The organism is Streptomyces sp. NBC_00631 (assembly GCF_045206895.1).
Classification (GTDB): domain Bacteria; phylum Actinomycetota; class Actinomycetes; order Streptomycetales; family Streptomycetaceae; genus Streptomyces.
The window spans coordinates 2802691-3029482 of record NZ_CP107734.1 but is presented as its reverse complement, the minus strand read 5'-3'; the positions used below and the strand labels follow the sequence as shown (position 1 = coordinate 3029482).

General features: G+C 71.0%; 206 protein-coding genes, 1 tRNA gene and 4 pseudogenes (2 of these 211 running past the window's edge). 126 read left to right on the top strand and 85 right to left on the bottom strand.

Translation table 11 applies throughout. From position 1 onward, the window contains the following. The 4 genes from gltB to OHB00_RS13880 all read left to right on the top strand — a co-directional run. Window positions 1-2586, top strand: the 3' portion of a protein-coding gene (gltB, locus tag OHB00_RS13895) for a glutamate synthase large subunit (RefSeq protein ID WP_406434723.1). 2010 nt of this gene lie to the left of the window's left edge; the window shows 2586 of its 4596 coding nt (coding positions 2011-4596); its start codon lies off the left edge, out of view; its stop codon occupies window positions 2584-2586. Next, window positions 2579-4039 (top strand): glutamate synthase subunit beta, encoded by a 1461-nt coding sequence (locus OHB00_RS13890; protein WP_406434721.1) that lies wholly within the window; start codon window positions 2579-2581, stop codon window positions 4037-4039. The genes gltB and OHB00_RS13890 overlap by 8 nt, the downstream gene beginning before the upstream one ends. 152 nt (window positions 4040-4191) lie before the next feature. Then, entirely contained in the window at window positions 4192-4917 is a 726-nt protein-coding gene (locus tag OHB00_RS13885) for a vWA domain-containing protein (protein WP_406434719.1), read from the top strand. A gap of 76 nt (window positions 4918-4993) precedes the next feature. Beyond that, entirely contained in the window at window positions 4994-6655 is a 1662-nt protein-coding gene (locus OHB00_RS13880) for a cytochrome bc complex cytochrome b subunit (RefSeq protein WP_406434717.1), read from the top strand. A gap of 108 nt (window positions 6656-6763) precedes the next feature. On the opposite strand, the gene OHB00_RS13875 is transcribed toward OHB00_RS13880, so the two are convergent. Beyond that, window positions 6764-7723, bottom strand: a complete 960-nt coding sequence (locus OHB00_RS13875) for an acyl-CoA dehydrogenase family protein (protein WP_406434715.1) — start codon at window positions 7721-7723, stop codon at window positions 6764-6766. 1 nt (window position 7724) lies between these two features. Beyond that, entirely contained in the window at window positions 7725-8879 is a 1155-nt protein-coding gene (locus OHB00_RS13870; RefSeq protein WP_406434713.1) for an acyl-CoA dehydrogenase family protein, read from the bottom strand. Window positions 8880-8917: 38 nt separating this feature from the next. Here OHB00_RS13870 and OHB00_RS13865 point away from each other — a divergent pair, with 38 nt between their 5' ends. The 3 genes from OHB00_RS13865 to OHB00_RS13855 are packed head-to-tail and all read left to right on the top strand — an operon-like array spanning window position 8918 to window position 11520. Continuing rightward, window positions 8918-9718, top strand: coding sequence for an SDR family oxidoreductase (locus OHB00_RS13865; protein WP_406434711.1), 801 nt, complete (start codon window positions 8918-8920; stop codon window positions 9716-9718). Between the two features lie 15 nt (window positions 9719-9733). Further along, complete coding sequence (locus tag OHB00_RS13860) at window positions 9734-10345, top strand: TetR/AcrR family transcriptional regulator (RefSeq protein ID WP_406434709.1); 612 nt, start codon at window positions 9734-9736, stop codon at window positions 10343-10345. A 17-nt stretch (window positions 10346-10362) separates the two neighbouring features. Then, entirely contained in the window at window positions 10363-11520 is a 1158-nt protein-coding gene (locus OHB00_RS13855; RefSeq protein WP_406434707.1) for an acetyl-CoA C-acetyltransferase, read from the top strand. Window positions 11521-11613: 93 nt separating this feature from the next. On the opposite strand, the gene OHB00_RS13850 is transcribed toward OHB00_RS13855, so the two are convergent. From OHB00_RS13850 to OHB00_RS13835, 4 genes are all read right to left on the bottom strand, one after another. Then, window positions 11614-12663: an NAD(P)H-dependent flavin oxidoreductase gene (locus OHB00_RS13850; RefSeq protein WP_406434705.1), complete on the bottom strand. Its 1050-nt coding sequence runs from the start codon at window positions 12661-12663 to the stop codon at window positions 11614-11616. Next, entirely contained in the window at window positions 12663-13385 is a 723-nt protein-coding gene (locus OHB00_RS13845) for a CoA-transferase subunit beta (protein ID WP_406445771.1), read from the bottom strand. The genes OHB00_RS13850 and OHB00_RS13845 overlap by 1 nt, the downstream gene beginning before the upstream one ends. Before the next feature lie 65 nt (window positions 13386-13450). After that, on the bottom strand, window positions 13451-14299 hold the full coding sequence (locus OHB00_RS13840; protein ID WP_406434703.1) for a CoA transferase subunit A: 849 nt from the start codon (window positions 14297-14299) through the stop codon (window positions 13451-13453). Continuing rightward, window positions 14292-15044 (bottom strand): enoyl-CoA hydratase family protein, encoded by a 753-nt coding sequence (locus OHB00_RS13835; protein ID WP_406434701.1) that lies wholly within the window; start codon window positions 15042-15044, stop codon window positions 14292-14294. The genes OHB00_RS13840 and OHB00_RS13835 overlap by 8 nt, the downstream gene beginning before the upstream one ends. Before the next feature lie 101 nt (window positions 15045-15145). Here OHB00_RS13835 and OHB00_RS13830 point away from each other — a divergent pair, with 101 nt between their 5' ends. Both OHB00_RS13830 and OHB00_RS13825 read left to right on the top strand, forming a co-directional pair. After that, window positions 15146-15904: an SDR family oxidoreductase gene (locus OHB00_RS13830; RefSeq protein WP_406434699.1), complete on the top strand. Its 759-nt coding sequence runs from the start codon at window positions 15146-15148 to the stop codon at window positions 15902-15904. A 1-nt stretch (window position 15905) separates the two neighbouring features. Further along, window positions 15906-16811, top strand: a complete 906-nt coding sequence (locus tag OHB00_RS13825; protein WP_406434697.1) for an SDR family oxidoreductase — start codon at window positions 15906-15908, stop codon at window positions 16809-16811. 28 nt (window positions 16812-16839) lie between these two features. Here OHB00_RS13825 and OHB00_RS13820 read toward each other — a convergent pair whose 3' ends face one another. Continuing rightward, on the bottom strand, window positions 16840-17730 hold the full coding sequence (locus OHB00_RS13820) for a hypothetical protein (RefSeq protein WP_406434695.1): 891 nt from the start codon (window positions 17728-17730) through the stop codon (window positions 16840-16842). Between the two features lie 152 nt (window positions 17731-17882). Continuing rightward, the gene (locus tag OHB00_RS13815) at window positions 17883-19634 is read right to left on the bottom strand and encodes a glycoside hydrolase family 35 protein (protein WP_406434693.1); all 1752 of its coding nucleotides are present in this window, start codon (window positions 19632-19634) and stop codon (window positions 17883-17885) included. Window positions 19635-19756: 122 nt separating this feature from the next. Here OHB00_RS13815 and OHB00_RS13810 point away from each other — a divergent pair, with 122 nt between their 5' ends. The 4 genes and pseudogenes from OHB00_RS13810 to OHB00_RS13795 form a co-directional block, all read left to right on the top strand. Further along, the gene (locus tag OHB00_RS13810) at window positions 19757-20638 is read left to right on the top strand and encodes a helix-turn-helix domain-containing protein (RefSeq protein WP_406445770.1); all 882 of its coding nucleotides are present in this window, start codon (window positions 19757-19759) and stop codon (window positions 20636-20638) included. Between the two features lie 34 nt (window positions 20639-20672). Then, on the top strand, window positions 20673-21023 hold the full coding sequence (locus tag OHB00_RS13805; RefSeq protein ID WP_406434691.1) for a chorismate mutase: 351 nt from the start codon (window positions 20673-20675) through the stop codon (window positions 21021-21023). A 209-nt stretch (window positions 21024-21232) separates the two neighbouring features. Next, window positions 21233-23716, top strand: coding sequence for an aminopeptidase N (gene pepN / locus OHB00_RS13800; protein ID WP_406434688.1), 2484 nt, complete (start codon window positions 21233-21235; stop codon window positions 23714-23716). Window positions 23717-23793: 77 nt separating this feature from the next. Beyond that, a pseudogene (locus OHB00_RS13795) lies at window positions 23794-23886 on the top strand (hypothetical protein); the annotation flags it as partial. A 211-nt stretch (window positions 23887-24097) separates the two neighbouring features. Here the strand turns inward: OHB00_RS13795 and OHB00_RS13790 are convergent. Beyond that, window positions 24098-24646, bottom strand: coding sequence for a GNAT family N-acetyltransferase (locus tag OHB00_RS13790; protein WP_406434686.1), 549 nt, complete (start codon window positions 24644-24646; stop codon window positions 24098-24100). A 218-nt stretch (window positions 24647-24864) separates the two neighbouring features. On the opposite strand from OHB00_RS13790, the gene OHB00_RS13785 reads away from it, so the two are divergent. Then, entirely contained in the window at window positions 24865-26223 is a 1359-nt protein-coding gene (locus OHB00_RS13785) for a pyridoxal phosphate-dependent decarboxylase family protein (RefSeq protein ID WP_406434684.1), read from the top strand. Beyond that, window positions 26220-27635 (top strand): lysine N(6)-hydroxylase/L-ornithine N(5)-oxygenase family protein, encoded by a 1416-nt coding sequence (locus OHB00_RS13780; RefSeq protein WP_406434682.1) that lies wholly within the window; start codon window positions 26220-26222, stop codon window positions 27633-27635. Before OHB00_RS13785 ends, OHB00_RS13780 begins: the two co-directional genes overlap by 4 nt. A 46-nt stretch (window positions 27636-27681) precedes the next feature. On the opposite strand, the pseudogene OHB00_RS13775 reads toward OHB00_RS13780, so the two are convergent. Continuing rightward, window positions 27682-28380: pseudogene (locus tag OHB00_RS13775) on the bottom strand (5'-nucleotidase C-terminal domain-containing protein); the annotation flags it as partial. A 38-nt stretch (window positions 28381-28418) separates the two neighbouring features. Here OHB00_RS13775 and OHB00_RS13770 point away from each other — a divergent pair. Next, the gene (locus OHB00_RS13770; RefSeq protein WP_406434680.1) at window positions 28419-29111 is read left to right on the top strand and encodes an SIMPL domain-containing protein; all 693 of its coding nucleotides are present in this window, start codon (window positions 28419-28421) and stop codon (window positions 29109-29111) included. Window positions 29112-29266: 155 nt separating this feature from the next. After that, a complete protein-coding gene (pyk, locus tag OHB00_RS13765; protein ID WP_406434678.1) occupies window positions 29267-30703 on the top strand; it encodes a pyruvate kinase in 1437 nt (478 codons plus the stop codon). A gap of 76 nt (window positions 30704-30779) precedes the next feature. On the opposite strand, the gene OHB00_RS13760 is transcribed toward pyk, so the two are convergent. Further along, window positions 30780-30854, bottom strand: a tRNA-Leu gene (locus OHB00_RS13760). A 100-nt stretch (window positions 30855-30954) separates the two neighbouring features. Between OHB00_RS13760 and OHB00_RS13755 the strand changes: the two genes are divergently transcribed. Further along, complete coding sequence (locus OHB00_RS13755) at window positions 30955-31608, top strand: ANTAR domain-containing response regulator (RefSeq protein WP_406434676.1); 654 nt, start codon at window positions 30955-30957, stop codon at window positions 31606-31608. A 141-nt stretch (window positions 31609-31749) separates the two neighbouring features. Here the strand turns inward: OHB00_RS13755 and OHB00_RS13750 are convergent, their stop codons facing one another. The 7 genes from OHB00_RS13750 to OHB00_RS13720 all read right to left on the bottom strand — a co-directional run bounded on the left by OHB00_RS13750 (window position 31750) and on the right by OHB00_RS13720 (window position 40862). Further along, window positions 31750-32466 carry an ABC transporter ATP-binding protein gene (locus OHB00_RS13750; protein ID WP_406434674.1) on the bottom strand — a complete coding sequence of 239 codons (717 nt, stop codon included), beginning with the start codon at window positions 32464-32466 and terminating at the stop codon, window positions 31750-31752. Next, window positions 32463-33365: an ABC transporter ATP-binding protein gene (locus OHB00_RS13745; RefSeq protein WP_406434672.1), complete on the bottom strand. Its 903-nt coding sequence runs from the start codon at window positions 33363-33365 to the stop codon at window positions 32463-32465. The genes OHB00_RS13750 and OHB00_RS13745 overlap by 4 nt, the downstream gene beginning before the upstream one ends. 6 nt (window positions 33366-33371) lie before the next feature. Further along, window positions 33372-35153 (bottom strand): branched-chain amino acid ABC transporter permease, encoded by a 1782-nt coding sequence (locus OHB00_RS13740; RefSeq protein WP_406445768.1) that lies wholly within the window; start codon window positions 35151-35153, stop codon window positions 33372-33374. Window positions 35154-35158: 5 nt separating this feature from the next. Beyond that, window positions 35159-36097, bottom strand: coding sequence for a branched-chain amino acid ABC transporter permease (locus tag OHB00_RS13735; RefSeq protein WP_361283835.1), 939 nt, complete (start codon window positions 36095-36097; stop codon window positions 35159-35161). A gap of 110 nt (window positions 36098-36207) precedes the next feature. After that, entirely contained in the window at window positions 36208-37416 is a 1209-nt protein-coding gene (locus OHB00_RS13730; RefSeq protein WP_406445766.1) for a branched-chain amino acid ABC transporter substrate-binding protein, read from the bottom strand. A 572-nt stretch (window positions 37417-37988) separates the two neighbouring features. Beyond that, on the bottom strand, window positions 37989-38480 hold the full coding sequence (locus tag OHB00_RS13725; RefSeq protein ID WP_406434669.1) for a PaaI family thioesterase: 492 nt from the start codon (window positions 38478-38480) through the stop codon (window positions 37989-37991). 87 nt (window positions 38481-38567) lie between these two features. Next, window positions 38568-40862 carry an FdhF/YdeP family oxidoreductase gene (locus OHB00_RS13720; protein ID WP_406434667.1) on the bottom strand — a complete coding sequence of 765 codons (2295 nt, stop codon included), beginning with the start codon at window positions 40860-40862 and terminating at the stop codon, window positions 38568-38570. 254 nt (window positions 40863-41116) lie between these two features. Between OHB00_RS13720 and polA the strand changes: the two genes are divergently transcribed. Both polA and OHB00_RS13710 read left to right on the top strand, forming a co-directional pair. Continuing rightward, window positions 41117-43843, top strand: coding sequence for a DNA polymerase I (gene polA, locus OHB00_RS13715; protein WP_406434665.1), 2727 nt, complete (start codon window positions 41117-41119; stop codon window positions 43841-43843). A 164-nt stretch (window positions 43844-44007) separates the two neighbouring features. Continuing rightward, on the top strand, window positions 44008-44385 hold the full coding sequence (locus tag OHB00_RS13710) for a hypothetical protein (RefSeq protein ID WP_406434663.1): 378 nt from the start codon (window positions 44008-44010) through the stop codon (window positions 44383-44385). Here the strand turns inward: OHB00_RS13710 and OHB00_RS13705 are convergent. Further along, a complete protein-coding gene (locus OHB00_RS13705) occupies window positions 44321-45160 on the bottom strand; it encodes a DUF4184 family protein (RefSeq protein ID WP_406434661.1) in 840 nt (279 codons plus the stop codon). The genes OHB00_RS13710 and OHB00_RS13705 overlap by 65 nt on opposite strands. Before the next feature lie 312 nt (window positions 45161-45472). On the opposite strand from OHB00_RS13705, the gene OHB00_RS13700 reads away from it, so the two are divergent. The 3 genes from OHB00_RS13700 (at window position 45473) to OHB00_RS13690 (ending at window position 48568) form a co-directional block, all read left to right on the top strand. Continuing rightward, window positions 45473-47269 (top strand): lytic transglycosylase domain-containing protein, encoded by a 1797-nt coding sequence (locus OHB00_RS13700; protein ID WP_406434659.1) that lies wholly within the window; start codon window positions 45473-45475, stop codon window positions 47267-47269. A 150-nt stretch (window positions 47270-47419) separates the two neighbouring features. After that, a complete protein-coding gene (locus OHB00_RS13695) occupies window positions 47420-47554 on the top strand; it encodes an SPW_0924 family protein (protein ID WP_406434657.1) in 135 nt (44 codons plus the stop codon). Between the two features lie 21 nt (window positions 47555-47575). Next, window positions 47576-48568, top strand: a complete 993-nt coding sequence (locus OHB00_RS13690) for a DUF3068 domain-containing protein (protein WP_406434655.1) — start codon at window positions 47576-47578, stop codon at window positions 48566-48568. Here the strand turns inward: OHB00_RS13690 and hrpB are convergent. Further along, on the bottom strand, window positions 48558-51035 hold the full coding sequence (gene hrpB, locus OHB00_RS13685) for an ATP-dependent helicase HrpB (RefSeq protein WP_406434653.1): 2478 nt from the start codon (window positions 51033-51035) through the stop codon (window positions 48558-48560). The genes OHB00_RS13690 and hrpB overlap by 11 nt on opposite strands. Window positions 51036-51113: 78 nt before the next feature. Next, window positions 51114-51962, bottom strand: a complete 849-nt coding sequence (locus OHB00_RS13680; RefSeq protein ID WP_406445764.1) for a class I SAM-dependent methyltransferase — start codon at window positions 51960-51962, stop codon at window positions 51114-51116. 367 nt (window positions 51963-52329) lie between these two features. Between OHB00_RS13680 and rpsA the strand changes: the two genes are divergently transcribed. The 4 genes from rpsA (at window position 52330) to OHB00_RS13660 (ending at window position 56294) form a co-directional block, all read left to right on the top strand. After that, window positions 52330-53826 (top strand): 30S ribosomal protein S1, encoded by a 1497-nt coding sequence (rpsA, locus tag OHB00_RS13675; protein WP_046729628.1) that lies wholly within the window; start codon window positions 52330-52332, stop codon window positions 53824-53826. Window positions 53827-54117: 291 nt separating this feature from the next. Next, window positions 54118-55056: a PAC2 family protein gene (locus tag OHB00_RS13670; RefSeq protein ID WP_406434651.1), complete on the top strand. Its 939-nt coding sequence runs from the start codon at window positions 54118-54120 to the stop codon at window positions 55054-55056. 168 nt (window positions 55057-55224) lie between these two features. Beyond that, window positions 55225-55857, top strand: coding sequence for a dephospho-CoA kinase (gene coaE / locus OHB00_RS13665; protein ID WP_406434648.1), 633 nt, complete (start codon window positions 55225-55227; stop codon window positions 55855-55857). Between the two features lie 50 nt (window positions 55858-55907). Beyond that, window positions 55908-56294 (top strand): tetratricopeptide repeat protein, encoded by a 387-nt coding sequence (locus tag OHB00_RS13660; RefSeq protein ID WP_406434646.1) that lies wholly within the window; start codon window positions 55908-55910, stop codon window positions 56292-56294. Between the two features lie 42 nt (window positions 56295-56336). Here the strand turns inward: OHB00_RS13660 and OHB00_RS13655 are convergent, their stop codons facing one another. Further along, on the bottom strand, window positions 56337-56636 hold the full coding sequence (locus OHB00_RS13655) for a DUF6343 family protein (protein WP_406434643.1): 300 nt from the start codon (window positions 56634-56636) through the stop codon (window positions 56337-56339). Between the two features lie 65 nt (window positions 56637-56701). Between OHB00_RS13655 and OHB00_RS13650 the strand changes: the two genes are divergently transcribed. Together OHB00_RS13650 and OHB00_RS13645 are read left to right on the top strand one after the other, a co-directional pair. Beyond that, window positions 56702-57616, top strand: coding sequence for an acyltransferase domain-containing protein (locus tag OHB00_RS13650; RefSeq protein ID WP_406434641.1), 915 nt, complete (start codon window positions 56702-56704; stop codon window positions 57614-57616). A 126-nt stretch (window positions 57617-57742) separates the two neighbouring features. Further along, window positions 57743-58423, top strand: coding sequence for a class I SAM-dependent methyltransferase (locus OHB00_RS13645; protein WP_406434639.1), 681 nt, complete (start codon window positions 57743-57745; stop codon window positions 58421-58423). Window positions 58424-58521: 98 nt separating this feature from the next. Here OHB00_RS13645 and OHB00_RS13640 read toward each other — a convergent pair whose 3' ends face one another. After that, window positions 58522-58872, bottom strand: a complete 351-nt coding sequence (locus tag OHB00_RS13640; RefSeq protein WP_406434637.1) for a nuclear transport factor 2 family protein — start codon at window positions 58870-58872, stop codon at window positions 58522-58524. Between the two features lie 119 nt (window positions 58873-58991). On the opposite strand from OHB00_RS13640, the gene OHB00_RS13635 reads away from it, so the two are divergent. Both OHB00_RS13635 and OHB00_RS13630 read left to right on the top strand, forming a co-directional pair. Next, entirely contained in the window at window positions 58992-59804 is an 813-nt protein-coding gene (locus OHB00_RS13635) for a helix-turn-helix domain-containing protein (protein ID WP_406434635.1), read from the top strand. Between the two features lie 66 nt (window positions 59805-59870). Next, window positions 59871-60341 (top strand): DoxX family protein, encoded by a 471-nt coding sequence (locus OHB00_RS13630; protein ID WP_406434633.1) that lies wholly within the window; start codon window positions 59871-59873, stop codon window positions 60339-60341. A 48-nt stretch (window positions 60342-60389) separates the two neighbouring features. On the opposite strand, the gene OHB00_RS13625 is transcribed toward OHB00_RS13630, so the two are convergent. Continuing rightward, window positions 60390-60986, bottom strand: coding sequence for an RNA-binding S4 domain-containing protein (locus OHB00_RS13625; RefSeq protein WP_406434631.1), 597 nt, complete (start codon window positions 60984-60986; stop codon window positions 60390-60392). 115 nt (window positions 60987-61101) lie between these two features. On the opposite strand from OHB00_RS13625, the gene OHB00_RS13620 reads away from it, so the two are divergent. After that, window positions 61102-61794 carry a uracil-DNA glycosylase gene (locus OHB00_RS13620; RefSeq protein ID WP_406434629.1) on the top strand — a complete coding sequence of 231 codons (693 nt, stop codon included), beginning with the start codon at window positions 61102-61104 and terminating at the stop codon, window positions 61792-61794. 20 nt (window positions 61795-61814) lie between these two features. Here the strand turns inward: OHB00_RS13620 and OHB00_RS13615 are convergent, their stop codons facing one another. Then, a complete protein-coding gene (locus OHB00_RS13615) occupies window positions 61815-63287 on the bottom strand; it encodes a LamG domain-containing protein (RefSeq protein WP_406434627.1) in 1473 nt (490 codons plus the stop codon). A 113-nt stretch (window positions 63288-63400) separates the two neighbouring features. Beyond that, window positions 63401-64090, bottom strand: coding sequence for a GntR family transcriptional regulator (locus OHB00_RS13610; protein WP_406434626.1), 690 nt, complete (start codon window positions 64088-64090; stop codon window positions 63401-63403). A gap of 138 nt (window positions 64091-64228) precedes the next feature. On the opposite strand from OHB00_RS13610, the gene OHB00_RS13605 reads away from it, so the two are divergent. The 3 genes and pseudogenes from OHB00_RS13605 (at window position 64229) to OHB00_RS13595 (ending at window position 67050) form a co-directional block, all read left to right on the top strand. Continuing rightward, the gene (locus tag OHB00_RS13605) at window positions 64229-65704 is read left to right on the top strand and encodes an NCS1 family nucleobase:cation symporter-1 (protein WP_406434624.1); all 1476 of its coding nucleotides are present in this window, start codon (window positions 64229-64231) and stop codon (window positions 65702-65704) included. Between the two features lie 5 nt (window positions 65705-65709). Continuing rightward, a complete protein-coding gene (locus tag OHB00_RS13600; RefSeq protein ID WP_406434622.1) occupies window positions 65710-66438 on the top strand; it encodes an aspartate/glutamate racemase family protein in 729 nt (242 codons plus the stop codon). Window positions 66439-66569: 131 nt separating this feature from the next. Beyond that, a pseudogene (locus tag OHB00_RS13595) lies at window positions 66570-67050 on the top strand (acetate uptake transporter family protein). A 79-nt stretch (window positions 67051-67129) separates the two neighbouring features. Here the strand turns inward: OHB00_RS13595 and OHB00_RS13590 are convergent. Further along, window positions 67130-67582, bottom strand: coding sequence for a GNAT family N-acetyltransferase (locus OHB00_RS13590; protein WP_406434620.1), 453 nt, complete (start codon window positions 67580-67582; stop codon window positions 67130-67132). Beyond that, complete coding sequence (locus OHB00_RS13585) at window positions 67579-67992, bottom strand: RidA family protein (RefSeq protein ID WP_406434618.1); 414 nt, start codon at window positions 67990-67992, stop codon at window positions 67579-67581. The genes OHB00_RS13590 and OHB00_RS13585 overlap by 4 nt, the downstream gene beginning before the upstream one ends. A 127-nt stretch (window positions 67993-68119) precedes the next feature. Between OHB00_RS13585 and OHB00_RS13580 the strand changes: the two genes are divergently transcribed. The 4 genes from OHB00_RS13580 to OHB00_RS13565 all read left to right on the top strand — a co-directional run bounded on the left by OHB00_RS13580 (window position 68120) and on the right by OHB00_RS13565 (window position 72354). Next, window positions 68120-68851, top strand: coding sequence for a hypothetical protein (locus OHB00_RS13580; protein ID WP_406434616.1), 732 nt, complete (start codon window positions 68120-68122; stop codon window positions 68849-68851). Between the two features lie 558 nt (window positions 68852-69409). Continuing rightward, window positions 69410-71266, top strand: coding sequence for an FUSC family protein (locus OHB00_RS13575; RefSeq protein ID WP_406434614.1), 1857 nt, complete (start codon window positions 69410-69412; stop codon window positions 71264-71266). Between the two features lie 97 nt (window positions 71267-71363). Beyond that, complete coding sequence (locus OHB00_RS13570; protein ID WP_406434612.1) at window positions 71364-72020, top strand: DUF899 domain-containing protein; 657 nt, start codon at window positions 71364-71366, stop codon at window positions 72018-72020. A 154-nt stretch (window positions 72021-72174) separates the two neighbouring features. Continuing rightward, window positions 72175-72354: a hypothetical protein gene (locus OHB00_RS13565; protein WP_406434610.1), complete on the top strand. Its 180-nt coding sequence runs from the start codon at window positions 72175-72177 to the stop codon at window positions 72352-72354. 29 nt (window positions 72355-72383) lie between these two features. Here OHB00_RS13565 and OHB00_RS13560 read toward each other — a convergent pair whose 3' ends face one another. The 3 genes from OHB00_RS13560 to OHB00_RS13550 all read right to left on the bottom strand — a co-directional run bounded on the left by OHB00_RS13560 (window position 72384) and on the right by OHB00_RS13550 (window position 75681). Further along, a complete protein-coding gene (locus OHB00_RS13560) occupies window positions 72384-74261 on the bottom strand; it encodes an ABC transporter ATP-binding protein (protein ID WP_406445763.1) in 1878 nt (625 codons plus the stop codon). Between the two features lie 272 nt (window positions 74262-74533). After that, complete coding sequence (locus OHB00_RS13555; RefSeq protein WP_406434608.1) at window positions 74534-74977, bottom strand: hypothetical protein; 444 nt, start codon at window positions 74975-74977, stop codon at window positions 74534-74536. Then, complete coding sequence (locus OHB00_RS13550; RefSeq protein ID WP_406434606.1) at window positions 74974-75681, bottom strand: ATP-binding protein; 708 nt, start codon at window positions 75679-75681, stop codon at window positions 74974-74976. The genes OHB00_RS13555 and OHB00_RS13550 overlap by 4 nt, the downstream gene beginning before the upstream one ends. A gap of 364 nt (window positions 75682-76045) precedes the next feature. On the opposite strand from OHB00_RS13550, the gene OHB00_RS13545 reads away from it, so the two are divergent. Together OHB00_RS13545 and OHB00_RS13540 are read left to right on the top strand one after the other, a co-directional pair. Next, window positions 76046-76906, top strand: coding sequence for a helix-turn-helix domain-containing protein (locus OHB00_RS13545; RefSeq protein ID WP_406434604.1), 861 nt, complete (start codon window positions 76046-76048; stop codon window positions 76904-76906). Beyond that, entirely contained in the window at window positions 76907-77182 is a 276-nt protein-coding gene (locus OHB00_RS13540; RefSeq protein ID WP_089100964.1) for a DUF397 domain-containing protein, read from the top strand. It abuts the gene before it with no gap. Window positions 77183-77299: 117 nt separating this feature from the next. Here the strand turns inward: OHB00_RS13540 and OHB00_RS13535 are convergent, their stop codons facing one another. The 3 genes from OHB00_RS13535 to OHB00_RS13525 form a co-directional block, all read right to left on the bottom strand. Continuing rightward, the gene (locus tag OHB00_RS13535; RefSeq protein WP_406434601.1) at window positions 77300-78787 is read right to left on the bottom strand and encodes a glutamate synthase subunit beta; all 1488 of its coding nucleotides are present in this window, start codon (window positions 78785-78787) and stop codon (window positions 77300-77302) included. Between the two features lie 167 nt (window positions 78788-78954). Continuing rightward, window positions 78955-79434 carry a DUF1772 domain-containing protein gene (locus OHB00_RS13530; RefSeq protein WP_406445761.1) on the bottom strand — a complete coding sequence of 160 codons (480 nt, stop codon included), beginning with the start codon at window positions 79432-79434 and terminating at the stop codon, window positions 78955-78957. A gap of 265 nt (window positions 79435-79699) precedes the next feature. Further along, on the bottom strand, window positions 79700-80401 hold the full coding sequence (locus tag OHB00_RS13525) for a DUF2293 domain-containing protein (protein WP_406434599.1): 702 nt from the start codon (window positions 80399-80401) through the stop codon (window positions 79700-79702). A gap of 169 nt (window positions 80402-80570) precedes the next feature. Here OHB00_RS13525 and OHB00_RS13520 point away from each other — a divergent pair, with 169 nt between their 5' ends. Both OHB00_RS13520 and OHB00_RS13515 read left to right on the top strand, forming a co-directional pair. Next, complete coding sequence (locus tag OHB00_RS13520) at window positions 80571-81203, top strand: uridine kinase (protein ID WP_406434597.1); 633 nt, start codon at window positions 80571-80573, stop codon at window positions 81201-81203. A gap of 70 nt (window positions 81204-81273) precedes the next feature. After that, window positions 81274-81687, top strand: a complete 414-nt coding sequence (locus tag OHB00_RS13515; protein ID WP_406434595.1) for a PPOX class F420-dependent oxidoreductase — start codon at window positions 81274-81276, stop codon at window positions 81685-81687. Between the two features lie 24 nt (window positions 81688-81711). On the opposite strand, the gene OHB00_RS13510 is transcribed toward OHB00_RS13515, so the two are convergent. Continuing rightward, on the bottom strand, window positions 81712-82839 hold the full coding sequence (locus tag OHB00_RS13510) for a magnesium and cobalt transport protein CorA (protein ID WP_406434593.1): 1128 nt from the start codon (window positions 82837-82839) through the stop codon (window positions 81712-81714). Window positions 82840-83107: 268 nt separating this feature from the next. On the opposite strand from OHB00_RS13510, the gene OHB00_RS13505 reads away from it, so the two are divergent. Continuing rightward, window positions 83108-83902, top strand: coding sequence for a methyltransferase domain-containing protein (locus OHB00_RS13505; RefSeq protein ID WP_406434591.1), 795 nt, complete (start codon window positions 83108-83110; stop codon window positions 83900-83902). Window positions 83903-84064: 162 nt separating this feature from the next. On the opposite strand, the gene OHB00_RS13500 is transcribed toward OHB00_RS13505, so the two are convergent. Together OHB00_RS13500 and OHB00_RS13495 are read right to left on the bottom strand one after the other, a co-directional pair. After that, on the bottom strand, window positions 84065-85009 hold the full coding sequence (locus tag OHB00_RS13500; RefSeq protein ID WP_406434589.1) for a carbohydrate kinase family protein: 945 nt from the start codon (window positions 85007-85009) through the stop codon (window positions 84065-84067). Next, window positions 84994-85902 (bottom strand): pseudouridine-5'-phosphate glycosidase, encoded by a 909-nt coding sequence (locus tag OHB00_RS13495; protein ID WP_406434587.1) that lies wholly within the window; start codon window positions 85900-85902, stop codon window positions 84994-84996. The genes OHB00_RS13500 and OHB00_RS13495 overlap by 16 nt, the downstream gene beginning before the upstream one ends. A 97-nt stretch (window positions 85903-85999) precedes the next feature. Here OHB00_RS13495 and OHB00_RS13490 point away from each other — a divergent pair, with 97 nt between their 5' ends. Beyond that, on the top strand, window positions 86000-86428 hold the full coding sequence (locus OHB00_RS13490) for a VOC family protein (protein ID WP_406434585.1): 429 nt from the start codon (window positions 86000-86002) through the stop codon (window positions 86426-86428). 45 nt (window positions 86429-86473) lie between these two features. On the opposite strand, the gene OHB00_RS13485 is transcribed toward OHB00_RS13490, so the two are convergent. Both OHB00_RS13485 and OHB00_RS13480 read right to left on the bottom strand, forming a co-directional pair. Continuing rightward, window positions 86474-87028, bottom strand: a complete 555-nt coding sequence (locus OHB00_RS13485) for a methylated-DNA--[protein]-cysteine S-methyltransferase (protein WP_406434583.1) — start codon at window positions 87026-87028, stop codon at window positions 86474-86476. 52 nt (window positions 87029-87080) lie between these two features. Further along, entirely contained in the window at window positions 87081-87950 is an 870-nt protein-coding gene (locus OHB00_RS13480) for a glycerophosphodiester phosphodiesterase (protein WP_406434581.1), read from the bottom strand. Window positions 87951-88237: 287 nt separating this feature from the next. Here OHB00_RS13480 and OHB00_RS13475 point away from each other — a divergent pair, with 287 nt between their 5' ends. The 6 genes from OHB00_RS13475 to OHB00_RS13450 all read left to right on the top strand — a co-directional run bounded on the left by OHB00_RS13475 (window position 88238) and on the right by OHB00_RS13450 (window position 96535). Further along, window positions 88238-89104 carry an MHYT domain-containing protein gene (locus tag OHB00_RS13475; RefSeq protein ID WP_406434579.1) on the top strand — a complete coding sequence of 289 codons (867 nt, stop codon included), beginning with the start codon at window positions 88238-88240 and terminating at the stop codon, window positions 89102-89104. A gap of 40 nt (window positions 89105-89144) precedes the next feature. Continuing rightward, entirely contained in the window at window positions 89145-91292 is a 2148-nt protein-coding gene (uvrB, locus tag OHB00_RS13470; protein WP_406434577.1) for an excinuclease ABC subunit UvrB, read from the top strand. Between the two features lie 157 nt (window positions 91293-91449). Further along, a complete protein-coding gene (locus tag OHB00_RS13465; RefSeq protein ID WP_406434575.1) occupies window positions 91450-92028 on the top strand; it encodes a TerD family protein in 579 nt (192 codons plus the stop codon). 49 nt (window positions 92029-92077) lie between these two features. Beyond that, entirely contained in the window at window positions 92078-94018 is a 1941-nt protein-coding gene (locus OHB00_RS13460) for a TerD family protein (RefSeq protein ID WP_406434574.1), read from the top strand. 222 nt (window positions 94019-94240) lie between these two features. Then, on the top strand, window positions 94241-95242 hold the full coding sequence (locus OHB00_RS13455; protein ID WP_406434572.1) for a TerC family protein: 1002 nt from the start codon (window positions 94241-94243) through the stop codon (window positions 95240-95242). 192 nt (window positions 95243-95434) lie between these two features. Continuing rightward, window positions 95435-96535 (top strand): calcium:proton antiporter, encoded by a 1101-nt coding sequence (locus OHB00_RS13450; protein ID WP_406434570.1) that lies wholly within the window; start codon window positions 95435-95437, stop codon window positions 96533-96535. Window positions 96536-96550: 15 nt separating this feature from the next. Here OHB00_RS13450 and OHB00_RS13445 read toward each other — a convergent pair whose 3' ends face one another. After that, window positions 96551-97855 carry an MFS transporter gene (locus tag OHB00_RS13445; RefSeq protein ID WP_406434568.1) on the bottom strand — a complete coding sequence of 435 codons (1305 nt, stop codon included), beginning with the start codon at window positions 97853-97855 and terminating at the stop codon, window positions 96551-96553. A gap of 139 nt (window positions 97856-97994) precedes the next feature. On the opposite strand from OHB00_RS13445, the gene aroQ reads away from it, so the two are divergent. Further along, complete coding sequence (gene aroQ, locus OHB00_RS13440; RefSeq protein WP_406434566.1) at window positions 97995-98468, top strand: type II 3-dehydroquinate dehydratase; 474 nt, start codon at window positions 97995-97997, stop codon at window positions 98466-98468. Window positions 98469-98472: 4 nt separating this feature from the next. Here aroQ and OHB00_RS13435 read toward each other — a convergent pair whose 3' ends face one another. The 5 genes from OHB00_RS13435 to OHB00_RS13415 form a co-directional block, all read right to left on the bottom strand. Then, window positions 98473-99225: an amino acid ABC transporter ATP-binding protein gene (locus OHB00_RS13435; RefSeq protein WP_406434564.1), complete on the bottom strand. Its 753-nt coding sequence runs from the start codon at window positions 99223-99225 to the stop codon at window positions 98473-98475. Further along, window positions 99222-100151, bottom strand: coding sequence for an amino acid ABC transporter permease (locus tag OHB00_RS13430; RefSeq protein WP_406434562.1), 930 nt, complete (start codon window positions 100149-100151; stop codon window positions 99222-99224). The genes OHB00_RS13435 and OHB00_RS13430 overlap by 4 nt, the downstream gene beginning before the upstream one ends. Next, window positions 100148-101041: an ABC transporter substrate-binding protein gene (locus OHB00_RS13425; RefSeq protein WP_406434560.1), complete on the bottom strand. Its 894-nt coding sequence runs from the start codon at window positions 101039-101041 to the stop codon at window positions 100148-100150. Before OHB00_RS13425 ends, OHB00_RS13430 begins: the two co-directional genes overlap by 4 nt. Before the next feature lie 294 nt (window positions 101042-101335). After that, the gene (locus tag OHB00_RS13420; protein WP_406434558.1) at window positions 101336-101992 is read right to left on the bottom strand and encodes an MBL fold metallo-hydrolase; all 657 of its coding nucleotides are present in this window, start codon (window positions 101990-101992) and stop codon (window positions 101336-101338) included. Window positions 101993-102032: 40 nt separating this feature from the next. Continuing rightward, entirely contained in the window at window positions 102033-102722 is a 690-nt protein-coding gene (locus tag OHB00_RS13415) for a maleylpyruvate isomerase family mycothiol-dependent enzyme (protein WP_406434556.1), read from the bottom strand. Window positions 102723-102946: 224 nt separating this feature from the next. Between OHB00_RS13415 and uvrA the strand changes: the two genes are divergently transcribed. Next, window positions 102947-105976, top strand: a complete 3030-nt coding sequence (gene uvrA, locus OHB00_RS13410; protein ID WP_406434554.1) for an excinuclease ABC subunit UvrA — start codon at window positions 102947-102949, stop codon at window positions 105974-105976. A 160-nt stretch (window positions 105977-106136) separates the two neighbouring features. Here uvrA and OHB00_RS13405 read toward each other — a convergent pair whose 3' ends face one another. After that, entirely contained in the window at window positions 106137-107054 is a 918-nt protein-coding gene (locus OHB00_RS13405) for a carbohydrate kinase (protein ID WP_406434552.1), read from the bottom strand. After that, window positions 107051-108154 (bottom strand): LacI family DNA-binding transcriptional regulator, encoded by a 1104-nt coding sequence (locus tag OHB00_RS13400; protein WP_406434550.1) that lies wholly within the window; start codon window positions 108152-108154, stop codon window positions 107051-107053. Before OHB00_RS13400 ends, OHB00_RS13405 begins: the two co-directional genes overlap by 4 nt. Window positions 108155-108449: 295 nt before the next feature. Here OHB00_RS13400 and OHB00_RS13395 point away from each other — a divergent pair, with 295 nt between their 5' ends. Beyond that, the gene (locus OHB00_RS13395) at window positions 108450-108878 is read left to right on the top strand and encodes a ubiquinol-cytochrome c reductase iron-sulfur subunit (protein WP_406434548.1); all 429 of its coding nucleotides are present in this window, start codon (window positions 108450-108452) and stop codon (window positions 108876-108878) included. 28 nt (window positions 108879-108906) lie between these two features. On the opposite strand, the gene OHB00_RS13390 is transcribed toward OHB00_RS13395, so the two are convergent. Continuing rightward, window positions 108907-109854, bottom strand: coding sequence for a hypothetical protein (locus OHB00_RS13390; protein ID WP_406434546.1), 948 nt, complete (start codon window positions 109852-109854; stop codon window positions 108907-108909). A 678-nt stretch (window positions 109855-110532) separates the two neighbouring features. Between OHB00_RS13390 and uvrC the strand changes: the two genes are divergently transcribed. The 12 genes from uvrC to pgi all read left to right on the top strand — a co-directional run bounded on the left by uvrC (window position 110533) and on the right by pgi (window position 126320). Then, complete coding sequence (gene uvrC / locus OHB00_RS13385; protein WP_406434544.1) at window positions 110533-112644, top strand: excinuclease ABC subunit UvrC; 2112 nt, start codon at window positions 110533-110535, stop codon at window positions 112642-112644. After that, window positions 112641-113687 (top strand): RNase adapter RapZ, encoded by a 1047-nt coding sequence (gene rapZ, locus OHB00_RS13380; RefSeq protein ID WP_406434542.1) that lies wholly within the window; start codon window positions 112641-112643, stop codon window positions 113685-113687. The genes uvrC and rapZ overlap by 4 nt, the downstream gene beginning before the upstream one ends. Then, window positions 113684-114751, top strand: a complete 1068-nt coding sequence (gene yvcK / locus OHB00_RS13375) for a uridine diphosphate-N-acetylglucosamine-binding protein YvcK (protein WP_406434540.1) — start codon at window positions 113684-113686, stop codon at window positions 114749-114751. Before rapZ ends, yvcK begins: the two co-directional genes overlap by 4 nt. Then, on the top strand, window positions 114742-115731 hold the full coding sequence (gene whiA / locus OHB00_RS13370; RefSeq protein WP_030642347.1) for a DNA-binding protein WhiA: 990 nt from the start codon (window positions 114742-114744) through the stop codon (window positions 115729-115731). The genes yvcK and whiA overlap by 10 nt, the downstream gene beginning before the upstream one ends. Window positions 115732-115898: 167 nt before the next feature. Continuing rightward, window positions 115899-118853: a M14 family zinc carboxypeptidase gene (locus OHB00_RS13365; protein ID WP_406434537.1), complete on the top strand. Its 2955-nt coding sequence runs from the start codon at window positions 115899-115901 to the stop codon at window positions 118851-118853. 274 nt (window positions 118854-119127) lie between these two features. Continuing rightward, window positions 119128-120138 carry a type I glyceraldehyde-3-phosphate dehydrogenase gene (gene gap, locus OHB00_RS13360; RefSeq protein ID WP_406434535.1) on the top strand — a complete coding sequence of 337 codons (1011 nt, stop codon included), beginning with the start codon at window positions 119128-119130 and terminating at the stop codon, window positions 120136-120138. A gap of 151 nt (window positions 120139-120289) precedes the next feature. After that, window positions 120290-121501: a phosphoglycerate kinase gene (locus OHB00_RS13355; protein WP_406434533.1), complete on the top strand. Its 1212-nt coding sequence runs from the start codon at window positions 120290-120292 to the stop codon at window positions 121499-121501. Between the two features lie 5 nt (window positions 121502-121506). After that, a complete protein-coding gene (gene tpiA, locus OHB00_RS13350) occupies window positions 121507-122298 on the top strand; it encodes a triose-phosphate isomerase (protein ID WP_406434531.1) in 792 nt (263 codons plus the stop codon). A 125-nt stretch (window positions 122299-122423) separates the two neighbouring features. Continuing rightward, a complete protein-coding gene (gene secG, locus OHB00_RS13345) occupies window positions 122424-122660 on the top strand; it encodes a preprotein translocase subunit SecG (RefSeq protein ID WP_406434529.1) in 237 nt (78 codons plus the stop codon). Window positions 122661-122870: 210 nt separating this feature from the next. Beyond that, window positions 122871-123206, top strand: a complete 336-nt coding sequence (locus tag OHB00_RS13340) for an RNA polymerase-binding protein RbpA (protein WP_003976875.1) — start codon at window positions 122871-122873, stop codon at window positions 123204-123206. Between the two features lie 196 nt (window positions 123207-123402). Continuing rightward, window positions 123403-124596 (top strand): MFS transporter, encoded by a 1194-nt coding sequence (locus OHB00_RS13335; RefSeq protein WP_406445759.1) that lies wholly within the window; start codon window positions 123403-123405, stop codon window positions 124594-124596. A 71-nt stretch (window positions 124597-124667) separates the two neighbouring features. Beyond that, window positions 124668-126320 (top strand): glucose-6-phosphate isomerase, encoded by a 1653-nt coding sequence (pgi, locus tag OHB00_RS13330; RefSeq protein WP_406434527.1) that lies wholly within the window; start codon window positions 124668-124670, stop codon window positions 126318-126320. 61 nt (window positions 126321-126381) lie between these two features. Here pgi and pgl read toward each other — a convergent pair whose 3' ends face one another. The 5 genes from pgl to tkt are packed head-to-tail and all read right to left on the bottom strand — an operon-like array spanning window position 126382 to window position 133028. Then, a complete protein-coding gene (gene pgl / locus OHB00_RS13325) occupies window positions 126382-127164 on the bottom strand; it encodes a 6-phosphogluconolactonase (protein WP_406434525.1) in 783 nt (260 codons plus the stop codon). Continuing rightward, complete coding sequence (gene opcA / locus OHB00_RS13320; RefSeq protein WP_406434523.1) at window positions 127161-128264, bottom strand: glucose-6-phosphate dehydrogenase assembly protein OpcA; 1104 nt, start codon at window positions 128262-128264, stop codon at window positions 127161-127163. Before opcA ends, pgl begins: the two co-directional genes overlap by 4 nt. Continuing rightward, window positions 128261-129784: a glucose-6-phosphate dehydrogenase gene (zwf, locus tag OHB00_RS13315; RefSeq protein WP_406434521.1), complete on the bottom strand. Its 1524-nt coding sequence runs from the start codon at window positions 129782-129784 to the stop codon at window positions 128261-128263. The genes opcA and zwf overlap by 4 nt, the downstream gene beginning before the upstream one ends. 4 nt (window positions 129785-129788) lie before the next feature. Continuing rightward, complete coding sequence (tal, locus tag OHB00_RS13310) at window positions 129789-130907, bottom strand: transaldolase (protein ID WP_406434519.1); 1119 nt, start codon at window positions 130905-130907, stop codon at window positions 129789-129791. 33 nt (window positions 130908-130940) lie between these two features. Next, window positions 130941-133028 carry a transketolase gene (tkt, locus tag OHB00_RS13305; protein ID WP_406434517.1) on the bottom strand — a complete coding sequence of 696 codons (2088 nt, stop codon included), beginning with the start codon at window positions 133026-133028 and terminating at the stop codon, window positions 130941-130943. A gap of 378 nt (window positions 133029-133406) precedes the next feature. Here tkt and OHB00_RS13300 point away from each other — a divergent pair, with 378 nt between their 5' ends. The 4 genes from OHB00_RS13300 (at window position 133407) to OHB00_RS13285 (ending at window position 136332) form a co-directional block, all read left to right on the top strand. Then, window positions 133407-134360 (top strand): heme o synthase, encoded by a 954-nt coding sequence (locus tag OHB00_RS13300; protein WP_406434515.1) that lies wholly within the window; start codon window positions 133407-133409, stop codon window positions 134358-134360. A gap of 55 nt (window positions 134361-134415) precedes the next feature. Continuing rightward, complete coding sequence (locus tag OHB00_RS13295) at window positions 134416-134751, top strand: hypothetical protein (RefSeq protein ID WP_406434513.1); 336 nt, start codon at window positions 134416-134418, stop codon at window positions 134749-134751. Between the two features lie 96 nt (window positions 134752-134847). After that, window positions 134848-135954 carry an amidohydrolase family protein gene (locus tag OHB00_RS13290; RefSeq protein WP_406434511.1) on the top strand — a complete coding sequence of 369 codons (1107 nt, stop codon included), beginning with the start codon at window positions 134848-134850 and terminating at the stop codon, window positions 135952-135954. 18 nt (window positions 135955-135972) lie between these two features. After that, window positions 135973-136332: a hypothetical protein gene (locus OHB00_RS13285; protein ID WP_406434509.1), complete on the top strand. Its 360-nt coding sequence runs from the start codon at window positions 135973-135975 to the stop codon at window positions 136330-136332. On the opposite strand, the gene OHB00_RS13280 is transcribed toward OHB00_RS13285, so the two are convergent. From OHB00_RS13280 to OHB00_RS13265, 4 genes are all read right to left on the bottom strand, one after another. Further along, entirely contained in the window at window positions 136287-137306 is a 1020-nt protein-coding gene (locus tag OHB00_RS13280; protein ID WP_406434507.1) for a COX15/CtaA family protein, read from the bottom strand. The genes OHB00_RS13285 and OHB00_RS13280 overlap by 46 nt on opposite strands. A 100-nt stretch (window positions 137307-137406) precedes the next feature. Beyond that, on the bottom strand, window positions 137407-138195 hold the full coding sequence (locus OHB00_RS13275) for an ABC transporter permease (protein WP_406434505.1): 789 nt from the start codon (window positions 138193-138195) through the stop codon (window positions 137407-137409). Then, a complete protein-coding gene (locus tag OHB00_RS13270; RefSeq protein ID WP_406434503.1) occupies window positions 138192-139115 on the bottom strand; it encodes an ABC transporter ATP-binding protein in 924 nt (307 codons plus the stop codon). The genes OHB00_RS13275 and OHB00_RS13270 overlap by 4 nt, the downstream gene beginning before the upstream one ends. Window positions 139116-139161: 46 nt before the next feature. After that, window positions 139162-139965: an aminoglycoside N(3)-acetyltransferase gene (locus OHB00_RS13265; protein WP_406434501.1), complete on the bottom strand. Its 804-nt coding sequence runs from the start codon at window positions 139963-139965 to the stop codon at window positions 139162-139164. Window positions 139966-140171: 206 nt separating this feature from the next. Here OHB00_RS13265 and OHB00_RS13260 point away from each other — a divergent pair, with 206 nt between their 5' ends. The 8 genes from OHB00_RS13260 (at window position 140172) to OHB00_RS13225 (ending at window position 146817) form a co-directional block, all read left to right on the top strand. Then, the gene (locus OHB00_RS13260; protein WP_406434499.1) at window positions 140172-140906 is read left to right on the top strand and encodes a helix-turn-helix transcriptional regulator; all 735 of its coding nucleotides are present in this window, start codon (window positions 140172-140174) and stop codon (window positions 140904-140906) included. After that, window positions 140903-142324, top strand: coding sequence for a Fe-S cluster assembly protein SufB (gene sufB / locus OHB00_RS13255; protein WP_406434497.1), 1422 nt, complete (start codon window positions 140903-140905; stop codon window positions 142322-142324). Before OHB00_RS13260 ends, sufB begins: the two co-directional genes overlap by 4 nt. A gap of 59 nt (window positions 142325-142383) precedes the next feature. Then, a complete protein-coding gene (sufD, locus tag OHB00_RS13250; RefSeq protein ID WP_406434495.1) occupies window positions 142384-143568 on the top strand; it encodes a Fe-S cluster assembly protein SufD in 1185 nt (394 codons plus the stop codon). Beyond that, window positions 143565-143891 carry a non-heme iron oxygenase ferredoxin subunit gene (locus tag OHB00_RS13245; protein ID WP_293997009.1) on the top strand — a complete coding sequence of 109 codons (327 nt, stop codon included), beginning with the start codon at window positions 143565-143567 and terminating at the stop codon, window positions 143889-143891. The genes sufD and OHB00_RS13245 overlap by 4 nt, the downstream gene beginning before the upstream one ends. 7 nt (window positions 143892-143898) lie before the next feature. Beyond that, on the top strand, window positions 143899-144663 hold the full coding sequence (sufC, locus tag OHB00_RS13240) for a Fe-S cluster assembly ATPase SufC (protein WP_406434493.1): 765 nt from the start codon (window positions 143899-143901) through the stop codon (window positions 144661-144663). After that, window positions 144660-145916, top strand: a complete 1257-nt coding sequence (locus OHB00_RS13235; protein ID WP_406434491.1) for a cysteine desulfurase — start codon at window positions 144660-144662, stop codon at window positions 145914-145916. The genes sufC and OHB00_RS13235 overlap by 4 nt, the downstream gene beginning before the upstream one ends. Before the next feature lie 101 nt (window positions 145917-146017). Continuing rightward, entirely contained in the window at window positions 146018-146488 is a 471-nt protein-coding gene (gene sufU, locus OHB00_RS13230; RefSeq protein ID WP_406434489.1) for a Fe-S cluster assembly sulfur transfer protein SufU, read from the top strand. After that, window positions 146485-146817: a metal-sulfur cluster assembly factor gene (locus OHB00_RS13225; RefSeq protein ID WP_406434487.1), complete on the top strand. Its 333-nt coding sequence runs from the start codon at window positions 146485-146487 to the stop codon at window positions 146815-146817. Before sufU ends, OHB00_RS13225 begins: the two co-directional genes overlap by 4 nt. A gap of 63 nt (window positions 146818-146880) precedes the next feature. Here OHB00_RS13225 and OHB00_RS13220 read toward each other — a convergent pair whose 3' ends face one another. After that, complete coding sequence (locus OHB00_RS13220; RefSeq protein ID WP_406434485.1) at window positions 146881-147732, bottom strand: AbfB domain-containing protein; 852 nt, start codon at window positions 147730-147732, stop codon at window positions 146881-146883. Between the two features lie 241 nt (window positions 147733-147973). On the opposite strand from OHB00_RS13220, the gene OHB00_RS13215 reads away from it, so the two are divergent. The 4 genes from OHB00_RS13215 (at window position 147974) to dapD (ending at window position 151022) form a co-directional block, all read left to right on the top strand. Beyond that, window positions 147974-148975 (top strand): sulfotransferase family protein, encoded by a 1002-nt coding sequence (locus OHB00_RS13215; RefSeq protein ID WP_406434483.1) that lies wholly within the window; start codon window positions 147974-147976, stop codon window positions 148973-148975. Between the two features lie 86 nt (window positions 148976-149061). After that, complete coding sequence (locus tag OHB00_RS13210; RefSeq protein WP_406434481.1) at window positions 149062-149382, top strand: DMT family transporter; 321 nt, start codon at window positions 149062-149064, stop codon at window positions 149380-149382. Further along, window positions 149382-149918 carry a TetR/AcrR family transcriptional regulator gene (locus tag OHB00_RS13205; RefSeq protein WP_406434479.1) on the top strand — a complete coding sequence of 179 codons (537 nt, stop codon included), beginning with the start codon at window positions 149382-149384 and terminating at the stop codon, window positions 149916-149918. Before OHB00_RS13210 ends, OHB00_RS13205 begins: the two co-directional genes overlap by 1 nt. A gap of 114 nt (window positions 149919-150032) precedes the next feature. Further along, window positions 150033-151022, top strand: a complete 990-nt coding sequence (dapD, locus tag OHB00_RS13200; RefSeq protein ID WP_406434477.1) for a 2,3,4,5-tetrahydropyridine-2,6-dicarboxylate N-succinyltransferase — start codon at window positions 150033-150035, stop codon at window positions 151020-151022. A gap of 50 nt (window positions 151023-151072) precedes the next feature. Here the strand turns inward: dapD and OHB00_RS13195 are convergent, their stop codons facing one another. Next, complete coding sequence (locus tag OHB00_RS13195) at window positions 151073-151582, bottom strand: hypothetical protein (protein WP_406434475.1); 510 nt, start codon at window positions 151580-151582, stop codon at window positions 151073-151075. Between the two features lie 140 nt (window positions 151583-151722). Here OHB00_RS13195 and OHB00_RS13190 point away from each other — a divergent pair, with 140 nt between their 5' ends. Together OHB00_RS13190 and OHB00_RS13185 are read left to right on the top strand one after the other, a co-directional pair. Further along, complete coding sequence (locus OHB00_RS13190; protein WP_406445757.1) at window positions 151723-152283, top strand: SigE family RNA polymerase sigma factor; 561 nt, start codon at window positions 151723-151725, stop codon at window positions 152281-152283. Beyond that, window positions 152280-153500 carry a WD40 repeat domain-containing protein gene (locus tag OHB00_RS13185; RefSeq protein ID WP_406434473.1) on the top strand — a complete coding sequence of 407 codons (1221 nt, stop codon included), beginning with the start codon at window positions 152280-152282 and terminating at the stop codon, window positions 153498-153500. Before OHB00_RS13190 ends, OHB00_RS13185 begins: the two co-directional genes overlap by 4 nt. Here the strand turns inward: OHB00_RS13185 and dapA are convergent, their stop codons facing one another. Then, window positions 153501-154412, bottom strand: a complete 912-nt coding sequence (gene dapA, locus OHB00_RS13180; RefSeq protein WP_406434471.1) for a 4-hydroxy-tetrahydrodipicolinate synthase — start codon at window positions 154410-154412, stop codon at window positions 153501-153503. A 177-nt stretch (window positions 154413-154589) separates the two neighbouring features. Between dapA and OHB00_RS13175 the strand changes: the two genes are divergently transcribed. The 5 genes from OHB00_RS13175 (at window position 154590) to OHB00_RS13155 (ending at window position 157414) form a co-directional block, all read left to right on the top strand. Then, window positions 154590-154745: a hypothetical protein gene (locus OHB00_RS13175; RefSeq protein ID WP_406434469.1), complete on the top strand. Its 156-nt coding sequence runs from the start codon at window positions 154590-154592 to the stop codon at window positions 154743-154745. Continuing rightward, window positions 154742-155419: a hypothetical protein gene (locus tag OHB00_RS13170; protein ID WP_406434467.1), complete on the top strand. Its 678-nt coding sequence runs from the start codon at window positions 154742-154744 to the stop codon at window positions 155417-155419. The genes OHB00_RS13175 and OHB00_RS13170 overlap by 4 nt, the downstream gene beginning before the upstream one ends. A 73-nt stretch (window positions 155420-155492) precedes the next feature. Beyond that, a complete protein-coding gene (locus OHB00_RS13165) occupies window positions 155493-155966 on the top strand; it encodes a hypothetical protein (protein ID WP_406434466.1) in 474 nt (157 codons plus the stop codon). 84 nt (window positions 155967-156050) lie between these two features. Beyond that, window positions 156051-156659 (top strand): ArsR/SmtB family transcription factor, encoded by a 609-nt coding sequence (locus OHB00_RS13160; RefSeq protein WP_406434464.1) that lies wholly within the window; start codon window positions 156051-156053, stop codon window positions 156657-156659. A gap of 17 nt (window positions 156660-156676) precedes the next feature. Beyond that, entirely contained in the window at window positions 156677-157414 is a 738-nt protein-coding gene (locus tag OHB00_RS13155; protein WP_406434462.1) for an SRPBCC domain-containing protein, read from the top strand. 14 nt (window positions 157415-157428) lie between these two features. On the opposite strand, the gene OHB00_RS13150 is transcribed toward OHB00_RS13155, so the two are convergent. Beyond that, a complete protein-coding gene (locus OHB00_RS13150) occupies window positions 157429-159255 on the bottom strand; it encodes an endonuclease/exonuclease/phosphatase family protein (protein ID WP_406434460.1) in 1827 nt (608 codons plus the stop codon). Between the two features lie 341 nt (window positions 159256-159596). Between OHB00_RS13150 and OHB00_RS13145 the strand changes: the two genes are divergently transcribed. The 4 genes from OHB00_RS13145 to OHB00_RS13130 all read left to right on the top strand — a co-directional run bounded on the left by OHB00_RS13145 (window position 159597) and on the right by OHB00_RS13130 (window position 165218). Continuing rightward, on the top strand, window positions 159597-161027 hold the full coding sequence (locus OHB00_RS13145) for a hypothetical protein (protein ID WP_406434458.1): 1431 nt from the start codon (window positions 159597-159599) through the stop codon (window positions 161025-161027). Between the two features lie 471 nt (window positions 161028-161498). Beyond that, a complete protein-coding gene (locus OHB00_RS13140; RefSeq protein ID WP_406434456.1) occupies window positions 161499-162947 on the top strand; it encodes an alkaline phosphatase PhoX in 1449 nt (482 codons plus the stop codon). Between the two features lie 601 nt (window positions 162948-163548). Then, complete coding sequence (locus OHB00_RS13135) at window positions 163549-164196, top strand: GntR family transcriptional regulator (protein ID WP_406434454.1); 648 nt, start codon at window positions 163549-163551, stop codon at window positions 164194-164196. A gap of 14 nt (window positions 164197-164210) precedes the next feature. Continuing rightward, the gene (locus tag OHB00_RS13130) at window positions 164211-165218 is read left to right on the top strand and encodes a 1-aminocyclopropane-1-carboxylate deaminase (RefSeq protein ID WP_406434452.1); all 1008 of its coding nucleotides are present in this window, start codon (window positions 164211-164213) and stop codon (window positions 165216-165218) included. A gap of 187 nt (window positions 165219-165405) precedes the next feature. Here OHB00_RS13130 and OHB00_RS13125 read toward each other — a convergent pair whose 3' ends face one another. Further along, a complete protein-coding gene (locus OHB00_RS13125; protein WP_406434450.1) occupies window positions 165406-166854 on the bottom strand; it encodes an MFS transporter in 1449 nt (482 codons plus the stop codon). A gap of 152 nt (window positions 166855-167006) precedes the next feature. On the opposite strand from OHB00_RS13125, the gene OHB00_RS13120 reads away from it, so the two are divergent. Further along, complete coding sequence (locus tag OHB00_RS13120; protein WP_406434448.1) at window positions 167007-167573, top strand: TetR/AcrR family transcriptional regulator; 567 nt, start codon at window positions 167007-167009, stop codon at window positions 167571-167573. A gap of 34 nt (window positions 167574-167607) precedes the next feature. Here the strand turns inward: OHB00_RS13120 and OHB00_RS13115 are convergent, their stop codons facing one another. From OHB00_RS13115 to OHB00_RS13085, 7 genes are all read right to left on the bottom strand, one after another. After that, window positions 167608-168777: a TerD family protein gene (locus OHB00_RS13115; protein ID WP_406445755.1), complete on the bottom strand. Its 1170-nt coding sequence runs from the start codon at window positions 168775-168777 to the stop codon at window positions 167608-167610. Window positions 168778-168849: 72 nt separating this feature from the next. Then, a complete protein-coding gene (locus tag OHB00_RS13110; RefSeq protein WP_406434446.1) occupies window positions 168850-169839 on the bottom strand; it encodes a zinc-dependent alcohol dehydrogenase family protein in 990 nt (329 codons plus the stop codon). Next, a complete protein-coding gene (locus OHB00_RS13105) occupies window positions 169836-170672 on the bottom strand; it encodes a carbohydrate ABC transporter permease (RefSeq protein WP_406434444.1) in 837 nt (278 codons plus the stop codon). Before OHB00_RS13105 ends, OHB00_RS13110 begins: the two co-directional genes overlap by 4 nt. After that, the gene (locus OHB00_RS13100; protein WP_406434442.1) at window positions 170669-171610 is read right to left on the bottom strand and encodes a carbohydrate ABC transporter permease; all 942 of its coding nucleotides are present in this window, start codon (window positions 171608-171610) and stop codon (window positions 170669-170671) included. The genes OHB00_RS13105 and OHB00_RS13100 overlap by 4 nt, the downstream gene beginning before the upstream one ends. Next, entirely contained in the window at window positions 171607-172977 is a 1371-nt protein-coding gene (locus OHB00_RS13095; RefSeq protein ID WP_406434440.1) for an ABC transporter substrate-binding protein, read from the bottom strand. The genes OHB00_RS13100 and OHB00_RS13095 overlap by 4 nt, the downstream gene beginning before the upstream one ends. A gap of 80 nt (window positions 172978-173057) precedes the next feature. After that, window positions 173058-173828, bottom strand: a complete 771-nt coding sequence (locus OHB00_RS13090; protein ID WP_181806415.1) for a DeoR/GlpR family DNA-binding transcription regulator — start codon at window positions 173826-173828, stop codon at window positions 173058-173060. 301 nt (window positions 173829-174129) lie between these two features. Next, the gene (locus OHB00_RS13085; protein WP_406434438.1) at window positions 174130-174939 is read right to left on the bottom strand and encodes an NAD-dependent epimerase/dehydratase family protein; all 810 of its coding nucleotides are present in this window, start codon (window positions 174937-174939) and stop codon (window positions 174130-174132) included. A 240-nt stretch (window positions 174940-175179) separates the two neighbouring features. Between OHB00_RS13085 and OHB00_RS13080 the strand changes: the two genes are divergently transcribed. Together OHB00_RS13080 and OHB00_RS13075 are read left to right on the top strand one after the other, a co-directional pair. Continuing rightward, window positions 175180-176121, top strand: a complete 942-nt coding sequence (locus OHB00_RS13080; RefSeq protein ID WP_406434436.1) for a 5-dehydro-4-deoxyglucarate dehydratase — start codon at window positions 175180-175182, stop codon at window positions 176119-176121. A gap of 29 nt (window positions 176122-176150) precedes the next feature. Continuing rightward, a complete protein-coding gene (locus OHB00_RS13075) occupies window positions 176151-177308 on the top strand; it encodes a hypothetical protein (RefSeq protein ID WP_406445753.1) in 1158 nt (385 codons plus the stop codon). On the opposite strand, the gene OHB00_RS13070 is transcribed toward OHB00_RS13075, so the two are convergent. Continuing rightward, window positions 177251-178489, bottom strand: coding sequence for an MFS transporter (locus OHB00_RS13070; RefSeq protein WP_406434434.1), 1239 nt, complete (start codon window positions 178487-178489; stop codon window positions 177251-177253). The two genes, OHB00_RS13075 and OHB00_RS13070, sit on opposite strands and share 58 nt — an antisense overlap. Window positions 178490-178777: 288 nt before the next feature. On the opposite strand from OHB00_RS13070, the gene OHB00_RS13065 reads away from it, so the two are divergent. Further along, entirely contained in the window at window positions 178778-179491 is a 714-nt protein-coding gene (locus OHB00_RS13065; RefSeq protein ID WP_406434432.1) for a peptide deformylase, read from the top strand. Here the strand turns inward: OHB00_RS13065 and OHB00_RS13060 are convergent. Together OHB00_RS13060 and OHB00_RS13055 are read right to left on the bottom strand one after the other, a co-directional pair. Beyond that, window positions 179473-179814 (bottom strand): hypothetical protein, encoded by a 342-nt coding sequence (locus tag OHB00_RS13060; protein WP_406434430.1) that lies wholly within the window; start codon window positions 179812-179814, stop codon window positions 179473-179475. The genes OHB00_RS13065 and OHB00_RS13060 overlap by 19 nt on opposite strands. Before the next feature lie 6 nt (window positions 179815-179820). Then, window positions 179821-184137 (bottom strand): NACHT domain-containing protein, encoded by a 4317-nt coding sequence (locus tag OHB00_RS13055; RefSeq protein WP_406434428.1) that lies wholly within the window; start codon window positions 184135-184137, stop codon window positions 179821-179823. Between the two features lie 164 nt (window positions 184138-184301). Here OHB00_RS13055 and OHB00_RS13050 point away from each other — a divergent pair, with 164 nt between their 5' ends. The 3 genes and pseudogenes from OHB00_RS13050 (at window position 184302) to OHB00_RS13040 (ending at window position 185462) form a co-directional block, all read left to right on the top strand. Next, window positions 184302-184487 (top strand): hypothetical protein, encoded by a 186-nt coding sequence (locus OHB00_RS13050; protein ID WP_406434426.1) that lies wholly within the window; start codon window positions 184302-184304, stop codon window positions 184485-184487. Between the two features lie 75 nt (window positions 184488-184562). Continuing rightward, window positions 184563-184658: pseudogene (locus OHB00_RS13045) on the top strand (TIGR03086 family protein); the annotation flags it as partial. Window positions 184659-184709: 51 nt separating this feature from the next. Next, entirely contained in the window at window positions 184710-185462 is a 753-nt protein-coding gene (locus OHB00_RS13040) for an MBL fold metallo-hydrolase (protein ID WP_406434424.1), read from the top strand. Between the two features lie 27 nt (window positions 185463-185489). Here the strand turns inward: OHB00_RS13040 and OHB00_RS13035 are convergent, their stop codons facing one another. Beyond that, window positions 185490-186191 carry a hypothetical protein gene (locus OHB00_RS13035; protein ID WP_406434422.1) on the bottom strand — a complete coding sequence of 234 codons (702 nt, stop codon included), beginning with the start codon at window positions 186189-186191 and terminating at the stop codon, window positions 185490-185492. Between the two features lie 187 nt (window positions 186192-186378). On the opposite strand from OHB00_RS13035, the gene OHB00_RS13030 reads away from it, so the two are divergent. The 15 genes from OHB00_RS13030 (at window position 186379) to OHB00_RS12960 (ending at window position 203529) form a co-directional block, all read left to right on the top strand. Further along, the gene (locus tag OHB00_RS13030; protein ID WP_406434420.1) at window positions 186379-187035 is read left to right on the top strand and encodes a GntR family transcriptional regulator; all 657 of its coding nucleotides are present in this window, start codon (window positions 186379-186381) and stop codon (window positions 187033-187035) included. Then, window positions 187032-187943 carry a dihydrodipicolinate synthase family protein gene (locus tag OHB00_RS13025; RefSeq protein ID WP_406434418.1) on the top strand — a complete coding sequence of 304 codons (912 nt, stop codon included), beginning with the start codon at window positions 187032-187034 and terminating at the stop codon, window positions 187941-187943. The genes OHB00_RS13030 and OHB00_RS13025 overlap by 4 nt, the downstream gene beginning before the upstream one ends. Next, window positions 187931-189661 carry an L-arabinonate dehydratase gene (gene araD, locus OHB00_RS13020; RefSeq protein ID WP_406434416.1) on the top strand — a complete coding sequence of 577 codons (1731 nt, stop codon included), beginning with the start codon at window positions 187931-187933 and terminating at the stop codon, window positions 189659-189661. Before OHB00_RS13025 ends, araD begins: the two co-directional genes overlap by 13 nt. Before the next feature lie 96 nt (window positions 189662-189757). Next, the gene (locus tag OHB00_RS13015; protein WP_406434413.1) at window positions 189758-190693 is read left to right on the top strand and encodes a carbohydrate ABC transporter permease; all 936 of its coding nucleotides are present in this window, start codon (window positions 189758-189760) and stop codon (window positions 190691-190693) included. Then, a complete protein-coding gene (locus OHB00_RS13010) occupies window positions 190690-191574 on the top strand; it encodes a carbohydrate ABC transporter permease (RefSeq protein ID WP_406434411.1) in 885 nt (294 codons plus the stop codon). Before OHB00_RS13015 ends, OHB00_RS13010 begins: the two co-directional genes overlap by 4 nt. 70 nt (window positions 191575-191644) lie before the next feature. Continuing rightward, complete coding sequence (locus OHB00_RS13005) at window positions 191645-192793, top strand: Gfo/Idh/MocA family protein (RefSeq protein ID WP_406434409.1); 1149 nt, start codon at window positions 191645-191647, stop codon at window positions 192791-192793. Continuing rightward, entirely contained in the window at window positions 192790-194304 is a 1515-nt protein-coding gene (locus tag OHB00_RS13000) for a family 43 glycosylhydrolase (RefSeq protein ID WP_406434407.1), read from the top strand. The genes OHB00_RS13005 and OHB00_RS13000 overlap by 4 nt, the downstream gene beginning before the upstream one ends. 24 nt (window positions 194305-194328) lie before the next feature. Beyond that, the gene (locus OHB00_RS12995) at window positions 194329-195663 is read left to right on the top strand and encodes an ABC transporter substrate-binding protein (RefSeq protein WP_406434405.1); all 1335 of its coding nucleotides are present in this window, start codon (window positions 194329-194331) and stop codon (window positions 195661-195663) included. A gap of 118 nt (window positions 195664-195781) precedes the next feature. Then, on the top strand, window positions 195782-196558 hold the full coding sequence (locus OHB00_RS12990; protein ID WP_406434403.1) for a rhamnogalacturonan acetylesterase: 777 nt from the start codon (window positions 195782-195784) through the stop codon (window positions 196556-196558). A 13-nt stretch (window positions 196559-196571) separates the two neighbouring features. After that, complete coding sequence (locus OHB00_RS12985) at window positions 196572-197888, top strand: polysaccharide lyase family 1 protein (RefSeq protein WP_406434401.1); 1317 nt, start codon at window positions 196572-196574, stop codon at window positions 197886-197888. Between the two features lie 103 nt (window positions 197889-197991). Then, window positions 197992-199107: a pectinesterase family protein gene (locus tag OHB00_RS12980; protein ID WP_406434399.1), complete on the top strand. Its 1116-nt coding sequence runs from the start codon at window positions 197992-197994 to the stop codon at window positions 199105-199107. Window positions 199108-199153: 46 nt separating this feature from the next. Further along, entirely contained in the window at window positions 199154-200137 is a 984-nt protein-coding gene (locus tag OHB00_RS12975) for a pectinesterase family protein (RefSeq protein ID WP_406445752.1), read from the top strand. Between the two features lie 42 nt (window positions 200138-200179). Continuing rightward, window positions 200180-201292, top strand: coding sequence for a right-handed parallel beta-helix repeat-containing protein (locus tag OHB00_RS12970; RefSeq protein WP_406434397.1), 1113 nt, complete (start codon window positions 200180-200182; stop codon window positions 201290-201292). Between the two features lie 148 nt (window positions 201293-201440). Beyond that, window positions 201441-202238, top strand: coding sequence for an HAD family acid phosphatase (locus OHB00_RS12965; RefSeq protein ID WP_406434395.1), 798 nt, complete (start codon window positions 201441-201443; stop codon window positions 202236-202238). Window positions 202239-202374: 136 nt separating this feature from the next. Further along, entirely contained in the window at window positions 202375-203529 is a 1155-nt protein-coding gene (locus OHB00_RS12960; protein WP_406434393.1) for a right-handed parallel beta-helix repeat-containing protein, read from the top strand. A 105-nt stretch (window positions 203530-203634) separates the two neighbouring features. On the opposite strand, the gene OHB00_RS12955 is transcribed toward OHB00_RS12960, so the two are convergent. The 3 genes from OHB00_RS12955 to OHB00_RS12945 all read right to left on the bottom strand — a co-directional run bounded on the left by OHB00_RS12955 (window position 203635) and on the right by OHB00_RS12945 (window position 206852). Then, window positions 203635-205317: a rhamnogalacturonan lyase B N-terminal domain-containing protein gene (locus tag OHB00_RS12955; protein WP_406434391.1), complete on the bottom strand. Its 1683-nt coding sequence runs from the start codon at window positions 205315-205317 to the stop codon at window positions 203635-203637. A 114-nt stretch (window positions 205318-205431) separates the two neighbouring features. Next, window positions 205432-206283 (bottom strand): hypothetical protein, encoded by an 852-nt coding sequence (locus OHB00_RS12950; protein ID WP_406434389.1) that lies wholly within the window; start codon window positions 206281-206283, stop codon window positions 205432-205434. Then, window positions 206280-206852: a SigE family RNA polymerase sigma factor gene (locus tag OHB00_RS12945; RefSeq protein WP_406434387.1), complete on the bottom strand. Its 573-nt coding sequence runs from the start codon at window positions 206850-206852 to the stop codon at window positions 206280-206282. Before OHB00_RS12945 ends, OHB00_RS12950 begins: the two co-directional genes overlap by 4 nt. 282 nt (window positions 206853-207134) lie before the next feature. Here OHB00_RS12945 and OHB00_RS12940 point away from each other — a divergent pair, with 282 nt between their 5' ends. Beyond that, on the top strand, window positions 207135-208586 hold the full coding sequence (locus tag OHB00_RS12940; protein WP_406434386.1) for an NCS2 family permease: 1452 nt from the start codon (window positions 207135-207137) through the stop codon (window positions 208584-208586). A gap of 72 nt (window positions 208587-208658) precedes the next feature. Here OHB00_RS12940 and OHB00_RS12935 read toward each other — a convergent pair whose 3' ends face one another. Next, on the bottom strand, window positions 208659-210119 hold the full coding sequence (locus OHB00_RS12935; RefSeq protein ID WP_406434384.1) for a peptidoglycan D,D-transpeptidase FtsI family protein: 1461 nt from the start codon (window positions 210117-210119) through the stop codon (window positions 208659-208661). A gap of 178 nt (window positions 210120-210297) precedes the next feature. Continuing rightward, window positions 210298-211071 (bottom strand): IclR family transcriptional regulator, encoded by a 774-nt coding sequence (locus OHB00_RS12930; RefSeq protein WP_234539677.1) that lies wholly within the window; start codon window positions 211069-211071, stop codon window positions 210298-210300. Window positions 211072-211228: 157 nt separating this feature from the next. Here OHB00_RS12930 and OHB00_RS12925 point away from each other — a divergent pair, with 157 nt between their 5' ends. From OHB00_RS12925 to OHB00_RS12905, 5 genes are all read left to right on the top strand, one after another. After that, window positions 211229-212758, top strand: a complete 1530-nt coding sequence (locus OHB00_RS12925) for an aldehyde dehydrogenase (NADP(+)) (RefSeq protein ID WP_406434381.1) — start codon at window positions 211229-211231, stop codon at window positions 212756-212758. A gap of 154 nt (window positions 212759-212912) precedes the next feature. Then, window positions 212913-213521 carry a DUF1349 domain-containing protein gene (locus OHB00_RS12920; RefSeq protein ID WP_406434379.1) on the top strand — a complete coding sequence of 203 codons (609 nt, stop codon included), beginning with the start codon at window positions 212913-212915 and terminating at the stop codon, window positions 213519-213521. A gap of 71 nt (window positions 213522-213592) precedes the next feature. Continuing rightward, complete coding sequence (locus tag OHB00_RS12915; protein WP_406434377.1) at window positions 213593-214066, top strand: GNAT family N-acetyltransferase; 474 nt, start codon at window positions 213593-213595, stop codon at window positions 214064-214066. Between the two features lie 62 nt (window positions 214067-214128). After that, the gene (locus OHB00_RS12910) at window positions 214129-214845 is read left to right on the top strand and encodes a DsbA family oxidoreductase (protein ID WP_406434375.1); all 717 of its coding nucleotides are present in this window, start codon (window positions 214129-214131) and stop codon (window positions 214843-214845) included. 97 nt (window positions 214846-214942) lie between these two features. Further along, window positions 214943-216004: an aminotransferase class V-fold PLP-dependent enzyme gene (locus tag OHB00_RS12905; RefSeq protein WP_406434373.1), complete on the top strand. Its 1062-nt coding sequence runs from the start codon at window positions 214943-214945 to the stop codon at window positions 216002-216004. 71 nt (window positions 216005-216075) lie between these two features. On the opposite strand, the gene thpD is transcribed toward OHB00_RS12905, so the two are convergent. The 5 genes from thpD to OHB00_RS12880 form a co-directional block, all read right to left on the bottom strand. Continuing rightward, complete coding sequence (thpD, locus tag OHB00_RS12900) at window positions 216076-216963, bottom strand: ectoine hydroxylase (RefSeq protein WP_406434371.1); 888 nt, start codon at window positions 216961-216963, stop codon at window positions 216076-216078. Window positions 216964-216965: 2 nt separating this feature from the next. After that, window positions 216966-217364 carry an ectoine synthase gene (locus OHB00_RS12895; RefSeq protein WP_293997165.1) on the bottom strand — a complete coding sequence of 133 codons (399 nt, stop codon included), beginning with the start codon at window positions 217362-217364 and terminating at the stop codon, window positions 216966-216968. Between the two features lie 36 nt (window positions 217365-217400). Then, window positions 217401-218672, bottom strand: a complete 1272-nt coding sequence (gene ectB, locus OHB00_RS12890) for a diaminobutyrate--2-oxoglutarate transaminase (RefSeq protein ID WP_406434369.1) — start codon at window positions 218670-218672, stop codon at window positions 217401-217403. Window positions 218673-218683: 11 nt separating this feature from the next. Then, window positions 218684-219199 carry a diaminobutyrate acetyltransferase gene (gene ectA / locus OHB00_RS12885; RefSeq protein ID WP_406434367.1) on the bottom strand — a complete coding sequence of 172 codons (516 nt, stop codon included), beginning with the start codon at window positions 219197-219199 and terminating at the stop codon, window positions 218684-218686. A 287-nt stretch (window positions 219200-219486) separates the two neighbouring features. Then, window positions 219487-220587 carry a pyridoxal-phosphate-dependent aminotransferase family protein gene (locus OHB00_RS12880; protein ID WP_406434365.1) on the bottom strand — a complete coding sequence of 367 codons (1101 nt, stop codon included), beginning with the start codon at window positions 220585-220587 and terminating at the stop codon, window positions 219487-219489. A 218-nt stretch (window positions 220588-220805) separates the two neighbouring features. On the opposite strand from OHB00_RS12880, the gene OHB00_RS12875 reads away from it, so the two are divergent. The 5 genes from OHB00_RS12875 (at window position 220806) to OHB00_RS12855 (ending at window position 225470) form a co-directional block, all read left to right on the top strand. Next, complete coding sequence (locus OHB00_RS12875) at window positions 220806-221660, top strand: transporter substrate-binding domain-containing protein (RefSeq protein WP_406434363.1); 855 nt, start codon at window positions 220806-220808, stop codon at window positions 221658-221660. Further along, a complete protein-coding gene (locus OHB00_RS12870) occupies window positions 221657-222493 on the top strand; it encodes an amino acid ABC transporter permease (RefSeq protein WP_406434361.1) in 837 nt (278 codons plus the stop codon). The genes OHB00_RS12875 and OHB00_RS12870 overlap by 4 nt, the downstream gene beginning before the upstream one ends. Next, complete coding sequence (locus tag OHB00_RS12865) at window positions 222490-223263, top strand: amino acid ABC transporter ATP-binding protein (RefSeq protein WP_406434359.1); 774 nt, start codon at window positions 222490-222492, stop codon at window positions 223261-223263. Before OHB00_RS12870 ends, OHB00_RS12865 begins: the two co-directional genes overlap by 4 nt. A gap of 79 nt (window positions 223264-223342) precedes the next feature. Further along, window positions 223343-224434 carry an amidohydrolase family protein gene (locus tag OHB00_RS12860; protein WP_406434357.1) on the top strand — a complete coding sequence of 364 codons (1092 nt, stop codon included), beginning with the start codon at window positions 223343-223345 and terminating at the stop codon, window positions 224432-224434. Window positions 224435-224576: 142 nt separating this feature from the next. After that, window positions 224577-225470 carry an SCO1860 family LAETG-anchored protein gene (locus OHB00_RS12855; RefSeq protein ID WP_406434355.1) on the top strand — a complete coding sequence of 298 codons (894 nt, stop codon included), beginning with the start codon at window positions 224577-224579 and terminating at the stop codon, window positions 225468-225470. 125 nt (window positions 225471-225595) lie between these two features. On the opposite strand, the gene cobC is transcribed toward OHB00_RS12855, so the two are convergent. Continuing rightward, complete coding sequence (gene cobC / locus OHB00_RS12850) at window positions 225596-226726, bottom strand: Rv2231c family pyridoxal phosphate-dependent protein CobC (RefSeq protein ID WP_406445750.1); 1131 nt, start codon at window positions 226724-226726, stop codon at window positions 225596-225598. Next, window positions 226716-226792: the end of a sirohydrochlorin chelatase gene (locus OHB00_RS12845; RefSeq protein ID WP_406434353.1), read on the bottom strand. 850 nt of this gene lie beyond the right edge of the window; 77 of the gene's 927 nt are visible here — the last part of the coding sequence; its start codon lies off the right edge, out of view; the stop codon is at window positions 226716-226718. The genes cobC and OHB00_RS12845 overlap by 11 nt, the downstream gene beginning before the upstream one ends.

Here is a 226792-nt window from a genome sequence, read left to right as displayed (position 1 = left end):
GGCCTGCTGGTCGAGGCCGGTGACGTCCGCGAGGTCCACCACGTCGCCCTGCTGATCGGCTTCGGCGCCGCCGCCGTCAACCCGTACCTGGCCATGGAGTCCGTCGAGGACCTGGTCCGCGCGGGCACCTTCCTGCCGGGCATGGAGTCCGAGCAGGCCATCCGCAACCTGATCTACGCCCTCGGCAAGGGCGTCCTGAAGGTCATGTCCAAGATGGGCATCTCGACGGTCGCCTCCTACCGCGGCGCCCAGGTCTTCGAGGCCGTCGGTCTCGAAGAGAACTTCGTGGAGAAGTACTTCAACGGCACCGCCTCCAAGATCGGCGGCGTCGGCATCGACGTCATCGCCAAGGAGGTCGCCGCCCGCCACGCCAAGGCCTACCCGGCCTCCGGCATCGCCCCGGCGCACCGTGCCCTCGACATAGGCGGCGAGTACCAGTGGCGCCGCGAGGGCGAGCCGCACCTGTTCGACCCGGAGACGGTCTTCCGCCTCCAGCACTCCACGCGCTCGGGCCGCTACGACATCTTCAAGAAGTACACGGACCGCGTGAACGAGCAGTCCGAGCGGCTGATGACGCTCCGCGGCCTCTTCGGCTTCAAGAGCGACCGGGAAGCCATCTCCGTCGACGAGGTCGAGCCGGTCTCCGAGATCGTCAAGCGGTTCTCGACGGGCGCCATGTCCTACGGCTCCATCTCGCGCGAGGCCCACGAGACCCTCGCCATCGCCATGAACCAGCTGGGCGGCAAGTCCAACACCGGTGAGGGCGGCGAGGACCCGGACCGCCTGTACGACCCGGCCCGCCGGTCCGCCATCAAGCAGGTCGCCTCCGGCCGCTTCGGCGTCACCTCCGAGTACCTGGTCAACGCCGACGACATCCAGATCAAGATGGCCCAGGGCGCCAAGCCCGGCGAGGGCGGCCAGCTGCCCGGCCACAAGGTCTACCCGTGGGTCGCCAAGACCCGGCACTCCACCCCGGGTGTCGGCCTGATCTCCCCGCCGCCGCACCACGACATCTACTCCATCGAGGACCTGGCCCAGCTGATCCACGACCTCAAGAACGCGAACCCGCAGGCGCGGATTCACGTGAAGCTGGTCTCGGAGGTCGGCGTCGGCACGGTCGCGGCGGGTGTGTCCAAGGCGCACGCGGACGTCGTGCTCATCTCCGGTCACGACGGTGGTACGGGTGCCTCCCCGCTGACCTCGCTGAAGCACGCGGGCGGCCCCTGGGAGCTCGGCCTCGCCGAGACCCAGCAGACCCTGCTGCTCAACGGCCTGCGCGACCGGATCGTCGTCCAGACCGACGGCCAGCTGAAGACCGGCCGTGACGTCGTCATCGCCGCACTCCTCGGCGCCGAGGAGTTCGGTTTCGCGACCGCGCCGCTCGTCGTCTCCGGCTGCATCATGATGCGCGTCTGCCACCTGGACACCTGCCCGGTCGGCGTCGCCACCCAGAACCCGGTGCTGCGCGACCGCTTCTCCGGCAAGGCCGAGTACGTGGTGAACTTCTTCAAGTTCATCGCCGAGGAGGTCCGCGAGATCCTCGCCGAGCTGGGCTTCCGCTCCATCGAGGAGGCCGTCGGCCACGCCGAGACGCTCGACGTCACCCGCGCCGTCAACCACTGGAAGGCGCAGGGCCTGGACCTGGCACCGCTCTTCCACGTGCCCGAGCTGCCCGAGGGCGCGGCGCTGCACCAGACCGTCGCGCAGGACCACGGCCTGGAGAAGGCCCTGGACAACGAGCTGATCAAGCTCGCCTCCGACGCCCTGGCCGCCTCCAGCGCCACCGACGCCCAGCCGGTGCGCGCCCAGATCAAGGTGCGCAACATCAACCGCACGGTCGGCACCATGCTCGGCCACGAGGTGACGAAGAAGTTCGGCGGCGCCGGCCTGCCCGACGACACCATCGACATCACCTTCACCGGCTCGGCCGGCCAGTCCTTCGGCGCCTTCCTGCCGCGCGGCGTCACGCTCCGCCTGGAGGGCGACGCCAACGACTACGTCGGCAAGGGGCTCTCCGGCGGCCGGGTGATCGTGCGTCCCGACCGGAACGCCGACCACCTCGCCGAGTACTCCACCATCGCGGGCAACACCATCGCGTACGGCGCGACCGGCGGCGAGCTGTTCCTGCGCGGTCGTACCGGCGAGCGGTTCTGCGTCCGCAACTCCGGCGCGCTGGTCGTCTCGGAGGGCGTGGGCGACCACGGCTGCGAGTACATGACCGGTGGTCACGCCGTGGTCCTCGGCGAGACGGGCCGCAACTTCGCGGCCGGCATGTCCGGCGGTGTCGCCTACGTGATCGACCTGAACGTCGACAACGTCAACGTCGGCAACGTCAGCGCCGTCGAGGCCCTCGACGACTCCGACAAGCAGTGGCTGCACGACGTGGTGCGCCGGCACGCCGAGGAGACCGGCTCGACGGTCGCCGAGAAGCTGCTCGCCGACTGGGACACGGCCGTGCAGCGGTTCAGCAAGATCATCCCCAGCACGTACAAGGCAGTGCTCGCCGCCAAGGACGCCGCCGAGCGAGCCGGTCTCTCCGAGACCGAGACCCACGAGAAGATGATGGAGGCGGCGATCAATGGCTGACCCGAAGGGCTTCCTGAACCACGGCCGTGAGGTCGCCAAGACCCGCCCCGTCGCCGACCGGGTCAAGGACTGGAACGAGGTCTACGTTCCCGGCTCCCTGCTGCCGATCATCAGCAAGCAGGCCAGCCGCTGCATGGACTGCGGCATCCCGTTCTGCCACAACGGCTGTCCGCTGGGGAACCTGATCCCCGAGTGGAACGACTTCGCCTACCGCGAGGACTGGACGGCCGCCTCGGAGCGGCTGCACGCGACCAACAACTTCCCGGAGTTCACCGGTCGCCTCTGCCCGGCCCCCTGCGAGTCGGCGTGCGTGCTCGGCATCAACCAGCCGGCCGTCACCATCAAGAACGTCGAGGTCTCCATCATCGACAAGGCGTGGGACGCGGGCACCGTCGCCCCGCAGGCCCCCGAGCGCCTGTCCGGCAAGACCGTCGCCGTCATCGGCTCGGGCCCCGCGGGCCTGGCCGCCGCCCAGCAGCTCACCCGGGCCGGCCACACCGTCGCCGTCTACGAGCGCGCCGACCGCATCGGCGGCCTGCTCCGCTACGGCATCCCCGAGTTCAAGATGGAGAAGCGGCACATCAACCGCCGCATCGAGCAGATGCGCGCGGAGGGCACCCGCTTCCGTACCGGTATCGAGATCGGCCGCGACCTCAAGGCGACCGACCTGAAGAAGCGGTACGACGCGGTCGTCATCGCCGCCGGCGCCACCACCGCCCGTGACCTCCCGGTCCCCGGCCGTGAGCTCAAGGGCGTCTACCAGGCGATGGAGTACCTGCCGCTGGCCAACAAGGTCCAGGAGGGCGACTACGTCACGGCCCCCATCTCGGCCGAGGGCAAGCACGTCATCGTGATCGGCGGCGGCGACACCGGCGCGGACTGTGTGGGCACCGCCCACCGCCAGGGCGCGGCCTCGGTCACCCAGCTGGAGATCATGCCCCGCCCGGGCGAGGACCGCGCGCCGCACCAGCCGTGGCCGACGTTCCCGATGCTCTACAAGGTCACCTCGGCGCACGAGGAGGGCGGTGAGCGCGTCTACTCCGTCTCCACCACCCACTTCGAGGGCGACGAGGACGGCAACGTCCAGTGGCTGCACCTCACCGAGGTGGAGTTCATCGACGGCAGGCTGACCCCCAAGCCGGGCACCGAGCGCAGGATCCCGGCCCAGCTGGTCACCCTGGCCATGGGCTTCACCGGCACCGACCGGGTCAACGGCCTGGTCGAGCAGTTCGGCCTCGAACTGGACGAGCGCGGCAACGTCGCCCGCGACGCCGACTTCCAGACCAACGTCCCCGGCGTCTTCGTCGCCGGTGACGCGGGCCGCGGCCAGTCCCTGATCGTCTGGGCGATCGCCGAGGGCCGCTCGGCGGCCAAGGGCGTCGACCGCTTCCTCACCGGTGTCAGCGAACTCCCGGCCCCGATCCGCCCGACGGACCGCTCGCTGATGGTCTGAGTCACCCCCTGAGAACGTCCCGTACAACGGCGTACGGAACACTGACGGCGCCTGCCCCACAGTCCCCGACCGGACGACTGGGCAGGCGCCGCCGCATGTTCGCCGATCAAGTAATGTCGGCCTCCTGACCATGGGTGGAGGGGGAGCAGGCGATGGCCGCGATCAGTCTCAGCAAGGTGGAGCAGACCGCGCCCGCGCTCGTCGGCGCCTACCGCTCCGCCGGGATCTCCCTCACCAAACACGGACTCGACGGACTCCGCGCCGCGGTCTACCTGGTCGTCGACCACTCCGGCTCGATGAAGCCGTACTACGCGGACGGCAGCGTGCAGGCGCTGGCCGACCGGGTGCTCGGCCTCTCCGCGCACCTGGACGACGACGGCCGGGTGCCCGTCGTCTTCTTCTCCACCGACATCGACGCGGTCACCGACATCGAACTCGCCGAACACACGGGCCGCATCGAGAAGATCGCGGCCGGGCTCGGCCACATGGGCAAGACCAGCTACCACCTGGCGATGGACGCCGTCATCGACCACTACCTCGACAGCGGCGCCACCGATCCCGCCCTGGTCGTCTTCCAGACCGACGGCGGCCCGATCAACAAGCTCGCCGCGGAACGCTACCTGTGCAAGGCGGCCAGGCTTCCGCTGTTCTGGCAGTTCGTCGGCTTCGGCGACCCGCACAGCAGACAGTTCGACTTCCTGCGCAAACTCGACGAACTGGCGGTGCCGGGGAAGCGGGCGGTGGACAACGCGGGCTTCTTCCACGCCGGTTCGGACCCCCGGAAGGTGCCGGACGGCGAGCTGTACGACCGTCTCGTCGGCGAGTTCCCGCAGTGGCTGGCGGCCGCACGGGCGGCGGGCATCGTCGGGGCGGGCTGAGTTTACGCGGCCCCGTTGGCTGTAGCGCTCCGGCGTGCCACCCTGAGGGGTGATCCGGCGGGGAGGCGGGCGACGTATGGACGACGGCGCACGAACGGTGAACGGGCAGGCACGGGTGGGGAGTTCCGCGGACCGGGCGGAGCCGCCCGGCAAGGGCGAGAAGCTCGCGGACTGGGCCGACGGGCGGCTCGGGATCTACGCCCTGGCCAAGGCGAACATGCGCAAGGTGTTCCCGGACCACTGGTCCTTCATGCTGGGCGAGATCTGTCTCTACAGCTTTCTCATCCTGATCCTCACGGGCATCTACCTCACCCTGTTCTTCGAGCCCAGCGGCGCCGAGGTGGTCTACCACGGCACCTACCAGCCGCTGAACGGCATCATCATGACCAAGGCGTACGAGTCGACGCTGCACATCAGCTTCGACGTGCGCGGCGGCCTGCTGATCCGGCAGATCCACCACTGGGCGGCGCTGGTCTTCGTCGCCGGCATGGTCGTCCACATGATGCGGGTGTTCTTCACCGGAGCCTTCCGCAAGCCCCGCGAGATCAACTGGCTGTTCGGCTGGACCCTGCTGTTCCTGGCCATCCTCACCGGCCTGACCGGCTACTCGCTCCCCGACGACCTGCTCTCCGGCACCGGCGTCCGGTTCGCCGACGGCGCGATCCTGTCCATCCCGATCGTCGGCTCGTACCTCTCGATGTTCCTGTTCGGCGGGGAGTTCCCGGGCCACGACATCATCTCGCGGTTCTTCCCGATCCACGTGCTGCTGCTGCCCGGGATCATGCTGGGACTGGTCGTCGCCCATCTGATCCTGGTCTTCTACCACAAGCACACCCAGTACCCGGCGCCCGGACGGGACCAGAAGAGCGTGGTCGGCATGCCCTTCCTGCCGGTCTACATGGCGAAGGCCGGCGGCTTCTTCTTCCTCGTCTTCGGCATCCTCGCGTTCATCGGCGCCATCGCCACCATCAACCCGGTGTGGGCCTTCGGCCCCTACCGTCCCGACCTGGTGACCACCGGCGCCCAGCCCGACTGGTACCTCGGCTTCTCCGAGGGGCTCATCCGCGTCATGCCGGGCTGGGAGATCAACGTCTGGGGCCACACCCTGGAACTGGGCGTCTTCATCCCCTTCTCGCTCTTCCCGCTCTTCCTCCTGGCCATCGGGATCTACCCGTTCATCGAGGCGTGGATCACCGGCGACAGACGCGAGCACCACATCCTCGACCGCCCGCGCAACGTCCCCGTCCGCACCGCCCTCGGCGTGGCCTGGCTCAGCCTCTACTTCGTCCTCCTGATCGGCGGCGGCAACGACGTCGTCGCCACCCATCTGCATCTCTCCATCAACTCGATCACCTGGTTCGTCCGGATCTCCGTCTTCGTCGTCCCCGTCCTCGCCTTCATCGTCACCAAACGGATCTGCCTCGGCCTGCAGCGCCAGGACCGCGACAAGGTCCTGCACGGCAGGGAGACCGGCCTCATCAAGCTGCTTCCGCACGGCGAGTACATCGAGGTCCACGAACCTCTCAGCCAGGACCGCCTGTTCGTCCTGACCCAGCACGAACAGAACCCGCCGTACGAGATCGGACCGGCCGAGGACGCGAACGGGGTACGGCGCAAGGTCACCGTCTCCCAGCGGGTACGGGCGAGCCTGGCCAAGGGCATGTTCGGCCCGGACACCCACATCCCGAAGCCGACGCAGGAGGAGTACCGGGAGATCACGAGCGGGGATCACCATTAGTCACCCCGAGGGTCAACGCCCCTTCTTCCAGGCTTTCAGGGGGGCGGGGCTGTTCTCGATATGCGGCTGCCGCCGCGTGGGCGCGACAAGCCTCCACCGGCCCGCAGCCTAACGACGACCGAGAACCACCCCTCTGCACTCTTCCGGCGTTCCCCAAGCAGCCCGCAGGGCCCGTGCCTTGGTCAGCCACAGGGACAGGTCGTACTCGGCGGTGTAACCGATCGCCCCGTGCAGCTGCAGCGCGGCCCGCGCCGCGGCATACGCCGCCTCGCACGCGCCGAGCTTCGCCGCCGCCACGTCCGCCGGAGCCATGGTCACCGCCGCCCCGAACACCATCGGCCGCGCGAACTCCAACGCGATCTTCACGTCGGCCAGCCGATGCCTGACCGCCTGGAACGACCCCACGGGCACGCCGAACTGAGTCCGCTGCCTGACGTACGCCACCGTTCTGTCGAGCAGGGCAAGCCCCACCCCCAGCGCCTGCGCGGCCGTCGCCAGCCGGGCCCAGGCCTGTGCTTTCGCCCACGGCGGCTCCGCGCTGATCAGCTCACCGACCGGGAAGAGCGGGGTGAGCCGGCGGGCGGGGTCCATGGACGGTCGTACCGCCCCGGCGCCGGGAGACAGGCGCAGGCCCTCCGGTGTGGCCGCCAGCCGCACATCGGCCGCGTCCCCGTCCAGCGCGAAGCCGTACCCGTGGCTCTCGGACGCCACCGTGGCCATCGTCTCTCCCGACGCGATCCCCGGCAGGAACCGCTTGGCGAGGCCTTCGCCGTCATCGAGCAGCACCGCCGCCGCCACTGTCTCCGCCACCGGCCCCGGTACCGCGTGCCGCCCCAACTCGATGAAGGCGACGGCGAGTTCGACGGGTCGACGGCCCGCCCCGCCGTACTCCTCCGGCACCGCCAGCCCGAACACCCCCGCCTGCGCGACACGACCCCACAGCGCCCGGCCGCTCGCCCGCTCGCCACGGCTCCAGTCCCGTACCACCGCCGGTGTGTCCGCTGCCGTCAGCAGCGCCCGCAGCGCGCCGGCGAAGTCCCGCTGCTCGGTGTCGAGGAGGAAACGCATGTCAGCGGCGTCCCTTCGGCAGGCCGAGCAGCCGCTCGGCGATGATGTCGCGCTGGATCTCGTTGGTGCCCGCGTAGATCGGACCGGCCAGGGAGAAGACGTAGCCCTCGGACCACGAGGTGTCCGCCAGCTCGCCGTCCGCGCCGAGCAGATCGAGCGCCGTCTCGTGCAGCCCCAGGTCCAGCTCGGACCAGAACACCTTGTTCAGGCTGGACTCCGGGCCGAGCGACTCGCCGTCCAGGACGCGGGCGGCGGCCGCGTAGGTGAACAGCTGATACGCGCGGGCGCCGACGACGGCGTCGGCCACCCGGGCCGCGGCGGACTCCGGACCGCCCCGGGCCTGCCAGAGGTCCCGCAGCCGGTCGGCGGCGGCCAGGAACCGCCCCGGTGACCGCAGCGTCAGCCCCCGCTCGTTCCCCGCCGTCGACATCGCGATCCGCCAGCCCTGGCCCGGTTCGCCGATCACGTCCTCGTCGGGCACGAACACCTCGTCCAGGAACAGCTCCGCGAAGGCCGGTTTCCCGTCGAGGCGGCCGATCGGGCGCACGGTCACTCCCGGCGCGCGCAGGTCGAACATCAGGTAGGTGAGCCCCTGGTGCGGCTTGGGCGGGTGCGGCTCGCTGCGGAACAGGCCGAACGCGCGGTCCGCGAAGGCCGCCCGTGACGACCAGGTCTTCTGGCCGCCGAGCAGCCAGCCGCCGTCCGTCCGCACCGCCCTGGAGGTGAGGGAGGCGAGGTCGGAGCCGGCCCCGGGCTCGGACCACGCCTGCGCCCAGACCACCTCCCCGGTGGCCATCGACGGCAGCACCCGCGCACGCTGCTCCTCGGTCCCGTGCTCGAACAGGGTCGGCGCGAGCAGGCTGACGCCGTTCTGGCCGACCCGGCCGGGCGCGCCCGCCGCCCAGTACTCCTCCTCGAACACCAGCCACCGCAGCAGCCCCGCGGCCCGGCCGCCGTACTCCTCGGGCCAGGACACCACCGACCAGCGGTCCGCGGCCAGTTCGCCCTCCCAGGCGCGGTGCGCCGCGAAGCCCTCCGCCGTCTCCAGGGAGGGGAGCGGGCGGCGCGGCACATGCGCCCGGAGCCAGGCGCGGACCTCGGCGCGGAACTCCTCGTCCGCCGTGCTGTGGGTCAGGTCCACGGTCGCCGTCACCATCCTTCCCTAACAAGTGTTTGGTAGGTTAGCGTGGGCCCATGACAGGCGTCGAGAGTCCGGAGTACGTGCCCGGGCACGGGCTGCTTGAGGGGCGCACCGCCGTCGTCACCGCCGCGGCCGGGGCGGGGATCGGCGGGGCGACCGCGCGCCGCTTCCTGGAGGAGGGCGCACGCGTGCTGATCAGCGACGCGCACGCGCGGCGGCTGAAGGAGTACGAGGCCGAACTGGCCGGCCTCCATCCGGGGGCCGTGACCGCCCTGCCCTGCGACGTCACCGACGAGGCCCAGGTGCAGACCCTGTTCGACACCGCCGTGCGAACGCACGGCAGGCTGGACATCGTCGTCAACAACGCCGGTCTCGGCGGGACCTCGGACCTGGTGGACATGGGTGACGACCAGTGGTCGCGGGTGCTCGACGTCACCCTCAACGGAACCTTCCGGTGCGTGCGCGCCGCCCTGCGGCTCTTCCGTGAGCTCTTCCGCGAGACCGGGCAGGGCGGGGTGATCGTCAACAACTCCTCCGTCGTCGGCTGGCGGGCGCAGGCCGGACAGGCCCACTACGCCGCCGCCAAGGCCGGGGTGATGGCGCTGACCCGCTGCGCGGCGGTCGAGGCGGCCGCCTACGGCGTGCGGGTCAACGCCGTGGCACCGAGCCTCGCCATGCACCCGCACCTGGTGAAGGTGACCTCCGCAGAGCTGCTGGAGGAGCTCACCGCCCGGGAGGCCTTCGGCCGATACGCCGAGCCGTGGGAGGTGGCCAACGCCATCGTCTTCCTGGCGTCCGGCTACTCCTCCTACCTCACCGGAGAGGTCGTCTCCGTCAGCAGCCAGCACCCGTAGGACGAGAATGTACCCGTGCCGACCAAGAAGAAGCCCCAGGTGACCGCGGCCCCCGCCCGGCGCCGCGAACTCCTCGAAACCGCCGCCGAGGTCTTCGCCGAGCAGGGCTACAACGCCACCACCGTACGCAAGATCGCGGACCACGCGGGCATGCTCGCCGGCAGCCTCTACTACCACTTCGACTCCAAGGAATCGATGCTGGAGGAGATCCTGCGGACCTTCCTCGACGAGCTCTGGGGCGGCTACGACACCGTCCTGGACGCCGGGCTCGGTCCTCGCGAGACCCTCGAAGCCCTGGTCACCGAGTCCTTCCGGGAGATCGACCGGCACCGTGCCGCCGTCGCCATCTACCAGAAGGAGAGCAAGCAGCTGGTCGCGCAGGAGCGGTTCGGCTTCCTCGCCGAGTCGCAGCGCAGATTCGAGAAGGCGTGGCTGTCGACGCTGGAGCGCGGGGTCGCCGCGCGCGTCTTCCGCGCCGACCTCGACGTCCGCCTCACCTACCGGTTCGTGCGCGACACCGTGTGGGTCGCCGCCTCCTGGTACCGGCCCGGCGGGCAGCACAGCCCGGAGGAGATCGCCCGGCAGTACCTGTCGATGGTGCTGGACGGGATCGCCGTACGCACGTGACCCATTGGGGAGTTGCCATGGCCGAGGCCTACATCGTCGAAGCGGTCCGGACGCCCGTCGGGCGGCGCGGGGGAGGACTGAGCGCGGTCCACCCGGCCGACCTGGGCGCGCATGTGCTCAGGGAACTGGTCGCGCGGGCCGGGGTGGACCCGGCCGCCGTCGAGGACGTCGTCTTCGGCTGCCTCGACGCGGTGGGGCCGCAGGCCGGTGACATCGCCCGCACCTGCTGGCTGGCCGCCGGGCTGCCCGAGGAGGTGCCGGGTGTCACCGTCGACCGCCAGTGCGGATCCTCGCAGCAGGCCGTGCACTTCGCCGCCCAGGCCGTGCTCTCCGGGACCCAGGACCTGGTGGTCGCCGGCGGCGTCCAGAACATGTCCCAGATACCCATCGCCTTCGCGTCCCGCCAGGCCGCCGAGCCCCTGGGGCTGACCGACGGCCCCTTCCTGGGCAGCGAGGGCTGGCGGGCCCGGTACGGCACCCGGCCCGTCAACCAGTTCGCCGGCGCCGAGATGATCGCCGCCAAGTGGGGCATCAGCCGGCAGGACCAGGAGGAGTTCGCCCTGCGCTCCCACCGGCGGGCCCTGAGCGCCATCGACGAGGGCCGCTTCGAACGGGAGACGGTCCCCTACGGGCCGGTCGCCGTGGACGAGGGGCCGCGCCGGGACACCTCCCTGGAGAAGATGGCCGCCCTGAAGCCGGTCCTCGACGCCGGCACCATCACCGCCGCCTGCTCCTCCCAGGTCTCCGACGGCGCGGCCGCCCTGCTCCTCGCCTCCGAACGCGCGGTCCGCGAGCACGGGTTGCGCCCCCGCGCCCGCGTCCACCACCTCTCCGTCCGCGGCGAGGACCCCATCCGGATGCTCTCCGCCCCGATCCCGGCCACCGCCCACGCCCTGAAGAAGACCGGCCTCACCATCGACGCCATCGACCTCGTCGAGATCAACGAGGCCTTCGCCCCGGTCGTCCTCGCCTGGCTCAAGGAGACCGGCGCCGATCCCGCGAAGGTCAACGTCAACGGCGGCGCGATAGCCCTCGGCCACCCCCTCGGCGCGACCGGCGTCAAACTGATGACGACCCTCCTCCACGAACTGGAACGCACCGGGGGCCGCTTCGGCCTCCAGACCATGTGCGAGGGCGGAGGGCAGGCGAACGTGACGATCATCGAGCGGCTGTGAACGGAGCGGACAAGGGGTGGCCGTCGGGGATGGTGCCCCTGCGCGAGGGCGGGGGACAGGCGAACGTGACGCTCTTCGAGCGGGTCTGAGACCTCAGCGGAGAGCTGTGAGCCGTTCCTGGGCCTCCGTCGCCTCCTTGATGATCCGCTCCACCAGCTCCGCGCACGACGGCAGGTCGTCGATCACCCCCGCGACCTGCCCGGACGCCATGACCCCGAGATCCGTGCGGCCGTCCACCATCGCCGATCTGAGCAGCATCGGCGTGTTCGCGGCGAGCAGGACCTGACTCCAGGTCAGGTCCTTGCCGTGCCGCAGGGCCAGGCCGTCCTGAACCATCTGCCGCCAGGTGAGCCCGGACAGCTTCCGGAACCCCGCCGCCCGTCGTACCGCGTGCAGCAGACTCCGGGCCCGGCCCGAGCGCTCCAGCGCGGCCACCAGATCGGTCCGCAGCATCCGGTGCGGCAGCCCGTCGACCGCCCGGGTGACCGTGACGTCCCTGACCGTCGCCGCCAGATACCTCGCCTTCACCGCGTCCGGCACCGTCGAGTCCGAGGTGAGCAGGAACCGCGTGCCCATCGCGACCCCCGCCGCCCCGTACGCCAGCGCCGCCACCAGCCCCCGGCCGTCGAAGAAGCCCCCGGCGGCCACCACCGGTATCCGCACCGCGTCCACCACCTGCGGCAGCAGCACACTCGTGGCGACCTCCCCGGTGTGCCCGCCGCCCTCACCGCCCTGCACGATCACCGCGTCCGCACCCCACGCCGCCACCTTCTCGGCGTGCCGCCGCGCCCCGACGGACGGGATCACCACCACCCCCGCCTCCTTCAGCTCGGCGATCAGCCCGGGGGAGGGGGCGAGCGCGAAGGACGCCACCCGCACACCGCCCTCGACGATCAGCCGGACCCGGTCGCCGGCGTCGGCCGCGTCCGCCCGCAGGTTCACCCCGAAGGGAGCGTCCGTGCGACACCGCACCTCGGCTATCGCGGCCCGCAGCTGGTCGAGGGTCATCGTGGCGGAGGCCAGGATGCCGAGGGCTCCGGCGTTGGCCGCGGCCGAGACCAGGCGGGGGCCCGCCACCCAGCCCATGCCCGTCTGCACGATCGGGTGCCGGATCCCGGCCAGCCGGGTCAGCGCGGTCTCCATCAGCCCGCGACCTCCCTGGTCCGGGCGCCGCCCGGATCGAGCACCTCACGGATCAGCCGCAGCTCCTCCCCGGTGGGCTCCCTGGTGTACGGCACCTCCTCCGGCACGGTCAGCTCGAAGTCCGTCGCCTCCCGGACCCGGTCCACGCTCACCCCGGGGTGCAGCGCCGCCAGCCGCATCGAGCGGTCCGGGGTCTCGAAGTCGAGGACGGCCAGGTCGGTGACGACCCTCGGGATGCGGTGGAAACGCTCCGCGCCCGGGTGCGCGGCGACCCGGTCGTACCCCACCCCGCACACCATGTCCACCTTCGGCACGAACACCCGCCGGGAGTGCTTCGGGATCCAGTAACTCGTCGGGTTGTTCAGTGTGTTGAGGGACGCGCCCCGTACACCCAGCAGCTGGCGCCGGGGGCGGGACCAGTCGCCGACGCAGGAGATGTTCTGGTTGCCGTACCGGTCGAGCTGGCTCGCGCCCATCATCACGTGCCGGCGTCCGCCGGAGACCAGGGCCAGGTGCTGCCGGTAGGGCAGCCAGCCCTCGGGCGTCCCGTCCGGGCGGACCAGGGTGGCCTCGCCGTCGGTCAGCAGCAGGTCCGGCGCGAAGGTCAGCCGGGCCAGGCGGGCGCCGAGGGAGGGGATCAGGCCCATCGGGCTCGCCAGGATCTCACCCGAGCCCCGCCAGGCCTCGGCGCAGGCGATGACGCAGTACTCGGAGCGCAGCACCTGCGTGTGCGGTACCTCCGTGTCCGGTACCTCGGTGTGCGGTGCGTCTGTGCGCGGTGTGTCCGTCACCCCTGCCCCTCCTGCCAGTTCCGCACGGCCGACCGGTACGCCTGCTCGTCCCCGGGCAGGAACCGCTCGGCGAACTCCGCCCACGGCGTCGTCGCGTACAGCCGCTGGAAGCCCTCGTCCCGCCCGTAGTCGGGCGCGCACGACGTGAAGTGCGCGCCGCCCGGCGCCTCCACCACCCCCGTCACGTTCAGCCGCTTCACGAGCAGCGACTGCACAGCCGCGTCCTTCGTCAGCTCGGCCGTGTCCACGATCCGTTCGCAGGAGACGTAGGCCGCGTCCGCCGCCTCGCAGAACAGGTCGTCGAAGTACGGGTCCGGGCCCAGGTACTGTCCGTTGCCCAGCCGGTCCGCGCGGTTGACGTGCACCAGGGCCGCGTCCAGACGCAGGGCCGGCATCGCCACGAACGTCTCCCCGTCGTCGTACGGCGAAGTGACCGTCCGCAGGGCGGGGTTGACCCGCATGACGTCCGAGCCGATCCCGGCGCGCACCGGCAGGAAGGGCAGCCGGTTCGCCGCCGCGTGCAGGCCCCACATGAACATGCCCTCGTCGATCTCCATCAGCTCGAACGCGCCGCGTTCGCGTGCCGCGCGGTAGTGCGGTTCGAGCGGGACGGAGTCGAGGGTGACGAAGGCCGTCACCAGCTTGCGCACCCGGCCGGCCGCGACCAGCATCCCGACGTCCGGGCCGCCGTACGAGACCAGGGTCAGATCGTCGATTCCGCTCCGGAGCACGGCTCTGACCAGGGACATCGGCTTGCGCCGTGAACCCCAGCCGCCGATTCCGAGGGTCATGCCACTGGCCAGCCGGGCGACGGCCTCGTCGGCGGTCATCGTCTTGTCAGTCACTCCCAGCGCCCTCCTTCCCGAAGGTGTCGCGGACCCGGTCGGCCACCCCGCTGAGGGCGGCCTCGAAGGTGAAGCCCTGTTCGAAGCGGTAGCTGCGCCGCACGTCGACGGGGTCGATGCCGTTGATGGCGGCCTTGGCCAGGCGCAGCAGCCGGCCGTCCTTGGCGGCTATCTCCCGGGCCAGCTCCAGTGCCGCGGAGAGCAGTTCCTCGCGCGGGACGACCCGCCACACCGACCCGTGCGCGTGCAGCTCGGCAGCGGTCACCGTGCGCGAGGTGTAGTACAGCGTCCGCATCAGATGCGGCGGGACCAGGCGGGCCAGGTGGGTGGCCGCGCCGAGGGCGCCCCGGTCCAGCTCGGGCAGCCCGAAGACGGCGTCCTCGCTGGCCACGATCGCGTCGGCGTTGCCCACCAGGCCTATGCCGCCGCCCAGGCAGAAGCCGTGCACCGCCGCCACCACGGGTGTCTCGCACTCGTGGACCGCCGCGAAGGCCTCCGCACAGCCCCGGTTGACGCCGAGCAGTGCCTCGTTCCCCTCCGCCTGGATCTCCTTGATGTCCACGCCCGCGTTGAACCCCCTGCCCAGTGCGGTCAGCACGACGCACCGGGTCTCGGGGTCGTGGCCCGCCGCGCGCACGGCCTGGGCCAGCGTGAACCAGCCGCGCACCGGCAGCGCGTTCACCGGCGGATGGTCGACCGTGACGAGCGCGATTCCCTTTTCCGGACGCGAGGTGGAGACACCCATGGACGCATCAGCTACCTTCGCAGTCAGCTGCCTTTCCACCAAACATTTGTTAGGTGTGAGGCTTCGAAGCTAGCAGTCGGTGCGGACAAGCGGGAGGCCCTGTGGACAACTCGCCGAGCGGCCGGACGGTCGTCGTCACCGGCGGTACCAGAGGTGTGGGCGCGGGGATCGCCCGGGCCTTCGCCGCGACCGGCGCCCAGGTCCTGGCCTGTGCCCGCCGGCCCCCCGAACAACCCCTCGACGGCGTCGAGTTCGTCCCCCTGGACCTGCGCGACCCGCCCGCCGTGCGCACCTTCTTCGACGCCCTGCCCCGGGTCGACGTGCTCGTCAACAACGCGGGCGGCACCCCCTACCGGCGGCTCGCCGACGCGGACCCCGAGCGGCACGCCCGGGTGATCGAGCTGAACCTCCTCACCCCGCTGACCGCCTCCCTCTCCGCGTACGAGCACCTCCGGCGGGCCCGGGGGGCGGTGGTGATGATCAGCAGCGTCAGCGGCGGCCGTCCCTCGCCGGGCTCCGCCGCCTACGGGGCGGCCAAGGCGGGGCTGGAGCACCTCGCCCGGTCCATGGCGGTGGAGTGGGCGCCCGAGGTCCGGGTCAACACGCTCGTGGTCGGCATGGTCCGCACCGAGCTGGCCCACCTCCACTACGGCGGCCCGGACGGCATCGACGCCGTCGCCCGCACCGTGCCGCTCGGCCGTCTCGCCGCTCCGTCCGACGTCGGCGCCGCCGCCGTCTTCCTCGCCTCCGACGCGGCCGCCTACATCAGCGGGGCGAGCCTGCTCGTGCACGGGGGCGGGGAGCGGCCCGCCTTCCTGGACGCGGCAGATGTCAACAGGCCGTCCGACAAGGAGGAATGACATGAGCGGAATCTGCGCGGGCCGGGTCGTGGCCGTCACCGGTGCCGGGCGCGGGCTCGGCCGGGCCCACGCGCTCGCGTTCGCCGCCGAGGGCGCCCGGGTGGTCGTCAACGACCTCGGCGTCGGCCTGGACGGCGGGCCGGGGAAGGAGAGCCCGGCGGGGGCTGTCGTCGCCGAGATCCGGGCGGCCGGCGGCGAGGCGGTGGCGCACGGCGGCGACATCGCGACGGACGCCGGTGCCGAGTCCCTGGTGGCGGCGGCCCTGGACGCCTACGGCCGCCTCGACACCCTCGTCAACAACGCCGGTTTCCTGCGCGACCGCATGCTCGTCAACCTCGGAGAGGACGACTGGGACGCGGTCATGCGGGTGCATCTCAAGGGCCACTTCCTGCCGCTGCGGCACGCGGCCGCGCACTGGCGGGCCGAGGCCAGGGCGGGCCGCACCCCGGCCGCCCGCGTCGTCAACACCAGCAGCGGCGCGGGCCTGCTGGGCTCGGTCGGGCAGGGCAACTACAGTGCCGCCAAGGCCGGCATCATCGGTCTCACCCTGGTCGCGGCCGCCGAACTGGCCCGCTACGGCATCCAGGTCAACGCCATCGCCCCGGCCGCCCGCACCCGGATGACCGAGCGCGCCTTCGCCGAGACCATGGCCGCCCCCGACACCGGCTTCGACGCCATGGCCCCCGAGAACGTCTCCCCGCTCGTGGTCTGGCTGGGCTCCGCCGGGAGCGCCGGGGTCACCGGGCGGGTGTTCGAGACGGAGGGCGGCCGGATCACCGTCATGGAGGGCTGGCGGCCGGGTCCGACCGCCGACAAGGGCGCCCGCCGGACCCCGGCCGAGGCGGGGGAGGCGGCCCTGAAGCTGCTGGCCGAGGCGGCGGCGCCGGGCGCGGTGTACGGGGCGTGAGCGGGCGGTGAGCGGCTGCGCGGACTAGCTAGGTGTCGCAGTCCAGCACCGTCCGGCACAGCGAGCACCGGGCCCGGACCCGGCCCCGCACCGGCACCCTGATCCGCTGGTGGCAGGTCGGGCACGGGAACGAGACCCGCAGACGGCCACCGCTGTCGGGGGTGAAGGCATAGGAGGCGCCGGGCAGCGCGGGCGGCGCGGCGGGGGCGTGACGGCGGTCGCGGGCGTAGCGGCGGCGGCCCGCCCAGCCCGCCGCGGTCAGCGGCGGCTGCTCCTCGTCCTGGCGGGCCCTCGCCATGCCCTTCTGGTACGCCGTGTAGGCCTGCGGGCTGGTGAACCACACCGAGGGATCCTCGTGGAAGACGAGGGAGCGCTTGGCCAGCACGTAACCGAACTCCTCCGGTGTGAGGTAGCCGAGCTTCTGGGACGCCTCGCCGTGCTCCCGGTAGGCGTCCAGGAGCAGCCAGCCGGCCCCGAGGTAGGTGGTCGCCGTGTCCGTGAGGATCTCGTTCTCCCGGATGCTCGGGAAGGACAGGTCCAGGCGGTGCAGGTACACGTGCATCACCTCGTGGGCGAGGGCCGCGCCGATGTCCCTCCGATGGGTGCGGAAGCGGTCGTTCAGCTCGACGAAGTACTCGGGGCCTGCGGTGAGTTCGACGTTGGCCGCGTGGGTCATGTCCTTGAAGCCGACGACCATGCGGGCGTCGGGCAGCCGGAAGTGCCGGACCAGCTCGCGGGCGACGCGCTGCGACCCGAGGTGGAGGTCGTCGGTGTCGCAGAACGCGACGTCGGCGGGGAGCACGCTGGTGGCGAAGGTCTGGACGGTGTCGTACGACAGGCGCCGGTACAACGCCGTGATGGCGGCCCGCACGGTGTCCAGGTGCGGGTAGCCGTGTTCCACCGGGCCGCCGTTCGCCACGTCCCTTACCCCCACAGACGCCGCCAGAGCTTCTTTCACAGTATGCGGGGGATGGGCGAAAATGGGGGCGGAAGGCTGTGCGGACACCGCGGGCCGGTGGGGCCGATCGCGCCCACACGGCGGCAGCCGCACATCGATACCGTCCCGCGCCCCTAGAGGGGCGCCAGCCGTACCGTCGCCTGATTCGATTCCTGGAGCTCCAGGACCCACACCTCGTTCTCGCCCTCCTTCAGGACCGGACCCGGCACGTACAGCGACTGCTGCGGGCCCGTCGACCAGTAGCGGCCCAGGTTGAAGCCGTTGATCCAGACGAAGCCCCTCGTCCAGCCCGGCAGCTCCAGCCGGGCGTCCCCGGCACCACGCACCGTCACCGTCCCCCGGTACAGGCCCGGTGCGCCCTCTTCCGGCAGCGGGCCGAAGGGCACCGCGGCCACACCCCCCTCGAACGCGTCCAGATCGAGCCCACGCGCGCGTACCCCGTGCAGGAACTGGCGCTCGTGCAGGAGGCCTCCGGTGACGCCCTTCGGCTCGCCGGAGCGGGGGCCGTAGTTGACGCGGCCCAGGGACTCCACCCAGAGCTCCACGTGCGCGGGACCGGCGATCGGCTTCTTGAGCTGGGGTTCCTCCTCGGTGAGGACCCCGGCCCGCTCGCCGTCGACGTACACGACCGCGAGGTCGCGCAGGCCCCGCGCGGTGAGCGGGTACGGCTGGCGCGGTCCCGGCACGTCCACCTCGTAGCGGACCAGGCCCCGCGCGATGTCCAGCTCCTCGAAGGTGGGCGGGACCGGGTGGACGCGTTCGGCGCCGCCGAGGGCGTCCAGGACGCCGGTGAGGGAGGCCCAGGCGGTCACCTCCACGTCCGTCGGCGAAGCCAACGAGGCCGGCGTCGGCGGCAGTTCGGGCAGCGGACCGTCGTGGTACCCCGCGAGCACCTCGCGGAAGCGCCAGAACTTCTCCGTGGGGCGGCCGTACTCGTCGATCGGCGCGTCGTAGTCGTACGACGTCACGTCCGCCTCCAGCGGGCCCTCGTGCAGCTCGCCGCCGGGGCGGTTGGCTCCCGCCCAGCCGGCGAAGTTGGTGCCGCCGTGCGCCATGTAGACGTTGACCGACGCCCCGCACTCCAGGATCTCCCGCAGCGCCGCCGCCGCGTCCTCGGCGTCCCGTACGACGTGCTCGCCGCCCCAGTGGTCGAACCAGCCGCACCAGAACTCCATGCACATCAGCGGGCCGTGCGGCTGGTGACGGCGCAGCGTCTCGAAGGCCACGCGCGCGTGCGAGCCGAAGTTCGCCGTCGCGAGCAGCCCCGGGACCGAGCCGCCGGTGAGCATGTGGTCCTCGGGACCGTCCGAGGTGACCAGCGGCACCGTGACACCCTCGGCCCGCAGCAGGTCGGTGAGATGAGCCAGGTAGACGGCGTCCGAGCCGTAGCTGCCGTACTCGTTCTCGACCTGCACCATGATCACCGGGCCGCCCCGGTCCAGCTGCCGGGACACGATCTCGGGCAGCAGCCGGCGGAACCAGCGGTCCACGTACCGCAGAAAACGCTCGTCACGCGTGCGTGCCCGCGCGCCCAGCTCGCCCGTCACCCAGTGCGGCAGCCCGCCGTTCTCCCACTCCGCGCAGATGTACGGCCCCGGCCGCACGATCGCCCACAGGCCCGCCTCCCGCGCCGCGTCCAGGAACCGGCCGAGCGCCCGGACGTCCCGGAAGCCGCCGGACCGCGGCTCGTGCAGGTTCCACGGGACGTACGTCTCCACGCAGTTCAGGCCCATGGCCCGCAGCAGCGCCAGTCTGTGACCCCACTGCTCCTCGTGCACCCGGAAGTAGTGCAGCGCGCCGGACAGCAGCCGTACCGGCCGGCCGTCCAGCAGGAAATCCGTTTCGCCCACCGTGAAGTCGCTCATACGCTCACCTTGGCCTGCTGGCATGCGCCGAGACCATGGACAAAGATCAGCAGCACTTGGACGGAAGAGACGCACGGAAGGGGCGCGCAGTGCCGCACGGAGCGCCGGTCTTCCGCACCTGGATGCGGTTCTTCACGCCCGGCGCCGTCCACCACCGCCTCGGCCTGGTCTGCCTCGGTGTCGGCCTCCAGCACGGCGCGGTGCCCGCCGTCGGCCCGCGCGTGCTGGACGGACACGTCGCCGTGGTGATCAGCTCGGGCCGGGGCTGGTACCGGACGCCCGACGGGCGCCGCACCACCGTCACCGCCCCCGCCCTGGTGTGGCTCAAGCCCGGCGTCCCGCACCACTACGGACCCGACCCGGACAGCGGCTGGGACGAGGCCTTCGTGACCTTCACCGGCCCCGACATCACGACCTACACGGAACTCGGCTACATCGAGCCCGAGCGGCCCGTGGTGCCCCTCTCGGACGCCACCGGCCCCCGCGACGTCATCGCCCGCATCGCCCGGGCCGCCCGCCAGGGCAACCCCCTCCTGGAGGTCGAGACCGGCGCCGCCGTGCACGAGCTCCTGGTCGCCCTGCGTCGCGCGCGTGCCGACCTCGCCCCGGACGGCGACCCGGTGCTGCACGCGCTCGCGCGGGACGCCTGCACCGGGATGACCGTCGCCGACCACGCGGCCCGGCACGGCATGACCCCGGCCGAGCTGCGCACCGCCGTCCGCCGGGTCGCCGGATGCAGCCCCAAGGACTATCTGATCGGCATCCGGCTCGGCCGCGCCCAGGAACTCCTCGCCACCACCGAACTGTCCGTCGCCGCCGTCGCCCGCCGCGTCGGCTACGACGATCCGGCCTACTTCTCCCGCCTGTTCACCCGCCGGGTGGGCACGGCTCCCGTGCGTTTCCGCGCCCAGCAGAGCCGGGCCGTGCCCGACGACTGGAACGAGGGCCTTCAGCCGGACGGCGAACCGGGTCCGCCGGTGGCCGAACCCGCCCACGGCCCATAGGGATCCCCCGCCGCCCCCCTTAGGGTTGACGTCCATGACCACCAGCATCACCGGTACCGGTGACGTCGACCCCGCCGTCCGCGAGGAACTCGGCCGGCTGCGCGACAGCATCGACAACATCGACGCGGCCGTCGTCCACATGCTCGCCGAACGCTTCAAGGCCACCCAGCAGGTCGGCCGCCTCAAGGCGGTCCACCGGCTGCCCCCGGCCGACCCGGCCCGCGAGGCCCGGCAGATCGCCCGGCTGCGCGCCCTCGCCGAGAACGCCAAGCTCGACCCCGCCTTCGCCGAGAAGTTCCTGAACTTCATCATCGCCGAGGTGATCAGGCACCACGAGTCCATCGCCGAGGACACCGTCAACGGCCGGGAGACGGACGGACACTGATCCGAGGAACCCGCCGTACGCCTCGAAGAGCGTCCGGCACCGCAGGGCGACCCCCGTGCGGTGACGAGGCGCTCGAACAGGCGCTCCAGGCGCAAATGGGGGCGCCCACCAGCGCGATCTCGTCCCGGCCCGCGCTCTCCGGCCGGACATAAGCCGCGTACCGCTCCTGCCCCTGTGCGATGTCGGTGTCATCGGGCAGCATGGCCCGCATGTCCGTACTGACTCGCGACGAAGCGCAGAGCCGCGCCGAGCTCCTCGACGTCCACCGCTACACGATCGACCTCGACCTGACCACCGGGGACGAGACCTTCGACTCCCGTACCGTGATCAGGTTCACGGCCCGGTCCGACGGCGACACCTTCGTCGAGATGAAGCCCGCCGCCCTGCGTGCCGTCACCCTGGACGGACGGCCCCTCGACCCCGAGACACTGGAGCAGGACCGGCTGCCCCTGAAGGGCCTCACCGCGGGTGAGCACGAGCTGCGCGTCGACGCCACCATGCGCTACTCGCGCACCGGTGAGGGCATGCACCGCTTCACCGACCCCACGGACGACGCGACGTACGTCTACACCCAGCTGTTCATGGACGACGTGCAGCGCGTCTTCGCCGCCTTCGACCAGCCCGACCTGAAGGCCGTCTTCGAGCTGTCCGTGACCGCTCCCGAAGGCTGGACCGTCCTTGCCAACGGGGTCACCGAGCACCTCGGCGAGGGCCGCTGGCGGGCCGCCGCCACCCCGCTGATCTCCACCTACCTGGTCGCCGTCGCCGCCGGCCCCTGGCACTCGGTGCGCACCGAGCACCGGGGCCTGCCCTTCGGCATCCACTGCCGCCGCTCGCTGGCCCCGCACCTCGACGCCGACGCCGAGGAGATCCTCGACATCACGCGCGCGTGCTACGACCGCTACCACGAGAAGTTCGAGGAGCCCTACCCCTTCGACTCCTACGACCAGGCGTTCGTCCCGGAGTTCAACGCCGGCGCCATGGAGAACCCCGGACTGGTCACCTTCCGCGACGAGTTCGTCTACCGCTCCGCCGTCACCGACACCGAACGGCAGACCCGCGCGATGGTCGTCGCCCACGAGATGGCCCACATGTGGTTCGGCGACCTCGTCACCCTCCGCTGGTGGGACGACATCTGGCTGAACGAGTCCTTCGCCGAGTACATGGGCTACCAGACCCTCACCGAGGCCACCCGCTTCACCGACACCTGGGTCGACTTCGGGGTGGCCCGCAAGGCCTGGGGCTACGACGCCGACCAGCGCCCCTCCACCCACCCGGTCGCCCCCGAGGCCGTCGACGACACCGCCGCCGCCCTGCTCAACTTCGACGGCATCTCCTACGCCAAGGGCGCCTCCGCGCTGCGCCAGCTGGTCGCCTGGATGGGCGAGAAGGACTTCCTGGCCGGCATCAACATCCACTTCCAGCGGCACCGGTTCGGCAACGCCACCCTCGCGGACTTCATCGACTCCCTCGCCGCCGCCACCGAACGCGACGTGCACGCGTGGGCCGACACCTGGCTGCGCACCACCGGCGTCGACACCCTCACCGCGGTGCCCGCCACCGCCGCCGACGGCACCCGCACCCTCACCGTCGAGCGCACCGGCAGCCGTCCGCACCGCATCTGCGTCGGCGTCTACGACCAGGACCTCACCGACGAGGGCCGGCTCACCCTGCGCGAGCGCATCGACCTCGACATCCCGCAGACCGCCCCCCAGGTCCTCGGCAAGCGTCCCGCCCTGCTCGTGCTCAACGACGGCGACCTGACCTACGCCAAGATCCGCTTCGACGCCGAGTCCGCCGAGACCATCCGGGCCGACCTGTCGGGCCTGCCCGACGCGCTCACCCGCGCGGTGGTGTGGAACGCCCTGCGGGACGCCGTCCGCGACGGGGAGCTCCCGCCCGCCGCCTACCTGGAGACCGCCCGCGCCCACCTCCCGCACGAGACCGACCTCGCCCTCGTCCAGGGCGTGCTGAACTTCACCGCGGTTTACCTCGTCGACCGGTACCTCAGGCCCGAGGACCGCCCGGCCGCCCTCGCCACGGTCTCCGCGCTGTGCCGCGACTTCATCCGGCGCACCGAGGACGGCGACAACCCCGGGCTGCGCCTGATCGCCGTACGGCACTTCATCCGGGCCGCCGCCCATCCCGACACCATCGCCGCCTGGCTGGCCGAGGGCACCGTGCCCGGCGGGCCCGAGCTCGACCCCGAGCTGCGCTGGCGCATCATGAGCCGGCTCGCCGTCCTCGGCGCCGTCGACGAGGAGCGGATCGCCGCCGAGCTGGAGCGCGACCCCAGCGCCAGCGGCCAGGAGGGCGCCGCCCGCTGCCGGGCCGCACTGCCCGACCCCGGGGCCAAGCACGCCGCCTGGGAGGCCATGTTCGGCGGCGACGACCTGTCCAACTACCTGTTCGCGGCCACCGCCCAGGGCTTCTGGCACCCCGAACAGGCCGACCTGGTCCGGGAGTACGTGCCGCGCTACTACCAGGACGCGGTCGCCGTCGCCGCCCGGCGCGGCCCCGCCATCGCCACGGTCGTCGGCCGCGATGCCTTCCCCGCGCACGCCGTGGACGCCGAGAACCTCTCCCTGGGCCGGGCCTGCCTGGACGACGCCGAACCGGCCACGGCCCTGCGCCGCCGCCTGACCGACGAACTCGACGACCTGGCAAGGGCGTTGCGGGTCCGCGAGGCCTAGGACCGCGGACGTACGACGACACGGGCGCGGCCGTCCTCCACGACGATGCGGGGACCGGCCGTGCGCTCCTGAGCTCGGTGCCGACCCGGCACCACGGCCCCAGGGAGAAACCCGTGATCGCAGTCACCGGTGCCACCGGCAACGTCGGCCGTGCCCTCGTCGCACGTCTCGTGGCCGACGGACAGCCCGTGCGGGCGCTCACCCGCGCCCCGGAGAGGGCCGGCCGGCCTGCCCGCCAAGGCCGATGTGGTGCGGTTCCGGCCGGAGGACCCGGCCCCGCTGCTCGCGGGGGCGACCAAGGTCTTCCTGTACGTCCAGGGGGCCGCCGATCACGCACCCGACTTCCGCCCCTGAAGGACCGTTCCCACCCGGGCAACGGCCTCAGCCCGCGGCCGGCCGCAGCTCCGCCCGGCGCACGGCGCCCTCCCGCGGCCCCGCGCGCCGGTTGCCCACCTCGGCCGCACCGGGCTTCTCCGCGCCCAGCGTGAAGCCCAGGCGCTCCAGGAAGCACTCCCCGGAGCGCCAGCCCGGCGGCACCGACGCCGTCACGAGGGTCACCCCCTCGGCATGCGCGAGCAGCGACTCGGCCAGCGCCCGCCCGAGGCCCCGGCCCCGCGCCCAGGGCGCCAGCAGGAACAGCCCCACCGCGACCGCGCCGGGCACCGGATGGTTCCGTACCGCGTCCACCAGGCCCGAGACGACCCCGTCCCGCTCCAGCACCAGCAGCACCTTGTCGTCCGGGTCGGCACCCTCGGGCAGCCCGTAGAAGAGGCTCTGCACGTCACCCGGCCCCGACGGCAGCCCCGTCGCCGCCACGAACCAGTCCTCGCAGGCCTCGAAGAGGTCCAGCAGCGGCGCCTCGTCCGCGGGCCGCGGTTCCCGCACCAGCACCCGCTCACCGGGCACGTCGATCATCCACGCGTCAACCACCCGACCGACGTTAACCCCGGTCAGCCACGGTCTCAACGCCCTTTCACCGGTTGCTCCGACGCGCCCGGGGCGCACCGCCCCGACAGGTTTTCCCCGCACGGCAGTACCCACTTTCGGGTTCCGATCGTTGAACTTTGGGGACGCGCAGACCCAATCCCGTACAAGCTGGAACCTCCCCTGCGGACACCCCCTTTCGGCCAGCGCCCCGAGGAGAGCCCATGAGCACGCCGCCCCTCGCATCCGGACCCCAGGGCCCCGACGCCCTGCGGCCTCTGCTGGACACCGTGCTCGACGCGCTGCGCGAGGGCGGCCGGGCGCGCGGCGGACCGCTGCCCGCGGGCGGCCCGGAGGCGGTGGCCGAGCGGGTCGCGGACGCCGTGGGGGACGTGCTCCCGGACGACGGCGACCCCGACGCCCTGCGCACCCTCGTGACCGCCCTCGCCGAGGGCGCCGCCGATCCCGCCGACCCGCTGTGCGCGGGGCATCTGCACTGCCCGCCGCTCGCCGTCGCGACCGCCGCCGACCTCGCCGCGAGCGCCCTCAACCCCTCCCTGGACTCCTGGGACCAGGCCCCGGCCGCCGCCGCCCTGGAAGCCCTGGTCACCCGCACCCTCGCGCACGCCATCGGCCTCTCCGACGCCATGGTCACCACCGGCGGCACCGAGTCCAACCAGCTCGCCCTGCTCCTCGCCCGGGAAGCCTCCGGCGGCTCCGTCCGGCTGGTCTGCGGCGCCAACGCCCACCACTCGCTGCCCCGCGCCGCCTGGCTGCTCGGCCTGCCCGACCCCGTCGTGGTCCCCGCCCCGAACGGCACCCTCGACCCGTCCGCCCTCCACGACGCCCTCACCCGCCTGCCCCGGCCGCTGCTGGTCGCCGCCACCGCCGGCACCACCGACGCCGGGCTCATCGACCCGCTCCCCGAGATCGCCGGGCTCTGCGCCGCCCACGGCGCCCGGCTGCACGTCGACGCCGCCTACGGGGGCGGCCTCGCCTTCAGCGACCGGCACCAAGACAAACTCGCCGGCCTGGAGCGCGCCCACAGCGTCACTCTCGACCTGCACAAACTCGGCTGGCAGCCGGTCGCCGCCGGTCTCCTCGCCGTCGCCCGCCCGGCCGAGCTCGGCGTCCTGCACCACCACGCCGACTACCTCAACGCCGACGACGACACCGAGGCCGGCTACCCCGACCTGCTCGCCCGCTCCCTGCGCACCACCCGGCGTCCCGACATCCTCAAGATCGCGGTCACCCTCAAGACCCTGGGCCGCACCGGACTCGGCACGCTGGTCGACCAGGTGTGCGCCCGGGCAAGGGACTTCGCCGCCCTGGTCCGCGAGCACCCCGGCTTCGAGCTCTACGACCGGCCGAACATCAGCACGGTGCTGTTCCGCCCCACCGGAGCCACCGACGACGACGTCGCCGGCGTACGGCGCAGGCTGCTGCACGACGGCCGGGCGGTCCTCGGCCGGGCCCGGCTCGACGGCCGGCTCTGGTTCAAGGCCACCCTCCTCAACCCCCACACCCGGCCGGACGAACTGGCCCTCCTCCTGAAACTCGTGGAAGGAACGACGCCCCAATGAGCTCGACGCCCAACCCCCCACACCACGAGCCCGAAGCACCCCGCGACCTGGTCGGCATCGGCATCGGACCGTTCAACCTCTCCCTCGCCGCACTCGCCCACCCGCTCGCCGAACTCGACGCCGTCTTCTACGAACAGCGCCCGGGTTTCGACTGGCACCCCGGGCTCCTGATCGACGGCGCCACCATCCAGGTGCCGTTCCTCGCCGACCTGGTGACCCTCGCCGACCCCGCGAGCCCCTGGACGTTCCTCAACTACCTCAAGGCCCGCGACCGGCTCTTCCCGTTCTACTTCGCCGAGCGCTTCCACATCCGGCGCGCCGAGTACGACGCCTACTGCCGCTGGGTCGCCGAGAACCTGCCCGGACTGCGCTTCTCCCACCAGGCCGACGCCGTCCGCTGGAACTCCGAACGCGACCTGTTCGAGGTCGACTTCACCCGGCTCGACGCCGAGGGCGAGGCCGAGTCGCTCGGCCGTACGTACACGAGGAACGTCGTGCTCGGGGTCGGGACCGTCCCGTACGTGCCCGACCCGCTCAAGCCCCTCGTGGAGTCCGCGGGCGTCCCGGTCATCCACGCGGCCGACTACCTCGACCACCGCGAGGCCCTCCTCGCCGCCGAGCACGTCACCGTCGTGGGCTCCGGGCAGTCCGGCGCCGAGGTCTTCCTCGATCTGCTGCGCCACCGGCCCGCCGGCCGCGAGAAGCTGCACTGGATCGGGCGCGGCGAGGCGTTCGCGCCCATGGAGTACTCCAAGCTCGGCCTGGAGCACTTCACCCCCGACTACACCCGCTACTTCCACGCCCTCAGGGAATCCGTCCGGGACCGGCTCGTCTCCTCCCAGTGGCAGCTGCACAGGGGCATCGACGCCGACACCCTCGCCGCCATCCACGACGAGCTGTACCGCCGTACGCTGCACGGCGGCTGGCCCGAAGCCGTCCTGACCCCCGGGGTCCAGGTCCGCACCGCCGGACGCGTCGCCACCACCAAGGTCGAGCTCCACCTCGAACACGTCCAGCAGGGCAGCCGCTCCCGGCTCACCACCGACGCCGTCGTCCTGGCCACCGGCTACCGCGAGCGGCCCCTCGGCCGCCTGCTCGCCGGACTCGACCCCTATCTGCGCCGGGACAACAGCGAACGCCCGCGCGTGGACGAGCGGTTCCGGCTCGTCCTCGACCCGTCGGTGACCGGAGCGGCGTACGTCCAGAACGCCGGACTCCACACCCACGGCGTGGGTGCACCGGACCTGGGTCTGGCCGCCTGGCGCTCCGCCACCATCCTCAACTCCCTGACCGGCAAGGACCCCTACCCGCTGCCCGCGCGCACGGCCTTCACCAGCTTCGGCCTGGAGCGGCCGGAGGAAAGGGTCCCGGCGCAGCAGCAGCCGAGGCAGCTCACGCCCCTCGTCGACTGAGGAACGGCGCCGGCCCGTGCGGGCCGGCGCCCGTTCGAACGCACCAGAACACCGGCGTGCCGTGCCGCGTCAGCTTCCAGTCCACCGACGCGAAGTCCTTCGGGTCCAGGACGCCCTTGGCGGTCACCCACTCCGCGATCCGGGTACGGATCTCGGTCGACTCCGACCACAGCTCCTTGGCCGAGGCGACGTACAGGAACGCGCCGCCGCCGTTGGCACGGTAGTTGTTGACCGCGAGCACGAACTGCCGGGCGTCGTCGAGAGCGGCCCCGTCGTAGGTGAGGTTCTTGATCCGCGAACCGGCCGGCTGCGCGATGTCGATCTCGTACCGCAGACCCGAGACGTAGTCGTCGTTGTAGTCCGGTCGGCTGTTCGCGTTGGTCAGCTTCTCCACGTCGACGGCGGCGTCGGCGGCCGTCTGGACGTAGTACTCCGCCGAGTACTCCAGGTACGCGCGGATCTGGGCGCCGGTCATCACCTTGGCGACCAGCGTGTTGTCGTACACGTACAGGCTCGACAGGTCCCGGATGGTCACGTCGCCCGCCGGGATCTCGGAGGTCCGGGAGAACGGCGAGGCCTGCGCGATCACCGGCAGCGACGCGTACGGGGTGTCCGCCAGGGCCGCCCTGACCACGACCTCCTGGACCGTGGTGATCAGGTCGATGATCGGGGCGTCCTGGTAACGGGCCTCCACCGTGGTCAGGGTCCCGGTCGCGGTGACGACGACCTGGTTGACGTACGCGACCGGCGCACACGTGGGGATGGCGTGACAGGGTGGGGCGTATGACCGAGGAACGCCGGCCGGCCGGCACGCCCGACGCACCCCTTCTCGTCGTGCGCGGCGAGGCCGAGCTGGAGGTCGAGCCGGAGCTGGCCCGGATCACTGTCATGGTCAGTGCCCGGGGCCGGGACCGCCGTTCGACCCTCGACGACCTCACCCGCCGCAACACCACCGCCCTCGACCTGATCAAGTCGTACGGCGACGCGGTGGAGCAGCTGTCCACGGGGGCCTTCTCCATCGCCCCTGAGTTCACCGAGCGCGGCCGGGGCGAGCGGGTGCGCACCTATCACGGGCGGGTGCAGCTCACCGCCGAGTTCACCGACTTCACCGTGCTCGGCGAACTCGTCACCCGACTCGCCGACTTGGAGCTGACCCGGGTGGACGGCCCCTGGTGGTCGCTGCGTCCCGACTCACCCGTGCACGGCGAGGCCCGGCGGCGGGCGGTCGCCGACGCGGTGCAGCGGGCCCGGGAGTACGCGAGCGCCCTCGGCACCTCCCTCGCCGCCCTGGTCGAGCTCGCCGACACCGGTGTCGAGGGTCCGCGGCCGCACCGGGCGGCCTTCGGCGGCGCACTCCGCAGCCGGGCGGTGGCCGACATGCCGGCGCCCGCCGAGCCCCTGGATCTCGAACCGCCGCAACTGCGCGTGACCGCTCAGGTCGGCGCGCACTTCACGATGGCGCCGCCTCGGTTGTGACCCGCGGGTGATCCCTCGCGTTCAACAGATGCGAGATGCTCATCGGAGCGGACGTGCGCACAATTCAACACTTGTCAATAGGCCTTCACGTAAAGGTTGTTGGGTCGTCATGTACGACCAATTCTCTACCCGCCGGTAAGGCCTAGGCTCGAACCATGCGCCGAGCAAAGATCGTTTGTACTCTGGGGCCCGCCACCGACTCGTACGACCAGATCAAGGCACTGGTCGAGGCCGGAATGGACGTCGCCCGATTCAACCTCAGCCACGGCGGCTACGCCGAGCACGAGGAGCGCTACCACCGCGTCCGCAAGGCCTCCGACGAGTCCGGTCGCAGTGTCGGGATCCTCGCCGACCTTCAAGGCCCGAAGATCCGGCTCGGCCGCTTCACTGAGGGCCCCGTACTCCTCGAACGCGGTGACACGTTCGTGATCACCGTCGAGGAGGGCGCCGAGGGTGACCGGCACCAGTGCGGGACGACGTACCGGGGTCTGGCGGACGACGTCACCCCGGGTGAGCGCGTCCTCGTGGACGACGGCAAGGTCTGCCTGGAGGTCACCCACGTCGACGGCCCCCGCGTGCACACCACGGTGGTCGAGGGCGGCATGGTCTCCGACCACAAGGGCCTCAACCTCCCCGGCGTCGCCGTCTCCGTCCCGGCCCTCTCCGAGAAGGACGAGGCCGACCTGCGGTGGGCGCTGCGCAACGGCTTCGACGTGATCGCGCTCAGCTTCGTGCGCAGCGGCCGGGACATCGAGGACGTCCACCGCATCATGGACGAGGAGGGCCGCCGCCTCCCGGTGATCGCCAAGGTCGAGAAGCCGCAGGCCGTCGAGAACATCGACTCCATCGTGGCCGCCTTCGACGGCATCATGGTCGCCCGTGGCGACCTGGGCGTGGAGATGCCGCTGGAGCAGGTGCCGATCGTCCAGAAGCGCGCGATCAAGCTGGCCAAGCGCAACGCCAAGCCGGTCATCGTCGCCACCCAGATGCTCGACTCGATGATCGAGAACTCGCGGCCCACCCGTGCCGAGGCCTCCGACGTCGCCAACGCGGTCATCGACGGCACGGACGCGGTGATGCTCTCCGGCGAGACCAGCGTCGGCAAGTACCCGATCGAGACCGTCCGCACCATGGCGAAGATCGTCGAGGCGGCCGAGGAGGACATCCTCGCCAAGGGCCTGCCGCCGCTGACCGAGAGCAACAAGCCCCGCACCCAGGGCGGCGCGGTCGCCCGGGCCGCCGCCGAGACGGGCGACTTCCTGAACGCGAAGTTCCTGGTCGCGTTCACCGAGTCGGGCGACACGGTCCGCCGGCTGTCCCGCTACCGCTCGCCGATCCCGCTGCTCGCCTTCACCCCGGAACCGGCCACCCGCTCCCAGCTCAACCTGACCTGGGGCGTGGAGACCTTCCTCGGCCCGCACGTCGACTCGACGGACAAGATGGTCGACCAGGTCGACGAGCTGCTGCTGAAGTACGGGCGCTGCGAGAAGGGCGACGTCGTGGTCATCACGGCGGGCTCCCCGCCCGGCGTCTCCGGCTCCACCAACATGGTCCGGGTGCACCACATCGGTGAGGACGACAGCCCGAGGTGACGCGCGAAGGGCCCCTCCGCCAGGCGGAGAGGCCCTTGGGTCACGCAATAACGCGACCTTGGAAACCAAGGAAAAGTGCCCCGGGTCGGACTCGAACCGACACTGTACGGGTTTTGAATCCGTTGCCTGCTGCCAATTGGGCTACCGGGGCTCGAAGAATCAAAGGTGATCCCCGACCCTCCGCGCGTCCACCATACCGTAGCTAGGTAGGCTCTTGTCAGCAGTACCCCTGCCCTGAACGAGGAGCCCCCGTGACCGCCGCCGAGTCGCCCCAGCCAGTCGACGCACCCGACGACAAGTCGCATGTGCCTCCGCTGACGACCCGTGTCGTCATCGCCGAGGACGAGGCCTTGATCCGGCTCGACCTGAAAGAGATGCTGGAGGAGGAGGGGTACACGGTCGTCGGCGAGGCCGGTGACGGCGAGCAGGCCATCGAACTGGCCCGCGAGCACCGCCCCGACCTGGTCATCCTCGACGTCAAGATGCCCAAGCTGGACGGTATCTCGGCGGCCGAGAAGATCGCCGAGGAGTCCATCGCCCCGGTCCTGATGCTCACCGCCTTCTCGCAGCGCGACCTGGTGGAGCGGGCCCGGGACGCCGGTGCGATGGCGTACCTGGTCAAGCCGTTCAGCAAGAGCGACGTGGTCCCGGCGATCGAGATGGCCGTCTCCCGCTTCAACGAGCTGCGGCAGCTGGAGAAGGAGGTCGCCGACCTCACCCTGCGCCTGGAGACCCGCAAACTGGTCGACCGCGCGAAGTCCATCCTCCAGACCGAGTACGGCCTGACCGAGCCGGCCGCGTTCCGCTGGATCCAGAAGACGTCGATGGACCGCCGCATGTCGATGCAGCAGGTCGCCGAGGCCGTCATCGCGGACAGCGAGGAGAAGAAGTCCAGCAAGGGCTGATGCAAGCAATGCGTACGTAGGCCCGCGCCCCGGAGAAACGGGCGCGGGCCTACGTTCTTTTGGGGCGCGGGGCTGTTGTCGATTTGCGGCTCCACCGCGTGGGCGCGACCAGCCCCCACGCACCTGCAGCCGACCGACTGCCTAGTCCTCGCCCAGGTAGGCCTTACGAACCGACTCGTCGTGCAGCAGATCCTGCCCACTGCCCGACAGCACGATGTTGCCGACCTCCATCACATGCCCCTGGTCGGCCAGCGACAGCGCCGCCTGCGCGTTCTGCTCGACCAGCAGGATCGTCGTCCCCTGCGACTTCAGCTCCAGGATCGTCGTCATGATCTTCTGCATCATGATCGGCGACAGCCCCATCGACGGCTCGTCCAGCATCAGCAGCTTCGGCTGGGACATCAGCGCGCGTCCCATCGCCAGCATCTGCTGCTCACCGCCCGAGAGGGTGCCCGCGGCCTGCTTGCGCCGCTCGCCCAGGATCGGGAAGAGGTCGTAGGCCCGCTGGATGTCCTTGTCGATGCCTGCCTTGTCCTTGCGGAGGAAGGCGCCGAGCTGCAGGTTCTCCGCGATCGTCAGGCGCGGGAAGATGTGCCGGCCCTCGGGGGAGTGAGCGAGCCCGAGCGCGACGATCTTGTGCGCCGGGACCCCGCTGAGCGGCTTGCCTTCGAAGACGACCTTCCCCGAGGAGGGCTTGAGCAGCCCCGACAGGGTACGCAGGGTCGTCGTCTTGCCGGCGCCGTTGGTGCCGATGAGGGTCACGACCTGACCGGCCTCGACGCTGAACGAGATGCCCTTGACGGCCTCGATCTTGCCGTAGGCGACCCTGAGGTCCTCGACCTCCAGCAGTGCGGTCACTGGGCCTCTCCCTTGGTGGTGCTGTCCGCCTCGGTGCTCTCCGTGGCCGCGGTGCTCTCCGCGTCGGCGGTGCCGGCCCCGGCGGCGGCCTCCGCCGCCTCGACCTCGGTGGCCTCCGCCGCCCCGGGGTCGCCCTCGAAGGGCTCGCCCAGATAGGCGGCGATGACCCGGTCGTCCGCCTGCACGACGTCGGAGGTGCCCTCGACGAGCTTCTCGCCCTGCACGAGCACGGCGACCCGGTCGCACAGGTTGAAGATGAAGCGCATGTCGTGCTCGATGACGAGGACGGCGATGCCCTTGTCCCGGATGGCGAAGACCAGTTCCTCGGTGGCCCGGGTCTCCTGCGGGTTCATGCCGGCCGTCGGCTCGTCGAGCAGCAGCAGGCCCGGCTCGCTGGCCAGCGCCCGGGCGATCTCCAGCTTGCGCTGCTCGCCGTAGGGCAGGTTGCGCGCGAGGTGGTCGCGCTTGGCGGCGAGGCCGATGAACTCCAGGAGCTCCATGGCCTTCGCCTCGGACTCCTTCTCCGCCTTGCGGAAACCGGGGCCGCGCAGCAGCGCGGACCACAGGCCCTCCTTGGTCCGCGTGTGGCGGCCCACGAGGACGTTCTCCAGAACGGTCATGTTGGCGAAGAGCCGGATGTTCTGGAACGTGCGCGCGATGCCCGCCTGCGTGACCAGGTGCGGCTTCGGCGGCAGCACCTTGCCCTGGTAGGAGACGGTGCCCTCGGTGGGCACGTACAGACCGGTGAGGCAGTTGAAGAAGGTGGTCTTGCCGGCGCCGTTCGGGCCGATCAGGCCGACGATCTCGCCGCTGTTGACCGTGAAGTCCACGGACCGGACGGCGGTCAGACCGCCGAACCGCATGGTGACGTCACGGGCTTCGAGTACAGGTGTCGTCATGGTTCCTTACGCCCCTGCCTTGGTGACGGCGGGATCGTCGCTCAGCGTCGCCTGCGCCGGGACGTCGAGCTGGCCGGTCTCGTGGAACTCCAGCTGGCGGCGGCGGTTGGCGATGATGCCCTCCGGCCGGAACCGCATCAGCAGGATCAGGGCGACGCCGAAGGCGAACAGCTCGTAGTTCTGCAGGAACTGGAGCTTCTCCGGGACCAGGTAGAGCACGCTCGCGCCGAGCAGCGGGCCGCTGACGGTGCCCATGCCGCCGAGGACGACGGCGGCCAGCAGGAAGGCCGAGTTGGGCGGGGCGGCGCCGGCGAACTGGTACGGCTGCGGGTTCACGCTGTAGTTGACGTGCGCCATCACGGAGCCGGCGAGGCCCGCGAGGGAGGCGCCGAGGGCGAAGGCGATCAGCTTGACGCGGAAGCCGTTGATGCCCATGGCGGTGGCGGCGGTCTCGTCCTCGCGGATGGCGATCCAGGAGCGGCCGATACGGGAGTCGGCGGCGCGGGTGAAGACGAGCACGACGATCGCCGTGACGATGAGCATCAGGAACAGGTAGTTGGCGAACCGGCCCAGGGTGAACCCGCCGACGTCGTGCGCCTCGCCCAGGTTGAACCCGAAGATGTTCAGGTCCGGGATCTGGGTGATGCCGTTGGGGCCGCGGGTGATGTTCGGGCCGGAGTCGCCGTCCAGGTTGTTGACGGTGATGCGGAAGATCTCACCGAAGCCGAGCGTCACGATGGCCAGGTAGTCGCCGCGCAGCCGCAGGGTCGGCGCACCGATCAGCACACCGAAGACCAGCGAGGCGGCCATGCCGGTGAGGGCGGCGGCCCAGAACGGGAAGTGCACTCCGGAGAACCGGGAGTACTCCGAGCCGGAGACCAGGGCGGCCGCGTAGGCGCCGACACCGAGGAACGCGACGTAACCGAGGTCGAGCAGACCGGTGAGGCCGACGACGATGTTCAGGCCGAGGGCGACGGTGGCGAAGATCAGGATGTTCACGCCGACGTTGGCGTTGTGGTCGTCGCTCTGGGTGAACGGGAAGATCACGGCGGCGACGAAGGCGAGCGTCGAGGCGAACCCCTTGTGGTGTGCCGCGGTGGTCGCGAAGCGGTCGACGAGGCCGGTGTGCATGAGGCCCCAGGCGGCGAAGACGAACAGCAGCAGGTAGCCGATGAAGGTCTCGCTCGCGTCGTTGTCGATGCCGATGCCGTAGGTGAAGGCCAGCAGGGCGAGCGCGACGCCCACCGTGACGATGATGCGCTCGGTGAGCGGTGACGCCTTGGCGGGGGCGGGCAGTTGGGGCTTGGTCAGGTAGCCGCGGATGCCGGTGCCGGGGGCCGGGTGGGGCAGCGCGAGGGCGCCGACGACGGGCAGCGCGGAGGCCGCCATCGCCACGTAGGCGCCGGGGTCGAGGTTGACCAGGCCGCCGAGGTCGACGGCGATGGCGATGCCGGTGAACCAGCAGACGGCGAACGCCGAGAGGGCCGTCAGGAAGACCGGGGAGGTGGCGCCGGCCGGGTTCAGCCAGCGCAGCCACTTCACGTCCCACAGGGTCAGCCCGAACAGCAGGGTGAGGACGCCGCCCACGAGGGCGAGGATCTGCAGGCCGGCCGGGTAGCCGTAGACCGTCAGGTCGCCGGGGAAGTCGGAGGTCCAGGTCCAGCTGAGGAAGGTGCTGGCGATGGTGCCCACGGCGCCCACGACGACGAGCAGCCGGGCGGCCGACAGGGGCAGCGGGACCGGCCCGCGCTCCGTCGCCGCCGGGGAGATGGTGGTGGTGTCGGTCATGCTGCTCACGCCCTGTCCGCGACGCGTTCGCCGAGCAGACCCTGTGGTCTGAAGAGGAGTACGAGGATCAGCAGGACGAAGGCCCACACGGAGGCCCAGCCGCCACCGCCGAGCTGCTGCATGCCGGGGACGTTGGCGATGTAGGCGGTGGCCATGGCTTCGGCGATACCGAGGACGAGGCCGCCGAGCATGGCGCCGTAGATGTTGCCGATGCCGCCGAGGACGGCCGCGGTGAACGCCTTCAGACCGGCGATGAAGCCCATGTCGTACGAGACGGAGCCGTACTTGAGGCCGTAGGAGACACCGGCGACGGCCGCGAAGAAGCCGCCGATCGCGAAGGCGATGACGATGATGCGGTTGGTGTCGATGCCCATCAGCTGGGCGGTGTCCGGGTCCTGGGCGGTGGCCTGCATGGCGCGGCCGGTGCGGGAGAGCCGGACGAACAGGGCGAGGATCGCCATGCACAGCGGGGCGGCGATGATCAGGAAGATGTCACCGCTCTGCACGGTCACCGAGCCGATGTGCAGCGGGCCGAACGGCAGTTGCGGGAAGACCCGGGCGGTCTTGGCGTCGCCGTCGACGTGGTACCAGTTGAAGACCGCCTGCTGCAGCGCGAGCGACAGGCCGATCGCGGTGATCAGTGGCGCGAGGCGTGGTGCGCCGCGCAGCGGTCGGTAGGCGAAGCGTTCGGCGCCGACGGCGATGAGAACGGCGACCAGGGCACCGCCGATGAGCATCGCCGGCAGGGCTACCCACATGGATATGCCGTCCGGCAGGAGAAGGTAGACCGTGAGGGCGCCGAAGCCTCCGGTCATGAAGATCTCGCCGTGGGCGAAGTTGATGAGCTGGACGATGCCGTACACCATCGTGTAGCCGATGGCGATCAGACCGTACATCGAGCCGAGGAACAGCCCGTTGGCCAGCTGCTGCGGCAGGGTGTTCACCGCATGGCCTCCATGTGGTGGGGAGAGTCAGGGGGGCGGTAGAGGTCGGGCCGCGCGGTGACGGTTGGTCTGCGCCGCGCGGCCCTGGTGGTGCGATGTGTTACGGCTGGTTACTTCGGGGTGGCCACGCCGCTCTGGACGGACTTCCACGCACCGCTGACGACCTTGTAGACGGTCAGCTGCTTGTTCGTGGTGTCGCCGTACTGGTCGAACGCGATCTTGCCGGAGATGCCCTCGAAGGAGGTGCTCTGGACGGCGCTGACGATCTGGGAGCGGGCGTCGGTGGGGATCTTGCCGTCCTTCACGACGGTGCCGACGGCCTTGATGATCGCGGTGGTGGCGTCGTAGGAGTACGAGCCGTAGGTGCCGTAGTCGCCCGGGTACTTCTTGGCCTTGTAGGTGGCCACGAAGTCCTTGGCGGCGGGCAGGGTGTCGACCGGGACACCGATCGAGGTCACCAGGTCGCCCTCGGAGGCCTTGCCGGCGGTCTTGATGTAGGTCGGGGTGAACATGCCGTCGCCGCCGAACAGCGGGATGTTGGCGCCCGCGGCCTTGAGCTGCTTGGTCAGCACCTCGGACTCGTCGTACTGGCCGCCGTAGTAGAGGATGTCGGCGCCCGAGTTCTTGATCTTGGTGACCAGGGTGGAGAAGTCACGGTCGCCGGTGTTGACGTGGTCGGTGCCGATGACCTTGCCGCCCTGCTTGGCGAACTGCTCCGAGAAGATCTTCGACAGACCCGCGCCGTAGGTCTGCTTGTCGTCGACGACGAAGGCCTTCTTCTTCTTGGCGACGTTGTAGGCGTAGTCCGCCGCGTAGGCGCCCTGCAGGGCGTCGGTGGTCGCGGTGCGGAAGTACGTCTTGAACGGGCGCGACGGGCTGGTCTGCCAGTTCTTGCCCATCGTCAGCTCGGGGTTGGTGTTGGACGGCGAGATCTCCACCAGGTTGGCGGTGGCGAAGACCTGCTGCATCTGCGTGGCCACACCGGAGTTGAGCGGGCCGACGACGCCGAGCACGGTCTTGTCCGAGACGAGCTGGGTGGCGTTCTGCTGGCCGGTGGCCGGAACCGCCTTGTCGTCCAGCGCCTTGATCTTGAAGGTGACGCCCGGGACGGTCTTGTTCTTGTTGGCGTCGTCGACGGCGATCTGGGCGCCGTACTGGATGCCGAGACCCGTGGCGGAGTTCGCGCCGGTCAGCGGGGCGTCGACGCCGATCGTGACCGTCACGTTGCCGCTGTCGCCGCTCTTGCTGTTGTCGTCGCGGGAGCCGCAGGCGGTGAGGGTCAGGGCTCCGGTGGTCAGAATGGAGGTAAGAATCACCAGAGAACGCTGTCGCACAATCGATCCTTTCCGTGGGCAGTGCGCCCCCTTGCAGGGAACGACGAGTGCCGCGCCGGTACCGAACTCCCCATGGAGCGGTGACTGGCCGTGACTCTAAGCGCGGGCGAGGAACGTGGAGGAGTGCTTGACCAAGGCTGTGACGCTCTTGTTATGACACGAGGTAATGCAGAGCGGTACAACGTGGGGGGAAAGCAGGAATTAAGCCCGATTCGCCCCGTCCGCATTCTGAGAACCTGCAGGACCCTGCGTGATCCGTTCAGGCGTCTCGACGGTTTTGGCCATGACCGGCGACCGTTGCTGTGGGCGACTTCCGGGGTGGGCGTGGGACGCGGCCTACCCCGGGATCTGGGGGTGAAACAGCGAATGTGGATTACACGCGTATTACGTAGAGTTACGCCGGAGAAAGAAAGTCAAGGCTTCGGAAGTTTTTCGCATTTCATGGCGGGGCGGGCGGGGCGCACCAGAGGCGAGGGGGACCGCTCGCCGTGCTCTTACCAGGCAGGGCGCTGACCTCGGCTCGCGGTGCCGAGGCCCCTCGCCCCGCCGGGGACCGGTCAGGCGCCGGCGCCCCGGAGGTGGACCTCGTCGCCCCGGCGCACGTCACGCAGCAGACAGGTCAGGCGGGCGCTGCACACCCGCCGCCCTTCCTCGTCGCTGATCACGATCTCGTACGTCGCCGTCGAGCGCCCTCGGTGGACGGGGGTGGCCACGCCGGTGACCAGGCCGGAACGGGCCCCCCGGTGATGCGTGCAGTTCAGGTCGACACCGACCGCGATCTTCGAGCTGCCGCCGTGCAGCATCGCGCCGACCGAGCCCAGCGTCTCCGCCAGCACCGCGCTGGCGCCGCCGTGCAGCAGCCCGTACGGCTGGGTGTTGCCCTCCACCGGCATGGTGCCGACGACCCGGTCCGCCGAGGCCTCCACGATCTGCACGCCCATGCGGTTGCCGAGGTGGCCCGCCGAGAACAGGGCCCGCAGGTCGACACCGAGCGAGGCGTACTCGTCGATGACCTCCTGCGGGAACTTCACGTGCTGCTGCTCGCCCATGGGCCGGCTCCGTTCGTCTGCGGCTGTCTCCCTGCTGAGCAAACGCTCAGTAGGCCGCCGATTCTTCCAGACGCGCTGAGCAGGCGCTCAGCCGCCGGCTGCCGGCCGCTGCACCCCGGTCTCCAGACGGATCACCACGGACTTGCTGGCCGGGGTGTTGCTGGTGTCCGCGGTCGCGTCGAGCGGCACCAGCACATTGGTCTCCGGGTAGTACGCGGCCGCGCAGCCCCGGGCGGTCGGGTAGTACACCACCCGGAAGCCCGGCGCCCGGCGCTCCACGCCGTCCTTCCACTCGCTGACCAGGTCCACGTAGGACCCGTCGGCGACGCCCAGCAGCCGGGCGTCCTCCGGGTTCACCAGGACCACCCGGCGGCCGTTCTTGATACCCCGGTAGCGGTCGTCCAGGCCGTAGATGGTGGTGTTGTACTGGTCGTGCGAGCGCAGCGTCTGCAACAGCAGCCGGCCCTCGGGCAGTTCGGGGTACTCCACCGGGGCCGCCGTGAAGTTCGCCTTGCCGGTGGCGGTCGGGAAGCGGCGCTCGTCGCGCGGGGCGTGCGGGAGCGCGAAACCACCCGGGTGCGCCACGCGCGCGTTGAAGTCGTCGAAACCGGGGATCACGCGCGCGATGCGGTCCCGCACGGTCGCGTAGTCCTTCTCGAACTCCTCCCACGGGGTACGGCTGCCCTCGCCGAGCACCCGGCGGGCCAGCCGGCACACGATCGCGGGCTCCGACAGCAGGTACGGGCTCGCGGGCTCCAGACGGCCGCGCGAGGCGTGCACCATGCCCATGGAGTCCTCGACGGTGACGAACTGCTCGCCACCGCCCTGGAGATCGCGCTCGGTCCGGCCGAGCGTCGGCAGGATCAGCGCCCGCGCGCCTGTGACGACGTGCGAGCGGTTGAGCTTCGTCGACACGTGCACCGTCAGCCGGGCCCGGCGCACGGCCGCCTCGGTGACCTCCGTGTCGGGGGTGGCGGCGACGAAGTTGCCGCCCATCGCGAAGAAGACCTTCGCCTCGCCGTCACGCAGCGCGCGGATGGCGCGGACGACGTCGAAACCGTGCTCGCGCGGGGGTGCGAAACCGAACTCCTTCTCCAGTGCGTCCAGGAAGGCGGGGGCCGGCCGCTCGAAGATGCCCATCGTGCGGTCGCCCTGCACGTTCGAATGGCCGCGCACCGGGCAGACTCCGGCGCCGGGGCGGCCGATGTTGCCGCGCAGCAGCAGGAAGTTGACGACCTCGCGAATGGTCGGCACCGAGTGCTTGTGCTGGGTGAGCCCCATGGCCCAGCAGACGATGGTGCGCCGCGAGGCGAGCACCATGCGCAGCGTCTCCTCGATCTCCGCGCGGGTGAGGCCGGTGGCGGTGAGCGTCTCCTGCCAGTCGGCGGCACGCGCGGCCGCCGCGAACTCCTCGTACCCGTGGGTGTGCTCGCGGACGAACTCCTCGTCGACCGCGCCCTCCGTCTCCACGACGAGCTTGTTGAGGAGCCGGAACAGGGCCTGGTCGCCGCCGATGCGGATCTGCAGGAACAGGTCGGTGAGGGCGGCGCCCTTGATCATGCCCTGCGGGGTCTGCGGGTTCTTGAACCGCTCCAGGCCGGCTTCCGGGAGCGGATTGACGCTGATGATCTTCGCGCCGTTGCCCTTGGCCTTCTCCAGAGCGGAGAGCATCCGGGGGTGGTTGGTACCCGGGTTCTGCCCGGCGACGATGATCAGGTCGGCCTTGTACAGGTCCTCAAGCGAGACGCTGCCCTTGCCGATGCCGATCGTCTCGCTCAGCGCCGAACCCGAGGACTCGTGGCACATGTTGGAGCAGTCCGGCAGGTTGTTGGTGCCCAGCTCGCGCGCGAAGAGCTGGTACAGGAACGCGGCCTCGTTGCTGGTCCGGCCCGAGGTGTAGAAGACCGCCTCGCCGGGGGAGGAGAGGGCCGCGATCTCCTCGCCGATGATGTCGAAGGCGCGCTCCCAGCTGACCGGCTCGTAGTGCTCGGCGCCCTCGGCGAGATACATGGGGTGGGTGAGCCGCCCCTGCTGGCCGAGCCAGTAACCGCTGCGGTGGTGCAGGTCGGCCACGGAGTGCGCCGCGAAGAACTCGGGCGTCACCCGGCGCAGGGTGGCCTCCTCGGCCACCGCCTTGGCGCCGTTCTCGCAGAACTCGGCCGTGTGCCGGTGCTCGGGCTCGGGCCAGGCGCAGCCGGGGCAGTCGAAGCCGTTCTTCTGGTTGACGCGCAGCAGCGTCAACGTGGTGCGCTTCACACCCATCTGCTGCTGGGCGATGCGCAGGGTGTGCCTGATGGCGGGCAGCCCCGCGGCCGCGTGCTTCGGCTCCGCGACCCGCGGCGCGTCCTGGACCGGATCCCCCTTGGGCGGCTTCGTCGCCATCGCACGCTCTCTCTCTACACCGGCACGGCTGCCATGTGCCCTCGATACTCGCACGCGCCACCGACATCGATCGAGCACGGGTCGCCCAAGGAACGGAACCAATGCTTGAGCACCCGGACCGTCTGCCTGCCGCGGGCGCCGATGCTTCCGCCGCGGCTCCGAGCAGCCACGACGACGCTGTCCGGCGGTGCCGAGCAGACCGCGCCCACGACCGTCGGCCCTCACTGTCAGTGCGGCGTGGCAGGATCGGGGGCGTGGCAGAGACAGCAGCGAAGCAGACCGACAAGACCCCCGGCGGTATCCGCCCCCGGCTGATGCTCATGGACGGGCACTCGCTGGCCTACCGCGCGTTCTTCGCGCTGCCCGCGGAGAACTTCACGACCGCGACCGGCCAGCCGACGAACGCGATCTACGGCTTCGCGTCGATGCTGGCCAACACCCTGCGTGACGAGGCGCCCACGCACTTCGCGGTGGCGTTCGACGTCTCCCGCAAGACCTGGCGCTCCGAGGAGTTCACCGAGTACAAGGCGAACCGCTCCAAGACCCCGGACGAGTTCAAGGGCCAGGTCGAGCTGATCGGCGAGCTGCTCGACGCCATGCACGCCCAGCGTTTCGCCGTCGACGGCTTCGAGGCCGACGACGTCATCGCCACCCTCGCCACCCAGGCCGAGGCCGCGGGCTTCGAGGTGCTGATCGTCACCGGCGACCGCGACTCCTTCCAGCTGGTCACCGAGCACACCACGGTCCTCTACCCGACCAAGGGCGTCTCCGAGCTGACCCGGTTCACCCCGGAGAAGGTCTTCGAGAAGTACGGCCTGACGCCCGCCCAGTACCCCGACTTCGCCGCCCTGCGGGGCGACCCGTCCGACAACCTCCCCGGCATCCCCGGCGTCGGCGAGAAGACCGCCGCGAAGTGGATCAACCAGTTCGGCTCCTTCGCCGAACTGGTCGAGCGCGTCGAGGAGGTCAAGGGCAAGGCCGGCCAGAACCTCCGCGACCACCTGGAGTCGGTCAAGCTCAACCGCCGGCTCACCGAGCTGGAGCGCGGCGTGGAACTGCCGAAGACGGTCGCCGACCTGGAGCGCGCACCGTACGACCGCAAGAGCGTCGCGATGATCCTGGACACCCTGGAGATCCGCAACCCGTCGCTGCGCGAGCGGCTCTACGCCGTCGACCCCGGCGCCGAGGAGGCCGAGTCCACGCCGATCACCGAGGCGGGCGTGGAGGTCGACGGCTCCGTCCTGGGCACCGGCGAGCTGGCCGGCTGGCTCGCCGAGCACGGCACCGGGCCGCTCGGCGTCGCCACCGTCGACACCTGGGCGCTCGGCACCGGCTCGGTCGCGGAGGTCGCGCTGGCCGCGGCCCAGGGAGCGGCGGCCTGGTTCGACCCGGCGGAGCTCGACGAGGCCGACGAGAACGCGTGGGCGGCCTGGCTGACCGACGCCGTCCGTCCCAAGGTCTTCCACAACGCCAAGGGCGCCATGCGGGTCTTCGCCGAGCACGGCTGGACCATCGAGGGCGTCACCATGGACACCGCGCTCGCCGCCTACCTGGTCAAGCCCGGCCGCCGTTCCTTCGACCTGGACGCGCTGTCCATGGAGTACCTGCACCGCGAGCTGGCCCCCGCCGCCGCGGCCGACGGCCAGCTGGCGTTCGGCGCGGACGACGGTGCCGAGGCCGAGGCGCTGATGATCCAGGCCCGCGCGATCCTCGACCTCGGCGAGGCCTTCGAGGCCCGGCTCCAGGAGGTCGGCGCGGGGGACCTGCTGCGTGACATGGAGCTGCCCACCTCCGCCCTGCTCGCCCGGATGGAGCGGAACGGCATCGCGGCGGACCGCGCGCACCTCGAAGCCATGGAGCAGATGTTCGCGGGCGCGGTGCAGCAGGCGGTGAAGGAGGCGCACGCGGCGGCCGGCCACGAGTTCAACCTGGGCTCGCCCAAGCAGCTCCAGGAGGTCCTCTTCGGCGAACTGGCCCTCCCCAGGACGAAGAAGACGAAGACCGGCTACACCACCGACGCCGACGCACTCGCCTGGCTCGCCGGCCAGACCGACAACGAACTGCCGGTGATCATGCTCCGGCACCGCGAGCAGGCCAAGCTCCGGGTCACGGTCGAGGGCCTGATCAAGACCGTCGCCGCCGACAGCCGGATCCACACCACCTTCAACCAGACCGTCGCCGCGACCGGCCGCCTCTCCTCCACCGACCCGAACCTCCAGAACATCCCGGTCCGCACCGACGAGGGCCGGGCGATCCGCCGGGGCTTCGTCGTCGGCGAGGGCTTCGAGTCGCTCATGACCGCCGACTACAGCCAGATCGAACTGCGCGTGATGGCCCACCTCTCCGAGGACGAGGGGCTGATCGAGGCGTTCACCTCCGGGGAGGACCTGCACAACACGGTCGCCTCCCAGGTGTTCGACGTCGACCGCTCGGCCGTCGAAGCGGAGATGCGCCGCAAGATCAAGGCGATGTCGTACGGCCTGGCGTACGGCCTGTCGGCGTTCGGCCTCTCCCAGCAGCTGAACATCGACGCGGGCGAGGCCCGGGTCCTGATGGACACCTACTTCGAGCGCTTCGGCGGGGTCCGCGACTACCTGCACCGGGTCGTCGACGAGGCTCGTGCCACCGGCTACACGGCGACGCTCTTCGGCCGCCGCCGCTACCTCCCCGACCTCAACAGCGACAACCGCCAGCGCCGGGAGGCGGCCGAGCGGATGGCGCTCAACGCGCCCATCCAGGGCACGGCGGCGGACATCGTGAAGATCGCCATGCTGAGGGTGGACGGCGCACTGCGCGAGACAGAGCTGAAGTCCCGCATGCTCCTCCAGGTCCACGACGAAATCGTCCTGGAGATCGCCCCCGGCGAGCGGGACCGGGTCGAATCCATCCTCCGCGAGCAGATGTCCAACGCGGTCCATCTCAGAGCTCCGCTGGACGTCTCGGTGGGCGTCGGCCCGGACTGGGAATCAGCCGCGCACTAGCCTCCGGCGCGAGCCGACAGCGGGCTCGTCTCCAAGGAGGCCGAAGGAGGGCGCCGCCCGCCGACCGGCGGAGCGGCGCCTTACCGCCTTCCTGTCCGCCGCCCGGTCACTCGCGTGGCCCCCGTCAGAACGCCCCCGCACCCGCCACCGGCAAGGATGCGACCATGGGTATACGTATGGTTCACCGCCGGACGCCCCAGAGCAGGCCCTGGGCCAAGGCTCGTTCCGCCTCTGCCGCTGCCCAGGTCACGGCGGATTCGCCGGCCCCGGCCCAGGCGGCCGATGCCAGTTCCGCCCGCATCCCCGCCGACCTCGCCGTCACCGCACGCCGAACGGCCACCCGGCTCCGGCGCAGGCTCCGCACCCGCCCCGACCCGCGGCAGTGGCTCGACCTCGCCCGCAGCTACCTCGCGCTGCTCCTCGCCGCGCTCCCCGTCCCCCGCCGCCCCCGCACCATGACCGTGTTCGTGGCGAGCCTCACCGGACGGCAGACGGACTCCGCCGCACGTCCTCGGCCACCGGAGCCGGACGCCACACCCTGACCGCCACGGCGTACCCCAGCACCCCGAGCAGCAGCCCCGCGCCCGCTCCGAAGAGCACCGTGGGCAGCAGCTCCCAGGGCTTCGCCGCAGCCCCCCAGTAGTCCCACCACCGCACCGCCCGCCGCACCGCCGCGAACAGGGCGCAGCCGGCGACCGCGGCGCCGGCCCACCACCGGTCCCGCACCGAAAGCAGCGGCACCCCCACCGGCTCCCCGGCCGGCGCCCGGCGCACCGCGCGGACCGCGAACACGGCGAGCACGGCCGCGCCCACCGCCGAACTGCCGTACTGCAGCAGGGTGTAGAGCGGAACGCCGGCGAAGTTCCGGCCGATCGCCGGGATCAGCCGCGTCCCCCAGCGGTCATGGTGCGTGAACGCGTCCCAGACGACATGCGTGAGCGCGCCGAGCACGGCGGAGACGTACCACCACGCGGCCACCCGGAGCCCGGCACGCGCGCGTGGCGCCCCGCAGCGCAGCAGCGCGGCCGTCCGCCCCTGCCGGGCGCGGGGCACGAGGGCCACGACCGGTTCCCGGACCAGCAGCCACAGCGCCACCAGCGCCCAGGAAATGAGCACGTCGACGGTGAACACACCGGTGAAGGAGTGCGTGAACTCGCCGAACTCCATCGCGTCCGGCACCGCGCTCGCCGCGTAGTAGGTGAGGTCGGGGGAGAAGGACCCCGCGACGAGCACCGCGGGTACCAGCCGCCCCCGCCCGGTCCCGTCGCCGCGCACGGCGGGCAGTACGGCGGCGGCGTGGCTGAGCGTGAACGGCATCCGGGCCCCCTGGAGCAGTCGTCGGCCGGAGTGCCGAACAAGTGATCGCGTACGACAAGTATCCGCGACACCACCATCGTTCAACGGGAGATGGCCAACTGGTGAAAACCGGGCACCGCCGGGTGTCCGTGGCAAGGAAGTTGTCGTAGGGTCGCCTGGGTCGCCGCCCGGCGTGCACGGCCGGACGCGCTACCTCACCACGCGAAAGAGGTAACAGGGGGCAACCACAGCACCGGGTCGACCGTCACACCAGGGGCGAGCAGACAGACGGAGACGGGCGCTCAGAAGGCGCCCATGGGAGGGGTTCACCTTATGGCGGCGCAATTCGGCAGGCGGCTGCGCAAGGGAGCGGCGACGACCGCCGCGGCCGCGTTGGCGGTAGCGGCTCTGTCCGCGTCCCAGGCACCTGGCGCCACGACCGGAGACATGGGCAGACAGGCCAACGCCGGCGCCAGCACCTCCGCGTCCGACGAGTCCGGCGCCACCGGCGACTCGCCGTACTACACGGACCTGCCGCCGCTCAACAGCCCGAACCCCGGTCCGAGCTCCAGCGCGAGCCCCACCGCCTCCTCGTCGAGCATCGGCACCGCCGTCTCCCGGGGCGCGGCCGAGGCCGGCATTCCGGCCACCGTCCTGGACGCCTACAAGAAGGCCGAGGCGGAGCTGCGCGGCTCCAAGCCCGGCTGCAAGCTGCCCTGGCAGTTGCTCGCCGCCATCGGCAAGGTGGAGTCCGGCCAGGCCCGCGGCGGTGACGTGGACGCCGAGGGCAACACCCTGCACCGCATCCTCGGCCCCGAGCTCGACGGCAACGGCTTCGCGCTCATCCAGGACACCGACGGCGGCAAGTACGACGGCAACAGCGAGTACGACCAGGCCGTCGGCCCCATGCAGTTCATCCCGTCGACCTGGGCGTGGGCGGGCCGCGACGGCAACGGCGACGGCGTCAAGGACCCCAACAACGTCTACGACGCGGCACTCGCCGCCGGCCACTACCTGTGCCGCAACGGCTGGGACCTGTCCGTCCAGGCCGACATGAACAGCGCGATCCTCAGCTACAACAACTCGCAGGACTACCTCGACCTTGTCCTGTCCTGGTACGAGTACTACCGCAAGGGCACCTACTCGGTCCCGGACGGCACCGGCACGCTGCCGCAGAACCGCAGCGACGGCTCGACCGGCTCGGGCTCCGATTCCGGTTCGGGTTCGGGTTCGGGTTCCGGTTCCGGTTCCGGTTCCGACGGGTCCACGCAGAAGCCCGGCAAGACCACGCCGACGCCCGACGAGCCCAAGCCGGGCACCCCGAGCACGAAGCCGAGCCTGCCGCCCACGGCGACCGACACCGTGGACCACCTGGAGGACGCGGGCACCGGCACCGCCACGCTCACGGCGATGGCCGGTGACGCGTTCGCCAAGCGGATCAGCACGCGCGCGGAGACCAAGGCCGACCGGATCGTCGCCAAGATCCGGGTCCGCTTCACCATCGTCGGGGACACGGACGCGACCTTCGCAGGCGGCGAGAGCGTCGCCACGGTCGTCACCGACAGCAAGGGCGTCGCCGTCGCCCCGGCGCTCCAGGCCGGCGAGAAGACCGGCGACTTCACGGTCCGCGCCGCCGTGGTCGGCCGCACGGCCAAGGGCATCGACTACGACGCGACCGTCACCGCGCGCGCCGCCGACACCCTCGCCCTCGTCAACACCACCGCGCCGACCTGCACCCCGGGTGGCGAGTTCACCGAGCAGGTCCAGGCGAAGGCCACCTACCAGGGCGCTGTCGCCGACAAGGTCGCCGCCGCCGCCACGCTCGTCAAGTCGGCGGACGACACGAGCGAGAACGACAAGGGCCCGTACTTCAAGGACGCGAACGGCAACGCCGTCCGTACCCTCACGGATCTCCAGACGGACGCGAACGGCCTGCTCACGCTGCCCAAGCTGTACGCGGACGACACCACGGGCACGTTCCTGCTCCGCATCACCACCACCGGCGGCGCGACGCTCACCGTCGAGCTGACCGTCGCCGCGGCCGAGGCGTCGTCCAGCCCGTCACCGAGCCCGTCGGCCTCCGCCTCGGCGTCGGCCTCCGCCTCCCCGAGCGCTTCCGCCACCTCCTGAACCACCGTCGTACGACGACCAGGGCGCCCTCCCGCCGACGCGGGACGGCGCCCTCGTCGTCGTACGACCTGTTCTCATCTCACCCTCCCGTTGCTACGGTGCCCGGACCTGACGATCCATCAGGAAGTTGTCGGCCGTAGGGAGGCCCGCATGCGTGCCCTGATCGCCGCCGCGACCGGTCTCGCTCTCGCGATCGTCCTGGTCGTGACGGTCGGTGCCCTCGGGGCGCCGGACGGAAAGACATCCCCGAAGCCGCTGCTCACGACGGTGCCCGCACACCCGTAACCGCCGCCCAGGGAGGCCGCGATGCGCCGCAAGGCCAGTCTGGTCCTGCTCGCCTGTGCCGTGTTCTTCGCGACGCTGTCCCCGCTGCTGCGCTGGTACGCCTTCCCGCGGCTCGCGAAGATCCCGGCGAACCAGTACCAGGCCGTGGTCATGGTGGCGAAGAACGCCACGCTCCTCGACTACGGCACCATGAAGGCGAAGAAGGTCCCCCAGGTCACCATCGTGCAGACCCTCAAGGGCGACGTGGCGGCCGCGAAGAAGATCGAGGAGACGGCGGGGCGGGACGTCGTCGTCTGGGACGGCCTGTCCTACGTCCAGGGACCCGACGGCAAGATGGTCTCCGAGATCCCCGAACGCTACATCTTCGACGCCCACAGCCAGGAACCCGTGCACGCGACCGGCGAGATGGTCGACGGCGACCCCGTGAAACGGGACGGCATCGAGTTCAAGTTCCCGTTCCTGACCGAGAAACGGGACTACGAGTACTTCGACGCGCAGACCCGCACCAGCAACCCCATCCACTACAAGGGGACGCAGACGTTCCGGGGCGTCAAGGTCTACTACTTCGAGCAGACCATCCCGTGGACCAAGGTTTCCATGCCCAAGAAGATGCCGGTGCAGGGCATCACCCCGGAGTCGGTCGCCAAGACCGGTACCACCCGCTGGTACACCACCGTCCGCAAGTTCTGGGTCGAACCGGTCACCGGCGCGCCCGTCTGCGGCGAGGAGATCCACAAGGAGGAACTGCGCGGCGGCACCCTGCTGGGCGGCCGGGCCAAGGTGACCGCCTTCGCCGGTGACGTGAAGATGCGCGAGGACTACGTCGAGCACACGGTCGCCCTGGTCAAGCACAACCGCACGATCGTCCTGATGCTGACCTCATACCTCCCCTGGGGGTTCCTGTCCCTCGGCGTCGCGCTGCTCGCCCTCTCCCTCTACCTGGAGGCCCGCGGCCGCCGCCCCGGCGACCCGGCACCGGTCGGCACCCCGGTCCCGGAACCGGTCAGCGTCTGAGCCGCGCGTTGGTGTGCCGGGTGGGCTCGGCGGTGGCGGGATCCTCGGGCCAGGGATGCTTCGGATACCGCCCGCGCAGCTCGGCCCGTACGCCCCGGTAGCCGTCCTTCCAGAACGAGGCGAGGTCGGCGGTGACGGCGGCGGGCCGCCCGGCCGGCGACAGCAGATGCACCAGCACCGGCACCCCGGCCACGGCGGGCGACTCCTGCAACCCGAACATCTCCTGCAACTTCACGGCGAGCACGGGCTGTTCGGGATTCCCGTAGTCGACCCGGATCCGTGACCCACTGGGCACGACGATCCGCTCCGGTGCCAGCTCGTCCAGCCGCCCCGCCGCCCCGCTCGCCCACGGCAGCAGCCGCCGCAGCGCCTCCCCGGCGTCGATGCGCCCGAGATCGGCCCGCCGCCGGGCCCGGCCGAGCTCCGGCTCCAGCCATTCGTCCACGCGCGCGTGCAGCGCGTCGTCGGACACCTCCGGCCAGGGCTCCCCGAGACACAGGTGCAGAAAGGCGAGCCGCTGCCGCAGCACGGTGGCGTCGGGCGTCCACCGCAACAGACCTAGCCCTTCGCGGCGCAGCCCGTCGAGCAGCGCGTCGCGTACGAGGGCCGGGTCGGCGTCCCGCAAGGGCCGCACGGCGAGCTCGATCGCCCCGAGCCGCTCCACCCGCCGCGCGACGACGTCCCCGTCGGCCCAGCGGACCTCCTGGTCCTCCGCGTACAGTGACGCGGCCGCCGACCTGGCCATGTCCTCGTCCACCACCGCGGCGAGCCGCACGCGCGCGTGCCCGCTGCCGACCGGACGGTCCGCGACGGCCACCGCGATCCATGGGGCGCCGCGCAGCGGGCTGCCGGCGCCGAGCTCGGCCCGGGTGCCGGAAGCCATGAGATACGACCCTCCGTCGGCCCTGGCGACGCGCTCGGGGAAGGCGAGGGCGGCGACGCGCCCCACGGCGCGGTCCTCGACGCCGTCCGCCGCCCCGCCCTCGCCGTCCGCCTTCAGCCGCCGTACCTCCGCGAGCCACCGCCCGGCATAGGCGTCACCGCCCCGCCGGGCGGCGCGCAGCGCGGACGCCAGATCGTCCCCGTACTCGCGCGGAGCCTCCTCGCTCAGCAAAGCGACCACCTCCGCACCTCCGCCCGGGACGTCCAGCAGCGCCCGTCCAAGCCGCGGATGCACCCCCAGCCGGGCCAGGCGCATCCCCCGTTCGGTCGCCCGGCCGGCGGAGTCGACCGCGCCGATCGCCGTCAGCACCTCCCGCGCCGCCGCCAGCGCCCCGGCCGGCGGAGGGTCCAGCAGCGCCAGTCCCGCGGCCTCCGGATCGCCCCAGCAGGCCGCCTGGAGGGCGAACGCGGTCAGGTCGGCCACTCTGATCTCCGGGGCCGGATAGGCCGTCAGGCGGGCGTCCTCGGCCTCGGACCAGCAGCGGTACACGGCCCCCGGCGCCTCACGCCCGGCCCGCCCCGCCCGCTGCCGCCCGGCCGCGCGGGACGCCCGCACCGTCGCCAGCGCGCTCAGCCCGCGCGCGTGGTCCACCCTCGGCTCCCGCGCGAGCCCCGCATCGACGACCACCCGTACCCCGGGAACGGTGAGCGAGGACTCGGCCACCGCCGTGGCCAGCACCACCCGGCGCCGCACCCCGGGCGCCAGCACCGCGTCCTGGACGGAGGCCGGTGCCCGGCCGTGCACCTGGAGCACCTCCACGTCCCCGAGGTCACCCAACCGGCCCGCCACGCGCGCGATCTCGCCCACACCCGGCAGGAAGCACAGCACGTCCCCGTCCCGCTCGGCCAGGGCCCGCCGCACCACCGACACCACGTGGGCCAGCAGCGCCGGGTCGACGCGCATCCCGTGCGGCGGCCGCACCGGCCGCACCGGCGGCGCCCACACCACCTCCACGGGGTGGGCGACACCGGCCGCCTCCACCACCGGCGCCCCGCCCAGCAGCCGCGCCCACCCCTGTGCGTCCGTCGTCGCCGACGCGGCCACCAGGCGCAGCTCCGGCCGCAGGGTCTCCCGTACGTCCCAGAGGAAGGCCGCCACCGTGTCGGCGTCCAGATGGCGTTCGTGGCACTCGTCGATGATCACGACGTCGGCACCGGACAGTTCCTGGTCGCGTTGCAGACGCTGCAACAGCACGCCGGTCGTGACGACCTCCACGCGCGCGTGCCGTCCCACGACCCGTTCGCCGCGCACGGTGTAGCCGACGCTCCGCCCGACCGGCTCGCCGAGCAGCCAGGCCATCCGGCGGGCCGCCGCGCGGGCGGCGATCCGGCGCGGCTCGGCCACCACGACCCGTCGCGCGGGCCCCTCGCCGAGCAGCCCGGCCAGCGCCGGCGGAACCAGCGTCGTCTTGCCGGTGCCGGGCGGTGCCACCAGGACGGCGGTGCCGTGCCCTTCCAGGGCGGCGCGCAGACCGGGCAGGGCCTGCCGCACGGGCAGCGCGTCCAGGGCGTCGTAACGGATCACGCACCCAGTGTCGTACGCGGCCGCAAGTGCCTCGTACGCGCGCGCGGTCCTCATTCGGCAGTCGGCCCTGGCCGAGGCTCAGTCCCGCTCGCACACGAAGATCGCCGTGCCCGGGATGAGACCGCCCCGCAGCGGGGACCAGCCGCCCCATTCGGAGGTGTTCCAGAGCGGCCACTCCGGCTCCACCAGATCGACGAGCCGGAAACCCGAGGAGGCGATGTCCCGGACCCGGTCGCCGAGCGTGCGGTGGTGCTCGACGTACACCGCGTGGCCGTCCTCGTCCTGCTCGACGTACGGCGTCCGGTCGAAGTAGGAGGCGGAGACCGAGAGCCCTTCGGGGCCGGGCTCGTCGGGGAACGCCCAGCGGATCGGGTGCGTCACCGAGAAGACGAACCGTCCGCCCGGCCGCAGCACCCGCCGCACCTCGCGCAGCACCAGGCGCGGATCCGCGACGAAGGGAAGCGCTCCGTACGCCGAGCACACCAGGTCGAAGGCGGCGTCCGCGAAGGGCAGCGCGCCCGCGTCGGCGCAGACCAGGGGAAACGATCCGCCGATGCGGAGCGCGTGCTGGAGCTGGCGGTGCGAGAGGTCCAGGGCGACGGGCCGGGCGCCCTGGGCGGCCAGCCAGCGTGAGCACTGGGCCGCGCCGGCGCCGATCTCCAGGACGTCCTTGCCCTTCAGCTCCTCCGGCGGGCCGAGCAGCTCCGCCTCCATCTCGTCGAGGCCCTCGGGACCCCACACGAAACGGCCGTCGCCGAGGAACGTGCCGTGCTCGATCTGGTAGTCGTCGGCGTTGCGGTCCCACCAGCCCCGGTTGGCGCGGCTGCTCTCCACGACCCCGGCGGCACGCCGGGTGGCTTCCGGTTCGGCCTCGGTGCCGGTCGTCGCACCGGCCCCTTCGAGGTCGAACGAATCGGGCTCTTGGATGATCGGCTCCCTCGTCGTACTCTTCCGTGCAACCCGTCAGGGGTGTGTCACGGAGGGGGTCTCACAGGCGTGCGTGGCCTGATGGGACGTTTCTTGTGCCGGGTATGCGGCGATCCGCCCCGGGTGTGCGCCTTCGCGCATTGACCCTGCCCGGCTGCCCCCGTATGCTACAAGTTGCGCTGCGGGCCTGCGCACCTCAGACGTAGCAGGCTGCGCTCGCATCTGTTGTATGTCCCCTCGGTTGTCGAGGCGTCACCGGTGTTTTCGGGTGGCGCTTCCTAGGCTGTCCGGCTTCTACAGAGCGAAACAGGCTCCCGGCGTAAGCAGTACCTACGACTTCAATGTCCGTACCGGAGCCCTTTCTCACATGACGAGCAGCACCGAGACCACCGCCACCACCCCGCAGGTAGCGGTCAACGACATCGGTAACGAGGAAGCATTCCTCGCCGCGATCGACGAGACGATCAAGTACTTCAACGACGGCGACATCGTCGACGGCGTCATCGTGAAGGTCGACCGGGACGAGGTCCTGCTCGATATCGGTTACAAGACCGAAGGTGTCATCCCGAGCCGCGAGCTCTCGATCAAGCACGACGTCGACCCCAACGAGGTCGTCGCCGTCGGTGACGAGATCGAAGCCCTTGTTCTCCAGAAGGAGGACAAGGAAGGCCGCCTGATCCTCTCGAAGAAGCGCGCCCAGTACGAGCGTGCCTGGGGCACCATCGAGAAGATCAAGGAAGAGGACGGCATCGTCACCGGTACCGTCATCGAGGTCGTCAAGGGTGGTCTCATCCTCGACATCGGCCTCCGTGGCTTCCTCCCGGCCTCCCTGGTTGAGATGCGCCGCGTGCGCGACCTCCAGCCGTACGTCGGCAAGGAGCTTGAGGCCAAGATCATCGAGCTGGACAAGAACCGCAACAACGTGGTCCTGTCCCGCCGTGCCTGGCTGGAGCAGACCCAGTCCGAGGTCCGCCAGACGTTCCTCACGACCCTCCAGAAGGGTCAGGTCCGTTCCGGTGTGGTCTCGTCGATCGTCAACTTCGGTGCCTTCGTGGACCTGGGTGGCGTCGACGGTCTGGTCCACGTCTCCGAGCTGTCCTGGAAGCACATCGACCACCCCTCCGAGGTCGTCGAGGTCGGCCAGGAGGTCACGGTCGAGGTCCTCGACGTCGACATGGACCGCGAGCGCGTCTCCCTGTCGCTGAAGGCGACCCAGGAAGACCCGTGGCAGCAGTTCGCCCGCACCCACCAGATCGGCCAGGTCGTGCCCGGCAAGGTCACGAAGCTGGTTCCGTTCGGTGCGTTCGTCCGCGTCGACGAGGGCATCGAGGGTCTGGTCCACATCTCCGAGCTGGCCGAGCGCCACGTGGAGATCCCGGAGCAGGTCGTCCAGGTCAACGACGAGATCTTCGTCAAGGTCATCGACATCGACCTTGAGCGCCGCCGCATCAGCCTCTCGCTGAAGCAGGCCAACGAGGCCTTCGGCGCCGACCCGGCCACGGTCGAGTTCGACCCGACCCTGTACGGCATGGCCGCGTCCTACGACGACCAGGGCAACTACATCTACCCCGAGGGCTTCGACCCCGAGACCAACGACTGGCTCGAAGGTTACGAGACCCAGCGCGAGGCGTGGGAGCACCAGTACGCCGAGGCGCAGCAGCGCTTCGAGCAGCACCAGCAGCAGGTCATCAAGAGCCGCGAGGCCGACGCCGCTGCCGCTGCCGAGGGCGGCGACGCCGCGGGTGCGGCTCCGGCCGCCGGTGGCGGTTCGTACTCCTCCGAGGGCGCCGACACCTCCGGTGCGCTGGCCTCGGACGAGGCGCTGGCCGCGCTGCGCGAGAAGCTCGCGGGCGGCCAGAGCTGATCTCCCCCAGAGGAGGCAACCCCAGCCGCTGGGCTTAGCCGACAGCTGAGGGCCCGTACCTTTCGAGGTGCGGGCCCTCAGTGCTGTCCGCTTGTTGTTTCTTGTCCTTCGGGGGAGTTGGGGTGGCCGCCGATCGAAACGGGTACGGCACCCAGGTGCGTCACGGCACTCCACGCGTGCGCCCTCTCCGGGCATGAGAAGGCGGTGAGAGGCGCCTGTTCAGCGTGTCGGTGGGAATGCCTGTGGTCAGTGCCGCGTTGACCCGTACGAACACGAGGAGGAGCGGTCACAGTGCTTGATCCGCAGGGTTTGTACGCATGGGAGCCGAAGGGCCTGGCAGTCGTCGACATGGCGCTGGCCCAGGAGTCGGCCGGTCTTGTCATGCTCTACCACTTCGACGGATACATCGACGCGGGTGAGACCGGCGACCAGATCGTCGACCGGCTCCTCGACTCGCTGCCCCACCAGGTCGTCGCCCGCTTCGACCACGACCGGCTCGTGGACTACCGGGCCCGCCGCCCGCTGCTGACCTTCAAGCGGGACCGCTGGACCGAGTACGAGGAGCCCGGCATCGAGGTCCTGCTGGTCCAGGACGCCACTGGCGCGCCGTTCCTGCTGCTGTCCGGTCCCGAGCCCGACGTCGAGTGGGAGCGCTTCGCCGCCGCCGTGCAGCAGATCGTGGAGCGGCTCGGCGTCCGCCTGTCCGTGAACTTCCACGGCATCCCCATGGGCGTCCCGCACACCCGGCCCGTCGGCCTCACCCCGCACGGCAACCGCACCGACCTGGTCCCCGGACACCGCAGCCCCTTCGACGAGGCCCAGGTGCCCGGCAGCGCCGAGGCGCTGCTCGAATTCCGCCTCATGGAGGCCGGCCACGACGTCCTGGGCGTCGCCGCGCACGTGCCGCACTACATCGCCCGCTCGCCCTACCCGGACGCCGCCCTGACCGTCCTGGAGGCGGTCACGGGCGCCACCGGCCTGGTCCTGCCGAGCATCGCGCACGCCCTGCGCACGGACGCGCACCGCACCCAGACCGAGATCGACAGCCAGATCCAGGAGGGCGACGAGGAGCTCACCGCCCTCGTGCAGGGTCTTGAGCACCAGTACGACGCGGCCGCGGGCGCCGAGACCCGGGGCAACATGCTCGCCGAGCCGGTGGAGATCCCTTCGGCCGACGAGATCGGCCTTGAGTTCGAGCGCTTCCTCGCGGAGCGGGAGGGCGACAGCTGACGCCCCTCCGGGCGCACGCGGCCCGCACCGGCCGGGCGCCAAGCCCTGGCCGGGGGGAGCCCTTGGCCGGGGATGGCGAGCCCTTGGGCCGGGGCGGCGCCTCTGGGCGGGGGCGGCGGCCGGGCCCCGTCACGGCTGGTGTCGGTGGCAGGGCCTAAGCTTCGGGGCATGCTGAAAGTTGGCCTCACCGGCGGCATCGGCGCCGGCAAGAGCGAGGTGTTCCGGCTGCTCGTCGGGCATGGCGCGGTGCTGATCGACTCGGACCGCATCGCGCGTGAGGTCGTCGCGCCCGGCACCCCCGGTCTGGCCGCCGTCGCCGAGGCCTTCGGCCCGGAGGTGCTGGCCGCCGACGGCAGTCTGGACCGGCCGAAGCTCGGCTCGATCGTCTTCGCCGACCCCGCGAGACTCGCCGTACTGAACTCGATCGTGCACCCCCTCGTCGGGACCCGCTCCCGCGAGCTGGAGAGCGCGGCCGCCGCCGACGCGGTGGTGGTCCACGACGTCCCGCTCCTCGCGGAGAACAGCCTCGCCCCGCTCTACGACCTGGTGGTCGTCGTGGACGCCGCTCCCGAGACCCAGCTGGACCGGCTGACCCGGCTGCGGGGCATGACGGAGGAGGACGCCCGCGCCCGCATGGCCGCGCAGGCGACGCGCGAGAAGCGCCTGCAGATCGCGGACATCGTGATCGACAACGACGTCCCCCTGGACGCGCTCCGCAGCCGCGTCGAGGAGGTGTGGGCCGACCTCGTGCGGCGGGCCCGGGCGGCCGGTTCGAACGAGCGGAACGCGTCTTCGAAATAGCGGGCACCTGTCCGGGCGTTGAACCGCTTCAGTGAGGGAAGGACTTTGCCGTGCCCGAGACCAGCGGTTCGACCGGACGTACTCCGGAGACGCATGTCATCGACTTCCGTGCCGCCGAGCAACTGCTCAACGCCCGGGACCCGCGGGGTGCGGTGAAACTGCTCGACGGAGTCATCGCCGCGCACCCCGAGAACACCGCCGCCCGGCTGCTGCGCGCGCGTGCCTTCTTCGCTGCCGCCCAACTGCGCCCCGCCGAGCTGGAGTTCACCATCGTCCTGGAGCGTGAGCCGGACAACGCGTTCGCCCACTTCGCGCTCGCGCGTACCTACGAGCGCCAGGCGCGCGCCGACCTCGCGATACGCCACTTCCGGCTGGCGGCCGCCCTGGACCCGAACCCGGAGTACCTGAAGGCGGCCCGCTTCGACAGCAGCGCGTGAGCCGGCGGCGCGCGAGCCGGTGCCGTGTGAGCGGATGCTCCCTCACGGGTGACCGTGCTGCGGCGGGCGCCGGTACGGTGGCGGGCGGGTGTCCGCGGGCCGGTACGGCGGCACGTCCCGGCCCGGCTGATAGTGCGGGCCCTGCCGGAGGTGCCTGATGATCACGGCCATGTCGACGGTGGCCACCAGCCAGAGCACCCCGCAGGCGGCCGCCCAGCCCGGCCGCCCGACCAGCGCGAACGCCGCCGTGCCGAAGATCGCCCAGGCCATCCCCCACACGCTCAGCCACAACCGCGCTCGCAGCGCACTGCGCGCGGTCGCCGGTTCACTGCCTGTACGCATCCCGGATCACCACTCCTTCCTGCAACGTACTCTTCGACCGGACTTTCACCAAGGGGGACCCCGCCGTGCTGCCGGACGCCGACGACCTGCCCGACCTGCTCCTCGACCTCGCGGTACCGCACGAGGACATCAACGAGGTGGTGGCCCTGCGGCGGACCGTGGCCGCCGACCCGGGGCTCCGGCGGCTGCTGGAAGAGGGCGCCGAGGACGTCACCGGTGCCGTGCGGGAGGTGGACGACCCGGCCGGGCTCGGTGACCGGGCCGCCCAGGCTCCGGCCGCGCTGGGCGAGTACTTCCTCGTGTACGTCTTCCTCGCGGCGGTGCCACACGCGCGCGCGGTGCACCGGGCGCGCGGCATCCCCGACGACGTCTCCCGCCACACGCTCGCCGACCTCGGCCGCACCATGGCGCTGCACCGCAGACGCTTCGGCAGCGGTGGGCTCGCTGCGCGCCAGGGCCACTGGCTCACCCGCCACTTCTGCGGTCGGCTCTACCAGCTGGGACGCCTGCAGTACGAGCGGACGGGGCTCGGCGAGCGCACGGCAGAGGCGATCAGGGCGTCGGGAACCGACGTGACCGGCGGCGAGCCCTCCCTGGACCTGCACATTCCCGACTTCCGCGGGCCGCTCACCCCCGTTGCCTGTGACCGCTCCGTGGAATACGCCCGGGAGTTCTTCGCCCGGCACTTCCCCGAAGAGCCCCACGCCGTCGCGACCTGCCACTCCTGGCTGCTCGATCCGCAGCTGCGGCGGCACCTCCCGGCGACCTCCAACGTCGTCCGCTTCCAGGAGCGGTTCCGGCCCGGGTGGGAGGATCCGGAGCCGTCCGACACCACACCGGTCGGCTTCGTCTTCGGCGACCCGGACCTGCCAGTACGGGACCTGCCCCGGCGGACGTCGGTGGAGCGGGTGGTCGGCGACCACCTGCGGGCGGGCGGCCACTGGTATGTCGGGCACGGATGGTTCCCGTGGGACCGGTGACAACCGTCAACTGCGCCCGGCTGCCGAAAAGTTCCCGTCGGACTTCGAACAGCTCGAACGAGTGAATCGTCGAGGTGCGGGAACGGCGGTGCGGCGACGGGCCGTTGTTCGGGCATGACGGTTGAAATGCGTGAGGGGTATGAGGGTACGGGTCCCGGGGCGATCACCCCGGACGGTTGCGCGGTCGAGCTCTACTCGCGGCTGACCGTCGGGGACGAGCCGGACATCATCGAGGCGGCGGTCCCGGCCGGTGCCCGCATCCTGGAGCTGGGCAGCGGTGTGGGCCGCATGACGCACCCGCTCGTGGAGCGCGGATTCACGGTCACGGCGGTGGACGAGTCGGCGGAGATGCTGGAGCGCGTGCGCGGGGCGCGCACGATACGCAGCACCATCGAAGGGCTCGACCTGGGTGAGAAGTTCGACGTGGTGATGTTCGCGTCCTTCCTGGTGCACACCGGGGACGTGGAAGTGCGCAGGGCCATGCTGCGGACCTGCGCGGCGCACGTGGCGGACGGCGGCTGCGTGCTCATCCAGCGGGAGGGTGCGGACTACCACGCGAAGGTCCCGAGGGAGCGGGTCGACCCCAGCGGCTACACCGTCCGGATCGTGTCGGCCGAGCCCGTCGGGGACGGGGTGAACTCGGTCCGCGCGGAGTACGAGTTCCCGGACGCGACCTGGACCCAGACCTTCCTGGCCCGGCCGCTCAGCAAGGAACAGTTCGAGGACGCGCTCGCGGAGGCGGGACTGGAGGTGACCGAGTACCTCACCGAGGACGGCACATGGGTGCGGGCGGTGCCGACGGACTAGCGGGCCCAGGGGTCCTGGCCCGAGTTCGTGACACCGGCCGCACACGAGCAGGCGACGTCGCCGGCCGCCGACGACTCAGCGACAGGGTTTGCGTGCCGTCACGCCGGCACCTTGTCCAGGAAACCGCGCACGTCCTGGATCCGCCCCGACTCGTCCAGCACCAGGACGTCGAATCCGATCACCAGCGGCTCGGCTCCCTCCGGACCCAGGCCCCAGCGGAACCGCACCTGGCGATGGTGGGCGTCGGCCTCACCGACCTGGGTGAACACGAACCCCGGGAACTGCGCCTGGACGCCGTCGACGATCGCGGCGATCCCGTCATGGCCGGAGATCTCGGCCATCGGATCGGTGTAGGTGGCCTCGGGCGCCCAGTGCTCGGAGATCAACGCCGCCCGGTCGTCACCGCTCGCGTTCCAGGTGGCCAGGTACTTCTCGACGATGTCCTTCATGTTCGTCTCTCCCGTTCGTCTCGATCGGCTGATGTCCCGAATCCTGACCCGGGCGGGGCGTCCGATCCATGACCTCACAGGTCATGGCACCCCGGACACGGCCTCCTAGACTCACGGGCATGAGCGTTGCAGCCGAAGTCCCCCCGGTCGGTGCACTGTTGCGGACCTGGCGTGAACGACGCCGGTTCAGCCAGCAGGAGTTGTCCAACCGGTCACGGGTCTCCACCCGGCACCTGAGCCGGGTGGAGACCGGCAAGGCACACCCGTCACCGGAGATGATCATGCATCTCTCCGACAACCTGGACGTACCGCTGCGTGATCGCAACCGGCTCCTGCTGGCGGCCGGCTACGCGGCGCGCTATCAGGATCATCAGTTGGACGACGCGGCGATCGCGGTCGTGATGGACGGCCTGCGCCGGCTCCTCGACGCCCACTTGCCGTATCCCGCGCTGCTGTTGGACGAGCACTGGGACATCGTCGACGCCAATGCCGCCGTTGATCGGCTGCTGACCGGTTGTGCGCCGGAGCTGCTGGAGCCGCCGGTCAACGTGGTCCGGGTCTGCCTGCATCCGGACGGGCTGGCCGCCCGGATCGGTAACCGCGCGGAGTGGTGCGGCCATCTGCTGCAGCAGGTGCGCCACCGTGCCGAACGCAGCCATGACCAGCGTCTTCATGAGCTGGCCGTGGAGATCACCGGGTACCTCGACCCTTCCGACGCGGACACCCCCGTCACGGGACCGGTGGTCACTCTCGAAATCGATGTGGACGGCACCCGGCTCCGGTTCTTCAGCACCTCCGCAACGCTCAGCACCGCCACCGACGCCGCCCTGGAGGGGCTGCGTCTGGAGACTTTCCTGCCGGCCGACGAGGCGACCCGGCGCCGGTTCGACCAGGCAGGGGGGAACCCGGGAAATCCGGGTCAGCGGCGATGAGTTCTCCGTCGGCGGCGGGTCTGCCTCTGTGACAGCAACAGGGACCGCTTCCCCCAGGAGAACCCCATGTCCGAGACCACCGCTCCGGTCGCCCACGCCGCTTCCACCGCCCCCGTGACCTCGGCCGTCGCCGAGCGGGAGACGCCTCGTGGCCGCCGTGCCGCCCGCCTCGCCCTGCGCACGGTGCAGGTGCTGCTCGCCCTGTTCTATGCCGTCGCGAGTGCGCTGCCCAAGCTGATCGCGCATCCCTCCGCCGTGGAGTCCTTCGACAGGATCGGCTGGGGCACCGCGGGCATGTACACCATCGGCACGCTCGAACTGGCCGGTGCCGTGGCCCTGTTGATACCGGTGCTGCAGTCGGTGGCGGCGACGGCGCTCAGCGGGCTCATGGTAGGCGCGTTCATCGTCCAGCTGACCGTCTTCCACGGTCAGTACGCGATGACCCCGCTGATCCTGATCGTGCCGCTGGCCCTGATCGCCCGGGCCCGACGCGAACAGAACGCGCGGCTGTGGGCGCTGCTAGGGCGACGGGCCTGAAGCGCCCGGTGAACGGGTGCGGACCGAGCCCTGTGGAGTCCCGCTGGATCACCGTCCGTCGGGGTTCCCACCTCTCGCCCGCCCCTTACCGCCCATGCTGCCCATGCCGCCTGTCCCGCCGAGGCCGCGGAGCCGTTCCAGTTCGCGGCGGTCGCGCTTGGTGGGGCGGCCGGTGCCGCGGTCGCGCAGCCCGATGGGGGCGGTGGCCTCGCGAGGCGGAGGCGGCGGGGAGTTGTCGATGTAGCACACGGCGGCCACCGGGGCGCCGACCCGCTTGCGGATCAGCCGCTTCACGATGACGATCCGCTCCCGCCCCTCCTGGCGCAGCCGCACCTCGTCACCGACGCGCACGGAGTGGGCGGGCTTGACCCGCTCGCCGTTCAGCTGGACATGTCCGCCCCGGCACGCGGTGGCCCCCATGGAGCGGGTCTTGATCAGCCGCACGGCCCAGATCCAGCTGTCGATCCGCACGCTCTCCCCGGGCGCCGGCGCGGCGGCCTCGGCGGCGGCGATCGCGGCGGCGACGGCTGCGGGATCGGGGGCCTCCGTACCCGGTGCCTGCTCGGCCGCGGCAGGGGCACCGACACCGGCATCGGCACCGTCGCCCTCGTGCTCTTCGCCGCCGTTCACGTCCTGAGAAGACATGCCCCGACCTTAACGCGCCTCAAAGGGGGGCGGGGAACCGCGCGAGCGGCCGGAGCCGACCCGCGGCCGAGCCCTCACATGAACGGTCTCCGCACCGCGGCCCTACCGTTGAGGCATGCACCGCACCCCCCTCGCCGACCTGGACGACCGCGTCAGCGGCTGCCGAGCCTGTCCTCGCCTGGTCGCCTGGCGGGAGGACGTGGCACGTACCAAACGCGCCGCGTTCGCCGAGTGGACGTACTGGGGCCGGCCCGTCCCCGGCTTCGGGCCCGCCGACGCCCGCCTGTTGATCATCGGTCTTGCCCCGGCCGCGCACGGCGGCAACCGCACCGGGCGGATGTTCACCGGCGACCGATCCGGTGACGTGCTGTACCAAGCGCTGTACGACGTCGGGCTTGCCTCGCAGCCGACGTCGGTGAGCGCCGGCGACGGCCTGGAGCTGTACGGCGTGCGCATCACCGCGCCGGTGCACTGTGCCCCGCCCGCCAACAAGCCGACCCCCGAGGAGCGTGACACCTGCCGTCACTGGCTGGTCGAGGAGCTGACGCTGCTGCGGCCGACGGTGCGCGCCGCCGTCGTACTCGGTGCCTTCGGCTGGCAGGCGGCGCTGCCGGCGTTCGCGGAGGCGGGCTGGACCGTGCCCCGGCCCCGCCCGCCCTTCGCCCACGGCACCCGGGTCGGTCTCGGGGGCCTGGATCTCTTCGGCTGCTTCCATGTCAGCCAGCGCAACACCTTCACCGGCCGGCTCACCCCCGAGATGCTCCGTGACGTGCTGCGGACGGCGGCGGAGGCGGCCGGGCTGGGGTGAGAGGCGGGGCGGGGCGGGGCTCAGACGATCCGGGCCGCGGCCACCGGACGGTCGGCCACCGTGTGGGTTCCGGTGGACGCCGAGGAGTTGACGCTCCAGCGGTACCGGGAGAACTCGCCGGTGGCATCGGAGGCGTAGAACATCATGTGGCCGATGCCGACGCCCTGGAAGCTCTCGCCGGCCACGTTGCTGACCATGCGGGTGTCCGGGTACGTCGGGTAGTTGCTGAGGCCGTATACACCGTGCGGGTCGGAGGTGCAGTCGACGATCTCGACGGCGTACTGCGTCTCACCGGTGAAGTCGGCGACCCCGCTGAAGACGCCCTTGACCTCGCGGACCATGACGATGTGGCCGGTGTTCTCCGGGTCCTGCCCGTTGTAGTCGACGGCGATCAGATCGCCCGGCAGCAGATCGGTGACCTTGCGGATGCGGCGGAAGCGCGGGCCGGCGGTGTTGTTCCGGAACGCCGAGCAGTAGTCGGCGGCCTCCGGGCCCTTCTCCTGGAAGTACTGGAGGAAGTAGGCGTCGGTCGCCCAGCCGTAGGTGTGCTTGAGCAGTGCCGTGACGAAGGACGAGCAGCGGGCCCGGGCCACCCAGCCGGCGAGGTCGTCCGGGCGGCCCCAGGCCACGGTCGCCGACGTGTCCATCAGATAGACGTTGTTCGCGCGTGCCGTCCGCCCGCTGACCAGGGCGATCTCGTCGGCGGTGAGGGCACGGCCGTAGGCGCGGACGTCGTCGACCGCGCCCTTGAAGCGGTTCACGTAACCGCCGTCCCAGCGGGCCCGGCCGATACTGAGGCCCTGGGTCGCGGCCCAGGACAGGGTGGTGTCGGCACCGCCCTCCAGGACGCCGTCGACATGGAGCTGGACGCGGGTGCCGTCCCAGACGCCTGCCAGATGGGTCCAGACGCCCGTCCTGGTCACCGGTGTGGCGGCGAGCGCCGAGACCTTGGTGCTCTGGTCCTCGCTGCGCACCTTGAACGCCCAGGTCCCGGCCGTGTCGTCGTACTGGAGCAGGAAGCGGCTGGCGCTGCTGCCGTCCTGGCTCACGGCCGTGTACATGTTCGTGAGCGCGGCGTCGTCGGCCAGCCGGACCCAGGCCGTGACCGTGAACGGGGCCGTGGTGTCCAGGACGGACGCGGTGGCGGCGTACGCCCCGGAGGTGCCGTCGAAGCTCAGCTCGCCGCCCGCCCGCAGAGTGGTCCAGCTCGCTCCGGAGCCCAAGGTGACCGGGTGCTCCAGGCCGGACCGGTCGGCGCCGGAGCCGTCCAGCGGCCAGTGTCCGGCCAGGTCCGCCGCCAGATGGCCGGCCGCCAGCAGCCGCTGGTACCGCACCAGCTGCTCGGCCTCGGCCAGATGCGGCGTGCCGAGAGGGGTGAACGGCGTGTCCAGCGGCTCGTCGGCGGCGGCGGTCCCCGCACCCGCCGCGGTCCCGGCCACCGCGCCGATCCCCACCAGCGCCGCTCCGCTCAGCAGCCCCCGTCTGCTCACCATGGTCATGCCCTCCCCGTCCGGTCCGTTCGGATCCGTTTCGATCTTCCCTGGTGCGGAGAACTCTAGGAGATTTCTGTGCGAACTGGTGTTCCTGTGGATGGTGGGTTCCGCAGCTAACCGCCGATATCCTCGCCGAAGGCGCCGGCTTCGTCACCGAAGAGGTGCCGCACCGTCGACCGGTAGTTGGCCTGGACATGGCCGAGCGCGCGGGCGCGGGCGCGGTCCGGGTCGCCGGAGGCGATCGCGTCGTACAACTCGCGGTGCTCGGTGAGGAGCTGGGGCCACTCCTCGTTGCGCCGGGTGAGCCAGCGCAGCCGGCCGTCGACCGGTTCCATGACCGAGATGAGCAGGCTGTTGCCGGCCAGGGCCAGGATCCGGTCGTGGAAACGGGTGTTGATGTCGGTGATGGTCTCGGCGTCGTCCGCCTCGGTCGCGGTGGCCGCCCGGTCGAGCAGCTCCCGCAGCTCGGCCAGTGCCTCCGGTGTCGCCCGCGCCGCCGCCAGCCCGGCCGCGTACACCTCCAACGCCTCGCGCAGCTCGAAGAGTTCCTTGACGTCGGTCGGGGTCAGCCGGCGCACGACCGTACGACGCGCCGACTCGAAGAGCACGAAGCCCTCGGCGACCAGAGCCCGGATCGCCTCCCGGACCGGTACCCGGGACACCCCGAACCGCTCGGCGAGCTCCCGTTCCACCAGCCGGTCGCCGGGACCCAGACGCCCCGCGATGATGTCCTGCCGCAGAGTCGCGAGGACGCGCTCGCGCACCGCGCCCAACGGTTCGATCTTCGTGGTGGGGGAGCCCATGAGGTCATTTTCGCCGACCCGGGGGGCTTTTACGGAGCCGTAACGGGACGGACATCGGTCGGAACGCTTGACGGGAGCACCATGACCCCAGTTTGGTATACCAAAAGCTGGTACACCGGTTGGTTCCCAGGAGGCCCTGTGTCCCTCGCCGACCGCGCCGAAGCCACCGGCGCACCCGTGTCCGTCCCCGATCCCCGGCTCACCAACGAAGACCTCGCCCCCGCCGAGCAGCGGAACTGGAAGGTCTTCGACCTCTTCGCCATGTGGATGTCCGACGTCCACAACCTCGGCAACTACACCTTCGCCGCCGGCCTGCTCGTCCTCGGCATGAACGTCTGGCAGGTCTTCACCTCGCTCCTCGTGGGCTTCGTGCTCATCTACGTCGGCATGAACTGGATGGGCCGGATCGGCCAGCGCCACGGCGTGCCGTTCCCCGTGGTCAGCCGCATCAGCTTCGGCGTCTGGGGTGCCAACATCCCGGCGCTCATCCGGGCCGTGATCGCCATCATGTGGTACGGCATCCAGACCTATCTGGCGTCCGTCGCCGTCAACGTGATGCTGCTGGCGGCCTGGCCGGGCCTGAAGTCCCTGACCGAGAGCTCCTTCCTCGGCCTGGACACGCTCGGCTGGATCTCCTTCGTCTCGCTCTGGCTGATCCAGGCGGCGATCATCAGCCGGGGCATGGAGACGATCCGTAAGTTCCAGGACTTCTGCGGCCCGGCGATCTGGCTGGTCATGATCGCCCTCGCGGTCTGGATCCTGGCCAAGGCCCACTGGACCATCTCGCTCACCTCCACCCCGCACCCGGTCTCCACCGGCGAGCAGTGGCGGCAGTGGTTCGGCGCGATCGGTCTGATCCTCGCCACCTACGGCACGCTGATGCTCAACTTCTGCGACTTCTCCCGCTTCGCGCCCGACTACCGCACCGTGCGCCGCGGCAACTTCTGGGGTCTGCCGGTCAACTCCACTGCCTTCGTGGTCGTCTCCGTCATCGTCACGGCAGGCTCCCTTGAGGTCTTCGGCGAGGCCATCACCGACCCGGCGGAGCTCGTCGCCAAGGTCGGCAACACCTGGGTCCTGGTCGTGGCGGCCCTGACCTTCGCGGTCGCCACCATGGGCGTCAACATCGTCGCCAACTTCGTCTCGCCGGCGTACGACCTGGCCAACGTCTGGCCGCAGAAGATCAGCTTCCGGGTCGGCGGCATGATCAGCACCGTCGCCGCGCTGGTCGTCACCCCCTGGAACCTCTTCTCCAACCCCACCGTCGTCAACTACTTCCTCGGCGGACTCGGCGCCTTCCTGGGCCCGCTGTTCGGGGTGATCATGGTCGACTACTACGCGATCAAGCGCGGCCAGGTGGACGTCAGGCAGCTCTTCAACGCCGCCCCCGGCTCCCCGTACCACTACCGCAAGGGCGTCAACCCCAAGGCGCTGTGGGCGTTCCTGCCCTCGGCGGCGGTCGCGGCCGTGCTCGCGCTGGTGAAGACGTTCAGTGACGTGGCGCCGTACTCCTGGTTCATCGGTACGGCACTGGCCGCGGGCCTGTACCTGACACTGTGCCGCGGTGACCGCGCCTCCGCCCCCGCCGCTGTCGCCGTCGCCGAGGAGGTCTGACAGACGTGCGGATCGTCGTCACCAACTGCAACACCACGCAGGAGATGACCGAGGAGATCGTACGAGGTGCCCGGGCCGCCGCAGGCCCGGGCACCGCCGTGGCCGGGCTGACCCCGGGCTGGGGCCCCGAGTCGGCGGAGGGCTGGCTCGACAGCTATCTGTCGGCGGCGGCGGTCCTGGACGCGCTGCGGTCGTACGACGGCCCGCCGTACGACGCGGTGGTCCTGGCCGGCTTCGGTGAGCACGGGCGCGAGGGCGTGCGGGAGCTGGTGGACGTACCCGTCGTCGACATCACCGAGGCCGCGGCCCATCTGGCCTGTCTGCTGGGCCGCCGCTACGGCGTCGTCACCACCCTGGAGCGGTCGCGCGGGCAGATCGAGGACAGCCTGGAGACCGCCGGGGTGGCCCGCAACTGCGTCGCCGTCGCCGGCACCGGACTCGGCGTCCTCGACCTCGCCGGCGACCCCGGGCGCACGGAGGCCGCGTTCCTCGCGGCGGCCGAGCGGGTCCGGGACGCCGGCGCCGAGGTGCTGGTCCTCGGCTGTGCCGGGATGACGGGACTGCAGCGGGCGGTGGGGGAGAAGCTGGGGGTGCCGGTGGTCGACGGGGTGGGCGCGGCGGTGAAGCTGGCCGAGTCGCTGGTGACACTGGGACTCACGACCAGCCGGGCGGGGAGCTACCCGAAGCCGCTGGTGAAGAGACGGGTCTGGGGGGCCGCACCGGGGCGGCCGTAGCGCGAGCGGCCGTTAATGGGGCGAGGGCGGTCGTGGCGGGCACAAGGGTGGACTCCGGGACCACGGACCCCGTGGGACACGCGGCACCGCCGTGTCCTCGATGGTGCCCGGCACGGTCTCACATACTTGTGATGCACATCACAGGAGAATCGTTCACCACCACACCGACCACCGAATCCGGAACCGGCGCCGGGACCGTCGCGGACCCCGGCCCGCTCGCCCTCTTCTACGGCGGCCTCGCCCAACTGCTCGCGAGCACGTGGGAGTTCCGGAAGGGCAACACCTTCGGAGCCACGGCCTTTCGCGATCTTCACGGTCCACATGACCGTCGCCGCGACCCGCACCACAGGAGCCCTGCCGGCCGTGCTCGTCACCCTGTCGGCCACGTTCATCGTCCTGTGCATCAGCGAGTTCGCCCAGTCGCCCGGCACCATCAAGGCCGGCGGCTGGCTCGGTCTGGTCACGGCCGGGTGCGCCTGGTACGCCTCGTTCGCCGGCGTCACCAACTCCACGTATCACCGCGCCGTCCTGCCGGTCTTCCCGAACATCGGTGACCACCTGGGACCGCGCCGCGGCCACCGGCGCGGCCCGTTCGCGGGGGTCCACGCGTGACCGGCGACGACGAACGGACCTGTGCCGGCCGCCGCGTCTCTCGGCCTCTTGCCTCAGGCCCCGGGCGACGGCGGCCGGCTCAGGGCCGCCACACGTACCGCACATCCGGCTCCCGCTCCTCGTTCCCGCTTCCGTCCGTGTGCTCGACGGCGACGAAGCCGTGCCGCTCGTAGAAGCGGTGGGCGGGCCTGTTGACCTGGAAGGTCCAGAGCGTGAGCCCCTGCGGCGAGCGCTCCTTGGCCAAAGCGACGAACCGGTCACCGATGCCACGGCCCCGCCACTCGGGAGCCAGGTACAACTGCGACAACAGGTCCCCCGCGAGCACCATCATGCCCACGACCCGGCCGCCGGCCTCCGCGACCCACGTCTCCCGCCCCGGCACCACGACGTCCCGGATGTACGCGCGCACCTCGTCGTCCGAGCGCGGCCTGACGACGGTGGGCAGGGCAGCGCCGAACGACCGCAGCCAGACGTCGGCGACCCCGGCGGCATCCGGCCCGGCGGCACGGCGCAGTACGACCTCGGCGTTCATGCCCGCGCCCCCTCGGGTACCACGGCCGTGGCCGTGATCTCCACCAGTTGCCCGGTATAGCCCAGGCAGGCGACCCCGACCAGCGTCGAGGCGTGCGGCCCGGCGCTGAGACCGGAGGCCTCGACGACCTCCCAGACGCTGGACAGCACCGCGGGCTCACTGCTCACGACGTACACGTCGGTCGACAGCACATGCTCCAGGTCGCTGCCGACGGTGCGCAGCTGCTCCCGCAGATTCGAGATCACCTGCGCGGCCTGCAGCGGCGGATCGCCCTCCCCGACGAGCCTCCCCTCGCCGTCCAGCGGAACGGCGCCCGCGAGGAACGCGAGCTTCGTACCGGCCTCGACGACGGAGACGTGGGAGTAGCCGGGCGGTGGGAAGAGAGCCGGGGCGGTGACGCGCTGGATCACGGGCACTCCTGGAGTCGACGACGGGCAACCTGCCGATCATCCACGCCCGCACCGGGCACCCGCACCTGAATTTCCGGCATGAAAAATACTTGGGAATAGGCAAGTTGCCGCTGCTACCGTCCTCCACGTGGCGAAACTCAATCAGATCATCGCGGTCGAGAAGGGCATCAAGTCCAAGGCTCATCAGGACCTGACGGCAGCTCATCAGGGTTTGCAGAAACCCGCTTTGCTGGCCGGTATCTCGCGGACTTATCAGCCGAAGGACGAGGAGGGTGAGCAATTGCCGCCCGAGTCCACGCGGGTTCAGGTCAAGGCCGAGGACGTGCTGCGGGAGACCTCGGCCACGCTGACGCGGCTCTTCGACGTGACCGCCACCAAGGACTGGGCGAACTGCGAGGCCAGGGCGGATGTGAAGGTGGACGGGCGGGTGCTGGTCGCCGGCGTGCCCGTCGCCCATCTGCTGTTCCTGGAGAAACAGCTCGTCGATCTCAATACCTTTGTGAGGAAGCTGCCTGTGCTCGACGCTTCCGAGTCGTGGGCGCAGGATCCCTCCACCGACGCCTGGAAGACCGAACCGGTGCGGACCCTCCGCACCAAGAAGGTGCCCCGCAACCATGTGAAGGCCGAGGCCACCGAGAAACATCCGGCCCAGGTCGAGGTGTATTACGAGGACGTTCCGGTGGGGTATTGGACCACCGTGAAGTTCTCGGGTGCCCTGCCCGCGCGGCGCGTCAACGAACTCCTCGACCGGCTCGAGAAGTTGCAGCAGGCCGTCAAGTTCGCCCGCGAGGAGGCGAACGGCGCCGACGTCGTCGACCAGCGGGTCGGGGACGCCGTGTTCGGCTATCTCTTCGGATAGCCTTTCGGACTCCCCGGCCCCTGCGGCCGGGGTGCGCGAGGAGCGCAAAGCTGAAGCTGAGGCTTGTCGTGAAGAGCGGTCTTACCCACAGGGCACACAGTGCATGAAGTGCACCTGGCGCGGACCGCGTTGAATCTCAGACTCTCGCTCCAGACTCAGCATTCGCCGCCGATCGCCGGATCGACCGGGCCCGGGCCCCAGCACGTCGAAATGCAGGTTCAAGTCCTGCCCGCGCAGCTCGATGCGTGGTGGTCCAAAGGAAGGACGCGACGACCTCACGACTGACCCGGGTTCTCAAGTGTGCCGGCGTGTGACGATGGGTGGCATTCCGGGGCCCGGGGGCAGGCTACGCCCTCGGGCCCGCTCGCGTTCCGCCCCGAACCGGACCGGCAGGGAATTGCGTTCATAAAGAACGCGGCTCTCCCGGGTACTTGTCACACACACGAAATACGAACGCACCTTTCCGTACCGGAACACGATCTACGGTGGACACACAGACCACCAGCCCGGCCACCGTCGCCCGAAGGCACACCCCGCCCTCGTCCGGACAGGAGCCCCGTGTCCCGTCGTATCGCCCTGCCGCCCTGGCTCGCCCACGCCCTGCGCGCCCAGCGCGGGCCCGTGCCCTGGAGCGCCGTGACGAGAGGGGCGCTGGCCGCCGGGCCGTTGCTGCTCGCCGCCGTCCTGCTGCACCGCACCTCCCTCGGCGTCGTCGCGGCCATCGCCGCCATGCTCGCCGGGATCAACGACCGGCCGGGCAGCCGGCGGTCCGCCGTACGGCGGCTCGGGGTGCCCGCGGCGGCCGGGGCGCTGGGGCTGCTCGTCGGGACGTACGGCGGGGAGCACCTCACCGCCGTACCCCTCACCCTGCTGCTCACCGGGCTCGGGCTGGTCGCCGGCGGAATGAGCGCCGTCGGGCCCGTCGCCTCCGGGGCCGCGACCCAGTTGCTGGTCGCCGCCGCCATCGGCGCCGGAATGCCGGTCGCCGAGGCGGGCTGGCAGCGGGCCCTCGCCTTCCTGGCCGGCGCCGGGTGGCTGGTCGTGCTGCGGCTCGCCCTGCCCACCCCCGGCGCGATCGCCGGTGACTTCCGCTTCGACGGCGAGCGGGACGCCGTCGCCGCCGTGTACGACGCCGTCGCCGACCTGCTCGACGCGGTGGGCGGCGAGGCCGCGGGCCGCAGGCGCGCCGCCCTCAGCGCCGCGCTCGACCACGCCCAGGACGCGCTGACCGGGCCCCGGTTGCGGCGGTACGCCAGTTCCGCCGCCGAACGCCGGCTGCACGCGCAGTACGCCGCCGCCCTGCCCCTCGCCGAAGCGGCCACCGCCCTCGCCTGGTCCGGCGAGCCGGTGTCCGCGCGGGCGGCCGAGGGGCCCCGGCGGCTCGCCGCCGCCGTACGGGACAACGGCAGTACCGGCCCGCTGCCCGCGCCCCACCGCTCCGCGCCCGCACTGCGCGCCCTCGACGACGCCCTGCTGCGTGCCGCCGAGTCCTTCGACCGGGCCGGGGGAGGGGAGCAGCGGCCGCCTGCCCGGCGCCGCGGCCCGACGGAGATCCTGCGGGCCGCACTGGGCAGCGGCGGACGGGAGTACGGGCTGCGGGTCGCCCTCTGCTTCGGGGCCAGCGCCGCCATCGCGCAGGCCCTGCACCACGCCCGCTGGTACGGCGAGCACCAGCACTGGTACTGGCTCCCCGCCACCGCCGTCTTCCTCGTCAAGCCCGACCTCGGGCCGCTCGCCTCGCGGGTGCTGTGCCGGGCCGCGGGAACCGTGCTCGGTGCCCTCGTCTTCGCGGGATTCGCCGCCGTACTGCCCCGGCCCGAGGGACTCGTCGCGCTGGTCGCGGTCTGCGGGGCGGTCATCCCCGTGTCCACTCGGCATTTCGGCGCCCAGACGGCCGTGGTCACCGTCCTCGTGCTCGCCCTGGTCATGGTCGGCGGCGAGCCGCAGGCCTCCGTCAGCCGGATCGGCGAGACGCTGCTGGCCTGCGCGCTCGTACTGATCGTCGGGCACCTGCCGATGGCGGGGAAGCGGGGCGGCGGGGTACGGGCCCGGCTCGCGGCGGCCGGTCGGGCCGCGCACGCCTATCTCGACCACGTCCTGAGCGAGTCCGCCGACCGTGGCGAACGCTGGGCCCTGCGCCGCGAGGCCTACCGCACCCTCGCCGAGGCCCGCACCGCCATCGCCGTCGCCGCCGCCGAACTCCCCGCCCTCGCCCGGCACACCGAGGGCACGGACGCCGTGGCCGCCGTACTCGAACGGCTCGTGGACACCACCACCGCGTGTGCCGTGCATCTCGACGAGACGGGGCGGCTCACCGCCCGGCACACCCGCCAACTCGAACACCTGGCTGCCGAGTTGGAGCGGGACGGGCAGCGGCTCGGGCTCGTGGTGCCCCGGATGCCGGTCGCCGCGTGAAGGCGGTGAAGGTGCGGAAAAAATCTTCGGCCGCACCGATGAGTTCTCTTCCCTCCCACGGTCACCACCCGGAACCGACCGTTGTACAGGAGGGCCCATGTCGCTTCCGGAGATCGTCTCGCGTGAGCGGTGGCGTGCCGCGCGCGCGGAGTTACTGCGCAAGGAGGAGGCGCTCACGCGGGCGCGGGACGCGCTCGGCGCCGAACGGCGCCGGCTGCCCATGGTCGAGGTGGACGCCGAGTACGTCTTCGAGGGCGGCGACGGCAAGGCGACCCTGCTGGACCTCTTCGACGGGCGGGCCCAACTGGTCGTCCACCACTACATGTTCGCCCCGGAGTGGGAGGCCGGCTGTCCCGGCTGCGCCGCCTTCCTGGACCAGATCGGCCACCTCGCCCATCTGCGGGCGCGCGGCACCTCGTTCGCGGTGGTCTCCCGGGCGCCGTTCACCAGGATCCTGCCGTTCAAGGCACGGATGGGCTGGGCGGTGCCCTGGTACTCGTCCTGCCACAACGACTCCGGCCGCGACTTCAACCGTGACTTCGAGGCGACCATCGTCGTGGACGACGAACCGGTCGAACGGCCCGGGCTCAGCTGCTTCCTGCGCGAGCACGACCGGGTCTTCCACACCTACTCGGTGTACGACGGCGGCCTCGACGGACTCGGCCCGACCACCTCCCTGCTCGACCTGACGGCCCTCGGCCGGGTGCCGGAGGGCAGCGACCGGGTCCGCTATCACGACGAGTACGAGGACTGACACACCCGGTCACGACAGTGGCCGAAAGTCAACGGACCCTCACCGTCCGCCCCGACGGCGTGTCGGCTATGTCTCAGTAGTGTCACCGGGCGAGCCATTCGCGTTCTCCAGAGCGTTAACTCCTACAAGTACGACGCTTTTCTGGAGGTGCAGGATGGTGAACGGGCGAACCGTGCTCGAAGGCTTTCCCGCAGGCGGACCGAGAGGATCATGGCCTGCGGAGGAGTTCGCGCAGGCGCGGCGGCTGGAAGGGCTGCCCGCCGAGGTCGTGATGGATCTGGCCACGGACACGTTCCTGGTCATCGTGCGCGGCACCGGCGGTGTCGAGAGCTAGTCGCCTCGACGGCTGACCGGTCTTGGCGGCTAGCCGGCCTTGCGGACCGGCAGCTTCGCCGTGAACTGGTCCGCCTGGAGCGCGTACAGCTCCGCGTAGACCCCGCCGCTCGCCAGGAGCTCGTCGGGGGTGCCCGACTCCACCACCCGGCCCTGGTCGAGCACGTGCACCAGGTCGGCGTGGCGGACCGACGCCAGTCGGTGGGTGATCAGTACGACGGTCTGCCCGTTGCCCGCCAGCGCGCGGATCTTCTCGAAGACCTCCAGCTCGGCCCGGGCGTCCAGGGCGGCCGTCGGCTCGTCCACGATCAGGATGTGACCGCGCCGGTAGGCGGCCCGCGCGATGCCCAGCCGCTGCCACTGGCCGCCGGACAGCTCGTGCCCGCCGCTGAAGTTGCGGGCCAGCAGGGTGTCCAGGCCGCGCGGCAGATCCTGCACCACCTCCTCCGCGCCCGCCTCCGTGACCGACGCGGCCAGCCGTTCGTCGGTGAGCGGCGCCGACGAGCGGCCGACGGCCACGTTGACCTTGGCGGTGAACGGCCAGCGCTTGAAGTCCTGGGCGACCATGGCGATGCGCTCGGCGAGCCGGTGCCGGTCGGCCCGGGCCGCGTCGACGCCGTCCCACAGGATGCGGCCGTGGTCCGGCTGGTACAGCCCGGCCAGCAGCTTGACCAGGGTGGTCTTGCCGGAACCGTTCTCGCCGACCAGGGCGACGATCCGGCCGAGGGGGAGGGTGAGCGTGACGTCGTCCAGGGCGGGACGGCGGGCGGCATCATCCGGATGGTCGCTGGGATAGGCGAAGGTGACGTTCTCGAAGCGGATCTCCTGGGGGTCCTCGGGGAGAGGGTCGCCGCCGACCGGGATCGCCCGTTCGGCGGCCTCGACGTACAGCCGTTCCAGGTCGCCCACGAACAGCGCCTCCTCGTGCAGGGTGTTGATCTCCAGCACGAGGGTGTTGAGGCTCGCCGAGCCACTGCGGATCGCGATCACCGCCGTACCGGCCACCGACAGGGCCATCGCGCCGCTCAGCAGCAGGCCGCCCAGTGTCGCGTACGTGGCGACGGTGGCGAGGCCGGTCCACGCCGCCGCGATCAGACCCGTCCGGGCCGCGAGCCGGGCCAGCCGGGCCTGCTCCGCCTCCGCGGTCTCCGACATCGCCCGGTAGTGCCGCAGCAGGAACGGTCCCACCCCGTGCACGCGGATCTCCGGCGCCGCCTCCGGCTCGGTGAGCAGGGCGCTGATCAGGTGCCCGGCTCGGGCGTGCTGTACCCAGGTGTGGAACGACTCGTAGCGGCGCCGGGCATTGGTCAGCGCGCCCCAGGCGCTCGGGATCGTCATCGTGATCAGCAGCGGGAGCAGTGCCGGATGGAGCACGGTCAGCACACCGGCGGCGGTGACCAGCGAGATCATCGCGTTCACCACCCGCGTGCCGTACATGATCATGCGGCGGGCCGAGGAGGCGCCGTACTGCGCGGTGTCCAGCAGCTTGTGGAAGGCGTGGTCCTCGATCGCGGCGAGCTCGACGGCCGCGGCCCGCTCCAGGTACATCTCGGTCGCCACCCGCTCGACCTTGGGCTCCAGACGGCCGGTGGCGTACGTGGACGCCGCGCGCAGCAGGGCGGCCACGAACAGGACGGCGGACATGATCACCAGGGCGGGCGCGGCGCTGCGCAGCCGTTCCTCGATGGTGCCGGTGCCGATCAGCCGGCCCAGCACGCTGTTCACGGCGAGCAGGCTCACCGCCTGGGCCACTCCTACGCCCACCTGCGAGACCAGCACGATCCGCGTGGCCCTGGCGTCCGCCTGCCGGGCCAGCCGCAGGCTGGACGCGAGCATGCCGGGCAGCCGGGTCATCATGGCGCGGAAGTCCAGCTCCAGGAAGGCGTCCCGGTGCTGGTTCCAGCCCATGTCGTAGCGGAGCGGCCCCCCGAACAGCAGCTGCTCCGACTCCGACACCTCGGGCGCCGCCGTGTCCCGCCTCTTCCTCACCGCGATCCTCCCCGGGGCCGTGTCCGTGGACGAACGGCCACTATCGCGGCCGGAGCCGCCACCGGGCAGGGCGTGCGACGAGGCTCGCGGGGCGCGGGGGGAGTGCGCGAGGGGTGCGGGCCGAGGCCCGCCGCCGCCGACTCACGCTCGCACCGGCCGGCTTCGTCCCTGTCGGCCGAGGCCGCGCGGCGTCATGCGCTCAGGGGGCGGGACCACTCCGGTGTCGTCCCCGTCGCCCGGCACAGGGCGAGGTACAGCGGTATCGGCGGGGTGTACGGCACCGTGCCGTCGGGCCGGTGGATGAGGCGGGCGGTGTCCGGGAGCAGGGCGCCCGGGCTGTAGTGGGCCGGGGCGGGCCAGGTGAGGGCGTCGTCGGAGTCCGACGGGACGATCCACCACCAGTGCGTGCCATCGGCGAACACGCACCCCACCCGCGGCAGCCGCGGCACGACCAGCGGCCCCAGTCGCGCCGGTACCGCCACGGCGTCGCAGCCCAGCGGTGCCGTCATGCCCTCCGGCACGGGGAACGACCCGTACCCGCCCATACCGTCCGCGGACGACGACCGCCGGTCACGCTTCAGGCGGACCAGGGTGTCGAGGCCCAGCGACCGGGCGGAGCCGGGCGCGCCGTTCATGCCTGCCTCCGCCGGGGTACCGGCCCCAGCGCCCTGGACTGCCCCTCCGCGCCGGAGCCCGACGACGGTGGGCGCGCCGGAGTGTGCGCGGGCCCGTGCGACGAGCCGCGCGACGGACCGGGAGCGGGGCGAGCGCCCCAGCCCAGGTCGTTGCATGGCTCGTCGGTGTCCCGGGCGGCGTCGGTCTGGCGCGGCAGCTCCGCCCAGACCAGCAGCCCAAGCCCGTGTTCCTGAGCCCCCCAGGCCTGACACAGCGCGTCGACGAGGAGCAATCCCCTCCCGTGCTCCTCCTCCGGGCGCTGGGGGGACGGGTGGGGCTCGTCGGGCGCACAGCCCTCGTCGTGCACGGCGATGCGCACCGTGTCGTCATGGTCGTGCAACTCGCACACGACGCGACTGCTCGCGGTGTGCACGATCGCGTTGGTGACCAGCTCGGATATGACCAGCGCGGCGGTGTCGCAGGTGTCCGCGCAGACCGACCAGCCGGTCAGCCGGGCACGCACCAGGCGTCGCGCCTGGGCGGGGGAACCCGGATGGGCGGCCAGCTCGAACCGGAACCGGCGCATGGCAGTGCCCTCACCTGGGTCGACTGCCTCTCCCACGCTCGAACGAGTGCGCACGGGAGGACCCCCATCAGCACCGAGACCGAGACGGTCTGCGGCGGCGTCTGTTCCTAAGGGCGCGGACGGAATCACGCTTGCCACTATCGCCCCGCCGTGAACACTTGGCAAGTGTCACTCTGAAAAATGCAGAGTGCTGTGTGACGCGGTGAAGGGCCGTGGCACACTGCTCGCAACAGCATGTCGAGCGGCGCCAGTTGGGATCAGTGAGGATCCGGCGGACCGATCCGGCCAATGCGACCGATGTCACCGAACAGGATTGTTCCGGCTGTTCGGATGAGTTCGGTTCTCCTGGTCGGCACGGTCGTTCCGTCAGATCTTCGAATGAGTCTTCGAATGGCGCCGCTGGGCTGTCAGCGTGCCGGGTGACACCTGTATGTGCGTGACGGCCGGAACGCCGGCGAGCCCGACGGGTGAGCCCGGCCAGGGAACTTCGTGGAGGTGGGGCGTGAGCGAGCCGCGGTCCGCGCCGACGGTGGGTCAGGTGGTCCTCGGTCGGCGCCTCCTCGACCTGCGGGAACGCGCGGGGCTCAAGCGCGAGGAGGCCGCCCGGGTGCTCCGCGTGGCGCCCGCCACCGTCCGCCGCATGGAGATGGCCGAGGTCGCCCTCAAGATCCCGTACCTCCAACTGCTCCTGAAGGCCTACGGGGTGGCCGACGACGAGGCCGACCTCTTCGTCCGGCTCGCCGAGGACGCCAACAAGCCCGGTTGGTGGCAGCGGTTCCACGACATCCTGCCGAGCTGGTTCTCCATGTACGTCAGCCTGGAGGGCGCGGCGAGCCTGATCCGCTCCTACGAGCCGCACTTCGTGCCCGGGCTGATGCAGACCGAGGACTACGCGCGCGGGGTACTGAAGTCGGGCGCCATCGGCCAGACCGAGCCGGAGGAGATCGAGCGCCATGTCGCCCTGCGCATGCAACGTCAGCAACTGCTCACCCGTACCGATGCCCCCCGCTTCTGGGCGGTGATGGACGAGACCGCCCTGCGCCGCCCGGTCAGCGGTCCGGAGGTGATGCGCGCGCAGATCGACCGACTGCTCGAAGTCACGAAGCTGCCCAATGTGACGCTCCAGGTCGTCCCGTTCTCCAGCGGGCCGCACCCGGGGACGTACGGGCCCTTCGTGCTGTTCCGATTTGCCATGCCCGAACTGCCGGACATGGTCTACAGCGAGTACCTGACCGGCGCCGTCTACCTGGACGCGCGCACCGAGGTGGCGACCCACCTTGAGGTCATGGACCGCATGGCGGCGCAGGCCGCTACGGCACAACGCACGAAGGAGATCCTCCGGGATCTCCGCAAGGAGCTGTGAATGGATCGCATAAAGCCCCAGTCCGGGCCGCGGAACCGCACCGAGCGGATCTACAACGGCATGCCTGCCCGGGAACTGGGCAGCGAGGGCTGGCACAAGCCGTGGAGCGGCGGCAACGGGGGCAACTGCCTGGAGGCGATGAAGCTGGCGGACGGCCGGATCGCCGTCCGCCAGTCGACCGACCCGGACGGGCCGGCGCTGATCTACACCACGGACGAGATGACGGCCTTCATCGAGGGTGCCAAGGCGGGGGAGGCCGACTTCCTGCTCTCCTGATCCTGTTTCTTTCTCTCTTCTGTCCCTTAATCGTTGTTCAGCTTCTTCGTAATGGTGCTGAAGCGTGGGGAGGCCCGCCGGGCCTCCCCCTGACCAGGGCCCCGCAGGGGCCTGCGCCTACACCGTCATCGGCCGGTCGTGCGGCGATATCGGCCACGGCAGTCGCGAACTCCCCGTCAGATAGCGGTCGACGGCCGCCGCCACCGCCCGCCCCTCCGCGATCGCCCACACGATCAGCGACTGCCCGCGCGCCGCGTCCCCGGCGGCGAACACACCGGGCACGTTCGTGGCGAACCCCGCGTCCCGGGAGACGGTGCCGCGCGGCTCCGTCGCCACCCCCAGCTGGTCGAGGAGCCCGTCCTCCCGGTCGGGCCCGGAGAAACCGAGCGCGAGCAGCACCAGGTCGGCGGGGAGCGTCCGCCCGGTCCCCGGCACCGGCAGCCGCGCCTCGTCCACCTCCACCAGGTGGAGTGACCGCACATGCCCGCTCCCGTCACCCGTGAAGTGAAGCGTCGACGCGGCGAACAACCGCGCGTCCGCGTCCGCCGAGGGCGCCGTCTCCAGGTCCCGCGCCTCCTCGTGCGCCGCCGACAGCCGGTAGATCTTCGGATACGTCGGCCAGGGCTCGATGTCCTCGTCCCGATCCGCGCCCGGCTGCGCGTAGATGTCCAACTGGGTCACCGACGCGGCCCGCTCCCGCACCGCCGTACCCAGGCAGTCCGCCCCCGTGTCGCCCCCGCCCACGATCACCACGTGCTTCCCGGCCGCCGACATCGGCGACTCGGCCAGATCTCCCTCGCACACCCGGTTGGCCAGCGGCAGATACTCCATCGCCTGGTGTATTCCCGACAACTCCCGGCCCGGCACCGAAAGTTCCCGCCACGCCGTCGCCCCGGTCGCTATCACCACCGCGTCGTACCGGGCCCGCAGCTCCGCGGCCCGCAGGTCCCGCCCGACCGCCACCGACGTACGGAACTTCGTCCCCTCGGCCCGCATCTGGCCCAGCCGCCGTTCCAGGTGGTGTTTCTCCATCTTGAACGCGGGGATGCCGTACCGCATCAGTCCGCCGAGCCGGTCGTCCTTCTCGTACACGGCGACCGTGTGCCCGGCCCGGGTCAGCTGCTGCGCCGCCGCGAGCCCGGTCGGCCCGGAACCGACCACCGCCACGGTCCGCCCGGACAGCCGCTCCGGCGGCCGCGGCGAGGCGAACCCCTCCGCCCAGGCCCGGTCCGCGATGGCGCACTCGACGTTCTTGATCGTGACGGCGGGCTGGTTGATCGCGAGCACGCACCCCGCCTCGCACGGTGCCGGGCACAACCGTCCCGTGAACTCGGGGAAGTTGTTCGTCGCGTGCAGCCGGTCACTCGCCGCCCGCCAGTCCTCCCGCGACACCAGGTCGTTCCACTCGGGGATCAGGTTGCCCAGCGGACACGCGTCATGGCAGAACGGCACCCCGCAGTCCATGCAGCGGTCCGCCTGTTTGCTGATGATCGGCAGCAGCGCCCCGGGGACGTACACCTCGTCCCAGTCCCCGACCCGCTCCTCCACGGGCCGCCGCGGCCACTCCTCGCGCGGCGTGGTCATGAACCCCTTGGGATCGGCCATGGTCGTCTTCCTCGCGTGCGGTTGCCCCAGGCCGTGCTTCATCGGGCGGCACTCTTTCGGCCACGATACGTCCCCTCGGTGACGCCCGCAGGGTGGCTGACAGCGCTTTCTGGCGGGGTTTCCTCAGGAGAAAGCCAGCCAGGGGTCAGTCTTCTCCCACGTCTCCCTCAGGACAGGGCCAGTACATAGACGACCGCCGCCGCGGCCGACGCGACGGTGCGCACGTGGTTCCAGAGCGTCCACTCACGCACATACACAGGCCAGTAGGAGACGGCCTCCGAAGTGCCCGGATCCAGTCTGGCCAGGGCCTCGTTGCGGGGCACGTTCGCCATCGCGGTCAGCCCGAAGGAACCGAACAGATACAGCCCGCTGCCCAGCAGCAGCTCCACCTTCCCGTCGTCCGGCCACACCACGAACGTCACCACCGCGATCATCGCGCACAGCACCGCCGGCCCCGCGAACACCAGCATGAACGCCGGGGCCAGGGCCGCCCGGTTGATCGCGTTCATCGCGGCGACGCCCTGCGCCGGCGGCAGCGAGGCCAGCCCACGCATCACGAAGGTCGAGAACCCGCAGAACACCCCTGCCACCAGTCCGGTCCCCAGCACCCCCAGCAGAACCAGCACGTAATACGGCCCCTCGATCACGACCACCACACCCACTCTCGCCCCTGGACACCCGCGCCACTCAAGTCAATGCCCACGAGTCACCCCTCCCCATGACTGTGAAGCCCGTCCCCATACACATCCGACCGGATTCACCCCCCGTGCGCACTTCCGTCCCGTGCCCGGCCCGTCCTCACGTCGCCGCCGGAACGGCGTCCGGCGGCGACGTCCCGAGGGGCTGCTGCCTGCGGCGAAACCGCGCGCCCCGACAGATCGCGTCGCCTCGCCGTCCCGCCGCTGCCCGCCGTCACCCGGTCAGGCGGATCTCCACCCCGGCCTCCCACTCCCGCAGCACCGCCTCCACCGTCCGCGCGATCCGCCGCCGCGCCTCGTACCGCGCTACCCCGCTCATCAGCAGCTGGTCGTACGGTGTGTCCACGTGCCGTACCCCCGCCACCACCGCCGAGATCACCGCACCCTCCGACAGCGTCCGCCCGGCCGCCGTCCGCCCGACCCGCCCGCTGCCCCGCACCGAGGCGTGCGCCGCGATCGCCCGGGCCCGCTCCGCTGGACAGCCCGGGAAAAGACGCAGGATCTCCGCCGCGAACGCGTCCGTGAACCGCACGTCCTCGGCCGCCCGCCGTTTGGCGTCCCGCGCCCGGCGCCGCCGCCGCGCCTCGGCGTCGGCCAGGCAGCGCGCCTCGGCCCGGGCCAGCGCGGCCTCCTCCACCAGGACGCCCTGCCGCTCGTAGCGGCTCCTGCGCCGGTTGAACCGCACCACCACCGCCGACAGCGTGCTCTCCTCCCGTGACCGCCGGGTCAGCGCCGTGTCGCCACGCGGCAGGAACACCAGATGCCCGAGGTCGGCACAGTCCAGGCACCGCGGCATTCCGTCCTCCACCACCAGCAGCGACAGCGGCCCCCGTCGGCACGCCGCACACCGCTTGTGCCTCAGCGGCTGTACGACGAGAAGGCCACCGTGGTGAGGGGGAGTTGCAAGACGCGTCATATGCGGTACTTTCCCCGCTCCAGGGAGTGATCTCACGTCGTTCGCGCCCCCTGTGAGCCGGTCTGCGTCATTCTGCCGCCCTGCTCGCGGCCCGTCCCGCCACCGCCATCACTGCCCGGCCCCGGAACCACCCCGCCGTGCCCAACGGCCGACCCGGCATCATGATCCTGTGCGACTCGAAGCGATCACCTGGGACCGGCTCGCCGAGCGGCTCGCCGAGCGGCTGGCCGGACTGGAGCCCGCCGACGGGAGTGCCTGGCCGCGCGTCGCCTTCGACGGTGCCCCGGCCGCCCGGCCCGGCGACCTCGCGGAGCGCGTCGGCGAGGCACTGCGCGTATGGGGACGGCCGTCGCTCGTCGTGGGCGCCGAGGGCTTCATGCGCCCCGCCTCGCTGCGCCTGGAGCACGGGCGCCGGGACGCGGAGTCTTACTACGCTGGCTGGTTCGACACCAACGCTCTGTGGCGTGAGGTCTTCGGCCCCCTCGACCCCGGCGGGACCGGCCGTGTCCTGCCCGACCTGTGGGACCCGGCGACCGACCGCGCCACCCGCAGCCCCTATGTCCAACTCCCGCCCGGCGGTCTCCTGTTGCTGCACGGGCCGCTGCTGCTGCGGCACTGGTTCCCGTTCGACCTGACCGTCCACCTCCTGCTCACCCCCGGTGCCCTGCGCCGCCGTACCCCCGAGACCGACCACTGGACCCTGCCCGCCTTCGAGCGCTACGCGGCCGAGACCGACCCCGCCGGCACCGCCGACGTCCTGGTCCGCGCCGACGACCCGCGGCATCCGGCATGGACCGGCTGAGCGGCTCTGCGGCGCGATGTGATCCGGCAAACCGCTTTTACATGCGCATGCATCTAAGTAGTCTGGTCGCATGACGAGCTCCTTGATCGCTCCCGTCGCTTTCGACGACTCCCTCCGTGCCCTCCTCGACGCCAGGAACTTCGCCGGCGTGGCCACCCTCGGTCCCGACGGTGCCCCGCACAACTCGGTGGTCTGGATCAAGCGTGAGGGCGACACCGTCCTCTTCTCCTCCACCGAGGGCCGCCAGAAGGTGCGCAACCTCCGCCGCGACCCCCGCGTCAGTCTCACGGTCTTCGACCTGGCCAACCCCTACCACTCGGCCGAGATCCGCGGCACCGCCGAGATCCTCCCGGACCCGGACAAGCGGCTGCCGCACGAGCTCTCCCACAAGTACCTCGGTATCGACCCGCCGGCGGAGAAGGGCGAGGAGACCCGCCTGATCATCAGGGTCGTGCCGCGCAGAGTCGTCGCCTTCTCGGCCTGAAGCGCCGCTCTTCGGGCGGACGGCTCAGAGCCAGCCGTTGCGCCGGAAGCCCCGGTACAGCACCAGACAGGCCACGGATATGACGCCGATGACGAGCGGGTAGCCGAACCGCCAGTGCAGCTCCGGCATGTGATCGAAGTTCATGCCGTACACACCGCAGACCATCGTCGGCACGGCGATCACCGCGGCCCAGGCCGTGATCTTCCGCATGTCCTCGTTCTGCGCGACCGTCACCTGTGCCAGATGGGCCTGGAGAATGGAGTTGAGCAACTCGTCGAAGGCCGCGATCTGTTCCTTCGCCCGCATCAGATGGTCGAGCACATCCCTGAAGTAGGCCTGTATCTCCGGGGCGATCACCCGTATCGGCCGGGTGGTCAGCTCCTCCATCGGCCTGCCGAGCGGCACCACCGCCCGCTTCAGCTCCAGGAGTTCCCGCTTCATCTGGTAGATACGGCCCGGGTCCGCCCGCGCGCCGTTCTCCGCGAACACGTCCGCCTCGACCTGGTCGATGTCGCCCTGCACCGCGTCCGTGACGTTCAGGTAGTCGTCGACCACGTGGTCCGCGATGGCGTGCAGCACCGCCGCCGGCCCCTTGGCGAGCTGGTGCGGCGCGGCCTCCAGCCCCTCGCGCAGCGGCCCCAGCGAACCGTGCCGGCCGTGCCGTACCGTGATCACGAAGTCCTCGCCGAGGAACACCATGATCTCGCCGGTGTCGACCACCTCACTGGTCGCCGTCAGCTTCTCGTGCTCGACGTAGCAGACCGTCTTGAACACCGCGAACAGCGTCTCGCCGTACCGCTCCACCTTTGGGCGCTGATGGGCCTCGACCGCGTCCTCCACGGCCAGCGGGTGCAGGTCGAACAGTTCGGCGATGCCCGCGAACTCCGTGTCCGTCGGTTCGTGCAGCCCCAGCCAGACGAACCCCTCGCCCTTCTTGCGCACCCGCTCCACGGCCGAGAACAGATCGCTGCACTCCGGGACCCGCGCCCCGTCCTCGTACGTCACGCAGTTGACCACCGAGGAACCCAGCGGGGACCGTGCGTGATGGTTCAGGTCGACGCGGGGCAGCCGCCGGGCCAGCCGCGCCACCCTGCGCAGGCCGCCGACCCTGCCCAGCCCCGTGACCTTCCGCAGATTCCCTGCCATCGTCATCCGGATCTCCTTGCGTGGATCCACTCGCGCAACGCTTCCCGCCTTGCCCGGCAAGTCTGCCAGCCCGGTGTGAGACACGGGTAAGCCTGTGGGAACGGCGAGTTCCGCTTGGTTCCCGCCTGTGGACAACCGGATGCCCGGCTCGGACCCCTGCCGGTCGACAGCGAGTTGTCCCCGTATCGGAGTTCCCCGTCCCCGCCGACGGCACGCCCGCCACGGCGGAGCGTCGGCCGTCCCGGACAAGCCGGGCAACTGGGATCATCGCTTCATGACACAGGCCGACGGGTATCTCCTCGACAACCGCCAGAGCGAGGCCAAGCAGCGCTTCGACGCCTTCGCGAGCCTCTTCGACCCGACCACCTTCCGCCACCTTGAGGCATGCGGTCTCGGACCGGGCCGGCGCTGCTGGGAGGTCGGGGCCGGGGGCACCTCCGTGGTGGCCTGGCTGGCCGAGAAGGTCGGGCCGACCGGTCGGGTCGTCGCCACCGACATCGACACCTCGCTGCTCGCCGCGGCCGCCCGGGCGCCGGTCGAGGTCCGCACCCACGACGTCGGCGCCGAGGAGCCGCCGGGGGAGGACTTCGACCTGGTGCACGCCCGGCTGGTGCTGGTCCATGTGCCGGACCGGGAACGGGCGTTGCGCTCCATGATCAAGGCCTTGCGTCCCGGCGGACGACTGCTGATCGAGGACGCCGACCCCGCCCTCCAGCCCCTCACCTGCCCCTACGAGTACGGCCCCGAGCAGCAGCTCGCCAACCGCCTGCGCCAGGGCTTCCGCAAGCTCCTCGCCGAACGCGGCGCCGACCTCTCGTACGGCCGCAAGCTTCCCCGGCTGCTCCGCGAGGCCGGGCTGCAGGAGGTGGAAGCCGACGCCTACTTTCCCGTCGCCTCGTCCGCCTGCACCGCCCTGGAGACCGCCACCGTCCGGCAGATCCGCGGCCGACTGGTCGCGGCCGGCCTGGCCACCGACGCGGACGTCGACCAGCACCTGGCCAACGTCGCGTCGGGCAGCATGGACCTCGCCACGGCCCCGATGATCTCGGCGTGGGGCCGCAAGCCGTAGCCCGCCGCTGCCGGGCGGCGCGGCGTGGGGCCGCAAGCTGTAGTTCGCCGCTGCCGGGCGCGGTGCCGTGGTCGGTCGCGGCGTGTGGGCGTGGTGCCGTGGTCGGTCGCGCGGCGTGGGGCCGCAAGCCGTAGCCCGCCGCTGCCGGGCGCGGTGCCGTGGTCACTCGCGGGCGGGTGGTCTCGCGCCCACGCGTTCCACGGCTCGGGCGCCCGCCCGGCAGCCCCGCGCCGTCGCCTCCCGCGCATCCGCGCCGGCGACCAGCGCGGCGAGGAACGCCCCGGTGAAGGCGTCACCGGCGCCCGTGGTGTCCCGGAGCCTCGCCGGTGCGGCCGGGATGCGCGCGAGGATGTGGCCCGACCGGGCCACCAGCGCGCCGTCCGCCCCTGCCTTGGCCACCACCAGCGGCACCTGGCGGCTCAGCTTGGCCGCGGCGTCCGCCGGATCGGGCAGCCCCGTCAGCAGACAGGCCTCGTCCCGGCTCGGCAGCAGGACGTCCACCCCCTCGACGAGCGCCAGAAAGCGGTCCACGCCCAGCGCCACGAGAAACCCCGCCGACGCCGGGTCCAGGCTCACCGGCACGCCACGCGCGCGTGCCGCCGCCAGGGCCACCGCCATCAGCGCCCGGCTCGGTTCGGAGAACAGCAGATAACCGGACAGGTGCAACCGGGCCACCCCGTCGAGCAGCGCGTCCGACCAGTCGGCGGGCTCCAGCCGCAGGGAGGCCCCGCTGTCCGTGAGGAAGGTGCGCTCGGCCGAGGCACCGTTGTCGACCAGGCAGATCACCGTCCCGGTCGCCGCCTCCGGATCCACCACGAGCCGGGGCCGCACCCCGGCGGCGACCAGCTCCCGCTCGTGCCACCGCACCGCGTCCGCGCCGACCCGCCCCAGCAGCCGTACGTCCGCACAGCCCGTGTGAGCGGCCCAGCTGGCCACATTGGCGCCCGCCCCGCCGGGCAGCGTCCGGATCACCGCGGCCGTGTCGGTGCCGGCCGCGAGCGGCCCCCGGTACCGCGCGACGACATCGGTGACGACGTCCCCGACGACCAGCAGCGCCCCACCCCCGTCCGGCCCTGCCTCCCGCCCGGCCGTCACCCCCTGGCCCACGCCGAGGCGATCCGTGCTGCCAGCCGCACATTGCCGCGCACGGCCGCCAGGTTGGCCTCCAGCGAGGCGCCGTCCGTGTGCCGGACCAGATAGTCGAGAAGGAACGGCGTGACCGCCTGACCGGTGATCCCTTCCGCGTCGCACGCGCGCAGCGCGTCGGCGAGTACGCGCCCGTGCAGTGCCGGGTCGAGCTGTTCCGCCTCCGGGACGGGGTTGGCGACGATCAGCGCGGTGTCCGCCGCGTCGAGCGCGTCCTGCGCCCGCATGACGTCCGCTACCTGCTCCGGGCTCCGAAGCGTCCAGTCGACCGGATACCCGGAGTCGGACAGGTAGAAGCCGGGGAAGCGGTCCGTACCGTATCCGGCGACGGCCACGCCCAGGGTCTCCAGGCGCTGGAGGGTCGCCGGCACGTCCAGGATCGACTTCACGCCCGCGCACACCACCGTGATCCGGGTGCGCGCCAACAGGCCCAGGTCGGCGGACTCGTCCTGGGTCACCGTCCACTCCCGGTGCACGCCGCCGAGACCGCCCGTCGCGAACACCCGGAGGCCGGCCAGCGCGGCCAGCTGTGCCGTCGCCGACACGGTGGTCGCCCCGCTCGCCTGTGCCGCCACGGCGAGCGGCAGGTCGCGGTGGCCCAGCTTGCGGATCCCGTCCTCGTTGGCGATCCGCTCCAACTGCTCCTTGTCCAGCCCGACATGGGGCCGCCCGTCCAGCACGGCGATGGTCGCGGGCACCGCGCCCGCACGCCGTACCGTGTCCTCCAGCTCCAGCGCCACCTGGAGGTTGCGCGGGCGCGGCAGCCCGTGCGCGATGATCGTGGACTCCAGGGCGACCACCGCACGACCCGCGTCGAGCGCGTCCCTGACCTCTTCCGACACCACCAGCACCACGCCTGCCTCCTGTCCGTCGGTCTTCCCTCATCTCTGGCGAGGGCCACACCCGGCTAAACGCTTGCGGCCTGTGGGGGACGCCACCAGCCTGGGCGGCATGACGAATCACCCGGCACGTCTGGACCACGTCGTCCTCTGGGTCGCCGACCCGGCCGCCGCGGCCGGCTTCTACGAGCGGATGCTCGGCCTGGAGCCGCTGCGGGTCGCCGAGTTCACCGCGGGAGAGGTGCCCTTTCCCTCCGTACGCGTCAACGAGGAGACCATCATCGACCTCGCACCGCTCACCCTCGTCGAGCGCACGCCGGCGCTCCCCGGCGCCGCCGACAGCGCGGGCCACCCCGTGAACCACGTGTGTCTGTCCCTGCCGTCCGACGCCTTCGACGCCCTGCGTGCCCGGCTCGCCGAGCACGCCGTCCCCATGACCGACATCGGACACGACTCCTTCGGCGCCCGCGGCAGGGCTCCGCGCAACTTCTACTTCCGCGACCCCGACGGCAACGTGGTGGAGGCACGCCACTACGGCTGACAGCGCCGGCGGGGCGCCGCACGACGGGGGCTCGGGGACCGCGCCTCAGAACAGCGGCTCGGGCAGCACACCTTCCAGGGCGAGCAGCTTCCGCTTGGTCTCCAGACCGCCCCCGAACCCGCCGATCCCGCCGTCGCTCTCCACCACCCGGTGACACGGCACGACGACCGGCAGCGGATTGGCGCCCATCGCCGTGCCCACCGCCTGCGCTCCGCCGGGCTGCCCGACCCGCCCCGCCAGATCGCCGTACCCGACCACCGTGCCGTACGGGACTCCGGCGGCCAGTTCGCGCAGCACCTGCCGGTTGAAGCCGGAGATCAGCGACCAGTCCAGCGGCAGGTCGAAGTCCTGCCGCCGGCCCGCGAAGTACGCCTCCAGCTGGGACGTCGCCTCGGCCAGCACCGGGTCCATGGGATCCTCGACGGGCTCGGTGCCCAGGCGGGCCGCCAGCCGCTCCACCGTCCGCTCCCGTACCGCGTCGGTGGCGTGGAACACCACGTTGACCAGCCCGCTGCCGGTCGCCGCGAGCAGCAGCGGGCCGATGTCGGTGCCCACGACGGCCCACACCACCCGCTGCCCGTACTGCCCTTCGCTGTCCATGCGTCCCACCGTACGGCCGGCCACTGACAATGCCCGCCGCCCCGGCCCGGGGTCAGCTCGCGCGCAGCGCGGCCCGCACCACGTCCGGCTTGTTGGTGATGATCCCGTCCACGCCGTAGCCGACGGCCTTCCAGGTGGTGACCGCGTCGTTCACCGTCCAGGTGAAGACCCGCAGCGGTCTGCCGTGCGGCCCGTCGAACGAGTGCACGGTGTTCACATAGCCGGCGGAGATCGAGTTCACCGAGGGGTTGATCAGGTCGGCGAAGCCCGCGTAGCGGTGCAGGGACGCCACGGACGGTGTGCCGAGGTAGCCGGTCGTCACTGCAGGCCGGAGATCGTGCACGATACGCAGGCTGTCCGCGCTGAAGCTCTGCACGACGAGCCGGTCCAGGTGCCGGCGGTCCAGCCACCCCTCGTTGCCCAGCAGCTTGAGGATCTGCTGCTCGATGCCCGGATACAGCTCCGGGTTCTTGACCTCCAGGAGCAGCTTCTCGTGGTTGTGCTCGACCCGGCGCATGTACTGCGCCAGCGTCGGCACACGCGTGCCCCGGTACGAGGGGGAGAACCAGCTGCCCGCGTCCAGCCGGGCGATCTCGGCCGCGGTGAAGTCCTTCACCTTCCAGGGCGCCCGGCCGGGGAAGACCTGTTCGGCGTCGGTGGTGCGCTGGAGGCTGTCGTCGTGGATGACGACGAGCCGGCCGTCCTTGGTGCGCTGGACGTCGTTCTCGACCCAGGTGAAGCCCAGTGCGGCTGCCTTGTCGATGGCGGCCAGGGTGTTCTCCGGGGCGTAGGCGGAGGCACCCCGGTGCGCGAGCACCGTGGGCTCGGCCGCGTCGCCTGCCCGGGCGGCGGGGACGGGGCTCAGCAGGGCGGCCGTTCCCAGGACCGCGGCGGCCGTGGCGGCGACTGCGCGCGCGTGCATGCGTAGTCCTCACGTCGAGCGAATACGGACAGCACAAGAGTGACAGCAGTGAGTCAACGGCGGTCGGGTGGCGGTCGGGTACGGGATGGCCACAGATTGAACGGAGTTGCCCAAGCTCGCTCACTGTTGCCGCACAACTGCGGCAAGGGCGTGTTTCTTTGCCGGAAAATCGTTCGACCATTCCGGTGCGGGTCATACTCTCTGCGTCAACCCTGACCGCTCGGGCGGTCCTGGGACGGGGCGCATTGCAGATATTCCGGGACGCAAAGGGTGAAGGGCAGCCGCGCATGCAGGGCACGGTCGACGGATTCAGCTATGGGGTCGTCACCCCGCTGGTGGCCTATCTCATGGCCTGCCTCGGTGGCGCCCTCGGGCTGCGCTGCACGACCCGGGCGATGCTGGTGACCCACTCCTGGCGGCCCGCCTGGCTCGCCCTGGGCTCGGCGGCGATCGGCTCCGGCATATGGACCATGCACTTCGTCGCCATGATGGGGTTCAGCGTCAAGGAGACGCCGATCCACTACGACAAACCGATCACCTATGCGAGCCTCGGTCTCGCCATCGTCATGGTGAGTGTCGGGATCTTCATAGTCGGCTACCGCGGCGCCACCGGAACGGCGCTCTTCACGGGCGGCACCATCACCGGTCTGGGCATCGCCTCCATGCACTACCTCGGCATGGCCGGCCTGCGTCTCAACGGAACCCTGGAGTACAACACGCTCACGGTGGCCGTGTCGGTGGTGATAGGGGTCGTGGCCGCCACCTCGGCCCTGTGGGCGGCCGGGAAGGTACGCGGCTTCCTGTGGAGTGTCGGCGCGAGCCTCGTGATGGGACTCGCTGTCAGCGGCATGCACTACACCGGCATGGCCGCCCTCTCCGTCCACCTCCACAGCTCCGGCGTGACGACGCCGGGGGACTCGCCGGCCTCGCTGCTCGCCCCGATGCTGATCGGCCCGATGGCGTTCCTCTGTCTCGCCGCCGTCGTCGTGATCTTCGACCCGCTGATGGTCACGGGCAGGCCCGACCGGCTCCGCGCGGAGCACAAGCCGGGCGTCCCGGCCGACGAGGTCACCCACCACCCGAGCCGCCGCCCGCCCCTCCGCGTCGGCCGCCAGCAGAGCCACCACAGCTCACGCACCCCGCAGAACCGCTGATCAGAACCGGTTGTCAGTGCGGGGTCGTACGGTGGAACCCATGCGGCCCGTTTCCCACATCGAACGCACGGTGGCGCCCTTCGAGGTCGTCAGCCCGTACCAGCCCAGCGGCGACCAGCCGGCGGCCATCGCCGACCTGGCCAGGCGCATCGAGGCCGGTGAGAAGGACGTCGTCCTCCTGGGCGCGACCGGCACCGGCAAGTCCGCCACCACCGCGTGGATGATCGAGAAGCTCCAGCGCCCCACCCTGGTGATGGCGCCGAACAAGACGCTGGCCGCCCAGCTGGCCAACGAGTTCCGCGAGCTCCTCCCGAACAACGCGGTCGAATACTTCGTCTCGTACTACGACTACTACCAGCCCGAGGCGTACGTCCCGCAGTCGGACACCTACATCGAGAAGGACTCCTCGATCAACGAGGAGGTCGAGCGGCTGCGCCACTCCGCCACCAACTCGCTGCTCACCCGCCGCGACGTGATCGTGGTCGCCTCGGTCTCCTGCATCTACGGCCTCGGTACGCCGCAGGAGTACGTCGACCGGATGGTCCCGCTGCGGGTCGGCGACGAGATCGACCGCGACGACCTGCTGCGCCGCTTCGTGGACATCCAGTACACGCGCAACGACATGGCGTTCACCCGCGGCACCTTCCGCGTCCGCGGCGACACCATCGAGATCTTCCCGGTCTACGAGGAGCTCGCCGTCCGCATCGAGATGTTCGGCGACGAGATCGAGGCGCTCTCCACCCTCCACCCGCTCACCGGCGAGATCATCAGCGACGACCGGCAGCTGTACGTCTTCCCGGCCTCGCACTACGTCGCCGGCCCCGAACGCATGGAGCGGGCCGTCAACGACATCGAGAAGGAGCTGGGGGAGCGTCTGGCCGAGCTGGAGAAGCAGGGCAAGCTCCTGGAGGCCCAGCGGCTGCGCATGCGCACCACGTACGACATCGAGATGCTCCGCCAGATCGGCACCTGCTCCGGTGTGGAGAACTACTCGATGCACTTCGACGGCCGCTCGCCCGGCTCCCCGCCGAACACCCTGCTCGACTACTTCCCCGACGACTTCCTCCTCGTCATCGACGAGTCGCATGTCACCGTGCCGCAGATCGGCGCCATGTACGAGGGCGACGCCTCCCGCAAGCGCACCCTGGTCGACCACGGCTTCCGGCTGCCCTCCGCGCTGGACAACCGCCCGCTGAAGTGGGAGGAGTTCCAGGAACGGATCGGACAGGCCGTGTATCTGTCGGCGACCCCCGGCACGTACGAGATCTCCCGCGCGGACGGCGTCGTCGAGCAGATCATCCGCCCCACCGGCCTCGTCGACCCCGAGGTCGTCGTCAAGCCCACCGAGGGCCAGATCGACGACCTGGTGCACGAGATCCGCAAGCGCACCGAGAAGGACGAGCGTGTCCTGGTCACCACGCTCACCAAGAAGATGGCCGAGGACCTCACCGACTACTTCCTTGAGCTCGGCATCCAGGTGCGCTATCTGCACAGCGACGTCGACACCCTGCGCCGCGTCGAGCTGCTGCGCGAGCTGCGCTCCGGTGAGTACGACGTCCTGGTCGGCATCAACCTCCTGCGCGAGGGCCTCGACCTGCCGGAGGTCTCCCTGGTGGCGATCCTCGATGCCGACAAGGAGGGCTTCCTGCGCTCAGGCACCTCGCTGATCCAGACCATCGGCCGCGCGGCGCGCAATGTCTCCGGTCAGGTCCACATGTACGCCGACAAGATCACCCCGGCGATGGCGAAGGCCATCGACGAGACCAACCGGCGGCGGGAGAAGCAGGTCGCCTACAACACGGCCAACGGCATCGACCCGCAGCCGCTGCGCAAGAAGATCAACGACATCGTCGCCCAGATCGCCCGTGAAGACGTCGACACCGAACAACTGCTCGGCTCGGGCTACCGCAAGCTGAAGGACGGCAAGGCCGGCAAGGCTCCCGTCCCGGCCCTGGGCGACAAGGCGGCCAAGGGCGCGAAGGCCGGCAAGGCCACCAAGGGCAAGGCCAAGGAAACGGTGCCCACCGACCGTCCGGCGGCCGAACTCGCCGAGCAGATCGAGGAGATGACGGAGCGCATGCGGGCCGCCGCCGCGGATCTGCAGTTCGAGATCGCGGCCCGGCTGCGCGACGAGGTCTCCGAGATGAAGAAGGAGCTGCGCCAGATGAGGGAGGCGGGCCTGGCCTGACCCCTGGGCCGCCGCCGGACCCCGGCAAGGGCGCGAAGTGTTGCAGGACCGACACAAAGCGCGGGCCGGGGTTCGGCACTGTCAGCGGCGCTGCATAGGGTTTCGGGCAACCGCGCACTTCGCGGCAACCGGGGACATCCGACGAGGGGAAGCAGCCGTGACCGTCAACATGACCAAGGGTCAGGCCATCAGCCTGGAGAAGAAGGACGGCGGCTCCCTGAGTGCGGTCCGCATGGGTCTTGGTTGGAAGGCGGCACCCCGGCGCGGGCTGTTCGGCTCGCGCACCCGTGAGATCGACCTGGACGCCTCGGCGGTGCTGTTCGCCGACAAGCAGCCCGTCGACGTCGTGTTCTTCCGGCACCTGGTGAGCGACGACGGCTCGGTCCGCCACACGGGCGACAACCTCGTCGGCGGCGCCGGCCAGGGCGGCGACGACGAGGCCATCCTCGTCGACCTCGCGCGTGTCCCGGTCCACGTGGACCAGATCATCTTCACCGTCAACTCCTTCACCGGGCAGACCTTCCAGGAAGTGCAGAACGCCTTCTGCCGACTGGTCGACGAGACCACCGGCCAGGAGCTCGCGCGCTACACGCTCGACGGCGGCGGGGAGTACACCGCCCAGATCATGGCGAAGGTGCACCGGTCGGGATCCGGCTGGACGATGACGGCCCTGGGCGTCCCGGCCAAGGGCCGCACCTTCCAGGACCTGGTGCCGGCGATCCTGCCGAGCCTCTAGCAGCGGCCCGGCGGCACACGCGGACACGACACACTGGGGGACGTGGGCAATGGCGGCCGAGCTGGTGCGCGGGCAGAACCATCCGCTCTCGCGGAACCGGATCGAGATCCGGATCTCGGCCGACGCGCCGGTCGTGGCCGGCGCCACCCTCGCCGACGAGAGCGGCCGGGTGCGGGGCGCCGACGGGGTGGCCCATCCGGGCGCGCCCACGCTGCCCGGCATCGAGGTCTCCCGGCAGGCGGCCGCCGAGCACCGGCTCGCCGTCGACCTCGACGCCATGCCCGAGACCGTGCACCGGGTCAGCGTCCTGATCGCCCTGCCCGCCACGCCCGGCGGCCCGCCCCGCTTCGGTGCCCTCGCGGCCCCGCGCGCCGCGGTGACCGGACTCGACGGTACCGAGGTCGCCGGCTACACCCTCACCGGCCTGGACGCCGAGTCGGCGGTCGTCGTCCTGGAGCTCTACCGCCGCCAGACCGCCTGGAAGATCCGCGCGGTGGGCCAGGGGTACGCCGCGGGCCTCCCGGCGCTCCTCGCCGACCAGGGCCTGCCCCAGGCCGCCGAACTAGCCCGCGGGATCGAGGAAGCGGTGGCGCGCGGCCTGGCCCGCGCGGTCCCGGCGCACGCCACGGACGCCGACCGCCCCCGCCGCACGGCCGCCTCCGCCACCGGCCCCGACCTGCCGGCCACCGCCGCCGGATCGCCGCAGGGCGTGCCGGCCCCCGGCGACAGCGCGGTCCGGCCCGGCCCTTCCGGGGAACCGGCGGCCGCCACGCCGGGCAGCGGTCCCATCGACTACACGCACCCGAAGCGACGTCGGCCGTCCCGCCTCCCGGCCCCCGAGGTGTCGGCCCCGGCGGACGGCCCCGCGCCGCCTGTCGCGGGTGACGCGGCCGGCTGGTCCATGGACGAGCGGCTCTACAACCAGGTCTGGGGCATGTTCGAGGACCTGGCCCGTTCCACCGCCGCGTATCGCAGCGCTGTCGACTTCGCCGAGTCTCGCCTGGAGAAGGAGCTCGACCAGGTCCTCGCCGATCCGCGCAGCCGGCTGGGCTCGGCGGGCGACGCCGCCCGCGAGGCGGCCCAGGCCCGGCAGGCCCAGCTGGTCGACCAGGCGCGGGCGGCTCTCGACCGGGACCTCGCCCAGCTCACCGCCGAGTCCGAGGTCGTCGAGCCCGCGCTGCCACCGGCGTACGCCCGCTGGGACAACCCCGTCTGGCACGGCTACCGGGTGCCGGCAGAACCGCCGATGGCCGTCCGGCTGGGCGACCTCCACCTGCCGGAGAGCGACCCGCTGCGCATTCCGATGCTGGTCCGGCTGCCCCTGGAGCGGGGCCTGTGGATCGACAGCGGGGTGCCCGACGACTCCCGGTACGAGGAGGCGGGTGGGCTGCGGGACCTCGCGCTGCAGACGGCGGTGGCGGTCGCGGCCCGGCTGCTCGCCGTCCATCCGGCGGGGGAGTTCGGCGTGCGGGTCATCGATCCGGCGGGGGCCGGCGCGTCCGCGCTCGCACCGCTGACGGGGACAGGTGCGCTGGACGCGCCGCCCGCGACGGGAGCCGCCGGTGTGGCGGGCATCCTGGGGCGCCTCACCGAGCGCGTCGACCTGGTGCAGATGGCGATGCGCGGCGGTGCGTCCGACGCGCTGCCACCCGGTCCGGACACCTCGCGGCAGCTGCTGATCGTGAACGACTTCCCGTACGGCTTCGACGACCGGGCCGTCACCCAACTGCGCTGTCTCGCGGACGAAGGCCCGGACGTCGGCGTCCATCTCCTGCTGGTCGCCGATCGTGAGGACGCCGCCGCCTACGGCCCGTTGCTCGATCCGCTCTGGCGTTCACTGATGCGACTCACGCCGATCCCGGACGATCACCTGGCCGACCCCTGGGTGGGGCATGCGTGGACGTACGCTCCCTGCCTCGTACCGCCTGGCAGTCACGTGCTCCAGCAGGTGCTCAGCCAGGTCGCGACAGCTCGCACCAAGCCTGCGTAAAGGACTCTGAACAGCCAACTTGGCCTTTTCTTTGCCAGGTCCTTTACCTTCCCTTGGTGATTGGGGTAGTGTTTTCCTCACGGAGGGGAGTACTCCCTGTCTGCTGCGGCGTACCCGTCAATACGGATCCGGTCGGATCCCGGGGCGTCGGCCCGTTTCGGGTGGAAGAGACCTCCGGTAGCGCAACGCGAAATCTTTGCCGTTCACTAACCGGAGGCAACAGTGGATGTATCCGTGACCCTGTGGGTCCTCACCATCCTGGGGCTGGCCGCCCTGATCGCGGTCGACTTCTTCATCGGCCGCAAGCCGCACGACGTATCCGTCAAGGAAGCCGGAATCTGGACCGTCGTCTGGATCGCCCTGGCCGGGCTCTTCGGCCTCGGCCTGCTCGTCTTCGGCGGCGGCCGGCCCGCCGGGGAGTTCTTCGCGGGCTTCATCACCGAGAAGTCGCTGAGCGTCGACAACCTCTTCGTCTTCGTCCTGATCATGGCGAAATTCGCCGTGCCCTCGCAGTACCAGCAGCGCGTGCTGCTCGTCGGTGTCCTCATAGCCCTGGTTCTGCGGGCCGTCTTCATCGCCGCGGGCGCCGCGATCCTCGCCAGCTTCTCGTGGGTCTTCTACCTCTTCGGCGCCTTCCTGATCTGGACCGCATGGAAGCTGATCCAGGAGGCCCGGGCCGACCAGGAGGAAGAGGACTTCGAGGAGAACAAGCTGCTCAAGGCCGCGGAGCGCAAGTTCGGCGTGGCCGACCGCTACCACGGCACCAAGCTGTGGATCCAGCAGAACGGCAAGCGGGTCATGACCCCGATGCTGGTCGTGATGCTCGCGATCGGTACGACCGATGTCCTGTTCGCGCTGGACTCCATCCCCGCGATCTTCGGCCTGACGCAGGATCCGTACATCGTCTTCACGGCCAACGCCTTCGCACTGATGGGTCTGCGGCAGCTGTACTTCCTCATCGGCGGACTGCTGAAGAAACTGGTCCACCTCTCCTACGGCCTGTCGATCATCCTCGGCTTCATCGGCGTCAAGCTGGTGCTGCACGCGCTGCATGAGTCCGGCGTCCACGTCCCCGAGATCAGCATCCCGGTCTCGCTCGGCGTGATCTGCGTGGTCCTGATCGTCACCACGATCACCAGCCTGAGGGCCTCCGGGAAGCAGGCGGCGGCCGAGGCGGCGCAGGCTCGGAGCGAAGGCGCTCCGAAGGACAGCATCGACGTCTGACCACGTCGGACGTAGGAACAACCCCGCGCAGCGGTGCGAAGCGCATTGCCGACCCACCGCTGCGGATGCTTCACGTAACCGCCCCACCGACCGCACCCCTACGACCCGGGGGCCGTGCCGCGCCGGCGGCGGGCCCCCGGAGCCCGGAAGGACCCGAATGCGAAGCCCGTACGCCTCTGCCACCATCGCTGCATGATCACTCGGCTCAGGCCGCTCACCACCCAGTGGGCGCTCCTCGTGCCGGTGCTCGCGGTCGTCCTGCTCCTGTTCACCTGGGGCCGTGCTCTGCCCGGCGCGGTCGTCGCGCTGGTGACCGTGGTCCTCGCCGGATCGGTCCTCGCCGCGGTCCACCACGCCGAGGTCGTGGCCCACCGGGTCGGTGAACCCTTCGGCTCCCTGGTCCTCGCCATCGCCGTCACGATCATCGAGGTCGCCCTGATCGTCACCCTCATGGCCGACGGCGGCGACAAGAGCTCCACTCTGGCCCGGGACACCGTCTTCGCCGCCGTGATGATCACCTGCAACGGCATCGTCGGCCTCTGCCTCCTCGTCGCCTCACTGCGCCACGGCACCGCGGTCTTCAACCCCGAGGGCACCGGCGCCGCCCTGGCGACCGTGGCCACGCTGGCCACGCTCAGCCTGGTGCTGCCGACCTTCACCACCAGCAGACCGGGCCCGGAGTTCTCCAGCGTGCAGCTGACCTTCGCGGCCCTGTCCTCACTGATCCTGTACGGCCTGTTCGTGGCCACCCAGACCGTGCGGCACCGCGACTACTTCCTGCCGATCACCCGGCAGGGCGAGGTGATCACCTCCGACGACCACGCCGCGGCCCCGTCCGCGCGCGCCGCCTGGGTCAGCCTCGGCCTGCTCGGCCTCGCTCTCGTCGGGGTCGTAGGACTGGCCAAGGGTGTGTCGCCGACGATCGAGTCCGGGGTGGCGGCGGCCGGTCTGCACCAGGCAGTCGTCGGTGTGGTCATCGCCCTGCTGGTGCTGCTGCCCGAGACCATCGCCGCCCTGCGCTCGGCCCGTCGTGACCGCGTGCAGACCAGTCTCAACCTGGCGCTCGGTTCGGCCATGGCCAGCATCGGCCTGACCATCCCCGCGGTGACCCTCGCCTCCGTCTGGTTCTCCGGCCCCCTGGTCCTCGGCCTGGGCGCCACCCATATGCTGCTGCTCGCGCTGACCGTGGTGGTCAGCTCCCTGACGGTGGTGCCGGGCCGGGCCACACCGCTGCAGGGCGGCGTCCACCTGGTGCTGTTCGCCGCCTGCCTGGAACTGGCGAACAACCCGTAGCCGGTCCGCAAGCGCTCACCCGGCGACCGGCTCGACCGCCGCCACCGGTGCCGGACGGGTCTCCGGCAGCAGCGCGAAGCACCCCAGACTCAGCAGCGCGATCGCCGTCAGATACGCACCCACGGCCCATGGCACGCGCCCACTGTGCTCCGCCAGCGCCGTCGCCACGATCGGGGTCAGCGCGCCCCCGAGGACCCCGCCGAGGTTGTAGCCGACGGCGGCACCGGTGCAGCGCACCCGGGGCTCGTAGAGCTCCGGCAGATAGGCGGCGATCACCGCGAACATGGTGATGAAGGCGACCAGGGCACCCGTGAACCCGAGGAACATCAGCAGTGGCTGACCGGTGGCGAGCAGTGCGACCATCGGGAACATCCACAGTGCCGAGGCCGTGCACCCCGCCAGGCACAGCGGCCGCCGCCCGTAGCGGTCGCCCAGCAGGGCCATCACCGGCGTGAGCGCCCCCTTCACCACCACGGCGGCCATCACACAGGTCAGCATGACGGTACGGCTCACCCCGAGCCGCTCCGTCCCGTACGCCAGCGACCAGGTCGTCACCGCGTAGAACACCGCGTACCCGACCGCGAGCGCCCCCGCCGTCAGCAGGACCAGCCGCCAGTGGTGCCGTACGACCTCGGCGAACGGCATGCGCGCGGGCTCGTCGATCTCCAGGAACTGCGGAGTCTCGGCGAGCGACGAACGCAGCCAGAGCCCGCCCAGCGCCAGCGCCCCGGCCGCCCAGAACGGCACCCGCCACCCCCACCGCGCGAACTCGGCGTCCGTCAGGGACGTCGAGAGGGCCAGCATCACGCCGTTGGCGAGGAGAAAACCGATGGCCGGACCGATCTGCGGAAAACTCGACCACAGGGCGCGCCGCCCGGCGGGCGCGTGCTCAGTGGTCAGCAGCACCGCCCCACCCCACTCCCCGCCGAGCCCCAGCCCCTGCAGAAAACGCAGCAGGAGAAGCAGCAGGGGAGCGGCAACGCCGATCCTGTCGTAGGACGGCACGAACCCGACCGCGACCGTCGACGCGCCCGTCAGCAGCAGGGACGCGACCAGCACCGGCCGCCGGCCGCGACGGTCACCGATGTGCCCGAACAGCACCGAGCCCAGCGGCCGGGCCACGAACCCCACACCGAACGTCCCGAACGCCGCCAGCGTCCCCGCCAGCGGCGAGAACGTAGGGAAGAACAGCGGTCCCAGGACGAGCGCCGCGGCCGTGCCGTAGACGAAGAAGTCGTAGAACTCGATCGCGGTCCCGGCGAGCGAGGCGGCCGCCAGCCGCAGCATCGAGGGGGCCCTTACGGTGCGTGCATGGTGCATGCTCCGTCAACTACCCAGGGTGATCGCGGGTTACGGGGGCGCACGGCGTCCTTCACGGGCGCCTCGGCGCACCGTGATAAACCGGTCTGAGCCGCGGTCCTGCCAGGACCGTTCATCGTCCCGACGGACCGGAGGAATCGTGCCCCGCTCCCTGGCCAACACCCCGATCATGATCCTCAACGGGCCCAATCTGAACCTGCTCGGCCGGCGTCAGCCCGAGATCTACGGCTCCGACACGCTCGCCGACGTAGAGGCCCTGTGCGTCAAGGCGGCGGCCGCGCACGGCGGCACCGTGGACTTCCGGCAGTCCAACCACGAGGGCGAACTGGTCGACTGGATCCACGAGGCACGCCTCCACCACTGCGGGATCGTCATCAACCCGGGCGCCTACTCGCACACCTCGGTCGCGATCCTGGATGCCCTCAACACCTGTGACGGCATGCCTGTGCTGGAGGTCCACATCTCCAACATCCACAAGCGCGAGTCGTTCCGGCACCACTCCTACGTCTCCCTGCGTGCCGACGGAGTGATCGCCGGATGCGGTGTGCAGGGCTACGTCTTCGGCGTGGAGCGGGTGGCAGCGCTGGTCGGCGCCACCACCGCGGACACGTAGCTCCTCAGAGCCGTCCGGCTTCCACGATCCGCCGCAGGAAGCGCCGGGTGCGTTCCTGCCGCGGGTCGCCGAACACCTGCTCGGCCGTGCCGCTTTCGAGAACGACGCCGCCGTCGAGGAAGCAGACCTGGTCGGCGACGTCCCGGGCGAAGCCCATCTCGTGCGTCGCCAGCACCATGGTCATCCCCTCGCCCTTGAGGTCCCGGACCACGGTGAGCACTTCGCCCACCAGCTCCGGGTCGAGGGCGGCGGTGATCTCGTCGAGCAGCAGCAGCCGGGGCCGTACCGCCAGGGCGCGCACGATCGCCACCCGCTGCTGCTGGCCGCCGCTCAGCCGGTCGGGGTAGGCGCCCGCCTTGTCACCCAGTCCGAGGCGCTCAAGCAGCTCCCTGGCCCGTTCCTCGGCCTCCGCGCGGGCGACGCCGTGCACCCGGCGCGGCGCCAGGGTGATGTTGTCCAGCACGGTCATGTGCGGGAAGAGGTTGTACGCCTGGAAGACCACGCCGATACGGCGGCGCACCGCGTCCTGGTCGGCACGCGGGTCGGTGATCTCCTCGTCGTCCAGCCAGATCGCGCCGTCGTCGATCTCCTCCAGGAGGTTGGCGCAGCGCAGCAACGTCGACTTGCCGGACCCGGAGGCACCGATCAGCGCCGTCACCGTGTGCGGGGCGACCTCCAGGTCCACGTCCCGCAGCACGACCGCATCCCCGAACGTCTTGCGGACGGACTCCAAGCGCAGGACAGGCGCGTCGCTCATATGGATCCTCCCTGGGCCCGCTGCCGGTCCATCCTGGCCGTCACCCAGTCCGTGAAGCGGGTCATCGGGATGGTCAGCGCCACGAAGACCAGCCCGGCGACGATGTACGGGGTGTAGTTGAGGCTGCGCTGGGCGATGATGTCGGACGCCCGCACGGCGTCGATCGCGCCGCCGATCGACACGAGTCCGGTGTCCTTCTGCAGTGACACCAGGTCGTTCAGCAGGGGCGGCACCTGACGGCGCACCGCCTGGGGGAGGACCACGTACCGCAGTGCCTGCCGGTTGGTCAGCCCCAGCGAGCGGGCCGCGGCGCGCTGCGAGGGGTGCACGGACTCGATGCCCGCACGGAACACCTCGGCCACGTAGGCGGAGTACGTCAGTGTCAGCGCCGTACCGCCCAGCAGCACGGGATCGACGGTCACGCCCTGGAGGCGCAGCGCGGGCACCCCGAAGACCACGATCATCAGGTTGATGATCAGCGGCAGACCACGGAAGAAGTCCGTGTACGCCGCCGCCAGCGCCCGCAGCGGGAAGAACACCGGTCCCGGCAGCGTGCGGGCGATGGCGATCAGCATGCCGAGGACGAGCACCAGCACGCCGCAGATCAGCAGCAGCCGGACGTTGAGCCACAGGCCTTCGAGGACCTTGGGGAACGCCTCGCGCGCGTACTGCCCGTCGAAGAAGGTCTCCTTGGTGCGCTCCCAGCCCGGCGCGCTGACCACGACCACGTACAGGACGACAACCGTCACCAGGGTCGACAGCGCGGCGATCGCGGTCGCGCGACGCGCGCGGCCACGCTTGTAGCGCTCCCGCTCCAGCCGTCGTTCGGAGGGGGTGTAACCGTCGGCGCCCGCAGGGGCACCGGCCGGCATGTCGCCCTTGTCGTCCGCGCCCTCCCGGCCGGACTCGTCCTTGGTGACCGTCACTTGAGCACCGGAGCGCCGACGGCGTCGGACAGCCACTGCTTGTCCAGCTTCGCCAGGGTGCCGTCCTTGCGCAGGGAGTCCACGGCCGACGTCACGCAGGACGTGAGGTCGCTGCCCTTGTCCAGGACGAGCCCGAACTGCTCGGGCGTGCCGCCCTGGTTCTCGAACTGGCCGACGATCTCGGCGTTCGTCACCTGGGCCGCGGTGACGTAGAAGGCGGTGGGCAGGTCCGTGACGATCGCGTCCACCTGGCCGTTCCTGAGCGCCGAGATGGCCTGGTCGTTCTTGGAGTACGCGGCCGCCTCCTGGGACGGCTTCACCACGTCGCCGATGTAGTTGAGGCTCGTCGTGCCGACCTGGGCGCCCAGCTTGAGGCCCTTGAGATCCGCGATGCTCGTGGCCTTCGCGGCCTTGCTGCCCTTGAGCGCGATGACCGCCTGGCGGACGTCGTAGTAGCCGGACGAGAAGTCCACGGCCTTCTTGCGTTCGGTGCTGATGGACACCTGGTTGATGTCGAAGTCGAAGGTCTTCACGCCGGGCGCGAACGCCTTGTTGAACGGCACCCGCTGCCAGACGACCGCGCTCTTGTCGTACCCCAACTGCTTCGCCACGGCGTAGGCGACCGCCGACTCGAAGCCCTGGCCGTTGGCCGGCTTGTCGTCCTTGAACCACGGTTCGTACGCCGGTTCGTCCGTCGCGATCGTCAGCTTGCCGGAGCTCTCGGTGGCCAACTTGCCCTTGGCGCAGGTGGTTCCGGTCGAGGAGGCCGAGGAGGAGGACCCGCCGGACGCCTTGTCGTCCGGCTGCGGAGCGCAGCCGACAGCGGTGGTGAGCAGGGCTATGGTGGCGGCGGCGGCAGCGCGACGCAGTGCGCTCGGGGCAGGGTGCATGGCGGGAGAGTGACAGCGAACGCCGCGTTTGTCCAGGTCAAGCGGGTATCTGTCCGCATACTGGGAACGGGTGTTGCGGTCTTGTGAACGTTGACGGTGGGGGAGCGGACAGGCCGGGGCCGCCGGCCGGGGGCGGGGAATGATGACCGGCGGCCCGTACCGCGCAGGAGCCGTCATCCTGTGCGGGGCTGCCACCAGTTGACTGCGTTGTGACGCGCGCCGGGAGCGTGCGCCGGAGACCGGCGTGTGCGAACCGTTCACACGGGGCGCGCGTGAAGGAACGCGCGCCCGCGCTCACCACCCGCGCGCGTGCCACTCCGGCAGGTGCGGGCGCTCGGTGCCCAGCGTGGTGTCGTTGCCGTGGCCCGGGTACACCCAGGTCTCGTCCGGCAGCGTGTCGAAGATCTTCGTCTCGACGTCGTGGATCAGGCTGGCGAAGGCCTTCGGATCCTTGAACGTGTTGCCGACGCCGCCGGGGAAGAGGCAGTCCCCGGTGAAGACGTGCGGGTGGCCGTGCGGGTCGTCGTAGACCAGGGCGATGGAGCCCGGGGTGTGGCCGACGAGGTGGCGGGCGGTCAGCTCGACGCGGCCGACCCGGATCACGTCGCCGTCGCCGACGAGGACGTCGGTGGTGACCGGGATGCCGGAGGCGTCCTCGCGGCCCGCGTACGTCCGCGCTCCGGTCGCGGCGACGACCTCGGCCAGCGCCTGCCAGTGGTCGCCGTGCTGATGGGTGGTGACGACGGACGCGATGCCGTCGTCCCCGATCATGCCGAGCAGCGTCTCCGCGTCGTTGGCCGCGTCGATCAGCAGCTGCTCGTCGGTGGCGCGGCAACGCAGCAGATAGGCGTTGTTGTCCATGGGCCCGACCGCGATCTTGGTGATCATCAGGTCCTTGAGCTCGTGCACGTCCGCCGGTCCGCCGACCGTGACCTCTCCGCTGTACGTCATGGTGATCAGCCTATAGCGGAGAGCGGGCGCCGACGCCGCGCTACAGCGGCGGAAGTGCGGGCAGGGCGCCGCCCTTCACGACCAGGCCCGAGCCGTCGCGGCGGCCGGCGAGCCAGCCCAGCAGGTCGGCGGCGGGCCCCTCGACGGCGATCGGATCCCCCGGCGCGCCACCGCCCGTCGTCCAGACCCGGCCGCTGTCGCTGCGCAGTCCGGTCGACGGGACCTCCCGGTGCCCGCCGAAGCGCTCCGCGAGAAAGTCGACCTCCCGCTCGGTGAACTCCTCCGGCAGGTCCTCCAGCTCGTACCCGATCCCGAGGTCGACATGGTGCAGCTCGACCTCGGCCCAGCGGCGGAACGGCACCCGGGCCGCGGTGTCGGTGACCCCGTTGCGCAGCTCCACCGTGCGCGACCAGTCCGCGGGCTCGGCCGCCCGGGCCCGGAATCCGGCGTGGCTCGCGCGCAGGTCGTCGAGCTGTACGTCGAGCGCGCGCGGCGCGTCGCGCTCGATGTCGGCGTCCCGTGCCTCGGCGGAGGCGTACATGGGACGCCCGTCCAGGACGTTGGCGAGCGCGTCCGCGTTGCGCGCGAGGTGGGCCAGGACATGGCCGACCGTCCAGCCGGGCAGCCGTGACGGTCGCGAGCCGGCCGCGTTGTCCAGAGCGGCGACAGCGGTGAGGAGCCGCTCGGTCGCTTCCTGTACAGACGCCAGGTCATGAGCGTGATCAATCATGGGGCTGACAGTAGCCCTGCCACACCTTCGGGTGAAGGTTTCGCACGGGCTCCGTAAATCGAATGGGCGTGCTATATCGTCGGTGGCGGCGTCGGGCATGCTGGATGGTCCGGGATTGTTTACGCATCCAGGAATCCGACCGGCGTTGTCAGTGGCTCCCCCTAGTCTGAAGAAGCACGGGGCCCTGCCCCTGTCACTTCTCTCAAGAAAGGTGCGGACCGGCTGTGGCCGACCGTCTCATCGTCCGTGGCGCGCGCGAGCACAACCTCAAGAATGTCTCGCTCGACCTGCCTCGTGACTCGCTCATCGTCTTCACGGGCCTGTCCGGGTCGGGCAAGTCCTCCCTGGCCTTCGACACGATCTTCGCCGAGGGCCAGCGTCGCTACGTGGAGTCGCTCTCCTCGTACGCCCGCCAGTTCCTCGGGCAGATGGACAAGCCGGACGTGGACTTCATCGAGGGCCTGTCCCCAGCGGTGTCCATCGACCAGAAGTCGACCTCGCGCAACCCGCGCTCGACGGTCGGCACCATCACCGAGGTCTACGACTACCTGCGTCTGCTCTTCGCGCGCATCGGCAAGCCGCACTGCCCCGAGTGCGGCCGCCCGATCTCGCGCCAGTCGCCGCAGGCCATCGTGGACAAGGTCCTGGAGCTGCCGGAGGGGAGCCGCTTCCAGGTGCTCTCGCCGCTGGTGCGCGAGCGCAAGGGCGAGTTCGTCGACCTCTTCGCCGACCTCCAGACCAAGGGCTACAGCCGCGCACGCGTGGACGGCGAGACCGTCCAGCTCTCCGACCCGCCGACCCTGAAGAAGCAGGAGAAGCACACCATCGAGGTGGTCATCGACCGCCTCACGGTGAAGGACACCGCCAAGCGCCGCCTCACCGACTCCGTGGAGACCGCCCTCGGCCTGTCCGGCGGCATGGTCGTGCTCGACTTCGTCGACCTCCCCGAGGGCGACCCCGAGCGCGAGCGCATGTACTCGGAGCACCTGTACTGCCCGTACGACGACCTGTCCTTCGAGGAGCTGGAGCCCCGCTCCTTCTCCTTCAACTCGCCCTTCGGCGCCTGCCCCGAGTGCACCGGCATCGGCACGCGCATGGAGGTCGACCCGGAGCTGATCGTCCCGGACGAGGACAAGTCGCTCGACGAGGGTGCCATCCACCCCTGGTCGCACGGCCACACCAAGGACTACTTCGGCCGCCTGATCGGCGCCCTCGCGGACGCGCTGGGCTTCCGCACCGACATCCCCTTCGCCGGTCTGCCGCAGCGCGCCAAGAAGGCCCTGCTCCACGGCCACAAGACCCAGATCGAGGTCCGCTACCGCAACCGGTACGGCCGCGAGCGCGTGTACACCACGCCCTTCGAGGGCGCCGTGCCGTTCGTCAAGCGCCGGCACAGCGAGGCCGAGAGCGACGCCAGCCGTGAGCGCTTCGAGGGCTACATGCGCGAGGTGCCCTGCCCGACCTGTCAGGGCACGCGCCTGAAGCCGATCGTCCTCGCGGTCACGGTCATGGAGAAGTCGATCGCCGAGGTCTCCGCGATGTCCATCAGCGACTGCGCGGACTTCCTGGGCGAGCTCAAGCTCAACGCGCGCGACAAGAAGATCGCCGAGCGCGTGCTCAAGGAGGTCAACGAGCGGCTGCGGTTCCTGGTCGACGTCGGCCTGGACTACCTCTCGCTGAACCGCGCGGCCGGCACCCTCTCCGGCGGTGAGGCCCAGCGCATCCGCCTGGCCACCCAGATCGGCTCCGGCCTCGTCGGCGTCCTGTACGTCCTCGACGAGCCGTCGATCGGTCTGCACCAGCGCGACAACCACCGGCTGATCGAGACCCTGGTCCGGCTCCGCGACATGGGCAACACGCTCATCGTCGTCGAGCACGACGAGGACACCATCAAGGTCGCCGACTGGGTCGTCGACATCGGCCCAGGCGCCGGCGAGCACGGCGGCAGGGTCGTGCACAGCGGCTCCCTCAAGGAACTGCTCGCCAACGCCGAGTCCCAGACCGGCCAGTACCTGTCCGGCAAGAAGTCGATCCCGCTGCCCGACATCCGCCGCCCGCAGGACCCGTCCCGCCGGCTCACCGTGCACGGCGCCCGGGAGAACAACCTCCAGGACATCGACGTGTCCTTCCCGCTGGGTGTGTTCACGGCCGTCACGGGCGTCTCCGGCTCCGGCAAGTCGACGCTGGTCAACGACATCCTCTACACGCACCTGGCCCGCGAGCTCAACGGCGCGCGCAACGTCCCGGGCCGGCACACGCGCGTGGACGGCGACGACCTGGTCGACAAGGTCGTACACGTCGACCAGTCACCCATCGGCCGCACCCCGCGATCGAACCCGGCGACGTACACCGGCGTCTTCGACCACATCCGCAAGCTGTTCGCCGAGACCACCGAGGCGAAGGTCCGCGGCTACCTGCCGGGCCGGTTCTCCTTCAACGTCAAGGGCGGCCGCTGCGAGAACTGCGCGGGCGACGGCACCATCAAGATCGAGATGAACTTCCTCCCGGACGTCTACGTCCCGTGCGAGGTCTGCCACGGTGCCCGGTACAACCGGGAGACCCTGGAGGTCCACTACAAGGGCAAGTCCATCTCCGAGGTCCTGAACATGCCCATCGAAGAGGCCATGCACTTCTTCGAGGCCGTTCCGGCGATCAACCGTCACCTCAGCACGCTGAACGACGTCGGTCTCGGCTACGTCCGCCTCGGCCAGTCGGCGACCACCCTGTCCGGCGGTGAGGCGCAGCGCGTGAAGCTCGCCAGCGAACTGCAGAAGCGCTCCACCGGGCGCACGGTCTACGTCCTCGACGAGCCGACCACCGGTCTGCACTTCGAGGACATCAGCAAGCTGCTGAAGGTCCTCGGCGGCCTTGTCGACAAGGGCAACACGGTCATCGTCATCGAGCACAACCTCGACGTCATCAAGACCGCCGACTGGGTCGTCGACATGGGCCCGGAGGGCGGCGCCGGTGGCGGACTCGTCGTCGCGGAGGGCACCCCCGAGGAGGTCGCCGCGGTCCCGGCCAGCCACACCGGCAAGTTCCTGCGCGAGGTCCTGGGCGCCGACCGCGTCAGCGACGCCAGCTCGGTGAAGGCTCCGCGCAGGACGGCGGCGAAGAAGACGGTCGCGGCGAAGTCGACCGCGAGGAAGACGGCGACCGCCACGACCGCCAACAACACGGCCACGAAGAAGGCGGCCGGGGCCACGAAGAAGGCGACGCCCGCGAAGAAGACGACACGGGCCCGCAAGGCCTGAGTCCCCGCCGGTCCACCCGCTCGGGCAGATCCCGGCAGATCCTGGCAGACCCGATGAAACACGGCGCCCCACGGGAACTTCCCATGGGGCGCCGCTCGTTCCACGATCAGCCGCCCGATCCCCGCGGCCGTGACGGACCTTGACTCCTCAACAGCGAGATCTAGACGGGCAGCTCTCCGAGTTCGGAGGCGTACGGCGGTTCCGCACCCGCCCGGGAGCAAGTGATCGCGGCCGCCCGCGCCGCGAATCGCAGCAGCCTCGTCCAGCCGTCGGCGCCCAGTCCCAGGAGCGCCTCGGCGGACAGAGCGTCCTGAGCGGCCAGACCGTGCAGCAAAGCCGCGTTCACCGTGTCACCGGCGCCGATCGTGTCCACGACGGCGACCTCCTCACCGGGGACGGCGTACACGGTGCCGTCGCGGGTGAAGGCACTGAGACCGTCACCGCCATGAGTGATCACCACGGCCGCGGGACCCGCGGCCAGCCATTCGTGCGGGGTGCCGCCCAGCCACAGGGCGTCCTCCTCCGAGAGCTTGAGAAGAGTCACCGAGGGCAGCCAGCTCTTGAAACGCGTCCGGTAGGCGTCCGGATCCGCGACCAGGCCCGCCCTGATGTTCGGGTCGAGTGCGGTGAACAGGCCCTGCCCGGCCGCGTCGCGCATCAGCTCCTCGTAGGCGCTCGCCCCCGGTTCCAGGACGAGCGAGAGCGTGCCGAAGGAGACGGCACGGGTGGCGGCGGGGAGGCCGGCGGGGGCGGTGAACAGGCGGTCGGCAGTGCCCTCGACGTAGAAGGAGTAGGAGGCGGAGCCCTGCGGATCGATCGTGGCGGCCGCGAGGGTGGTCGGTTCCGGGCCGCGCGCCACGAGGGAGACGTCCACACCCGACCGCCGCAGCCCGTCCAGCAGGGCCTCGCCGAAGGGATCGTCGGAGGCACGGGAGCAGAAAGCGGTGGGAGAGCCGAGGCGGCCGAGGGCCACGGCCGTGTTGTACGGGCCGCCGCCGAGTGCCGGCTGCAGGGCGGCGAGGGCGCCCGTGCTCTGCGGCACCAGGTCGATCAGTGCTTCACCGGCGACGACGATCACGAGAGGGTTCCTTTCTCGGAGTCCTGGGGGTCCCAGGGGTCCTGGGGGTCCTGGGGGGCGCTGGAGGTGCCCGCGGCGCCGTCCTCCTCCCGGCATCCGCACGACGTCCGGTGCACGAAGGCACACGGGAGCCGCACGGTCCGGGCGGGCCGGTCGGGTACGGCCAGCCGTTCGAGGAGCACCCGGACCGCCTCGGCCCCGAGCTCCCTGCTGGGCTGGGCGACGGCGGTGAGCCGGGGCGAGAAGAGGTCGGCCCAGGCGAAGTCGTCGAAGCAGCACAGGGCGATGTCGTCCGGTACGGACAGACCCCGCGCGCGCAGGGTGCGCAGAGCACCGATGGTCATCGTGTTGTTGGCGGTGAGGAGTGCGGTGGGCGGGGCGGCGAGCGAGAGCAGAGCGGCGGTGGCCTGCTCGGCGCCCGCGGATTCGGAGTTGCCGGGGAGGATCAGCTCGTCGTCGAGGGCCAGCCCGGCCGCGGCCAGCCCCTGCCGGTATCCGGTGATCCGTTCGCCGGTGGTGCTCAGCCCGGGCAGCCCTGCGACCAGGCCGATCCGGCGGTGCCCGAGACCGGCGAGATGGGTGACGAGCCGGGCCGTCGGCCCGGTGTTCTCGGCGCAGACCTGGTCGAAGGGCGGGGCGGTGTCCGCGCGACCGTCGATGACCCGGTCGAGGAGGACGGTCGGTACGGCATGACGGCCCAGGTAGGCGAGGAGCGCGTGTGGGTGGGCCGAGGGGGCGACGATCAGGCCGTCGACGCGGCGTTCGTGGAGGAGCTGGGCGACCTTGCGTTCATGGTGGGGGTCGTCGTGCGGGTCGGCGATGAGCAGGCTGTAGCCGTGCTCCAGGACAGCGGCCTCGACGCCCTGGAGGATCTCCGTGAAGTAGGGGTTGCTGATCGCCGACACCGCGAGCCCGATGGACCGGGTGCGGGAGGTCACCAGGGAGCGGGCGAGGGTGTTGGGCGTGTAGCCCAGCTCCTCGATGGCGTCGAGCACGGCCTGACGGGTGTGGGGCAGCACCGGGCGGGTCTCGTTCAGCACATGGGAGACGGTCGCCACCGAGACACCGGCGCTCCGGGCGACGTCGGCCATGGTGGGCATGGGGCTCCCCTCGTCGACTCCCGCCCCGGCCAGGGGCTCACTGGTTCCGGCTCGGGCCGCCGACTCCTGTCCGGACAGCGGTGGCGCCTTCGGCCGGGAAGCTACCCCATGCGATACGGCCGCGTAAACGCTTGCGCAAGCGTTTACGCCCTCATGAGTGGGCCTCCGCCTCACCGCGTCCCCCGTCGCACCCCACCCCGAATCGGGACGATCCGCCCAGGTAGTGTCGTCCCGAACGGGTCCCGGGCGGCTGTTTCCCGGAGTCCGCCCCACCCCGATCCCCCAGGAGCCCCTCGTGCCCGCCCGCCCCTTCGCGAATCGCCGTACCGTCCTGCGCGGAGCGGCCGTCACATCGATCGCCGGGCTGGGGGCGGCCGCCTGCAAGGCACCCAGCGGAGCGGCCACGGTCGGGGCCACGCCGACCGCGCCGGTCGACCTCGGAGCCGAGAGCGAGGTCGCCAACGGCGGCGCTCAGCTCTACCGGGAGCACAACGTGGTCGTCAGCCGGTCCGCCGACGGTGCCCTGAAGGCCTACAGCACGATCTGCACGCACGCGGGGTGCCCGATCGACAGGCTCCAGGGCACGACGTTGGTCTGCCCCTGCCACGGCAGCGAGTTCGACGCCCTGACCGGGAAGGTGGTGCGATCGCCGGCCACCGAGCCGTTGAACGAACTGCCGGTGAAGACCGCGAACGGTCGGATCGTGGCGGGACCCGGCGCCTGACCGACGAGGGCTGGATCTCGGCGCCGGTTCACTCCCAGTCCCAGCCGATCCCGAGCAGGCCCGGCCGGACCCGGGGCTCGACCAGGTGGACGGAGCGGTGCAGCCCGCTCAGCGGCAGGGTCTGCCGGCCGCTGCGCGGGGCCGCCGCCGAATGCTGGGCGAACCGGACGCAGCGGGTCGGCAGCGCCTCGGCGGCGAAACGCACCTGAAGGGTGTACTGACCGCCGGGAAAACCGAAACCGCGGACGTACTCGCGTGAGACACCGGCCGTGCCGTCCTCGACGGCGTAACGGAAGAGGAAGGTGTCGCCGGAGCGCAGACGGGTGCCGAAGAGGAGTTCGGCGACGAGCAGGCCGGTCTCCTGGTCCGAACGGACGCGTCCGGCACGGCAGTTCTCCAGCGCGTGCACGGTCATGTGCTGCGGGGCGCAGCCGGGGTCGCCGTGGTGGACGGCCACGAAGCGGTCGACGCCGTCCCGGTGGGCGCGCACGATGTGCTGGGACTCGCGGGCGGCCAGTTCACGGTGGCCGCCGATCCGCACCCGTTCGTGGTGTCCCAGGGTGTGCAGGCCGCCGTCGAGGGACCAGCCGAGCTCGTCCTGGAGCCGGTCCAGGACGTCACAGGCCTCGATGAACGAGCGGTACGAGCGGGCGGCGGGCCGGCGCACGGCAGGACCCTGCTCGGTGTCGGCGAGCAGCCGGATCAGGGACTCGTCCGGGAGCTGGAGGATCTCCTCCAGTGCGCGGACGGCTCGCAGCGACTCCGGGCGCTGGGGGCGGCGGGCACCCTGCTGCCAGTAACTCAGGCTGGTGACGCCCACTTTGACGCCGTAGCGCGACAGATGGTGCTGCACGCGCTGGAGCGGCAGTCCGCGGGCGGCGATCGCGGCGCGCAGGGCCACATGGAAGGGGCCGCCGCGCAGGGCCGAGTCCAGTTCCGCGGTGGCGACGTCCGCGTGCTGTGTGCCGTGCCGCATGCAGGGGGCCTCTCTGTCGGGGGGTTCAACGGCTGGTCGGGCCATTGACGCGGTTCGGGGCCACCCCGTCTGCGCCGGGGGCGGCCGCACCTGGGCACGCCGCGTCCGCAGGCCGTCGCTCACGGCCCCGAGTTCCCCCGCATTGAAGCGTGTTGACCAATCCCCGACAACACCTTCGGCTGGTCGAGAGTGCCCGCCTGGCCGACGCGCGTCCCCGTGACCGGCGGGATCGTGCGGGTCGGCGGTGCCGCCGCCGGTCAGGAGGCCGGAGATCGTTCGCGGGGGAGCCGCCTATTTGGGGAGGAAGCGGCGCAAGATCCGTCACGCTCGGCCCGACGGCGCCGTGCCGGTCGCGAACCGGGTCCGCGTGGGCGGCATGCCGGAACCGCTCGCGATGTCCCCGAGGTGTCCGAATCCGCGATCCGCGTTCCAGCCGGGGTGTGGCGGTGGGCAGGGGGCAGAGGGCTCGAAGGTACGGGGTGGAGCAGGTACCGGGCCGAGGTGCTCGCTCCGACGGCGGATCGCGGTACCTCCGCCCCAGCCTCCTGACTGCCGCCGGTGCCCAGCTGCCGACGGCCACGTGTCCCTGGAGCCCGTCCGGCCCGCCGTCCCGCCCTCCGGTCGACGGTTGTCCACAGGCTCGTCGCGGTGTCGGTGCTCGCCAGTAGGGTGTGAGACATGGCCGATCCCTCCAGCTACCGCCCCAAGCCGGGACAGATCCCGGACTCTCCCGGGGTGTACAGGTTCCGTGACGAGCACCGTCGGGTGATCTACGTCGGAAAGGCGAAGAGCCTGCGCCAGCGCCTGGCGAACTACTTCCAGGACCTGGCGAGCCTGCACCCCCGCACCCGGACGATGGTCACCACCGCGGCGTCCGTGGAGTGGACCGTGGTGTCCACGGAGGTCGAGGCGCTCCAGCTGGAGTACTCCTGGATCAAGGAGTACGACCCCCGCTTCAATGTGAAGTACCGAGACGACAAGAGTTACCCGTACCTCGCGGTGACGATGAACGAGGAGTTCCCGCGGGTCCAGGTGATGCGCGGTCACAAGAAGAAGGGCGTGCGCTACTTCGGGCCGTACGGCCACGCGTGGGCGATCCGGGACACCGTCGACCTGCTGCTGCGCGTGTTCCCGGTGCGCACCTGCTCCGCCGGGGTGTTCAAGAACGCCGCCCGCACCGGCCGCCCCTGTCTGCTCGGCTACATCGGCAAGTGCTCGGCCCCCTGCGTCGGCCGGATCTCCCCGCAGGACCACGGCGAACTGGCCGACGAGTTCTGCGACTTCATGGCCGGCCGCACCGGCACCTACCTCCGCCGTCTGGAGAAGCAGATGATGGAGGCGGCCGAGGAGATGGAGTACGAGCGGGCCGCCCGGCTGCGCGACGACATCGAGGCCCTGAAGAAGGCCATGGAGAAGAACGCGGTCGTGCTCGCCGACGCGACCGACGCCGACCTCATCGCCGTCGCGGAGGACGAGCTGGAGGCGGCCGTGCAGATCTTCCACGTGCGCGGCGGACGCGTGCGCGGGCAGCGCGGCTGGGTGACGGACAAGGTGGAGGACGTCACCACCGGGGCTCTCGTCGAGCACGCCCTCCAGCAGCTCTACGGCGAGGAGACCGGGGACGCCGTCCCCAAGGAGGTGCTGGTCCCGGCCCTGCCCGAGCCGGTCGAGCCGGTCCAGGAGTGGCTCACCGGCCGCCGCGGGGCGAACGTCTCGCTGCGCATCCCGCAGCGCGGCGACAAGAAGGCCCTCATGGAGACCGTGCAGCGCAATGCCCTGCAGGCGCTCGCCCTGCACAAGACCAAGCGCGCCTCCGACCTCACCACCCGCTCGCGCGCGCTGGAGGAGATCGCCGACGCCCTGGACCTGGACAGCGCCCCGCTGCGCATCGAGTGCTATGACATCTCGCACCTCCAGGGCGACGACGTGGTGGCCTCCATGGTCGTCTTCGAGGACGGCCTGCAGCGCAAGAGCGAGTACCGCCGCTTCCAGATCAAGGGCTTCGCCGGCCAGGACGACGTGCGCTCCATGCACGAGGTGATCACCCGCCGCTTCCGCCGCTACCTCGCCGAGAAGGAGCGGACCGGCGAATGGGTGGAGGACAGCGCCGAAGACGCCCTTCCGTACTCCGGCACCCCTGCCCCCACCCCCGACCCCGACGCCGCTCCGGTCGACGGTTTCAAGGACGATGACGGCCGCCCCAAGAAGTTCGCCTACCCGCCCCAGCTGGTGGTCGTCGACGGTGGCCGGCCGCAGGTCGCCGCCGCCAAGCGGGCGCTCGACGAGCTGGGGATCGACGACATCGCCGTCTGCGGCCTCGCCAAGCGCCTCGAAGAGGTCTGGCTGCCCGCGGACGACGATCCCGTGGTCCTGCCCCGCACCAGCGAGGGCCTGTACCTGCTCCAGCGCGTGCGTGACGAGGCGCACCGCTTCGCCATCACCTACCAGCGCACCAAGCGGGCCAAGCGCTTCCGTTCCAGCCCCCTGGACGACGTGCCGGGCCTCGGCGAGACCCGCAAACAGGCGGTGATCAAGCATTTCGGCTCGGTGAAGAAGCTGCGGTCCGCCACAATCGAGCAGATCCAGGAAGTGCCCGGGATAGGCCGGAAGACGGCCGAGACCATCGCCGTGGCCCTCGCCCAGGCGGCCCCGGCCGCACCCGCCGTGAACACGGCCACCGGAGAGATCATGGATGACAGGGAAGACGAGGCGCCCGAGACGACGGCGGACGCCTCGGGGGAGCCCGTACCCGCGGGCGCCCCGGACGATCGACGGGGGCAGGAGAGATGACCGAGCGCGACGCACAGCCCACAGCACAGCGAGATCCGGCGTTCAGCGAAACGCAGGGCGGGCCCGAGGAAACGCACAACGAGGCGCGCCAGGATCGGCCGCAGGCGGCGGAAGCCGAAGCGGTCCAGGAAAACGGAGCAGAAGTGAGTACGGACACCACTGCGGCCGGGTTGCCCGAAGCGGCCATCCCCGAGCTGGTGATCATCTCCGGCATGTCGGGGGCAGGCCGGTCGACGGCGGCGAAGTGTCTGGAGGACCTCGGCTGGTTCGTCGTCGACAACCTCCCGCCGGCCCTCATCCCCACCATGGTCGAGCTGGGCGCCCGCTCCCAGGGCAACGTGGCGCGCATCGCGGTCGTGGTCGACGTGCGCGGCCGGCGCTTCTTCGACAACCTGCGCGAGTCCCTCGCCGACCTGGACAGCCGGGGCGTCACGCGCAGGATCGTCTTCCTGGAGTCGTCCGACGACGCCCTGGTCCGCCGTTTCGAGTCGGTGCGCCGCCCGCACCCCCTGCAGGGCGACGGCCGGATCGTGGACGGCATCGCCGCCGAGCGGGAGCTGCTGCGCGAGCTGCGCGGCGACGCCGACCTGGTGATCGACACCTCCAGCCTCAACGTGCACGAGCTGCGCGCCAAGATGGACGCCCAGTTCGCCGGCGAGGAGGAGCCCGAGCTGCGGGCCACGGTGATGTCGTTCGGCTTCAAGTACGGCCTGCCGGTCGACGCCGACCTGGTGGCCGACATGCGGTTCCTGCCCAACCCGCACTGGGTGCCGGAGCTGCGCCCGTACACCGGCCTCAACGAGGAGGTGTCGGCGTACGTCTTCAACCAGCCCGGCGCCAAGGAGTTCCTCGACCGCTACGCCGAGCTGCTGCGGCTGGTCGCGACCGGGTACCGGCGTGAGGGCAAGCGCTATGTGACGATCGCCATCGGCTGCACGGGCGGCAAGCACCGCTCGGTCGCCGTGTCCGAGAAGCTCGCCGCCCGCCTGGCCGCCGAGGGAGTGGAGACCGTAGTCGTGCACCGGGACATGGGGCGCGAGTGACCGAGCGCTCTCCACGGCTGAGCAGGCTGCGCCGGATGGTGCCCGAGTCCCGCGCGGGCCGTCCCGTCGAGGCCCGCGGCGCCCGGCCGCGCCGCCGCGGTGCCCAGCCCAAGGTGGTCGCGCTGGGCGGCGGCATGGGGCTGTCCGCCTCGCTCGCCGCCCTGCGCCGGATCACCGGCGACCTCACCGCCGTCGTCACCGTGGCCGACGACGGCGGCTCCAGCGGGCGCCTGCGCGACGAGCTGGGTGTGCTCCCCCCGGGTGATCTGCGCAAGGCGCTCGCCGCCCTGTGCGGTGACGACGAGTGGGGCCAGACCTGGGCCCGGGTCATCCAGCACCGCTTCCAGTCCAAGGGCGACCTGCACGAGCACGCGGTCGGCAATCTGCTGATCGTCGCCCTGTGGGAGCAGCTCGGCGACCACGTCCAGGCCCTGGACCTGGTGGGCAGGCTGCTCGGCGCGCACGGGCGCGTGCTGCCCATGTCCGCCGTGCCGCTGGAGCTGCAGGCGCTGGTCAAGGGGCACGACCCGGAGCGGCCCGAAGAGGTGGACATCGTCCGCGGGCAGGCCACCGTGGCGCTCACGCCCGGCGAGGTGCAGTCCGTGCACCTGGTCCCGCACGACCCGCCGGCCGTGCCCGAGGCCGTGGCGGCCGTCCTGGACGCGGACTGGGTGGTGCTCGGTCCCGGATCCTGGTTCTCGTCGGTGATTCCGCACCTGCTCGTCCCCGATCTGCTCGACGCGCTCACCGAGACGAAGGCCCGCAAGGTGCTGTCGCTGAACCTGGCACCGCAACCGGGAGAAACCGAAGGCTTCTCACCGCAGCGTCATTTGGAGGTTTTGGGGCGACACGCCCCTAAACTCGCCCTGGACGTGGTGCTGGCCGACGAGGCCGCCGTGCCCGACCGCGACTCGCTCACCGAGGCCGCCAAGCGGCTGGGAGCCGCGGTCGAGCTGAGCCCCGTGGCCCGGACCGACGGTTCACCCCGGCACGACCCGGAGCTGTTGGCCGCCGCGTACGACCGTATTTTTCGGATGCATGGAAGGATCGGCCCATGGCGATGACGGCAGCGGTGAAGGACGAGATCTCCCGGCTACCCGTCACCCGGACCTGCTGCCGGAAGGCGGAGGTCTCCGCCATTCTGCGGTTCGCGGGCGGCCTCCACCTGGTGAGCGGGCGCATCGTGATCGAGGCGGAGCTGGACACCGCGATGGCGGCCCGGCGCCTCAAGCGGGACATCCTGGAGATCTTCGGCCACAGCTCCGAGCTGATCGTGATGGCACCCGGCGGGCTGCGCCGCGGCTCCCGGTACGTCGTGCGGGTGGTGGCGGGCGGCGACCAGCTGGCCCGCCAGACCGGCCTGGTGGACGGCCGGGGCCGGCCGATCCGGGGCCTGCCCCCGCAGGTGGTCTCCGGGGCCACCTGCGACGCCGAGGCGGCCTGGCGCGGCGCCTTCCTGGCGCACGGCTCGCTGACCGAGCCGGGCCGCTCCTCCTCCCTGGAGGTGACCTGCCCGGGCCCGGAGGCCGCGCTCGCGCTGGTCGGCGCCGCCCGCCGGCTGTCCATCGCCGCGAAGGCCCGTGAGGTGCGCGGGGTGGACCGGGTGGTCGTCCGTGACGGTGACGCGATCGGCGCCCTGCTGACCCGGCTCGGCGCGCACGAGTCGGTGCTGGCCTGGGAGGAGCGCCGGATGCGCCGCGAGGTCCGCGCCACCGCGAACCGCCTCGCCAACTTCGACGACGCCAACCTGCGCCGCTCCGCCCGCGCGGCCGTCGCGGCCGGCGCCCGGGTCCAGCGCGCGCTGGAGATCCTCGGCGACGAGGTGCCCGAGCACCTGGCGGCGGCCGGCCGGCTGCGCATGGAGCACAAGCAGGCCTCCCTGGAGGAGCTCGGCGCGCTCGCGGACCCGCCGCTCACCAAGGACGCCGTCGCCGGCCGGATCCGCCGTCTCCTCGCGATGGCCGACAAGCGTGCGTCCGATCTGGGTATCCCGGGCACCGAGGCCAACCTCTCCGAGGAGCTGGCCGACAACCTCGCAGGCTGAGACACCGTCACCCTCCGGTGCCGGCGGCCGTGACGGTCGTCGGCACCGGTGTTTGCGTCCCTTTTAAGCCACCATGAACTGGCCATGAGGCGCCCTTGACTGGATCATGAAGTGTCATGAGCCTGGCATGAGTTCGCCGCCGTGGCGGACCACTGCTAGGGGGGTACATGAGACACAGGGCGAGATCGATCCTCGCTGTCGGCGCGCTCCTGATCGGCGGAGCCGCACTCGCACCCATCGCCCAGGCGCAGACCGGCGGTTCGGCGAAACCCGACCCCGACCAGGTCAAGGTCTACCGCGCCGACGTCACCAAGAAGCAGATTCCCCTCCTGCTCAAAGCCGGGCAGGACGGCCATGAACTCGGCGACCAGATCACCGGATCCGGCAAGACGGAAGTCGAGCTGTACCTCACCGACCAGCAGGCGAACACGCTGGAGAAGCAGGGCGTCGACCTCACCGAGCACACGCTGTCGGCGAGGGCCGAGGCGCGGGTCGAGGGCGCCTCCCAGGGCGTGTTCCGCCCGTACGGCGGCACCGGCGGCCTCGAACAGGAGATCCTCGCGACCGCCCAGGCCAACCCGGGTCTCACCAAGGTCGAGTCCATCGGCAGGACGGTCGACGGCCAGAACATCCTCGCGCTCAAACTGACCAAGGGTGCGAAGAAGGCCAAGGACGGCTCCAGGCCCTCCGTGCTGTACGTGTCCAACCAGCACGCCCGCGAGTGGATCACGCCGGAGATGACCCGCCGGCTGATGCACTACTACCTGGACAACTACAGCACCGACAAGCGCATCAAGAAGATCGTCGACTCGACCGAGCTGTGGTTCGTGCTCTCGGCCAACCCGGACGGCTACGACTACACCTTCCAGAACTCCGACACCCGCCTGTGGCGCAAGAATCTGCGGGACGTCAACGGCGACGGTGTCATCAGCACGGGTGACGGCGTCGACCTCAACCGCAACTTCGGCTACAAGTGGGGCTACGACGACGAGGGTTCGTCGCCCAATCCCACCAGTGAGACCTACCGCGGCGCGAGCCCCGAGTCCGAGCCCGAGACCAGGGCGCTGGACGACTTCGAGAAGCGGATCGGGTTCACGTACGGCATCAACTACCACTCCGCCGCCGAACTCCTCCTCTACGGCGTCGGCTGGCAGGTGGCCACCCCGACCCCGGACGACGTCCTCTACAAGGCGCTCGCCGGCACCCCGGACAACCCGGCGATCCCCGGCTACCACTCGCAGGTCTCCTCGGAGCTGTACACCACCAACGGCGAGGCGGACGGTCACGCGTCCAACGTCAATGGCATGGCGATGTTCACCCCCGAGATGTCGACCTGCCAGACGGCCTCGGACATCGACCCGAACGACGCCTGGAACGCCGCCGACTGCCAGTCGGTCTTCAACTTCCCGGACGACGAGAAACTGATCCAGGACGAGTTCGAGAAGAACATCCCGTTCGCGCTCTCCGTCGCCGAGACCGCCGCCCATCCCGACCGGCCGAGCTCCTCGGTCGGCCTGAGCGCCGCCGACTTCACCCCGGCGACGTTCTCCACGTCGTACTCGCGCGGCGCCGACCAGGAGGTCTCCGTCGTCGTCCGCAAGGCGGTCCGCGGCAAGGAGCTCAAGTACCGCGTCAACGGCGGCCGCACGCGGGACAGGGCGCTCAAGCCCTGGAAGGGCGGCGAGACCTACGGCGGCGCGGACAACCTCTACTTCGACGAGTACCGGGCCAAGGTGAGGGACGGCGACCCGGGCGACAAGGTCGAGGTGTGGTTCACCGGTGAGACGAAGAGCGGCAAGAAGGTCTCCAGCACGCACTTCACGTACACCGTCGCCGAGCGGCCCAAGGCGGACACCCTGGTGGTCGCCGAGGAGGGCGCCAAGGCCACCCAGGCGCAGACCTACGTCGACGCGCTGAAGGCGGCCGGTCACAAGGCGGCCGTCTGGGACGTCGCCACTCAGGGCACGCCCGACGCGCTCGGCGTGCTGAAGCATTTCAAGACCGTCGTCCACTACTCCGGCACCGCAGGCCCCGGCAACGACACCCAGCTCCAGCTGCGCGCCTACCTCAACGAGGGCGGCAAGCTGATCGAGGCCGGCGAGCTGGCCGGCGGCAGCGTGAACCTCGCCGACGGCACCCCGTCGAACGACTTCAGCCAGTACTACCTGGGCGCGTACTCCCGCACGTCGACGCCCGGAGCCACCGGCTTCAGCGGTTCCGGCGCGCTGGACGGCTTCAGCGGGGCCCTCGGCGGCACCGCCACCAACCCGCTCGACAGGGCGGGGACCTACGCCGTCACCTCCGACGAGCTCTCGCCCGCCACGTACCCGCAGTTCGCCGGCGCGGGCGCCGGGCAGTTCGCCGGGACCGTCAACCCGTACGGGCCGTACTCCGGGTCGTACATGGCGGCCGCCGTCCACACCGACGACGCCTACAAGCGCCTCACCCGCACCATCGACCTCACCGGTGTCACCGCGGCCCAGCAGCCGGCCCTCAGCGCCAAGCTGCTGTGGGACACCGAACCGGGCTACGACCACGCCGTCGTCGAGGCACACGTCGTGGGCGGCGACGACTGGACGACCCTGCCGGAGAGGAACGGCGCCACCAGCAGTGCCGTACCGAGCGAGTGCGGGGCCGGGTTCCTGATCGCCGAGCACCCGTGGCTCAAGCACTACCTGACCATCGCGGACAACCAGTGCACCGCCGGCGGCACCAGCGGCTCCTGGAACAGCTTCACCGGCAGCTCGGCGGGCTGGCAGTCCGTGGACTTCGACCTGAGCGCCTACGCCGGCAAGTCCGTCGAGATCTCCATCGGCTACATCACCGACCCGGGCACCGGCGGGCATGGCGTCCTCGTCGACGACGCCTCGCTGGTGGTCGGCGGCACGGCCACCGAGACCGAGGGCTTCGAGACCTCCCTCGGTCCCTGGAGCGTCACCGGGCCGCCCGCGGGCAGCCCGGCCGTCCTCAAGGACTGGACGCGCACCGGAGCTCTCTTCAAGACGTACGGAGCGATCACCACCGACCGCACCGTGCTGCTCGGTTTCGGTCTGGAGCAGGTCACGTCCGCGGCCGATCGTGCCGCTCTGGTGAAGAAGGCGTTGACATCACTCGACAACTGACCCCGACGGCACTCGACAAGTGAGCCGACCCGCTCACGAACGAGTGAAAGCACGGTAAGAACGGGTCGGCATTCCGGGGCAAAACGGTGCGATATGCCCCCCGATCCGAGGCGGTCCGTACCCCTACTGGCGGGTACGGACCGCCTCGCCGTGTATGGGGCATCTGGATGTCACCACGGGAGCCTCAGGGAGGTAGGGTCGTGGGTGGTCGGGGACATCCCAAATACAGCTCGCCGGCACCGCATGGCCGGCGTACCAACGAGGAGATCGGTTCGTGACGATCCGCGTAGGCATCAACGGCTTCGGTCGTATCGGTCGCAACTACTTCCGCGCGCTGCTGGAGCAGGGCGCTGACATCGAGATCGTGGCTGTCAACGACCTGGGTGACACCGCGACCACCGCGCACCTGCTGAAGTACGACACGATCCTCGGCCGCCTCAAGGCCGAGGTGTCGCACACCGCCGACACGATCACCGTCGACGGTCACACCATCAAGGTGCTGTCCGAGCGCAACCCCGCCGACATCCCCTGGGGTGAGCTGGGCGTCGACATCGTCATCGAGTCGACCGGCATCTTCACGAAGAAGGCCGACGCCGAGAAGCACATCGCCGGCGGCGCCAAGAAGGTCCTCATCTCGGCTCCGGCCAAGGACGAGGACATCACCATCGTGATGGGCGTCAACCAGGACAAGTACGACCCGGCCAGCCACCACGTCATCTCCAACGCCTCCTGCACCACCAACTGTGTGGCGCCGATGGCGAAGGTGCTCGACGAGAACTTCGGCATCGTCAAGGGCCTGATGACGACGGTGCACGCGTACACCAACGACCAGCGCATCCTGGACTTCCCGCACAAGGACCTGCGTCGCGCGCGTGCCGCCGCCGAGAACATCATCCCGACCACCACGGGTGCCGCGAAGGCCACCGCGCTGGTCCTGCCGCAGCTCAAGGGCAAGCTGGACGGCATCGCCATGCGCGTCCCGGTCCCGACCGGCTCCGCCACCGACCTGGTCGTGACGCTGCAGCGCGAGGTCACCAAGGACGAGGTCAACGCCGCGTTCAAGAAGGCCTCCGAGGACGGTGACCTGAAGGGCTACCTGGCGTACACCGAGGACGAGATCGTCTCCTCGGACATCGTCAGCGACCCGGCCTCCTGCACCTTCGACTCCTCCCTGACCATGGTCCAGGAGGGCAACACGGTGAAGGTCCTCGGCTGGTACGACAACGAGTGGGGCTACTCCAACCGCCTCGTCGACCTCACGGTCTTCGTCGGCGAACAGCTCTGATCGGCCGAACAGGCACCTCGATGCGGTAGCAGGGCTCGGGCAGCGCAAGGTCGCGCCGCCCGGGCCCTGACGCACGTAAGGATCGACCCGACGACATACGGTTCGATCAGTCCTCGTACGATCAAGAGCCCTCCTGTAGGAGTCCCCAACCATGAAGACGATCGACGAACTCCTCGCCGAAGGGGTCGACGGCAAGCGGGTCTTCGTCCGCGCCGACCTCAACGTGCCGATGGCCGACGGTCTCATCACCGACGACGGCCGCATCCGTGCCGTCCTCCCCACCGTCAAGGCCCTCGCCGACGCGGGCGCCAAGGTGGTCGTCGCCTCCCACCTGGGCCGCCCCAAGGGTGCCCCGGACCCGAAGTTCTCCCTGCTCCAGGCCGCCGAGCGGCTCGGTGAACTGCTCGGCGCCCCGGTCGCGTTCGCCCAGGACACCGTCGGCCCCGCCGCCCACGACGCGGTGAACGGCCTGCAGCCCGGCCAGGTCGCGGTCATCGAGAACCTGCGCTTCAACGCCGGTGAGACGTCCAAGGACGACACCGAGCGCGGCGAGTTCGCCGATCAGCTCGCCGCCCTCGCCGACGTCTACGTCGGTGACGGCTTCGGAGCGGTGCACCGGGGGCACGCCTCCGTCTACGACCTCCCGGCCCGGCTGCCGCACTACGCCGGCTACCTGATCGCCACCGAGGTCGGCGTCCTGAAGAAGCTCACCGAGGACGTCCAGCGGCTCTACGTCGTCGTGCTCGGCGGCGCCAAGGTCTCCGACAAGCTCGCCGTGATCGACCAGCTGCTCGGCAAGGCCGACCGCATCCTCATCGGCGGCGGCATGGTGTACACCTTCCTCAAGGCCAAGGGCTACGAGGTCGGCAGCTCCCTCCTCCAGGAGGACCAGCTCGCCACGGTCGCCGAGTACGTCGAGCGCGCCGAGAAGACCGGCGTCGAGCTCGTGCTGCCCGTCGACACCCTGGTCGCCCCCGAGTTCCCGGACCTGTCGGCCAAGACCCCCGGCAACCCCGCCACGGTCCCCGCCGACGCCATGCCGGCCGGCCAGATGGGGCTGGACATCGGCCCGGAGACCGCCAAGCTGTACGCCGCGAAGCTCGCCGACGCCGCCACCGTCTTCTGGAACGGCCCCATGGGCGTCTTCGAGCACCCCGACTACGCCGCGGGCACGCGGGCGGTCGCCCAGGCCCTCGTCGAGTCCAAGGGCTTCACCGTCGTCGGCGGCGGTGACTCCGCCGCCGCCGTGCGCATCCTCGGCTTCGACGAGAGCGCGTTCGGACACATCTCGACCGGTGGCGGCGCCTCCCTCGAATACCTTGAGGGCAAGACGCTCCCCGGCCTCGCCGCACTGGAGGACTGACCCACATGGCTGCAACTGTTTCTTCCGGGCGCACGCCGATCATGGCGGGCAACTGGAAGATGAACCTCAACCACCTTGAGGCCATCGCGCACGTCCAGAAGCTCGCCTTCGCCCTGGCCGACAAGGACTACGAGGCCGTCGAGGTCGCCGTCCTGCCGCCCTTCACCGACCTGCGCTCCGTGCAGACCCTGGTCGACGGCGACAAGCTCAAGATCAAGTACGGCGCCCAGGACCTCTCGGCGCACGACTCCGGCGCCTACACCGGCGAGATCTCCGGCCCCATGCTGGCCAAGCTGAAGTGCACGTACGTGGTCATCGGCCACTCCGAGCGCCGCCAGTACCACGCCGAGACCGACGACATCGTGAACGCCAAGGTCAAGGCCGCATACAAGCACGGTCTGACCCCGATCCTGTGTGTCGGCGAGGAACTGGACGTCCGCGAGGCGGGCAACCACGTCACCCACACCCTCGCCCAGCTCGAGGGCGGTCTCAAGGACCTCCCCGCCGAGCAGGCCGAGTCGGTCGTGATCGCCTACGAGCCCGTGTGGGCCATCGGCACCGGCAAGGTCTGCGGCGCCGCGGACGCGCAGGAGGTCTGCGCCGCGATCCGCGCCAAGCTCGCCGAGCTGTACAGCCAGGAGCTGGCCGACCAGGTGCGCATCCAGTACGGCGGCTCCGTCAAGGCCGGCAACGTCGCCGAGATCATGGCGCAGGCCGACATCGACGGTGCCCTGGTCGGCGGTGCCTCGCTGGACGCGGACGAATTCGTCAAGATCGTGCGCTTCCGCGATCAGTGATCGGGCCGAGCGAGTAGGCCCAGGGGACGATCCGTCGTACCCTTGCGGGGACAAGGTGGCTTGCCGCTTTGTCCCCGTCGTTCATCCGAAGTCGTTCATCCGAATCCGAGAGAGTTGGTCCAGCCGTGGTTTTGGGGTTCTCGATCGCCCTGATCGTCTTCAGCCTGCTGCTGATGCTGCTGGTGCTGATGCACAAGGGCAAGGGCGGCGGCCTCTCCGACATGTTCGGTGGCGGTATGCAGTCCTCCGTCGGCGGCTCCTCGGTCGCCGAACGGAACCTGGACCGGATCACCCTGGTGATCGGTCTGCTGTGGCTCGCGTGCATCATCGTCCTCGGCCTCGTGATGAAGACGAACAGCTGACCCGCGACTCGCACACACGCACAATCCGTACGTGAGGCCCCATGTTCGGTACGCGCACCTGAGCGCGGCCTATCATGGGGCTTGCGTCTAGGTGCGGGGGCGGTAACTCCCACCACTGGACGCGCGTTGGGCCTTACGTAGACTGAGGCGCTCGCAACGAAGCGACACGCCGACTCGCTTCGCGGCACCATCACGCAGGGAGTTACGACCGTGGCAAGTGGCAACGCGATCCGAGGTAGCCGGGTCGGGGCGGGGCCGATGGGCGAGGCCGAGCGCGGCGAGTCCGCGCCGCGTCTGCGCATCTCCTTCTGGTGCTCCAACGGGCACGAGACGCAGCCCAGCTTCGCCAGCGACGCGCAGGTGCCCGAGACCTGGGACTGCCCGCGCTGCGGCTTCCCGGCCGGTCAGGACCGGGACAACCCGCCGGACCCGCCGCGCACCGAGCCGTACAAGACGCACCTCGCGTACGTACGGGAGCGGCGCAGCGACGCGGACGGCGAGGCGATCCTCGCCGAGGCGCTCGCCAAACTGCGGGGCGAGATCTAGGAGTTGAGGCCGGCCGGGTGCCCGAGGGTGCCTGGCCGGAGCTGTCTTCGCGGCGGGGTCCGGGCCCGTGTCCGGCCCATTGTCAGTCGTGCCCTCTACGGTTTGCGTATCGGCGAATCGTGAGGGGGCGGCGGTGACGGTGAGCGAAGGAGCGCCCGCGTGGCGCGGGGGATTCGGGCGGCTGTGGACGGCCGCCGTGGTCTCCCGGTTCGGGGACGCGTTACGGACGTCCGCGCTGCCTCTGCTGGCCGCGCGCCTGACCGACGCCCCGCTGGCCATCGCCTCGGTGACCGCCTGCGGCTATGTGCCGTGGCTGCTGTTCGGGCTGCTCGGCGGTGCCGTCGCGGACCGGGTGGACCAGCGGCGCGCGATGTGGGCCGTGGACACGGTACGAGGGCTGCTCGTCGCCGCCTTCGCGCTCACCGTGGCCCTCGGTCACGCCTCGATCCCGCTGCTCCTCCTGCTCGCCTTCGCGCTCACCACCCTGCAGACACTCTTCGACAACGCCTCCACCGCCCTGCTGCCCTCCCTGGTGGACCGGCACGCCCTGGGCGCAGCCAACGCCCGGCTGATGACCGGCCAGCAGATCGCCGGCGGCCTGCTGGGGGCCCCGCTCGTGCCGCTGCTCCTGGCGGCCGGCGCGTTCATGCCCTTCGCGGCCGACGCGAGCACCTACCTGGCGGCCGCCGCTCTGGTCGCCTCCCTGCGGACACGGCCCCCGGAGCGAGCGCCACGCCCGGCCGGCAGCACCCTGCGCACCGAGATCGGCGAGGGCCTGCGCACCCTGTGGCGGGACCGCGCCCTGCGGGCCGTCTGCGTCGCCACCCTGCTCTGCAACATCGGCATGGGCGCCCTGATCGCGACCCTGGTGCTGCACGTCACGCGCTGGCTGCACGCGGGCACCGCGGGATACGCGGCGGCCATGACCGCGTACTCGGCCGGCAGCGTCACCGGCGGCTTCCTCGCCCAGCGCGTCGCCCGCCGCACCGGGCAGGTGCGGGCCCTGCTGGCCGCCGGGACGGTCCAGACGTCGGCCCTGCTGCTCATGGGCACCGTCCGGTACCTCGGCGCTCTCGTCGCCGGCATGCTGCTGCTCGGCGCGATGAACATGGTGTGGAACGTCAACCAGGTCACGCTGATGCAGCAACGCGCGCCCGAGTCGATGACCGGCCGGATCGCCGCCGCCTTCCGCACCTCCTCCACATCGGGCGCGCCGCTCGGCGCGCTCCTCGGCGGAGCCGTCGCGGGAGCCTACGGCCTGAACGGCCCCGCGCTGCTGGCCGCCGCCCTCTTCGGCCTCGCCGTCACCTCGTTGATACCGGCGCGCAAGCCGGACGTACCTGTTGTTGCGCCGCGGGAGAGCGCGACGGCAGGCCGTGCCCCGAGCTGATCAACTAGGTTGGAACGGCAGCGGCACAGGCACGCAACAGGACAGGTGCAAGGAAGAAGGCTGAAGTCGGAATGAACGCAGACGGCCGTACCAGGCTCAACCAGACGCCCGAGTGGACCGCGCTCGCCAAGCACCGGGAGGAGCTCGCCGACACCCGTCTGCGGGACCTGTTCGACGCCGACCAGGGACGCGGCACGGGCTACACCCTCCAGGTCGGCGATCTCCACATCGACTACTCGAAGCACCTGGTCAACGACGAGACGCTGCGGCTGCTGCGGGAGCTGGCCGCCGCCACCGACGTCTTCGGGCTGCGGGACGCCATGTTCCGCGGCGAGAAGATCAACGTCACCGAGAACCGCGCGGTGCTGCACACGGCCCTGCGCGCCCCGCGCGACGCGGTGATCGAGGTCGACGGTGAGAACGTGGTGCCGCAGGTGCACGCAGTCGTGGACAGGATGAGCGACTTTGCCGACCGCGTCCGCTCCGGCGCCTGGACCGGCCACACCGGCAAACGCATCAGGAACGTCGTCAACATCGGCATCGGCGGCTCCGACCTCGGCCCGGCGATGGCCTACGAGGTGCTGCGCAGCTTCACCGACCGCGACCTCACGGTCCGCTTCGTCTCCAACGTCGACGGAGCCGACCTGCACGAGGCCACCCGCGACCTGGACGCGGCCGAGACGCTGTTCGTCATCGCCTCCAAGACGTTCACCACGATCGAGACGATCACCAACGCCACCTCCGCCCGCAACTGGCTCCTCACCGAGCTGAAGGCCGGTCAGGAAGCCGTCGCCAAACACTTCGTGGCCCTCTCCACGAACTCCGAGAAGGTGGCGGAGTTCGGCATCGACACAGCCAACATGTTCGAGTTCTGGGACTGGGTCGGCGGCCGCTACTCCTACGACTCGGCGATCGGCCTCTCCCTGATGATCGCGATCGGCCCGGACCGGTTCCGCGAGATGCTCGACGGCTTCCACCTGGTCGACGAGCACTTCCGCACCGCCCCCGCCGAGTCCAACGCGCCGTTGCTCCTGGGCCTGCTGGGTGTCTGGTACGGCAACTTCCACGACGCACAGTCGCACGCGGTGCTGCCGTACTCGCACTACCTCTCCAAGTTCACCGCCTACCTCCAGCAGCTGGACATGGAGTCCAACGGCAAGTCGGTGGACCGGGACGGCCGTCCGGTGCGGTGGCAGACCGGCCCCGTCGTGTGGGGCACGCCCGGCACCAACGGGCAGCACGCGTACTACCAGCTGATCCACCAGGGCACCAAGCTGATCCCGGCCGACTTCATCGGCTTCGCCGAGCCCGTCGCCGAGCTGAGCGGTGAACTCAAGGCACAGCACGACCTGCTGATGGCGAACTTCTTCGCCCAGACCCAGGCGCTGGCCTTCGGCAAGACCGCCGACGAGGTCCGCGCGGAGGGCGTCCCCGAGGAGCAGGTGGCGCACCGCACCTTCCAGGGCAACCACCCCACGACGACCATCCTCGCGAAGGAACTCACCCCGTCGGTCCTGGGCCAGCTGGTGGCGCTGTACGAACACAAGGTCTTCGTGCAGGGCGCCGTCTGGAACATCGACTCCTTCGACCAGTGGGGCGTGGAACTCGGCAAGGTCCTCGCCAAGCGCCTGGAACCGGCCCTGACGGAGGGCACGGAGGTACCGGGCCTGGACGCGTCGACACAGGCACTCGTGGCCAAGTACCGGGAGCTGCGCGGGCGTTAGGCCCGGTCATGAGAGAACCCGTACGGCCGCCCAGGCCGTACGGGTTCTCTCCGGTACTTCGTCAGGGCGAAGCCGGCGGATACAGCGACCGTGGCAGTTGGGAGGCCGCTGCCGTGTCGAGGAGCCACAGGGTGCGTTGGCGGCCCTGGGCGCCTGCTGCCGGAGCCTGGATCTCGCCCGCGCCCGAGAGGGCGATGGCGACGGCCTCGGCCTTGTCCGCGCCCGCCGCCAGGAGCCAGACCTCGCGGGCCGAGCGGATGGCGGGGAGGGTGAGGGAGACGCGGGTCGGCGGAGGCTTCGGGGCGCCGTGGACGCCGACCACCGTGCGTTCCGTCTCGCGGACCGCGGGGAGCTCCGGGAAGAGCGAGGCCACGTGGGTGTCCGGGCCGACGCCCAGCATCAGGACGTCGAAGGTGGGCACCGAGCCGTGGTTCTCGGGTCCGGCCGCGCGGGCCAGCTCCGCCGCGTAGGCCTCGGCCGCCGCGTCCACGTCCGTGCCCCAGGGGCCGTCCGACGCGGGCATGGCGTGCACGCGCTTCGAGTCGACCGGGACCTGGCCGAGCAGGGCGTCTCGGGCCTGGGTGACGTTGCGCTCCGGATCGCCCTCGGGCAGGAAGCGTTCGTCGCCCCACCACAGGTCGAGCCGGCTCCAGTCGATGGCGTCCCGGGCCGGGGCCGCCGCCAGGGCCGCCAGCAGGCCGTTGCCGTTGCGGCCGCCGGTGAGGACCACGGACGCCTCGCCCCGGGAGGCCTGGGCGTCCACGATCTTCGTGATCAGGCGGGCCGCGGCGGCCTGCGCCATCAGCTCCTTGTCGTGGTGCACGACCAGCTGGGGGGTGCTCATGTCGTCTTCGCCCTCTTCTTCAGCGGCGCCCGTTCCTGCGGCGCCGCTTCTGTCGTGGGAGCCTCGGCAGCGGCTTCGGGGGCTGCTGCGTGGGTGACCGGTTCTCCTTTGGGTGACGGGTCCGTCGTAGCGGCGGCGGCCGGTGCGGGAGCAGGAGTCGGCGCCGGCGCCGACGAGGCGTTCAGGCGGTCCACGCCGAAGCGCAGCGCCGACGCGTAGGTGTCGTCCGGGTCGAGCCGGCGCAGCTCCTCCGCGATCAGCTCGGCTGTGTCGCGCCGCTTCAGCGCCACCGCACGGTCCGGCTGGCCGTCGATGGACAGGGTGGCGAGGGAGCCGTCCGCGCGGTCGAGCGCGATCGCGCCCTCGCTGGTGGCGAGCCGTACCGCGGTCAGACCGGGGCCGGCCGACAGGGAGCGCTTGACGGGGACGTCCAGCCGGTCCGCGAGCCACATCGCCAGCAGCTCGCAGCTCGGGTTGAACTCCTCGCCCTCCACCTCGACCGCCTTGACCTCGCAGACCACCTGGTCCAGGGCCGCCGCCAGCATCGAGCGCCAGGGCGTGATCCGGGTCCAGGACAGGTCCGTGTCGCCGGGGGTGTAGGCGTCCGCGCGGGCGGACAGCTCCCGGACCGGCTGCTCGGAGGAGTAGGTGTCGGTGACCCGGCGCTGGGCGAGGGCGCCGAGGGGGTCCTTCGCCGGGTCGAGCGGCGCGTTCACCGGCCACCAGGCGACGACCGGCGCGTCCGGCAGCAGCAGCGGCAGCACGACGGAGTCGGCGTGGTCGGCGACCTCGCCGTACAGCCGCAGCACCACCGTCTCGCCGGAGCCCGCGTCGGCGCCCACCCGGACCTCGGCGTCCAGGCGGGAGGCCGTACGGTCGCGGGGGGAGCGGGAGACGCGCTTGATGACGACCAGGGTGCGCGAGGGGTGCTCGTGCGAGGCGTCGCCGGCGGCCTTGAGGGCGTCGTACGCGTTCTCCTCGTCGGTGACGACGACGAGGGTCAGCACCATGCCCACGGCGGGCGTGCCGATGGCCCGGCGGCCCTGCACCAGCGCCTTGTTGACCTTGCCGGCCGTGGTGTCCGTGAGGTCTATCTTCATGGCCGGCGCCAGCTCCGTCCGTCTCGTGCCAGCATCTCGTCGGCCTCGGCCGGACCCCAGGTGCCGGACTTGTACTGCGCGGGCCTGCCGTGCTTGTCCCAGTACTCCTCGATCGGGTCGAGGATCTTCCAGGACAGCTCGACCTCCTCCGTGCGCGGGAAGAGGTTGGCGTCGCCGAGCAGCACGTCCAGGATCAGCCGCTCGTACGCCTCGGGGGAGGACTCGGTGAAGGACTCGCCGTACGCGAAGTCCATCGACACGTCCCGGATCTCCATCGAGGTGCCCGGCACCTTGGAGCCGAAGCGGACGGTGACGCCCTCGTCGGGCTGGACGCGGATGACGATCGCGTTCTGGCCCAGTTCCTCGGTGGCCGTCGAGTCGAAGGGGGAGTGCGGGGCCCGCTGGAAGACCACCGCGATCTCGGTGACCCGGCGGCCGAGCCGCTTGCCGGTGCGCAGGTAGAAGGGGACGCCCGCCCAGCGGCGGTTGTCGACCTCCAGCTTCACGGCCGCGTACGTGTCGGTCTTCGACTTGCCGTCGATGCCGTCCTCTTCGAGGTAGCCGATGACCTTCTCGCCGCCCTGCCAGCCGGCCGCGTACTGGCCGCGCACGGTCGACTTGCCCAGGTCCTTCGGCAGCCGTACCGCGCCGAGCACCTTCTCCTTCTCCGCCGCGAGCGCGTCCGCGTCGAAGGAGGCCGGCTCCTCCATGGCGGTCAGCGCCATCAGCTGGAGCAGGTGGTTCTGGATGACGTCACGGGCCGAGCCGATGCCGTCGTAGTAGCCGGCGCGGCCGCCGATGCCGATGTCCTCCGCCATGGTGATCTGCACGTGGTCCACGAAGGACCGGTTCCAGATCGGCTCGTACATGGTGTTGGCGAAGCGCAGCGCCAGGATGTTCTGGACGGTCTCCTTGCCGAGGTAGTGGTCGATCCGGAACACCTGGTCCGGTTCGAACACCTCGTGCACGACCTTGTTGAGCTCCTCGGCCGACTTCAGGTCGTGGCCGAAGGGCTTCTCGATGACCGCGCGCCGCCAGGAGCCGCCGGACTGGTCGGCCAGGCCGTGCTTCTTCAGCTGCTGGATGACCACCGGGAAGGAGCGCGGCGGTACGGAGAGGTAGAAGGCGAAGTTGCCGCCCGTGCCCTGCGCCTTGTCCAGCTCCTCGATGGTGGAGCGCAGGCGCTCGAACGCGTCGTCGTCGTCGAAGGTGCCCTGGACGAAGCGCATCCCCTGGATGAGCTGCTGCCAGACCTCCTCGCGGAACGGCGTGCGGGCGTGTTCCTTGACGGCGTCGTGGACCTCGGCGGCGAAGTCCTCGTTGGCCCACTCGCGGCGGGCGAAGCCGACCAGGGAGAAGCCCGGCGGCAGCAGACCCCGGTTGGCGAGGTCGTAGACGGCGGGCATGAGCTTCTTACGGGAGAGGTCGCCCGTGACGCCGAAGATGACCAGACCCGACGGCCCCGCGATACGCGGGAGCCGTCGGTCTGCGGGGTCACGCAGCGGGTTGCTGCTTGACAAGTGATCAGCCCTCCGAAGGGGCCAGGCGCTCCAGCTCCGCCTGGGTCGACTTGAGCAGGTCGTTCCAGGACGCCTCGAACTTCTCGACGCCCTCGTCCTCCAGTACCTTGACCACGTCGTCGTACGAGATCCCGAGCGCCTCGACGGCGTCGAGGTCGGCGCGGGCCTGCTCGTACGTGCCGGTGACGGCGTCGCCGGCGATGTCGCCGTGGTCCTCGACCGCGAGGAGGGTGGCCTCCGGCATGGTGTTCACCGTGTTCGGCGCCACCAGGTCGACGACGTACAGGGTGTCCTTGTACGCCGGGTCCTTCACGCCGGTGGAGGCCCACAGCGGACGCTGCTTGCGGGCGCCCGCGTTCTCCAGCGCCTGCCAGCGGTCGGAGGAGAAGACCTCCTCGTACGCCTGGTAGGCGAGCCGGGCGTTGGCGACGGCGGACTTGCCGCGCAGCGCCTTGGCCTCGTCGGTGCCCAGGTCGTTCAGGCGCTTGTCGATCTCGGTGTCCACGCGGGACACGAAGAAGGACGCCACCGAACGGATGAGCGACAGGTCGAGGCCGCGCTCCTTGGCCTTCTCCAGGCCGGTCAGGTAGGCGTCCATGACCTTGCGGTAACGCTCCAGCGAGAAGATCAGCGTGACGTTGACGCTGATGCCGAGGCCGATGACCTCGGCGATCGCCGGCAGACCCGCCTCGGTGGCCGGGATCTTGATGAGCGTGTTGGGGCGGTCCACCAGCCAGGCCAGCTGCCTGGCCTCGGCGACGGTCGCCTTGGTGTTGTGCGCCAGGCGCGGGTCGACCTCGATCGACACACGGCCGTCCTGGCCGTCGGTCGCGTCGAAGACCGGGCGCAGGATGTCGGCGGCGTCGCGGACGTCCGCCGTGGTGATCATGCGGATGGCCTCTTCGACGGTCACCTTGCGGGCGGCGAGGTCGGAAACCTGCTGGTCGTAGCCGTCGCCCTGCGAGATCGCCTTCTGGAAGATCGTCGGGTTGGTGGTGACGCCCACGACGTGCTGCTGGTCGATCAGCTCGGCGAGGTTGCCGGACGTGATCCGCTTGCGCGACAGGTCGTCCAGCCAGATCGCGACGCCTTCCTCGGAGAGGCGCTTGAGTGCGTCTGTCATGGAATTACATCTCCTACGTGTCGTATATGAGCGTCAGCGCTGGGCGGCGGCGATGGATTCCCTGGCCTTGGCGGCCACGTTCTCGGCAGTGAAGCCGAACTCCTGGAAGAGCACCTTGCCGTCGGCGGAAGCACCGAAGTGCTCCAGGGAAACGATGCGGCCGGCGTCCCCGACGTACTTGTGCCACGTGAGGCCGATACCCGCCTCGACCGACACCCGTGCCCGGACGGACGGCGGCAGGACGCTGTCCCGGTACCCCTGGTCCTGCTCCTCGAACCACTCCACGCACGGCATGGACACGACCCGCGTCGGCACGCCGTCGGCCTCCAGCCGCTCGCGCGCCTCGACGGCCACGTGCACCTCGGAACCGGTCGCGACGAGGATGACCTCGGGGGCCTGGTTCGACGCCTCGAAGAGGACGTAACCGCCCTTGACCGCGTCCTCGTTCGGCTCGTACACCGGCACGCCCTGACGGGTCAGCGCCAGACCGTGCGGGGCGCCCTTGCCGAAGACCTTCGTGTAGCGCTTGAGGATCTCGCGCCAGGCGGTCGCGGTCTCGTTGGCGTCGGCCGGGCGGACCACGTTCAGGCCCGGGATGGCGCGCAGCGAGGCGAGGTGCTCGACCGGCTGGTGGGTCGGGCCGTCCTCGCCGAGGCCGATGGAGTCGTGGGTCCACACGTACGTCACCGGCAGGTGCATCAGCGCCGACAGCCGCACGGCGTTGCGCATGTAGTCGGAGAAGACGAGGAACGTACCGCCGTAGACACGGGTGTTGCCGTGCAGGGTGATGCCGTTCATCTCCGCGGCCATGGAGTGCTCACGGATACCGAAGTGGATGGTGCGGCCGTAGGGGTTCGCGCCCGGCAGCGGGTTGTCCGCCGGCAGGAACGAGCTGTCCTTGTCGATGGTCGTGTTGTTCGACCCCGCCAGGTCCGCGGAACCGCCCCACAGCTCGGGGATGACCGCGCCGAGGGCCTGGAGCACCTTGCCGGAGGCCGCGCGGGTCGCGACGCCCTTGCCGGGCTCGAAGACCGGGATCTTCTCCTCCCAGCCCTTGGGCAGCTCGCCCGCGGCGATCCGGTCGAAGTCGGCGGCCCGCTCGGCGTTGTTGTCCCGCCACAGCTGGAACGACTTCTCCCACTCGGCCTTCGCGGCCGCGCCGCGCTCGCCGGCCTGCCGGGTGTGGGCGATGACCTCCTCGGCGACGTCGAAGCTCTTCTCCGGGTCGAAGCCGAGGACGCGCTTGGTGGCCGCGACCTCGTCCGCGCCGAGCGCCGAGCCGTGCGCGGCCTCGGTGTTCTGCGCGTTCGGGGCGGGCCAGGCGATGATCGAGCGCATCGCGATGAAGGACGGCTTGTCCGTCACCTTCTTCGCGGCCTCGATCGCGTTGTAGAGGGCGTGCGGGTCCAGGTCGCCGTCCGGCTTCGGGGCGATGCGCTGCACGTGCCAGCCGTACGCCTCGTACCGCTTGACGGTGTCCTCGGAGACGGCCGTCTCGGTGTCGCCCTCGATCGAGATGTGGTTGTCGTCCCACAGCAGGACGAGGTTGCCGAGCTTCTGGTGGCCGGCCATCGAGGACGCCTCGGCGGAGATGCCCTCCTGGAGGCAGCCGTCACCGGCGATGCAGTAGACGTAGTGGTCGAACGGCGACTCGCCCTGCGGCGCGTCCGGGTCGAACAGACCGCGCTCGTAGCGGGCGGCCATGGCCATGCCCACGGCGTTGGCGACACCCTGGCCCAGCGGGCCGGTGGTGGTCTCGACGCCCTTGGTGTGGCCGTACTCCGGGTGACCGGGGGTCTTCGAGCCCCAGGTGCGGAAGGCTTCGAGGTCTTCCAGCTCCAGACCGAAACCGGCCAGGTAGAGCTGCGTGTAGAGGGTCAGCGACGAGTGACCGGCGGACAGCACGAAGCGGTCGCGGCCCACCCAGTCGGGGTCGGACGGGTCGTGCCGCATCACCTTCTGGAAGAGGGTGTACGCGGCCGGCGCCAGGCTCATCGCCGTACCCGGATGGCCGTTGCCGACCTTCTGTACGGCGTCGGCGGCCAGGACGCGGGCGGTGTCGACGGCCCGCTGGTCCAACTCGGTCCAGTCGAGGTCTGTGGTGGTCGGCTTGGTGCTCACCCTGAGTCAGGGCTCCTCTCCACATGTTCGGTTACCGGTCCACGGGCACACGCCCACACCGGCTGCCGGTGCACTGGGTGCCCACCGGCCGCTGTCGAGCCTACCCCCGTAAGGACGTGCGTTTTTTCGAGAGTTTCCAGACTGCCGGGACTCTCGGGGATCCGCCTCCCGACTGGCCGGGAAGGCATTCGGCACATGAATACGGAGCCGCTCATCTGACTGCTCAATCGAGCCGCCTCCCCCCTCTCCCGAGCCGCCCCTCAACACGACCCCACCCCCGCGAAGGTCGAGGTATGGGCAACGTCTAAAGTGGCGTGGTACGCGCGAGCCTTTACCGTGAGTTCACACGGCGGGGCTCGCTGGGAGTCTCTGTCAGGGGTGTGCGTGACGGCCGTCGAATCCCGTCCAGCGGGGGTACTCGGTGCGAGCGAGAGCCCGAGCCACCGGCCGTTCGGGGCCCGTGTCAAAGCTTTCGTGGCGCTGACCAAGCCGCGGATCATCGAGCTGCTGCTCATCACCACCGTTCCGGTGATGTTCCTGGCGCAGCAGGGCGTGCCCGACCTGACGCTGGTGCTGCTCACCTGTGTCGGCGGTTACCTCTCGGCGGGCGGCGCCAACGCGCTGAACATGTACATCGACCGGGACATCGACGCGCTGATGGACCGCACCTCACAGCGGCCACTGGTGACCGGCATGGTCAGCCCGCGCGAGTGCCTCGCCTTCGGCGTCGGCCTCGCGGTCGTCTCCACCCTGCTGTTCGGTCTCACCGTCAACTGGCTGAGCGCCTGGCTGTCACTCGGAGCGCTGCTCTTCTACGTCGTCGTCTACACGATGATCCTCAAACGCCGTACCTCGCAGAACATCGTGTGGGGCGGCATCGCCGGCTGCATGCCGGTACTGATCGGCTGGTCGGCCGTTACGGACTCCATGTCGTGGGCGCCGATCATCCTGTTCCTCGTCATGTTCTTCTGGACGCCGCCGCACTACTGGCCGCTCTCCATGAAGGTGAAGGACGACTACGCGCGCGTGGGCGTGCCGATGCTGCCGGTCATCGCCTCCAACAAGGTGGTCGCCAAGCAGATCGTCATCTACAGCTGGGTGATGGTCGCCGTCTCCCTGCTCCTGACCCCGCTCGGCTACACCGGCTGGTTCTACACGCTGGTCGCCCTGGTGGCGGGCGGCTGGTGGCTGTGGGAGGCGCACGCGTTGCAGCACCGCGCCAAGGCGGATGTGACGGGCGGGAAGCTCAAGGAGATGCGGCTGTTCCACTGGTCCATCACCTACGTCTCGCTGCTGTTCGTGGCCGTCGCCGTGGACCCCTTCCTGAGGTAGGGGTCACTCACCCCGGCCGTCGCCATTCGATCTACTCGTCGGTAGCATCCTGTCCATGGCAGACACGCAGCAGGTTGACACGCAGAAGGCTGACCAGAAGGCCGAGCGCACGGTGGCGCGCCTCGCCAAGCAGATCGGCTCCTTCGCCAAGGCCCACGGCGGCGCCGAGGGTCAGGTCGCCTACATCGGCGAACGCGGCGCCCGCATCGTCCTCGTCGGCGAGGACGGCGGCTGGGGCGACCTGGTGGCCCCGACGTACGACATCGCCGAGCAGGCGGTCGCCAAGTCCGGCATCACGGTCCACGAGTCCTTCGACGGCGAGTTCGCGGCGAAGGTGCAGACCGGACCGTACGAGTGGAAGCGGATGGCCGGCATTCAGATCGGCGGCTGAACAACGCGCCCCGAAGGGGCGCGGAGCTGAACCGCGACCTCAGTCCTGGTTCACCCGTTAAGACGGTTGAGCAACCGTCCACCTCGGGGAGCCAGGATGATCGAAACGCCGTCCCTGGTGGACCAGTACTGCCATGGCGTCCTCCGTACGGAGCTCGGCCTCGGCACCTTCGAGGCCCAGCTCGCCCGTACCGAAGGCCCCCCGGCCCCCGGCACCACCCTCTTCGACACCCAGACCGGTTTCGCGGTACGACGCTGGTGCCCGCCGCTCCTCGGCCTGGAACCCCACTGCCGGCCCGCCCGCTACCTCGCCCGGCGCCGCGAACTCGGCGTCCTTGAGGCCGGCCGCCGGCTCCTGCGAGGCAGCGGCATCACCACCTACCTCGTCGACACCGGTCTCCCCGGCGACCTCACCGGCCCCACCGAGATGGCCTCCACCGGCGACGCGGAGGCCCGTGAGATCGTCCGTCTGGAACTCCTCGCGGAGCAGGTCGCCGACACCTCCGGCACCGTCGAGTCCTTCCTCGCCAACCTCGCCGAGGCGGTGCACGGCGCGGCGGCGAACGCGGTCGCCTTCACCTCCGTCGCCGGTCTCCGGCACGGTCTGGCCCTGGCCCCCGAACCTCCCGGCCCCGGTGAGGTGAGAGGCGCGGCCGGCCGCTGGCTGGCGGGCCGCCGCGTCGGCGGCGAGCTGACCGACCCGGTCCTGCTGCGACACCTGCTCTGGATCGCCGTCGCCTCCGGCCTCCCCCTCCAGCTGCACGCGGGCCTCGGCGAGCCCGGTGCCCGGATCGACCGCACCGACCCGGTCCTGCTCACCGACTTCGTCCGCGCCACCGCGGGCCTCGGCACCGACCTGGTCCTCCTCCACGGCTACCCCTACCACCGGCACGCCGCCCACCTCGCCGGTGTCTTCCCGCACGTGTACGCCGACTCGGGCGCGGCCCTGGTCCGCACCGGCGCCCGCGCCGCGACGATCCTCGCCGAGATCCTGGAACTGGCCCCGTTCGGCAAGATCCTCTTCTCCAGCGGCGCCCATGGCCTGCCCGAGCTGCACGTGGTCGGCGCCCGTCTGTTCCGCGAGTCCCTCGCCCGGGTCCTCGGCGCCTGGGTCGCCGAGGGCGCCTGGTCCCTGGGCGACGCGCAGCGCGTGGCCAGGCTGATCGCGGCGGGGAACGCGAAACGGGTGTACGGGCTGGCGTGACCTGTCCAGACTGAGCGCATGGACACCGAGACGTTACTGGACCGCTTCGTCAGTGAACTGTCGGTACTGGACCCCGTGGCCGTCTGGGCGCACGGCTCGCTCGCCGAGGGCGACGACTACCAGGAGGGCCGCAGCGACCTGATCACCCTCGCCCGGGCGACCGTCACCGCCCGCGAGGGCCGCCTGATCTCCAAACGCGAGGCGCTGGACCTGCTGCCCGGTCTCGGCGCCCCCACCGAGGTCGTCGACGACATCCGAAGCCGCCGCTACGACGCCCACCCCGCCGCGCCCACCGAGGAGTGGACGGCGCGCCGGGCCCGGCTGACCCGGGACTACTTGGGCCCGGCGATCGACGCGCTCACGGCGTCGTACGACTGAGCGGGCACGTCGGCCGTGACCTCGGCGCGTTCCCGCAGGGACAGCAGGACGCGCAGCACCCCGATCCAGACCAGGCAGGAGCCGAACATGTGCAGGCCCACCAGGACCGTGGGCAGATGCGTGAAGTACTGGACGTACCCGATCACGCCCTGACCGAGCAGGATCAGGAACAGGTCGCGGACGCGGTCCCGTGGCCCCCGGGGCGCGTCGACCCCCTTGAGGAAGAACCACAGCGCGAAGGTCAGCGACACCACGATCCAGGCGAACACCGCGTGCAGCTCGGCGACGCCCGACCAGCTGACGTCGATGCGCTCGACATCGCCGGAGTCGCCCGGGTGCGGTCCCGCGCCGGTCACCACCGTGCCCGCGGCGATGAGCAGCAGCGTCACGGCCACCAGGGCCCACACCAGCTGCTGCACGGCCCTGCCGACCAGCGGACGCGGCTCCCCGTCGCCCTCGCGGGTGCGCTGCCACATCACGGCGGCGACCGTGATGAGAGCCGTCGCCAGCAGGAAGTGCGCGGCGACGGTGTACGGGTTGAGGCCGACGAGCACCACGATGCCGCCGAGGACCGCGTTGCTCATCACGATCCAGAACTGCGCCCACCCCAGCCGGGTCAGGCTGCGCCGGTACGGCTTCTGGGACCGGGCGGCGATGATCGCCCACCCGACCGCCGCGCACAGCACATAGGTCAGCATGCGGTTCGTGAACTCGATGGCGCTGTGGTAGCTCAGCGCGGTCGTCGGGGTGAGCGAGCCGTCGGTGCACTCGGGCCAGGTCGGGCAGCCGAGGCCGGAGCCGGTGAGCCGCACCGCACCGCCGGTGACCACGATGACCACCGACATGACGAGCGCGGCGAGAGCCGCCCGCCGGACGGTCCGCGGATCCGGCGTCCAGCGGTCGGCGATGAAGGCGAGCGGGTTGCGCAGCGCCGCTACGAGGTCGGTGGGGGTCAGCTTTGGCACGGGAACCATGGTAGGGGGCTGCTTGTGCATGCGTTCACGAGGGTGCCGCGTCCGGCGTCATCGACGGTTGTGGCCCGGCGACGGCTTCCGTTCCGCCACGGCCGGCCCGTCACTCCCAGCGGAAGAACCTCCCCGCCGCCCCCAGCGCCACCACCGCCCACACCGCGAGAATCCCCAGGTCGCCCCACGGCATGGCCGCCCCGTGCTGGAGCACGTCCCGCAGGCCGTCCGAGAGGGCGGAGATGGGGAGGAGGCCGAGTACCGACTGGGCGCCGCCGAACTTGTCCAGCGGGACGATGACCCCGCCGCCCACGAGCAGCAGCAGGAACACCAGGTTGGCGGCCGCCAGGGTCGCCTCCGCCTTGAGGGTGCCCGCCATCAGGAGGCCGAGACCGGAGAAGGCGGCCGTGCCGAGGACCAGGAGGAGCAGGACGGCGAGGGGGTTGCCGTGCGGGGACCAGCCGAGGGCGAAGGCGATCACCGTCAGGAGGATCACCTGGAGGATCTCGGTGACCAGGACCGACGCGGTCTTGGCCGTCATCAGGGCCCAGCGGGGCAGCGGGGAGGAGGCGAGGCGCTTCAGGACTCCGTAGCGGCGCTCGAAGCCGGTCGCGATGGCCTGGCCGGTGAAGGCCGTGGACATGACGGCGAGGGCGAGGACGCCCGGGGTCAGGAAGTCGACCGACTTGCCCGTGCCCGTGTCGACGATGTCCACCGAGCTGAAGAGCACGAGGATCAGCGTCGGGATCACCACCGTCAGGAGCAGCTGCTCGCCGTTGCGGAGCAGCATCCTCGTCTCCAGGGCCGCCTGCGCCGCGATCATGCGGGGGAGCGGGGCGGCCCCCGGCTTCGGGGTGTAGGTGCCGGTGCCGGTGTCCGTGCCGGTCGCGGTGGTCATGAGCGCAGCTCCTTGCCGGTCAGCTCCAGGAAGACGTCCTCCAGCGTGTGCCGTTCGACCGAGATGCGGTCGGGCATGACGCCGTGCTGGGCGCACCACGAGGTCACCGTCGCCAGCAGCTGCGGGTTCACCTTGCCGACGATCCGGTAGGAGCCCGGGGTCAGCTCGGCGGCCGTGGAGTCGGCCGGCAGCGCCTTGAGGAGCGAGCCGACGTCGAGGCCGGGGCGGCCGGAGAACCGCAGGGTGTTCTCGGCGCCGCCCTTGCACAGTTCCTCGGGTGAGCCCTGGGCGATGACCCGGCCGGCGTCGATGACGGCGACGTCGTCGGCGAGCTGCTCGGCCTCTTCCATGTAGTGGGTGGTGAGGATGACCGAGACGCCGTCGGCGCGCAGGTCCCGGACCAGGTCCCAGGTGGCGCGGCGGGCCTGGGGGTCGAGGCCGGCGGTCGGCTCGTCCAGGAAGACCAGTTCCGGACGTCCGACCACGGCCATGGCGAGGGCCAGGCGCTGCTGCTGGCCGCCGGAGAGACGGCGGTACGACGTCCGGCCGCAGCTGCCGAGGCCCAGCCGCTCCATCAGCGCGTCCACGTCCAGCGGATGCGCGTGCAGCTTCGCCACGTGCCGCAGCATCTCGTCGGCGCGGGCGCCCGAGTAGACGCCCCCGGACTGGAGCATCACGCCCACTCTGGGACGCAGCTCGGCGGACTGCCGTACCGGATCGAGGCCCAGGACACGCACCGTGCCGGAATCCGGCCTGCGGTACCCCTCGCAGGTCTCGATCGTGGTCGTCTTGCCCGCCCCGTTGGGGCCGAGTACGGCCGTCACGCCCGCCTCGGCGACCAGACCGAGACCGTTCACGGCGGTCTTGGTGCCGTACCGCTTCACCAGGTCCCGCACCTGGACCACCGGCTCACTTCGCATGGTGACAGAGTCTAAGGACGCCTCCCGTCACCCGGACGGCCGGGTGCTAGATCTCCTCCTCACGGGGTCGGTGCACGGCCAGCCACCGCTCGGCGTAGGCCACGGCCTCCGCCACCGGGAAGAGCCGGGCCTCGGCCGCGCCGACCGTGCCGCGGACGACGACCGGGCGGTCGCGTTCGAAGTCGTAGCCCAGTTCGTCGAAGCGGTCGGAGGTGATCGACACCTCGGTGACCTCCTCCCAGCCGCCGCCGGGCGCGGGGCGGCCGACCCGCACGCGCGGGGACGGGATCCGGTACTCGGCGAGGTGGAAGCTGGTGCAGGTGGCGTAACCGGTGCCGAGCATGAGCACGCGCGCGTGCAGCTTCTCCAGCCGGGCCAGCGGGCTCCGCTCGCCGAGCCGGCAGTCGGGGGCGTGGCCGTCGAGGAGTTCCGCCGCGCGCGGGCCGACGGCCGAGAAGGAGGTCTGCGGGTGGGCGCTGCGCACGGCACCCGGCCAGGTCCGCACGGTTTCCGGGATCACGCCGACCGCGCGGCTGGGCGTGGTCCGGGGGTCGTACGGCGGCATGGTCGCCCGGATCGTCGCCCACCACTCCTCGGGCACCGGCGGATTTCCCCACACCGCGGGGTCCGAGAGGTCACCGGTCTGGGTGGGGACCACCAGGGTGCCGTCGGGGCCGAGGGCGTCGAGGAGGGCCTGGACGACGGCCACGGCTCCGCCGTTCACCCACCCGAGGGAACTGAGCGAGGTGTGCGCGAGGAGGATCTCGCCGGTCTTGACGCCCAGCAGGCGAAGCTGCTTCGCGAGGGCGTCCCGCGTGACAAGAGGGCCGGTCGGAGGCGGTGTGGGCATGGTCCGGGAGTGTTCCTGAGGGGGCCGCCCGGCCGCCACCCCATTGGCCCAGGGGTGATCGAAATCGGCCAAGGGATGATCGATCAAAGATCGTTTTCGCAGGTCAGGGCGGGTGTCAGGTTAGGTATGCCTAAGTGACGCAGGGCACCGCCCTCTCGCCCGGACGCCGCTTGCCTGCCTCTGAGGAATTACGCAACAATGGTGTTGTGAAAAACGTCGGCGAGGTTCGGGTGACCCCCCAGGGGGCCCCGCAGGAAGAGCTCGCGACCGGAGAGCGCTCGACGCGCAACCGGGTCGCGCGGTCGATCCTGGACCACGGGCCGTCGACCGTCACGGAGCTGGCCGGGCGCCTGGGCCTGACCCCGGCCGCCGTCCGCCGGCATCTGGACGCGCTGGTCGCCGACGACGTCGTGGAAGCACGCGAGCAGCGGGTGTACGGCACACGGACGCGCGGCCGGCCCGCCAAGATCTTCGCCCTCACCGACTGCGGCCGAGACGCCTTCGACCAGTCCTACGACAAGCTCGCCGCCGACGCGCTGCGCTGGATCGCCGAGCAGGGGGGCGGCCAGGAGGCGGTCGCCGCCTTCGCGCGGGCCCGGATCACCGCCCAGGCGAGGGCCTACCGCACGGCGATCGAGAGCGTGAGCCCCGACGAGCGCACGGAAGCGCTGGCCAAGGCCCTGAGCCTGGACGGGTACGCTGCAACGGCGCGCAGCGCACCGGTCGGCGAACAGCTGTGCCAGCACCACTGCCCGGTCGCCCATGTCGCGGAGCAGTTCCCCCAGCTGTGCGAGGCGGAGACGGAGATCTTCGCCGAGCTGCTCGGAACGCACGTCCAGCGACTGGCGACCATCGCGCACGGCGACGGCGTCTGCACGACGTTCATCCCCAAGACATCCACTGACGCATCTGCAAGCACGGCCGGGAGGAACCCCGCATGACTCTCCCCACGGAGACTGCCCACCCTGAGCTCGAAGGCCTGGGCAAGTACGAATACGGCTGGGCCGACTCCGACGCGGCCGGCGCCTCTGCGAAGCGTGGTCTGAACGAGGACGTGGTCCGGGACATCTCGGCGAAGAAGTCCGAGCCGGAGTGGATGACCAAGCTCCGCCTCAAGGGCCTGCGCCTCTTCGAGAAGAAGCCCATGCCGAACTGGGGCTCGGACCTGTCGGGCATCGACTTCGACAACATCAAGTACTTCGTGCGCTCCACGGAGAAGCAGGCGGAGTCCTGGGAGGACCTGCCCGAGGACATCAAGAACACCTACGACAAGCTGGGCATCCCGGAGGCGGAGAAGCAGCGCCTGGTCGCCGGTGTGGCCGCCCAGTACGAGTCGGAGGTCGTCTACCACCAGATCCGCGAGGACCTGGAGGAGCAGGGCGTCATCTTCCTGGACACCGACACCGCGCTGAAGGAGCACCCCGACCTCTTCAAGGAGTACTTCGGCACCGTCATCCCGGTCGGTGACAACAAGTTCGCCTCGCTGAACACCGCCGTGTGGTCGGGCGGTTCCTTCATCTACGTCCCGCCGGGCGTCCACGTGGAGATCCCGCTCCAGGCCTACTTCCGCATCAACACGGAGAACATGGGCCAGTTCGAGCGGACCCTGATCATCGTGGACGAGGGTGCCTACGTGCACTACGTCGAGGGCTGTACCGCTCCGATCTACAAGAGCGACTCGCTGCACTCCGCGGTCGTCGAGATCATCGTCAAGAAGAACGCCCGCTGCCGCTACACGACCATTCAGAACTGGTCGAACAACGTCTACAACCTGGTCACCAAGCGCGCCGTCGCCTACGAGGGCGCCACCATGGAGTGGATCGACGGCAACATCGGCTCCAAGGTGACGATGAAGTACCCGGCCGTCTACCTGATGGGCGAGCACGCCAAGGGCGAGACCCTCTCCATCGCCTTCGCGGGCGAGGGCCAGCACCAGGACGCCGGCTCCAAGATGGTCCACATGGCGCCGAACACCTCCTCCAACATCGTCTCCAAGTCGGTGGCCCGCGGCGGTGGCCGTACCTCCTACCGCGGTCTCGTCGAGATCGGCGAAGGCGCCCACGGCTCCAAGTCGAACGTGCTGTGCGACGCGCTGCTCGTCGACACCATCTCCCGCTCCGACACGTACCCCTACGTCGACGTCCGCGAGGACGACGTGTCCATGGGCCACGAGGCGACCGTCTCCAAGGTCTCCGAGGACCAGCTCTTCTACCTGATGAGCCGCGGTCTCTCCGAGTTCGAGGCGATGGCCATGATCGTGCGCGGCTTCGTCGAGCCGATCGCCAAGGAGCTGCCGATGGAGTACGCCCTTGAGCTCAACCGGCTGATCGAGCTCCAGATGGAAGGCGCGGTCGGCTAAGGACCACCGCCCGACCGCCACGCCACACACGATTTCCGAAAGCGAGCACTACGACAGCCATGGCTGAGGCTCAGAACTCCCCGGTGGGCTCCACCACCGCCGGCGCCATCGCGGTGGCCGCCGAGTCGACCGTCGCCACGCGCATGAGCGCGCCCCCGTCCTTCGACGTCGCGGACTTCCCGGTCCCGCACGGCCGCGAGGAGGAATGGCGGTTCACCCCGCTGGAGCGCCTGCGAGGGCTGCACGACGGCACGGCGGTCGCGTCCGGCGACAGCCTGAAGGTCGCGGTGGAGGCCCCCGAGGGCGTCACCGTCGAGCTGGTCGGCCGCGACGACCCCCGGCTCGGCCGGGCCGGCGCCCCGGTGGACCGGGTCGCCGCCCAGGCGTACTCCGCCTTCGAGCAGGCCGGCGTGGTCACCGTCCCCAAGGAGACGGTGCTCACCGAGCCGATCCGGATCAGCGTGCACGGCCAGGGCGGGGTCGCCTACGGCCACCAGGTGATCGAGCTGGGCGCCTTCGCCGAGGCCGTCGTCGTCATCGACCACACCGGTGACGTGGTCACCGCCGCCAACGTCGAGTACGTCCTGGGCGACGGCGCCAAGCTGACCGTCGTCTCCGTCCAGGACTGGGACGACAAGGCCGTCCACGTGGCCCAGCACAACGCCCTCGTCGGCCGGGACGCCAGCTTCAAGTCCGTGGTCGTCACCTTCGGCGGCGACCTCGTACGCCTGCACCCGCGCGTCGCCTACGCCGGCACCGGCGGCGAGGCCGAGCTGTACGGCCTGTACTTCACCGACGCCGGGCAGCACCAGGAGCACCGCCTGCTGGTCGACCACAACACCCCGCACTGCAAGTCCAACGTGGCCTACAAGGGCGCGCTCCAGGGCGAGCAGGCGCACGCGGTCTGGATCGGCGACGTCCTCATCGAGGCCAAGGCCGAGGGCACCGACACCTACGAGATGAACCGCAACCTGGTCCTCACGGACGGCGCGCGCGTCGACTCGGTGCCGAACCTGGAGATCGAGACCGGCGAGATCGTCGGCGCCGGTCACGCCTCCGCCACCGGCCGCTTCGACGACGAGCAGCTCTTCTACCTGATGGCCCGCGGCATCCCGGAGCACGAGGCCCGCCGCCTCGTCGTCCGCGGCTTCTTCGCCGAGCTGGTCCAGCAGATCGGTGTCGCCGACATCCAGGAGCGCCTGCTCGCCAGGATCGAGGAGGAGCTGGAGGCCTCGGTCGCATGACCTCGACCGCGTTCGTACGCGCCTGCGGGCTGAGCGAGCTGGAGGAGGACACCCCGAAGCGGGTGGAACTCGACGGCACGCCGGTCTCGGTCGTGAAGACCGAGGGGGAGGTGTTCGCCATCCACGACATCTGCTCCCACGCCAACGTCTCGCTCTCCGAGGGCGAGGTGGAGGACTGCCAGATCGAGTGCTGGCTGCACGGCTCCAGCTTCGACCTGCGCACCGGCAAGCCGTCCGGCCTCCCGGCCACGCGCCCCGTCCCCGTATACCCCGTAAAGATCGAAGGGGACGACGTGCTCGTCTCCCTCACCCAGGAGTCCTGAGGCACCCATGGCAACGCTTGAAATCCGAGACCTGCACGTCACCGTCGAGGCCGACAACGCCACGAAGGAGATCCTCAAGGGCGTCGACCTCACCGTGAAGCAGGGCGAGACGCACGCCATCATGGGCCCCAACGGCTCCGGCAAGTCGACCCTCGCCTACTCGCTCGCGGGTCACCCGAAGTACACGATCACCGGCGGCACCGTGCTGCTCGACGGCGAGGACGTCCTGGAGATGTCCGTCGACGAGCGCGCCCGCGCGGGCCTGTTCCTGGCGATGCAGTACCCGGTCGAGGTCCCGGGTGTCTCCGTGTCGAACTTCCTGCGGACCTCCGCCACCGCCATCCGCGGCGAGGCCCCCAAGCTGCGCACCTGGGTGAAGGAGGTCAAGGAGGCCATGGAGCGGCTCTCCATCGACTCCTCCTTTGCCGAGCGCAACGTCAACGAGGGCTTCTCCGGCGGTGAGAAGAAGCGCCACGAGATCCTCCAGCTCGAACTGCTCAAGCCGAAGATCGCGATCCTCGACGAGACCGACTCGGGCCTCGACGTCGACGCCCTTCGCATCGTCTCCGAGGGTGTCAACCGCGTCCGCGAGACCGGCGAGGTCGGCACCCTGCTGATCACGCACTACACGCGCATCCTGCGCTACATCAAGCCCGACTTCGTCCACGTCTTCTCGGCCGGCCGGATCGTCGAGTCCGGCGGCGCCGAGCTCGCCGACAAGCTGGAGGACGAGGGCTACGAGGCATACACGAAGGGTGGCGTATCCGCGTGACACAGTTGCCGGGCCTCCTCGACACCGAGGCGATCCGCAAGGACTTCCCCGTCCTGGACCGTCTGGTCCACGACGGCAAGAAGCTCGTGTACCTGGACAACGCGGCGACCAGCCAGAAGCCGCGCCAGGTACTGGACGTCCTCAGCGAGTACTACGAGCGCCACAACGCCAACGTCCACCGCGGTGTGCATGTGCTCGCCGAGGAGGCCACGGCGATGTACGAGGGCGCGCGCGACAAGGTCGCCGAGTTCATCAACGCGCCCAGCCGCGACGAGGTGATCTTCACCAAGAACGCCTCCGAGTCGCTGAACCTCGTGGCGAACATGCTCGGCTGGGCCGACGAGCCCTACCGGGTGGACCACGAGACCGAGATCGTCATCACGGAGATGGAGCACCACTCCAACATCGTGCCGTGGCAGCTGCTGGCGCAGCGCACCGGCGCGAAGCTGAAGTGGTTCGGCCTCACCGACGACGGCCGCCTCGACCTCACCAACATCGACGAGGTCATCACGGAGAAGACGAAGATCGTCTCCTTCGTCCTGGTCTCCAACATCCTGGGCACGGTCAACCCGGTCGAGGCGATAGTGCGCCGCGCCCAGGAGGTCGGCGCGCTCGTCTGCATCGACGCCTCCCAGGCCGCTCCCCACATGCCGCTGGACGTGCAGGCCCTGCAGGCCGACTTCGTGGCCTTCACCGGCCACAAGATGTGCGGCCCGACCGGCATCGGCGTCCTCTGGGGCCGCCAGGAGCTCCTGGAGGACCTCCCGCCGTTCCTCGGCGGCGGCGAGATGATCGAGACCGTGTCGATGCACTCGTCGACGTACGCCCCGGCGCCCCACAAGTTCGAGGCGGGCACCCCGCCGGTCGCCCAGGCCGTCGGCCTCGGCGCGGCGATCGACTACCTCAACGCCATCGGCATGGACAAGATCCTCGCCCATGAGCACGCGCTGACCGAGTACGCGGTGCAGCGGCTCCAGCAGGTCCCGGGCCTGAGGATCATCGGCCCCACCACGGCCGAGGACCGGGGCGCCGCGATCTCCTTCACCCTCGGGGACATCCACCCGCACGACGTGGGCCAGGTCCTCGACGAGCAGGGCATCGCGGTCCGGGTCGGTCACCACTGCGCGCGGCCCGTCTGCCTGCGGTACGGAATTCCTGCGACCACGCGAGCGTCGTTCTATCTGTACTCCACTCCGGCCGAGATCGACGCTCTGGTCGAGGGCCTGGAGCACGTACGGAACTTCTTCGGCTGAAGGGCGTGAGCTGAGACCGTGCTGTGTTATCCCGGGGGCCAACCCCCGGACCCCCGGCCGCAGGACCACGCCACGGAACTTGGGATGCGAGGTTTGTCGTCGTGAAGCTGGATTCGATGTACCAGGAAGTCATCCTGGACCACTACAAGAACCCGCACGGGCGTGGTCTGAGGGATGGCGACGCCGAGGTGCACCATGTGAACCCGACGTGCGGCGACGAGATCACCCTCCGAGTGAAGTACGACGGCACGACGATCGAGGACGTCTCGTACGAGGGCCAGGGCTGCTCCATCAGCCAGGCCTCGGCCTCCGTGCTGAACGAACTGCTGGTCGGCAAGGAGCTGGCGGACGCGCAGAAGATCCAGGAGACCTTCCTGGAGCTGATGCAGTCCAAGGGCCGGCTGGAGCCCGACGACGCGATGGAGGACGTCCTGGAGGACGCGGTCGCGTTCGCCGGTGTCTCGAAGTACCCCGCCCGGGTCAAGTGCGCCCTCCTGAGCTGGATGGCGTGGAAGGACGCGACGGCGCAGGCGCTGGGTGGCGCGGCCGACGCCGAAAGGAAGACCGCATGACCGACACCGTTGAGATGAAGCCCGCCTCGGAGGAAGAACTCCGCGAGGCCCTGATGGACGTGGTCGACCCCGAGCTCGGCATCGACGTCGTCAACCTCGGGCTGATCTACGGCATCCACATCGACGACGCGAACATCGCCACCGTCGACATGACCCTGACCTCGGCGGCCTGCCCGCTGACCGATGTCATCGAGGACCAGGCCAAGTCCGCCACGGACGGCATCGTCAACGAACTGCGCATCAACTGGGTCTGGATGCCCCCGTGGGGCCCCGACAAGATCACCGACGACGGCCGCGAACAGCTCCGGGCCCTCGGGTTCAACGTCTGAGCGCACCGCGTACGGGAAAGCGGCGGCACCTTCCGGGTGCCGCCGCTTTCCCGTCACAGGGCATCAGGCCAGCGGGTCCACGAACCGGAACGCGGAGTCCGCCCGGTACAGGTCGCTGTTCTGGTACGGGTCGAGCTTCAGCTGGAAGCTCTGGTGGCGCAGATAGCGGCCGGGGTAGTTCACCGACTCCAGCATGACCGCGCCGGAGTAGGACGAGGCCCGGGCGCAGAAGGTGGCGTCCTGCTGGAAGAGGTACGAGCCGTCGTTGCTGTCGGCGCGCAGCAGGAAGTCGCGATGCCGCAGGTACTTCCCGTCGGACGTCCGGAACGAGTAGCAGGAGCTGTTCGCCAGGCCCTTGACCACGGTGAACGTGGAGTCCTCGCGGGACTCCGAGCCGCGTGGCGCGTCCAGCTTCACCAGCCCGTCGCTCACATGCCAGTAGCGGTCCGGGTAGTTGACCGAGCGGACCGACTTCTGGGTGGTGCTGGGCTGCTGTGCCGAGCCGCCCGAACTTCCCTTGGAGGGCGCCGCCTTGGAGGGCTTCTCGCTGGAGGGCGCGGCCTTCGGGGTGCTGGGGTGCGCCGCGGTCGTCGCGGTGGCGGACGCGGTCGGCGAGGTCGCCGACATCCCCGACGTGCCCTTGGGCGGAGTGGTCGAACCTGACGCCGACGGCGAGGCGAAGGAGAGCAGACCCGGGCCGTTTTCGGTGTTCCCGGACGCTGTGGGCCCGGGCGAGGCCGTCTGGTCAGGTGTGCCGTGGCTGACGGCTATCGCCGTGACGCAGGCGACGACGGTGGCGATGGCCAGCGTGCCCGCCAGCCAGAGTCTTCGGGTGCCGGGAGCCCGGGAGGTGTCGGGGGCCCAGCCGTTCTCCCAGGCGGGATGCGGCGGGGGTTGGGGGGTGGTTTCTGGCATGCGCGTTTCCTCCAGCGGCGCCAAGGCAGCGGCCGGGGATGTAAGGGTGGAGTGGGTGAAGCGTGAAGCAAAGGTGGATCACAGAGGTGCACACACTAGTGGAGTAACGGGGCTGCGGGGAGCCGTTTCAGCTAGCGGTTTCTGTGACCATTGAACATCTTCGTGTGGCGCACGGGAGTTCAAACGGCGTTCTCAGTGACTTCCCAGGGCCGGCTCATCGTCCGACGGCACCCTGGCGCCGATGGCTACCTCAGTGCTTCCCCCCGTACGCCCCGTTTTCGTCCTCGGCTGTCCCCGCTCCGGGACGACCCTGCTCCAGCTGATGCTGCACGCGCACCCGAGGATCGCCCTGCCGCCGGAAACCCGGTTCGTCCTGCCCGCCTACGAACGCAGGCTCAGCTTCGGCGACCTGCGCGAACCGGTCAATCGGGCGGCGCTCGCGCACTGGATCACCGGCCGCAGGGAAACCCGTTTCCACGAACTCGGCCTGGATGCCGAGGCCGTCGCCGGCCGGATCGCGGACGGCCCGCCCACCCTCGGTTCGGCCCTCGGTATCGCCCTCAAGGCGTACGCGGAGAGCCACGGCAAGGCGCGCTGGGGCGACAAGCGGCCCGCCTACGCCCTGCATGTCGAGGAGATCCTGCGGCTCTTCCCGGACGCCCAGTTCGTGCATCTCGTCCGCGACGGCCGGGACTGCGTGGCCTCTCTCCTCGGCATGCCCTGGTGGCACCGCGGCTTCCACGAGGCCGTCGCCACCTGGGCCCAGGTGATGGACGTGACCCGGCGCTACGCCCGCCGGCTCGGACCGGGTGCCTGGCACGAGGTCCGCTTCGAGGATCTGATCGCCGACCCTGAACACCAACTCCGAGTCATCTGCGCCTACTTGGGCGAGGATTACGACCCGCGGACGACCGAGCCGCACCGCATCGCGCGTACCGCCGTACCGGCCCGCAAGACCTGGCACCGCCGTACCCGCGGCGCCCTGGACACCTCCCGGGCCGGCAGCTGGCAGCAGCGGCTGACACCGGACCAGATCCGGCTCGCCGACGCCGCGTTGGACGACCGGCTCGCCCGATACGGCTACGAACCGAGCGGAGCGGTCCGGCCCGACCCGGCCGAACTGCTCCGCTACCGACGCGTCTTCGCGCTGCGCCGGGCGGCCCACGCCAAGCGCCGGCTGCTCGACCACGCGACACGGCTGCGCGAACCGGGTCCGGTGGCAGCGGCCCGGCCCCTGCGCTGAGGCCGGGGCGGTCCCGTGCGCTGAGGCCGGGGCGGTCCCGGCATGGTTGTGTACGACCGTACGCAACGTTGCGTACACTCGTACGCATGGGATATCTGACGCTCGCCGGCGCCATAGCCGCCGAGGTCGCCGCCACGACGGCGATGAAGTACGCGGACGGCTTCAGCAGACTCTGGCCTTCGCTGCTGACGGCACTGGGATACGTCGTCTCGTTCCTGCTGCTCGCCCAGACGCTGAAGACCGTGTCGATCGGCACGGCCTACGCGATCTGGTCCGGGGCCGGCACCGCCGCCATCGCCGTGCTGGGCCTGCTGCTGTTCGGGGAGGCGCTGACCCTGGCCAAGGTGGCCGGGATCGTGCTGATCGTCGGCGGAGTGGTGGTCCTGAACCTGGGAGGCGCGCACTGATGCCCCGCCGTTACGACCCCGATCGCCGGCAGCGGATCATCGAGGCGGCGATCCGGGTCGTCGGCGAGAAGGGGCTCGCCGGACTGAGCCATCGCACCGTCGCCGCCGAGGCCGATGTCCCGCTCGGCTCCACGACCTACCACTTCAAGACCCTCGACGAGCTGATGGTCGCCGCGCTGCGCCAGGCCAACGAGGGCTTCGCCAAGGCGGTCGCCGCGTACGGAGGCCTGGACGAACCCTCGGCGGACCTCGCCACCACCCTCGCCCGGATCCTCGGCGACTGGCTGAGCGGTGACCGTACCGCCGTGGAGCTGGAGTACGAGCTCTACCTCGCCGCCCTGCGCCGCCCGGCCCTGCGCCCCGTCGCCGCCGAGTGGGCCGACGACCTCGCCGAACGGCTGGCCCGGCGCACCGACCCGGTCACGGCACGGGCACTGGTCGCACTGATGGACGGGATCTGCCTCCAGGTGCTGCTGACGGGGACGCCGTACGACGAGGGGTACGCCCGGGAGGCGCTGGGGCGGGTGATTCCCTGAACGGAGGCGTTCCGGGGAGCGCGGGCGGGGCCCGGCGCGTCTTCGCCGCCCGTCCCCTGAGACGCCCCGCACGCTGGTTCGCCTCCCCGGCCCCCGGCCGGTTAGGTTGCCCTCATGACCGACACCACTGCTCCTCGTTCCACCGGTGCCGCCGCCGCGGGCCTCGCCACGATCGCCGCCGACGGCACCGTTCTCGACACCTGGTTCCCCGCCCCCGAACTGCTGGCCGAGCCCGGCCCGTCCGGCACCGAGCGGCTGTCCGCGCAGAAGGCCGTGGAACTGCTCGGCGAGGGCGCCGCGAAGGCGCTCGGCCCGGACGCCCGCCGGGGTGTCGAGGTCGTCGCGGTCCGTACGGTCATCGCCTCCCTCGACGAAAAGCCGCTCGACACCCACGACGCCTACCTGCGTCTGCACCTGCTCTCGCACCGCCTGGTCAAGCCGCACGGCCAGAGCCTGGACGGCATCTTCGGCCTGCTCGCCAACGTCGCCTGGACCTCCCTCGGCCCCGTCGCCGTCGACGACCTCGAGAAGGTCCGGCTCAACGCCCGCGCCGAGGGCCTGCACCTCCAGGTGACCTCGATCGACAAGTTCCCGCGGATGACGGACTACGTCGCCCCGAAGGGCGTGCGCATCGCCGACGCCGACCGGGTCCGCCTCGGCGCGCACCTCTCCGAGGGCACCACCGTGATGCACGAGGGCTTCGTCAACTTCAACGCCGGCACCCTCGGCACCTCGATGGTCGAGGGCCGGATCTCGGCCGGTGTCGTGGTGGGCGACGGCTCGGACATCGGCGGCGGCGCCTCCACCATGGGCACGCTGTCCGGCGGCGGCAACGTCATCATCGCCATCGGCGAGCGCTGCCTGGTCGGCGCCGAGGCGGGCGTCGGCATCGCCCTCGGCGACGAGTGCGTGGTCGAGGCCGGCCTGTACGTCACCGCGGGCACCCGCGTCACCATGCCCGACGGCCAGATCGTCAAGGCCCGCGAGCTGAACGGCGCGTCCAACATCCTCTTCCGCCGCAACTCGGTCACCGGCGCCGTCGAGGCCCGCCCGAACAACGCGGTCTGGGGCGGCCTGAACGAGATCCTGCACAGCCACAACTGACGTACGCCGCCGTGCCGTCGAGCTGAGCGCCCTTCCGGCTGGGAGGGCGCTCAGTCGTCGTCCGGCAGGGAGGACCGGAACTCCGCCAGTGCCGTGAAGTCGGCCTCGCGCAGCCCGATCCGGGGGTCGACATGATGCAGCAGGGCGGGGCGGGGATGGTGGGCCCGGACGTACCGGGTGTCCGCCGGGCTCTGCTCGTCGTCCACCCAGGCGAACGGCCGTCCCCCGGCGTAGGCCACGATCGCCTCCGTCTTCCAGTGGACGCCGTCCGGCCGCTCGGCCAGCAGGCCCCGGCCGAAGTCGACGTACGGCAGCTCGGGCAGGCCGACGACCGGGCCGATCCAGCGGTTGGCCTCGGCCATCCAGGTGGTCGCCCAGCACAGCTCGTAGCCGAGGGCGAGCAGCGCCGGGCCGTGCGAGGGGTTGAGCCACACCCGCAGCGGGCGCCCCGGGTGGACGCTCGCCCGGATCGTCGTATAACCCTCGGGGCGTCGTTCGGGCTTGGCCGCGTACGGGTTGAGGGGGCCGTCGACGTCCAGGAACAGCAGGGGGCGGCTCACGGGGCCAACGTACGGCAGCGGGCGCGCGGAGCGCCGGTGAATATTCTCGCGCCGGGCAGACATAGTGGCGCCGCGCCGCACGCGTCACCACGGGTGGAGGGCCCGGACATCAGGTGGGCCCGGGGGAAGAGACGGTGACGATGGATGCGGAACTGCAGGAGAGCTTCCGGGAGTTCGTGGACAGCCGGGCCACGGCGTTGCTGAGGACGGCCGTGCTGCTGACCGGCGGCGACCGGCACGCCGCCGAGGACCTGCTGCAGAACGCCCTGATCAAGGCGGCCGGCCGCTGGCAGCGGATCGACGAGCCCGAGGCCTATGTACGGCAGGTCCTCTACCGGCAGCAGATCAGCCGCTGGCGGCTGAAGTGGCGGCGGCGCGAACTCAGCGTCGCCGAACCACCGGAGAGCCAGCCGGCTCCCGACGCCGCCGCCACCGCCGAGCTGCGCCTGGTCCTGCGCGCGGCCCTGGCCCGGCTCACCACCCGCCAGCGCACCGTCCTGGTCCTCCGTTACTTCGAGGACCTCCCGGAGGCCGACGTGGCCCGGCTGCTCGGCTGCTCCGTCGGCACCGTACGGTCCACCACCCACCGCTCCCTGGCCCGGCTGCGCACCCTCGCGCCCGAACTGGCCGCCCTCGCCCCCGACACCGGCCGTGACCAGCCGCCGTCCCGTGACTGCTCGCCCGTGGAGGTGCGGCCGTGAACGCCGAGGAACTCCTGCGCGACGCACTGCGCGAGCAGGCCGTCGAACTGCAGCCGCTGCGCGCCGGGTTCGCCGACCAGGTGCTGGCCGTCCGGCGGCGCCGCCGGGCCCGCCGGCTCGCCTCCGTCGCCGTGGCCACCGCGGCCGTGGTCGCCGTCGCGGTGGGCGTGCCGCTGCTCGACGGCGGCAAGGACGACGTACGGCCCGCCGGCGTCCTCGACCCCGGTGAGACCCGCGCCCACCCCGACCAGTCGCCGCCCCGCGAGCTGATCCGCGCGGGCGAGGCCACGATGGCCGCCTACTTCATCACCGACAGTGTCAGGCAGACGGCCCGCCGGTCCCACACCACCCGCACCTACTGGCTGCTGGACCAGCACACCGGCCGCTACGAGAAGGACACCCGCTGGTCGTACGTCGCCGTCGCCCCCGGCCTGAAGACGGCCGCCGTCCTGGAGCGGACGCTCCCCGCCCGGCGGATCGGCCTGCTCGACCTCACCACCGGCGAGGTGGCCCGCTGGATCCCGGTCGAGCACGGGGTCGGCGGGGTCGCGTTCTCCCACGACGGCCGTGAACTGGTCGCGACGACCTACTCCGCCGACCCCGACGTGGTGACCAGAGCGGCGGACGACCAGGACGGCACCTCCGTCTCCCTGCCCGTCACCATGCCGCGTACCGGCTTCTACGTCCTCGGCGTGGCTTCCGGGAAAGGCTCCTGGAGCAAGGCCGGCAACCCGCACGACAGCATGGGACTGCCCACGATCAACGCCCGCCAGGACTTCGCCCCCAGCCGCTCCGGCCAGTACGTATGGGCGGGTCTGACCGGCGAACCCGGGATACAGTTCTACGACCTCCACGGCCACCAGGTCCCCGCCCCGGCCGGCGAGCGGAACCTGAAGTGGTACGTCGAAGCGGGGCTGTCGCCCGACGGCGAGCGGGTCGCCGGTGACTTCGCGGGCAGAACGATGAAGACCTCCTCCTGGATCACCGACATCGGCACCGGCAGGAAGACCGAGGTGCACGGGCAGCAACTCCTCGCCTGGGCCGACAACCGGTCCCTCATCGCCTGGGACATCGGCAAGGACGGCGGCAACGAGTTCCACAACCGCCTGGTCCTGGTCACCGTCGGCAGCGACAAGATCGTCCCGCTCAGCGGCTTCCGCAAGGGCAACGACGGCGACGCCGGCCGCTGGACACCGGTCTTCGCCGAGTCGCGCTGATCAGGCCGCCACCAGCTCCTCGTACACCGCCCGCAGCCCGTCGGCCGCCTCCCGGCCGGCGGGCCGCAGCGGTGCCCGCACCGGTCCCGACGGCAGACCGAGCGCGCCGAGCAGCGCCTTCGAGGTGACCGTGCCCGGCAGGCCGGCGGCCGTCATCGCCTCGATCAACGGGGTCGCCCGCAGCTGGCGTTCGGTCGCGCGGGCGGTGTCGCCGGCGTCGAACGCGTCCAGGATCGCGGCGACCGGGGCCGGGACGACATTGGCCACCGTGCTCACACAGCCGGCGGCGCCCGCCGCGTACAGGGCGAGGATGTGCTCGTCGCAGCCCGCGTAGTACGCCAGGTCCGTGCGCGCCAGCACCTTCTGGCTGCCGAGGAAGTCGTACGAGCAGTCCTTCACGGCCACGATCCGGGGGTGCGCGGCGAGCCGGATCAGCGTCTCCGGCTCGATCCGGGTGCCGGTGCGGCCGGGGATGTCGTACAGCATCACCGGCAGCCCGCCGGCGTCGGCCACCTCCAGGAAGTGCGCCTCCAGCGCGTCCTGCGGCGGCCTGCTGTAGTACGGGGAGACCACCAGCACGCCGTCCGCGCCCGCCTTCTCCGCCGCCCGCGCCAGCTCGACGGTGTGCAGGGTGTCGGCGGTGCCGACGCCGGCCACGAGCGGCACCCGGTCGCCCACCGCTTCCCGGACGGCCGCGATCAGCTCCGCCTTCTCGGCGTCCGAGGTGGTCGGCGACTCGCCGGTGGTGCCGTTCAGCACCAGACCGTCGCAGCCCTCGGCCACCAGACGCGCGGCCAGCCGCCGGGTGCCGTCGAGGTCGAGCGCTCCCGCTTCGGTGAAGGGGGTGACCATCGCGCAGAGCGTGCGGCCGAAGGGGCGGGGCGAGCGGGCGGTGTCGCGTGGGTTCGTCATGGGGATAGTGTCGGCAGCGCAACGACTTAGCTCTACTTAATTTTTCTACCATGTACGTCTTAGTAATGCTAAGACGTTGACCTGTGGGGATCCGAGGCCCTGTGTCCAACTCGGCCCTTCATGGGCCACTATGGGCGGGGCGGTCACGACGGCCGGTCATGGGTCATGGGAGGCGCCATGAAGCTGGGCAAGGCACTGGCCACCGGGGTCGCCGAGGAGCGGCCGCTCGTCCACGACGAAGTACCCGAACGCCCCGGGCTCGCCGAAGAGATCCACAAGAGCCATGAACCGCAGGTCGTGTCCGCGTCCGAAGAGGCCCCGGCCGCCCGATGAGGCTGTGGCTCCCGGCAGAACGCCCGACGGAGCCGCCGACCGGCTACAAGATCGCCCACCCGATGCTGTCCCAGGACGGCGCACGGGCCGGGTTCACCGGTGTGTCGCTGGGCGGCGCGCTGCCGTACGGAGTGCTGGACGACGCGTCCTGCGTCTACGGCCGACGGCATCGGCCGCCCGCGCGGCTGTGCGACTGCGGCTTCCACTGTGTGCACGGACGCGAGGCCGCCGAGGCCCTGCTGTGCACCGCCGAGCACCGGGCCGCCGTGCTGCTCGAAGTCTCCGTCCTCGGCGCCTACATCCGGTTCGAGCGCGGCTTCCGCTGTGCCCGGCAGCGGGTGCGGACCGCCACCGTCGGGCCGTGCGCCTGCGGTGCGCCGGCCGTCGCGCTCGCCGACGCGGGCTGGGGCAGGCCGGGTTGGCGCGCCCTGTCGGCCGCCTGTGCGGGCTGCGTACGCGCGCGTGCGTCCGTCTCGCTCGCCGGTTTCGCCCGGCTGGCGGGGCAGGGGCTGCGGGTGATCGCCGGGGCCGGTGCCGGCCGGCCGGTGCCGGACGAGGGTTTCGGTGTGCCCGAACTGGTCGCGGAGGCGGCCCTGTTGCAGGCCCGCCTCGACTGGTTCCAGAGCCGGCTGGCCCAGCTCGGCGAGCGCGGGGAGCACGGGGAGCAGGGCTGAGAGCGGCCCGCCTGGGTACCCGGAGGTTCTGAAGCAGAGCGGACCGCCGACGAGACCAGGAGGGGCAGCACCCATGACGAAGAGGACCGCACGCGGAACGGGGGCCCGACTGACGGACACCGCTGGTGCGTTGGCGGCGAAGGCCGACCTCAAGGGCCGCACCCAGGCGCGCGCCGCCGACCTCAAGGACAAGGCCGGCGCGCTGACCGTACATCTGCGCGAGGGGGCGGCCAGGGCCGGTCACCAGGCCCAGGGCCGGGCGGCGAAGGGCGGGCACACGGCGCAGGAGCAGATGGCCAGGGCGCGGCACACGTTCCAGGAACGGGCGCTGCGGACCGGGCACGCCGTCCAGGAACGGGCCGGGCAGGCCGGGCGGCTGGCGTCCGGGAAGGCCGCCGTGGCGGGGGGCGCCGTCGAGGGCCGGGTCCCGCAGCCCGCACGCATGGTCGTCCGGGCCGTCGTACGGCACCGGGGGCCGGTGCTGATCGCGGGCGCGATCGCCGCCGCGGTGACGGTGGGCGTGCTGCGCCGGGGGCGCCACAGCTGAGATCCGCCGAGGGCTCCACTCCACCGTCTCACCGAAAACTCCACCTGCGTGGACAAAAAAAGTTTTCGGTGAGACGGTGGAGCCATGCTGGACGTCACCGTGATCGAGGACCCCGAGGCGGCGGTCGTGTCGCTGGACCCCATACGGTCCAGGCTGCTCGCCGAACTGGCCGGCGCGCCCGCGTCGGCCACGATGCTGGCCGGCCGGGTAGGGCTGCCCCGGCAGAAGGTGAACTACCACCTGAAGGCGCTGGAGCGGCACGGCCTGGTCGAGCTGGCAGGAGAGCGGCGCAAGGGCAATGTCACCGAGCGGCTGATGCGCGCGACCGCCGCGTCGTACGTCATCTCGCCGGCCGCCCTGCCCGCCGTACAGCCCGACCCGGACCGCTTCCGCGACCAGCTCTCCGCCCGCTGGCTGCTCGCGCTCGGCGCGCGCCTGGTGCGCGATGTCGGCATGCTGATCACCGGGGCCGCCAAGGCCCGCAAGCGGCTGGCGACGTACGCGCTGGACGGCGAGGTCCGCTTCGCCTCCGCCGCCGACCGCGCGGCCTTCGTGCAGGAACTGACGGCGGGTGTGAGCGCGCTGATCCGCAAGTACGACGCACCCGACGCGGAGGGCGGCCGGGACCACCGGATCGTGGTCGCCGTCCATCCCACGGTCAAGGACCGGCCCACCCCCGAGCTGGAACAGTGAGCGGCAGGAGCCCCACCATGTCCAAGGAATTCGAGATCGCCCGCGAGTTCGAGGTCGACGCCACGCCCGCGGAGGTGTGGGAGGCGATCACCACCGGCACCGGCGGCTACCTGTGGCCGATGCAGCCGCCCGAGCCCCGGGTGGGCGGCACGGCGGCCTTCGGCTCCACCGTCACCGCCTACGACCCGCCGCACCACCTGGTCACCCGCAGCGCGGACGTCGGCTTCCCGACGCAGAGCGCCAACCAGCTGGAGCACGTCATCGAGGAACGCGACGGCGGCCGCCGCGCCTGGGTGCGCTACGTGCACAGCGGGATCTTCACCGACGACTGGGACAACCAGTACGACGGCGCGAGCCGGCACACCGACTTCTATCTGCACACCCTGCGCGAGTACCTCACCCACTTCGCGCCCCGTCCGGTGAGCTTCGCCCAGCTGAACGGGCCGGAGGCGTCCCAGGTGCCGGACGCCTTCACGGCCGTGGGCCGCGCCCTCGGCCTGCCGGACGACCTCGCCGCGGGCGCGAAGACGAGCCTCCGGGGACCCGGCGGGCGAGCCCTGGACGCGGTGGTGGACTACCGCGACCCGTACTTCATCGGACTGCGCACCGACGACGCCCTCGTCCGGTTCTTCGGGCGCAACCACTGGGGTGCCCCGGTCGGCATCAGCATCCACGACTTCGCGCCCGACGCCGACGCCGAGGCGAACGAGACCGCCTGGCAGGACTGGCTGAACGGGGTGTACAGCCAGTCCTGAGCCACGGTGTCCGGTTACGGGCGGAAGCGCAGCACCTGCGGGTCGTGGTCGCTGATCTGGTCGTGGAACTCCGAGTTGATGTGCACGCTGTCGTACTGGAAGTCGCCCTTGCCGCGGATCTCCTTGCTGATCAGGATCTGGTCCAGGACCTGCTCGTTGCCCTGGTAGTCGTAGGTGTAGCGCTCCTTCGTCGGCAGCGACTGGATCGCCGACCAGAGCGCGCCGTGGCTCTCCAGGATCTTGGTGGTGCCGGAGAAGTCGAAGTCGTTCATGTCGCCGAGCGCGATGACCTCGGCGTCCTTCTGGACGTCGAGGATGTTCCTGACGAACGCGTTGACCAGCGTCGCCTGCGCGTGACGCTGGGTCTCCGAGCTGCGCACCACCGGCTGGTACTGCGAGGTCAGCCCCTGGTCGCCGCCCTTGGAGTTCAGGTGGTTGGCGATCACGAAGACCGTCCTGCCCTGGAAGACGAACTCGCCGGCGAGCGGCTTGCGGCTGGCCGTCCAGGCGGAGTCCGCCGGGGCGACGCGGCCGGGGGAGGCCGTCAGCTGGGCCTTGCCGTGCACCTTGGTGACGCCCACCGCGGTGGTGGAGTCGCCGCCCGCGCGGTCGACGAAGGACACTCGCTCCGGGTTGAACAGGAAGACCTGGCGGATGTTGCCGCCGGGCTCGCCGCCGTCCTGGTCGTTGACGGGGTTGATGGAACGCCAGTCGTACTTCGGGCCGCCGGCCGCGACGATCGCGTCGATCAGCTTGTTCACCGTCACGTCGGCGGCGACCGTGCCGTCGTCCGTCGCGCCGTTGTTGTCCTGGATCTCCTCCAGGGACACGATGTCGGGCGACTGGAGGTTGTTCACGATCGCGGCGGCGTGCGCGGCGAAGGTGCCGTCGGAGGGGTCGAGGTTCTCGACGTTGTAGGTCGCCACCGCCAGCTGGCCGTGCGACTGCTTCTTCGTCGTCTCGCGCTGCAGGCCACCGCTCTTCAGGGTGCCCAGCTCGCTCGCGACGAGGGTGTAGCCGCCGAACTGGTTGTAGTCCATCGGGCCGGTCGTGGCGCCGGACAGGGTGTCGCCGACGTTCGCCGCCGGGAAGTCGGCGGTGGAGCCGAGGGACTGGATCTGCAGGCGGCCGGTGTTCTGGTCGCGGTAGGAGCGGTACAGCGAGCCACCGCGCACGGTGCGGTTCTCGTGCGGCTTCACCGTGACCCACAGCTCGGCGTACGGGTCGGTGGCGGTGACCACGCGGACGTCCTTGACCTGGACGTTCATGCCCTCCAGGGACTCGTAGTAGTCCAGGGCGTACTTCTTCGGCCGAAGGGTCAGGCCGTTGACCGAGTTGCTCGCGGCCGTGTCGCCCGCGGGGGTGTAGGCGCTCGGCACCGACTTCTTGTCGATCACGACCGGTGCCGGCACCGCGTTGCCGGTGGAGACGGTGGTGACCGTCGGCTTGGTGATCTCGGTGATCGACTGGTTGCCGGTCGAGGCGCCGCCCGGGACGTACTCGGAGACCGTGCCGGTCACCGTGACCGAGTCGCCGACGGCGACCTTCGGGGTGGAGCTGGTGAAGACGAAGACGCCCTCGCTCGTGGCCGGGTCGTCGTCCGGCGTCGGATCCTGGATCCAGAAGCCTCTGGAGGAGCCGTAGGTGCGCGTGCCCGTGACGATGCCGGGGATGTCCGTCACCTTCTGGCCGGCGTACGGCGATATGCGCGTGGTGCCCTGGACGTCGTGGATACGCAGCCCGTCGGCCTGGGCGGGCGAGGTGAGGGCGACGGTGGACGCCGCGCTGCAGACGGCGGCGACGGTGAGCGCGGCGAGACGCGCGGAAGACCTGCTCGGCAAGGGAATCCCTCCGGGGACATCGGAAGCGCCGGGACAAGGGCGGTTTATGGAGCGTTCATGACACGTTCATGTATGCCGTGTGACGCGGACGTGACACGCGTAGATACCGGGTGAACAGTTGTTCCCTCGATTTCTACGCGCGTCAATCTCCTGCCTGATCAAGGCAGTTGTCAAGGTTTCAGCCACGTACGAGGCCCGACGGGGAGATGAACCGGGCGGCATGGGTGGAAATCCGTCTAGGCTGAGCGGCTGAGCCGTACCGCGTCCAGGTGGCCGTACGGCCGTCGATACGGTGTCCAAGTCGCCGTACGACCGTTGAGGCGTCCGAGGAGAACCAGCCGATGTCTGACAGCGCCCCCCTGCCCCCGGTGCGGTTGCGTTCCGAAGCGGAGCTGGCGCACGCCGCGCTGTCCACGCCGTTGCTCGCCCGGGCCGCCCGGCTCGCCCGCTGGGCCGGCCCCGACACCCGCGTGGACGCAGGTGGTGAACTGGCCGAGGAGCAGCTCCCGGCCGCCGCCGACGAGCTCGGGCTCACCGGGGACGACGCCGCCGCCTACGCCGGTGAGGCCTGGCGGGTCGCCGTGGACACCGGACTCGTCGAGATCGCCGACGAGGAGACCGGGACCGTGGCGGCGGGGGAGGAGCTGGCGCTGCTCACCGGGGGCTCACCGCACGACGTCCTCGGGGTGTGGCTGGCCGCGCTGGAGACCGTGATCGCCGACGCGAGCGTGCCCGACCTGGACGGAATTGTGGACGCGCTCGACGAGGGCGGCGAGGTCGATTTCTCGTCACTCGGCTGGGACCCCGAGGCGGAGGCGGAGTTCCTCGACGGTGTCCTCGGCAACCTGTACCTGCTGAGCGTGAGCGAGGGCGGCCCCGGCGAGACGTCGGTGCCGCTGCCCGCGCTCGCCGCGTCGATGATCGTGCCCAGCGACATGGGGGAGCCCACCAACGACGTCCTGGAACAGGTCTCCGACGCGATGATGCGGCTCGACGACCAGTTCCGGCTGCTGGAGCCGGTCGGGCTCGTCGAGTACCAGCCGGTCGACGAGGCGCTGATGGCCGACGCGGAGGAGGAGCCGGCGGCGGGGCCGGTCGACGAGGCCGACGTCTCCCGGTACGGCATGGTGCGGCTCACGCCGCTCGGCGCCTACGGGCTGCGGGCGCGGCTGCTGGAGGCCGGCTTCGAGGCGCCGGCGGTGGGGGAGCTCGCCGACAAGGGCGCGGACGCGCTGCTCGACGGGACCGCCACGTTCCCGCAGGGGGCCGCGCAGGCCGAGACCGAGCAGTGGCTGGCCCGCCGCGAGTCCCTCGCGGCCGCCCGGGAGCTGCTGGCCGCCGCGCGCGGAGCGGACGCCGGCGCCCCGCTGCGGCGGCTGCGCTGCCAGCAGGCGCTGTCCCTGCTCGGCCCCGAGGCCGAACCCGCCCTGCGCGAGGTCCTCGGCGACCCCGAGCTGGGCGGCCTGGCGAGGGTCTGGCTGGCCGAACGCGGCGCCGCCGACGTGCCGGCGCCCTCCCAGGACATGATCTTCTGGCTGACCATCGACACGGTGGCCGCGCAACTGGCCGCCGAGGGGAACTCCGAGGAGCTCCAGGCCCTGGTGGAGGGCCTCGCCCAGCAGCACAGCGGGTTCTTCGCCCAGGCGTGGCGGGTGGGCCACCCCGACACGGCCGACGTGCTGGAGGCGATGGGCCGCCTCCACCCGGACAAGAAGGTGGCCAAGGAGGCCCGCAAGGCGGCGTTCAAGGCCCGTTCGCAGCACGGGGGGTAGGGCCGAAAGGGCCTGCGGGAGGCGTGGCACCGCCGGGCACCGCCGTTCGGGCTGAGCGCCGTTGCGGCGGAAAAAGATCAACAGGCGCGGTGTTGCAAGTGCATGCGGTGCGGTGCGGTGCGGGTGTGCGGGAGGTTGGGCACCGCCGGATGCCGCCGTTCGGGCTGGGCGCCGTTGCGGCGGGAAAGAGTGAAAGCGCTGCCGTGGCGGTAAGGAATGGGAGCGCTGTCGCGGCGGGCAGGGATGAAGGCGCTGTCGCGGCGGGCGTGAAGCGGTTAGGGGTAATGGGGCGCTCTGGGGGGTTCTCTTGGGGTGGGCTTTTGGGTGGCGTGGGGTGGGGATTACGGATTCATGGAACAGACGGCCGTGATGTCGCCCTGCGTTCAGCCGGAGTTCAAGGAGGGCCGGGAGCGTGTGCGCCGAGTTGAGGCCCGCCACCCTCCACGACACCCGACCGTCACAGGAGACACCATGTCGCTCACCCGCAGGGACTTCACAAGGAAATCCGCGATCACCGGTGCCGGTGTCGCGCTGGCGGGCAGCGTCGGCGCGCTCGCCACCGCCCCGAACGCGCTCGCCGCCACCGAGACCGAGGCGGCCGACGCGGCGCACGGGCACGCGCACGGCGGCGTCGGCTACGGGCCGTTGCTCCCCGACCCCGACGGCATCCTCGCGCTCCCCGCCGGCTTCAAGTACCGCGTCATCACGTACAGCGGGAAGACCCGGCTGGAATCGGGCGAGTTCACCCCCTCCAACCACGACGGCACCTCCACCTTCGACGGCCCCCGCGGCGCCACCCTCCTCGTCAACAACCACGAGCTGGCCGGCCCCCGCGCCAACTGGGCGTACCCGGTTCCGCTCACCGAGGGCCTCGTCTACGACCCGGCCGCCGCCGGTGGCTGCACCGTCGTCGAGGTCCGCCCCGGCGGGCACGTCGCCGAGTGGGTCGGCATCGCCGGCACCGCCACCAACTGCGCGGGCGGCAACACCCCCTGGGACACCTGGCTGACCTGTGAGGAGACCGAGGACAAGGCCGGCACCAACGGCTTCACCAAGGACCACGGCTACGTCTTCGAGGTCGACCCCGAGGACCGCCGGGCCAACCGCGACCCCAAGCCCGTCAAGGCGCTCGGCCGCTACGCCCACGAGGCCGTCGTCGTCGACCCGAAGCGCGGCCACCTCTACCTCACCGAGGACGCCTCCAACCCCAACGGCCTGCTCTACCGCTGGACCCCGCCCCAGCACTTCCACCACGGCCGCGGCAAGCTGCGCACCCTCGCCGACGACGCCGGCACCCTGCAGGCGTTCAAGTGCTTCGACTCCGGCGGCCAGTTCGTCGACGACCTCTCCCGCGCCACGAAGATCGGCACGGTCTACGGCGTGGACTGGGTGGACGTCCCGGACCGGGACGCGCGGACCACCTCCGTCCGCAAGCAGTTCACCACCGGCCAGGTCACCCGCGCCCGCAAGCTGGAGGGCATGTGGTGGGGCGACGGCGGCGTGTACATCGTCTCCTCGTACGCCCGTGCGGAGAGCCCCGTCCAGCACGACGGCTCGGTGTGGTTCTACGACCCCAAGCGCCGCACCCTCACCCTCAAGGTCCGCATCGGCGTCAACCCGGACCCGTCCGTGGAGGGCGACTTCGACGGCCCGGACAACATCACCGTCTCCCCGTACGGCGGTCTGGTCATCGCCGAGGACGGCGAGGGCCTCCAGCACCTGTTCGGCGCCACCGACAGCGGCCGCACCTACCCCATCGCCCGCAACGAGCTGAACATCGGCACCGCGGAGGAGCCCGAGTACAGCGAGTTCACCGGCGTCACCTTCTCGCCCGACGGCCGGACCCTGTACGCCAACATCCAGACTCCGGGCATCATGCTCGCGATCACCGGGCCCTGGAAGCGCCAGCAGCGCGCTTGAGGCATTGGGCCACTCAAACGAGTGACCCCCCTCCTGAGCTTCTAAAGTCGTCCCCGTATCGAAATAGTGTTGCTGTGTCGCGCTAAATTTCGATGAGGGGACGACGCAGACTGCTGGAGTCGTAGTGGCAGATGGCCTGCGGTGAAGAGCCGCTCAAGTACCTCTGTCACTCTGCCGTATCGATCGGTGAGGTGCTGCACCGTGTATGCGGTGGTCTCGTTTGAGTCCCTGAAGTACAGCTCGTTGCAGTTGCCCCGGGTTCTGGGCAACTGGGCGCCCAAGGCGTGTGGGTCGTCAGGCAACTGATGCGCAGCTCTGTTGACGGCTTGGCACAGAGTGGTGAGTTGTGGCGTGGAGAGGCTGGCGTCAGATCTTCGCCACTCGTCCAGGCTCTGGCTGTGCTGCCGCTCCCAGGCGCCTGCCGTCCACTTGATTTGGGCCTGTGCCGGGTCGTCAGCGGCGTTCATACGGCTTACCTCCTCAAGGGGCGTGACTCGCCCGATTGTGTCGCGGTCCCTCTGGGATGTCTGTGGTCACCGCCGGAAGCCGCCCTCTGCCTCACCCTTGTTTGCGAGGAAATTGATATCTAACATTTCAGTTCATGGAGGCCTTGCGACCCGTCGCCCGCACCCTGCTCCGCGACCGTGCGTACGCCGCGATCCGGGACGCCATCGTCGCCGGTGAGATCGAACCGGGCGCGGTGGTGCGCGACGCCGAGCTCGCCGAGCGGCTCGGGTTGTCCCGGGCGCCCGTGCGGGAGGCGTTCGCGCGGCTCGTCGACGAGGGGCTCCTGGAGAGCAAGCCGCAGAGCTACACCCGGGTCACACCGGTCGTGGCCGCTGACGTACGGGACGCGGCGGCCGTGGTCGGCGCCATGCACGAGCTGGTCACCCGGGCCGCCGTACCCCGGCTGCGGGACGCCGACCTGGATCTGATGCGGGCGTCCAACGTCCGGTTCGCCGCCGCCGTACAGGCCGGCGACGTGGACGGGGCCCTGCGCGCCGACGACGAGCTGCACGACGTACTGGTCCGGGTGGCCGGCAATCGCGCGGCCGCCGCCACCGTCGCCCGCTACACCCCGCTCATCCGGCGCCTGGAGCGCCGCCGCTTCGGCGAGGGCGGCTCCTGCCGCTCGGCCGGACTGCACGGGCGGCTGATCGCGGCCTGTGCCGCCGGTGACACGGAGGCGGCGGTCCGCGTCACGGCGGACATCTGGCGCAGCCTCGCAGACCTGGCCGACCCCGACTGACCCCAGGAGCTCCCATGTCCCTTTCCTCCTACGCCCGTTACCCCCTCCTCTTCGGCCCCTCGCCCGTGCATCCCCTGGAGCGACTCACCGCCCACCTCGGCGGTGCCGCGCTGTGGGCCAAGCGGGAGGACTGCAACTCCGGGATCGCGTACGGCGGGAACAAGACGCGCAAGCTGGAGTACCTGGTCGCGGACGCGCTCGCCAAGGGCTGCGACACCCTCGTCTCCATCGGCGGGGTGCAGTCCAACCACACCCGCCAGGTCGCCGCCGTCGCCGCCCGCGCCGGGCTCAAGTGCGTACTGGTGCAGGAGAGCTGGGTGGAGTGGCCGGACTCGGTGTACGACAAGGTCGGCAACATCCTCATCAGCAGGCTGGCCGGCGCCGACGTACGCCTGGTCCGCGCCGGGTTCGGCATCGGCTTCAAGGAGAGCTGGGAGCTGGCGCTGCGCGAGGTCGAGGAGGCCGGTGGCAAGCCGTACGCCATCCCGGCGGGCGCCTCCGACCATCCGCTCGGCGGCCTCGGCTTCGCGGGCTGGGCATACGAAGTCGCCGAGCAGGAACAGCAGCTGGGCGTCTTCTTCGACACGGTGATCGTCTGCTCGGTGACCGGGTCGACGCAGGCCGGCATGGTCGCGGGGTTCGCCGCACTGGCAGAGGCGGGCGGTCGCGAGCGCCGGGTCATCGGCATCGACGCCTCGGCCAAGCCGGCCGAGACCCGCGAGCAGGTGGCCCGGATCGCCCGGCGCACCGGCGAACTCATCGGGGTCAAGGGTGAGTTGACCGTGGAGCTGGACGACCGGTACCACGGCGGCATCTACGGCATCCCGGACGACACCACCCTGGCGGCGATGCGCCTCGCCGCCCGCACCGAGGGCATGGTCACCGACCCGGTGTACGAGGGGAAGTCGATGGCGGGGATGGTGGACCTGGTGGAGCGGGGCGAGATCGCCGCCGACTCCACGGTCCTCTACGCCCACCTGGGCGGCCAGCCTGCGCTGAACGCGTACAGCGCCTTGTTCTAGACGGCTCGCTGAACATCCGGGCGGTGTGCGCCGGTTGTCGACTGCGGCGCCGTCGTGGCTGGTCGCGCAGTTCCTCCCCCAGCCTTCGGCCGGGCGTACCCCCAGCGCCCCGTCAGGAGCGCGGGGAGCTGCGCGACCCGCCTCCATGTACCGGCAGTTGGCGCACGGCCCCCCGGGACGCGTACCGTCACGCTTCCTGCTTCCGTGGCGCCGTGATCACGACCCCCGCCACCAGCAGCGCGGCCAACGCGACCAGCGACCCGATGCCGAAGGCGCGGGCCGCGCCGTGGGTGAGGATGTCGGCCGGTGTGCCCGTCGCGTGCCGGGTCGCCATGCCGTACACCGTGACCAGGACCGCGAGTCCGAGGGTGCCGCCCAGCCACTGCAGTGTCTGCAGCAGACCGGACGCGGCACCCGCCTCCCGCGGCCCGATGCGGGCCAGGATGGTCGCGTTGAGCGGCATGAAGCTCAGCCCCACGCCCGTGCCGAGCAGCAGCAGCGGACCGAGCAGCCCGGTGGCGTAGCCGTCGCCGGGCCGCAGTCGCCACAGCCAGCCGTCGGCGGCGACGAGCAGGGAGATGCCGGTCAGCAGCACCGGCTTGGTCCCGAAGCGGGCCAGCAGTTTCGGCAGCAGGCGCACCATCGTGAACATGGCCAGGGTCATGGGCAGGAACGCGAACCCGGCGCGCAACGGGCTGTACTGCAGGACCTGCTGGCAGACGAGGGTGAGGAAGTAGAAGGCACCGAACATGCCGGCGGGCAGCAGCATGATGGTGAGATAGCCGCCCGCCCGGTCCCGGTCGGCGAACAGCCGCAGCGGCATGATCGGCTGGAGGGCCCGGGACTCGACCAGGGCGAAGCCGGACAGGAGCGCGACGGCGCAGCTGAACCCGAGCAGGGACCGGGTGTCGGTCCAGCCCTGCTCCGAGACCCGGATGAACGCGTACACCAGCGAGGTCGTCCCGGCCGTCCCGGTCAGCGCGCCCGCGAGGTCGAAGCGGCCCGCGTGGCGCGGGGTCTCGGCGACGAACCGGGGCAGGGCCAGGAACAGGGCGATGCCGATGGGCACGTTGATGAGCAGGGCCCAGCGCCAGGAGGCCCACGACGTGAGCATGCCGCCGAGGACCAGGCCGACGGAGCCGCCGATGCCCGCCATGGAGGAGTAGACGCTCAGGGCGCGGTGCCTGCGCGGGCCCTGGGGGAAGTTGGTGGTGATCAGGGCCAGGGTGCTGGGCGCGATCAGCGCGGCGCCGACGCCCTGCAGCGCGCGTGCCGCCAGCAGCCAGCCGCCCTCCGCGGCGACCCCGCCGAGCAGTGAGGCCAGCGCGAAGAGCAGCGCTCCGGCACCGAGCGTCCGACGGCGGCCGACGATGTCGCCGACCCGCCCGCCGAGCAGTAACAGACCGCCGAACGCGAGGGTGTAGGCGTTGAGCACCCAGGACAGGCCGGTACGGCTGAACCCCAGGCCCTGCTGGATGTCGGGCAGCGCGACGTTGACGACGGTGGAGTCGACGCCCACCATCATGTAGGCGGCGACGATGACAAGGAGGGCGGAGCCGAGCCTGGCGGGGTGCGGGGTGCCCGGCGGGGCGTCGGCGGCGGTGGACGGGGCGGGCGGGCTGGACGGGGCGGACATGAGGTTCTCCCGGTCTGTGCGTCCCCGGCGCGGGCATGGAGAAGTACGGGCAGGCGGACTGCCCGTGGAGCGCACGGCGGTAAGTGGGGACTGTCTCCGTTTAGTCTCCGATAAGATACGGAGAGAGTCCCCGGTTCGCAAGGAGTAACTGGATGACGCAGGTCAGGCCCATGCGTGCGGACGCTCGGCGCAACTACGAGCGGCTGCTGGCGGTCGCCGTCGAGGCCTTTTCCGAGCAGGGGGAGAACGCGTCGCTGGACGACATCGCCAAACGGGCGGGCGTCGGCTCCGGCACGCTCTACCGGCACTTCCCGACCCGGCAGGCGCTGCTGGAGGCCGCGTTCGTGGACCGGCTGGAAGGGCTGGCGGCGAAGGCCGACGAGTTCGCCGCGGAGCTGCCACCGGGCGCGGCGCTGACGGAGTGGCTGAACGAACTGTGCGTCGCCACCATCCAGGTGCGCGGTCTGAAGGCCCTGCTGGGCTCGGCCGTCACGGACGGCAGTTCGGCCACGGTCGCGGCCTGCGGAACGACGGTCCGCGGCGCGGCGACCCGCCTGGTGGACGCGGCCAAGAAGGAAGGCACCCTGCGTCCCGACATCGAGCCGATCGAGGTCCTGCGCCTCGCGCACGGACTGGCCACGGCCTCGGAACTGGCCAACGGGCAGGGCAGGGAGATCCGGCGCTATCTGGCACTGCTCACGGAGGGGCTGCGGCCGTAGCGCCCACGGCCGCACGCCCGTCGCGGAGCCGGCGTCAGAGCGCCTCCGCCCCCGGCTTCACCATGTTCCGTACCGTGCGGGCCTTCACGAACGAGCCGATCGCCGTCATGTCCCACTCCCCGGAGAACTGCCGGACCAGTTTCGCCATCATCACGCCCGTCTGCGCCTCGGCGCTCGTGAGGTCGAAGCGGACCAGCTCCTCGCCGCTCGCGGCGTCCAGCAGCCGGCAGTAGGCCTTGGCGACCTCGGTGAACTTCTGGCCGGAGAACGAGTTGACCGTGAAGACCAGGCCGGTGACCTCCGGGGGGATCCGGCCGAGGTCGACCACGATCACCTCGTCGTCGCCGCCGCCCTCGCCCGTGAGGTTGTCGCCGGAGTGCTTGATCGCGCCGTTCAGGATGGACAGCTTGCCGAAGTAGCAGCTGTCGACGTGGTCGCGCTGCGGGCCGTAGGCGATGACCGAGGCGTCCAGGTCGATGTCCTTGCCACGGAACGCCGGCTCCCAGCCCAGGCCCATCTTGACCTGGGAGAGCAGCGGACTGCCGCCCTTGACCAGGGACACGGTCTGGTTCTTCTGGAGGCTGACCCTGCCCTTGTCGAGGTTGATCTTCCCGGTGCCCGGGGCCGGCGGCGCGGGCGGGGCCGGGGGAGCCGCCGGCGGCGCGGGCTGGGGTGCGGACCGGGCGACGGGGGCGGCCGGGGCGGGCGTCGGCTCCTCCACCGTCACGCCGAAGTCCGTCGCGATCCCGGCCAGCCCGTCGGCGTACCCCTGGCCCACCGCGCGGGCCTTCCACGCGCCGCCCCGCAGGTAGATCTCGACGACCACCAGGGCCGTCTCCGTGCCCAGCTGCGGCGGCGTGAACGTGGCCAGCACCGAGCCGTCGTCCGCGTTGCGGATCGTCGCCGTCGGCTCGACGCCCTGGAAGGTCTGGCCGGCCGCGTCGGGGCTCGCGGTGACCACGATCTTCTCGATCCCGGGCGGCACGACGGCCGTGTCGACGATGATCGCGTCCGGGGACGTACCGCCGCCGGAGCGGTACGTCACACCCGGCCCGTTCGGCTGGTTGTAGAAGATGAAGTCGTCGTCGGAGCGCACCTTGCCGTCGCCCGTGAGCAGCAGGCCCGAAACGTCGAGCCGCACCGGGGCGGCGACGTCCACCGCCACCCGGGGAGCGGGGAGAGGGATGTTCGAGCCAGGGGTCATAGCTGTCATGCCCCAATGAACGCACAACACCGCTTTACCGTTCCCTTACCCGGGGACGGGCCCCCGATCGGCTCAGGGGACCACCACGATCTTCCGTCCCACCCCCGCCGCGAACTGCTCCAGCGCCTGCGGATAGCTGTCCAGCGGCAGCCGGTCGCTGATGAAGACGTCCGGGTCCAGCACCCCGTTCGCGAACAGCTCCGCCGCCCGCTCGTAGCTGTGCAGCACGGCCATGGAGCCGGTGATGGTGATCTCCTGGTTGTAGATGCGGTACGGATCGATCGTCACCCGCGTCGCGTAGTCGGCGACCCCGAACTGGAGGAACGTGCCCGCCTTGGCGACCCGCTCCAGACCGTCCTGGATCGCCGCCGCGTTGCCGGTCGCGTCGATCACCACGTCCCAGCCCTGCGGCCGGTCCAGCTCGTCGGCGCCCGCGGCGGAGCCGGAGACACCGAGCCGCCGCGCGGTCTCCAGGCGGGCCGGGTTCAGGTCCACCACGTCCACGCTCGCCGCGCCGGTCCGCTTGGCGAGCTCCAGCATCATCAGGCCCATGGTCCCGGAGCCGTAGATCAGCACATGCGCGCCCAGCCGGGACCGGAGGATGTCGTAGCCGCGCACCGCGCACGACAGGGGCTCGACCAGGGCCGCGTCCTGGGTGCGGACGTGCTCGGGGAGCCTGACGCAGTTGGCGGCCGGGGCCACCGCGTACTGGGCGGCCCCGCCCGGCACGGTCACGCCGATCGCGGCCCACCGCTCGCACAGGTTGTTGTGGCCGCCTCGGCACTGCCGGCACTCGTGGCAGTACAGGGACGGGTCGACCGCGACCTGGTCGCCGATCGCCACCTCGGTCACCTGGGAGCCGACGCCGACCACCTCGCCGGCGAACTCGTGGCCCGGCACGATCGGCAGCTTGGGGGCGAACTCGCCCTGGAGGATGTGCAGATCGGTACCGCACAGACCGCAGGCGGCCACCTCCACGACGACCTCCCGGGGGCCGGGTGCCGGGTCGGGGACCTCGGTGACGACGGCGCGGCCCACGGACTCGATGACGGCGGCCTTCATTTCACGGCTCCCAAGGACAGGCCCTGGACGAGTTTGTCCTGGGCGGCGAACCCCGCGGCGAGCACCGGCAGGGAGACGACGAGCGACGCGGCGCACACCTTCGCCAGGAACAGGCCCTGGCTGGTGATGAAGCCGGTCAGGAAGACAGGGGCGGTCTCGGCGACGACACCCGTCAGCACGCGGGCGAAGAGCAGTTCGTTCCAGCTGAAGATGAAGCAGATCAGGGCGGTCGCGGCGATGCCCGGCAGGGAGATCGGGGCGACCACGCGCGCGAGGATCGTCGGCAGCCGGGCGCCGTCCACCCGCGCGGCCTCGATGACCGCGACCGGGACCTCGGCGAGGAAGGACTGCATCATCCACACCGCGATCGGCAAGTTCATGGAGGTGTAAAGGATGACCAGGAGCCAGATGTTGTCGAGCATCCCGGCGTTCTTGGCGAACAGGTAGATCGGCAGCAGGCCCGCCACGGCCGGCAGCATCTTCGTGGAGAGGAAGAAGAACAGGACGTCCGTCCACTTCCGCACCCGGCGGATCGACAGCGCGTAGGCCGCGGGGAAGGACAGGAGGAGGACGAAGAGCGTCGAGGCCACCGACGCCATCGTCGAGTTGATCAGGGCGGGCCACGGGCTCGCCCCGCCGCCGACGCCGAAGAACTCGCGGTAGCCGTCCAGGGTGAGGGCGGCGGTGAAGGACGGCGGGTTGGTCGCCGCGTCCGACTCGGAGTGGAAGGACGTCAGCGCCATCCAGGCGATGGGCAGGAAGAACACGATCCCGGTCAGCCACGCGACCAGCCCGAGTCCGCCTCGCCGTACGACCGTCAGGGCGGGGTTCATGCGCGGGACACCTCCTCGCGGAACAGGGACGACACCACACGCAGGGCGAAGGTCGCGATGATGATCGAGCCGATGACCACCACGACGCCCGCGGCCGACGCGAGGCCGTTCTCGTGCGCCTGGTAGAAGCTCTGGTAGACGGTGTAGGGGAGGTTGGCGGTGCCCAGGCCCCCGGAGGTGATCGTGAAGACCGCGTCGAAGTTCTGCACGATGTAGATCGAGCCCAGCAGGCCGCCGAGTTCGAGGTACCGGCGCAGGTGCGGGAGGGTCAGGTAGCGGAAGATCTGCCAGTCGCTCGCGCCGTCCACCCGGGCCGCCTCCAGCTGCTGCTGGTCGCGGCTCTGCAGGCCGGCCAGCAGGATCAGCATCATGAACGGCGTCCACTGCCACACCAGGGCGGCCTCCACCGCGAGCAGCGGGGTGTCGGAGATCCAGTCCGGCTGCGGACCGCCGACGTAGTGCAACAGGCCGTTGAGCAGGCCGTATTCGGGGTTGTAGAGAACGTGCTTCCACAGCAGCGCCGCCGCGACCGGGACGATCAGGAACGGGGCGATCATCATCGTGCGGACCACGCCGCGGCCCCGGAACCTCCGGTTCAGCAGCAGCGCGACCCCGAGCCCCAGGACCAGGCTGACCAGCACCACGGTCACCGTCAGCAGGACCGTCGTCCACACCGAGTGGCGCAGATCCGGGTCGGTCAGGACCTGGCGGTAGTTGTCGATGCCGGTGAAGTGGCGGTCCTTCGGATACAGGGCGTTCCAGTCGAAGAACGAGATCACCACGGTCGCCACGAACGGCAGCTGGGTCACCACGATCATGAAGACCAGCGCGGGCAGCAGCGGGGCCCGGGTGGCCCAGGCCCGCAGACGGTCGGAGGGCGGCCGGGGCGCCGGCCGCGCGGTGGCGGCGGCGACCCGGGCAGAGGCGGTGGCGGTCATGATCCCTCGTACTTCTTGCCGACGGCCTCGGCGAGCTTCTGGGCCTTCTTCAGCGCGTCGTCCACGGACTGCTGGCCGGCGACGGCGGAGCTGATCTCCTGGGAGACCTTGGTGCCCAGGTCGGTGAACTCGGGGATGTCGACGAACTGGATGCCGGGCGCGGGCCGCGGCTGCACGCCCGGGTCGTTTGGCCTGGCGCTGGCGATGGCGTCCCGGGTGACGTCCGCGAAGGCGGCCGCCTCCTTGCGGTACTGCGGGATGTCGTACGTCGAGGTGCGCTTGCCGGCCGGCACGTTGGCCCAGCCCGCCTTCTCGCCGACGAGCTTCTCGTAGTCCTTGCCCGACGCCCACGAGATGAACTTCCAGGCGTCGCCGGGGTTCTTGGACGCCTTCTGGATGCCCCACGCCCAGGTGTAGAGCCAGCCGGAGCTGTCGGTCTTCTCGACCGGCGCCGGGACGTATCCGATCTTGCCCTTGACCGGGGAGCCGGCGGCCTCCAGGGAGCCCGCGCCGGAGGTGGCGTCGTACCACATCGCGGTCTTGCCCTGCGTCATGTCGTTCAGGCACTCGGCGAACCCGGACTGGGCGGCGCCCGACTCGCCGTGCTTGCGGACCAGATCGACGTAGAACTGCGTGGCCTGCTTGAACGCGGGGGCGTCCAGCTGGGCCTTCCAGTCCTTGTCGAACCAGGTGCCGCCGAAGGTGTTGACGACCGTGGTCAGCGGGGCCAGCATCTCGCCCCAGCCGGGCAGCCCGCGCAGACAGATGCCCTTCATGCCCGACTCGGCGCCGTCCGCCTTGGCGGCCAGGTCGGCGACCTGCTGCCAGGTGGGACGGGCCGGCATGGTCAGCCCCTTCTTCTGGAAGACGTCCTTGCGGTACATCAGGAAGGACGACTCGCCGTAGAAGGGCTCGCCGTAGAGCTTGCCGTCCGCCGCGGTGAGGGCCTGCCGCATCGGCTTGAGGATGTCCTGCTGGTCGAAGGCGGTGTCCTTCCTGACGTACGAGTCCATCGGCTCCAGCCAGCCGTTCTTGGCGTAGATCGGGATCTCGTAGTTGGAGAGGGTCGCGACGTCGTACTGGCCGGCCTGGTTGGCGAAGTCCTGGCTGATCTTGTCCCGGACGTCGTTCTCGGGAAGGACGGTGAAGTTCACCTTGATCCCGGTGTCCTTGGTGAAGTTGGCCTTGGTGAGCTTCTGCAACTCGACCATCTGCGGGTTGTTCACCATCAGGACGTTGATGGAGTGGGCGGAGGAACCGCCGCCCGCGCCGGCGCCCGAGCAGCCGGCGAGCAGCGGGGTGATCAGCGTTCCTGCGGCGGCCACCGCAAACAGGGCGCGGGGCGTTCGTCGGCTCTGGGTTCGCATGAGGTGCTCCTGGAGAACTTATGCGGATATAACGGATTCACGCGGGCGTGGTGTGCTGATCGGAGACGGTGTCCGGGGTGTCAGACGCGGATGACCTGCGGGCCCTGGAGCGAGTAGCGGTGGGCCTCGGAGGCGGGCAGCAGGGTGCTGGTGACGATGGCTTCCAGCTCGCCTATCTCCGCGAACCGGCAGAAGCTGACCGCCCCGAACTTGGTGTGCACGCCCGCGAAGACCGTGCGGCGCGCGGCCCGGATCGCCTGCGCCTTCACCTCGCTGACGGCCGGGTCGGGGGTGGTGAGGCCGTGTTCGCGGGTGATGCCGTTGGCACCGATGTAGGCGAGGTCGATGACGAAGCCGGCGAGCATCTTCGTCGTCCAGTGGTCGACCGTGGCGAGGGTGCCGGAGCGGACCCGGCCGCCGAGCAGCAGTACGGACACGTTCTCGGCCTCGGCGAGCGCGCCCGCCACCGGCAGGGACGCGGTGACCACGGTCAGCGGCCGGTCCCCGGGCAGCGCCTCGGCGATCAGCTGGGGGGTGAAGCCCTCGTCGACGAAGACGGTCTCGGCGTCGCCCAGCAGCTCGGCGGCGGCGGACGCGATCCGGCGCTTCTCCGGGACATGGCTGGTCGACCGGAAGGCGAGCGTGGTCTCGAAACCGGCGCTCTCCACCGGGTAGGCGCCGCCGTGGGTGCGCCGCACCAGCCCGTGGTCCTCCAGGGCGCGCAGATCGCGCCGGATGGTCTCCTTGGCCACGCCCAGCTCGGCGGCGAGCGCGGTGACGTCCACGGAGCCGGTGGTCCGGGCGGCCCGCACGATCTCGCGCTGGCGCTCTTCCGCCGTCCTGGTGCTCATGCCCTCACCCACTTCCCTGTGGAGCTGCCCGTTCGGGCCATGGGGGAAGTTGTACCTCCGGCGCACGACGCTGACCAGGCCTGTTGCCGGTCCGATGCTGCCCGGATGTGCCCGATTGCGCGGCGGCGTGCCCGTCTCGGACCTGGGGCGCTGCTGTGGGCCACGTGAGATCGGGCATGATCCGTGCCCGAACACGACGGCGGGCGGGCCCGTTCGGTGCCCGCCCGCCGTCGTGAGCGATCGTTTTCGGTACGGCCGTCGGTGTCGGTCCGGCCGTGGAGCCCGCCCTCGGTGCGGCCGTTCAGTACGGCCAGATCGGCGGGTCGTCGACGAAGCGGCCGCCGAGGTGGGTGTGGGCCGGCTTCTCCGGGTCCAGCTCGCCGTGCTCGGCGATCAGCTTGGCGGCGAACTGCTCGGAGTCGTCCTGCGGCTCGTAGCCGAGCGCCCGCGCGGTGGTCAGGTCCCACCACAGCCTCGTGTTGGCGGAGGAGCCGTAGACGACGGTGTGGCCGACCTCCTCGGCGGTCAGGGCCGCGTGGAAGAGGCGGGCGCCGTCGGCGGGGCTCATCCACACCGAGAGCATCCGCACGTCGGCCGGCTCCGCGAAGCAGGAGCCGATGCGGACGGAGACCGTCTCCAGGCCGTGCTTGTCCCAGTAGAGCTGGGCGAGGTCCTCGCCGAACGACTTGGACAGGCCGTAGAAGGTGTCCGGGCGGCGCGGGGTGTCGATCGGGACGAGGGGGTCACCGGCCTGCGGGGCCGGGGTGAAGCCGACGGCGTGGTTGGAGGAGGCGAAGACGACGCGCGGCACGCCGGCCTCGCGGGCGGCCTCGTACAGGTTGTAGGTGCCCTCGATGTTCGAGCGGAGGATCTTCTCGAAGGGGGCCTCCAGGGAGATCCCCGCGAGGTGGAGGACCGCGTCCACGCCCCGCACCGCTGCCCGCACCGCGTCCTGGTCGCCGAGGTCGGCGGTGATGGCGTCCGGTTCGCCCTCGATCGGGCGCACGTCGAACAGGCGCAGCTCGTAGCCGTACTCCGGGAGCAGGGACCGCATCAGGGTGCCGAGTCCGCCGGCGGCACCGGTGAGCAGTAGCGTGCGGGGAGTGGGCATCCACGGTCTCCTTGGATCAGCGCCGGTCGCGTCCGTGTATGGCATTCACATTCATGGACACGCTAGGGAGCTGGGGCGTACGGAGTCAAGTGTGCCGTGGGGTGCGGTAATCCGTCTGCGTGTTGCCCGTTTCCCGGCTTGACCGGCGGCAATGAGGCCTCGTAACGTGGTCGCGTTCATGAATATGGACACCGATCAGAGACATGCACTTATAAAGGCATGCATCGACAGGGAGCGCCCGTGACGCCAGCCCCTCTCGCCGCCCGGCTCCGCGACCCGCGCGGGCCGCTCTTCTTCCCCGTCACCGCCTACGGCCCCGACGGCTCCCTCGACCTCGACGCCTACCGCGAGCACGTCCGCCGGGGCGTCGAGGCCGGCGCCGCCGCGGTGTTCGCCTGCTGCGGCACGGGGGAGTTCCACGCGCTGCTGCCGGAGGAGTTCGAAGCCTGCGTGGGCGCGGCCGTGGCGGCGGCCGACGAACGGGTACCGGTGGTCGCCGGCGCCGGCTACGGCACCGCGCTCGCCGTCCGCTACGCGCGTCTCGCCGAGGCCGCGGGCGCCGACGGCCTCCTCGCCATGCCGCCCTACCTGGTGGTCGCCGGCCAGGAGGGCCTGCTGCGGCACTACCGGGAGGTGGCGGCGGCCACCGGCCTCCCCGTGATCGTCTACCAGCGCGACAACGCCGTGTTCACCCCGCCCACGGTCGTCGAACTCGCCCGCACCGAGGGCGTCATCGGCTTCAAGGACGGCCTCGGCGACCTGGACCTCATGCAGCGCATCGTCAGCGCCGTGCGTACCGAGGTCCCCGGCGGCTTCCTCTACTTCAACGGCCTGCCCACCGCCGAACAGACCCAGCTCGCCTACCGGGCCATCGGCATCGACCTCTACTCCTCCGCCGTCTTCTGCTTCGTCCCCGAGATCGCCCTCGCCTTCCACACGGCCCTGCGCGAGGGGGACCGGGCGACGGCGGACCGCCTGCTCGACGGCTTCTACCGCCCGTTCGTCGAACTCCGCGCCCAGGGCCGGGGATACGCCGTCTCGCTCGTCAAGGCCGGGGTACGGCTGCGCGGCCTGGACGTCGGCGAGGTCCGCCCCCCGCTGCACGAACCGGCCGAGGACCATGTGAAGCAGCTCGCCCAGCTGATCGAGCGCGGGTACGCACTGCTGGAGGAGGACGCGTGACGCCGTCGGGAGGAACCGGGGCGGGGCGCCTGCGGAGGTCGGCCTTCGTCTACCCCTGGGACGTCAACGGGGACCCCGAGGCCCCGGACCGCATCGCCGCGCTCGGCGTCGACCAGGTGACCCTGGCATCCGCCTACCACTCCACCCGCGCGCTGACCCCCCGCCACCCCCGCCACCGCATCGTCACGGCCGAACACGCGGCCGTCTACTACCCGGTGGACGACCGCTGGACGGACCGCGAGCTGCGCCCCTACCCGGCCGGCGACTGGGCCCGCGGCGACGCCTACGGCGAGGCGGCGAAAGCCCTGCGCGGCGCCGGACTCGACGTCCACACCTGGGTGATCCTCGCCCACAACTCCCGCCTGGGCGCCGACCGCCCGGACACCTCGGTCGTCAACGCCTACGGCGACCGCTACCCCTGGGCACCCTGCATCGCCCAGCCCGCCACGCGCGCGTACCTCGCCGACCTCGCCGCCGAGGCCGCCGTGCGCCCCGGCGCGGCCGGCACCGAACTGGAGTCCCTCGGCTGGTACGGCCTCCAGCACCTGCACGCCCACGACAAGACGGCCGGGGTCGGCCTCGGGGACGCCGGCCAGTACCTGATGGCGCTCTGCTTCTGCCCGGCCTGCCGGACCGGGTACGGCGAACAGGGCCTGGACACCGACGAACTGGCCGCCGCCGTCCGGGAGGCGCTGGAGCCGCTGTGGCGGGGCACCGGCGACGACGCCGGCTGGCCGACGGTGGAGAAGCTGCTCGGCGAGCCGGTGGCGGCGGCCACGCGCGCGTGGCGCGACGGGCAGGCCCGCACGCTCCAGGAGACAGCCGTGGCCGCCGTACGCGCCGCGGCGCCCGCGGGCTTCCAGGTCCTCCTCCACGCCGACCCGGTGACGTACCACTGCGGAGCCAACGCCGGAGTGGACCCGGCCTGGATCCTGTCCGTCGCGGACGGCGTCGTGGTGCCCTGCGCGGGCGGTACGGCCCTGCTGACACCCTTCGCCGAGCACGCACGCGGGGACACGGTCCTCGCCGCCAACTTCACGGTGGTCTCCGGGATGGGCGGCAGCCCCGGGACCCTCGCGGCGGACGCGGAGCGGGCCCGCGCCCGCGGCGCGACCGAACTGCGGCTGTATCACGCCGGGTTGGCGTCCGACGGGGACCTGGCCGCGGTGCGGGAGGCGTTGCGCTGAGCCAGTGACCGGGCAGTGACCAGGAGTGCGCCACCGAAGACCGGCAACAGCAGCCGGTGGTCGACGAGTTCGACGAGAGCGGCCCCGGCGGCCAGTCCGAGCACGTTCGGTGTGAACATCAGCGTGTCGGCCGTCGCGGTCGCCCGCCCCAGCGCGGCGGCCGGGATCGCGCGCTGTACGGCGGTGTGGGCGGCGATCAGCACACAGGGGAGGCCGAGACCGCCGGCGAGACTGCAGGCGAGCAGTGCCATGTCGCACGGCACCGCACGGCCGGCCACCGCCACCCCGGTCAGCGCGATCCCGTACGCCGCGAACCGCCGCTCCCCGAGCCGCCGCAGCGCGGTCCCCGAGACCAGCCCGACGCCGACCGAGCCGACGCCCTGGACGGCGTACATCACCCCCGTGTAGGCGGGGGAGTGGCCGAGGGCGGCCACGACGGCGTAGTTCAGGCTGCTGCCGAGCGAGGCGAGGCACATCGTGACGCCGCCGGCCCGGACCAGCGGCCGCAGGGCCGGGTGCGCCCACAGCAGCCGGACCCCCTCGGCGGACTGCCGCCGCCAGGTGCCGGGAGCCCGCGCGGGCCACTCGGGCCGCTCCTCCCGTACCCGGAGCAGCGCGCACAGCCCGGCCGCCAGCACGAAGGTGCAGGCGTCCAGCAGCGCCACGCTCGGCCCGCCGTACGCCGTGTACAGCGCGGCGCCGGTCAGCGGGGCGACCAGCTTCATGCCCTCGCGCGCGGTCATCCGCAGCCCGTTGAAGTCACCGAGGAGCGCCGGGTCGACGGCGGCGACGACCAGGGCGGAGGTGGCCGCGTCCTCGACGACGCCCGCCGCGCCGTACAGGACGAGGACGGCGAAGAGCAGCCACACGGAGGCGGGGGAGGCGACCGTCCACAGGGGCAGCAGGAGGAGGGCGAGGCCGAGGTTCGTGAGGATCACCAGGGGTCTGCGGCGGACGCGGTCGGCGAGCGTGCCGAGGACGGGGCCGAGGAGGGTGGGGGCCCAGAGCGCGGCGGTGCACAGGGCGGCGAGGCCGTCGGAGCCGGTGAGGTCCTTGACCCAGACACCGGACACCAGCCAGAGCGCGGAGGTGCCGAAGCCGGACACCACGACGCCGGTGAGGTACAGGACGGCGTTGCGGTCGCGCAGCAGGCGGACCACGGCCCAGGAGGAGGTCGTCATGCCTGGTCATGGTGGGTCTAAGGCGGGGGTACGGGGATCGGGCAGATGCCTTACAACGGCCACCGGAACGAGGTGAGTACTCCCGTGGTCAGCGTGGTCGTAGAGCACGGTGCACGAGCTGGAAGGGCCTGGCGGCCTACGGCGACGCGCCGCCCGACCGTGCCCCTGCCGCTACGATTCCGGCAGGGGGCAGGTATGGGAAACGGGCGGCGTGGTCAGGAGGCGCCGTGTCCGCGGCGCTGGGGCGGCGGCCCGTGCAAAGCTGTCAACCAGTACTGGATCTTCGCGGTGAGCGGCGCTCTGCTCGACCACCGCGCCACCTGCGCGTGCGGTCGGAGGATCGCCACCGCCAACAGACGCATCGCTCATGCCCGGGCACTGCTCGCCACGCCCTCCGCGCCCGGCGTGGCGGCGGCCACGAGCGAGCCGCCGGCGGAGTTGTGGCCCGCCGACCGGGTGGAGGGTGTCGGTAGGATCGGCTGCGTTCCGGTGGGAACCCCGGTGCTGCACGCCCCCACCCGGCATTTCTCCGGACCGGTTGACCTGCTACGACCGCTCACGGAGCGGATGGTGACCACCCTGGGCCGGGCGGGTGGCATCGGGCTGGCGGCGAATCAGGTGGGCGCCGACGTGCGGGTACTGGTGCACGGCCTCGCCGACCGGGCCCCCGGTGTGCTGGTGAACGCGGAACTCCTGTCGAGCGAGGGGTGGTACCACCACCGGGAGGGGTGCCTGTCGCTCAACCTGCCGGGCTCGCGGGCCGTCGTGGGCCGGCCGCGCAAGGTCCTGGTGCGTGCCCTGACCCCGACGGGTCACCGGGTGCTGATCCAGGCCGGGGACGATCTGGCCCGCGTGCTCCAGCACGAGATCGACCACCTCGACGGCATCGAGTACGTGCAGCGGCTCACGGGCTCCGAGGCGGACCGGGTGTACAAGGCGATGGAGGCGGCGGGCCTGGACGTGGACGTCATGCCGCCCACGCCTTATTCCGCGGCGCCCTGAGCCTTGGCGTTCCGCGGGAGCCGCTGTATCTCGCCGATGGCCCTGGCGGTCTCCATGATGTACACCGTCTCGATGTAGGGGCGGGCGGCGATGAGGTCCTCAAGGACGAGTCGGCCCTGGCGGGAGGCGCGCTGGAGCTCCTCGGCAGGGACGAGAGCCCTGAGCTTGTGCAGGAAGCGCTCGTCCCGGTAGGAGATGCTCTGGCGTACCAGCTCGTTCTCGATCGGCAGGTTCATCAGCTCGAAGAGCACGTAGAGTCGCAATTCGACTTGCTGGGCGAGCAGGCAGCGGACCTCGGCGGGCGAGGGCAGCAGTTCGTCCACGTCCGTCTACCTCTCTTCGGGAGATTGTTCACGCGGGTAGTGCAAGCGGTGGCGCCGCTCCCACTCTTCGACGGCATCGGGCAGGTCCAGTTGGAATGCGGCTCTTCTGGAAAGTTCGATGATGTAACCCAACGAGTCGGGATACTCACGCAGTTGCCGGGGGTCGTCCATCTCCCACAGATACGGGTTGCCGGTGTCCCGGATGCCGCGCTGGTAGTAGTCCTCGCCGAGGGCGAGCACCGCTCGGGCGTCGCCCTTCACGGAGTGCAGGAGCATGCGGTTGGCGACATTGACGCCGAACGGCTGCACGAAGAGGGTGGCCGCGCGTTCCAGGGTCTCCATCGCCGTGTCCGGATCGTCCGGCATCTGACAGAAGCCCAGGTTGTTGACGAGGGCGGGGTGCGTGGGCTCCTCCAGGACGGCGGCGGCGTAGATCTCGGCGGCGGTCGTGGAGCGTCCCTGGTACAGCAGTCGGGCCGCCATCCGCAGCAGTGTGTCGGTCCAGCGGGGCGCCCCGCCCTGGCCGGGCGAGGACAGGCCGGGGTCGGGCCAGCGGTCCGCGAGCGCGGCGGCCCGCCGGTCGGCCAGGCCGATGGCGCTCGTGATCCGCTCCGTGACGAGCGACGAATTCCGGAAGTGCGTGAGGGCGGTCAGCAGAGCTGATGTCCGCCTGCATCCGGCCCACGAAATCACCGACTCGAAGGCGTCCTCCCCGAGGAGGCCCGCACAGTAGCCGAGGCCGGCCGCCTCGGCGTCGACGGCCAGGACGTACGGCGGGAGCAGGCCGAGTTGCTCCCTTACCTGTGCGTACTGGGCTGCTGCCGCCGCCCGCCAGGCGTTGAGCAGGATGGAGGCGATCGTGTTCACCTTGCGGGAGGCGAGGTACGTGGACACCTTACGGAAGGCGCTGTGCACCCCCTGGGGGCTGCCGCTCGCCGCGAACAGCGTCGCGTACACCTCCGGTGCAGGGAGCCCGAGTTCGCCCTGGCGTGCCCCGATGGAGGCGAGTGCGAGGGTCGCCGCCTCGTCCAGGTCACCTGCCAGCAGCGCAGCCTCGGCGCGCGCGTCCAGGTAGCCGAACTCCAGGCTCGGCCGGGTGATGCCCACCTCGGTGTGGCGGCCCGGCCAGCGGGCTCGCAGCCGGGCCAGGGTGAAGGACGCGGCAGAGTGACGCAGCGCGGCCACCAGACGCTTCTCCACCGTGGGCGCCATGGCCGGCTGGGCGTCGATCCAGCTGGTGGCCTCGGTCGTGGTGACAGCGTGCGTGAGCGACGCGGCGAGTTCGCGGACGGCCCCCTCACGGGGAATCGTCCTGCGCAGATCGCGCAGCAGCTGGTACTGGGACTGCATGGGCGTGGAGGCGGTGAGTGCCTTTTCCAGGCTCGGTGTCTCCTGCTCCGAGGCCGGCGGCGGCGCGGCGTCCTGCCCGTGCGCGGGTGGCTCGGGCGCCTCGCCCTCCAGCGCGGTGGCGGCACGGTACTTGGCGAGGGCGTCGGTTGCGCTGCCGCCGAAGAGGCCGGACGCGATGTCGTCGGCGAGGCGGTCGCCGAGCGGCGCAGGCAGGCGCACGGTCTCCAGCACCAGGAAGTCCACGACGAGGGCGGTGGCGGAGGCGTTGAACTGGCTCGTGAACTCGTTCCAGAGCGCCGCTGCGACCAGCTCCTCGGTACCGAGCACGAGTTGCGCCATGCGCCACCGCAGTTGGGCCGGCTGGCCCGAATTGAGGAGGAAGCGCGCGCAGGTGGCCGTCAAGGGGTCGGTGGCGACCGCGGCCCGGACCGCCTCGACAGCCCGGGCGCAGGTGTCCACGATGTCGTCGGACGGCAGAGCTTCGGCCAGTGCCGCCACGGACTCCTCGGTCGCTCCGTCGACGCTCAGGAGGAGCGCGCGGCAGTAGGCGTCCTGCACCTCCAGGCGGCCGGCCTGTACTTCGGCGATGAGCGGCCGGCCGGTCTCGCCGCGTACCACCCGCTCCGCGAGCGACCAGCGGCAGGGCCGGGACTCCTCGTCGGACTGCTGAAGGAGACGGCGGGCGAGATCGTCGTGGCCGAACAGGCGCAGGGCGGAGAACGCGGCGCACGCGCGCACGGCCGGGGCAGCCCCGGGATCGTCCGCGAGGTCGCCGAGTAGTCGCAGGGCGTGCGCCGAGCCTGTCTCGGCCAGGGACTCGACGGCCGCCTCGCGCTCGCCGATGGTGAAGTCGCCGTCGCGCGCGCAGCTCGTCAGGGTGTCGAGTGACTGCGCGGAAGCCCCGCCGGCGATGGCGGTCAGCGCGGCGGTGATCACCCGGCTGGGTGCGGCGGGATGCACGAGGTCCCGCAGGAGCTGGGCGGTCTCGGGGTCCTGGAGCCCAGCCAGGAGCTGGGCGCTGCGGTTGCGGTCGATGGGATCGAGCGAGTCGAGCATGACGAGGAGTTCGTCGCGTACCCGGCTGCGGTGCCCGGGGCTGGCAGCGGCGGCCGACACGGCGAGCACCCGGCCCGCGGTGAACCGGGCCGCGTTCAACGGGTCGTCGTCATAGTGGTGTTGGAGGGCGAGGAGCAGCGGGTCGGGGTCGGCGACGAGGGCACCCACGTAGCCGATGACGGGCTCCCACTCCGGCTGGGACCAGACGCGCCAGACGTGGTCGGCCCAACTGCCGTCCGCCGCCAGTGCATCGGCGATCAGGTAGTCGCGGATGGCGCTGTGCAGGAATTCCAGGCTCTGTGCGTGGTCGCCGAGCGCCTTGCGGACGATGCCAGTGGCGACCAGGTCCTCCACGACCGTGTCGCAGGTGGTGATGCGCCCGAGGTCGGCCCAGGCGGACGTGGCCCCGAGCGCATCCTCCACGGTGGATACCGGGACAGTGTCCAGCAGCCCCCGCTCGTCGTGGAACAGGGCGGCGGCGTTCTTGAGGACCTCCAGCCGCAGCCGCACCTTCTCGCTGCCCTCGCTCACCTGGTCGTAACGGTCCTCGTCGCTGGCGAGGCGGAGCAGGGCGCGGTACCAGAGGTCGTGCTCGCTCTGCGGTGGGGTGGCGGCGCCGCCGGCCGCCGTGCAGAAGAGGGCAAGGAGCAGAGGGGTGCGCAGGAACTCCAGACGACGTTCGCGGATGAGCCGCTGGATGCGCCGGGCGGTCCCCGGTGCCTCGGCGAACCAGTTCTGCACGAACTGGAGTTGCTCGCGCTCGGCGAAGGGCTGGATCATGCAGGTGGTGGTCTGGCGGGCGAACCGCCGCTGCGGGACGGAGGCCGGACGGCTGGTGAGCACCAGGTTGCCGCTGCGCGGCGAGAGCAGTTCCGTGATCCTGTCCAGCCGCTGAGCCAACAGCGGTTTCTCGTCGCGGAGTTCGTCATAGCCGTCGATGAGGAGTTCCACCGCCGCGCGTTCCTGCAGCAGGTGGCGGACCAGGTCCACGCAGCGGTCGTCGGCGGCCACCTCGTCGGGCATGGCGGCCGCGATCAGGTCGGGCAGCGGGGCGCGGCGGCTGTCGCGGCGGTCCTCGGCCAGCACCTCCTCCAGCTTCGGCGCGAGGACCAGTACGGGGATCGGGGAGTCCTGCACCCGCTCGGCGCGCTGTCGGGCCAGTTCGAGGCAGCGGGAGCGCACTGCCCAGCTCTTGCCCGAGCCGGCCTCGCCGACCAGCAGGATGTGCCGGAACTGCCGGATCGCGATGCGCCAGGGCATCCGCAGCGGGGCGGCGTAGGAGTCCTGCGGTCCTTTGACAGGCGTCTCGGCCCCGCTGCCCTCGGCGGGCGCGGGCGCCCGGTCGTCGTCGCGCTGCGGCGGGTGCACGGTGACCCGCTGGAGGACGTCGGTGAAGCGCAGGCCCTCGGGGAACCAGCCGGGCGACTGTTCGCAGTGGCGGGTCAGCCGGTCCAGGTAGGCGCGCACGTCCACGTCGGACCAGGGGTGGTCGCCCTCCCGGTCGCGCAACAGCCAGTCGGCCAGCAGCGACGCCGTGTCGCCCATCCAGCGCGTGGCGGTGGTGGGGTGCGGGCGCCTGCCCTCGTCGATCTGCTTGACAGCCTGCGCCGCGGACATGCCGGCGAGGACGCAGCGCAGGACGGTTCCCTGATCGGGTGTGATCGCGAGTTCCGCTGCCACCTCGTGCGAACTGCCCGGAAGGGTGTGGCGCAGCCGGGAGCGGACGCTGTCCACGGCCCACTTGGCCTCGGACTCGCGGGAGATGGACCCCAGTTTGGCCAACGTGCGTTGGAAAAAAGGCAGTTGTCGGCACGCGGTGAGTGCGGCGCAGAGCTGGTCGTGAGGGGCGGTGCGCTTGCGCAGGACCGCCTCCATGACGACCACCAGATCGTCGTGCATGTCTGTCATGTCTGCCATGTCTGTCCCGTCCCCCATGAACGCCAGGGTAGCGACGCGCCGCTCCCCGTGATGCGCAATTGCAGCGAGCCGCATCGCCTGCCGCATCGGGTGCGCAGCGCCCCGGCTGGACCTTTCCGTTGTCGGCGGCAGGCGCCGGCACGCAGGAGAGGGTGGCACGGACCGTGAACACGTTTCTGATCCTTGGGCTGGCGGTGATCTTGCCCCTGGCCGGCACACTGGCGTTCGTCCTGGTGCGCGGGTCGCTGCACGCGAAGAACCCGGCGGAATACGCGCTGAAGGTCCTCGAGGGGATACCGGACGTCATCCGCGTTCTGCGCGACGTGCTGCGGGCAGGCCAGGGGCAGTAGAGGGGGCATGCCGGCCGCGCGACCTGTCACCCGCGGGGCCGGCCTCCCGCCCGTCACCCGCTCCGCGAGTGCCGCGGCCCGTTCGGGCCCCTCGTGCCGGTGCCGGAGGACGCGCGGCTGCTGGACCGGGCGGTGGGGCCGAGCGGCCGGGACCCGGGACGGAAGCCGTAGAAGGACGCAACCGGTGAGCGGGCGGGGACCCGGATCCGTACTCTCCTCGCCATGCCCTTGAGCCTCACCGTCCTCGGTACCGCCTCCCCCCACCCCCGGCCCGGCCGCCCGTGCTCCGGTTACCTGCTGCGGGGCGGAGGCGCCGAGGTGTGGGTGGACGCCGGGACGGGAACCTTCGCGGAGTTGCAGCGGCACACGGACCCGGCCCGGCTGACGGCGATCTGGCTCTCGCACCTGCACGCGGATCACAGCGCGGACCTGCTGGCCGCCGCGTACGCCTACGCCTTCGGCGGACTGACACCGGCCGCACCGATCCCGGTCTACGCGCCGCAGGAATGCGCCCAGCGGCTGGCCGGCTTCCTCGGCCGGCCGGACCTGGCCTTCCTGAGCGGGGTGTTCGACTTCCGGCCGCTGTACGACGGCCACGCCGTCCAGCACTGGAACCTGCGGCTCGTCACCCGGGCGGTGGCCCACGGCACCGAGGCCTACGGGTTGCGCGCCGAGTGCCAGGGGAGCGTGCTCGCCTACTCCGGCGACAGCGGCCCGTGCGCCGCCCTGACCGAGCTGGCCGCCCGGGCGGACGTCTTCCTGTGCGAGGCCGACCTCGACAGGCATCGCGAAGGCGAACGGGTGCACATGACCCCGGAGGACGCCGGACGGACAGCCCGTCAGGCGGAAGCACGGGAACTGCTCATCACCCATGTGGGCCCGACCCTGACCCGCGAGATGGCGGCGGCCCGCGCGGCTGCGGTGTGGAGCCGACCCACCGGCGTGGCCCGGGAGGGGGAGACGAGGGGCTTCTGAAACGGCGGCGGCTCGACGGGGCGGGGCTCAGTCGCGTCCCTCTTCGCGGGCCGCCTCGCCCTCGCCCCGATCCGCCGGCCACGGCCTCAGGGCCCGTTGCGCGGCCCGCAGCACATCGCTCGGGGGCAGCTCATCGGCTCGCTCGACGACAACCAGGTGCCATCCCCGCCGGGCGACCGCGTCAAGGGTCACCGCACGCTCGCGCACCAGGTACCGCACCGCTGACGCGAGGTCCGTCACCGGAGGGCTCACCTCGTACCGGGCCAGCTTTCCGACATACCGGTCCAGCCATCCCTCTCCTTCCCGGCGGGCGGCTCGGGACAACGCGGACTCGGCGTTCCCGTCGAGAAAGACCATCACCGGGGAAACGGGCGCGAGCACTTCGGTGAGGTCGATCATGAACGCGTCGATCGTCCCCTCGTCGTGGCCCATGGCCAGCAGGGTCGGCACGAACGGCACCAGCGCGTCCGCGATCACCACGTCGTCGCCGCTCACCAGAGCCGAGTCGACGAACTCGGCGGTCGCCGCGGTCAGCATCTGCGGGCCGACGGTGCCGGTCGTCCGGAAAGCCTCGGCCACCTCGGCGAACTGCGGCCTGGTCAGGATCTCCTCCTCGCGGAAGTGGTCCACCCGCAGTCCCGCTTCGGCCAGCCATCGAGCCAGTCCTGCGCAGAGCGTCGACTTGCCCACTCCGGGCGACGCTCCCCACACCGTGATCAGAACCGTCATGGCTGCCGAGCCCCGGACTCGGGCTCCCTCCCTCTCTCACCATCTTTGTCAGAAGCATTGACGAAACACAGCCGTCCTCCTAGCTTCGTCCGCGTCGTACTTCGTACGTCATATATGAGACGTGATACGCGAGATCAGATATGTCAGATCAGGTCCCGGACCTGGTACGTGACCCCGAGAGGCGCGCATGACCTCTGTGCCCATGCCGATTCCGTCGCGGACGCAGTTCGTGCTGGACGCGATCAAACACCGCATCCTCACCGGGCAGCTGACGCCCGGTCAGGCCCTGGTGGAGACCGAACTCGCCGCACAGTTCGGGGTGTCCAAGACGCCCGTGCGGGAGGCGCTCAAGACCCTGGCCGGGACGGGGCTGGTCGTGATGAGCCAGTACAAGGGCGTCACGGTGCGCATGGTGGACGCGGACATGGCGCGTGAGGTCTACGACGTGCGGCTGCTTCTCGAACCCGAGGCCCTCCGGCGGGCCGTGCGGCGCGGTGCCTCCCTCGACGCCGCCCGCTCCGCCCTCACTCGCGCCGACCAGGCCACCGACACCGCCGAACGCTCCCTCGCCAACCGCGACTTCCACCGCGCCCTCTACCTCCCGTGCGGCAACCCGCTCCTCGGCCGGATGCTCGACGAGGTCCGCGACCAGGCCGCCCTCGTCTCCGCCGTCGCCTGGGCCGCCTCCCCCTCCTGGGAACACGAGGCCGGTGAGCACCGCGAGATCCTGCGGCTGGCGCTGGACGGCGACGCCGACGGCGCCGCCCGCACCCTGCACACCCACATCGCGTCCTTCGTGGAGCGAGCGTTCCCCCAGGCAGCCGAGCAGGAGGGCCAGGAATGAGCAGCGCGGCGTTCGAGACCCAACGGGCCGCCCTGGCCGACGTGGTGGCCATCCCGGTGACCCCCTTCGCCGAGGACGGCGGCGTCGACCAGGACGCCCACCGGGCCCTGCTGCGCCGGCTCCTCGACGGCGGCGTCCGCACTCTCACCCCCAACGGCAACACCGGCGAGTTCTACGCCCTCGCCCCCCAGGAGCGGCAGCTCGTCACGGAGGCGACGCTCGACGAGGCCGGCGGCCGGGCGGTCGTCCTGGTCGGGGTCGGGCACGACATCGCGACCGCGGTCGCCGCCGCCCGGCACGCCCGCGAGCACGGCGCGCAGATGGTGATGGTCCACCAGCCCGTCCATCCGTACGTCTCCCAGTCCGGCTGGGTCGACTACCACCGGGCCATCGCCGCGTCCGTCCCCGAACTCGGCGTGGTCCCCTACGTCCGCAACGCCCAGCTCCCCGGCGCCCGCCTCGCCGAGCTCGCCGACGCCTGCCCCAACGTGATCGGCGTCAAGTACGCCGTCCCGGACGCCGCCAAGTTCGCCGCCTTCACCCGTGACGCGGGGCTCGACCGCTTCGTCTGGGTCGCCGGGCTCGCCGAGCCCTACGCGCCCTCCTACTTCTCGGCCGGTGCCACCGGCTTCACCTCCGGCCTGGTGAACGTCGCCCCGGCCGTTTCGCTGAACATGATCGAAGCGCTTCGATCCGGTGACTACCCGGCCGCCATGAAGGTCTGGGAACAGATCCGCCGCTTCGAGGAACTCCGCGCCGCGAACGGCTCCGCCGACAACGTCACCGTCGTCAAGGAGGCCCTCGCCTCCCTCGGCCTCTGCCGCCGCGACGTCCGCCCGCCCAGCAGGCAGCTGCCCGAGGCGGAGCGCGCCGAGGTCGCCGCCATAGCCGCCGGATGGTCCCTGTGAAGAAACCCGAGGAACTCAGAAGCCACCAGTGGTACGGCACCGAAGGCCTCCGTTCCTTCAGCCACCGCGCCCGCACCCGCCAGCTCGGCTACCTCCCCGAGGAGCACCTCGGCAAGCCGGTCATCGCCGTCCTCAACACCTGGTCGGACATCAACCCCTGCCATGTGCACCTCCGCGACCGGGCGCAGGCGGTCAAACGGGGCGTCTGGCAGGCCGGCGGATTCCCGCTGGAGTTCCCGGTCTCCACCCTCTCGGAGACCTTCCAGAAGCCGACCCCGATGCTCTACCGCAACCTCCTCGCCATGGAGACCGAGGAGCTGCTGAGGTCGTACCCGGTCGACGGGGCCGTGCTGATGGGCGGCTGCGACAAGTCCACCCCGGCCCTCCTCATGGGCGCCGCCTCCGTCGACCTGCCGACCGTCTTCGTGCCCGCGGGCCCCATGCTCCCCGGCCACTGGCGGGGCGAGGTCCTCGGCTCCGGCACCGACATGTGGAAGTACTGGGACGACAAGCGCGCCGGTCTCATCGGTGACTGCGAGCTGCTGGAGCTGGAGAGCGGTCTGGCCCGGTCGCCCGGTCACTGCATGACGATGGGCACGGCCTCCACCCTCACCGCCGCGGCCGAGGCGCTCGGCGTGACCGTCCCGGGCGCGTCCAGCATCCCGGCCGTCGACTCAGGGCACGACCGGATGGCCGCCGGCTCCGGGATGCGGATCGTCGAACTCGTCCACCGGGACCGGCGGCTCTCCCAGCTCCTCACCCGTGACGCCTTCGAGGACGCGGTCACCACCGTCCTCGGGCTCGGCGGCTCCACCAACGCCGTCATCCACCTCATCGCCATGGCCGGACGGGCGGGGGTGCGGCTCACCCTCGACGACTTCGACCGCATCGCCCGCACCGTGCCCGTCCTCGCCAACGTCCGCCCCGGCGGGCGGACGTACCTCATGGAGGACTTCCACTTCGCGGGCGGCCTCCCCGGCTTCCTCTCCCGCATCCCCGACCTGCTCCACCTGGACCGGCCCACGGTGTCGTACGACACCTACCGCGAGCAGCTCGCCGGCGCCCGGGTGCACGACGACGACGTCATCCGGCCCCGCGACAACCCGGTGGCCGCCGAGGGCGGGGTCGCCGTGCTGCGCGGCAACCTCTGCCCGGACGGCGCGGTCATCAAGCACATCGCCGCCGAGCCGCACCTGCTCAAGCACACCGGCCCGGCCGTCGTCTTCGACGACTACCGGACCATGCAGCGCACCATCGACGATCCGTCCCTCGGGATCACCGCGGACAGCGTGCTCGTGCTGCGCAACGCCGGGCCCAGGGGCGGCCCCGGCATGCCCGAGTACGGCATGCTGCCCATCCCCGACCACCTCCTCAAGCAGGGCGTGCGGGACATGGTGCGGATCTCCGACGCCCGGATGAGCGGTACCAGTTACGGCGCCTGCGTGCTGCACATCGCGCCCGAGTCGTACGTCGGCGGACCCCTCGCACTCGTGCGTACCGGGGACTCCGTCACCCTGGACGTCGCGGCCCGCACCCTCCGGCTCAACGTGGACGAGGAGGAGCTGGACCGGCGCCGGGCCGCGTGGACGCCGCCGCCCGTGCGGTACGAGCGCGGGTACGGCGCGCTCTACGACCAGCAGATCACCCAGGCCGACACCGGCTGCGACTTCGAGTTCCTGGCCCGGCCGGGCGAAGTCCCGGACCCGTACGCGGGCTAGCGCCCTTCCTCACGACGATCGTCGAAGCGCTTCAACCACATGCATCAAGCAAGCGCTTCCTGCACCCGCTGTAACCGATGCGAACGGAGAACAGTCGTGGCCCAAGCCGCAGCCGTGGCGAACCCGCCCGCGCCACCCCGGCGGCGCCGTGCCTCCGCGACGCCGCGCAGGCTGCCGTATCTGCTGATCGCCCCGGCGGCCCTGCTGATGCTGGGCTTCATCGCCTATCCGGTGCTCAGCGTCTTCTACTACAGCCTGCAGAACTACAACCCGACCAAGCCCTGGCGGAACGGCTTCGCGGGCTTCGGCAACTTCACGCAGGCCTTCGCGCACGACCCGCAGTTCTGGGACACGCTGACCTTCAGCGCCAAGTGGGTCGTGGTGGAAGTCGGGTTGCAGCTCCTGTTCGGGCTCGCGCTGGCGCTGATCGTCAACCAGACGTTCGTGGGGCGGGCGCTCGGCCGGGCACTGGTCTTCTCGCCGTGGGCCGTCTCCGGTGTGCTGACCTCCGCGATCTGGGTGCTGCTCTACAACTCCCAGACGGGCATCACGCGTTACCTCGCCGACGCGGGCATCGGCTCGTACGGCACCAGCTGGCTCTCCGACCCCTCGACCGTCTTCCCGGCGGCCGTGGTCGCCGACCTGTGGCGGGGCGTGCCGTTCTTCGCGATCCTCATCCTCGCCGACCTCCAGTCCGTCTCCAGGGACCTGTACGAGGCGGCGGAGGTCGACGGGGCGAGCCGCCTCAAGCAGTTCTGGCACATCACGCTGCCGCACCTCAAGGACGCCATCGTCCTGTCCACGCTGCTGCGCGCGGTGTGGGAGTTCAACAACGTCGACCTGCTCTACACGCTGACGGGCGGCGGCCCGGCGGGGGAGACGACGACCCTTCCGCTCTACATCGCCAACACCAGCGTCGACGCCCACGACTTCGGCTACGCCTCGGCGCTGACCACGGTGGCCTTCGTGATCCTGCTCTTCTGCTCCGTCGTCTACCTGCGGCTCAGCAAGTTCGGAGGCGAGGCGAAGTGATCACCGAGATCGCCCCCGCGGCCAGGCCCGCCGCGACCGAGCCCGCCCGGCCGGGGCAGAAGCGCCGCGCCTGGGACGAGGTGCCCCGCTGGCAGATCTACCTGCCCCTGGGGATCTACCTCCTCTTCACCCTGATCCCCTTCTACTGGATCCTGCTCTTCGCGCTCCGCCCGGCCGGCTCCACCTCGCTCGTCCCCTGGCCGGCCACCTTCGAGCACTTCCAGAAGGTGTGGACCGAGCGCAGCTTCGGCACCTACTTCACCAACAGCGTCTACGTCGGCGTCTCGACGCTGGTGCTGACCACGGTCGTCGCGCTGGCCGGCGGCTACGCCCTCGCCCGCTTCGACTTCAGGCTCAAGCGCGGATTCATGCTGGCCCTGCTCTGCTCCCAGTTCGTGCCGGGCGCGCTGCTCCTGGTCCCGCTCTTCCAGATCTTCGCCAGGCTCCAGATGATCAACTCGCTCGGCAGTGTGGTCATCGCCGAGACCGTCTTCCAGCTCCCGCTGTCGATGATCCTGATCAGCGGCTTCATCAGGAACGTGCCGTACTCCCTGGAGGAGGCCGCCTGGGTCGACGGCTGCAACCGGTTCACCGCCTTCAGGATCGTCGTCCTGCCGCTGCTGCGGCCGGGGCTGATCGCGGTCGGCTCCTTCGCCTTCGTGCACGCCTGGAACCACTTCCTGTTCGCCCTGATGTTCCTGTCCGACCAGAGCAAGCAGACCATCCCGGTCGGCCTCAACACCCTGATGAGCGCCGACAGCGTGGACCTGGGCGCGCTGGCCGCGGGCGGGATCATCGCCGCCGTACCCGTCGTGATCGTCTTCGCCTTCATCCAGAAGTGGCTGATCACCGGCTTCAGCGCGGGGGCGGTGAAGGGATGAGACACCTCGCGGACGGACCGGGGCAAACGCTTACCCTGCACCCAAAGATCGACAACGCAGGGAGGACGCTGTGAACTCTTCGCCCATCGACCTCGTTCTGGCAGGGGCGCGCGGCCACGGCCGCTGGCATCTGGAGAACATCCGCCGGCTCCAGGAGAAGGGGATCGTACGGCTCGCCGGGATCTGCGAGCTGACGCCGCTCGGCGCGGACGAGCTGCCGGAGGGGCTCGGGCAGCCCGCCCAGTCCGCGGACTTCGGTGCCCTGCTCGATGCGACCGGCGCCCGGATCGCCGTGATCTGCACGCCGATCCCCACCCACACGGACCTGGCCCTGGCGGCCGCCGAGCGGGGCGTGCACCTGCTCCTGGAGAAGCCGCCGGCGCCGTCGTACGCCGAGTTCCGGCGTATGGCCGACGGGGTCGCGAAGGCCGGCGTGGCCTGCCAGATCGGCTTCCAGTCGCTGGGCTCGCACGCCGTGCCCGCGATCCGGCGGCTGATCGCCGAGGGCGCCATCGGCGACGTGGTGGGAGTGGGCGGCGCGGGCGCCTGGGCCCGGCCCGAGTCCTACTACCGGCGGGCGCCCTGGGCCGGCCGGCGGCGGCTGCACGGCGTCGACGTCGTCGACGGGGTCCTCACCAACCCCCTCGCGCACGCCGTCGCCACCGGCCTCGCCCTGCTCGGCACCGACCGCGCCGAGGACGTCACCCGTATCGAGACCGAGCTGCTGCGCGCCAACGACATCGAGTCCGACGACACCTCCTGCGTCCGCGTCACCACCCCGCGCGGCCCGGTCACGGTCGCCGCCACGCTCTGCGCCGAGGAGCCCGGCGACCCCTATGTCCTGGTGCACGGCACCAGCGGCCGGATCACCCACTGGTACAAGCAGGACCGGGTGCTGGTGCAGCGGGCGGGCCGCGGCCCGGAGGAGATCGAGTACGGCAGCACGGACCTGCTGGAGAACCTCGCCGACCATCTCACCACCGGCGCCGCCCTGCTGGTGGAGCCGGACGCGACCGGCGCCTTCATGAAGGTCGTGGAAGCGATTCGACTGGCCGAGGACCCGACCGCGCTCCCCGCCGACGCCTGGCAGCGCCTGCCCGGGGACGGGCGCCGGGTCGTGACCGGCATCGACGCACTGGTCGCGGCGTGTGCCGACACCCTCTCCCTCTACTCCGAACTGGGCGTCCCCTGGGCCCCGCCGAACGAGGTGAGCACATGACGGACGACGGGCAGACGTACACCAACCCCGTCCTGAACGCCGACTGGTCCGACCCCGACGTCGTCCGTGTCGGCGACGACTTCTACCTCACCGCCTCCAGCTTCGGCCGCGCCCCCGGCCTGCCCCTGCTGCACTCCCGTGACCTGGTCGGCTGGACCCTGGTCGGTCACGCCCTGGAACGCCTGGAACCCGAGGAGCGGTTCACCGCCCCGCGCCACGACCAGGGGGTCTGGGCCCCCTCCTTACGCCACCACGACGACCGCTTCTGGATCTTCTGGGGCGACCCCGACCAGGGCATCTTCCAGGTCAACGCCCCCGAGATCAGAGGCCCCTGGAGCCGCCCGCACCTGGTGAAGGAGGGCCGGGGACTCATCGACCCCTGCCCGCTGTGGGACGACGAGACGGGCGAGGCATACCTCGTCCACGCCTGGGCGAAGTCCCGCTCCGGCATCAACAACCGGCTCACCGGCCACCGGATGCACCCCGACGGCAACTCGCTGCTGGACGCCGGCAAGGTGATCGTGGACGGGGACCGGATACCGGGATGGTTCACCCTGGAGGGCCCCAAGCTCTACCGGCACGACGGCTGGTTCTGGATCCTCGCCCCCGCCGGGGGAGTGGCGACCGGCTGGCAGGGCGCCCTCCGCTCCCGCGGCTTCTTCGGGCCGTACGAGGAGCGGATCGTCCTGGAGCAGGGGGACACCGAGGTCAACGGACCGCACCAGGGCGGCTGGGTGCGGACCCGGGCCGGCGAGGACTGGTTCCTGCACTTCCAGCAGCGGGGGGCCTACGGCAGGGTCGTCCACCTCCAGCCGATGCGGTGGGAAGCGGACGGCTGGCCGGTGATCGGGGACGCCGGCGCGCCCGTCGCCGTCCACCCGAGGCCCGCGCTGCCGGCGCAGCCGCCCGCCGCGCCCGCCACCGGCGACGACTTCCCCGGCGGGCGGTTCGGCCGGCAGTGGCAGTGGACGGCCAATCCGGGGGCGGGCTGGGCCACCCAGCACTCGGGGGACGGCCTGTGGCTGGCGTGCGTGCGCTCGGGGGATGCGCACGACCTGCGCCGACTGCCGCAGGTGCTGACCCAGCGGCTGCCCGGGACACCGTGCGTGGTGGAGGTGGACCTGCGGCTGGACGGCGCGGAGCCCGGCGCGCGGGCGGGGCTCGCGGTGCTCGGGGACGCGTTCGGCTGGATCGGGCTGGAGTGCGGGCCGGGCGGGAGCGTGCGGCTCGTGCACCGGTTCGCGGAGGCCACCGCCGACCGGGAACGGGACGCCGGCCCCGCACGCCCCGCGCCCGAGGGACACGCCCGGCTGCGTATCGAGATCGGCCCGGGGGCGCGCTGCCGGTTCTCGTACGACGTCGGGGCGGGCTCCGTGCCGTCCGGACCGGTGTTCGCCGCCACGCCCTGGCGCTGGACCGGCGCCCTGCTCGGGCTCTTCGGCGCCGCGCCCGAGGGACCGGGCGCCGCCGGGACCGCCACCTTCACGCACTTCCGCGTCACTCCCTGCTGATCCCAGACAGAAGAGAGCCGATCAATGAAGAGCAGCATCCGCAGAAGCAGGCGCGCGGCCGTAGCCGTCGCCCTGGGCTCCGTGCTCGCCCTGACCGCGACCGCCTGCGGCGACGACGGCAGCGGCGGCGCGGGGGACAAGGGCGGCGAGGGCTCAGGGAAGGGCACGATCACCTTCTGGGACAACAACGGCGGTGTCCGCACCGACGTGTGGAAGGAGATCATCGCCGACTTCGAGAAGCAGAACCCCGACATCAAGGTGAAGTACGTCGGGGTGCCGGCCGCCAGTGTCCAGTCCAAGTACGACACCGCCATCCAGGGCGGCGGGCTGCCCGACGTCGGCGGGGTCGGCACCGCGATGCTCGCGGAGGTCGCCGCGCAGGGCGCGCTGGAGCCGCTGGACAGCCGGCTCGCGAAGAGCTCGCTCAACGGCAAGCTCAACGAGAAGTTCCTGGAGAGCGTGAAGTCGGCGGGCGGTGACGGAAAGACGTACTCCGTGCCGACCTCCGCGAACAACGGCACGCTCTGGTACCGGACCGATCTGTTCAGCGCGGCCAAACTGGACCCGCCGACCACCTGGACGAACTTCTACACGGCCGCCGACAGACTCACCGACCAGGCGAAGAACAGGTTCGGATACACCATCCGCGGCGGCGAGGGGTCCATCGCCCAGGCACTGGACGCCATGTACGGGCAGAGCGGGATCACTTCCTTCTGGAACGGTGACAAGACCACCGTCAACGACCCGAAGAACGTCACCGCGCTGGAGAAGTACGTCGGGCTCTACAAGAAGGACACGCCGTCCGCCGACGTCAACAACGACTTCACCAAGATGGTCGCGCAGTGGGATTCCGGCACGATCGGGATGCTGAGCCACAACCTCGGTTCCTATGCGGACCACGAGAAGGCGCTGAGCGGGAAGTTCAAGGGGATTCCGAACCCCACGCTGGACGACGGCACCCGGGTGCAGGTCTCCAACCCCGTGGACGGTCTCGGTCTCTTCAAGTCCAGCAAGAACAAGGCCGCCGCCTGGAAGTTCATCGAGTTCGCCGCGTCCCACGAGGCCAACAGCAAGTGGAACGAGTCGGCGGGGCAGGTGCCGGCGAACAACGAGGCGGCGCAGGACTCGTGGGTACAGGCGTCGGAGCCGACGAAGCTGGCGGCCGAGGCGCTCAACGGGGCCACGACGAAGATCGTGCAGCTTCCTTACTATCTGCCGGACTGGAACACCATTTCCAAGGCCGACAACGAGCCGAACTTCCAGAAGGTGCTGCTCGGGAAGATGACGGCGAAGGAGTTTCTGGACACGTTGGCCGATCAGCTCGACAAGGCCCAGGCCGACTGGAAGAAGAACCACTGAGAGCTCGGGTGGTTGCGGTTGTGGGGGGCCGCGGGTCGGTTGTGGCTGGTCGCGCCCACGCGGCGGAGCCGCAAATCAATACAGGCCCGCGCCCCTAAGAACAGGAAAGGTGAACATCGTGTCACTTACCCGTAGACAGGTCACCGCGGCTGGCCTCGCCGCCGTTCCTCTCGTCGGTCGTTCTCCCGAGAGGAACCAGCGCACTCTCTATGTCGCCGGAGACTCCACCGCCGCCCAGAAATACGCCGACGCGGCGCCGGAGACCGGGTGGGGAATGGCGCTCCCCTTCTTCCTCCGGAAGGAAATCGCCGTCTCCAACCAGGCCGTCAACGGCCGCAGTTCCAAGAGCTTCGTCGACGAAGGGCGGCTCGACGCCATCCTCGCGACCATTCGGCCGCACGACCTTCTCGTCGTCCAGTTCGCGCACAACGACGAGAAGAGCGACGACCCCACCCGGTACACCGAGCCCTGGAGCACGTACCAGGACTACCTGCGGCTCTACATCGAAGGCGCCCGCGCGCACGGGGCGCGGCCGGTTCTGGCCACCCCCGTCGAGCGACGGCGGTTCGACGCCGACGGCAACGCCGTGCCGACGCACGGCGACTACCCGGCGGCCATGCGGGCGCTCGCCGCGCAGGAACGGGTCGCGCTGCTCGACATCGAGGCGCTGTCGCTCGCGCTGTGGCAGGCGCTCGGGGTCGAGGCGACCAAGACGTACTTCAACTGGACGGACACCGAGCAGGACAACACGCACTTCAACCCGCCGGGGGCCATCGCCGTGGCCCGGCTCGTGGCGCAGGAGCTGCTGCGCACCCGGGTGCTGGCCCGGCACGACGTCATCCGGCTGCACAAGGACATCCCCACCTCCTGGATCACCTGGCCACCCGCAAGCTGAGGAGACCCGCACAGTGCGTACACAGAAATGTCATGGACGCGTCATTGGTGCGGTCGTGGGCTGCACGGCTCTCGTGCTGGCCGTGACCGGAACCGCCCAGGCCGCGGCCCCGCACCGGGCCGCGCTCGACCGGCAGGTGCTGTCCGCGAACGACGGCTGGGGCGCCGCCACCACCGGGACCACCGGCGGGGCCGCCGCGGACTCCGCGCACGTCTACACGGTCACCACCTGGGACCAGTTCAAGGCCGCCCTCGCCGACGGCGGCAGCGCGCCGAAGATCATCAGAGTCAAGGGGACGATCGACGCGGACGGGCCGAGCTGTGACTCGTTCGCCGTGCCCGGCTACGACTTCGACGCCTACCTCGCCAAGTACTCACCGCAGGCCTGGGGCCACTCCACCAACCTGGACAACGAGCCCGACGACAGCCCGGAGGGGCTGCGGCGCGCCTCGCAGGCCCAGCAGGACGCCTACATCAAGGCCTACGTCCCGGCCAACACCACCATCGTCGGCATCGGAAAGGACGCCGGCTTCAAGGGCGCCAGCCTGCAGATCAAGGCCGTCGACAACGTCATCGTCCGCAACCTGAGCTTCGAGAGCCCGCTCGACTGCTTCCCGCAGTGGGACCCGACCGACACCGCCGACGGCAACTGGAACTCCGAGTACGACAGCGCGGTGATCTACGGGTCCACCCATGTGTGGATGGACCACAACACGTTCACCGACGGTGATCACCCCGACAGCACGCTGCCCTACTACTTCGGGCGGATCTTCGAGCAGCACGACGGCGAGCTGGACATCGTCAAGGGCGCCGACTACGTCACGGCCTCCTGGAACGTCTTCGCGGACCACGACAAGACGATCCTCATCGGCAACAGCGACAGCGCCTCCACCGCCGCCGTGGACCGGGGGCACCTCAAGGTGACCTTCCACCACAACCTGTTCTCCAACCTGGTGGAGCGGGCACCCCGGGTGCGGTTCGGGCAGGTCGACTCCTACAACAACCACTTCGTCGCCGAGGACGGCTACGGCTACAGCTACGGCATTGGGATCGAGTCCCAACTCGTCGCCGAGCACAACGCCTTCACCCTGCCCGACACGGTCGGGGCGGGCTCGATCCTGAAGAAGTGGAACGAGTCGACGCTGACCGCCGACGACAACTACGTCAACGGTGAGCCGACGGATCTGATCGCCGTCCACAACGCGCAGATCCCGGCCGAGACCCTCACGGCGGGCTCCACCTGGACCCCGGCCCTGCGCACGAAGGTCGATCCGGCGCGGGCGGTACCGCGCATCGTCGACTGCGGCGCGGGCGCCGGCCGGCTGCGCTGACGCGCCTGCGTCACCGGGCCGGGGCCCGACCGGCCCCGGCCCGCCCCACCCCCCACAGCGAAGGACGTACCGCCACCCCTCTCCCTCGCCAAGGAGCACCCGCATGTCCTCGCCCCACCTTCCCCTGTCCAGACGGGGTTTCCTGCTCGCGGGCGCCGGGGCGGGCGCCGCGCTCGCCCTGACCGCCCTCCCCGCGCACGCCACCGCCCGCCCCTTCGGGCGGTACGGCTCCCCCGAGCGCCGCCGCACCCCGCAAACCCTGTACGTCGACCCGCACGGCCGCGGCGACTTCACCACCGTGCAGGCCGCGGTGACCGCTGCCACCGGCAGTGGCTGGACGCTGGTCCTCGCCCCGGGCGTCTACCGGGAGACGGTCGCCGTCGACACCACCCGCACCGAGGCCACCTGGATCGGCGCCGCCGAGAACCCGCGTGCCGTCGTCATCGTCTACGACAACGCGGCCGGCACCCCCAAGCCCGGCGGCGGCACCTACGGCACCACCGGCTCCGCCACCACCACCGTGCAGGCCGACGGCTTCACCGCCTGCTGGATCACCTTCGCCAACGACTGGCTGCGCGCCGACCACCCCGACATCAGCGGCACCCAGGCCGTCGCCCTCAAGGTGCAGGGCGACCGCAGCGCCTTCCACCACTGCCGGTTCCTCGGCCACCAGGACACCCTGTACGCGGACACGACGGCGCTCGGCGTCTTCGCCCGCCAGTACTTCGCGCGCTGCTACGTCGAGGGCGACGTCGACTTCGTCTTCGGGCGGGCCAGTGCGGTGTACGAGGAGTGCCACTTCCGCACCCTGGACCGGACCGACCTGGCGGCCGCCCCCTACGGGTTCGTGTTCGCGCCCTCGACGGCGGCCGCCAACCCGCACGGCTACCTGGTGAGCCGGAGCCGGATCAGCAGCGAAGCCCCGGACGCCGCCTACAAGCTGGCCCGCCCCTGGGTTCCCAGCTCCGACACCACCGCCCGGCCCTCGCTCGTCGTCCGTGACTCCTGGCTCGGCCCCGGAATCGACGCGGTCGCCCCCTACACGAACATGTCGGACGCCTTTCCCTGGCAGAGCCAGCGCTTCGCCGAGTACCGCGACTCCGGGCCGGGCGCGGTGATCACCGTCCCCGAGAACCGGCCCCAACTCACGGCGGAACAGGCCGAGTCGGTGACCCGGGCGGCTTATTTCGGTGACTGGACCCCGTGGAAGGAGTGCTGACGTGCCGACCCGACGCGCACTCCTCGCCGCCGGAGCGGCTGCGGCCATGGGACCGGTCACGGCGTTCACCCGCGACCGCCGTGTCCTGCACGTACGGCCCGGTGACTCCGTGCAGGCGGCCGTCGACGCGGTGCCCGGCCCCGGCTGGACGATCGTCGTGCACCCGGGAACCTACCGTGAGGTCGTCAACGTGCCCGCCGGGACGGCGGAGCTGACTCTGCGCGGGGCCAGTCCTGATCCACGCGCCGCCGTCATCGTCCACGACAACGCCAACGGGACGCAGAAACCCGACGGCTCCGGGACCTACGGCACGGCGGGCTCGGCCACCTTCACCTCGGCGGCGCCCGGGCTTGCCGTCCGCGACCTCACCCTCGCCAACGACTGGCTGCGCGCCGACCACCCGGACATCACCGGGACCCAGGCCGTCGCCGCGTACCTGACGGGCGACCGGACGCACTTCGAGAACGTCCGGCTCCTCGCCCACCAGGACACGCTGTTCGCCGACACCACCGAACTCGGCTCCTTCGACCGGCAGTTCTTCCACCGCTGCCACATCGAGGGCGACGTCGACTTCGTCTTCGGGCGGGCCACCGCGGTCTACGAGCACTGCCATTTCCGCACCCTGCGACGGGACGTGACCTTCACTCCCAAGGGCATGGTGTTCGCCCCCTCGACCGCCCGTGCAGACCCGCACGGGTTCCTCGCCGTCCGCTGCCGGTTCTCGTCCGGCGCGGAGGACGGGGCGTACAAGCTGGCGCGGCCCTGGGTGCCGACCTACGAGACCACCGCCTGGCCCTCGCTGGTCGTGCGGGACAGTCTGATCGGCCCCGGGATCGACCCCGTCGCGCCCTACACGAACATGCGGGACGCCTACCCGTGGCAGTCCATGCGGTTCCGCGAGTACCGCAACTCCGGGCCGGGCGCGGTGATCACCGTCCCCGAGAACCGGCCCCAGCTCACCGCCGCCGAGGCCGCGTGGCACACCCCCGCCGCCTACCTCGGCGACTGGAAACCGGTCCGCTCACTCTGAATCACTCCGAATCGCTCTGATCGACGAAAGGACCCGCACGTCATGCGTCGTATCAGCTCTTTCACCGCGCTCGCCGTGACCGCGGCATCGCTCGGTGTCGCCGTGCTCGCCACCCCGGCGCACGCGGCCACCGTCGTGGTCAGCAACTCCACCGACCTGTCCAACGCCATCAAGAACGCCACCGCCGGCACGGTCATCCAGGTCCGCGGCGGCACCTACTACCCGACGGCCACCCTCCAGTCCACGGCCAACGGCACATCCTCCGCGCCGGTCACGCTCACCGCGTACGGCTCGGAGACGGTCAAGATCGACGGTTCGTCGCTGCCCTCCGGTCAGTGGATCTTCAAGCTGACCGCGGACTACTGGAACGTCTCCAACATCACCTTCCAGAACTCCCCGGACAGCGCGGTGGTCTGCCAGTCCTGCACCGGCACCAACTGGAGCAACATCAAGACCATCGACGGCGGCGACTCCGGCTTCACCCTGACCGGGGACGGGACGGTCAACAACACCGTCAAGAACCTGGACAGTTACGGCAACTACGACGCCGCCACGCACGGCCAGAACGCCGACGGCGTCGCCATCAAGTTCGGCTCCGGCACCGGCAACCTCGTCACCGGCGCCCGTCTGTACAACAACTCGGACGACGGGATCGACCTCTGGTCCTTCTCCTCGCCGGTCACCATCGAGCACACCTGGTCCTTCGGCAACGGCGTCAACCGCTGGGGCGACTCCGCCTTCGAGGGTAACGGCAACGGCTTCAAGCTGGGCGGCAACGGCGTCACCGTCGCGCACGTCGTCAACAACTCGGCCGCCTGGGGCAACGCCGGCAACGGGTTCACCGAGAACTCGAACACCGGCGCGATCGTCATCAACCGCACCACCGCCTACGCCAACGGCAGCTGGGGCTACTACTTCGCCACCAGCGCGGCCCGGCTCGGCAAGAACCTCGCGGTGAGCAACGGCGGCGGTCCGGTCAGCAAGGGCTCCTCGGTGGTGTCCGCCGGCAACAACTGGGACAGCGGCATCAGCACCCCCGCCTTCAAGTCGACGGACGCGACCACCACCTACAACGCCCGGCAGTCGGACGGCTCGCTGCCGGCGACCACCTTCCTGACGACGGGCAGCACGACCATCGGGGCGACCATGAACTGACCCGCGGCCGGACCGGGACCACCGGCCGGACCGGCACAACCGGAAGGACGCCGTCCAGGGCGCTTGACCCGCTTTTTGCCCGCCGATGAGATATCGATCGGGCAACGGGTCTCGCGCCCACCCGGATGACGCGCGTAGAACTCGTGTCATGCATAAGTCACTTCGTCTCGCCGCGATCGCCACGGCCTGTGCGCTCGCCGGCGGCGCCCTCTACGGCGCCGGTGCCGCCACGGCCGGCCAGTCGACCGCGAACTCCACCCACGAGCCGTACAACATCGGGCTCCTGGTGAAGGACATCGACACCTACTACGGCACCGCCGCCGACGCCAACGGCGTCTACCAGGCCTCGCCGACCAGCCCCTACGCCAAGGACCTGGCACGCATCGACGCGGACGCCAAGCGCTACATCGACCGGGCCGCGCGCAAGGCGCACCGCCACGGCGAGAAGCCCGCGGTCGTCTTCGACATCGACGACACGCTGCTGCTCAGCCTCGACTACGAGAAGCGCTACAACTACACCTACAACTCCGCCACCTGGGCGGCCTACGTCAACAAGGCCGACCGCCCGGGCGTCTTCGGCAGCGCCGACCTCGTCCAGTACGCGGCGAAGGAAGGAGTGGAGGTCTTCTACAACTCCGGTCTCAGCGAGGCGCAGCGCACCGCCGCCGTCGAGAACCTGAAGAAGATCGGCGCCGACGTCAACCTCGACACCGCGCACATGTTCCTCAAGGACGCGGCCAACCCGCCGTCGTACCTCAGCGGTTGCGCCACCGCCGGCAGCTGGACCTGCACGACCGTGCAGTACAAGTCCGGCACCCGCAAGCACATCGAGAAGGACCTCGGGTACGAGATCGTCGCCAACTTCGGCGACCAGTACTCGGACCTGGACGGCGGCTACGCGAACCGCACGTACAAGCTGCCGAACCCGACGTACTTCGTGTCGTAGTCGAGAAAGACGGCAACCCTTTCCGGTGACCGTGGCGACTGGGAGACAGAAACGGGCCGGGGCGGCCCCTCCGGCCCGTTTCGCTCCCTCGTCGAACACGTCCAGCACTCAAGGACGTCAAGGAAAGGAACGGCCAGTGCGCTTCAGCACCGGACGCCACCGCAGGACGCGTACCCTCTCGATCGCCGCGGCGGTGGCCGTCGCCGCGGGGGCGGCAGGCGTCTACCTCGGCCTGTCGAACGGCGGTGCCCAGGCCGCCACCAGCACCGTCACCGTCTCCACCACCGCCCAGCTGCAGTCGGCCGTCGCGAACGCCGTCGCCGGTACCGTCATCCAGGTGCGCGCGGGCACCTACTACCCGACCGCCACCCTGAAGTCGACGGCGAGCGGCAGCGCTTCGAACCGCATCACGCTCAAGGCGTACAGCGGTGAGAAGGTGAAGATCGACGGCTCGAAGCTCCCCGCCGGGCAGTGGCTCACCGGGATCTACGGCAGCTACTGGACCGTCCAGGACCTCACCTTCCAGAACTCCCCGGCCCAGGGCTTCGTCGTCACCTCGTCCACGGGTGGCGTCTTCAAGAACCTCGTCACCGCCGACAACGGCGACTCCGGGTTCACGCTGCGCGGCGACAACACCGTGAACAACCTCGTCCAGAACCTGGACAGTTACGGGAACTACGACAAGGCCGGGCACGGGCAGAACGCCGACGGCATCGCCATCAAGTTCGGCTCGGGCACGGGCAACAAGGTGACCGGCGCACGTCTGTACAACAACTCGGACGACGGGCTGGACCTGTGGCAGTTCTCGTCCCCCGTCACGATCGACCACAGCTGGGCCTTCGGCAACGGCAAGAACCGCTGGAACGACGCCGCCTTCGAGGGCAACGGCAACGGGTTCAAGCTGGGCGGCGGGGGCGTCGCCGTCGCTCATGTCGTCAACGACGACGCGGCCTGGGACAACACACTCAACGGGTTCACCGAGAACTCCAACACCGGGGCGATCGTCCTGAACCGCAACACCGCGTACTCCAACGGCGAGGCTGGGTTCTTCTTCCAGACGAGCAGGTCGCGGCTGGCGCGGAACCTGTCGGTGAGCAACAAGGGCGGGCTGTCCACGCTGGGCTCCGCCACGGTGTCAGCGGCGAACAACTGGGACAGCGGGGTGGCGACGCCTTCCTTCAAGTCGACCGACGCGACCAGTGCGTACGGGGCTCGGAAGTCGGATGGCTCGCTGCCGGCTACGACGTTCCTTACTACGGGTTCGTCCACCATCGGATCCACCATGGACTGATGGTGCGTTGCGGGCTGCGCGACCGTCGTGGCTGGTCGCGCCCCCGCGGTGAGCCGCATATCGGTACCGCCCCGCGCCCCTACGGGGCGCTCAAGTACGGGGCGCTCAAGCCAGCAGGTCGATGCAGTCGAACGCCGTGCCTGCGCTGAGGTAGGCCGTGCCGCCCGAGCCGCTCACTATGTTGAGCTTGAGGACGTTGTACTGACTCGCATCCGTCTTCCACGCGGTGCTGGGGACGTTGAAGACGAAGGTGTGGTTGTTGCCGCGGTAGGAACCCGTGGTCAGGGAGCGTGTGTCGGGCTGGGTGGGGGCCGTCGGGACGGCCGAGACCCAGTCGTTGACGGTGACGCGGGGACGGCCGTTCGCGAAGGCGTCGGTCACGCCCACCCGGAGGGTGTGGGCGGCCGCAGCCTGCGCCCTGGTCAGCCTGAAGTAGATCAGGACCCCGTCGTTGACGTCCTTCCACAGGTATGCCGGGAAGGACGCGGCCTCGCTGCCGCTGCCGATCGTGACGTTGCCGGTCCACTTGGCGGCGCGGCCGTCGGAGGGGTGCGCGTACGTCATCAGCTTGGCGTTCTTGAACTCGCCGGGTGTGCCGTCCCAGTCGCCGAGCCGCCAGATCGTGGCCGCGACGGACGGGTCACCGGTGAGCGAGAGAGTGTGCAGGGACGTCGTGGCGCCCGCCGCCACCGTGACCGACCCGGTGTGCACGGCAAGTTCGCTCTTGTACACGGTGAGCGTGTACGTCCCCGGGAGCATCCCCTTGCAGGAGAAGGCACCGGTGCCGGCCGCGGCCTTCGCCCAGTACTGGGCGTCCTTGTTGGCGAAGCCCACCGTGTAGGCGTACTTGGCGTCCATGCCCTTGAGACCGACGCCCGCAACCTTGCCGCGGCCCGCCTTGCCCACCCAGCCGGTGATGCCGAGGCCGTCCGCCCAGGAGGTGTCGAGGTTGTTGTGGAAGAGCGAGGAGGAGGGCGCCTGGCCGTCCGTGAAGCCGACGACGTACGGACCCTGAAGGCCAAACCGTTCCGCCTCGGTCTGCGCCTCGCCGTAGTGCAGGATCTCGTACAGACCCGCGCCGCCGTCGTTGGAGTGCCGGAGCAGGGAGCGGTAGAAGGGGCCGCCCGAGGCCTTCTCGTGGTTGGAGCGGACCAGCCACAGGCCGGCCGAACCCGTCGTGAAGCCCACGTAGTCGTAGTCGATGGTGCGCTTGCCCGAGTAGTGCTTGGAGTGCGTGGTGCCGTCGGGGCTCCGCCAGACGTCACCCGCCTCGATGATCTTGTCCCGGGTCGAGTCCCAGGCGTCCGAGCCCGTGTCGGGGAACATGCCGGGCTTGACGCGGACGATGTAGCGGGTCGCGGTAAAGGACGCGTCCGCCTTGTTCGTCCACAGGTACACGTTGTTCTGGCCGCTGCGGGCCGCGTACCACTGGGTGATCGGGCCGTGCACGACCTTGACCAGGATCGTGGAGCCGGTCTGCCTGATCGTGACGGTGGAGGCGCCGAGACCCGACTCGACGTGCGAGTGCTTGCCGCCGTAGCCCTCGTACTCCTTGCCCTTGTAGGCGAGCGAGGTGATGTCCCCGGTCGACTTGGAGACCTTGAAGACAAGGGCGGCGCCGGTGTCGACGACGTAGTTCGTGCCGTCGTCCCGGTAGCCGAAGGCCGCGGCGGAGGCGGTCCCGAGGAGGCCGGTGCCGCCCGCGACGGCGGCGCCGGTGGCGGCCACGCCGATCGCGGAGGCGCCGAGCACCCGTCGGCGGGTGAGGTTTCTCTTGTGCGTGCTCAAGGGTGCGGATCCCGTCGTACTCGGATGTTCACTCAGCTGCAGGTGAAGAGGTCGCGTTGCGCTTCTTGGTTGCCGCCGCCGAGGACATGGTTGCCGCCGGGTTCGAGAAATCCTCTACGAGTCGCCCTCACCGCTGGTGTGCGCCGCGAAGTCGCCGGTCACCGCGTACTGCTTGCCGTCCGCGCTGCCGGTGATCGTGTAGCTGTCGTTCTTCGCGTCGCGGCCGCCCTGCTCGTGGTTGTACTGGCCCGCGAACACCCACTCGCCGACCGCGACCTTGCTGCCCGGCTTGAGCGTCCACGTGTAGACCAGGAAGCCGTCCTGCTCGGTCACCGTCTGCGTGAAGTCGGTCTCCGGCAGCGAGCGCCAGGCCCCGGTGTCGGACACCCCGCCCGTCTCGGCCACCTTCAACTGGACGGTGAGCGCTGTCAGCTGGCGGGAGGTCTTCAGGGTCAGGTCGGACTGCGCCCAGAAGTCGTTGCTGTGCGGGTCCACCGAGCCGTCCGACCAGAGCGGGCCGTCCTCCTCGCTCTTCGCGACGGGTGCCGCCGGGGTGGCGGAGGCCGTCGGCGTCGGCGAGGGCGTCGCGCTCGCCTTGGGCGAGGAGCCCTTCGAGGACATGCTCGGGGGCGGCGGGGCGGCCGTGCGGGACGGCGGGCTGCTGGTCGCGTCCGGGGACGCGGAGGGCGTCGGGGAGACCGCGACGGTCTTCTCGGTGGGCATGTTCTTCACGGCCGAGGCGACCGCGTAGCCACCGATTCCGAGGACCGCGGCGACCGCGGCGGTGGCACTGACCACCCGGACCCAGCCGAACACCGGCGGCAGCGTGGCGCGATGGCTCGTGCGGCCCTGTGCGGCCATGCCCCGCTCGACCCGGGCCAGGATGCGGGCCCGGTCGGGTTCGTGCGCCTCGGCCGCCTCGTGCAGCCGGGCGCGCAGCTCGCCGTGCACGTCCTGCTGCCTCATCGGTTCCTTCCTCCGCTCTCCCCGGTACGCGGCGCCATCGCCGCGTGCACCCGCTGCGGAACCCCCCGGGAACCGCCGAGCAGCCGCTGCAGCTCCGCCATGCCCTTCGACGTCTGGCTCTTAACCGTACCCACCGAGATTCCCAGGGCGAGCGCGGTGTCCTTCTCCGAGAGGTCGAACGCGTGCCGGAGCACCACGCACGCCCGCTTGCGGAACGGCAGGCGGGCCAGCGCCCCCTGCACGTCGACCACTCCGGCGACGTCCGGGTTCTCGGTGGTCTCCTCGCGGTGCGACCAGAACAGGGCGATACGGCGCCGCTCGCGCACGGCGCTGCGGATGCGGGTGCGGGCCAGGTTGGCGACGACACCGCGGGCGTAGGCCACCGGATGGTCGGCGGCCCGGACCCGGTCCCAGCGGTGCCACAGTGCCAGCAGAGCGTCGGCGGCCAGATCGTCGGCGGCGTCCGGCTCACCGGTCAGCAGATGGGCCAGACGGGAGAGTTCGGCGTAGTGGCGTTCGAAGAAGGCATGGAACTCCACGGAGGCGGCGTCGTCGACGACTGAGCCCACGGGTGACCTCTTCTGTCAGGATTCTGTGTCATGTAGATGACATGCGGTGCCAGGTGGATGTCCGGAGGAACGTTCCGGCGGGATCCGGAGCGTAGCAGTGATCATTTCGTGTGCGTCGTACGGGGGTTCGGTGCGCCTCGTGCGAGGTACCGGACGCGGTGTGGTCCACCGAACCACACCGAGACCGATTCCGTAACACGGGGAAAACCTGAAACCGGTGCGACGTGGGAACAATCCAGCCAGCATCCGCACACGCACGCTCAGGGGACGAGGAGTTCGACCATGTCCGAGACGCAGAAGGCGGCCCGGCCGCAAGGGGCCGCGCCACCTGCCGGGAACGGCGTCGACCGGTTCTTCAGGATCTCCGAACGGGGATCCACCTTCGGCCGGGAGATACGCGGCGGCTTCGCCACGTTCTTCACCATGGCTTACATCCTTGTCCTGAACCCCATCATCCTCGGCAGTGCCAAGGACAAGTTCGGGCACAGCCTCGACACCGGCCAACTCGTCACCGCCACCGCGCTGGTGGCCTGTGTGATGACGATCATCATGGGCGTCGGCGGCAACCTGCCGCTGGCGATCGCGGCCGGCCTCGGCCTCAACGCCGTCGTGGCCTTCCAGTTGGCCCCGCTGATGAGCTGGCCCGACGCGATGGGCCTGGTCGTCCTCGAAGGCCTGCTGATCTGTGTGCTCGTCCTGACCGGTCTGCGCGAGGCGATCATGAACGCCATCCCGCAGCAGCTGAAGCAGGCGATCGGCGTCGGCATCGGCCTGTTCATCGCCTTCATCGGTTTCGTCGACGCGGGCTTCGTCAGCCGGATCCCGGACGCCGCGGACACCACCGTGCCGGTGCAGCTGGGTGCCGTCGGACGGCTCACCGGCTGGCCCGTGCTCGTCTTCTGTATTGGCGTGCTCCTGACCATCGCGCTGGTCGCGCGGAAGGTGAAGGGCGCGATCCTGATCAGCATCGTCACGATGACCCTGGTGGCGATCGTCATCAACTCGGCGGCCGACATCAAGAGCTGGGGCCTGACCACGCCGAAGGTCCCCGACAAGATCGTGGCCGCGCCCGACTTCGGGCTCATCGGTCACTTCAGCCTGTTCGGCGGCTTCGCCAAGGCCGGTGTCCTCACCGCCGTCCTGCTCGTCTTCACCCTGATCCTGTCCGACTTCTTCGACGCCATGGGCACGATCGTCGGCATCAGCGCCGAGGCCGGGCTGCTCGACGAGCAGGGGCAGGTGCCGGGCATCGGGCGGGTGCTGTTCATCGACGGCGCGGCGGCGGTGGCCGGCGGCATCGGCTCGGCCTCCTCCAACACGGCGTACATCGAGTCGGCGGCCGGGGTGGGCGAGGGGGCGCGCACCGGGTTCGCCAACCTGATCACGGGCGGCCTGTTCGGCCTCGCCCTCTTCCTCACGCCGCTGCTGACCATCGTCCCGCTCCAGGCGGCGGCGCCCGCGCTGATCGCCGTGGGCTTCCTGATGATGACCCACGTCAAGCACATCGACTGGGACAGGTACGAGATCGCCGTCCCGGCGTTCCTGACGATCGCCGCGATGCCGTTCACCTACTCCATCACGGACGGCATCGGGGCGGGGTTCCTGGCATACGTCGTGATCAAGGCGGTGCTGGGGAAGGCGAAGGAGGTCAACTGGCTGTTGTGGGCCGTGTCGGCGTTGTTCCTGGTGTACTTCGCGATTGATCCGGTGGAGCAGGTGCTGGGCGTGAAGTAGAGCGCCCCGTAGGGCGCGGGGAACTGCGCGACCAGCCACGACGAAACCGCAGCCGATCGCGCAGGGAACCCCCTAGTTCTTCAACGCCGCCTCCATCATCGCCTTCGCCACCGGCGCCGCCAGCCCGTTGCCGCTCACTTCCGACCTCGCCGCGTCCGACTGCTCGACCAGTACCGCGACGGCGACCTCTTTCCCCGTGCTGTCCGACTTGCCGTACGACGTGAACCAGGCGTACGGCGTCTGGCTGTTGTTCTCGCCGTGCTGGGCCGTGCCCGTCTTGCCGCCCACCGTCACGCCGTCGATCTTCGCGTTCGTTCCCGTGCCCTGCTCGACCACCGTCTGCATCGCGGACTGGAGCTGCTCGGCGGTCGAGGAGCTGACGATCTCCTTGCTGCTCGCCTCGTCGTCGTAGTCCTTCAGCACATCGCCACCGCTGTCGGTGATCTGCGAGACCATGTGCGGGGAGACCAGCTTGCCGCCGTCGGCTATCGCGGCCGACACCATGGCCATCTGGAGCGGGGTCGCCGTGACGTCGAACTGGCCGATGCCGGAGAGGCCGGTCTGGGCCGTGTCCATGTTCGACGGGTACACGCTGGCGTAGGCGCGCACCGGGATGTCCAGCTTGTCGTCGTTGAAGCCGAACTTCTCGGCCATCGCCCGGACCTTGTCCTGGCCGAGGTCCACGGCCATCTTGCCGAAGACGTTGTTGCAGGAGTAGCGCAGGGCGGTGCGGATCGAGGCGTTCTCGCAGGGGGCCGAGCTGCTCTCGTTCCGCAGCGGGGTCGTCGTGCCCGGCAGGGTGTACGGGTTGGGGCTGTCGGTCCTGTCGTCGACGTTCGCGTAGAGGCCGTCCTCCAGGGCGGCCGCCGCGACCACCAGCTTGAACGTCGAGCCCGGCGGCAGCGGCTGGCGCAGCGCCCGGTTGGTGAGCGGCTTGTCGCTGTCGGCGTTCAGCTTCTTCCAGGCCGCGCCGGCGGTGTTGGCGTCGGTGAGCGAGGAGGGGTCGTACGAGGGGGTCGACACGACCGCCAGGATCTTGCCGGTCTTCGGGTCGATCGCGACCGCCGCGCCCTTCTTGTCGCCGAGCGCGTCGTACGCCGCCTTCTGGACGTCCGGGTCGATCGTCGTGATCACGTTGCCCGGCTCGGCGCGCTCGCCGGTGACCGTGTCCATCACCGTCTTGAGCCGGCTGTCGGTGCCGTTGAGCAGGTCCTGGTAGATGCCCTCCAGCTGGGTCGGGGCATAGCTCTGCGAGGCGTAGCCCGTCACCGCCGCGTACAGCTTGCCGTTCGTGTACGTGCGCTTGTACTTGAGGTCGCTGTTGCTCAGGGTCTGCGCCGAGCCGGTGATCGACTCACCGGCCACGATGATGTTCCCGAGCGGCTGCGAGTACGTCTCGATGACGTTGCGCCGGTTGTCCGTGTCGTCCGCGAGGGCCTGGCCGTCGTAGAACTGCACCCATGTCGCCCTGACCAGCAGAGTGAGCACGAGCAGCAGCGCGAAGACGGACGCCCGCCTGATCGTCTTGTTCATCCCGCTCAGACAGACGAGCGAATGAGGGGTGTGCGTTCCCGTACGGCCGGTTTCTCATCGATCGCTCATCCGGTCGCTCATCCGGCATCGCCGGAAAAACCTCCTCCGCCGCAACGGCGCTCAGCCACCACGGCGGTCTCCGGCGGTGCCGAACGCCGCTCGGCCCGCTCTGCCGGCCTCAGAGCCTCCGCGTCGCCAGCGTCAGGCGGTCCCGCGCGTCGAACAGGGCGTCCTTGATCATCTGTTCGTGGGCGGGGGTGAGGCGGGCCACCGGGACCGAGCAGCTGATCGCGTCGCGGGCCGGAGTGCGGTAGGGGATCGCGACACCGAAGCAGCGCAGCCCGAGCGTGTTCTCCTCGCGGTCGATGGCGAAGCCCTGCTCGCGGATCTGGCGGAGCTCCTCGATGAGCTTCTCCCGGTCGGTGATGGTGTGCTCGGTCAGGGCCGGCAGGGTCTCCGGCAGCAGCTTGCGGACCTGCTCGTCGGTGTGGGTGGCGAGCAGCGCCTTGCCGAGCGAGGTGGAGTGCGCGGGCAGGCGGCGGCCGACCCGGGTGAAGGGGCGCAGGTAGTGCTGGGACTGGCGGGTGGCCAGATAGACCACGTTCGTGCCGTCGAGACGCGCGAGGTGGATGGTCTCCGTGGTGTCGTCGGAGAGCCGGTCCAGGGTCGGGCGGGCCGCCGCGACCACCTCGTCGCCGTCGATGTACGACGTGCCGACCAGCAGGGCCCGTACCCCGATGCCGTACCGGGTGCCGGTCGCGTCCGTCTCCACCCAGCCCAGCTCCACCAGGGTGCGCAGCAGCATGTAGAGGCTGGACTTGGGATACCCGACGGCCTCCTGGACGGCCGCGAGGGAGTGCATTCCGGGCCGGCCGGCGAAGTACTCCAGCAACTCCACGGTCCGTACCGCGGACTTGACCTGTGCCCCGCCGCCTGTCTCGCCTGCCGACATCGCCCTTTACCCCTTCGTTGGACGAGAAACCGAGGTTATAGTCTCCAACAGCATATTCATCATCGGAGACAGCGTTCAGTATATCGAACGCGCCTGGTGAATGACCCGGACATGACCCGGACAATGCGGCAGTACGCAACTCATGGAGGGACCCGCGGTGGCAGCAGCACCAGTCTGGAGTGTCGACCCGCGCACCGGGAAGCAGCGTGAGCAGGTTGCGGTGGAGGCCACAGCCGAGGAGGTCGACGCCGTCGTCAAGGCCGCGCACGCCGCCCGCGGCTCCCTCGCCGACCGCACGGTACGCGCCGCCTTCCTGCGCTCCGCCGCCGCCGGACTCGACGCGGCCAAGGACCAGCTGGTCGAGGTCGCCGACGCCGAGACCGCCCTCGGCCCCGTCCGGCTGACCGGGGAAATCGCCCGCACCGCCTACCAGCTGCGGGCCTTCGCCGACATCGTCGACGAGGGCGCCTTCCTCGACGTCATCATCAACCACCCCGACGCCACCGCCACCCCGCCCATCCCGGACCTGCGCCGCTACAAGGTTCCGCTGGGTGTCGTGGCCGTCTACTCGGCCTCCAACTTCCCCTTCGCCTTCTCCGTCGCCGGCGGCGACACCGCGAGCGCGCTGGCCGCCGGCAACCCGGTCGTCGTCAAGGCCCACCCCGACCACCCGGCGCTGTCCGAGCTGGTGGCGTGGGTGCTGCGCCGGGCCGCCGCCGGGCACGGCATCCCCGAGGCCGTGGTCGGTCTCGTGCACGGCTTCGAGGCGGGCATCGAGCTGATCAGGCATCCGCTGATCGCCGCCGCGGGCTTCACCGGTTCCGTCCGGGGCGGGCGCGCGCTCTTCGACGCGGCCGCCGCGCGACCGGTGCCGATCCCGTTCCACGGTGAGCTGGGCTCCCTGAACCCGGTCCTCGTCACGGAGGCCGCGGCCGCCGAGCGGGCCGAGGAGATCGGCACCGGGCTCGCCGGGTCGATGACACTGGGCGTCGGCCAGTTCTGTGTGAAGCCGGGCCTGGTGCTGGTGCCGGCCGGCGCTGCCGGTGACGGCCTGCTCAAGTCCCTGACGGACGCGGTCAGCGACACCGACCCGGGCGTGCTGCTCGACCACCGGATGCGGGACAACTTCATCGCCGGGGTCGCCGAGCGCGCCGAACTCCCCGAGGTGGAGAGCCCGGTGACGCCGGGGGCGGGCGGCGAGCACACCGTGAGCGCCGGGTTCCTGACGGTGCCGGCGGGCAAGCTGGCCGAGGAGGGCGGTTACGACCTGCTCCTGGAGGAGTGCTTCGGGCCGGTGACCGTGGTGGTCCGCTACGAGGACCGGGGTGAGGCGACGGCGGTGCTGTCGCGGCTGCCGGGCAACCTCACGGCGACGGTGCACGTCTCCGCCGAGGAGGCCGCGGGTCAGGGGGCGGGGGCGGAGATCCTCGCGGAGCTGACGCCGCTGGCGGGCCGGGTACTGGTGAACGGCTGGCCGACGGGGGTCGCGGTGGCCCCGGCCCAGCATCATGGCGGGCCCTACCCGGCGACCACGTCGACGTCGACGTCCGTGGGCGGTACGGCCATTGAGCGGTGGCTGCGGCCGGTGGCCTATCAGGGGGCGCCGGAGGCTCTGCTGCCGGCGGAGTTGAAGGACGGGAACCCGCTGGGGCTTCCCCGGCGGTTCAACGGGGTTCTGGAGCGGTAGCGCCGTGGGGGTGTGGGGTTCGTCGGCGACTGCGGGTTGTCGGTGGTTGCCCGCGCAGTTCCTCCCCCGGCCTTCGGCCGGGGGTACCCCCAGCGCCCCTTCCGGGGCGCCTGCCCCTGCGCATGCCGAACAGTTCTGCTGACACAATCTGACCATGGACGTGGAACTTCCCGAACTTCCTTTCTCTCTCCGTACCTATGGGCCCGACGGGCACTGGTTCTATGAAGACGGGGTGCTCACCGGTTGGGCCGGGGCCCGGCAGGATCGGTTCGTGTCGCCCACCGGGGAGGCGCTGGATCCCGCCTCGGACGCGCCCCGGCTGCTCGGGGCGCCCGAAGGGGACTTCCAGCTGATCGCCCGGGTCACCGTCGGCTTCGGTGCCGCCTTCGACGCCGGTGTGCTGTACGTCCACGTCGGCGACCGGGCCTGGGCCAAGCTCTGCCTGGAGAACTCCCCGGACGTGCCCACCGTCTGCACCGTGGTCACCCGGGGGCACTCGGACGACGCCAACTCCTTCACCGTGGAGGGAAGTTCGGTCTGGCTGCGGATCAGCCGGACCGGGCGGGCGCTCGCCTTCCACGCCTCCAGGGACGGCAAGAAGTGGGTCTTCGTGCGGCTGTTCACCCTGGGCGGCGAGAAGGAGACCGAGAACGCCCTGGTCGGCTTCATGACCCAGTCGCCGATGGGGGAGGGGTGCGTGGTGACGTACGACCACATCGAGTTCAGGCCCGACTGGCCGGCCGACCTGCGCGACGGAAGCTGAGGGCTCGGAACCGGCGCCGACGCGCGCACGTCTTCCGTTGCGTGATCAGTGACCGTGTGAAGAGGCCCCGGGTGATCCGCACGGCCCTGTCCGCCGAGGCGGAGACGATCGCCGCGCTGCACCACCGGGCCCGGTCGACGTACTACCCGGACGGTCTCCCGGACGACGGCGTCGACTGGACGGCCGCCTGGCGTGCCGCCGTCGAACGGCCGGACGGGCAGGTGCTGTGCCTGGTCGAGGCGGGCGTGATCATCGGGATCGCCTCCTTCCGCGTCCCGGAGGGCGGCACCGCCGAAACGATCAAGCTGTTCCAGTTCCATGTCGACCCCGTTCACTGGCGTGCCGGTGCCGGCACCGCCCTGCACGCCGCGTGTCTGGAGCAGTGGCGGGCCGACGGCAGGCGGACCGCCGTACTGGACGTGCACGTCGACAACCGGCGGGCCCAGGCCTTCTACGCCCGCCAGGGCTGGGTGCCGGATCCGGAGAACCCGCCGGCCGAGGGCGATCACCATCTGTATCTGCGGTACGCGGTGGCCGGGGAATGAAACGGGCTGTTTGAAGGTTCAGGTAGTTCTGGACGTCCGACTACCTGGAGAGAGCCGACAACATGCGCGTGGAGATCTGGTCCGATATCGCTTGCCCCTGGTGCTATGTCGGAAAAGCGCGTTTTGAGAAGGCGCTCGCCGCCTTTCCGCACCGCGACGACGTCGAGGTGGTCCACCGCTCCTTCGAGCTGGACCCCGGCCGTGCCAAGGACGACGTCCAGCCCGTGCTCGCCATGCTCGGCAAGAAGTACGGCATGAGCGAGGCGCAGGCCCAGGCCGGCGAGGACAACCTGGGTGCCCAGGCCGCGGCCGAGGGGCTGGCGTACCGCACCCGGGGCCGGGACCACGGCAACACCTTCGACCTGCACCGCCTGCTGCACTTCGCCAAGGAGCAGGGCCGTCAGGGCGAGCTGATCCAGATCCTGTACCGGGCGAACTTCGCCGAGGAGCGGTCCCTGTTCACCGAGGGCGCCGACCGGGTCGTCGAGCTGGCCGTGGAGGCCGGGCTGGACGCGGCGGCCGTGCGCGAGGTGCTCGCCGACCCGTCCCGTTACGCCGACGAGGTCCGCGCCGACGAGCGCGAGGCCGCCGAGCTCGGCGCGAACGGGGTGCCGTTCTTCGTCCTCGACCGGAAGTACGGCGTCTCGGGCGCCCAGCCCGCCGAGGTGTTCACGCAGGCGCTCGGCCAGGCCTGGGGCGCGCGGTCCCCGCTGAAGCTGATCGACGAAGGTGGCGCACAGGCCTGCGGGCCGGACGGGTGCGCGGTGCCGCAGCACTGAGAAGGTCCAGGTCAGGGCCGTCGTATAAGCGTTGCTTAGTGGATCCACGGAGAAATCCGCAATGGACGGGAGGTTCCCCGGGCCGCAGAGTGGACGCATGGAGACCACGGAGACGTTCGAGAGCCTCGTCCGCGCCGAGTTCGCCCCGAAGAGCACCTACCTCAACACCGCCAGCAACGGTCTGCTGCCCGCCCGTACCGTCGCCGCCCTGCACCGGGCGGCGCTGCTGCGGGCCGAGGGCCGACCCCTGACCTCGCTGTACGAGGACGTGGAGGCGTGCCGGGCCGCCTATGCCCGGCTCGCGGGCGTCCCTGCGGCCCGGGTCGCGGCCGGCGCCTCGGTCGCCGCGCACTCCGGCGTGATCGCCGCCTCGCTGCCGGCCGGCGCCGAAGTGCTCACGGCGGAGGACGACTTCACCTCCGTACTGAACCCGTTCCACGTCCGTGGCGACCTCAAGGTCCGCGTGGTGCCGCTGGAGCGCCTCGCCGAGTCCGTCCGTCCGGGCACCGCCCTCGTCGCGGTCAGCGCGGCCCAGTCGGCGGACGGCCGGATCGCCGACCTGCCCGCGCTGCGCGAGGCCGCCCGCGCCCATGGTGCCCGCACCTACGTCGACTTCTCCCAGGCCGCCGGCTGGCTGCCGATGGACGCCGACGCGTACGACTTCACCGCGTCCGTCTCCTTCAAGTGGCTGCTCGGCCCGCACGGCGCGGCCTTCCTGGTGGTCCCCGAGGACTTCGGTGGGCTGACCCCGCTGCTCGCGGGCTGGGTCGCGGGCGAGGAGCCGTGGGACAGCTGTTACGGCCCGGTCGCCGAACTCGCCCACTCCGCCCGACGGTTCGACCTCACCCACGCGCTGTTCACGTTCGCGGGGCTGCGTCCCTCGCTGGACCTGATCGAGGAGCTCGGCGTGGCCGCCGTGCACGCCCACGACGTGGGCCTCGCCGACCGGTTCCGCGCCGGCCTCGCGGCCCTCGGACACGAGTCACTGCCCGCCCCCGGCTCGGCGATCGTCTCGGTCCCCGGGCTCGGCGGCCGTCAGCCCGAACTGAGCCGGGCCGGCATCGAGGTCTCCAACCGTGCCGGCAACCTGCGCGCGTCCTTCCACCTCTTCAACACCCCCACCGACGTGGACCACCTGCTCGACGCCCTCGCGGGCTGACCCCGGGGCACGGTGACACGCCCCGGGGGCCGCCACGTCCGATGTGGCGGCCCCCGGGGTGAACGACCCGCTCAGCGGATCGGTGTGAAGTCCCGAGCGCCTATGAACTCGGGACGGCGCACCGGGGCCGCGAACGGCTCCACCGCCGCGTTCTCCACGCTGTTGAACACGATGAAGACGTTGCTGCGCGGGAACGGCGTGATGTTGTCGCCGGAGCCGTGCATGCAGTTGCAGTCGAACCAGGTCGCCGAACCGGCCCGGCCGGTGAACAGCTTGATGCCGTACTGCGAGGCCATCTCCGTCAGCGCCTCGTCCGAGGGCGTGCCCGCGTCCTGCATCTGCAGCGACTTCTTGTAGTTGTCCTCGGGCGTGGCGCCGGCACAGCCCAGGAACGTCCGGTGCGAGCCCGGCATGATCATCAGGCCGCCGTTGGTGTCGTGGTTCTCGGTCAGGGCGATCGAGACGGACACCGTGCGCATGTTCGGCAGGCCGTCCTCGGCATGCCAGGTCTCGAAGTCCGAGTGCCAGTAGAAGCCGCTGGCGCCGAACCCCGGCTTGACGTTGATCCGGGACTGGTGGACGTACACGTCCGAGCCGAGGATCTGCCGGGCCCGGCCGACCACCCGCTCGTCGCGCACCAGGTTCGCGAACACCTCGCTGATCCGGTGCACCTCGAAGACGGACCGGATCTCCTTGGACTTCGGCTCCACGACGGAGCGTTCGTCGGCCCGGATCGCCGGGTCGGTGATCAGCCGTTCCAGCTCCCGCCGGTACACGGCGACCTCGTCGTCGGCGAGGAGCTGGTCGATGGCGAGGAAGCCGTCGCGCTCGAACGCCTCCAGCCGGTCCGTGGGGATCGGGCCGGGAGCGCCGGGCGCCGACCAGACGACCGGGTCCTTGCGGGGGACGGCCACCTCGACGGGGCCGCGGCTCGGGTACAGGTCGGTGATGGTGGTCATGGTCAGCCCTCCTCCGTCAGCAGGGGATAGACGCCGTTCTCGTCGTGGTCCTCCCTGCCGGTGACCGGCGGGTTGAACACGCAGACGCAGCGGAAGTCCTCCTTGACGCGCAGCGAGTGCCGCTCGTGCCCGTCGAGGAGGTACATGGTGCCGGGCGTGATCGTGTACGACGTCCCGGTCTCGTGGTCGGTCAGCTCGGCCTCGCCCTCGACGCAGACGACGGCCTCGATGTGGTTGGCGTACCACATCGACGTCTCGGTGCCCGCGTACAGGATCGTCTCGTGCAGCGAGAAGCCGACCCGCTCCTTCGCGAGGACGATGCGTTTGCTCTCCCAGGTCCCGGACGCGGACTTCACATGCCGGTCGGTGCCTTCGATCTCCTTGAACGAACGGACGATCACGGTGGTGTACAGCCTCCTTGTTTCGATTCAGACGTGTCAGACGGCCTCGCGGACGGCCCGGGCGAGGATGCTGAGCCCCTCGTCCAGTTCCTCCGGCGTGATGGTCAGGGCGGGCAGCAGCTTGACGACCTCGCTCTCCGGCCCCGACGTCTCGATGAGGAGCCCGAGTTCGAAGGCGCGTTGGGCGATCCGCCCGGCCCGGTCCTTGTCGTGGAACTCCAGGCCCCACACCAGGCCCCGGCCCCGGTACTCCCGCACGTCGGCGAGGTTCTCCTCGACGATCGCGATGAGCCCCTGCTCGACCTGCTCGCCCTTGGTCCGGGTCTGCTTCTCCATCGCCGGGCCGTCGGCCCAGTAGGACTCCAGGGCGGCGGTCGCGGTGACGAAGGCGGGGTTGTTGCCGCGGAACGTGCCGTTGTGCTCGCCCGGCTCCCACACGTCCAGCTCGGGCTTGAACAGGCACAGCGACATGGGCAGCCCGTACCCGCTGATCGACTTCGAGACGGTGACGATGTCGGGGACGATGCCGGCTTCCTCGAAGGAGAAGAAGGCTCCGGTGCGGCCGCAGCCCATCTGGATGTCGTCGACGATCAGCAGCATGTCCTGCCGTTCGCAGAGCGCCTTGAGCGCACGCAGCCACTCGGGCCGGGCCACGTTGATGCCGCCCTCGCCCTGCACGGTCTCCACGATCACCGCGGCCGGCTTGTTGAGCCCCGACCCCTGGTCCTCCAACAGCCGCTCGAACCACAGGAAGTCCGGCACGGTCCCGTCGAAGTAGTTGTCGAACGGCATCGGCGTCCCGTGCACCAGCGGGATCCCGGCCCCGGCCCGCTTGAAGGCGTTGCCGGTGACCGCGAGGGACCCGAGGGACATCCCGTGGAAGGCGTTGGTGAACGACACGATCGCCTCGCGTCCCTTCACCTTCCGGGCGAGTTTGAGCGCCGACTCCACGGCGTTCGTCCCCGTCGGCCCCGGGAACATGACCTTGTAGGGCAGGTCGCGGGGCCGCAGCACCAGTTCCTGGAAGGTCCGCAGGAAGGACCGCTTCGCCGTGGTCGACATGTCGAGGCCGTGGGTGACCCCGTCTCGCTCCAGGTAGTCGAGCAACGCCCGTTTCAGCACGGGGTTGTTGTGGCCGTAGTTGAGTGATCCGGCGCCGGCGAAGAAGTCGAGGTACTCGTGTCCGTCCTCGTCGTACATGCGGCTGCCCCGGGCCCGGTCGAACACGGTGGGCCAGCTGCGGCAGTAGCTGCGGACCTCGGACTCCAGGGTCTCGAAGACGCTGAGATCGGGCTGGGTGATGGTCACGGCGGGGCTCCTCAGTGCGATGTGGGGGTCAAGGGGCCGATGCGGTACAGGACTTCGGGGTCGTGCGGACCGTCGGGGAACTCACCGGCCTCGAACAGCACCGAGCGCTCGACGGCGGCGCCGTGCCGGGCGGCGTACGAGGTGAACAGGCGCTCGGAGGCGGTGTTGCCAGGGGTGATGGTGGTCTCGACGGCGGTGAGCGGCCGGTCGGCCGCCACCTGGGCCGTGAGCCCGTCCAGCAGCCGCGCCGCGATGCCGCGCCCGCGCTGCGCGGCGTCCACGGCCACCTGCCAGACGAGCAGCGTGTCCGGCCGGTCCGGTCGGGTGTATCCGGTCACGAATCCGACGGGCTCACCGTCCGCGCCACGCGCCACCGCCGAGGTGCCGGCGAAATCCCGGCACCACAGCAGATAGCTGTACGAGGAGTTCAGATCGAGGGATCCGGAATCCTTGGCGATACGCCAGAGAGCGGCACCGTCGGTCACCAGTGGGCGGTCGACGATCAGGTCTGCTTGTGGGGCAGTCATGCGGCTTGAATTTAGCGAGGCAAATGCAAAAACGCACGGCAGGTGCAGCCGATGGCTCGATCTGCCGTGCCGTTATGTGCCGATATTTCCTGCCACAAACCGGGCAAATGACCCGCTTATGTGGAGTGTGTCACAGGGTTGAAACCCGGATGAAATTCCCCTGGTTTGGCTCCGCAAAAAGCGGGCAGAAGAACTCGGGTAAGCCATCCGTCGAAAAGGAATTCGGAATTGCCTTGAATTCAGGCGCCGGTAACGCCGTATATACGCTCCCGATGGATGTCGGCCCGCTACCGCCAGGCGGAATCCACCGCGCGCCGGGCCCCCTCGGGGTCCACCGGCAGCCCCCGCTTCGCCAGCCCCGCGCCGAGCGCCGCCAGGCTCGACCGGACGGCGTCGACCGTGGCGTCCACCCCGTAGTGGTTGACCCGGATCATCTCCTGGGCCAGGGCGCCCCCGCCCGCGGCCAGCGGAAGGGTGCCGTCACCGGCCAGGGCCTCGGCGACCAGTTCCGACGCCGCCACGCCCGCCGGCGCCCGCAGCGTCGTGGCGACCGGCGCCGCGTCCGACTCCGCGTGCACGTACGGCTCCAGGCCGCCGCCCAGGGCTGCCGCACCGGCCCGGGTGGCCAGCGCGGCCGTGCGGTGCCGGGCCATCACGGTCTCCAGGCCGGCCGCCTCGATCCGCTCCATGCACGCCTCCAGCGCCAGCATCTCCAGCTGCGCCGGCGCGTGCAGCAGGACCTTGCGGCCGCCGTCGACCCAGCGCTCCTTCCAGTCCAGCAGGGACAGGTAGGAGCGGCGCGGGGCGTTCGGGTTCGCCGCCATCCGGGCCCACGCCCGCGCGCTCACCGACACCGCCGAGACGCCCGCCGGACCGCCCATCGCCTTCTGGGCCCCGATCACGCACAGGTCCACGCCCCACGCGTCCGGCAGCACCGGCTCGGCCCCCACCGAGGCGACCGCGTCCAGGTAGAAGAGGGCGCCGTGCGCCCGCACCACTTCGCCGATCTCCGCGACCGGGTTGGTGTTGCCGGTCGCCGCCTCCGCGTGCACCAGGGAGACGAAGTCGATCTCCGGGTGCTCGGCGAACGCCTCCCGGACCTGCTCGGCCGTCACCGCCGTGTGGAACGGCACCGCGAGGTCGATCACGGTCGCGCCGCAGTCCCGCAGCCAGTCCCCGAACGTCTGCCCGTACGGACCGGTGATCACGTTCAGCGCGGTCGTCCCCGGCCCGGCCGTCGCCCTGATCGCGCCCTCCAGCGGCAGCAGCGCCTCGCCCTGCGTGATCACGACGTCCTGGCGGGTGTCGAGGAGCCGGGCGACCCGGTCCTCGATCGCGGCGAAGCGGGCGGCGGTCAGCGGGGGCAGGTCGAGGAGGGGGTGGGTCACGGCGGCGCTCTCCTTGCTCGCGAAAGGGTGGATCAAGACGAGCGTAACCGGCCTCACTCACCCCCTCCGACCGGCGACTTCTCAGGCCGGACGGCTTCTGCGCCATCGGTTTGGTTTGAGAGACCCAAACATCTCCTTATAATCGGAACCCGCAGAAACGGAATCCAAAGCTCCTCCACAGCATCGCGGGGAGCCCCCACAGACCCACGGGAGGTCTCGTGACCACGCTCCTCGGGCGCCGCCGGGCTCGCGCCCTGGCCGCCGTCACCGCCGCGGCCGGGCTGGCCCTCGTGGCCGGCTGCACGTCGAGCGGCAACGGCTCCGGCGCCTCCAGGACCGCCGCCGGCGGGGTCGAACTCGTCAAGGCCGGACAGCTCACCACCTGCACCCACCTGCCCTACCCGCCGTTCCAGTCGGAGATCGACGGCAAGGTGCAGGGCTTCGACGTGTCGATGATCGACCTGGTCGCCAAGAACCTCGGCGTGAAGCAGCAGATCCTCGACACGCCGTTCGAGAACTTCAAGACCGGCGCCTTCCTCAACTCCGGCGAGTGCGACCTGGCCGCGGCCGGCATGACCATCACCGCCGAGCGCAAGAAGAACGTCGACTTCTCCGACCCGTACTTCGACGCGACCCAGGCCCTGCTCGTCGGCAAGGACAGCGGTATCACCTCGCTCGCCGACGCCAAGGCCAAGAAGGTCGAGCTGGGCGCCCAGGCGCAGACCACCGGCGAGGACTACGTCACGAAGCAGGGCTTCGACCCGGTCTCCTTCGAGTCCTCCGACGCCGTCCTCAACGGCCTGCGCACCGGCCAGGTCAAGGCCGTCGTCATCGACTACCCGGTGGTCCAGGGCTGGCTGAAGGACAAGGCCAACGCGAACGCCTTCCAGGTCGCCGACAACATCAACACCGGTGAGCAGTACGGCTTCACGGTGAAGAAGGGCAACACCAAGCTGCTCGCCGCCGTCAACAAGGCGATCGCCGACGCCAAGGCCGACGGCACGTACAAGAAGCTGTACGAGAAGTGGATCGGCCCCTACGAGGCCTCGGCCGCGTCCCCCGCCGCCTCATGACCGCAGACACGGACACCGGACTCCAGCCTCGCAAAAAGGGCCTGACCCGGCGGCAGAAGCGCCGGCTGTCGCGCGGCGCCCAGTACGTCGTCTTCGTCGCCGCCGTGATCGCCTTCGCGGCCGGCGCCGACTGGGGACGGCTGCAGAACCAGTTCGCCCAGTGGGACATCGCCAAGCAGATGTTCCCGGACGTCATCACGCTGGCGCTGAAGAACACCGTGCTCTACACGCTGTCCGGCTTCGTCGTTGGGCTGGCCCTCGGCATGGTGATCGCACTGATGCGGCTGTCGTCGGTCGGTCCCTACCGCTGGCTGGCCGGCATCTACATCGAGATCTTCCGCGGCCTGCCCGCCCTGCTGATCTTCATCTTCATCGGGGTCGCCGTCCCGCTCGCCTTCCCCGGCACCGAGATCATCGGCGGCACCTACGGCAAGGTCGCCCTCGCCCTCGGCCTGGTCGCCGCCGCCTACATGGCCGAGACGATCCGCGCGGGCATCCAGGCGGTCCCCAGGGGCCAGCTGGAAGCGGCCCGTTCGCTGGGCTTCTCACCCGCCCGCGCCATGGTCTCGATCGTCATCCCGCAGGCGTTCCGCATCATCCTCCCGCCGCTCACCAACGAACTGGTCCTGCTCTTCAAGGACTCGTCCCTGGTCCTCTTCCTCGGCGTCACCCTGGAGGAGCGCGAACTGTCCAAGTACGGCCGTGACCTGGCCAGTACGACCGCCAACTCCACGCCGATCCTCGTCGCCGGCCTGTGCTACCTGCTGGTCACGATCCCGCTCGGCTTCGTCGTGCGCCGTATGGAGGCGAAGGCCCAGGAGGCCGTGAAATGAGCCGACCCGAGATCGAGGTCAAGGGCCTGCACAAGTCCTTCGGCGACAACGAGGTGCTGCGCGGCATCGACCTGGAGATCGGCCAGGGCGAGGTCGTCTGCGTCATCGGCCCGTCCGGCTCCGGCAAGTCCACCCTGCTGCGCTGCGTCAACCTCCTCGAAGAGCCCACCCGGGGGCAGGTGTTCGTCGGCGGCACCGAGTTGACGGACCCGGACGTCGACATCGATTCCGTGCGCCGCCGGATCGGCATGGTCTTCCAGCAGTTCAACCTGTTCCCGCACCTCACGGTGGTCGAGAACCTCACGCTGCCGCAGCGCCGGGTGCTGCGCAGGGACAAGGCGACGGCGGCACGGGTCGCCGCCGAGAACCTCGCGCGCGTGGGGCTCACCGAAAAGGCGGACGCCTACCCCGCCTCCCTCTCCGGCGGCCAGCAGCAGCGGGTGGCGATCGCCCGCTCGCTGTCCATGGGCCCCGAGGTGATGCTCTTCGACGAGCCGACGTCGGCCCTCGACCCGGAGCTGGTCGGGGACGTCCTGGCGGTGATGCGGATGCTGGCGCAGGAGGGCATGACCATGATGGTGGTCACCCACGAGATGACCTTCGCGCGGGAGGTCGCCGACCGGGTGGTCTTCATGGACGGGGGAGTCGTGGTCGAGGACGGCCCGCCGGACCAGGTCATCGGCAACCCCACCCACGAGCGCACCCGCCACTTCCTCTCCCGGCTCCTGGACCCGGCCATGGCCCAGGTGGAGGAGGAGACCTCGGACTAGGCGGGCGAGGCCCCGCTGTCAGTGCCAGGCTGCTGAGCCGTATCGATGAGGGGCTGCCGGTCGTCCTAGGCTGAGGCCCATGAGCGATCAGGCGGTGCTGCACGTGAAGGGCAGGGTCCTCGTGGGACCCGAGGAGGTCCGCGACGAACTGTGGGTGGTGGACGGCCGGGTCTCCTACGACCGTCCCGCCGGCGCCCGTGACATCAGGACCGTCGAGGGCTGGGCGCTCCCCGGTCTCGTCGACGCCCACTGCCACGTCGGCCTCGGCCCGCACGGCCCGGTGGACGCGGCGACGGCCGAGAAGCAGGCCCGCACCGACCGCGAGGCCGGCACCCTGCTCATCCGGGACGCCGGTTCGCCCTCCGACACCCGCTGGGTCGACGACCGCGACGACCTCCCGAAGATCATCCGGGCCGGCCGGCACATCGCGCGGACCCGCCGCTACATAAGGAACTTCGCCCACGAGATCGAGCCGGCGGACCTGGTCGCGTATGTCGCCCAGGAGGCCCGGCGCGGCGACGGCTGGGTCAAGCTGGTCGGCGACTGGATCGACCGCGACCTCGGCGACCTGGCCCCCAGCTGGCCCCGCGACGCGGTGGAGGCGGCCATCGCCGAGGCGCACCGGCTCGGTGCCCGGGTCACCGCCCACTGCTTCGCCGAGAGCTCGCTCCAGGACCTGGTCGAGGCGGGTATCGACTGCGTCGAGCACGCCACGGGCCTGACGGAGGACCTGATCCCGCTCTTCGCCTCCCGTGGCGTCGCGATCGTCCCCACCCTCGTCAACATCGCCACCTTCCCGCAGCTCGCGGCGGGCGGCGACACCAGGTTCCCCCGCTGGTCGGCCCATATGCGGCGGCTCCACGAGCGCCGTTACGACACCGTCCGGGGCGCCTACGACGCCGGCATCCCGGTCTACGTCGGCACCGACGCCGGCGGCTCGCTCGCCCACGGCCTGGTCGCGGACGAGGTCGCCGAACTGGTCACCGCCGGGATCCCGCCCCTGGACGCGCTCGCGGCGACCAGCTGGGCGGCCCGTGCCTGGCTCGGCAGGCCCGGTCTGGAGGAGGGCGCACCGGCGGACCTGGTGGTGTACGAGAGCGACCCGCGCGCCGACGTACGCGTCCTCGCGTCCCCCCGCCGGGTGGTGCTGAACGGGCAGGTCGTCGAGTAAGGGAACGCCTGTGCCTGCCGAGTCGAATGCCTGCACGGAAAGTCCACTATTGAGTGAAGTGACGCAGGATTGCCGCCCGTTCACCCACAGTGCGTAATTCTTGGCGGGTCCCGAGCAAGATTCCTCTGGGGGTCCCACCACCTTGAACAGCGACACATTCCGTCTGCCCGCACGCCGTCTCGCGGCCTTCGCGACGGCCACGGCCCTGGCCGCCGGTCCCGCGGTCCTGGCCGGCGCGGGCACCGCACACGCGACCGCCGGCCACGGCCGCGCGAGCGCGGCCGCCCTGCGCACCAGCCTGGACGTCTCCCTCCTCCACAAGACCGTGCACGTCCCGCTCGCGGTCTCCCTGAACCAGGTCCAGGCACCGCAGAGCGCCGACCGGACCGCGCTGACCGCCACCCTCGACGGCGTGGACGGCGGCAAGCCGTTCAACGTCCTCGGTGCGGACGCCGCGGCGGCGAAGGCGACGGTCACCGCCGACCGCGCCGAGGCCTCCGTCCACCTCGCCCACGCCCGGCTGCACCTGCCGGGCCTGCCGCTGCTGTCCCTCGTCGAACTCGACACGGTCACGTCCAAGGCCACGTGCGAGACCGGCAGGGCGCCGGAGGCCGCCGCCAACGTGCTCGGCGCCGTCACCGTGCTCGGCAGACGCGTCACGCTGAGCGCGGGCGGCCCCACCGACGTCAAGGTCCCCGGCGTCGGCGAGGTCCGCCTCGACCTGTCCCGGCGCGAGACGACATCGACGTCGGCGGCGGCCGTCGCCCTCGAACTCAAGGTCGCCGTCAACCCGCTGAAGCTGAACGTGGCCACCGTGGAAGGATCCCTGACCCTGGCGAAGACGACCTGCGAGACCCCGCCGGCCGACCCGGTGCACCCGGTGTCCGACGTGAAGGTCCAGGGCGCCCCGGCGAAGGAGACGAAGCTGGCGGAGACGGGCGGCAGTTCGGTGACGCCGTATGTGGCGGGGGGTGCGCTCGCGCTCGTCGTCGCCGGGGGAGGAGCGTTTCTTCTGGTTCGTCGCAGGAGTTCTTGAGAGCGCCCGCTGAAGGCGCCCCGTCAGGGGCGCGGGGCGGTGGTCGTTGTGCGGCTGCCGCCGCGCGGGCGCGACCAGCCACGACGCACCCGCAGCCGCGTAGCCGACCGCAGTTCCCCCTTCCCTCACGCGCGTATGAACATCAACGCCTGATCAAGCGCCAGCAGGAACCGGTTCACCGTCACCCGGTCCCGCACCGCGATCCGCACCCACTCCTCGTCCAGCCCCGGAAAGGTGTCCCCGCGCCGCACGGCATACCCCAGCACCCGCAGTTGCCGGCGCACGGCGGCAGCCCCCCGCATCCGGACGAGCACGAACGGCCCCTCCGCGGGTCCCGCGACCCGCACTCCCTCCGGCGCGAACTCCTCAAGCCCCGCCACCAGATGGGCCCGGTCGGCGGCCACGCGGTGCGCCGCATGCGCCGCCTCCGCCAGCGCGCGGGGCGCCACACACGCCTCGGCCGCCGCCAGCGCCGGCGTGGACACCGGCCACAACGGCTGCGCCCGCGCCAGGTCGGCGATGATCTCAGGCGCGGCCAGCACGTACCCGATCCGCAGTCCGGCCAGCCCCCACGTCTTCGTGAGACTCCGCAGCACCACAAGACCCGGCACGTCCATGCGCCCGGCCAGCGCCTCCCGCTCACCCGGCACCGCGTCCATGAACGCCTCGTCGACCACCAACGTCCGCCCGGGACGGGCCAGTCGGGCGATCGCCTCCGCCGGGTGCAGCACCGACGTCGGGTTGGTCGGATTGCCGATCACCACCAGGTCGGCGTCCTCCGGAACGGCCGCCGGATCGAGCCGGAACCCGTCCGCCTCGCGCAGCAGCACCCGGTCCACGGTGTGCCCGGCGTCCCGCAGCGCCGCCTCCGGCTCGGTGAACTGCGGGTGCACCACCACCGGCCGGCGCACCTTCAGCGCCCGCGCCAGCAGGACGAACGCCTCCGCGGCGCCCGCGGTCAGCAGCACCCGTTCCACCGGCAGACCGTGCCGCGCCGCGACCGCCGTCCGCGCCGCCCGGCCGTCCGGGTAGGCGGCGAGCCCGCCCAGCGACTCGGCGATCCGCTCCCGCAGCCAGACGGGAGGGGTGCCGGTGCGCACGTTGACCGCGAGGTCGACGAGCGCCGGACCGCCGTCCCGGACCTCGGCATCGCCGTGGTGCCGCAGATCGTGCCCGTCCGCGGACCCTCCGGAACCTCCGGCCCCCGTGGAGCCTCTGCCGCCTCCGGGACCCCCGGAACCGTCCTCAGTGCGCATGCGCGTGTCCGCCATGGTGATGGTGTCCATGTCCGTGTGGGTGACCGTCGTCGTCCGGGTGGAAAT

What these genes read in the sequence shown, in the direction of transcription:
- OHB00_RS13890 (WP_406434721.1), top strand. Translation starts at nt 2,579, where the DNA reads ATGGCTGACCCGAAGGGCTTCCTGAACCACGGCCGTGAGGTCGCCAAG.
- OHB00_RS13885 (WP_406434719.1), top strand. Translation starts at nt 4,192, where the DNA reads ATGGCCGCGATCAGTCTCAGCAAGGTGGAGCAGACCGCGCCCGCGCTC.
- OHB00_RS13880 (WP_406434717.1), top strand. Translation starts at nt 4,994, where the DNA reads ATGGACGACGGCGCACGAACGGTGAACGGGCAGGCACGGGTGGGGAGT.
- OHB00_RS13875 (WP_406434715.1), bottom strand. Translation starts at nt 7,723, where the DNA reads ATGCGTTTCCTCCTCGACACCGAGCAGCGGGACTTCGCCGGCGCGCTG.
- OHB00_RS13870 (WP_406434713.1), bottom strand. Translation starts at nt 8,879, where the DNA reads ATGGTGACGGCGACCGTGGACCTGACCCACAGCACGGCGGACGAGGAG.
- OHB00_RS13865 (WP_406434711.1), top strand. Translation starts at nt 8,918, where the DNA reads ATGACAGGCGTCGAGAGTCCGGAGTACGTGCCCGGGCACGGGCTGCTT.
- OHB00_RS13855 (WP_406434707.1), top strand. Translation starts at nt 10,363, where the DNA reads ATGGCCGAGGCCTACATCGTCGAAGCGGTCCGGACGCCCGTCGGGCGG.
- OHB00_RS13850 (WP_406434705.1), bottom strand. Translation starts at nt 12,663, where the DNA reads ATGGAGACCGCGCTGACCCGGCTGGCCGGGATCCGGCACCCGATCGTG.
- OHB00_RS13835 (WP_406434701.1), bottom strand. Translation starts at nt 15,044, where the DNA reads ATGGGTGTCTCCACCTCGCGTCCGGAAAAGGGAATCGCGCTCGTCACG.
- OHB00_RS13825 (WP_406434697.1), top strand. Translation starts at nt 15,906, where the DNA reads ATGAGCGGAATCTGCGCGGGCCGGGTCGTGGCCGTCACCGGTGCCGGG.
- OHB00_RS13815 (WP_406434693.1), bottom strand. Translation starts at nt 19,634, where the DNA reads ATGAGCGACTTCACGGTGGGCGAAACGGATTTCCTGCTGGACGGCCGG.
- OHB00_RS13810 (WP_406445770.1), top strand. Translation starts at nt 19,757, where the DNA reads ATGCGGTTCTTCACGCCCGGCGCCGTCCACCACCGCCTCGGCCTGGTC.
- OHB00_RS13805 (WP_406434691.1), top strand. Translation starts at nt 20,673, where the DNA reads ATGACCACCAGCATCACCGGTACCGGTGACGTCGACCCCGCCGTCCGC.
- pepN (WP_406434688.1), top strand. Translation starts at nt 21,233, where the DNA reads ATGTCCGTACTGACTCGCGACGAAGCGCAGAGCCGCGCCGAGCTCCTC.
- OHB00_RS13785 (WP_406434684.1), top strand. Translation starts at nt 24,865, where the DNA reads ATGAGCACGCCGCCCCTCGCATCCGGACCCCAGGGCCCCGACGCCCTG.
- OHB00_RS13780 (WP_406434682.1), top strand. Translation starts at nt 26,220, where the DNA reads ATGAGCTCGACGCCCAACCCCCCACACCACGAGCCCGAAGCACCCCGC.
- OHB00_RS13770 (WP_406434680.1), top strand. Translation starts at nt 28,419, where the DNA reads ATGACCGAGGAACGCCGGCCGGCCGGCACGCCCGACGCACCCCTTCTC.
- pyk (WP_406434678.1), top strand. Translation starts at nt 29,267, where the DNA reads ATGCGCCGAGCAAAGATCGTTTGTACTCTGGGGCCCGCCACCGACTCG.
- OHB00_RS13745 (WP_406434672.1), bottom strand. Translation starts at nt 33,365, where the DNA reads ATGACGACACCTGTACTCGAAGCCCGTGACGTCACCATGCGGTTCGGC.
- OHB00_RS13740 (WP_406445768.1), bottom strand. Translation starts at nt 35,153, where the DNA reads ATGACCGACACCACCACCATCTCCCCGGCGGCGACGGAGCGCGGGCCG.
- OHB00_RS13725 (WP_406434669.1), bottom strand. Translation starts at nt 38,480, where the DNA reads ATGGGCGAGCAGCAGCACGTGAAGTTCCCGCAGGAGGTCATCGACGAG.
- OHB00_RS13720 (WP_406434667.1), bottom strand. Translation starts at nt 40,862, where the DNA reads ATGGCGACGAAGCCGCCCAAGGGGGATCCGGTCCAGGACGCGCCGCGG.
- OHB00_RS13710 (WP_406434663.1), top strand. Translation starts at nt 44,008, where the DNA reads ATGGGTATACGTATGGTTCACCGCCGGACGCCCCAGAGCAGGCCCTGG.
- OHB00_RS13705 (WP_406434661.1), bottom strand. Translation starts at nt 45,160, where the DNA reads ATGCCGTTCACGCTCAGCCACGCCGCCGCCGTACTGCCCGCCGTGCGC.
- OHB00_RS13700 (WP_406434659.1), top strand. Translation starts at nt 45,473, where the DNA reads ATGGCGGCGCAATTCGGCAGGCGGCTGCGCAAGGGAGCGGCGACGACC.
- OHB00_RS13695 (WP_406434657.1), top strand. Translation starts at nt 47,420, where the DNA reads ATGCGTGCCCTGATCGCCGCCGCGACCGGTCTCGCTCTCGCGATCGTC.
- OHB00_RS13690 (WP_406434655.1), top strand. Translation starts at nt 47,576, where the DNA reads ATGCGCCGCAAGGCCAGTCTGGTCCTGCTCGCCTGTGCCGTGTTCTTC.
- rpsA (WP_046729628.1), top strand. Translation starts at nt 52,330, where the DNA reads ATGACGAGCAGCACCGAGACCACCGCCACCACCCCGCAGGTAGCGGTC.
- coaE (WP_406434648.1), top strand. Translation starts at nt 55,225, where the DNA reads ATGCTGAAAGTTGGCCTCACCGGCGGCATCGGCGCCGGCAAGAGCGAG.
- OHB00_RS13655 (WP_406434643.1), bottom strand. Translation starts at nt 56,636, where the DNA reads ATGCGTACAGGCAGTGAACCGGCGACCGCGCGCAGTGCGCTGCGAGCG.
- OHB00_RS13645 (WP_406434639.1), top strand. Translation starts at nt 57,743, where the DNA reads ATGCGTGAGGGGTATGAGGGTACGGGTCCCGGGGCGATCACCCCGGAC.
- OHB00_RS13640 (WP_406434637.1), bottom strand. Translation starts at nt 58,872, where the DNA reads ATGAAGGACATCGTCGAGAAGTACCTGGCCACCTGGAACGCGAGCGGT.
- OHB00_RS13635 (WP_406434635.1), top strand. Translation starts at nt 58,992, where the DNA reads ATGAGCGTTGCAGCCGAAGTCCCCCCGGTCGGTGCACTGTTGCGGACC.
- OHB00_RS13630 (WP_406434633.1), top strand. Translation starts at nt 59,871, where the DNA reads ATGTCCGAGACCACCGCTCCGGTCGCCCACGCCGCTTCCACCGCCCCC.
- OHB00_RS13625 (WP_406434631.1), bottom strand. Translation starts at nt 60,986, where the DNA reads ATGTCTTCTCAGGACGTGAACGGCGGCGAAGAGCACGAGGGCGACGGT.
- OHB00_RS13620 (WP_406434629.1), top strand. Translation starts at nt 61,102, where the DNA reads ATGCACCGCACCCCCCTCGCCGACCTGGACGACCGCGTCAGCGGCTGC.
- OHB00_RS13615 (WP_406434627.1), bottom strand. Translation starts at nt 63,287, where the DNA reads ATGGTGAGCAGACGGGGGCTGCTGAGCGGAGCGGCGCTGGTGGGGATC.
- OHB00_RS13610 (WP_406434626.1), bottom strand. Translation starts at nt 64,090, where the DNA reads ATGGGCTCCCCCACCACGAAGATCGAACCGTTGGGCGCGGTGCGCGAG.
- OHB00_RS13590 (WP_406434620.1), bottom strand. Translation starts at nt 67,582, where the DNA reads ATGAACGCCGAGGTCGTACTGCGCCGTGCCGCCGGGCCGGATGCCGCC.
- OHB00_RS13570 (WP_406434612.1), top strand. Translation starts at nt 71,364, where the DNA reads ATGTCGCTTCCGGAGATCGTCTCGCGTGAGCGGTGGCGTGCCGCGCGC.
- OHB00_RS13565 (WP_406434610.1), top strand. Translation starts at nt 72,175, where the DNA reads ATGGTGAACGGGCGAACCGTGCTCGAAGGCTTTCCCGCAGGCGGACCG.
- OHB00_RS13560 (WP_406445763.1), bottom strand. Translation starts at nt 74,261, where the DNA reads ATGGGCTGGAACCAGCACCGGGACGCCTTCCTGGAGCTGGACTTCCGC.
- OHB00_RS13555 (WP_406434608.1), bottom strand. Translation starts at nt 74,977, where the DNA reads ATGAACGGCGCGCCCGGCTCCGCCCGGTCGCTGGGCCTCGACACCCTG.
- OHB00_RS13540 (WP_089100964.1), top strand. Translation starts at nt 76,907, where the DNA reads ATGGATCGCATAAAGCCCCAGTCCGGGCCGCGGAACCGCACCGAGCGG.
- OHB00_RS13535 (WP_406434601.1), bottom strand. Translation starts at nt 78,787, where the DNA reads ATGGCCGATCCCAAGGGGTTCATGACCACGCCGCGCGAGGAGTGGCCG.
- OHB00_RS13525 (WP_406434599.1), bottom strand. Translation starts at nt 80,401, where the DNA reads ATGACGCGTCTTGCAACTCCCCCTCACCACGGTGGCCTTCTCGTCGTA.
- OHB00_RS13515 (WP_406434595.1), top strand. Translation starts at nt 81,274, where the DNA reads ATGACGAGCTCCTTGATCGCTCCCGTCGCTTTCGACGACTCCCTCCGT.
- OHB00_RS13510 (WP_406434593.1), bottom strand. Translation starts at nt 82,839, where the DNA reads ATGACGATGGCAGGGAATCTGCGGAAGGTCACGGGGCTGGGCAGGGTC.
- OHB00_RS13505 (WP_406434591.1), top strand. Translation starts at nt 83,108, where the DNA reads ATGACACAGGCCGACGGGTATCTCCTCGACAACCGCCAGAGCGAGGCC.
- OHB00_RS13490 (WP_406434585.1), top strand. Translation starts at nt 86,000, where the DNA reads ATGACGAATCACCCGGCACGTCTGGACCACGTCGTCCTCTGGGTCGCC.
- OHB00_RS13485 (WP_406434583.1), bottom strand. Translation starts at nt 87,028, where the DNA reads ATGGACAGCGAAGGGCAGTACGGGCAGCGGGTGGTGTGGGCCGTCGTG.
- OHB00_RS13480 (WP_406434581.1), bottom strand. Translation starts at nt 87,950, where the DNA reads ATGCACGCGCGCGCAGTCGCCGCCACGGCCGCCGCGGTCCTGGGAACG.
- OHB00_RS13475 (WP_406434579.1), top strand. Translation starts at nt 88,238, where the DNA reads ATGCAGGGCACGGTCGACGGATTCAGCTATGGGGTCGTCACCCCGCTG.
- uvrB (WP_406434577.1), top strand. Translation starts at nt 89,145, where the DNA reads ATGCGGCCCGTTTCCCACATCGAACGCACGGTGGCGCCCTTCGAGGTC.
- OHB00_RS13460 (WP_406434574.1), top strand. Translation starts at nt 92,078, where the DNA reads ATGGCGGCCGAGCTGGTGCGCGGGCAGAACCATCCGCTCTCGCGGAAC.
- OHB00_RS13450 (WP_406434570.1), top strand. Translation starts at nt 95,435, where the DNA reads ATGATCACTCGGCTCAGGCCGCTCACCACCCAGTGGGCGCTCCTCGTG.
- OHB00_RS13445 (WP_406434568.1), bottom strand. Translation starts at nt 97,855, where the DNA reads ATGCACCATGCACGCACCGTAAGGGCCCCCTCGATGCTGCGGCTGGCG.
- OHB00_RS13435 (WP_406434564.1), bottom strand. Translation starts at nt 99,225, where the DNA reads ATGAGCGACGCGCCTGTCCTGCGCTTGGAGTCCGTCCGCAAGACGTTC.
- OHB00_RS13425 (WP_406434560.1), bottom strand. Translation starts at nt 101,041, where the DNA reads ATGCACCCTGCCCCGAGCGCACTGCGTCGCGCTGCCGCCGCCGCCACC.
- OHB00_RS13420 (WP_406434558.1), bottom strand. Translation starts at nt 101,992, where the DNA reads ATGACGTACAGCGGAGAGGTCACGGTCGGCGGACCGGCGGACGTGCAC.
- OHB00_RS13415 (WP_406434556.1), bottom strand. Translation starts at nt 102,722, where the DNA reads ATGATTGATCACGCTCATGACCTGGCGTCTGTACAGGAAGCGACCGAG.
- OHB00_RS13400 (WP_406434550.1), bottom strand. Translation starts at nt 108,154, where the DNA reads ATGCCCACCATGGCCGACGTCGCCCGGAGCGCCGGTGTCTCGGTGGCG.
- OHB00_RS13390 (WP_406434546.1), bottom strand. Translation starts at nt 109,854, where the DNA reads ATGCGGCACGGCACACAGCACGCGGACGTCGCCACCGCGGAACTGGAC.
- uvrC (WP_406434544.1), top strand. Translation starts at nt 110,533, where the DNA reads ATGGCCGATCCCTCCAGCTACCGCCCCAAGCCGGGACAGATCCCGGAC.
- rapZ (WP_406434542.1), top strand. Translation starts at nt 112,641, where the DNA reads ATGACCGAGCGCGACGCACAGCCCACAGCACAGCGAGATCCGGCGTTC.
- whiA (WP_030642347.1), top strand. Translation starts at nt 114,742, where the DNA reads ATGGCGATGACGGCAGCGGTGAAGGACGAGATCTCCCGGCTACCCGTC.
- OHB00_RS13365 (WP_406434537.1), top strand. Translation starts at nt 115,899, where the DNA reads ATGAGACACAGGGCGAGATCGATCCTCGCTGTCGGCGCGCTCCTGATC.
- OHB00_RS13355 (WP_406434533.1), top strand. Translation starts at nt 120,290, where the DNA reads ATGAAGACGATCGACGAACTCCTCGCCGAAGGGGTCGACGGCAAGCGG.
- tpiA (WP_406434531.1), top strand. Translation starts at nt 121,507, where the DNA reads ATGGCTGCAACTGTTTCTTCCGGGCGCACGCCGATCATGGCGGGCAAC.
- pgi (WP_406434527.1), top strand. Translation starts at nt 124,668, where the DNA reads ATGAACGCAGACGGCCGTACCAGGCTCAACCAGACGCCCGAGTGGACC.
- pgl (WP_406434525.1), bottom strand. Translation starts at nt 127,164, where the DNA reads ATGAGCACCCCCCAGCTGGTCGTGCACCACGACAAGGAGCTGATGGCG.
- opcA (WP_406434523.1), bottom strand. Translation starts at nt 128,264, where the DNA reads ATGAAGATAGACCTCACGGACACCACGGCCGGCAAGGTCAACAAGGCG.
- tal (WP_406434519.1), bottom strand. Translation starts at nt 130,907, where the DNA reads ATGACAGACGCACTCAAGCGCCTCTCCGAGGAAGGCGTCGCGATCTGG.
- OHB00_RS13295 (WP_406434513.1), top strand. Translation starts at nt 134,416, where the DNA reads ATGGCAGACACGCAGCAGGTTGACACGCAGAAGGCTGACCAGAAGGCC.
- OHB00_RS13290 (WP_406434511.1), top strand. Translation starts at nt 134,848, where the DNA reads ATGATCGAAACGCCGTCCCTGGTGGACCAGTACTGCCATGGCGTCCTC.
- OHB00_RS13285 (WP_406434509.1), top strand. Translation starts at nt 135,973, where the DNA reads ATGGACACCGAGACGTTACTGGACCGCTTCGTCAGTGAACTGTCGGTA.
- OHB00_RS13280 (WP_406434507.1), bottom strand. Translation starts at nt 137,306, where the DNA reads ATGGTTCCCGTGCCAAAGCTGACCCCCACCGACCTCGTAGCGGCGCTG.
- OHB00_RS13275 (WP_406434505.1), bottom strand. Translation starts at nt 138,195, where the DNA reads ATGACCACCGCGACCGGCACGGACACCGGCACCGGCACCTACACCCCG.
- OHB00_RS13270 (WP_406434503.1), bottom strand. Translation starts at nt 139,115, where the DNA reads ATGCGAAGTGAGCCGGTGGTCCAGGTGCGGGACCTGGTGAAGCGGTAC.
- OHB00_RS13265 (WP_406434501.1), bottom strand. Translation starts at nt 139,965, where the DNA reads ATGCCCACACCGCCTCCGACCGGCCCTCTTGTCACGCGGGACGCCCTC.
- sufB (WP_406434497.1), top strand. Translation starts at nt 140,903, where the DNA reads ATGACTCTCCCCACGGAGACTGCCCACCCTGAGCTCGAAGGCCTGGGC.
- sufD (WP_406434495.1), top strand. Translation starts at nt 142,384, where the DNA reads ATGGCTGAGGCTCAGAACTCCCCGGTGGGCTCCACCACCGCCGGCGCC.
- OHB00_RS13245 (WP_293997009.1), top strand. Translation starts at nt 143,565, where the DNA reads ATGACCTCGACCGCGTTCGTACGCGCCTGCGGGCTGAGCGAGCTGGAG.
- sufC (WP_406434493.1), top strand. Translation starts at nt 143,899, where the DNA reads ATGGCAACGCTTGAAATCCGAGACCTGCACGTCACCGTCGAGGCCGAC.
- OHB00_RS13225 (WP_406434487.1), top strand. Translation starts at nt 146,485, where the DNA reads ATGACCGACACCGTTGAGATGAAGCCCGCCTCGGAGGAAGAACTCCGC.
- OHB00_RS13220 (WP_406434485.1), bottom strand. Translation starts at nt 147,732, where the DNA reads ATGCCAGAAACCACCCCCCAACCCCCGCCGCATCCCGCCTGGGAGAAC.
- OHB00_RS13215 (WP_406434483.1), top strand. Translation starts at nt 147,974, where the DNA reads ATGGCTACCTCAGTGCTTCCCCCCGTACGCCCCGTTTTCGTCCTCGGC.
- OHB00_RS13210 (WP_406434481.1), top strand. Translation starts at nt 149,062, where the DNA reads ATGGGATATCTGACGCTCGCCGGCGCCATAGCCGCCGAGGTCGCCGCC.
- OHB00_RS13205 (WP_406434479.1), top strand. Translation starts at nt 149,382, where the DNA reads ATGCCCCGCCGTTACGACCCCGATCGCCGGCAGCGGATCATCGAGGCG.
- dapD (WP_406434477.1), top strand. Translation starts at nt 150,033, where the DNA reads ATGACCGACACCACTGCTCCTCGTTCCACCGGTGCCGCCGCCGCGGGC.
- OHB00_RS13190 (WP_406445757.1), top strand. Translation starts at nt 151,723, where the DNA reads ATGGATGCGGAACTGCAGGAGAGCTTCCGGGAGTTCGTGGACAGCCGG.
- dapA (WP_406434471.1), bottom strand. Translation starts at nt 154,412, where the DNA reads ATGACGAACCCACGCGACACCGCCCGCTCGCCCCGCCCCTTCGGCCGC.
- OHB00_RS13175 (WP_406434469.1), top strand. Translation starts at nt 154,590, where the DNA reads ATGAAGCTGGGCAAGGCACTGGCCACCGGGGTCGCCGAGGAGCGGCCG.
- OHB00_RS13170 (WP_406434467.1), top strand. Translation starts at nt 154,742, where the DNA reads ATGAGGCTGTGGCTCCCGGCAGAACGCCCGACGGAGCCGCCGACCGGC.
- OHB00_RS13165 (WP_406434466.1), top strand. Translation starts at nt 155,493, where the DNA reads ATGACGAAGAGGACCGCACGCGGAACGGGGGCCCGACTGACGGACACC.
- OHB00_RS13160 (WP_406434464.1), top strand. Translation starts at nt 156,051, where the DNA reads ATGCTGGACGTCACCGTGATCGAGGACCCCGAGGCGGCGGTCGTGTCG.
- OHB00_RS13155 (WP_406434462.1), top strand. Translation starts at nt 156,677, where the DNA reads ATGTCCAAGGAATTCGAGATCGCCCGCGAGTTCGAGGTCGACGCCACG.
- OHB00_RS13145 (WP_406434458.1), top strand. Translation starts at nt 159,597, where the DNA reads ATGTCTGACAGCGCCCCCCTGCCCCCGGTGCGGTTGCGTTCCGAAGCG.
- OHB00_RS13140 (WP_406434456.1), top strand. Translation starts at nt 161,499, where the DNA reads ATGTCGCTCACCCGCAGGGACTTCACAAGGAAATCCGCGATCACCGGT.
- OHB00_RS13135 (WP_406434454.1), top strand. Translation starts at nt 163,549, where the DNA reads ATGGAGGCCTTGCGACCCGTCGCCCGCACCCTGCTCCGCGACCGTGCG.
- OHB00_RS13130 (WP_406434452.1), top strand. Translation starts at nt 164,211, where the DNA reads ATGTCCCTTTCCTCCTACGCCCGTTACCCCCTCCTCTTCGGCCCCTCG.
- OHB00_RS13125 (WP_406434450.1), bottom strand. Translation starts at nt 166,854, where the DNA reads ATGTCCGCCCCGTCCAGCCCGCCCGCCCCGTCCACCGCCGCCGACGCC.
- OHB00_RS13120 (WP_406434448.1), top strand. Translation starts at nt 167,007, where the DNA reads ATGACGCAGGTCAGGCCCATGCGTGCGGACGCTCGGCGCAACTACGAG.
- OHB00_RS13115 (WP_406445755.1), bottom strand. Translation starts at nt 168,777, where the DNA reads ATGACCCCTGGCTCGAACATCCCTCTCCCCGCTCCCCGGGTGGCGGTG.
- OHB00_RS13110 (WP_406434446.1), bottom strand. Translation starts at nt 169,839, where the DNA reads ATGAAGGCCGCCGTCATCGAGTCCGTGGGCCGCGCCGTCGTCACCGAG.
- OHB00_RS13105 (WP_406434444.1), bottom strand. Translation starts at nt 170,672, where the DNA reads ATGAACCCCGCCCTGACGGTCGTACGGCGAGGCGGACTCGGGCTGGTC.
- OHB00_RS13100 (WP_406434442.1), bottom strand. Translation starts at nt 171,610, where the DNA reads ATGACCGCCACCGCCTCTGCCCGGGTCGCCGCCGCCACCGCGCGGCCG.
- OHB00_RS13095 (WP_406434440.1), bottom strand. Translation starts at nt 172,977, where the DNA reads ATGCGAACCCAGAGCCGACGAACGCCCCGCGCCCTGTTTGCGGTGGCC.
- OHB00_RS13090 (WP_181806415.1), bottom strand. Translation starts at nt 173,828, where the DNA reads ATGAGCACCAGGACGGCGGAAGAGCGCCAGCGCGAGATCGTGCGGGCC.
- OHB00_RS13085 (WP_406434438.1), bottom strand. Translation starts at nt 174,939, where the DNA reads ATGCCCACTCCCCGCACGCTACTGCTCACCGGTGCCGCCGGCGGACTC.
- OHB00_RS13070 (WP_406434434.1), bottom strand. Translation starts at nt 178,489, where the DNA reads ATGACGACCTCCTCCTGGGCCGTGGTCCGCCTGCTGCGCGACCGCAAC.
- OHB00_RS13055 (WP_406434428.1), bottom strand. Translation starts at nt 184,137, where the DNA reads ATGGCAGACATGACAGACATGCACGACGATCTGGTGGTCGTCATGGAG.
- OHB00_RS13040 (WP_406434424.1), top strand. Translation starts at nt 184,710, where the DNA reads ATGCCCTTGAGCCTCACCGTCCTCGGTACCGCCTCCCCCCACCCCCGG.
- OHB00_RS13035 (WP_406434422.1), bottom strand. Translation starts at nt 186,191, where the DNA reads ATGACGGTTCTGATCACGGTGTGGGGAGCGTCGCCCGGAGTGGGCAAG.
- OHB00_RS13030 (WP_406434420.1), top strand. Translation starts at nt 186,379, where the DNA reads ATGACCTCTGTGCCCATGCCGATTCCGTCGCGGACGCAGTTCGTGCTG.
- OHB00_RS13025 (WP_406434418.1), top strand. Translation starts at nt 187,032, where the DNA reads ATGAGCAGCGCGGCGTTCGAGACCCAACGGGCCGCCCTGGCCGACGTG.
- araD (WP_406434416.1), top strand. Translation starts at nt 187,931, where the DNA reads ATGGTCCCTGTGAAGAAACCCGAGGAACTCAGAAGCCACCAGTGGTAC.
- OHB00_RS13000 (WP_406434407.1), top strand. Translation starts at nt 192,790, where the DNA reads ATGACGGACGACGGGCAGACGTACACCAACCCCGTCCTGAACGCCGAC.
- OHB00_RS12995 (WP_406434405.1), top strand. Translation starts at nt 194,329, where the DNA reads ATGAAGAGCAGCATCCGCAGAAGCAGGCGCGCGGCCGTAGCCGTCGCC.
- OHB00_RS12980 (WP_406434399.1), top strand. Translation starts at nt 197,992, where the DNA reads ATGTCCTCGCCCCACCTTCCCCTGTCCAGACGGGGTTTCCTGCTCGCG.
- OHB00_RS12975 (WP_406445752.1), top strand. Translation starts at nt 199,154, where the DNA reads ATGGGACCGGTCACGGCGTTCACCCGCGACCGCCGTGTCCTGCACGTA.
- OHB00_RS12970 (WP_406434397.1), top strand. Translation starts at nt 200,180, where the DNA reads ATGCGTCGTATCAGCTCTTTCACCGCGCTCGCCGTGACCGCGGCATCG.
- OHB00_RS12965 (WP_406434395.1), top strand. Translation starts at nt 201,441, where the DNA reads ATGCATAAGTCACTTCGTCTCGCCGCGATCGCCACGGCCTGTGCGCTC.
- OHB00_RS12950 (WP_406434389.1), bottom strand. Translation starts at nt 206,283, where the DNA reads ATGAGGCAGCAGGACGTGCACGGCGAGCTGCGCGCCCGGCTGCACGAG.
- OHB00_RS12940 (WP_406434386.1), top strand. Translation starts at nt 207,135, where the DNA reads ATGTCCGAGACGCAGAAGGCGGCCCGGCCGCAAGGGGCCGCGCCACCT.
- OHB00_RS12935 (WP_406434384.1), bottom strand. Translation starts at nt 210,119, where the DNA reads ATGAACAAGACGATCAGGCGGGCGTCCGTCTTCGCGCTGCTGCTCGTG.
- OHB00_RS12930 (WP_234539677.1), bottom strand. Translation starts at nt 211,071, where the DNA reads ATGTCGGCAGGCGAGACAGGCGGCGGGGCACAGGTCAAGTCCGCGGTA.
- OHB00_RS12920 (WP_406434379.1), top strand. Translation starts at nt 212,913, where the DNA reads ATGGACGTGGAACTTCCCGAACTTCCTTTCTCTCTCCGTACCTATGGG.
- OHB00_RS12910 (WP_406434375.1), top strand. Translation starts at nt 214,129, where the DNA reads ATGCGCGTGGAGATCTGGTCCGATATCGCTTGCCCCTGGTGCTATGTC.
- OHB00_RS12905 (WP_406434373.1), top strand. Translation starts at nt 214,943, where the DNA reads ATGGAGACCACGGAGACGTTCGAGAGCCTCGTCCGCGCCGAGTTCGCC.
- thpD (WP_406434371.1), bottom strand. Translation starts at nt 216,963, where the DNA reads ATGACCACCATCACCGACCTGTACCCGAGCCGCGGCCCCGTCGAGGTG.
- ectA (WP_406434367.1), bottom strand. Translation starts at nt 219,199, where the DNA reads ATGACTGCCCCACAAGCAGACCTGATCGTCGACCGCCCACTGGTGACC.
- OHB00_RS12870 (WP_406434361.1), top strand. Translation starts at nt 221,657, where the DNA reads ATGACCGCAGACACGGACACCGGACTCCAGCCTCGCAAAAAGGGCCTG.
- OHB00_RS12865 (WP_406434359.1), top strand. Translation starts at nt 222,490, where the DNA reads ATGAGCCGACCCGAGATCGAGGTCAAGGGCCTGCACAAGTCCTTCGGC.
- OHB00_RS12860 (WP_406434357.1), top strand. Translation starts at nt 223,343, where the DNA reads ATGAGCGATCAGGCGGTGCTGCACGTGAAGGGCAGGGTCCTCGTGGGA.
- cobC (WP_406445750.1), bottom strand. Translation starts at nt 226,726, where the DNA reads ATGCGCACTGAGGACGGTTCCGGGGGTCCCGGAGGCGGCAGAGGCTCC.